This is a genomic window from Aliidiomarina soli, assembly GCF_003986975.1.
Taxonomy (GTDB): Bacteria; Pseudomonadota; Gammaproteobacteria; order Enterobacterales; family Alteromonadaceae; genus Aliidiomarina; species Aliidiomarina soli.
In genome coordinates, this window is record NZ_PIPO01000001.1 from 403141 (window position 1) to 632585 (window position 229445).

General features: G+C 51.1%; 227 protein-coding genes, 1 tRNA gene and 1 pseudogene (1 of these 229 running past the window's edge). 172 read left to right on the top strand and 57 right to left on the bottom strand.

The window, feature by feature from the left end; all coding sequences use genetic code 11:
• The first annotated feature begins 313 nt into the window (after positions 1 to 313).
• From CWE14_RS01955 to CWE14_RS01965, 3 genes are read left to right on the top strand one after another with little or no spacing between them, the layout of a single operon-like run.
• The gene (locus CWE14_RS01955; RefSeq protein WP_126797822.1) at positions 314 to 820 is read left to right on the top strand and encodes an Lcl C-terminal domain-containing protein; all 507 of its coding nucleotides are present in this window, start codon (positions 314 to 316) and stop codon (positions 818 to 820) included.
• A 44-nt stretch (positions 821 to 864) separates the two neighbouring features.
• Complete coding sequence (locus CWE14_RS01960) at positions 865 to 1386, top strand: DUF2569 domain-containing protein (RefSeq protein WP_126797823.1); 522 nt, start codon at positions 865 to 867, stop codon at positions 1384 to 1386.
• Between the two features lie 50 nt (positions 1387 to 1436).
• On the top strand, positions 1437 to 2018 hold the full coding sequence (locus CWE14_RS01965) for an LOG family protein (protein ID WP_126797824.1): 582 nt from the start codon (positions 1437 to 1439) through the stop codon (positions 2016 to 2018).
• Between the two features lie 21 nt (positions 2019 to 2039).
• On the opposite strand, the gene CWE14_RS01970 is transcribed toward CWE14_RS01965, so the two are convergent.
• The gene (locus tag CWE14_RS01970) at positions 2040 to 2669 is read right to left on the bottom strand and encodes a hypothetical protein (RefSeq protein ID WP_126797825.1); all 630 of its coding nucleotides are present in this window, start codon (positions 2667 to 2669) and stop codon (positions 2040 to 2042) included.
• A gap of 10 nt (positions 2670 to 2679) precedes the next feature.
• Here CWE14_RS01970 and CWE14_RS14825 point away from each other — a divergent pair, with 10 nt between their 5' ends.
• The 3 genes from CWE14_RS14825 to CWE14_RS01980 all read left to right on the top strand — a co-directional run bounded on the left by CWE14_RS14825 (position 2680) and on the right by CWE14_RS01980 (position 4700).
• Positions 2680 to 2805 (top strand): hypothetical protein, encoded by a 126-nt coding sequence (locus CWE14_RS14825; RefSeq protein ID WP_275065546.1) that lies wholly within the window; start codon positions 2680 to 2682, stop codon positions 2803 to 2805.
• A 77-nt stretch (positions 2806 to 2882) separates the two neighbouring features.
• Positions 2883 to 3782, top strand: a complete 900-nt coding sequence (locus CWE14_RS01975; RefSeq protein ID WP_157981766.1) for a tetratricopeptide repeat protein — start codon at positions 2883 to 2885, stop codon at positions 3780 to 3782.
• A 165-nt stretch (positions 3783 to 3947) separates the two neighbouring features.
• Entirely contained in the window at positions 3948 to 4700 is a 753-nt protein-coding gene (locus CWE14_RS01980; protein WP_126797827.1) for a cytochrome b/b6 domain-containing protein, read from the top strand.
• A gap of 12 nt (positions 4701 to 4712) precedes the next feature.
• Here CWE14_RS01980 and CWE14_RS01985 read toward each other — a convergent pair whose 3' ends face one another.
• Positions 4713 to 13142: a glycoside hydrolase family 94 protein gene (locus CWE14_RS01985; RefSeq protein WP_241972294.1), complete on the bottom strand. Its 8430-nt coding sequence runs from the start codon at positions 13140 to 13142 to the stop codon at positions 4713 to 4715.
• A 330-nt stretch (positions 13143 to 13472) separates the two neighbouring features.
• On the opposite strand from CWE14_RS01985, the gene CWE14_RS01990 reads away from it, so the two are divergent.
• Positions 13473 to 15743, top strand: coding sequence for an EAL domain-containing protein (locus tag CWE14_RS01990; RefSeq protein ID WP_126797829.1), 2271 nt, complete (start codon positions 13473 to 13475; stop codon positions 15741 to 15743).
• On the opposite strand, the gene CWE14_RS01995 is transcribed toward CWE14_RS01990, so the two are convergent.
• Positions 15712 to 16101 carry a MerR family transcriptional regulator gene (locus CWE14_RS01995; protein WP_198676515.1) on the bottom strand — a complete coding sequence of 130 codons (390 nt, stop codon included), beginning with the start codon at positions 16099 to 16101 and terminating at the stop codon, positions 15712 to 15714. The genes CWE14_RS01990 and CWE14_RS01995 overlap by 32 nt on opposite strands.
• Before the next feature lie 75 nt (positions 16102 to 16176).
• On the opposite strand from CWE14_RS01995, the gene CWE14_RS02000 reads away from it, so the two are divergent.
• From CWE14_RS02000 to CWE14_RS02015, 4 genes are all read left to right on the top strand, one after another.
• Positions 16177 to 16929, top strand: coding sequence for a glutaredoxin (locus tag CWE14_RS02000; RefSeq protein WP_126797831.1), 753 nt, complete (start codon positions 16177 to 16179; stop codon positions 16927 to 16929).
• A gap of 24 nt (positions 16930 to 16953) precedes the next feature.
• Positions 16954 to 17505 carry a YdeI/OmpD-associated family protein gene (locus CWE14_RS02005; RefSeq protein ID WP_126797832.1) on the top strand — a complete coding sequence of 184 codons (552 nt, stop codon included), beginning with the start codon at positions 16954 to 16956 and terminating at the stop codon, positions 17503 to 17505.
• A 90-nt stretch (positions 17506 to 17595) separates the two neighbouring features.
• The gene (locus CWE14_RS02010; RefSeq protein WP_126797833.1) at positions 17596 to 18033 is read left to right on the top strand and encodes an energy transducer TonB; all 438 of its coding nucleotides are present in this window, start codon (positions 17596 to 17598) and stop codon (positions 18031 to 18033) included.
• Positions 18034 to 18193: 160 nt separating this feature from the next.
• Positions 18194 to 19735 (top strand): EAL domain-containing protein, encoded by a 1542-nt coding sequence (locus CWE14_RS02015; protein WP_126797834.1) that lies wholly within the window; start codon positions 18194 to 18196, stop codon positions 19733 to 19735.
• Here the strand turns inward: CWE14_RS02015 and CWE14_RS02020 are convergent.
• Complete coding sequence (locus CWE14_RS02020) at positions 19732 to 20319, bottom strand: TetR/AcrR family transcriptional regulator (protein WP_126797835.1); 588 nt, start codon at positions 20317 to 20319, stop codon at positions 19732 to 19734. The genes CWE14_RS02015 and CWE14_RS02020 overlap by 4 nt on opposite strands.
• A gap of 162 nt (positions 20320 to 20481) precedes the next feature.
• Between CWE14_RS02020 and CWE14_RS02025 the strand changes: the two genes are divergently transcribed.
• The 16 genes from CWE14_RS02025 to CWE14_RS02100 all read left to right on the top strand — a co-directional run bounded on the left by CWE14_RS02025 (position 20482) and on the right by CWE14_RS02100 (position 30584).
• The gene (locus tag CWE14_RS02025; RefSeq protein ID WP_126797836.1) at positions 20482 to 20871 is read left to right on the top strand and encodes a RidA family protein; all 390 of its coding nucleotides are present in this window, start codon (positions 20482 to 20484) and stop codon (positions 20869 to 20871) included.
• 97 nt (positions 20872 to 20968) lie between these two features.
• On the top strand, positions 20969 to 21175 hold the full coding sequence (locus tag CWE14_RS02030; protein ID WP_126788094.1) for a ParD-like family protein: 207 nt from the start codon (positions 20969 to 20971) through the stop codon (positions 21173 to 21175).
• Position 21176: 1 nt separating this feature from the next.
• Positions 21177 to 21941 (top strand): type I methionyl aminopeptidase, encoded by a 765-nt coding sequence (gene map / locus CWE14_RS02035; protein WP_420837089.1) that lies wholly within the window; start codon positions 21177 to 21179, stop codon positions 21939 to 21941.
• Between the two features lie 45 nt (positions 21942 to 21986).
• Positions 21987 to 22343, top strand: coding sequence for a VOC family protein (locus tag CWE14_RS02040; RefSeq protein ID WP_126797838.1), 357 nt, complete (start codon positions 21987 to 21989; stop codon positions 22341 to 22343).
• A 38-nt stretch (positions 22344 to 22381) separates the two neighbouring features.
• Positions 22382 to 22801 carry a YciI family protein gene (locus CWE14_RS02045; protein ID WP_126797839.1) on the top strand — a complete coding sequence of 140 codons (420 nt, stop codon included), beginning with the start codon at positions 22382 to 22384 and terminating at the stop codon, positions 22799 to 22801.
• Between the two features lie 73 nt (positions 22802 to 22874).
• On the top strand, positions 22875 to 23369 hold the full coding sequence (locus CWE14_RS02050; RefSeq protein WP_126797840.1) for a GNAT family N-acetyltransferase: 495 nt from the start codon (positions 22875 to 22877) through the stop codon (positions 23367 to 23369).
• 160 nt (positions 23370 to 23529) lie between these two features.
• Entirely contained in the window at positions 23530 to 23949 is a 420-nt protein-coding gene (locus CWE14_RS02055) for a VOC family protein (RefSeq protein WP_126797841.1), read from the top strand.
• A gap of 21 nt (positions 23950 to 23970) precedes the next feature.
• A complete protein-coding gene (locus tag CWE14_RS02060; protein ID WP_126797842.1) occupies positions 23971 to 24501 on the top strand; it encodes a DinB family protein in 531 nt (176 codons plus the stop codon).
• A gap of 127 nt (positions 24502 to 24628) precedes the next feature.
• On the top strand, positions 24629 to 25039 hold the full coding sequence (locus CWE14_RS02065) for a VOC family protein (protein ID WP_126797843.1): 411 nt from the start codon (positions 24629 to 24631) through the stop codon (positions 25037 to 25039).
• 130 nt (positions 25040 to 25169) lie between these two features.
• Complete coding sequence (locus CWE14_RS02070; RefSeq protein ID WP_198676516.1) at positions 25170 to 25610, top strand: glutathione S-transferase family protein; 441 nt, start codon at positions 25170 to 25172, stop codon at positions 25608 to 25610.
• A 169-nt stretch (positions 25611 to 25779) separates the two neighbouring features.
• Entirely contained in the window at positions 25780 to 27237 is a 1458-nt protein-coding gene (locus CWE14_RS02075; RefSeq protein ID WP_126797845.1) for a DUF6892 domain-containing protein, read from the top strand.
• Positions 27234 to 27680: a hypothetical protein gene (locus CWE14_RS02080; RefSeq protein WP_126797846.1), complete on the top strand. Its 447-nt coding sequence runs from the start codon at positions 27234 to 27236 to the stop codon at positions 27678 to 27680. The genes CWE14_RS02075 and CWE14_RS02080 overlap by 4 nt, the downstream gene beginning before the upstream one ends.
• A gap of 56 nt (positions 27681 to 27736) precedes the next feature.
• Positions 27737 to 28102 (top strand): hypothetical protein, encoded by a 366-nt coding sequence (locus CWE14_RS02085; RefSeq protein ID WP_126797847.1) that lies wholly within the window; start codon positions 27737 to 27739, stop codon positions 28100 to 28102.
• A 33-nt stretch (positions 28103 to 28135) separates the two neighbouring features.
• Positions 28136 to 28702, top strand: coding sequence for a hypothetical protein (locus CWE14_RS02090; RefSeq protein ID WP_126797848.1), 567 nt, complete (start codon positions 28136 to 28138; stop codon positions 28700 to 28702).
• Between the two features lie 148 nt (positions 28703 to 28850).
• Positions 28851 to 30098, top strand: a complete 1248-nt coding sequence (locus CWE14_RS02095; RefSeq protein ID WP_126797849.1) for a hypothetical protein — start codon at positions 28851 to 28853, stop codon at positions 30096 to 30098.
• 42 nt (positions 30099 to 30140) lie between these two features.
• On the top strand, positions 30141 to 30584 hold the full coding sequence (locus CWE14_RS02100) for a hypothetical protein (protein WP_126797850.1): 444 nt from the start codon (positions 30141 to 30143) through the stop codon (positions 30582 to 30584).
• Positions 30585 to 30654: 70 nt separating this feature from the next.
• On the opposite strand, the gene CWE14_RS02105 is transcribed toward CWE14_RS02100, so the two are convergent.
• Complete coding sequence (locus CWE14_RS02105; protein ID WP_126797851.1) at positions 30655 to 31551, bottom strand: LysR family transcriptional regulator; 897 nt, start codon at positions 31549 to 31551, stop codon at positions 30655 to 30657.
• A 21-nt stretch (positions 31552 to 31572) separates the two neighbouring features.
• Here CWE14_RS02105 and CWE14_RS02110 point away from each other — a divergent pair, with 21 nt between their 5' ends.
• From CWE14_RS02110 to CWE14_RS02120, 3 genes are all read left to right on the top strand, one after another.
• On the top strand, positions 31573 to 32913 hold the full coding sequence (locus tag CWE14_RS02110) for an MFS transporter (RefSeq protein ID WP_241972295.1): 1341 nt from the start codon (positions 31573 to 31575) through the stop codon (positions 32911 to 32913).
• Between the two features lie 519 nt (positions 32914 to 33432).
• Complete coding sequence (ybaK, locus tag CWE14_RS02115) at positions 33433 to 33900, top strand: Cys-tRNA(Pro) deacylase (protein WP_126797852.1); 468 nt, start codon at positions 33433 to 33435, stop codon at positions 33898 to 33900.
• 53 nt (positions 33901 to 33953) lie between these two features.
• Positions 33954 to 34301, top strand: coding sequence for a hypothetical protein (locus tag CWE14_RS02120; RefSeq protein WP_126797853.1), 348 nt, complete (start codon positions 33954 to 33956; stop codon positions 34299 to 34301).
• A gap of 256 nt (positions 34302 to 34557) precedes the next feature.
• On the opposite strand, the gene CWE14_RS02125 is transcribed toward CWE14_RS02120, so the two are convergent.
• A complete protein-coding gene (locus tag CWE14_RS02125; protein ID WP_126797854.1) occupies positions 34558 to 37173 on the bottom strand; it encodes a TonB-dependent receptor plug domain-containing protein in 2616 nt (871 codons plus the stop codon).
• A 208-nt stretch (positions 37174 to 37381) separates the two neighbouring features.
• Here CWE14_RS02125 and CWE14_RS02130 point away from each other — a divergent pair, with 208 nt between their 5' ends.
• The 16 genes from CWE14_RS02130 to blaOXA all read left to right on the top strand — a co-directional run bounded on the left by CWE14_RS02130 (position 37382) and on the right by blaOXA (position 48171).
• Positions 37382 to 38017: an RNA polymerase sigma factor gene (locus CWE14_RS02130; RefSeq protein ID WP_126797855.1), complete on the top strand. Its 636-nt coding sequence runs from the start codon at positions 37382 to 37384 to the stop codon at positions 38015 to 38017.
• Positions 38014 to 38400 carry a VOC family protein gene (locus CWE14_RS02135; RefSeq protein WP_126797856.1) on the top strand — a complete coding sequence of 129 codons (387 nt, stop codon included), beginning with the start codon at positions 38014 to 38016 and terminating at the stop codon, positions 38398 to 38400. Before CWE14_RS02130 ends, CWE14_RS02135 begins: the two co-directional genes overlap by 4 nt.
• A 36-nt stretch (positions 38401 to 38436) precedes the next feature.
• Entirely contained in the window at positions 38437 to 39303 is an 867-nt protein-coding gene (mle, locus tag CWE14_RS02140; RefSeq protein ID WP_126797857.1) for an alpha/beta fold macrolide esterase, read from the top strand.
• 78 nt (positions 39304 to 39381) lie between these two features.
• Positions 39382 to 39708, top strand: a complete 327-nt coding sequence (locus tag CWE14_RS02145) for an antibiotic biosynthesis monooxygenase family protein (RefSeq protein ID WP_126797858.1) — start codon at positions 39382 to 39384, stop codon at positions 39706 to 39708.
• A gap of 117 nt (positions 39709 to 39825) precedes the next feature.
• Positions 39826 to 40155 carry an ArsR/SmtB family transcription factor gene (locus CWE14_RS02150; protein WP_126797859.1) on the top strand — a complete coding sequence of 110 codons (330 nt, stop codon included), beginning with the start codon at positions 39826 to 39828 and terminating at the stop codon, positions 40153 to 40155.
• Positions 40156 to 40175: 20 nt separating this feature from the next.
• Positions 40176 to 40655, top strand: coding sequence for an SRPBCC family protein (locus tag CWE14_RS02155; protein WP_126797860.1), 480 nt, complete (start codon positions 40176 to 40178; stop codon positions 40653 to 40655).
• Between the two features lie 131 nt (positions 40656 to 40786).
• Complete coding sequence (locus CWE14_RS02160) at positions 40787 to 41704, top strand: VOC family protein (RefSeq protein ID WP_126797861.1); 918 nt, start codon at positions 40787 to 40789, stop codon at positions 41702 to 41704.
• 56 nt (positions 41705 to 41760) lie between these two features.
• Positions 41761 to 43614 (top strand): DUF885 domain-containing protein, encoded by a 1854-nt coding sequence (locus CWE14_RS02165; protein WP_126797862.1) that lies wholly within the window; start codon positions 41761 to 41763, stop codon positions 43612 to 43614.
• 12 nt (positions 43615 to 43626) lie between these two features.
• Positions 43627 to 44079, top strand: a complete 453-nt coding sequence (locus CWE14_RS02170) for a carboxymuconolactone decarboxylase family protein (protein WP_126797863.1) — start codon at positions 43627 to 43629, stop codon at positions 44077 to 44079.
• 38 nt (positions 44080 to 44117) lie between these two features.
• Positions 44118 to 44603, top strand: a complete 486-nt coding sequence (gene soxR / locus CWE14_RS02175) for a redox-sensitive transcriptional activator SoxR (RefSeq protein WP_126797864.1) — start codon at positions 44118 to 44120, stop codon at positions 44601 to 44603.
• Positions 44604 to 44721: 118 nt separating this feature from the next.
• On the top strand, positions 44722 to 45228 hold the full coding sequence (locus CWE14_RS02180) for a GNAT family N-acetyltransferase (protein WP_126797865.1): 507 nt from the start codon (positions 44722 to 44724) through the stop codon (positions 45226 to 45228).
• A gap of 37 nt (positions 45229 to 45265) precedes the next feature.
• Positions 45266 to 45526 (top strand): hypothetical protein, encoded by a 261-nt coding sequence (locus CWE14_RS02185; RefSeq protein WP_126797866.1) that lies wholly within the window; start codon positions 45266 to 45268, stop codon positions 45524 to 45526.
• Positions 45527 to 45654: 128 nt separating this feature from the next.
• The gene (locus tag CWE14_RS02190; RefSeq protein WP_126797867.1) at positions 45655 to 45933 is read left to right on the top strand and encodes a hypothetical protein; all 279 of its coding nucleotides are present in this window, start codon (positions 45655 to 45657) and stop codon (positions 45931 to 45933) included.
• A gap of 39 nt (positions 45934 to 45972) precedes the next feature.
• Positions 45973 to 46668: an aspartate/glutamate racemase family protein gene (locus CWE14_RS02195; RefSeq protein WP_126797868.1), complete on the top strand. Its 696-nt coding sequence runs from the start codon at positions 45973 to 45975 to the stop codon at positions 46666 to 46668.
• Between the two features lie 107 nt (positions 46669 to 46775).
• Complete coding sequence (locus CWE14_RS02200; protein ID WP_126797869.1) at positions 46776 to 47366, top strand: lipoprotein; 591 nt, start codon at positions 46776 to 46778, stop codon at positions 47364 to 47366.
• A gap of 16 nt (positions 47367 to 47382) precedes the next feature.
• Positions 47383 to 48171 carry a class D beta-lactamase gene (gene blaOXA / locus CWE14_RS02205; protein ID WP_126797870.1) on the top strand — a complete coding sequence of 263 codons (789 nt, stop codon included), beginning with the start codon at positions 47383 to 47385 and terminating at the stop codon, positions 48169 to 48171.
• Positions 48172 to 48188: 17 nt separating this feature from the next.
• On the opposite strand, the gene CWE14_RS02210 is transcribed toward blaOXA, so the two are convergent.
• Positions 48189 to 50594 (bottom strand): DUF748 domain-containing protein, encoded by a 2406-nt coding sequence (locus tag CWE14_RS02210; RefSeq protein WP_126797871.1) that lies wholly within the window; start codon positions 50592 to 50594, stop codon positions 48189 to 48191.
• A 101-nt stretch (positions 50595 to 50695) separates the two neighbouring features.
• Positions 50696 to 51127 (bottom strand): Rrf2 family transcriptional regulator, encoded by a 432-nt coding sequence (locus CWE14_RS02215; protein WP_126797872.1) that lies wholly within the window; start codon positions 51125 to 51127, stop codon positions 50696 to 50698.
• A 130-nt stretch (positions 51128 to 51257) separates the two neighbouring features.
• Between CWE14_RS02215 and CWE14_RS02220 the strand changes: the two genes are divergently transcribed.
• Positions 51258 to 52154, top strand: coding sequence for an NAD(P)/FAD-dependent oxidoreductase (locus CWE14_RS02220; RefSeq protein ID WP_126797873.1), 897 nt, complete (start codon positions 51258 to 51260; stop codon positions 52152 to 52154).
• A 9-nt stretch (positions 52155 to 52163) separates the two neighbouring features.
• Positions 52164 to 52862: a class I SAM-dependent methyltransferase gene (locus CWE14_RS02225; RefSeq protein WP_198676517.1), complete on the top strand. Its 699-nt coding sequence runs from the start codon at positions 52164 to 52166 to the stop codon at positions 52860 to 52862.
• A gap of 33 nt (positions 52863 to 52895) precedes the next feature.
• On the opposite strand, the gene CWE14_RS02230 is transcribed toward CWE14_RS02225, so the two are convergent.
• On the bottom strand, positions 52896 to 53786 hold the full coding sequence (locus tag CWE14_RS02230; RefSeq protein WP_126797874.1) for a DNA ligase: 891 nt from the start codon (positions 53784 to 53786) through the stop codon (positions 52896 to 52898).
• A gap of 191 nt (positions 53787 to 53977) precedes the next feature.
• On the opposite strand from CWE14_RS02230, the gene CWE14_RS02235 reads away from it, so the two are divergent.
• The 4 genes from CWE14_RS02235 to CWE14_RS02250 all read left to right on the top strand — a co-directional run bounded on the left by CWE14_RS02235 (position 53978) and on the right by CWE14_RS02250 (position 56829).
• Positions 53978 to 54712 (top strand): helix-turn-helix transcriptional regulator, encoded by a 735-nt coding sequence (locus tag CWE14_RS02235; RefSeq protein WP_126797875.1) that lies wholly within the window; start codon positions 53978 to 53980, stop codon positions 54710 to 54712.
• 46 nt (positions 54713 to 54758) lie between these two features.
• Complete coding sequence (locus tag CWE14_RS02240) at positions 54759 to 55166, top strand: DUF3703 domain-containing protein (protein WP_126797876.1); 408 nt, start codon at positions 54759 to 54761, stop codon at positions 55164 to 55166.
• Positions 55167 to 55227: 61 nt separating this feature from the next.
• Complete coding sequence (locus CWE14_RS02245; RefSeq protein WP_126797877.1) at positions 55228 to 55719, top strand: DoxX family protein; 492 nt, start codon at positions 55228 to 55230, stop codon at positions 55717 to 55719.
• 102 nt (positions 55720 to 55821) lie between these two features.
• Complete coding sequence (locus CWE14_RS02250; RefSeq protein ID WP_126797878.1) at positions 55822 to 56829, top strand: YihY/virulence factor BrkB family protein; 1008 nt, start codon at positions 55822 to 55824, stop codon at positions 56827 to 56829.
• Here the strand turns inward: CWE14_RS02250 and CWE14_RS02255 are convergent.
• On the bottom strand, positions 56826 to 57731 hold the full coding sequence (locus tag CWE14_RS02255) for a LysR family transcriptional regulator (protein WP_126797879.1): 906 nt from the start codon (positions 57729 to 57731) through the stop codon (positions 56826 to 56828). The two genes, CWE14_RS02250 and CWE14_RS02255, sit on opposite strands and share 4 nt — an antisense overlap.
• A 146-nt stretch (positions 57732 to 57877) precedes the next feature.
• Between CWE14_RS02255 and CWE14_RS02260 the strand changes: the two genes are divergently transcribed.
• A complete protein-coding gene (locus CWE14_RS02260; RefSeq protein WP_126797880.1) occupies positions 57878 to 58297 on the top strand; it encodes a VOC family protein in 420 nt (139 codons plus the stop codon).
• A 14-nt stretch (positions 58298 to 58311) separates the two neighbouring features.
• Positions 58312 to 58908 carry a glutathione S-transferase family protein gene (locus tag CWE14_RS02265; RefSeq protein WP_126797881.1) on the top strand — a complete coding sequence of 199 codons (597 nt, stop codon included), beginning with the start codon at positions 58312 to 58314 and terminating at the stop codon, positions 58906 to 58908.
• A 40-nt stretch (positions 58909 to 58948) separates the two neighbouring features.
• Here the strand turns inward: CWE14_RS02265 and CWE14_RS02270 are convergent, their stop codons facing one another.
• Positions 58949 to 59860 (bottom strand): AraC family transcriptional regulator, encoded by a 912-nt coding sequence (locus CWE14_RS02270; protein WP_126797882.1) that lies wholly within the window; start codon positions 59858 to 59860, stop codon positions 58949 to 58951.
• Positions 59861 to 60015: 155 nt separating this feature from the next.
• On the opposite strand from CWE14_RS02270, the gene CWE14_RS02275 reads away from it, so the two are divergent.
• From CWE14_RS02275 to CWE14_RS02330, 12 genes are all read left to right on the top strand, one after another.
• Positions 60016 to 60960, top strand: coding sequence for an alpha/beta hydrolase family protein (locus tag CWE14_RS02275; protein ID WP_126797883.1), 945 nt, complete (start codon positions 60016 to 60018; stop codon positions 60958 to 60960).
• Positions 60961 to 61088: 128 nt separating this feature from the next.
• Entirely contained in the window at positions 61089 to 61919 is an 831-nt protein-coding gene (locus CWE14_RS02280; protein ID WP_126797884.1) for an SDR family oxidoreductase, read from the top strand.
• A gap of 123 nt (positions 61920 to 62042) precedes the next feature.
• Positions 62043 to 62963 (top strand): LysR family transcriptional regulator, encoded by a 921-nt coding sequence (locus tag CWE14_RS02285; RefSeq protein ID WP_126797885.1) that lies wholly within the window; start codon positions 62043 to 62045, stop codon positions 62961 to 62963.
• A 302-nt stretch (positions 62964 to 63265) separates the two neighbouring features.
• The gene (locus CWE14_RS02290; protein WP_126797886.1) at positions 63266 to 64381 is read left to right on the top strand and encodes a DUF4241 domain-containing protein; all 1116 of its coding nucleotides are present in this window, start codon (positions 63266 to 63268) and stop codon (positions 64379 to 64381) included.
• 49 nt (positions 64382 to 64430) lie between these two features.
• Positions 64431 to 64649 (top strand): DUF6500 family protein, encoded by a 219-nt coding sequence (locus CWE14_RS02295; RefSeq protein ID WP_126797887.1) that lies wholly within the window; start codon positions 64431 to 64433, stop codon positions 64647 to 64649.
• Positions 64650 to 64697: 48 nt separating this feature from the next.
• Positions 64698 to 65096 carry a hypothetical protein gene (locus tag CWE14_RS02300; protein ID WP_126797888.1) on the top strand — a complete coding sequence of 133 codons (399 nt, stop codon included), beginning with the start codon at positions 64698 to 64700 and terminating at the stop codon, positions 65094 to 65096.
• A gap of 71 nt (positions 65097 to 65167) precedes the next feature.
• Positions 65168 to 65683 carry a hypothetical protein gene (locus CWE14_RS02305; RefSeq protein ID WP_126797889.1) on the top strand — a complete coding sequence of 172 codons (516 nt, stop codon included), beginning with the start codon at positions 65168 to 65170 and terminating at the stop codon, positions 65681 to 65683.
• Between the two features lie 16 nt (positions 65684 to 65699).
• Positions 65700 to 66011: a hypothetical protein gene (locus CWE14_RS02310; protein ID WP_126797890.1), complete on the top strand. Its 312-nt coding sequence runs from the start codon at positions 65700 to 65702 to the stop codon at positions 66009 to 66011.
• Between the two features lie 4 nt (positions 66012 to 66015).
• Positions 66016 to 66450, top strand: coding sequence for a hypothetical protein (locus CWE14_RS02315; protein ID WP_126797891.1), 435 nt, complete (start codon positions 66016 to 66018; stop codon positions 66448 to 66450).
• Positions 66451 to 66538: 88 nt separating this feature from the next.
• A complete protein-coding gene (locus CWE14_RS02320) occupies positions 66539 to 66862 on the top strand; it encodes a hypothetical protein (RefSeq protein ID WP_126797892.1) in 324 nt (107 codons plus the stop codon).
• 42 nt (positions 66863 to 66904) lie between these two features.
• On the top strand, positions 66905 to 67429 hold the full coding sequence (locus CWE14_RS02325) for a hypothetical protein (RefSeq protein ID WP_126797893.1): 525 nt from the start codon (positions 66905 to 66907) through the stop codon (positions 67427 to 67429).
• 71 nt (positions 67430 to 67500) lie between these two features.
• The gene (locus CWE14_RS02330) at positions 67501 to 67869 is read left to right on the top strand and encodes a hypothetical protein (protein ID WP_126797894.1); all 369 of its coding nucleotides are present in this window, start codon (positions 67501 to 67503) and stop codon (positions 67867 to 67869) included.
• 149 nt (positions 67870 to 68018) lie between these two features.
• On the opposite strand, the gene CWE14_RS02335 is transcribed toward CWE14_RS02330, so the two are convergent.
• Positions 68019 to 68156, bottom strand: coding sequence for a DUF3096 domain-containing protein (locus CWE14_RS02335; RefSeq protein ID WP_126788057.1), 138 nt, complete (start codon positions 68154 to 68156; stop codon positions 68019 to 68021).
• Positions 68157 to 68321: 165 nt separating this feature from the next.
• Between CWE14_RS02335 and CWE14_RS02340 the strand changes: the two genes are divergently transcribed.
• The 6 genes from CWE14_RS02340 to CWE14_RS02365 all read left to right on the top strand — a co-directional run bounded on the left by CWE14_RS02340 (position 68322) and on the right by CWE14_RS02365 (position 73880).
• A complete protein-coding gene (locus tag CWE14_RS02340) occupies positions 68322 to 69152 on the top strand; it encodes a hypothetical protein (protein ID WP_126797895.1) in 831 nt (276 codons plus the stop codon).
• 53 nt (positions 69153 to 69205) lie between these two features.
• The gene (locus CWE14_RS02345) at positions 69206 to 70081 is read left to right on the top strand and encodes a bile acid:sodium symporter family protein (RefSeq protein ID WP_126797896.1); all 876 of its coding nucleotides are present in this window, start codon (positions 69206 to 69208) and stop codon (positions 70079 to 70081) included.
• 37 nt (positions 70082 to 70118) lie between these two features.
• Complete coding sequence (locus CWE14_RS02350; protein WP_126797897.1) at positions 70119 to 70817, top strand: RluA family pseudouridine synthase; 699 nt, start codon at positions 70119 to 70121, stop codon at positions 70815 to 70817.
• Between the two features lie 376 nt (positions 70818 to 71193).
• A complete protein-coding gene (locus CWE14_RS02355; protein ID WP_126797898.1) occupies positions 71194 to 72744 on the top strand; it encodes a glutamate synthase-related protein in 1551 nt (516 codons plus the stop codon).
• Positions 72745 to 72985: 241 nt separating this feature from the next.
• Entirely contained in the window at positions 72986 to 73444 is a 459-nt protein-coding gene (locus CWE14_RS02360; protein WP_126797899.1) for a GNAT family N-acetyltransferase, read from the top strand.
• A gap of 91 nt (positions 73445 to 73535) precedes the next feature.
• Positions 73536 to 73880, top strand: coding sequence for a cupin domain-containing protein (locus CWE14_RS02365; protein ID WP_126797900.1), 345 nt, complete (start codon positions 73536 to 73538; stop codon positions 73878 to 73880).
• A gap of 51 nt (positions 73881 to 73931) precedes the next feature.
• Here the strand turns inward: CWE14_RS02365 and CWE14_RS02370 are convergent, their stop codons facing one another.
• Positions 73932 to 74879: a LysR family transcriptional regulator gene (locus CWE14_RS02370; RefSeq protein WP_126797901.1), complete on the bottom strand. Its 948-nt coding sequence runs from the start codon at positions 74877 to 74879 to the stop codon at positions 73932 to 73934.
• A gap of 86 nt (positions 74880 to 74965) precedes the next feature.
• Here CWE14_RS02370 and CWE14_RS02375 point away from each other — a divergent pair, with 86 nt between their 5' ends.
• The 4 genes from CWE14_RS02375 (at position 74966) to CWE14_RS02390 (ending at position 77482) form a co-directional block, all read left to right on the top strand.
• Complete coding sequence (locus CWE14_RS02375) at positions 74966 to 75373, top strand: RidA family protein (RefSeq protein WP_126797902.1); 408 nt, start codon at positions 74966 to 74968, stop codon at positions 75371 to 75373.
• Positions 75374 to 75489: 116 nt separating this feature from the next.
• Positions 75490 to 75924, top strand: a complete 435-nt coding sequence (locus CWE14_RS02380) for a MarR family winged helix-turn-helix transcriptional regulator (protein WP_126797903.1) — start codon at positions 75490 to 75492, stop codon at positions 75922 to 75924.
• Positions 75925 to 75943: 19 nt separating this feature from the next.
• Positions 75944 to 76705: an NADPH-dependent F420 reductase gene (locus CWE14_RS02385; protein WP_420837094.1), complete on the top strand. Its 762-nt coding sequence runs from the start codon at positions 75944 to 75946 to the stop codon at positions 76703 to 76705.
• Positions 76706 to 76735: 30 nt separating this feature from the next.
• On the top strand, positions 76736 to 77482 hold the full coding sequence (locus CWE14_RS02390) for an NADPH-dependent F420 reductase (RefSeq protein WP_126797905.1): 747 nt from the start codon (positions 76736 to 76738) through the stop codon (positions 77480 to 77482).
• Between the two features lie 361 nt (positions 77483 to 77843).
• Here CWE14_RS02390 and CWE14_RS02395 read toward each other — a convergent pair whose 3' ends face one another.
• Positions 77844 to 78737 carry a LysR family transcriptional regulator gene (locus tag CWE14_RS02395; protein ID WP_126797906.1) on the bottom strand — a complete coding sequence of 298 codons (894 nt, stop codon included), beginning with the start codon at positions 78735 to 78737 and terminating at the stop codon, positions 77844 to 77846.
• A 99-nt stretch (positions 78738 to 78836) separates the two neighbouring features.
• Between CWE14_RS02395 and CWE14_RS02400 the strand changes: the two genes are divergently transcribed.
• The 3 genes from CWE14_RS02400 (at position 78837) to CWE14_RS02410 (ending at position 81199) form a co-directional block, all read left to right on the top strand.
• Positions 78837 to 79673, top strand: coding sequence for an SDR family NAD(P)-dependent oxidoreductase (locus CWE14_RS02400; protein ID WP_126797907.1), 837 nt, complete (start codon positions 78837 to 78839; stop codon positions 79671 to 79673).
• A 208-nt stretch (positions 79674 to 79881) separates the two neighbouring features.
• Complete coding sequence (locus tag CWE14_RS02405) at positions 79882 to 80295, top strand: DUF6088 family protein (protein ID WP_126797908.1); 414 nt, start codon at positions 79882 to 79884, stop codon at positions 80293 to 80295.
• Entirely contained in the window at positions 80285 to 81199 is a 915-nt protein-coding gene (locus tag CWE14_RS02410) for a nucleotidyl transferase AbiEii/AbiGii toxin family protein (protein WP_126797909.1), read from the top strand. The genes CWE14_RS02405 and CWE14_RS02410 overlap by 11 nt, the downstream gene beginning before the upstream one ends.
• Positions 81200 to 81264: 65 nt before the next feature.
• Here the strand turns inward: CWE14_RS02410 and CWE14_RS02415 are convergent, their stop codons facing one another.
• From CWE14_RS02415 to CWE14_RS02425, 3 genes are all read right to left on the bottom strand, one after another.
• Entirely contained in the window at positions 81265 to 82623 is a 1359-nt protein-coding gene (locus CWE14_RS02415; RefSeq protein WP_126797910.1) for a sensor histidine kinase, read from the bottom strand.
• Positions 82620 to 83975 (bottom strand): sigma-54-dependent transcriptional regulator, encoded by a 1356-nt coding sequence (locus CWE14_RS02420; protein ID WP_126797911.1) that lies wholly within the window; start codon positions 83973 to 83975, stop codon positions 82620 to 82622. The genes CWE14_RS02415 and CWE14_RS02420 overlap by 4 nt, the downstream gene beginning before the upstream one ends.
• A gap of 157 nt (positions 83976 to 84132) precedes the next feature.
• A complete protein-coding gene (locus CWE14_RS02425; protein ID WP_126797912.1) occupies positions 84133 to 84540 on the bottom strand; it encodes a hypothetical protein in 408 nt (135 codons plus the stop codon).
• A 284-nt stretch (positions 84541 to 84824) separates the two neighbouring features.
• On the opposite strand from CWE14_RS02425, the gene CWE14_RS02430 reads away from it, so the two are divergent.
• From CWE14_RS02430 to CWE14_RS02480, 11 genes and pseudogenes are all read left to right on the top strand, one after another.
• A complete protein-coding gene (locus tag CWE14_RS02430) occupies positions 84825 to 86075 on the top strand; it encodes an efflux RND transporter periplasmic adaptor subunit (RefSeq protein WP_126797913.1) in 1251 nt (416 codons plus the stop codon).
• Between the two features lie 10 nt (positions 86076 to 86085).
• On the top strand, positions 86086 to 86862 hold the full coding sequence (locus CWE14_RS02435) for an ABC transporter ATP-binding protein (RefSeq protein ID WP_126797914.1): 777 nt from the start codon (positions 86086 to 86088) through the stop codon (positions 86860 to 86862).
• Positions 86855 to 89269 carry an ABC transporter permease gene (locus CWE14_RS02440; RefSeq protein WP_126797915.1) on the top strand — a complete coding sequence of 805 codons (2415 nt, stop codon included), beginning with the start codon at positions 86855 to 86857 and terminating at the stop codon, positions 89267 to 89269. The genes CWE14_RS02435 and CWE14_RS02440 overlap by 8 nt, the downstream gene beginning before the upstream one ends.
• A gap of 247 nt (positions 89270 to 89516) precedes the next feature.
• Positions 89517 to 90167, top strand: a complete 651-nt coding sequence (locus CWE14_RS02445; RefSeq protein WP_126797916.1) for a hypothetical protein — start codon at positions 89517 to 89519, stop codon at positions 90165 to 90167.
• A gap of 93 nt (positions 90168 to 90260) precedes the next feature.
• On the top strand, positions 90261 to 90746 hold the full coding sequence (locus tag CWE14_RS02450) for a DUF4234 domain-containing protein (RefSeq protein ID WP_126797917.1): 486 nt from the start codon (positions 90261 to 90263) through the stop codon (positions 90744 to 90746).
• 232 nt (positions 90747 to 90978) lie between these two features.
• Positions 90979 to 91455: a hypothetical protein gene (locus CWE14_RS02455; RefSeq protein WP_126797918.1), complete on the top strand. Its 477-nt coding sequence runs from the start codon at positions 90979 to 90981 to the stop codon at positions 91453 to 91455.
• A gap of 80 nt (positions 91456 to 91535) precedes the next feature.
• Positions 91536 to 92006 (top strand): ABC transporter permease, encoded by a 471-nt coding sequence (locus CWE14_RS02460; RefSeq protein WP_126797919.1) that lies wholly within the window; start codon positions 91536 to 91538, stop codon positions 92004 to 92006.
• A 408-nt stretch (positions 92007 to 92414) separates the two neighbouring features.
• Positions 92415 to 92858 carry a hypothetical protein gene (locus tag CWE14_RS02465; protein ID WP_126797920.1) on the top strand — a complete coding sequence of 148 codons (444 nt, stop codon included), beginning with the start codon at positions 92415 to 92417 and terminating at the stop codon, positions 92856 to 92858.
• The gene (locus CWE14_RS02470) at positions 92843 to 93418 is read left to right on the top strand and encodes a UbiA prenyltransferase family protein (RefSeq protein WP_126797921.1); all 576 of its coding nucleotides are present in this window, start codon (positions 92843 to 92845) and stop codon (positions 93416 to 93418) included. The genes CWE14_RS02465 and CWE14_RS02470 overlap by 16 nt, the downstream gene beginning before the upstream one ends.
• A 379-nt stretch (positions 93419 to 93797) precedes the next feature.
• Positions 93798 to 97181: a DEAD/DEAH box helicase gene (locus CWE14_RS02475; protein ID WP_126797922.1), complete on the top strand. Its 3384-nt coding sequence runs from the start codon at positions 93798 to 93800 to the stop codon at positions 97179 to 97181.
• 109 nt (positions 97182 to 97290) lie between these two features.
• A pseudogene (locus CWE14_RS02480) lies at positions 97291 to 97506 on the top strand (transposase); the annotation flags it as partial.
• 23 nt (positions 97507 to 97529) lie between these two features.
• Here CWE14_RS02480 and CWE14_RS02485 read toward each other — a convergent pair.
• Both CWE14_RS02485 and metG read right to left on the bottom strand, forming a co-directional pair.
• On the bottom strand, positions 97530 to 98717 hold the full coding sequence (locus CWE14_RS02485) for a class I SAM-dependent rRNA methyltransferase (protein ID WP_126797923.1): 1188 nt from the start codon (positions 98715 to 98717) through the stop codon (positions 97530 to 97532).
• Positions 98717 to 100741 (bottom strand): methionine--tRNA ligase, encoded by a 2025-nt coding sequence (gene metG, locus CWE14_RS02490; RefSeq protein WP_126797924.1) that lies wholly within the window; start codon positions 100739 to 100741, stop codon positions 98717 to 98719. The genes CWE14_RS02485 and metG overlap by 1 nt, the downstream gene beginning before the upstream one ends.
• 68 nt (positions 100742 to 100809) lie before the next feature.
• Between metG and apbC the strand changes: the two genes are divergently transcribed.
• Together apbC and dcd are read left to right on the top strand one after the other, a co-directional pair.
• Positions 100810 to 101823 (top strand): iron-sulfur cluster carrier protein ApbC, encoded by a 1014-nt coding sequence (apbC, locus tag CWE14_RS02495; RefSeq protein WP_126797925.1) that lies wholly within the window; start codon positions 100810 to 100812, stop codon positions 101821 to 101823.
• Positions 101824 to 101897: 74 nt separating this feature from the next.
• On the top strand, positions 101898 to 102485 hold the full coding sequence (dcd, locus tag CWE14_RS02500) for a dCTP deaminase (RefSeq protein ID WP_126797926.1): 588 nt from the start codon (positions 101898 to 101900) through the stop codon (positions 102483 to 102485).
• A 1-nt stretch (position 102486) separates the two neighbouring features.
• On the opposite strand, the gene CWE14_RS14860 is transcribed toward dcd, so the two are convergent.
• Positions 102487 to 102813, bottom strand: a complete 327-nt coding sequence (locus CWE14_RS14860; RefSeq protein ID WP_126797927.1) for a type II toxin-antitoxin system RelE/ParE family toxin — start codon at positions 102811 to 102813, stop codon at positions 102487 to 102489.
• Positions 102810 to 103034, bottom strand: coding sequence for an addiction module protein (locus CWE14_RS02510; RefSeq protein ID WP_126797928.1), 225 nt, complete (start codon positions 103032 to 103034; stop codon positions 102810 to 102812). Before CWE14_RS02510 ends, CWE14_RS14860 begins: the two co-directional genes overlap by 4 nt.
• Positions 103035 to 103269: 235 nt before the next feature.
• Between CWE14_RS02510 and CWE14_RS02515 the strand changes: the two genes are divergently transcribed.
• Positions 103270 to 104523, top strand: a complete 1254-nt coding sequence (locus CWE14_RS02515; protein WP_126797929.1) for a gluzincin family metallopeptidase — start codon at positions 103270 to 103272, stop codon at positions 104521 to 104523.
• Positions 104516 to 104719, top strand: coding sequence for a hypothetical protein (locus tag CWE14_RS02520; protein ID WP_126797930.1), 204 nt, complete (start codon positions 104516 to 104518; stop codon positions 104717 to 104719). Before CWE14_RS02515 ends, CWE14_RS02520 begins: the two co-directional genes overlap by 8 nt.
• A gap of 62 nt (positions 104720 to 104781) precedes the next feature.
• Here the strand turns inward: CWE14_RS02520 and CWE14_RS02525 are convergent, their stop codons facing one another.
• From CWE14_RS02525 to CWE14_RS02540, 4 genes are all read right to left on the bottom strand, one after another.
• Positions 104782 to 105012, bottom strand: a complete 231-nt coding sequence (locus CWE14_RS02525; RefSeq protein ID WP_126797931.1) for a ribbon-helix-helix domain-containing protein — start codon at positions 105010 to 105012, stop codon at positions 104782 to 104784.
• A gap of 124 nt (positions 105013 to 105136) precedes the next feature.
• Complete coding sequence (locus tag CWE14_RS02530) at positions 105137 to 107155, bottom strand: S9 family peptidase (protein WP_126797932.1); 2019 nt, start codon at positions 107153 to 107155, stop codon at positions 105137 to 105139.
• Positions 107156 to 107184: 29 nt separating this feature from the next.
• Positions 107185 to 109920, bottom strand: coding sequence for a M14 family metallopeptidase (locus CWE14_RS02535; RefSeq protein ID WP_126797933.1), 2736 nt, complete (start codon positions 109918 to 109920; stop codon positions 107185 to 107187).
• Positions 109917 to 110825, bottom strand: a complete 909-nt coding sequence (locus tag CWE14_RS02540) for a gluconeogenesis factor YvcK family protein (protein WP_126797934.1) — start codon at positions 110823 to 110825, stop codon at positions 109917 to 109919. The genes CWE14_RS02535 and CWE14_RS02540 overlap by 4 nt, the downstream gene beginning before the upstream one ends.
• 123 nt (positions 110826 to 110948) lie before the next feature.
• Here CWE14_RS02540 and waaA point away from each other — a divergent pair, with 123 nt between their 5' ends.
• From waaA to CWE14_RS02570, 6 genes are read left to right on the top strand one after another with little or no spacing between them, the layout of a single operon-like run.
• Positions 110949 to 112298 carry a lipid IV(A) 3-deoxy-D-manno-octulosonic acid transferase gene (waaA, locus tag CWE14_RS02545; RefSeq protein ID WP_157981768.1) on the top strand — a complete coding sequence of 450 codons (1350 nt, stop codon included), beginning with the start codon at positions 110949 to 110951 and terminating at the stop codon, positions 112296 to 112298.
• Complete coding sequence (locus tag CWE14_RS02550; RefSeq protein ID WP_126797936.1) at positions 112295 to 113047, top strand: 3-deoxy-D-manno-octulosonic acid kinase; 753 nt, start codon at positions 112295 to 112297, stop codon at positions 113045 to 113047. Before waaA ends, CWE14_RS02550 begins: the two co-directional genes overlap by 4 nt.
• Entirely contained in the window at positions 113044 to 113568 is a 525-nt protein-coding gene (locus CWE14_RS02555; RefSeq protein WP_241972296.1) for a DUF192 domain-containing protein, read from the top strand. The genes CWE14_RS02550 and CWE14_RS02555 overlap by 4 nt, the downstream gene beginning before the upstream one ends.
• A 10-nt stretch (positions 113569 to 113578) precedes the next feature.
• Positions 113579 to 113995 (top strand): hypothetical protein, encoded by a 417-nt coding sequence (locus CWE14_RS02560; protein ID WP_126797937.1) that lies wholly within the window; start codon positions 113579 to 113581, stop codon positions 113993 to 113995.
• A gap of 12 nt (positions 113996 to 114007) precedes the next feature.
• The gene (locus CWE14_RS02565) at positions 114008 to 114532 is read left to right on the top strand and encodes a YgjV family protein (RefSeq protein ID WP_126797938.1); all 525 of its coding nucleotides are present in this window, start codon (positions 114008 to 114010) and stop codon (positions 114530 to 114532) included.
• Between the two features lie 10 nt (positions 114533 to 114542).
• Positions 114543 to 116615: a M13 family metallopeptidase gene (locus CWE14_RS02570; protein ID WP_241972297.1), complete on the top strand. Its 2073-nt coding sequence runs from the start codon at positions 114543 to 114545 to the stop codon at positions 116613 to 116615.
• Between the two features lie 163 nt (positions 116616 to 116778).
• Here the strand turns inward: CWE14_RS02570 and CWE14_RS02575 are convergent, their stop codons facing one another.
• Positions 116779 to 116949, bottom strand: coding sequence for a YqaE/Pmp3 family membrane protein (locus CWE14_RS02575; RefSeq protein WP_126788038.1), 171 nt, complete (start codon positions 116947 to 116949; stop codon positions 116779 to 116781).
• 110 nt (positions 116950 to 117059) lie between these two features.
• Here CWE14_RS02575 and ltaE point away from each other — a divergent pair, with 110 nt between their 5' ends.
• The 5 genes from ltaE to CWE14_RS02600 all read left to right on the top strand — a co-directional run bounded on the left by ltaE (position 117060) and on the right by CWE14_RS02600 (position 121628).
• Complete coding sequence (gene ltaE / locus CWE14_RS02580) at positions 117060 to 118079, top strand: low-specificity L-threonine aldolase (protein WP_126798156.1); 1020 nt, start codon at positions 117060 to 117062, stop codon at positions 118077 to 118079.
• A gap of 107 nt (positions 118080 to 118186) precedes the next feature.
• The gene (locus CWE14_RS02585) at positions 118187 to 119323 is read left to right on the top strand and encodes an MlaE family ABC transporter permease (protein WP_241972298.1); all 1137 of its coding nucleotides are present in this window, start codon (positions 118187 to 118189) and stop codon (positions 119321 to 119323) included.
• Positions 119317 to 120114 carry an ABC transporter ATP-binding protein gene (locus CWE14_RS02590; protein ID WP_126797939.1) on the top strand — a complete coding sequence of 266 codons (798 nt, stop codon included), beginning with the start codon at positions 119317 to 119319 and terminating at the stop codon, positions 120112 to 120114. Before CWE14_RS02585 ends, CWE14_RS02590 begins: the two co-directional genes overlap by 7 nt.
• On the top strand, positions 120115 to 121032 hold the full coding sequence (locus CWE14_RS02595) for an MlaD family protein (protein ID WP_126797940.1): 918 nt from the start codon (positions 120115 to 120117) through the stop codon (positions 121030 to 121032).
• Positions 121029 to 121628, top strand: coding sequence for an ABC-type transport auxiliary lipoprotein family protein (locus CWE14_RS02600; RefSeq protein WP_126797941.1), 600 nt, complete (start codon positions 121029 to 121031; stop codon positions 121626 to 121628). Before CWE14_RS02595 ends, CWE14_RS02600 begins: the two co-directional genes overlap by 4 nt.
• Positions 121629 to 121640: 12 nt before the next feature.
• On the opposite strand, the gene bcp is transcribed toward CWE14_RS02600, so the two are convergent.
• Positions 121641 to 122102, bottom strand: coding sequence for a thioredoxin-dependent thiol peroxidase (gene bcp / locus CWE14_RS02605; RefSeq protein WP_126797942.1), 462 nt, complete (start codon positions 122100 to 122102; stop codon positions 121641 to 121643).
• 141 nt (positions 122103 to 122243) lie between these two features.
• Between bcp and dapA the strand changes: the two genes are divergently transcribed.
• Genes dapA through purC form a run of 3 tightly spaced genes read left to right on the top strand, consistent with a single transcriptional unit; the run spans position 122244 to position 124970 of the window.
• Positions 122244 to 123122 (top strand): 4-hydroxy-tetrahydrodipicolinate synthase, encoded by an 879-nt coding sequence (gene dapA / locus CWE14_RS02610; protein WP_126797943.1) that lies wholly within the window; start codon positions 122244 to 122246, stop codon positions 123120 to 123122.
• 10 nt (positions 123123 to 123132) lie between these two features.
• Positions 123133 to 124233, top strand: a complete 1101-nt coding sequence (bamC, locus tag CWE14_RS02615) for an outer membrane protein assembly factor BamC (protein WP_126797944.1) — start codon at positions 123133 to 123135, stop codon at positions 124231 to 124233.
• Between the two features lie 26 nt (positions 124234 to 124259).
• Positions 124260 to 124970 (top strand): phosphoribosylaminoimidazolesuccinocarboxamide synthase, encoded by a 711-nt coding sequence (gene purC, locus CWE14_RS02620; RefSeq protein ID WP_126788030.1) that lies wholly within the window; start codon positions 124260 to 124262, stop codon positions 124968 to 124970.
• A gap of 13 nt (positions 124971 to 124983) precedes the next feature.
• Here the strand turns inward: purC and CWE14_RS02625 are convergent, their stop codons facing one another.
• The 4 genes from CWE14_RS02625 to CWE14_RS02640 are packed head-to-tail and all read right to left on the bottom strand — an operon-like array spanning position 124984 to position 127634.
• Positions 124984 to 125637 (bottom strand): M15 family metallopeptidase, encoded by a 654-nt coding sequence (locus CWE14_RS02625; protein ID WP_126797945.1) that lies wholly within the window; start codon positions 125635 to 125637, stop codon positions 124984 to 124986.
• Positions 125634 to 126791, bottom strand: coding sequence for a succinyl-diaminopimelate desuccinylase (dapE, locus tag CWE14_RS02630; RefSeq protein WP_126797946.1), 1158 nt, complete (start codon positions 126789 to 126791; stop codon positions 125634 to 125636). Before dapE ends, CWE14_RS02625 begins: the two co-directional genes overlap by 4 nt.
• Positions 126784 to 127134, bottom strand: coding sequence for an arsenate reductase (locus CWE14_RS02635; protein ID WP_126797947.1), 351 nt, complete (start codon positions 127132 to 127134; stop codon positions 126784 to 126786). The genes dapE and CWE14_RS02635 overlap by 8 nt, the downstream gene beginning before the upstream one ends.
• Positions 127131 to 127634, bottom strand: coding sequence for a hypothetical protein (locus CWE14_RS02640; protein WP_126797948.1), 504 nt, complete (start codon positions 127632 to 127634; stop codon positions 127131 to 127133). Before CWE14_RS02640 ends, CWE14_RS02635 begins: the two co-directional genes overlap by 4 nt.
• A 285-nt stretch (positions 127635 to 127919) precedes the next feature.
• Between CWE14_RS02640 and yfbV the strand changes: the two genes are divergently transcribed.
• Positions 127920 to 128342 carry a terminus macrodomain insulation protein YfbV gene (gene yfbV / locus CWE14_RS02645; protein WP_126797949.1) on the top strand — a complete coding sequence of 141 codons (423 nt, stop codon included), beginning with the start codon at positions 127920 to 127922 and terminating at the stop codon, positions 128340 to 128342.
• A gap of 4 nt (positions 128343 to 128346) precedes the next feature.
• Here yfbV and xthA read toward each other — a convergent pair whose 3' ends face one another.
• Positions 128347 to 129165 carry an exodeoxyribonuclease III gene (gene xthA / locus CWE14_RS02650; RefSeq protein ID WP_126797950.1) on the bottom strand — a complete coding sequence of 273 codons (819 nt, stop codon included), beginning with the start codon at positions 129163 to 129165 and terminating at the stop codon, positions 128347 to 128349.
• 132 nt (positions 129166 to 129297) lie between these two features.
• Between xthA and CWE14_RS02655 the strand changes: the two genes are divergently transcribed.
• The 10 genes from CWE14_RS02655 (at position 129298) to CWE14_RS02700 (ending at position 142203) form a co-directional block, all read left to right on the top strand.
• Positions 129298 to 129624: a DUF3392 domain-containing protein gene (locus tag CWE14_RS02655; protein ID WP_126797951.1), complete on the top strand. Its 327-nt coding sequence runs from the start codon at positions 129298 to 129300 to the stop codon at positions 129622 to 129624.
• A 9-nt stretch (positions 129625 to 129633) separates the two neighbouring features.
• A complete protein-coding gene (locus tag CWE14_RS02660) occupies positions 129634 to 130704 on the top strand; it encodes an alpha/beta hydrolase (RefSeq protein ID WP_126797952.1) in 1071 nt (356 codons plus the stop codon).
• On the top strand, positions 130653 to 132596 hold the full coding sequence (locus tag CWE14_RS02665) for a PAS domain-containing protein (protein ID WP_126797953.1): 1944 nt from the start codon (positions 130653 to 130655) through the stop codon (positions 132594 to 132596). The genes CWE14_RS02660 and CWE14_RS02665 overlap by 52 nt, the downstream gene beginning before the upstream one ends.
• Before the next feature lie 68 nt (positions 132597 to 132664).
• Positions 132665 to 132874, top strand: coding sequence for a DUF3185 family protein (locus CWE14_RS02670; RefSeq protein ID WP_126797954.1), 210 nt, complete (start codon positions 132665 to 132667; stop codon positions 132872 to 132874).
• Between the two features lie 154 nt (positions 132875 to 133028).
• The gene (locus tag CWE14_RS02675) at positions 133029 to 133877 is read left to right on the top strand and encodes an AAA family ATPase (RefSeq protein ID WP_126788018.1); all 849 of its coding nucleotides are present in this window, start codon (positions 133029 to 133031) and stop codon (positions 133875 to 133877) included.
• Positions 133877 to 135046, top strand: coding sequence for a vWA domain-containing protein (locus CWE14_RS02680; RefSeq protein ID WP_126797955.1), 1170 nt, complete (start codon positions 133877 to 133879; stop codon positions 135044 to 135046). Before CWE14_RS02675 ends, CWE14_RS02680 begins: the two co-directional genes overlap by 1 nt.
• Before the next feature lie 10 nt (positions 135047 to 135056).
• Positions 135057 to 136430: an MBL fold metallo-hydrolase RNA specificity domain-containing protein gene (locus CWE14_RS02685; RefSeq protein ID WP_126797956.1), complete on the top strand. Its 1374-nt coding sequence runs from the start codon at positions 135057 to 135059 to the stop codon at positions 136428 to 136430.
• 109 nt (positions 136431 to 136539) lie between these two features.
• Positions 136540 to 138084, top strand: coding sequence for a phospholipase D family protein (locus CWE14_RS02690; RefSeq protein ID WP_126797957.1), 1545 nt, complete (start codon positions 136540 to 136542; stop codon positions 138082 to 138084).
• A 91-nt stretch (positions 138085 to 138175) separates the two neighbouring features.
• Entirely contained in the window at positions 138176 to 139453 is a 1278-nt protein-coding gene (locus CWE14_RS02695) for an acetyl-CoA hydrolase/transferase family protein (RefSeq protein WP_126797958.1), read from the top strand.
• Between the two features lie 47 nt (positions 139454 to 139500).
• Positions 139501 to 142203 carry a cation-translocating P-type ATPase gene (locus CWE14_RS02700; RefSeq protein ID WP_126797959.1) on the top strand — a complete coding sequence of 901 codons (2703 nt, stop codon included), beginning with the start codon at positions 139501 to 139503 and terminating at the stop codon, positions 142201 to 142203.
• Here the strand turns inward: CWE14_RS02700 and CWE14_RS02705 are convergent.
• Entirely contained in the window at positions 142193 to 143071 is an 879-nt protein-coding gene (locus CWE14_RS02705; protein WP_126797960.1) for a LysR family transcriptional regulator, read from the bottom strand. The genes CWE14_RS02700 and CWE14_RS02705 overlap by 11 nt on opposite strands.
• Positions 143072 to 143140: 69 nt before the next feature.
• Here CWE14_RS02705 and CWE14_RS02710 point away from each other — a divergent pair, with 69 nt between their 5' ends.
• Genes CWE14_RS02710 through CWE14_RS02720 form a run of 3 tightly spaced genes read left to right on the top strand, consistent with a single transcriptional unit; the run spans position 143141 to position 145547 of the window.
• The gene (locus CWE14_RS02710) at positions 143141 to 143773 is read left to right on the top strand and encodes a LysE family translocator (protein ID WP_241972299.1); all 633 of its coding nucleotides are present in this window, start codon (positions 143141 to 143143) and stop codon (positions 143771 to 143773) included.
• Positions 143774 to 143827: 54 nt separating this feature from the next.
• On the top strand, positions 143828 to 144709 hold the full coding sequence (locus CWE14_RS02715) for a 6-carboxytetrahydropterin synthase (protein ID WP_126797961.1): 882 nt from the start codon (positions 143828 to 143830) through the stop codon (positions 144707 to 144709).
• Positions 144702 to 145547 (top strand): M23 family metallopeptidase, encoded by an 846-nt coding sequence (locus CWE14_RS02720; protein ID WP_126797962.1) that lies wholly within the window; start codon positions 144702 to 144704, stop codon positions 145545 to 145547. The genes CWE14_RS02715 and CWE14_RS02720 overlap by 8 nt, the downstream gene beginning before the upstream one ends.
• Here CWE14_RS02720 and CWE14_RS02725 read toward each other — a convergent pair.
• Entirely contained in the window at positions 145530 to 147320 is a 1791-nt protein-coding gene (locus CWE14_RS02725; protein ID WP_126797963.1) for a M61 family metallopeptidase, read from the bottom strand. The two genes, CWE14_RS02720 and CWE14_RS02725, sit on opposite strands and share 18 nt — an antisense overlap.
• Positions 147321 to 147460: 140 nt before the next feature.
• Between CWE14_RS02725 and CWE14_RS02730 the strand changes: the two genes are divergently transcribed.
• Genes CWE14_RS02730 through CWE14_RS02740 form a run of 3 tightly spaced genes read left to right on the top strand, consistent with a single transcriptional unit; the run spans position 147461 to position 150268 of the window.
• Positions 147461 to 148528 carry a sensor histidine kinase gene (locus CWE14_RS02730; protein WP_126797964.1) on the top strand — a complete coding sequence of 356 codons (1068 nt, stop codon included), beginning with the start codon at positions 147461 to 147463 and terminating at the stop codon, positions 148526 to 148528.
• 4 nt (positions 148529 to 148532) lie between these two features.
• A complete protein-coding gene (locus tag CWE14_RS02735) occupies positions 148533 to 149360 on the top strand; it encodes a LytR/AlgR family response regulator transcription factor (RefSeq protein ID WP_126788000.1) in 828 nt (275 codons plus the stop codon).
• A 29-nt stretch (positions 149361 to 149389) separates the two neighbouring features.
• Positions 149390 to 150268, top strand: a complete 879-nt coding sequence (locus tag CWE14_RS02740) for a DUF6279 family lipoprotein (RefSeq protein WP_126797965.1) — start codon at positions 149390 to 149392, stop codon at positions 150266 to 150268.
• Here CWE14_RS02740 and pyk read toward each other — a convergent pair.
• Positions 150265 to 151698, bottom strand: a complete 1434-nt coding sequence (gene pyk / locus CWE14_RS02745) for a pyruvate kinase (protein ID WP_126797966.1) — start codon at positions 151696 to 151698, stop codon at positions 150265 to 150267. The two genes, CWE14_RS02740 and pyk, sit on opposite strands and share 4 nt — an antisense overlap.
• 105 nt (positions 151699 to 151803) lie before the next feature.
• On the opposite strand from pyk, the gene msrB reads away from it, so the two are divergent.
• The 17 genes from msrB (at position 151804) to CWE14_RS02830 (ending at position 173522) form a co-directional block, all read left to right on the top strand.
• Positions 151804 to 152187, top strand: a complete 384-nt coding sequence (gene msrB / locus CWE14_RS02750) for a peptide-methionine (R)-S-oxide reductase MsrB (RefSeq protein WP_126797967.1) — start codon at positions 151804 to 151806, stop codon at positions 152185 to 152187.
• A gap of 75 nt (positions 152188 to 152262) precedes the next feature.
• Positions 152263 to 153708, top strand: coding sequence for a glyceraldehyde-3-phosphate dehydrogenase (locus tag CWE14_RS02755; protein ID WP_126797968.1), 1446 nt, complete (start codon positions 152263 to 152265; stop codon positions 153706 to 153708).
• Between the two features lie 102 nt (positions 153709 to 153810).
• Positions 153811 to 154938 carry a M14 family metallopeptidase gene (locus CWE14_RS02760; RefSeq protein ID WP_126797969.1) on the top strand — a complete coding sequence of 376 codons (1128 nt, stop codon included), beginning with the start codon at positions 153811 to 153813 and terminating at the stop codon, positions 154936 to 154938.
• 144 nt (positions 154939 to 155082) lie between these two features.
• Positions 155083 to 156741: an alanine/glycine:cation symporter family protein gene (locus tag CWE14_RS02765; protein WP_126798159.1), complete on the top strand. Its 1659-nt coding sequence runs from the start codon at positions 155083 to 155085 to the stop codon at positions 156739 to 156741.
• Between the two features lie 161 nt (positions 156742 to 156902).
• Entirely contained in the window at positions 156903 to 157235 is a 333-nt protein-coding gene (locus CWE14_RS02770; RefSeq protein ID WP_126797970.1) for a zinc ribbon domain-containing protein, read from the top strand.
• A 5-nt stretch (positions 157236 to 157240) separates the two neighbouring features.
• On the top strand, positions 157241 to 157537 hold the full coding sequence (locus CWE14_RS02775; protein ID WP_126797971.1) for a YeaC family protein: 297 nt from the start codon (positions 157241 to 157243) through the stop codon (positions 157535 to 157537).
• Positions 157534 to 158016, top strand: coding sequence for a GAF domain-containing protein (locus tag CWE14_RS02780; protein ID WP_126797972.1), 483 nt, complete (start codon positions 157534 to 157536; stop codon positions 158014 to 158016). Before CWE14_RS02775 ends, CWE14_RS02780 begins: the two co-directional genes overlap by 4 nt.
• Positions 158006 to 158314 carry a hypothetical protein gene (locus tag CWE14_RS02785; protein ID WP_126797973.1) on the top strand — a complete coding sequence of 103 codons (309 nt, stop codon included), beginning with the start codon at positions 158006 to 158008 and terminating at the stop codon, positions 158312 to 158314. The genes CWE14_RS02780 and CWE14_RS02785 overlap by 11 nt, the downstream gene beginning before the upstream one ends.
• A gap of 13 nt (positions 158315 to 158327) precedes the next feature.
• Positions 158328 to 159008 (top strand): RNA chaperone ProQ, encoded by a 681-nt coding sequence (proQ, locus tag CWE14_RS02790; RefSeq protein WP_126787982.1) that lies wholly within the window; start codon positions 158328 to 158330, stop codon positions 159006 to 159008.
• 10 nt (positions 159009 to 159018) lie between these two features.
• Positions 159019 to 161058: a carboxy terminal-processing peptidase gene (gene prc / locus CWE14_RS02795; RefSeq protein WP_126797974.1), complete on the top strand. Its 2040-nt coding sequence runs from the start codon at positions 159019 to 159021 to the stop codon at positions 161056 to 161058.
• 99 nt (positions 161059 to 161157) lie between these two features.
• Positions 161158 to 162546 (top strand): sodium-dependent transporter, encoded by a 1389-nt coding sequence (locus tag CWE14_RS02800; protein ID WP_126797975.1) that lies wholly within the window; start codon positions 161158 to 161160, stop codon positions 162544 to 162546.
• Positions 162547 to 162563: 17 nt separating this feature from the next.
• Complete coding sequence (gene nhaC, locus CWE14_RS02805) at positions 162564 to 164033, top strand: Na+/H+ antiporter NhaC (protein WP_126797976.1); 1470 nt, start codon at positions 162564 to 162566, stop codon at positions 164031 to 164033.
• Positions 164034 to 166640, top strand: a complete 2607-nt coding sequence (gene pepN / locus CWE14_RS02810) for an aminopeptidase N (RefSeq protein ID WP_126797977.1) — start codon at positions 164034 to 164036, stop codon at positions 166638 to 166640.
• Between the two features lie 10 nt (positions 166641 to 166650).
• The gene (locus tag CWE14_RS02815; protein ID WP_126797978.1) at positions 166651 to 166884 is read left to right on the top strand and encodes a DUF2835 family protein; all 234 of its coding nucleotides are present in this window, start codon (positions 166651 to 166653) and stop codon (positions 166882 to 166884) included.
• Positions 166885 to 167050: 166 nt separating this feature from the next.
• A complete protein-coding gene (locus CWE14_RS02820) occupies positions 167051 to 171898 on the top strand; it encodes an NAD-glutamate dehydrogenase (RefSeq protein WP_126797979.1) in 4848 nt (1615 codons plus the stop codon).
• Complete coding sequence (locus CWE14_RS02825; RefSeq protein ID WP_126797980.1) at positions 171898 to 172911, top strand: quinone-dependent dihydroorotate dehydrogenase; 1014 nt, start codon at positions 171898 to 171900, stop codon at positions 172909 to 172911. The genes CWE14_RS02820 and CWE14_RS02825 overlap by 1 nt, the downstream gene beginning before the upstream one ends.
• A 65-nt stretch (positions 172912 to 172976) precedes the next feature.
• Complete coding sequence (locus tag CWE14_RS02830; RefSeq protein ID WP_126797981.1) at positions 172977 to 173522, top strand: cell division protein ZapC domain-containing protein; 546 nt, start codon at positions 172977 to 172979, stop codon at positions 173520 to 173522.
• 16 nt (positions 173523 to 173538) lie between these two features.
• Here the strand turns inward: CWE14_RS02830 and cls are convergent, their stop codons facing one another.
• Positions 173539 to 174975 (bottom strand): cardiolipin synthase, encoded by a 1437-nt coding sequence (gene cls, locus CWE14_RS02835; RefSeq protein WP_126797982.1) that lies wholly within the window; start codon positions 174973 to 174975, stop codon positions 173539 to 173541.
• Positions 174976 to 175120: 145 nt separating this feature from the next.
• Between cls and CWE14_RS02840 the strand changes: the two genes are divergently transcribed.
• The 6 genes from CWE14_RS02840 (at position 175121) to rmf (ending at position 181658) form a co-directional block, all read left to right on the top strand.
• Positions 175121 to 175197, top strand: a tRNA-Met gene (locus CWE14_RS02840).
• A gap of 122 nt (positions 175198 to 175319) precedes the next feature.
• Complete coding sequence (gene rlmKL / locus CWE14_RS02845; protein ID WP_126797983.1) at positions 175320 to 177449, top strand: bifunctional 23S rRNA (guanine(2069)-N(7))-methyltransferase RlmK/23S rRNA (guanine(2445)-N(2))-methyltransferase RlmL; 2130 nt, start codon at positions 175320 to 175322, stop codon at positions 177447 to 177449.
• The gene (locus CWE14_RS02850) at positions 177442 to 177681 is read left to right on the top strand and encodes a glutaredoxin family protein (protein WP_126797984.1); all 240 of its coding nucleotides are present in this window, start codon (positions 177442 to 177444) and stop codon (positions 177679 to 177681) included. Before rlmKL ends, CWE14_RS02850 begins: the two co-directional genes overlap by 8 nt.
• Positions 177678 to 179609, top strand: a complete 1932-nt coding sequence (uup, locus tag CWE14_RS02855) for an ATP-binding cassette ATPase Uup (RefSeq protein ID WP_126797985.1) — start codon at positions 177678 to 177680, stop codon at positions 179607 to 179609. The genes CWE14_RS02850 and uup overlap by 4 nt, the downstream gene beginning before the upstream one ends.
• A complete protein-coding gene (locus CWE14_RS02860) occupies positions 179606 to 181309 on the top strand; it encodes a DUF3466 family protein (RefSeq protein ID WP_126797986.1) in 1704 nt (567 codons plus the stop codon). Before uup ends, CWE14_RS02860 begins: the two co-directional genes overlap by 4 nt.
• Positions 181310 to 181484: 175 nt before the next feature.
• Positions 181485 to 181658, top strand: coding sequence for a ribosome modulation factor (rmf, locus tag CWE14_RS02865; RefSeq protein WP_126787957.1), 174 nt, complete (start codon positions 181485 to 181487; stop codon positions 181656 to 181658).
• 148 nt (positions 181659 to 181806) lie between these two features.
• Here rmf and fabA read toward each other — a convergent pair whose 3' ends face one another.
• Positions 181807 to 182319, bottom strand: a complete 513-nt coding sequence (gene fabA / locus CWE14_RS02870) for a 3-hydroxyacyl-[acyl-carrier-protein] dehydratase FabA (RefSeq protein WP_126787955.1) — start codon at positions 182317 to 182319, stop codon at positions 181807 to 181809.
• Positions 182320 to 182397: 78 nt separating this feature from the next.
• The gene (locus CWE14_RS02875; protein WP_241972301.1) at positions 182398 to 184323 is read right to left on the bottom strand and encodes a Lon protease family protein; all 1926 of its coding nucleotides are present in this window, start codon (positions 184321 to 184323) and stop codon (positions 182398 to 182400) included.
• A 157-nt stretch (positions 184324 to 184480) separates the two neighbouring features.
• Between CWE14_RS02875 and CWE14_RS02880 the strand changes: the two genes are divergently transcribed.
• Together CWE14_RS02880 and CWE14_RS02885 are read left to right on the top strand one after the other, a co-directional pair.
• The gene (locus CWE14_RS02880) at positions 184481 to 185236 is read left to right on the top strand and encodes a MipA/OmpV family protein (protein WP_157981769.1); all 756 of its coding nucleotides are present in this window, start codon (positions 184481 to 184483) and stop codon (positions 185234 to 185236) included.
• Positions 185237 to 185357: 121 nt separating this feature from the next.
• On the top strand, positions 185358 to 186350 hold the full coding sequence (locus tag CWE14_RS02885; protein ID WP_198676518.1) for a serine hydrolase domain-containing protein: 993 nt from the start codon (positions 185358 to 185360) through the stop codon (positions 186348 to 186350).
• 37 nt (positions 186351 to 186387) lie between these two features.
• On the opposite strand, the gene CWE14_RS02890 is transcribed toward CWE14_RS02885, so the two are convergent.
• The 3 genes from CWE14_RS02890 to CWE14_RS02900 form a co-directional block, all read right to left on the bottom strand.
• Positions 186388 to 187239, bottom strand: a complete 852-nt coding sequence (locus CWE14_RS02890; RefSeq protein WP_126797988.1) for a MaoC/PaaZ C-terminal domain-containing protein — start codon at positions 187237 to 187239, stop codon at positions 186388 to 186390.
• A gap of 206 nt (positions 187240 to 187445) precedes the next feature.
• On the bottom strand, positions 187446 to 187964 hold the full coding sequence (locus tag CWE14_RS02895; protein WP_241972302.1) for a fasciclin domain-containing protein: 519 nt from the start codon (positions 187962 to 187964) through the stop codon (positions 187446 to 187448).
• Between the two features lie 139 nt (positions 187965 to 188103).
• Entirely contained in the window at positions 188104 to 188994 is an 891-nt protein-coding gene (locus tag CWE14_RS02900; RefSeq protein ID WP_126797989.1) for a substrate-binding periplasmic protein, read from the bottom strand.
• Between the two features lie 196 nt (positions 188995 to 189190).
• Between CWE14_RS02900 and CWE14_RS02905 the strand changes: the two genes are divergently transcribed.
• On the top strand, positions 189191 to 190828 hold the full coding sequence (locus CWE14_RS02905; RefSeq protein ID WP_126797990.1) for a methyl-accepting chemotaxis protein: 1638 nt from the start codon (positions 189191 to 189193) through the stop codon (positions 190826 to 190828).
• Positions 190829 to 190830: 2 nt separating this feature from the next.
• Here the strand turns inward: CWE14_RS02905 and CWE14_RS02910 are convergent, their stop codons facing one another.
• Entirely contained in the window at positions 190831 to 191286 is a 456-nt protein-coding gene (locus CWE14_RS02910; RefSeq protein WP_126797991.1) for a hypothetical protein, read from the bottom strand.
• A 150-nt stretch (positions 191287 to 191436) separates the two neighbouring features.
• Here CWE14_RS02910 and ccoN point away from each other — a divergent pair, with 150 nt between their 5' ends.
• From ccoN to ttcA, 11 genes are all read left to right on the top strand, one after another.
• Positions 191437 to 192873 (top strand): cytochrome-c oxidase, cbb3-type subunit I, encoded by a 1437-nt coding sequence (ccoN, locus tag CWE14_RS02915; protein ID WP_126787943.1) that lies wholly within the window; start codon positions 191437 to 191439, stop codon positions 192871 to 192873.
• Between the two features lie 14 nt (positions 192874 to 192887).
• Positions 192888 to 193496: a cytochrome-c oxidase, cbb3-type subunit II gene (ccoO, locus tag CWE14_RS02920; protein WP_126797992.1), complete on the top strand. Its 609-nt coding sequence runs from the start codon at positions 192888 to 192890 to the stop codon at positions 193494 to 193496.
• A gap of 5 nt (positions 193497 to 193501) precedes the next feature.
• Positions 193502 to 193693, top strand: coding sequence for a cbb3-type cytochrome oxidase subunit 3 (locus CWE14_RS02925; protein WP_126797993.1), 192 nt, complete (start codon positions 193502 to 193504; stop codon positions 193691 to 193693).
• Positions 193686 to 194633 (top strand): cytochrome-c oxidase, cbb3-type subunit III, encoded by a 948-nt coding sequence (gene ccoP / locus CWE14_RS02930; protein WP_126797994.1) that lies wholly within the window; start codon positions 193686 to 193688, stop codon positions 194631 to 194633. Before CWE14_RS02925 ends, ccoP begins: the two co-directional genes overlap by 8 nt.
• Before the next feature lie 110 nt (positions 194634 to 194743).
• Positions 194744 to 195265: a FixH family protein gene (locus tag CWE14_RS02935; RefSeq protein ID WP_126797995.1), complete on the top strand. Its 522-nt coding sequence runs from the start codon at positions 194744 to 194746 to the stop codon at positions 195263 to 195265.
• Positions 195266 to 195314: 49 nt separating this feature from the next.
• Positions 195315 to 197744: a heavy metal translocating P-type ATPase gene (locus tag CWE14_RS02940; RefSeq protein WP_126797996.1), complete on the top strand. Its 2430-nt coding sequence runs from the start codon at positions 195315 to 195317 to the stop codon at positions 197742 to 197744.
• 10 nt (positions 197745 to 197754) lie between these two features.
• Positions 197755 to 197937 (top strand): cbb3-type cytochrome oxidase assembly protein CcoS, encoded by a 183-nt coding sequence (gene ccoS / locus CWE14_RS02945; protein WP_126797997.1) that lies wholly within the window; start codon positions 197755 to 197757, stop codon positions 197935 to 197937.
• The gene (locus CWE14_RS02950) at positions 197924 to 198574 is read left to right on the top strand and encodes a sulfite exporter TauE/SafE family protein (protein WP_157981770.1); all 651 of its coding nucleotides are present in this window, start codon (positions 197924 to 197926) and stop codon (positions 198572 to 198574) included. The genes ccoS and CWE14_RS02950 overlap by 14 nt, the downstream gene beginning before the upstream one ends.
• Before the next feature lie 71 nt (positions 198575 to 198645).
• A complete protein-coding gene (gene fnr / locus CWE14_RS02955) occupies positions 198646 to 199383 on the top strand; it encodes a fumarate/nitrate reduction transcriptional regulator Fnr (protein WP_126787929.1) in 738 nt (245 codons plus the stop codon).
• A gap of 62 nt (positions 199384 to 199445) precedes the next feature.
• Positions 199446 to 200372 (top strand): universal stress protein UspE, encoded by a 927-nt coding sequence (gene uspE, locus CWE14_RS02960; protein ID WP_126797999.1) that lies wholly within the window; start codon positions 199446 to 199448, stop codon positions 200370 to 200372.
• Between the two features lie 81 nt (positions 200373 to 200453).
• On the top strand, positions 200454 to 201383 hold the full coding sequence (gene ttcA / locus CWE14_RS02965) for a tRNA 2-thiocytidine(32) synthetase TtcA (RefSeq protein ID WP_126798000.1): 930 nt from the start codon (positions 200454 to 200456) through the stop codon (positions 201381 to 201383).
• Here ttcA and CWE14_RS02970 read toward each other — a convergent pair.
• Together CWE14_RS02970 and CWE14_RS02975 are read right to left on the bottom strand one after the other, a co-directional pair.
• Positions 201380 to 202261, bottom strand: coding sequence for a glucosaminidase domain-containing protein (locus CWE14_RS02970; RefSeq protein ID WP_126798001.1), 882 nt, complete (start codon positions 202259 to 202261; stop codon positions 201380 to 201382). The two genes, ttcA and CWE14_RS02970, sit on opposite strands and share 4 nt — an antisense overlap.
• A gap of 97 nt (positions 202262 to 202358) precedes the next feature.
• On the bottom strand, positions 202359 to 203144 hold the full coding sequence (locus tag CWE14_RS02975; RefSeq protein WP_126798002.1) for a hypothetical protein: 786 nt from the start codon (positions 203142 to 203144) through the stop codon (positions 202359 to 202361).
• Positions 203145 to 203252: 108 nt separating this feature from the next.
• Between CWE14_RS02975 and CWE14_RS02980 the strand changes: the two genes are divergently transcribed.
• From CWE14_RS02980 to CWE14_RS03000, 5 genes are all read left to right on the top strand, one after another.
• On the top strand, positions 203253 to 203888 hold the full coding sequence (locus CWE14_RS02980) for a pseudouridine synthase (protein WP_126798003.1): 636 nt from the start codon (positions 203253 to 203255) through the stop codon (positions 203886 to 203888).
• Positions 203889 to 203931: 43 nt separating this feature from the next.
• On the top strand, positions 203932 to 205059 hold the full coding sequence (gene mnmA, locus CWE14_RS02985; protein WP_126798004.1) for a tRNA 2-thiouridine(34) synthase MnmA: 1128 nt from the start codon (positions 203932 to 203934) through the stop codon (positions 205057 to 205059).
• A complete protein-coding gene (gene hflD / locus CWE14_RS02990) occupies positions 205056 to 205697 on the top strand; it encodes a high frequency lysogenization protein HflD (protein ID WP_126798005.1) in 642 nt (213 codons plus the stop codon). Before mnmA ends, hflD begins: the two co-directional genes overlap by 4 nt.
• 80 nt (positions 205698 to 205777) lie before the next feature.
• On the top strand, positions 205778 to 207175 hold the full coding sequence (gene purB, locus CWE14_RS02995) for an adenylosuccinate lyase (protein WP_126798006.1): 1398 nt from the start codon (positions 205778 to 205780) through the stop codon (positions 207173 to 207175).
• On the top strand, positions 207172 to 208353 hold the full coding sequence (locus CWE14_RS03000; RefSeq protein ID WP_126798007.1) for a cupin domain-containing protein: 1182 nt from the start codon (positions 207172 to 207174) through the stop codon (positions 208351 to 208353). The genes purB and CWE14_RS03000 overlap by 4 nt, the downstream gene beginning before the upstream one ends.
• Before the next feature lie 44 nt (positions 208354 to 208397).
• Here the strand turns inward: CWE14_RS03000 and CWE14_RS03005 are convergent, their stop codons facing one another.
• Complete coding sequence (locus CWE14_RS03005; RefSeq protein WP_126798008.1) at positions 208398 to 208826, bottom strand: DUF4826 family protein; 429 nt, start codon at positions 208824 to 208826, stop codon at positions 208398 to 208400.
• Between the two features lie 253 nt (positions 208827 to 209079).
• Here CWE14_RS03005 and CWE14_RS03010 point away from each other — a divergent pair, with 253 nt between their 5' ends.
• Positions 209080 to 210126 carry a Glu/Leu/Phe/Val family dehydrogenase gene (locus CWE14_RS03010; RefSeq protein ID WP_126798009.1) on the top strand — a complete coding sequence of 349 codons (1047 nt, stop codon included), beginning with the start codon at positions 209080 to 209082 and terminating at the stop codon, positions 210124 to 210126.
• 94 nt (positions 210127 to 210220) lie between these two features.
• Here the strand turns inward: CWE14_RS03010 and ydiJ are convergent, their stop codons facing one another.
• Positions 210221 to 213277 carry a D-2-hydroxyglutarate dehydrogenase YdiJ gene (gene ydiJ / locus CWE14_RS03015; protein ID WP_338022817.1) on the bottom strand — a complete coding sequence of 1019 codons (3057 nt, stop codon included), beginning with the start codon at positions 213275 to 213277 and terminating at the stop codon, positions 210221 to 210223.
• A gap of 147 nt (positions 213278 to 213424) precedes the next feature.
• The gene (gene ppsA, locus CWE14_RS03020; RefSeq protein WP_126798011.1) at positions 213425 to 215818 is read right to left on the bottom strand and encodes a phosphoenolpyruvate synthase; all 2394 of its coding nucleotides are present in this window, start codon (positions 215816 to 215818) and stop codon (positions 213425 to 213427) included.
• 109 nt (positions 215819 to 215927) lie between these two features.
• Here ppsA and ppsR point away from each other — a divergent pair, with 109 nt between their 5' ends.
• Positions 215928 to 216734, top strand: coding sequence for a posphoenolpyruvate synthetase regulatory kinase/phosphorylase PpsR (gene ppsR / locus CWE14_RS03025; protein WP_126798012.1), 807 nt, complete (start codon positions 215928 to 215930; stop codon positions 216732 to 216734).
• A 106-nt stretch (positions 216735 to 216840) separates the two neighbouring features.
• On the opposite strand, the gene CWE14_RS03030 is transcribed toward ppsR, so the two are convergent.
• The 4 genes from CWE14_RS03030 to htpX all read right to left on the bottom strand — a co-directional run bounded on the left by CWE14_RS03030 (position 216841) and on the right by htpX (position 220682).
• A complete protein-coding gene (locus CWE14_RS03030) occupies positions 216841 to 217641 on the bottom strand; it encodes a DUF1338 domain-containing protein (RefSeq protein ID WP_126787903.1) in 801 nt (266 codons plus the stop codon).
• 66 nt (positions 217642 to 217707) lie between these two features.
• Positions 217708 to 219066 carry a class II 3-deoxy-7-phosphoheptulonate synthase gene (locus CWE14_RS03035; protein WP_126798013.1) on the bottom strand — a complete coding sequence of 453 codons (1359 nt, stop codon included), beginning with the start codon at positions 219064 to 219066 and terminating at the stop codon, positions 217708 to 217710.
• A gap of 93 nt (positions 219067 to 219159) precedes the next feature.
• Entirely contained in the window at positions 219160 to 219798 is a 639-nt protein-coding gene (locus tag CWE14_RS03040) for a flavin reductase family protein (RefSeq protein WP_126798014.1), read from the bottom strand.
• Positions 219795 to 220682 carry a protease HtpX gene (htpX, locus tag CWE14_RS03045; RefSeq protein WP_126798015.1) on the bottom strand — a complete coding sequence of 296 codons (888 nt, stop codon included), beginning with the start codon at positions 220680 to 220682 and terminating at the stop codon, positions 219795 to 219797. The genes CWE14_RS03040 and htpX overlap by 4 nt, the downstream gene beginning before the upstream one ends.
• Positions 220683 to 220843: 161 nt before the next feature.
• Between htpX and pepE the strand changes: the two genes are divergently transcribed.
• On the top strand, positions 220844 to 221563 hold the full coding sequence (pepE, locus tag CWE14_RS03050) for a dipeptidase PepE (protein WP_126798016.1): 720 nt from the start codon (positions 220844 to 220846) through the stop codon (positions 221561 to 221563).
• On the opposite strand, the gene bioD is transcribed toward pepE, so the two are convergent.
• The 4 genes from bioD to bioB form a co-directional block, all read right to left on the bottom strand.
• Positions 221526 to 222218 carry a dethiobiotin synthase gene (gene bioD, locus CWE14_RS03055; RefSeq protein WP_126798017.1) on the bottom strand — a complete coding sequence of 231 codons (693 nt, stop codon included), beginning with the start codon at positions 222216 to 222218 and terminating at the stop codon, positions 221526 to 221528. The genes pepE and bioD overlap by 38 nt on opposite strands.
• 65 nt (positions 222219 to 222283) lie before the next feature.
• Entirely contained in the window at positions 222284 to 223072 is a 789-nt protein-coding gene (locus CWE14_RS03060; RefSeq protein ID WP_157981771.1) for a methyltransferase domain-containing protein, read from the bottom strand.
• The gene (locus CWE14_RS03065; protein WP_126798019.1) at positions 223065 to 224219 is read right to left on the bottom strand and encodes an aminotransferase class I/II-fold pyridoxal phosphate-dependent enzyme; all 1155 of its coding nucleotides are present in this window, start codon (positions 224217 to 224219) and stop codon (positions 223065 to 223067) included. The genes CWE14_RS03060 and CWE14_RS03065 overlap by 8 nt, the downstream gene beginning before the upstream one ends.
• 8 nt (positions 224220 to 224227) lie before the next feature.
• Positions 224228 to 225313, bottom strand: coding sequence for a biotin synthase BioB (bioB, locus tag CWE14_RS03070; protein WP_420837090.1), 1086 nt, complete (start codon positions 225311 to 225313; stop codon positions 224228 to 224230).
• 136 nt (positions 225314 to 225449) lie between these two features.
• On the opposite strand from bioB, the gene bioA reads away from it, so the two are divergent.
• Positions 225450 to 226748 carry an adenosylmethionine--8-amino-7-oxononanoate transaminase gene (gene bioA, locus CWE14_RS03075; protein WP_126798020.1) on the top strand — a complete coding sequence of 433 codons (1299 nt, stop codon included), beginning with the start codon at positions 225450 to 225452 and terminating at the stop codon, positions 226746 to 226748.
• 9 nt (positions 226749 to 226757) lie between these two features.
• Here bioA and CWE14_RS03080 read toward each other — a convergent pair whose 3' ends face one another.
• Positions 226758 to 227117 (bottom strand): hypothetical protein, encoded by a 360-nt coding sequence (locus tag CWE14_RS03080; protein WP_126798021.1) that lies wholly within the window; start codon positions 227115 to 227117, stop codon positions 226758 to 226760.
• A 265-nt stretch (positions 227118 to 227382) separates the two neighbouring features.
• Here CWE14_RS03080 and asnS point away from each other — a divergent pair, with 265 nt between their 5' ends.
• A complete protein-coding gene (gene asnS, locus CWE14_RS03085; protein ID WP_126798022.1) occupies positions 227383 to 228783 on the top strand; it encodes an asparagine--tRNA ligase in 1401 nt (466 codons plus the stop codon).
• Positions 228784 to 228851: 68 nt separating this feature from the next.
• Here the strand turns inward: asnS and argH are convergent, their stop codons facing one another.
• Positions 228852 to 229445: the 3' end of an argininosuccinate lyase gene (gene argH, locus CWE14_RS03090; protein WP_126798023.1), read on the bottom strand. The gene runs 1257 nt beyond the window's last position; 594 of the gene's 1851 nt are visible here — the last part of the coding sequence; its start codon lies beyond the right edge, outside the window — the gene reads right to left on this strand; it ends in the stop codon at positions 228852 to 228854.

Consider the following 229445-nt stretch of genomic DNA (forward strand, 5'->3'; position numbering starts at 1 on the left):
CTGAACTTCACTGCCTGGTATGATTGATCAAACCCTCAATTGTTGGCTCCCAACATTGAGGGTTTCTTATTTCTCAATTCAGCTATAACCACATCACAAAGCCCCTAGCACCAATAAAACCCGGTCGACGGATAGTTCCTGCAGTACGACTGTTTTTCAGTTGCGCAGGGTAAGTATCCTTTGTAGTATCAATAACTAATAAAAACGCGCCAGGGATATAAGGCACTTGAAACACGCATCCTCGTTTTGTCTTTCAAGAGACTAGCCCTCCGCACATAGACTCACACTTACATCAGCCAAGCAAAGGACATTTATGAAAATTAAGTTTTTAGCCATAGGCATAGTATCCATGTTTATATCGGCATGTGCCTCAATGGACAGCGCGAGACAACCTGACTGCCAGGCGTCATTAACGGATAACGGAGATGGAACTATTACCGATACCGCAACTAATTTAATGTGGATTACGAATGACTACTTTCGTGAGAATGCCGGTGGTATGAACCGATGGGTTGACTGGGAAAATGCTATATCGATGGCTGAGGCTAGTGAGGCGAGCGGCTATACAAATTGGCGCGTTCCGACGGAAGAAGAGTTAATGAGTATCGTCAATAGCAATTGCAAAGCTAGAGGTACAACGATACTCGAGGGATTTACCATTCCAATGTCGCCGCTGTTTGGTGATCCTACCTATCCATTTTTCTGGACATCGACAGAAAATGGCGAAAAAGCAACGATAGTGAACTATAAAACTGGAACTACTCAAGAAGCTCCGAAAACAGCTGGCAATACAGTGAGATTCGTTCGGAATCTGAACTGATAAGACACCCACTTTAAATTAGTCATAATCAAAGGAAGAACAGAATGACAGAACCAAATAATAGTGATTTAAAAGGATTAGGTGGGTGGCTTATTTTGGTTGGGATCGGGGTTGTGATAAACCCTATCAGATTGGTTATTGTAAGCGTTCTAAGCTATAAACCACTCTTTGAAAGTGGGGCATGGGAACAAATAACGACTGTTGGGTCGGGTTTTTACAACCCTTATCTTAGCTATGTAATAATCGGAGAGTTGGTAGTTAATTCAATAATAATACTAGCCTCCATCTATTTAGTTTATTTGTTTTTTTCCAGGCACTACCTATTTCCAAAGGTATACATATCCGTTGTCGTGTTTTCGTTAGTTTTTATCGTTACTGATGCCTGGCTTGTAAGCATCATAATCCCCGATATTCCACTATTTGATCCCGAAACAGTAGGGGAGTTTATAAGGGTGCTTATTACAGCATCTATTTGGATTCCTTACATGTTGGTATCAAAGAGAGTTCGGGTAACCTTTGTAGAGAAACAGGCTGATAAAAACACCTTGCCTCATAAGAATACATAGTGCACTAGAATGGTAAGCGTCAGTTTAGAGTTTCGTTAGCGAGAATACGCATGAAAAGTATATGCATATATTGTGGGTCTAATCCGGGGCGGGGTGCCGTGTATGCTGGCGCCGCACGGGAACTTGCCCGGGAATTGGTGAACAGGGACCTGAAGCTTGTCTATGGTGGAGCCAGCGTTGGTATTATGGGGCTGATTGCGGACACTGTACTTGAGCTGGGAGGACAGGCTGTTGGCGTGATTCCCGAGGCATTGGTTCGTAAGGAGGTCGCACACGCGAACCTGACCGAATTGTTTGTCACCCAGTCGATGCATGAGCGTAAAACTCTGATGTCGGAATTGTCCGACGGTTTTATTGCCATGCCTGGCGGGATAGGGACTTTGGAGGAGATCTTCGAGGTGTGGACCTGGGCTCAGCTTGGTTTTCATGGGAAACCATGCGGTCTGCTCAATGTGGATGGGTATTTTGACTCGCTGATTGCTTTTCTGGACAACGCAGTAGCGGAACAGTTTGTTCAGCAACCCCATCGCGATATGTTAATTGTGGATGCGGTTGCCGATACGCTACTAGACAGATTCGCCAGTTACGAAGCGCCAACTATCGTAAAGTGGATAGAAAAAGGCGAGCGCTGACAGGCTTGTGCATAACGACAGCTAGTTCGGGCTGAATACCAGGGTACTCGGATTGTCTGTCGAGATATAGATTGCTTTGAGTACGTCCTCGTCATACTCGTTGCTGTCCAGTCTGGTAAAACGGTAGTGCGAACCGAATGCTGAGAACCGGGCCAGGCGTTCTTCATCAATTCGCGTGGTCGAGGTAAAAGTTATTGCGCATATCCGTTCGCTGCAGGCGTGATTGCTTTGGTACACATCACTACCGAAGGTATCAATTAGTTGTTGGTTCATTTTTGCTTCACGTTCTGCCGCGGCCTCAGTGGCTTCAATTCTGTTTATTCGGGTCACAAAACCGTCGAAATTATCCTGACCTAAAGCGCTGGTTAATGCTGTTTGCGAGACCCGACCCGTGCTATCAATAAAAATGTCCTCCAGTGAGTCCGTAGATGCGAAAATGTCATCGTCGCTGAAATTAATCGGCTCAGCCTGAGCGTCTTCGTCATCCGTAGGTGGCGATGGCTCAGCTGCCTGCACATCATCCTGTTCAGACTGATCGGGGGTCGCGACTTGAACCAACTGCGGCTCTGCCCGTTGAGGATTGTCCTTGCGACTTTCTGTTTGCGGCTTTTCAGTCTCAACAACGGCGTCGTTCCCAGTAGAACTAGACATCAGGTAGGTCATGCTGATTAACGCCGCCGTGACGGTGCTAAGCGCTATTATTGTTAGTTTGCTGACTGTCATGGCTGGGATCCTTTTCTTATCCATTGAGGTTGCTGGTCATGCTTTTGCTCAGCCTGGTAACTAGTTAGTTCCTGATAGTGACAAAACTCTTGATTCTTGTAAACATGATGTTATGCCATGGCGACGACTAAGGACATATCAATGGTTTGGCTCCCACGGATTTTACTACTTACGCTACTTATGGGCGCGACTACCGGATTCGCTGACACCGGCAACCCGGCTGAACCGCAGCTAAGCCAGCAACAGCTTCGCGAGGCATACAGGATCCGTTATGCACTAGAACCCGACGATGCGCTGCCTATGCTTGAAGATTTACAGCGTGGTTATTCAGCATCGGACCTACTTTGGGAGATTAGGGCTGAGCTTCACGTGCTAAACGCTGACAACGTTAATCTGTTCCGAAAACTAGGCCAGGCTCGACGGGCCATTGAAGCTTACGAGCACGTGGTTACGATCGACCCCTATGCGTTTCGTGCTCAGGGACTGTTGTTTACCTTCTATTCATTGCCAGGCATTGGTGACGAGGAGAAAGCAGAATCTAAAGAGAACGAGTTGCTGAGCTTAGGTGGTGGGTTACACGCCTTCGCGCAAGCAATGCAGGCAATGGTCAATAGGGATAACGCTGAGGCGATCTCACAGTTACGCTTAGCGGTAGAAGCAGCGCCAGACAATCCGGATTACCATATAGCCTTGATCCGGCAACTTATCGAGCTGGATGCCTGGCAGGAAGCGGAAGCGCAACTGGCGGCCTCGATGGCTTTACACGAGGGTTATCAGCCACTGACTTTTCAATATGCGCGTTACCATGTGTTGAAGGAATCTATCCCGCCAGATCTGCACGACATCATCGCTCAACTTTTAGAGACTAACGGCTCCGCTCCGGCCCGTCTGTTACCAGAATCGGTCTACCTGCTTCGGGCGCGGATCCGCCAGCTTGAAGGCGACCTGCAAGGTGCCGCCGAGGATTATCGTCACGTGCGTGAACATGCACCGAAGTTGATTGATGAGATGGAGTTCGCAGATGATGAAAGTGAACTCTAAGATGCTCGTACCCTGAGTTGATGAAAGCAGCAACCTGGTAGATTCAAACGCACCAGCTTTATCGCTTCGAAAAGCCTTAAAAATAAGGCATCTGGTTGATGCAGGTCATTGATATTTGAAGGGGGCAGCGCATACTCAAAGCGCTAGCTTTTGAGGAAGGCCGCCATGACTGATTTAAAATCCTATTCCGTATGGGATCCTGTGACCCGCTGGTTTCACTGGATCAACGTGCTGTGTGTGCTTTTACTTATAGCGGTCGGGCTGGTGATTTATAATGCCGGCGCGCTTGGGGTATCAAATGACGGCAAGATACTGCTAAAAGTCGTTCATGTATGGGTCGGTTATATCTTTCTACTGAATTTGATTGTGCGCTTTATCTGGGCTTTCTTTGGTAACCGATATGCAAGGTGGCAGGCGTTTCTTCCCGGAGGGAAAGGGTTTTTCTCAGCATCGCGTCGCTATGTGATTGCTTTCATTTCCGGGCGTCCCGAGAATTACCTGGGCCACAACCCGCTCGGGCGGCTAAGTGTATTTACTCTGTTTGTTCTTCTTACTCTTCAGGCGATTACCGGACTCGTTCTTGCCGGGACTGATTTGTTTTACCCTCCATTCGGGCACTGGATTGCACAATGGGTCGCGGTGCAGGGGATCCAGCCCGATGTGCTCTTGCCTTATGCACCGCAGATGTATGATTCACAAGCCTACGAAAGTATGCGTAACTTCCGTAGTCCCTTTATTTTTATCCACAAATACAACTTCTTTGTGCTGACGTTGGTTATTATCTTACATATCGCGGCAGTAGTCATAACGGAAGTAAAAGAAGGAGGAAGCCTGACTTCAGCCATGTTTACCGGGAAGAAAGTATTCAGTCGTCGGCCTGTAGATGAAGAACATGACCGTGACCAGCGTTGGGATTAAGTAAGCTAAGCATCAGAGCGTAATCGACAGTGTATGAGAGTCTCCGTCCAGCGACACTTCAACACTGGTGTCGCCGTGTTCAATCGCGACGTCATCCAGTTCTGCGTGGCTGATGCCCTGGCAACGTTTTTGCGGGTTTTTTATCGTTATCTGGTAGTGGCTACCAGCCAGTCTGACGCTGATCTCGTAGCCGGGCCAGTGTCGGGCGATACAGGGCTTTATTATCAGCCTGTTGCCGCGGCGTTTGAGCCCCAAAATACCTTCTAACCCGGCGCGGTACATACAGCCTGCGGCGCCGGTATACCAGGTCCATCCGCCGCGCCCGCTATGCGGTGCCACCGAGTAGATATCAGCAGCTACGACATAGGGTTCGACTTTGTACCTGGCTACCGCATCGGCATCCAGCGCATGGTTGATTGGGTTTAGCTGATTAAACATGGTCGTCGCCTGGTCGCCATCGCCTAGCTCGGTGTAGGCTTCCACAGCCCACATTGCGGCGTGACTGTACTGGCCGCCATTTTCGCGTAGGCCCGGTGGGTAGCCCTGAATATAGCCGGGGTGTTTGCCAGCATAATCAAACGGAGGTGCAAACAGCAGGACCAGACCATCCTGCTCTGAAATCAGCTGCTTCTTCAGTGAAGACATGGCATGCATAGCACGGGCATGGTCCGCACCGCCCGACAGCACTGCCCAGGACTGCGCAATGGAGTCAATGCGACATTCCTGACTTTGCCATGAGCCTAACCAGCTTCCGTCATCATAGGTCGCACGGCGATACCACTCACCGTCCCAACTGACCTGCTCGATAACTTTATTCAGGGTTCTAGCGTAATCCTCCCATGTCTTTGCCCGCTCACGGTCGTGGGCCATTGCCTGCGGGGCAAACAGTTTGAGGGTTTTTAGCAGCAGCCAGCCGAGCCACACGCTTTCGCCTTTGCCGGCTGCTCCGACGTTATTCATGCCGTCATTCCAGTCGCCGGTGCCAATTAACGGCAAGCCGAGTTCACCCCGTTGTGCAATGCTGCAGTCCAGTGCCCGGGCGCAATGCTCAAATAACGAGAGAGTTTGGCTGGAGACGTTGGCTTTAAAGACGTTTTCATGTTGCTCATCGTCCAGTGTCGGACCTTCAACAAAGGGTACCTGTTCGTCGAGAATGGCAATGTCGCCGGAGCTTTGGATGTAACTTGCCGTTGCATATACCAGCCAGACTTTGTCATCGGAAATACGGGTCCGCACCCCTGTACCGGAATGGGGCAGCCACCAGTGCTGAACATCGCCCTGATCAAACTGGCGGGCAGCTGCTCGTAGAAGATGAGCACGGGTCTCATCCGGCTTGGCAAAAGCCAGCGCCATGCCATCCTGCAGCTGGTCACGAAAGCCATAAGCGCCGCTGGCCTGATAAAATGCGGAGCGCGCCCATAGCCGACAAGCAAGGGTCTGATACGTGAGCCAGCCATTCAGCATAATATCCATAGCCCGGTCCGGTGTTTTCACCTGCACGCTGCCAAGTATCTCACGCCAGTGTTGTTGAACCTCGGCTAGCAGCGTATCTACATTGCACTGGCGATAGGTTGCGAGTAACTGGTGGGCGTGCTCTGGCGAATCCCCCTGGCCGAGCAGGAAGAGGACGTCAACGGACTCACCAGGCGCCAGTGTTATAGATTGTCGTAATGCAGCACAGGGGTCCAGCGCGACGCCAGTCGTTCCGGACAGCGCTTTATTGCTGGCTGAATTTAAATACTCATTTCTGTCTGCAGTCCAGCTGGTTTGTTTACCGGCCAGGTCGGCGAAGGCAACCCGCTTTGAAAAATCCAGGCTCCACGGATTGCGTGCCAGGATAGCGCCGCTGCTGTCCTGCTCGGTCTGAATAAAAGGCGCGTTGTTGCAACGTGAAGCGCCCAGTACCCAGCTAACATAGCCAGTCACTGACAAGTGCTTGGTCTTGGCCGACCGGTTGTGTAGCGTCAAACGGGAAATTTTGATCGGGGCCTCTAGTGGCACCAGTTGCAGTAAGTCCAGCTCAATCTCATCAAACTGGTGCTGGAAGCGGCTGTAACCGAAACCATGGCGCGCTATAAACGACGATCCGGCCTGAGCAGTCCCTGCAGCGACGCCGTTGGCAGTGGCACTGAATTCCACCATGCTGTCTTCATCACGTACATAAAGCCTTTCGCCGCTGGGGTCACTGACCGGATCGTTGGACCAGGGCGTTAGCTGGTTCTCGCGGCTATTCAGAGCCCAGGTGTAGGCATTGCCTTCGGCAGAAACCTGAAAGCCAAACTGAGGGTTGGCAATTACATTGATCCAGGGCGCCGGTGTTGTTTCGTCGGTTTCAAGCAGAATCACATACTCTGAGCCGTTGTTGGCAAAACCGCCAGTGCCATTAAAGAGTTCCAGCTCAGGGGAACTGATGGTGGCAGGTTTAGCTGCTGTGATTGGGGTCTTGTGCAGGTGTGGCCGGGCACGCTCTGGCTGCGCTGTTGCAACAGGCGTTTTCTGCTTCATCCGGTTGAGCTGCGTCCGCAACGCACCGGCCGCGGCATAGAGTTTTATCCGGCAAATCGAGGCGAGCAGGGCGCGAGCGGCCAGGCTGAGTTGGTCTGAGCGCAGTGGATAAATAGCGCCACGAGTCGGCGCGCCAATATTGACCCGCAGATGGTTGCTGCGGATCGCTGCTTCGATGGCGTCCTGCAACTCCTGAATATACGACGAAGGCTGTTCATTAATAATGACCAGGTCGACGCAGAGTTGCTTGATTTGCCAGTATTCATGCGCCCGTATAAGCTGCTTAACCTGACCGATGTGTTTAATATTGTCGATATAAAGAAGAATAATCGGCAAATCACCGGAGATACCCGTTTCCCATAATGCCGATTGCGGGGCGGCACCCTGTTGAATTATTTCTGCTGAGGAGCGAAAGGCGGCATCCTGATACAGCAGCGGTGTGGCCAGTCGCTGGAAATCTACCGCTTCGTTTTTGCCTATATCAAGATGACGCAACTGCAACTGCGCTTGGGTCCAGGCTAAGGTTTTGGCACGGGCAAAGGCATTGCGGTCGTGATGTTTATCAAGCAGGGCTAGCAGTTGTTCTCTGGAGTCCGCAATCAGGGTCCAGAATGCCAGTCGGGCAACGCTGCCCGCGTTAACCTTAACCCGTCGACGCAATGAAAAAATCGGGTCGAGCACGGTACCTGCGGTGTTGGATAGCGGTTGGTCGGGTTGCAGACTTTGGGCTGAACTTAGAGTACGTCCGCGACCGATAAAGCGAGCACGGTCGGATTCAAATTCAGGCTCGGCAGTCAGTTGCCCTTCCACGACCACCAGATGCGCGGCCCAAATCTGCTTGTCCGTTATTGCTGGCGTGCGGCGAGTAGCAATAATGGCATCAAATTCAGGCAAGTAGTCGGTTTGGATAAACATTTTGCTAAAGGCAGGGTGAGCCTGATCAGCCGCTGGCGTATTTAACACGATTTCGGCGTATGAGGTCACCTCGATTTCTTTTGCTTTGCTGTCGAAATTGCTAATGCACAGGCGTCTGACTTCGCCGTCATCTTCCATCGATACCACCACATCCATGCTGGTGGTTAATTTAGGATGGTGATGAATGAACTCAGCATGGTCTTCGGCAAACTCGACGGTGGTCTCGTCGTCTTCATTCTCGTCGGAACCAGCAGCAGTACCGACCGACCACTGCCGATCTGTCTGCAGGTCACGTAAAAAGAAAAAAGTACCATAGGCATCGTGCCAGGGATCGGCCTGCCAACGGGTAATCGCCGTGTCACGACATAGACTATACCCGCCACCGGTAGCGCTCAGCATTACCGAATACTGGCCGTTGGCGAGTATATGGGTGGTCAGGGGCGTACTCGGTGTGACATGCAGAAAGCGTCTGGTCGAGCTGCCACCAGCGTTGGGATGGAGCGGTAATTTAACAGCGGCAGCCAGTTGATGGGGGGCTGCTATTTCGCGTGGCATCCGCTCCTGTAGCAACAACTCGCAAGCCTGAATAATGGGCTCACGATGAAAACGTTTACAGAGTATGTCCTGTTTCAGTGTATTGAGAATGGCAGCAATGGTCATGCCCTGATGATGAGCCATAAAGCTTCGCACAATGGCGTAGGGCTTATTTTCAGGAACCCGGCTGCGGGTATAGTCGAGCGCTTCGTAAAACCCGTAGCGGCCCATAGCGCCTAACTTAGTTAATTGGCTGTAGTTGGCCACCGCCGCGACAGGGTCGATCATAGCGGCAAGCCCGGTGGCATAGGGAGCAATAACCCGGTCGGAGCTTAACCCTCGCTTCAGGCCGAGTTCGGGGACGCCAAAGTTCGAATACTGGTAGGTGAATTCGTGGTCTCGGGCGTTAAAAGCGGATTCGGACATGCCCCAGGGGATATTCATTGCCCGGGCATAGCTTTGTTGTAATTTGACCGCCAATTCTGTGGTCCCGGCAAGTAAGCTACCTGCTGGGGTCTGCATGACCAGCGAAGGCATCAGGTATTCAAACATTGAACCGGACCATGAAATCAATGCTGAGCTCTTGAGTACAGGGGTCGCGGAACGACCAAGGCGAAACCAGTGTTTACTCTCCGCATCGCCTTTTGCAATGGTGAACAAGCTGGCTAACCTGGCTTCAGAGGCCAGCAGATCGTAGCAGCTTTCGTCGCGGCTATTGGTCTCCAGCGAATAGCCAATGGCGAGCAATTTGCGTTGTGGATCGATAAGGAACGCAAAATCCATCGCAAGGGCAAACTGACGTGCATTCGCGGCCAGCAGGTGTAGGCGTTGGTGCAACAATTCGATTTCGTTACTATAGCGGGTGTCACGTTGATGCTGCTGAACACTCTGCTTGATAGCACGAACCCAGTAGTGAAGTTCAGAATAGGCAGCCTGGTCGTCGGCGATCATGTCCACCTGGGTCAGCAGCTGATTAACCAAAGTATCGTCGGGGAGCGTTGCAGGACTCGCTAAAGCCTGGGTTTCTATTTTGCGAATTAACGATGCAATTTCAGTGTGGTTTCCCTTCACATCCTGCAGTGCAAGGTGGGCCAACTGGCAATTGTCTGCTAATCCAGTCAACGGGGCGGTTACGCTTTGCTCTGCCAGCCATTCTTCACAGGCGTTTGCAACCACAAGTAAATGCCCGGCCAGGTTGCCGCTGTCGACCGAGGAAATATAAGCAGGGGTAAGGGGGGTCAGTGTTTCGGTTGAATACCAGTTAAGAAAATGGCCATTGAAACGCTGCAACTTCTGCATGGTGTCAAATGTAGCTTCAAGCCGCTCAATGGTCTGCACCGTTCCGGCCCAGCCAAAATCACGTGCGGCGAGAGTCGATAACAGGTAGACGCCGATATTGGTCGGAGACGTGCGCTGAGCGATAGCGTCTTCCGGGGTTTCCTGAAAATTATCCGGCGGCAGCATGTTGGCGCCTTCAGTGACAAATACCTCGAAGTAGCGCCAGGTACGTCGGGCAATCAAACGTAGCTCTGTTGCCTGCTGTGTGGACAGCTCCTGACTGTCGACTGGGGTGGTGCGGGCGGTCCAGAATGCGAGGAATGGAGCACCCAGCCAGAGCGTGCCTAATAGCAGGGTCAATGGCCAGAAAGAGGGCAGTATCAGTAACAATACGATGATAGCCAGGGCGAGTAAGGTACCGCCAAGCATCTGTCGGTAGAATTCCGCGACAGTGCGGCAGGGTTTCGCAGCAACCTGAGCGGCGGTGGTCCATTCGAGCAGGTGGTGGTGGGTAATAAAAAGCCGAATTAAGGTTCGGCCAATGGCGTCGCCCATTCGCCAGGCCTGGTCAGGCAACAAAGCAATGGACAGCAATATTTGCCAGCAGGCGAGTTTAAAATCGGCTACTAAGGCATTGAAGTGGCTTCGCGCGCTCATGTAACGATGGGGTAACAGGTTACCAAGAACGGGTATCAACGCTGGCAGGATGATAGTGAGAAGAACAAGCGCCGCAGCCACAACGGCGGATGGCCAGGGCAAGAGCAGACAACTGACGAGTGCAGCCAGGGTAAAAGGGGCAATCAGGGAACGGCGTAAGTTGTCGAGCATTTTAAAACGGCCAAGCAAAGGCACCGCCTGTGAGCCTGTTTGCGGGACGGATGAGGACAGATTCAATACCCAGGACAAGAGCTGCCAGTCGCCGCGGGTCCATCGATGCTGGCGCTTGATAGCGACATCGTAACTGGCCGGAAAGTCTTCAATCACCTCGACGTCGGACGCCAGACCAGCGCGGGCATAAATACCTTCAAAAAGGTCATGACTGAGCAGGGTGTTTTCGGGAATGCGATGTTCCAGGGCTGCTTCAAACGCGTCGACATCGTAGATGCCTTTACCGGTGTATGATCCCTCCTGAAACAGATCCTGATAGATATCGGACGCGGCGGTTGCATAGGGATCAATGCCGCCTGGGCCAGAAAAAATTCGCTGGAAAAGCGAGCCGCGATGGTCGGTAGGGAACGCCGGAGTTACTCGCGGCTGTAAAATACCATAGCCGCGGGTGATACGGCCCTGTGACTTGTCCAGATATGGCTGGTTGAGCGGGTGGGCCATTTTCCCAATCAAACTGATCACGGTATCGCTGACAAGGCGTGTGTCTGAGTCCAGGGTTATGACGTATCGAATAGTTTCCGGCAGTTGTGCCAGCTCTTGCTGGTTGCAGAGGAAGGTAGTGTCGGTGGCGCCGCGTAACAAGCGGTTGAGTTCATGCAGTTTACCGCGTTTTCGTTCCCAGCCCATCCACACATTTTCACACTGATTGAAGGTACGACGCCGGTGTAAGAGAAGAAATTTATCGCCCGCATAACGTTTATTCAGCTTGTCGATGGCGCAGGTGGCGACTTCGAGTAAGTGGTCATCGGCCTGGTTCCGCTCATGGTCAGCGTCTACCCAGTCAGTCACTAACGCAAAATAAAGGTTGTTAGCACCGGTCCCGGCACTGGTCAGGAAATGGACCTCAAGTCGTTCAGCCAGTTTCTGGATGTCGTCAGGGCTGGTTAATAAGGTGGGCACGGCGATAAGCGTGCGACAGGACTCTGGAATTCCGTCTTTTAACGCCATACCTGGCAAGATAGTAGGGTTAAACCCCCAGACGATAACCCGACTAATTAGAGTCATGGCAACATCGGTGGCTGGCAAAAAGGCGAGCAGGGCGAAGAGAAATAACCAGCCGGTCGCAATTGAGCTATTCGTGCTATTGAGCATGTAGACCGTAAGCGCGAGCAGAGCCAGCGTGATTACTATAACGGTGCCGACAAAACCGCTGATGCCGACGTGCCCGATGAAACGACCCAGGCGCAGCCGAAACGGCGGTTTAAAGCCAAGTAGCTGTTCAAATTCAGGCCGTTGCTGACCAATCAGAAAGAAGCCTGGGTCCGACTGCTGATGGGCGACTTGCTGAAGTTTATGTACCACCTCCAGTTCGGTGTGTTCTGAATGACGGGCCAGTTCCTCGATGGCATTTCGATAAAGGTTGCGGGTTGCAAAATTCATCGCCGCAAAGTTACTGCAGGCGCGCAATTCGGCATCGACCAGGCTGATGCTTTCAAATAGTTGTGACCAGTCAATGTCAGAGACTAAACGCATACTGGTAATTACATTGCGGATGGTGACATTGGCACCGCCCTGGCGCTTCTCGATATGGTCGACAATAACGTCGACAGACAGGTTCAGCCGTTGCAGCTCTTTGTCTAACCAGCGGAGTGCCGGCGTAGTGACCGGGTCCTGCGCGCGTAAACGGGTGACCAGTTGTGCGGCAAAGGTTTCTGACAGACGCTGATCGCGGTGACCGCTGAGGTAATCAGCCAGTGCCTGGTCTGCGCCTTCACCCTGCAGTAAACGGTCCGCCAGCTTGTTTGCTTTATCACGCCGGGCCTGTTCACGGGTAATCTGATCACCCAAACGACAGAGGTTCTCCACCAGTACAATGCGCAAGGTAATAGGAACGGCCCAAAGTTCGCCAATGGTGAGTGGCTGGATCCGCTGATACGCGGTGATAAATAAACTTAGAATGTCTGGATCCAGATGACTGTCGGTATGCGCTATAAACGCCCAGGCCAGCCCAAACACTCGTGGATAACCAGCGAAGGGTCCGGCGGCAAGTTTCGGCAACTGGTGATAAAAGCCGGCCGGTAAATCCTGTCGAATTTCACGGATCTGAGCTTCAACCAAATGGTAATTATCTAACAGCCATTCTGCAGCTGGCACCATTTCCTTGCCTGCTTCCATGTCATTGACACAGTCACGGTATATCCTAATCAATGCGCTGGCGTTTTGTTCCAGGCGGTCCCTTAGTGAAAGGACTGCGGCTGGTTTGTCAGTTACCTGTTGAGCCTGCGCCAGGCTCGCAGCGTGTTGTTCCAGTCGTTCGAGGCCAAACAGTTCTTCCCGGATCGGTTCTCTGTCCTTCCATAGCGCTTGGTTCTTATATCTCATAGCAACATAATATTGGCGCAAGTTCATCGTGATAACCTGGTTCAGGAATGGGTCCTCAGAGTTTGATAATTCGGGTCGTATCCGCTGAGAGACAAGGGACAGAAGGGCACTGTCTTATGGATAGTGTAGTTGAGCTGGCTGCGCTTGTTTAAAAAGCGCACAGTATTTTGTTTAGGATCAAGACTGAGCAGCAGTTTGCAGTGATTGGTGGGAATTCAGCATTTGCTCGACAACTTCTTATTTCTGGTATAGCGTGCATAGTTATGCACTAACAACTGAGCGTAAACTCATTTTGCGCTAAAAAAGAATAATAAAACAGGAAGTTGTCTCTTGCTGAAACGCATGATCAGGGCGATTAAAGAGTATCTGTTAATTGAACAGCATCATCTTCTAACGCCTGATGAAGATACCTGGAAACTAAGCGTTCTCCGATTAATTTTGCTGAGCGGCGTGGTACTTACCTTTGCTATTATTGTTCATTCCTCGTATGCCGCGTACACCCAAAGTCTTTATTATGTTTTAGTCATAACATTCGGTTTTTCCGCCGTGCTGTGGATGACTTTGGCTCTGGGTAAATCACGAATAGCGCTTGCCTCAACGTCATTAACGCTGACCATTATCTTAGCTGGCTGCTCCATATTGTTTTTCACCATCGAGCTGTCATCCGCTCGTTACGGCCTGTTACTTTTCTTCACCTTGCCCATTATACTGCGTCTTTTTTACGGCAACAAAGCCGCTGTGGCGGGTATGCTGTTTAATATTATTCCGTATTTTGTGCTGCTTAGAAACGAATCTGTGGCGCCCTTGTTTGGTATTGATATTACCTTGCCTGGCACTCATGTTTATCTAAGTTCTCTGGTATTTTTATTCTTTAATTTTTGTCTGCCTGTTGCTGTTATACGCGTGCTTGCGTCGCTGCAGAAGCAATCGTCACTTAACCGCGAACAAAGCAGGAAACTGGGGCAACTGGTTAAGCAGTATCAGGAGATTTTTAATAATGGCGGCATACCTTCTTTTTTTTGCGACCAGCAAGGACGTATCCTGCAGGCTAATAAAAGTGGCCGTGATTTAATCCAGCAAGCGCCGACAGAATGTGAGTATATTGATCAGCTTTTCACCCTGAGTAAGCCGCTGGTCGTCGGTGAGACAATTGATGCCAGGCTGCGCTCGGACAGTCACATTATGTATAAAATTCAACCGGCAAGCCTGATTCATCATAAAAAGCAGTTAATCCATTGTTTTGACATCACCCACACCGCGGAAACCGACCGACGAATCGGCGAATTACGACGACAACATTTCAATCAACACTATTCTGACGCAACGACCGATCTAAAGAATCATCATTTCTGGAGCCACCAGTTTGCGCAAAATAAAACCCGGAAGCATTCGGTTGTTCTGCTAAAGCTTGCCAACCTGAAAGACATTAACTTGCAATATGGATTTTCCCGTGGTGACGAGGTGTTGGCCGATGTCGCCGCCTTGCTGCAAAATCAGCTGCCCTCCGCGGTGAACCTGTATCGCTTCCCTGGCGCAAAGTTTCTGCTTAGCGTGGATCAGGACCAATGTCATATCGACGACATTTCGCGTTGGCTGGATAAACATTTGCCGTTAACCGCACTGCAACGTAACGGTGAAGCCAGACTGATGTTTAATTTACAGTGGAGAGCAGGCTATTGCACGGCGGCGGGTTTTAATGCGGCAGCATTATTGGCCGAGGCCTGCGCTATTGCATTGAGCCAGACTAGTATTGACCAGCCATTCGCCCGCTATGATTCGACCATCGTCAAATTGATACGTCAGGACACGCGGAGAAAGGACCGCGTTAAGCAGCTGTTGGATGAGGGGCATCTGGCGCTTTGGTTACAGCCACAGGTGGACCAGAACCAAAGCATGACCGGATTCGAGGTGCTGGCCCGCCTCGAAGAGCCAAATCAAAGCCAGACGCTCAAGCCACACCAGTTTTTGCCTCAGGTAGAGAAACACAAATGGTACGTTTTATTTAGTCAGAAGATGCTCGAAAAAACCATTTCGTTACTGGAAAACTGGCCGGCTGAGCTGCCTGCAGTGCCATTGTCAGTGAACCTCGCCGGGCCAGAGCTACTCGACGATCTGTTTTATGAAAAGCTGCTGCGGCGCTATTCGGAAAGTGCGCTGCTGCGCAATATGCTAAAACTCGAACTCACCGAGACCTCGGTCTTATCCAGTCTTGATGAAACCAAAAAACGGCTGACCTCGCTGGCCAATGTAGGCGCTACTATTATTATTGATGATTTTGGAACCGGCCATGCGTCGCTAGCACAGCTCATTGATTTGTCAGCGTCGGTTCTTAAAGTAGATCGAGATTTCGTGGAGCGTATTGAAACTTCAGAGCGTCACCGCAAAATTGTCAAAATGACACTTGAGCTGGCCAACTCGCTTGATATGGAAGCCATTGCCGAAGGGGTTGAGACAAAAGCTCAGCTCGCTTTGTTACTGCAAATGGGCTTCACTCGTTTTCAGGGCTTCTACTTTGGTAAGCCAGCCCCCGTTGAACATTGGATCGCGCGTGCGACCACGAATACCGACACTAGTGCGCCGCCGCAACGAATGACTCAATAATGGGGCAGGGCTGATTGCGGCTGTGTTCGCACTCGTGAGCGAGTTTTTCCAGGGCGGAGCGCGCGGTTTGTAGCTGAGCTAGTTGCTCATCAATAGCCGTGAGACGCTGCAGCGCCAACTGACGCGCTTTACTGTGATCCTGTGAGGCATCCATTGTTAATAACTGTTTGATTTCTTTCAGGGTAAAACCGGCTGCCTGGGCGCTTTTAATAAAAGTAATGCGGCGCAGGTGTGTCCCGTCGTACTGGCGTACCTTACCTTTGGTTTCAGGCACCTGCAGCAACCCTTCACGTTGGTAAAATCGCAGGGTTTCCACCCCTACACCTGCATTTAATGCTAACTTTCCAATAGTAAGCATAACAACCTCTTGACTCCGTACCATAGTACGTAGTTTAAGCTTCTCGTTAACATTAGCAAGCAGAGGAAATGTTCCATGACAACAAATACCAAACACGCGACGCTATATCGCATGATGACAAGCAAGCATCAATGCCCGTACGGCCGTAAAACGCTGCATCTTTTGCATCAGGCTGGGTATGAGGTGGACGATCATCATCTGAACTCGCGGGAGGAAATTGATGAATTTAAGGCAAAGCACGACGTAAAAACCACGCCTCAGGTGTTTATCGGCGATCAACGTATCGGTGGTTACGAGGAGGTTCGTAAGCACCTCGGAAAGCCTGTACGCGATCCCGATGCGACCAGCTACCGGCCAGTAGCAGCCTTGTTCGCGATGACCGCATTAACCGCGCTGGCTTTGAATATGGGCGTAAATGGAAGCTGGCTGTCGGTGCAGGCAGTGGAGTGGTTTATTGCGTTGTCGATGGTGGTGCTGGCGCTACTAAAACTGCAGGACGTGGAAAGTTTTTCCACCATGTTTCTCAACTATGACCTGGTGGCGCGGCGTTGGGTCCCCTATGGGTATGTTTACCCCTATGCTGAAGGCCTGGCAGGTGTGCTGATGGTGGGCGGTTTGCTGAACTGGCTGTCGATCCCGCTGGCGCTCTTTATTGGTACCGTGGGTGCAGTGTCGGTATTTAAAGCCGTGTACGTGGATAAACGTGAACTTAAGTGCGCCTGCGTTGGCGGCGCCAACAATGTTCCGCTTGGTTTCGTTTCGCTGACCGAAAACCTGATGATGATCGGTATGGCGTTATGGATGTGGTACGCCCATGGTTGGTTTTAATCATGGCGCCCCGGGAGAAGCACAATGGCAAAAAACAACACGCACTCTCAGTTTGAGACGACTATTCTGCGGCCTTTGAAATCAGGCCCAGATGACCTCAGTGCGTTCATTGTGTTACCAAATAGCGCGAGTGCGGCCTTGCCAAGGTGGGGCCGTACCAGCGTGGACGTGAGCATGAATGGCTATGACTTTGAGGCCACCCTTGAGCCTGATGGTCAGCTGAGCCATTGGTTGCCGATCAGCAAAGACCAGCTTGAAGCGGCCAGTGTCGGGGTCGGTGACCAGGTAAACTTTACCATCATTGGAGTTGAGAAAGAGCCAGAGCCTGCTCTTCCAGCAGACTTTCAGCAGGCACTGGCCGCTGCGCCAGAGGCCCGGGCTGTGTGGGAAGATACCACCACTATCGCCCGGGTTGACTGGATCCACTGGATTGTCACAGCGAAGCAAGCAAAAACGCGGGCAAAACGGATTGCGGATGCCTGTGACATGCTAGCCTCTGGTAAACGACGGGTTTGCTGTTTTGACCCCTCAGGTTATTACAGCAAAGCGCTGAGCGCGCCCAAAGCAGCGGAGTAGGGTGGTTGAGCACCAGGTAGTTGAAAAGTTTACTTTATGTACAATACTGGTGTTAGTCTATTTTAAACCAACTCTTACAAGGAACGTGAAGTGAACAAACTCCCAAAGTGTATATACCTGACCGCATCAGTCGTGTTTATTGCAGCCTGTACGTCGCAACCCTCAGACCAGTCGGTGGACTATGAGGTGCTGGATGTAACGGATGCAGAAGAATCTCAGTACTGGATTGTTGCCAAGCGAGTTGCCCCGGTCTATCCAATGGATGCCGTACGTAGAGGACGGGCTGGCTGTGTAGAAATGTCATTTGTTATTACGCCGCAAGGACGTGCAGACCAAATTGAAGTCATCAGATCCTTCCCCGACAGGGTATTCAATAAGTCCGGACCAAACGCATTAGAGCAATGGCAATGGGCGCCAGCCGCTAGCAATCAGGCTAACCAGGCCGTACGAACCACACTCAAATTCGACTATACCCTGGAAGGGGTTCGCAATAAGGAAGCTGCTGAAGCTGCCTGCCAGGACGAATAACGGATAGGGATTATCTGCCTTACATAAAGGTTTGCTTAAGTATGCCGATATCTATCGGGTAGGCATCATGCGTCCATTTTGAAGAGAGTTATTCTCACGGACCTTGTACGCTAAGTACAGCATGAAAGCTGTTGTCTGCTCGACCAGGTGAGGCTGTTCAGTGAAGATAAACGGATTTTGGGCGAAAGCCAGCGGATTAGTCATGTTCATAATTCTGATGTTCGCTGTCCACGCGTTGACAAAACTATATCAGCGAAACGTTCAGGATGAGTTTTCTCAAGAGCTTTTATCACATGCTGAACTTGTCTCGTCGCAGCTAATGCAAGCGATCAGAAGTGCGAAAGAGAACGAGATTGCTGATTGCACGGACGAGAATATTGATCAACTCAGAAAAATTGCTAATCAATACCTGTATGTTTACGATTTAGGTATTGTTGCCAGCAATCAAGTTAGATGCACAGCAAATTGGGGGATTTTTAATCCACCTGCCGCATTGCCGGATACGTATTATCAGGTGGCATCTGAATTCCAGCTCTATTCTCAGGCTGAATCTATTTTTCCCATTCCTCAGAGTTTCGATATCAGTCGATTTCGGGATGTTGTGGCGTTCACCGTTGACTTCTCATTTCAGCACTTCGTGACAAAGGACCACGGCTTTTCTTACTCGATAGAAATGGCAAACCGGCAGCATAACTTTTTAAACTATCAGTCAGAAGAGTCGGATACGCCCCTTAGCGCCTCAGCCAGCCTAGGCTTATTTAAAGTCGTTACAACACGTTGCAGTCAACGTTTCGGCTACTGTGTCTATACAGAAAGTAACAGAGGAGGGGTCTTTTACTTTAGCGCTGCGGTTATTCTGCTCTTATTTATTATCAGCCTCGCCTTTAGCTTCGTCGTTGCGTACGCCGTGCAGTCGTATCTATATAAGCAAAACTCAATGGAGTTTAGGTTTCGTCGTGCCATTCATCGCAAGCTGATTAAAGTCGAATACCAACCTATTTTGCAGGCAGACACGCGCAGAATTATCGGCGTCGAGAGCCTGGTGCGATGGAGAGATCCGGTCTATGGCAGTGTATCGCCGGAACTATTTATCAGTATCGCCGATAAGCTTGGCATCTATAAGGATCTTACTTATCACATAGCAGCGGTATCTATTGCAGAAATGACACCTGTGTTAAAGCAAAATAAAGAGTTCTTCGTTTCCCTCAATGTCACTAGTTTTGAGGTTCTCGACGAGAATTTCCTGTTATTTCTGAAGAATAAAGTCGAAAGTTCGGGGCTCGCTACGAGACAGATTAAAATTGAAATGACGGAAGAAATATCAGTGCCACTGGATACGCTTTCAAAATTTTCTAAGCAAGCCAGGAAGTACGGCTTTCGTATTTCGTTGGATGATTTCGGTACCGGGGTTGCTAACCTTGTCTGGTTAACCGAAATAGCATTCGATGACATAAAAATTGACCGGGTCTTTACTCAAGCCCTGAACGATAAGTTTAAAGAAAAAATGGTGTTTTCTATCATAGAAATGGTTTCAAGCCTGCGGAGGCAAGTGACCTTCGAAGGGGTAGAAACCCAGGGTGAGCTTGATGTCATTTTGCAGTACTTTTCCTCTGCTCATGTTCAGGGCTGGTATTTCTATAAGTCGCTGTCTATAAATTCATTGCTTAAGGTTCTTAAATACAATGAGTTGAATAGATCTTAAGGGTCCTTCAATAAGCCGGATGCCATTAGTTGAAATGCTTCAACCGCTTTAGGGGTAACCTCTTCTGGTGTGCCACTGGCAGCAATCCACAGCGCCGCATTGAGTGCCGCACCGCTAAGCAGTCTGGCGGCGGCTTCTGTATCAACCGGCTTCAGAACACCCTGAGAAATAAGCTGCTCGACCGTTTGTCTGGTCACCTCAAGGCAGCTGTTCTGGCTGGGCCATTGCGATGGGTCGCCAAGAACTGCAGGCCCGTCGAGTAATACAATACGCTGTATTTCAGGATCCAGTGCCATGCGTATGTAGGCTATACCTTCTGCAAGTAACCCCTGCCAAAGGTCTTCAGTCTGAGCTCCTGATTCTTTCGCCCGCAGAGCCATTTCGGTATCAATTTGGTCGACCACCGCAGCGAGAAGCCCGCGTTTATCCCCAAAGTTGTGATACAACGCGCCTCGCGTTAAGCCTGCCGCGGCAGTTAGCTCGTCCATTGATGAGGCCGCATAGCCTTTTTCCGCAAAGGCTTTACGCGCTGCCGAAATAAGTTTCGCACGGTTCTCTGCCATGCTTTTGGCTCGTTTACTCACTTGTCTCTCCCTATATTTCATATACGCCGCGTATAAAATATTGACATACGCGGCGTATAACTTCATTCTACATACGTGTCGTATATTACTGCAATATCGCAATAGGGTATAGCAGAAGCGACACTTCAATTATCCAATGTTCACCAAAATGAGGACTGAGTTATGCAACAACGTGAAGCTATTTTCCCGGCCAACAGACATGCACTCTATCAGGAGCATGGCTATTCGGCTGCTATTCGATCCGGCGACCTTCTGTTTGTCTCGGGGCAGGTTGGCAGTCGTGAAGACGGCAGCCCTGAGCCGGAATTTTCGCGCCAGGTTGAACTGGCTTTTGAAAACCTGCAGGCAACACTGGCAGCAGCGGGCTGCACACTGGACGATATTGTCGATGTGACGACGTTTCATACCGATCCAGAGAATCAGTTCGAGACCATTATGCAAGTCAAACAAAACGTATTCCCCGAAGCGCCGTACCCCAACTGGACCGCAATCGGGGTAAATTGGTTAGCTGGTTTTGACTTTGAAATAAAAGTTATTGCCCGTATTCCGTAACCCATATTTGCCCTGGTAACGCCAGCTCGACGAGCTATTGCGGACTGGTGTTTGTTGTTATACGCTTCATATATAGATCGTATAACAGAGGATGAATATGGGTATCGTTAAAATCAGTGACGAGCTGCATGAGGAAATCAGAAAATCGAGTTCGGTTATGGTGCGTTCAATCAACGCCCAGGCCGAATTCTGGATCAAGGTTGGTATGCTGGCGGAGGCCAATCCGTCGAAGTCGTTTAGCCAAATCATGAGTGAGCAATTGAAGCATGCTGATGTTGAAATAAAGGCGGTTGCCGGTGGATAACATGACCCTGAAAAGTGAGAGTGAACTGCAGCTCATGCGCGAATCCGGACGCTTGCTAGCGTTAGTTTTTGCGTATCTGGACGATAAAATTGAAACTGGTGTTTCCACCATGCAAATCAACGACTGGGCTGAACGCTATATCGTTGATGAGCTGAACGCCCGGCCAGCCAGTAAAGGGCAGTATGGCTACCAGTATGTACTGAATACATCAGTGAATCAGGTAGTTTGCCACGGGGTCCCGGCCACCACCCAAAAACTGAAATCCGGCGATATTGTCAATGTCGATATTACGCTGGAAAAAGGCGGTTTTATCGCTGATTCGAGCAAAATGTACCTGATTGGTGATGTTAGCCCCTTAGCCAAACGCCTGGTCGACAAAACCTACGCCGCCATGTGGGAAGGCATCCGGGTGGTGAAGCCTGGTGCAACCCTGGGTGATGTGGGCTACGCTATTCAGCAATACGCGACCAGAAACGGCTACTCGGTAGTGCGTGAATATTGCGGTCATGGCATTGGCCGGGAAATGCATGAAGACCCCCAGGTGCTGCATTACGGTGAGAAGGGCAAAGGGCTGGAGTTGCGCGAAGGCATGACCTTCACTATTGAACCGATGATCAACCAGGGAAAGGCTAAAATTAAAACCAAAAGAGACGGCTGGACGGTCGTTACCAGTGACAAAAAGTTGTCTGCTCAATGGGAGCACACCATCGCGGTCACCGCCAACGGCTTTGAAGTACTGACGTTGCGTGATGAGGAACGTATCTGAACGAATAGCAGTCGACTAGTGGACAAATTATTGAGAGAGAACGGTATGAAAGAGAGCGGAAAAATAAACTACGTGGAATTGCCGTCGCGGGATATTGAAGCTACTAAGCGGTTTTTCAGTGCTGCGTTTGACTGGTCGTTTGTTGATTACGGCCCGGACTATGTGGCAATTCAGGGTGCCGGGCTCGATGGTGGGTTTTATAAATCAGATAATGTCGCAACGACAGAAAACGGCAGCGTATTAGTGGTGCTGTACAGTACCGATCTTGACCAAGCCCAGGAGCGGGTGAAATCGGCAGGCGGCATCATTGTGCAGAATACCTATGATTTCCCTGGCGGCCAGCGCTTTCATTTTGCCGATCCAAATGGCAATGAATATGCGGTGTGGTCTGAACCTGCGTAAGCTGGTTACCACAGTACGATTGAAACCAGGGCGAAACAATGTATCGACAACTACTACTATTCGTTAGCGCACTGTTAGTTTTTACTGCCGCATCGAACGCGCAGGATGAACATACACAGGGTGACGGTGAAACCATTTATGACATGCCCACCAACTGGGATACATTCTATGCAGTGGTCGTAAAACAAGGACCTAACCATGCGGACGACACTGACCCGGCCGTCACTCAGGCAATTATGCATCAGCACATTCAGTACCAACTTGGATTGCAGCATTCAGGCACCGCTGTCGCCGCTGGAGGCTTTGCTGACGCGAGCGACGGCATTAGCGGGCTAACGTTGTTGCGCGCAGAGTCGCTGGAAGACGCAGAGCGAATCGCAAATAGCGATCCTGCAGTGCAGGCTGGGCGGTTTAGTGTTGTGGTGAAAACCTGGTATGTGCCCGGTGGTAGGTTGTAACTAGCCTGGTCACCGCGTTGCAAGAGCGGAACCTTGAGTGAGGAAAAGGCGCTTGATTTGTGAAACGCAAAGAATGCTGATACGGCCGCTAACGCTAGCAGACGTTCCCGAATTGACTGCGATCCTCAATGATCCCGAAGTAATGAAACACTCGATTGGCGGTGTCTGTGATGAGACCGCGACCCGAGGATTCATTCAATGGTGTATGGCATGCTACGAAGCCTATGGCGTCGGGCCCTGGGCGCTCATCGATAAAGAAGATGCCACGCTGATTGGTTTCTGTGGTGTTTCACCGGAAATGGTCGCGGGTGTTGAAGAAATGAACCTTGGTTACCGGCTGGCCGCAGCGTACTGGAACAAAGGGCTGGCGACCGAGGCCGCCGAAGGCGTGCTGAACTATGTATTCACGCATAAACTCTGCAAGTCGGTCGTGGTCATCATCGAGCCCGAGCATGTGGCGTCATTAAAAGTCGCTCAGAAAGCCGGCTTCAGCGCATTCGAAGTCCTTGAGTTTTACGGCCGCTCGGTGCGCTTGTATCGACTCAACCGGGAACAAACTCAGCCTTAGAACTTGCTGTCATAAAACTAATTCAGTAACTTCAATCATAAAATATAACCCTTATGCGGCGGCAGTTACGCCTCCCCAATGGCTCTGGCGTAAAATACCACGATTCCGTAGTCGTGCGCACAGGCGTTGTACCTATTGAGGTCTTTTAACAGGAAGATAAATGAAACAGAACATCGTTCATATTGCGTTAGTAGTAAAAGACTACGACGAAGCGATAGATTTTTATGTGAATAAGCTGAAATTTGAGCTTATTGAAGATAGTTATCAACCTGAAGAAGATAAACGCTGGGTGGTAGTTGCTCCGCCGAATTCACATGGGGCGACTTTGCTTCTCGCAAAGGCGTCAAAGCCACAGCAGCGTGACGTGGTGGGTAACCAGACGGGCGGACGAGTATTCCTATTTCTCAGTACTGATGACTTTTGGCGAGATTATGAATACATGAAATCCGTTGATATCAAATTCATTCGTGAACCGAAAAGTATGGAGTATGGCACAGTAGCTGTATTTGAGGATTTATATGGAAATCGTTGGGATTTATTGCAACTGAATCCCGATCATCCAATGGCGAAAAGGATTTAGATACTCGGGGGAGGAGGTTGAATGGGGGCGCATCAAGAACAGTTTCGCGGGTTCGCGACATACAATCGCGAGTTCAATCAGTCGTTGTTGGGGCAAATTGAAAAGCTTAGCGATGAGCAACGCAAACGGGACATGGGTGCGTTCTTTGGCTCTATTCACAGTACACTGAATCATATTTTGCTGGCGGACAGGATTTGGCTGGGGCGTTTTGCTATCGCCTTTCCGCAGATGTCGTCGCTGAGTGGCGCGGCGCTGGTTCATGAATTCTCATCATTGAGGCAGGAACTGTGCAGTGACTTCTCCGAATTTCTCGTTCAGCGACAGGCTACTGACCAGGTCATTACGCAATGGGTTGAGGAGTTGTCAGACGAATTGCTTGCGCAAACCATGCGCTATAGCAATTCAAAGGGGCAACAGCGCGAACATCCTGCATGGTTGGCTGCTATCCATATGTTTAATCACCAAACCCATCATCGTGGCCAAATCACCACGCTGCTGAACCAACTTGGTTGCGACTCAGGTATCACTGATTACTTTGCTTACGTTAAGTAATGTGAAAGGCGCTTTATAGCTACGTAGATAATTTTTCCGACACTGTCGAAGTCAGCTCCGTTTGTTCGACTAAAGAGAGACAGCGTATGCGGCTGTCTGCTTTTCAAGATTACGGAGAAATCCCCCCATGTCCCGAATGATTTTTGTGAATCTGCCTGTAACAGATCTCGCCGTGTCGATGAATTTCTACAAAGCTATCGGCTTCGAGAATAACCCCGACTTTACCGATGACACTGCCGCCTGCATGGTTTTGAGTGAGACGCTCAATGTTATGTTACTGACCCATGCTAAATGGCGGACCTTCACTGACCGTCCTATTCCACCTGCTACCTCGAGCGAAGTGTTACTTGCCTTGTCGTGTGATAGCCGCGAAGCTGTTGATACGATGAACAACCTGGCTGCTGAAAATGGTGGCACAAAAGACATTAATCCCCCTCAGGATTATGGTTGGATGTACAGCCACAGCCTGGCGGATCCAGATGGTCATGTCTGGGAAGCTATGTGGATGGATCCGACCGGGATTCCTGAACGTGGTTAGAAAGATCGGCTAAAAGGAGAAGCAACGTGTCTGAATTTGTTATTACTACCTTTGACTGGGTGCCATCCTGTTGTATCTGGCGGAGCGAAGTACGGCTTTAATGCCTCGTGAGCCGCTAGGTCGTAATAAGGTGATCGAATGGTTATTCGCCGGACTCAACTCTGTCGAAATGGCAACGGTACCCTGGTCGTTTTTTATGTTTTCAGACGACCATGAAGCTACACCCGGTCGTAAAATCCTGGATAACTTTCTGCAAAGTCGACTGCACCACATGGAGAAGGAATTGGCTAAGCGTGAATGGCTGGCCGACGACTTTTCAGTGGCTGATATTGTCATGGTCGACGCGCTGCGTCTGGTTGATCGATTCAATGGATTAGAGCAACACAGTGCGAGCCGTGAATACATTGCGCGAGCGACTGCTCGCCCCGCCTTTACTAAAGCTCACGCAGACCAGCTGGCGTTTTATGCAGCCGCGGATTTAAAATTCCAGTTTCATGCCTATGTAGGGAAAGGGGACCATGCCCGACTGACCTTTGAACGTATTGATGAAAGAAAGGTTGTGCAGCGGTAGGTGGTTGTAAAGACTATGAAAAACCTATCAAATCTCGCTTTAAAATCGTTAGCATATACACACCTTCACTGACCCCTTAAAGTATGTCGAGGGTGGTAGATTGTTTGCTTTCAGTGTGCCGCAGAGGCTTTTATGAGTTTTCACTATGGCTATTTTTGACAGGTAATATATGGAATTCAATAAATTTACAGGAGTAACAGAAGGGCCTGATAAGGATTTAAATTTTGCAATTAAGTCCGGAAGCAAAAAAACGTTAAATGCCCTCGAGAAGTTGACCGGAAATCTTACCGCTTACGATACACCAGCAAAACACTCAATAGCGCTGCAGTTATTTTCCCTGGCAGCAAATGTCGACCTGGCGGATAAGAAGGCTAGTCAGGTGATAACAGCGATAGGGAAGTATTTTTTGAAGCTGTCAGAGTCTGCGATGAGCGCGGAGTTTATTGCCAACGAGTGGCTGAACAGGCTACAGAGTGTAGATTATGCACAGCATAAAGAGTGCCAGGCAGCGTATCAGTGGATTCTTTTATTCAATCAAAGAGACGGCAGTAAGCGAACGCCGCACGAACTGGTGCGGGTATTCGAGCAGTCTCAAGATGCTTTAGCCGGTGTTTATCAAAAATTAACAGCCTCTTATTCTGTTGATGATCTGATTATCGATAACTCAGGTTCCCAGCCTGGCTATTATCTAATGGAAGCATTCTTAACCACTTACTTCTATCACTCACATACCTGTCATTCTGCCTATGAAACATGGGTGTTAGAGTGCGTTGAGAAAGATATGCGTTTTGGCAATGGACTGATTCTGGCGGTCTTACGACGTTCAGGTAATTATCCTGAAATTGCAGCGTATCTTATTGATGTATTTATACGCGCGACGCCTGATGATAACCATCCGGGCATGGTATGGCCGCTTTTTAATGAATTATTAAATGACGAAGACATGCCTGAGCGGATGCTGAAGCAGGTTGTTGCGCATGTAGAGCCAAAAATTAGCCAGTGGAGCGTGTTACAGAAAGACTATGCAGTGCGGTGTTTGTTTAGTATCGATTGGCACGGGCCGGAGTCAGTCGCTAAATCATTGGCCCGTTCCAAAAGTACAACCAAGCTTGCGAAGCTGCTTGTAGCCGACGCTGATGGCGAGTCTATTCGTGCCTTGTCGGCGTTACTTGATACTGACCGAGGCCCCGCATTTAAGCTGCCGAGCGGAGGTGAAAATCAATTTGAAGATCTCAATATCAAATTGATGGTAATCGATGAGCTGATGTACCGGAAGAAATCCCTGGCACCTGCATTTAATCTACGAGAATTCGCTAAGAACTACGACCACAGCGTAATCTCGACAAACGGCTACGAGACCATACCTGAAGCACTGAGTTACATGAAAGGCCTGCAGATCCCAGAACATCTGCTGGCTGAAATCACGCAGTTAAGCTATGACCCTGCAAGAGACATCTATCATCAGTTGGTGCCTTTCTGGGATGGCGAAGACGACCGCTTTGCGGCGTCGTCGCTAGCTGATTTAGCTAAGTTAGAGAACATCCGCGAGATTGAAGGATTTGATGAGCACTTGCTAAACACATGGTCAGATCTTATCCACAGCAAAGGTATTGTGCGACAGCGATGAGTAAAGCGAACCATGAACCTGGCCCAAGAACCCAGTTTGGGGTTGGTAAATATCTGTCCATCGCTTTTTTAAGTGCTGCAACCGTCTTCCCTGTTTATATGGTGTTTTCTGCATTGATTGCGCTGGTATCGGGAGCTCGCGGCATCGATTTGCTGGAGATGTTTCTGGCGGGCTTTTACACCGGTTTTTATCCATTTTTTGTCGCTTTCGTTGTTGTGGTTGCTTATCTGATTCCCCTCTATTTGTCATTGGCAGAGAAAAATACTCGGCTTAGCACCCAAAAAACCGTGATATTTGTACTTGCCGGGGTCGGCCCATCATTATTTGCACTGATGTTTCCAGAGTACGATTTGATAGCGCTTGCAAACATATTAATCGGATCTGCAACGGTCACCCTTACTACGTTTTATTTTTTGAATCAGCGACGCGCTAAGAGCTTTTAAGATTTACAGTCAAACGGCTCTATTAAAACGGTGAGAGAAAAAAGGAGAGAAATTACATGCGCGACTACTTGCCAGATTCGGCTAGCTATTTTGTCAACCAAGGTATGTATGACTTTTACCCCTGGAGGTTGCTGAATAGGGAGTCTCAATACGAGTATATAACGAAAGGGGTGGAGCCAGACGGGAGTGGTAATGGCAAGGTGTATGTATTTGCTAAACGCGAGGATACTGCCGATTTTGCAGGCCTGGAAATAGTCGATAGCAAAATTACTGACCGGGTTATCTGCTTTCGTTCATTGTTCGCAGAGGGCGATTCAAAATCAAGCTGGAATATCGTCAGGGCAATACACGATGACGTATTTGCGTTCATAGCTAACCATGTTGTAGCAGACATGAGAGCGCTGGTGCAAAGCTCGAAATGATGAGTCAGACGCGAACAACTGAAGGCGATGTTGATGGTGTCACCAGCAGAGCATATAGCCTGGGCGGGTGTACTTCGCGAGGGCCATATGGGTGAATTCTTTCAGCTGAAAAATCAAATCAATGTACTGAGCCGGGCTGAATATGCCTATGATCGACTGACATCGCAGTTCGTTGAACACTATCTCAGCATCACCCAGGCAAGTTACAAAACTATACCCGACCTTGAAGTGCTTCACACATGGTTAAAGCATCTTAACTTTGAGATTAGACCGGCATTGGTCGAGCATTGGCGTGCAGTTGCGAATCTTGCGGGGTTTGAATTAGGTGAGCTTGTCGAGGTGGATGGCACTAAGCTGTATGCGGTCAAAGCGTCAGCGTACCCTGATTTGGATTACATAAGCTTTACCGGTTTTAATGCTAAAAAAGACGGTTCACCGGGTCGCTCAAGTGTGCATGCCAGCCTGTGGGAGAATAGCCGCGTAACCCGGTTTGATAAAAGAATGGATGAGGCCACGTTGACTCCCTATTTTTTTGAGGGCAGTAGCCGGTTACCACAGGTGAAAGATTTTCTACAAGCCGAGTTAGCGAAACTGACGTGACACAGATGCTTACAATCTACCTCTGGGTTCTGCTTGCTGGTGAATGCCATCGGCGCTGCGATTTGCTAATTTATTGAAATCTGCCTTTACAATGAGCACCGCCATGAAAGTCCATTGCTTATTTATTGTTGTTTTGACGTTCTTAACTATGTCACTAACTATGCCGCAGACTTTGGCTAATACAATAAGTACCACGCTGAGTAAGTCTGAAGACGGGCGCTGGAGCGTAGAGTACCAGAGTGCTGAACCTATTTCGCAGCTGCAATTTAAACGCAGCCCCGATAACAGTCGGGCGCAACGATGGCAGTTACCTGAGCAGTTTGCCATCGCATATGAAGATGGTAAGGAAATGATCCGCCGCGATGACGGTGCGCCGTTCACGCAAGTGGAGGCTGAGCTTACTGCAACCTATATCACGCTCGACAAGGAGTACGCGCCATTCTCGCCGTTCAGTGATGGTGGTTTGTTGGTGTATTCAGGTCGTTTCTTTGTCTGTGCCGGGCACTGCGATACTACTCAGAATCAATGGCCGATGCGGGTTGAAGCGCCTATAACGAACACTATCATTGTGCAGGGGCAGATTTATCAGGGCGAAGCGCAATGGACAGACAGCAATAGTGGTCACAATATCTATGTGGGGCCTGCAGAGCAGCGTTATCAGGGCGAATTTGTCAGCATTATCGACGAAGGGTTGCCGCCATCGTTACGCGAGCTAATGGACAGCGCGCTACCTGAGTTTATGCGTTTTTACGCTGAACACTTAGCGGCGCCGGAAAGCATGCCTCAATTATTTGCTTCGTATAGCCCAACCAGCGACGGACGGTATGGTCATCAGGGCGGGGTGTTGCCAAACCAGGTTTTTATGCACTGGTACGGGTGGGTTGATGAGTCGGCAGTAAATCAAACGCTGTGGTTTTTCGCTCATGAAGCCGCGCATATCTTTCAGCAGCCTCACACATTTAGCAGTGACGCCGCCTGGTTACACGAAGGCTCTGCTGAACTGTTTGCTGAGCTTGCACTGAATGATAAAGCATTACATAAAACGGCGCGGCCGAGTGCGATAGAAAATGCACAAGTTGCATGCGTTAACGGCCTTACCGAGGGCATCAGCTTTGATCAGACGCTAAAACAAAATTCTCGCCTGATGTACAGCTGCGGTCTGGTACTGTTTAATGCGATGCATAACGATCTTGTCGCGCAGGGTGAGGACATATTCTCGCTGTGGAATGCTTACGATGCGGCGGTAACTGGAGGCGAACAGGCTTCTGAGACAACATTTATGAGTGTCGCTTCGCGACACTTGAGCGCCTTGCTATCCACCCAACTTAATAGCTTGTTGCAACCGGATAATTTGCATCCGGTTGACGTGATGGCGAATATCACAGGCTCAGAGTAGGGCTGTAGTTTGCTCGCTAAAACAACAAATAACAGGTCATGTATGGACAGGATTAACCTGCAAGCAAAAACTAAGGCCCTGCCCGGAGTGATTGAGTGCTACGCCGCTCAAAGTCCGCACACTCGGGCACGGGAAGCTCGCATTCATCGGCTGATGATTCCATTGCAGTTGTTCGATTCAGGACTCGATTACGAAGAGCAGCCAGTAGACACGGTGTTGCTTTTCGATCATTACCTGCTGAAGCTGTCTGCTCCAGGCGAGCTTGGCGGCCTAAACCTGAGCCACGACTATTACCCGGATGCTGAGGCTTCTGTCTACCTTGGTAATGCACACAACAGGTGCGAGGTTGAAAGACTCGAACTAGAGCATATTCAAAGCAATGAGTTTAAGGTGTCAGGCGATCTGTTGATTGATTTTGAGAACGAAATGGTCGCCGAAAATGAGCGGTTTAGTTTTGTGACCACTGCGGCTTATCAGGTAGCTTAACCAGGCGCTGAAATCATCGATTCGGAAACTACAGGTTAAACGCATAGCTCCAACACGACATAAAAAAATTTTAACTTTCAGTGAGTTTGAACAGGTCTTCAGCCATTAAATCAATAAATACTCGTAGCTTAGGAGCCAGATACTTGCTCGAAGGCCATAGCATACGAAAAGCGCCTTCATGCTCGATATAATTATCTAAGATAGTGATTAACTCCCCTTTGGCTACAGCGTTGCGTACCATAAAGTCCGGCAAGCAAGCGATACCTAAACCCGCTAGGGCAACGTCGAACAATGCTTCAGATGTATTGCATACCATAGCCGCATTTGTCGCAGGATGATTCTTCGTGTCAACGTCCTTTAATGGCCAGACTTCATATTTGCCTGTATTCGGGAACTTGTGTTGTAAACAAGCGTGATTAACCAAGTCGGCCGGGGTTTGCGGATGACCTTGCTGCTTTACATAATTTGGTGATGCCACTAAGACTAAGCTGTATTTCCCAAGCACGCGAGACATTAGTCTCGAATCCGTTGGTTCTCCCGTACGGATAACGGCATCGAAACCTTCTTCAATGACATCCACCATACGATCAGAGAAGTCTACATCCAGTTCAATCAAGGGATAACGATGCATAAATGCGGTAAGCGCCGGCATAACTAACCTATTGACCAGCGGCAGGCTTACACGTAGTTTTCCCTTAGGTTCTTTATGGACCTCTGACAACTCCAACTCAGCCGCTTCCACTTCGCATAATATACGGCGACCGCGTTCAAGAAATAATTCTCCTTCCGCGGTCAAGGTGATACTGCGTGTACTTCGATGCAGCAAACGAACTCCCAGGTTAGCTTCTAACCTTGCGACACTTTTCCCTACCGCCGATGAGGACACGCCGAGATTGCGGGCAGCTTCGGAGAAGCTGCGAGTCTCAGCGGCCTGCACAAAAAATGCAATACCGCTTAGTACACTCATATTCTTCCAATTAAAGAATTTATGTCCGATATGTTTGGAAATTTAGCATTCTTGTCTTGTGTCTTCAATAAACCTAAAGTTGCCCTCTACTCTCATCAGCGTTGGCGGGGGCTACTGAATAAAGCGGCGCCGGCGCTTCAAGCGGACTTAATAATGATGAACACAAATGAAACGAGTATTTTAAGCGGAGACAACGACGAGTTTGAGCAATCGAATCGACTACCTATTACTGCATTGCTGGCACTGGCATTAGCCGGTTTTGTCACAATTCTGACGGAGGCTTTACCTGCTGGCCTTCTTCCTCAAATTGGAGAAGGGCTGGGTGTTTCTCAATCGCTTGCGGGGCAACTTGTTACTGTATACGCTATCGGATCTTTGGTCGCTGCTATTCCGTTAATGGCGATCACACAAGGTGTAAGGCGACGACCATTGCTATTGGTAGCAATAGTAGGCTTTGCCATTGCTAATACGGTCACGACTTTTTCTACGAATTATATATTGACGATAGTTGTGCGTTTTCTGGCAGGCGTATCCGCAGGCCTGTTGTGGGCACTATTAGCAGGATACGCTGCTCGCATGGTACCTGAACATCTCAAGGGACGTGCTATCGCTATTGCAATGGTGGGGACACCGTTGGCGCTTTCTCTGGGGGTTCCTGCGGGGACATTTATCGGTACGTTGGTGGGGTGGCGCGCTTGTTTCGGAATCATGAGCGTACTAGCACTGATTCTTATTGTGTGGGTTCGGGTGAACGTGCCAGATTTCCCAGGGCAGGCCGTGGGAAAGCGGTTTTCACTTAAACAGGTATTCATTCTGCCCGGTATTCGCTCGGTATTATTCGTCGTGCTGACTTTTGTGCTAGCACACAACATTCTCTACACCTATATTGCTCCGTTTCTTCGTAACGCCAATATGTCCGAGCGAACTGACTTCGCTTTACTTGTTTTTGGGGTCACCGCGATGTTTGGTATCTGGATCATCGGTATGTTGGTCGATCGCCATCTTCGTGCGCTAACACTTGGTAGTACCGTATTGTTCGGGGCAGCAGCACTAGTGCTTGGCATCGCTAGTGATATGCCCCTCGCTATCTATGGCGCTATTAGTGCGTGGGGACTCTCATTTGGTGGGGCTGCGACGCTGTTTCAAACTGCTCTCGCCAAGGCCGCTGGAGGGGCGGCTGATGTAGCTCAGTCTATGCTGGTTACAGCATGGAATTTAGCTATTGCAGGGGGTGGTATTGTCGGTGGTATATTATTGGATAGCATTGGTCCTGGGGCGTTTTCGCCTGCTCTGTTAATGCTACTCATAGCAGCACTACTGGCGATATGGAGTGCGCGGCGGTATGGTTTTCCAGCATTATAACATTGGATACAACGAGCTTTTTATTCTGTTATTACTTTCTGGGTTTGTATCGTAAAACTTGAATTGTATAAAAACACTAAAGAAGTCCAAATGCCTAAGGTCATCAAGTAAAGTGCATCATAAGCTTTAACTGGAATTTTAAGTATTATTATGAACAGTCCGCACCTTGTTGATCTCGATTTAAAGCGCTTGAAAGATGGGTCTTCGGATACATGACTAAATTAAAGCACACCTTATTCATACTGCTGATAGCGCTACTTGCGTATGGCGTAAGTATACTGTGGTGGCGCGCTTGGATGTATCAAGGTGTCTTCGGTCCGATACCGCTAATGCATTGGCTTATGAGCAGTGATGGGGAAGGAGCATACCGACTCATCGAGCTCGATATGTTCCTGCAGATGTTTGCGGTGTTGCTGCTGACGGGCTTGGGTTACCGCCGTTTAACTTCCAGGTCTTAGCTTTGTAAGTCGGTATTTTTAGAGCTGCAAATGACATTGGATTTTAGGTGAGCGCACAATAATGACTCCTGCAATTAATATAGCTAAAAAGCATCAAATAGGGCACACAGTGCATGAGTACGTTCATGATGCGTCGGTGTCGTCTTATGGTGCCGAAGCGGCAGAGAAACTGGGTGCGCCTGCAGAGCAGGTATTTAAAACCCTGGTGGTGTCTCTAGATGACAGAGAATTGGCGGTCGCCATTATTCCCGTGCTATCCAGACTTAGTCTCAAACATGCGGCAAAAGCGCTTGGCGCGAAACGTGCCCTGATGGCTACCAAGTCGGATGTAGAACGCTCGACAGGATATGTTCTGGGCGGGGTCAGCCCACTAGGTCAAAAGAAACGCCTGAGAACGGTCATTGATATATCGGCGGATCGCCATACTTCAATCTTTGTTAGCGCCGGTCGCCGAGGGGTCGATCTGGAGCTGAGCCCGAGCGACTTAAAAACGCTGTTAAATGGGAAGTTCGCGGAACTGTGTCAGTAAACTTCATTGGGTCAGTCAGTTGCGCTGGGTCATTGAATTATTTAAGGAAGAACATGCTCAGAAGCCTTACCTTGCTACTACTGTTACCTTTCCCAGTATTCGCTGAGGTGTCAGACAAAATGCCTTCGCAGCAGAATCTGTGGGTAACAGGCCTGGTGCTGGCGGTGTGCCTGGGCTTAGCTGTACGCTGGTCGACATGGGCGAACTTGTTCGCCTGGCCGCTTGCTGGTCTGTGTTTTTATGGCGCCTATGATTTGCTGACCCAAGCGGACGTCGGGCCAGCAATTATGCGTGAACAGGGTAGCGCCTACATGATTGCAGCATATGGTTCGGCGGTGTTGGTGCTGGTGGGCGTGATCGCAGGTAACCTGTTACGGCGCAGGAAATTAAATCACGTATGACCTTTATACTTTTCGGGGATTTTCACACTAAAGAGCTTTAAGGCCTATTATCAAAACCCCAAAAAATTATCTGCGCATTTTACAAGCGCACTGGCAACCTTGTGGTTAGTCAGTGCTGCTGACAGTGGCCCGAAATGCACTTTATTTCCTCGATATGTTACCCGGCCCCGGTTGTTTATGACCAGTTGGAGTCTATTGCCAGCCCGGCGGATGGATTCTTCACGCCAATAAAGAACCTAAGTGCCGGGCTGGTGGGTTAGAACTCGTAACGTACTGCTAAGTCAACAAAACGTCCACGCGCGTTGTATTGAGTAATGTCATAGAAGTAAGACCCCGCCGACGGGTCGAACGGCGGTTGTCGGTCCAACAGATTTTGTACTGAGAAACTAATTACGGTGCCCGCAAAACCGGCATAACTTACCTGCGAATTAATCGAGGTGTGGCTACTGACCCGGTCACTAAGGCCAGGGTTGCTGCTTTCGCTTGCGATACGCTGTGCATAACCATGGGTGTAGTTGGCGCTTAATGTTAAAGACCAGTCGTTGCGTTGCCAGTTTGCAACGCTGCTACTTTTCCATTTGGGCAGTGCGCCAAATTGGTTGTTACCTGCGCCGTTCACGGCAGGCTGGTCAGCCACCAGGGCTTGCCGGTATTCAAGCAAACGAGACCAGCTGGTACTGAGTTGAGTGTCACCGCCTAAGAAACTGAAACGGTAACCCAGATCTAAATCGACGCCGGAGGTGGTGCGGGTTCCCTGGTTGGCGTACTGGTTGGTAATAATTTGCAACCTGCCAGCATCGTCACGCTGCACGCGATCGGCGAAATTTGCTTCATTATTAATGATAAATTGCGCATTATCCGGGGAAATGACGTCATCCTGCTCAATGCGGAAGTAATCAATAGCAGCGCTTAAGCCACGTTGCGGTGACCAAACCAGGCCGATATTGACGTTGGTTGAGCGTTCGGCTTCGAGATCAGGGTTACCACTTCTTAACTGAGTGAAGCCGCGGGTGACACCGGGTTCAACGGGATCATTAGGGTCAATGACTGAGCCGTAACTAATGGTATTACTTTGTGATATTTCCGGTAGCGACGGTGCTCTGAATCCACGTGACCACGAACCACGCAGCAGCCAGTCATCGCTGAGCAGGTAATCAGCTGAGATCTTGGGCGAAACAGCGCTACCAAAATCATCATAATGATCAGCGCGCACGGCGGTGTTTACGTTCAATCCCTCAAGAAGGGGAAAGTCTAATTCCACATAACCTGCCACCACATCGCGTTCACCGTTGACCAGATTAATAGCAGGGCGTAGCTCGGTACCCGAGAGCACTTCTGGTGAGGTGCCTGCGTTCATTTGCTCGTTACGCCAGTCCACGCCGGTAGCGAAACCAACATCGCCATAGCGCCAGTGAGCTAAGGTGCGAGAAGCATTCAGATTCACCGACTGGGTCTGGTAAAAGCCTGGACGACGGGTGTCGAGGCGTAACGATTCAATAGCCTCGGCGCTGTTGTTACCGCCCACGAAGTCATAATCGCCACTTTCGAGCAGCTCTTCGAAGGCATATCGGTTAATAAAGTTGTCAACATACTCACGTTGGCGACTTTGCGACTGCAGGGCATTAAAATTAACGTCCCAAACGTCGCCGCGATAACGGGCCCCGACTAAAAAGCGATTGAAGATCTGGGTATTCGACTTAAGCCGTTCGCCGACATCAAAGAAGGTGTACTCAAAGGGTAAGGGCTCGTCCCCCGGGTTATTGGGGTGACCAACCGGGAAAACCACTGGAATGTTGACTAAGGTTCCGCTGTCCTGATCATATGCGCGCAGGCCTGGTCCAATACTCAACGGAGCGCCAAAGGTGTGGCTCGATTCGTTGTAGCTATACAGAGCTTCAGCAAAGGCTTCTACCTGCCGGGAAACCTGATACGTGCTTTGCAGTGAAAGCTGACGGCGACTGACTTCAGGTTGCAGGGTGTTGTAGGGCTGGCCGTTGAAGGCACAGACCTGACCGTCGCGACCTGGCGTAAAATCGGTCCAGTCGCGCAGTTCAGATTCGCCCGGGCATTGTTCAAAGGGCCGCGGATTCTGCGGGTCATCAAGGTAGTTTCCGCCTTGAGTCAACCAACCAGCCAAACGGCCGCCGGGCTGATGGCGAAAATCACCGCTGCGGGTAATTTTTCGCTCACCGGCGTTCAGCTCGTCGCGCTCGAGCAAGTCGATGCTTAAGGTGACGTTGAAACCATCCTCATATAAGTCACCCGTACCAGCCAGAATACCGGCGCTGTACTGGTTCAGACCACCTTCAGTCGCACCACCAGCGGAAGCTGATAAACGCGCGCCTTCATAGTCGCGACGCAGAATAATATTGACCACGCCGGCAATTGCATCGGAACCATAAGCAGCCGAAGCGCCGTCTTTCAGCACTTCAATGCGCTCAACCGCACCTAAGGGCAGGGCATTTAAGTCAACAAAAGTGTCTTGCGTACCCAGAGCGAACCCATAATTGGAGACGCGCTGGCCATTGACCAGTAGCAGCGTGTTTTTGGGACTTAAACCACGCAAACCAATGGAGGCAGAACCTGCGGAAAAGCTACTGGTGAACTGCTCATCATAGCTATTGCCAGTGTTGACCGTGAGATCACGTAAGACATCGGTCAGGGTGATTTTCCCACTTCGTTCAATGTCCTCTGCAGAGAGAATTTGCAGCGGAGTGGCGTCTTCATTGTGGGTGCGACGGATATGAGATCCGGTGACCTGAACACGTTCCATCTCTGCACTGGCATCGACGGCCAGAAGAGACGGAGATGCTGCAGCCGCAGCGACTCCTACCAGGTAGGCTAGTGATGAGAGCACGAAAGTTTTGGGCATAAAAGTAAATCCTCTTTTTGTTTTATAGATATTTAGATGTCTAGACGTCTAAAATATACAATAAGAAAAATTCTAAGGAAAGAGGTTTTTAGAACTTATTTAGCAAGCTTCAATTTATTAGCTGATTGTATTTTGCCCAATTTCTGCCTTATGCTGCGTTATCAGTTAACCAAATGCTGCTCTGTTAGTATTCTGTTGGAGTCCGTCGATGCGTCTCAGCCAATATGCTCAGCTTTGCTCGCTCGCGCGACATATCATGAACGATGTCAGTGAAGCGGAAGACGTTGTACAGGATGCCTATGTGGCGGCTTTTCTGTCTGATCGCTTAGACTTCGACGCCGTAGAAACCAGAAAATGGTTAGTGGGCACAGTGCGCAATAAAGCACGAATGGCCTTACGTGGAGCGGTTCGTAGAAGAAGCCGTGAAAGCCAGTGGCAAATGGAGCCTTCGAACTTGTCGCTTGACGATCAGCAGGATATCTCCCAACTGCTTTATACCTTGACGCCAGCTCTTAAAGCGGTCGCAGCGTTAGTGTTGTCGGGTCATACTCGAAAAGAGATCGCGTACTTGCTGAACCTGACAGACGTCGCGCTTCGCCAGCGTGTTCAAGATCTAAAATGTCGGATAACCACAACTGATATCGTGATGCCCTCTGAATTGATCGGGTTAAATAAAGAGGTAGATTACGGCTGTATTCGCAGTGCTTTGTTGTCAAAACTGCTTCATCAGGACGGAGTTTTGGCCAGCCATGACCCAGATGGTCATCTTTTTGTGATTCGTACTCACAAAACGGAGTCTGGTGGCAATACTAAGGTAACTAAACCAATGAGGAAAACCTTATGAGCTTTAAACCCAAGCACGCCAGCATCGTTTTTTATGTCAGCGATATCCTGCGTACAGAAAAATTCTACAACGACACTCTGTCTCTTGGTCTGGAACGAATGGAAGGCGCTGAACCCTTCTGGTTGCAGGGGCGTCTGGAAAATGGCCTGGACCTGATCTTCTTTCAGATGGAAGGCAAACGGGGAAATACGCCGGCCTTAGTATTTGATGTCATTGAAGGCGGGATTGATGATGTGGTTGCTGAACTGGCGGACGCGGGTGTGACTATTGTAACCCCAGTTTCCGAAGCGCCTGGTGGTTGGAGCGCAGATTTCCTCGATCCGGATGGCTTTGGCTTAGGGCTTTGGCAATCAGACGATCTGCCGCGTTCACTGAAGTCCTAGCCATACGCAGTACCAGGAAACTTAAGGATCATAATAATGGAAGCCAAAGTAGTCACTGATAACAATATTTCACTTTATACCGAATCGTTTGGTAACCCAGCTCATGAACCCATTATTTTGATCATGGGGGCAATGTCGTCGGCGGTATGGTGGCCTGATGATTTTTGTGCACGGCTTGCTGCAATGAACTGTTACGTAATCAGATATGATCATCGTGATACCGGGAAATCAACGAGTTATGAACCAGGCGAGGCCCCTTATTCTGTGGAAGAGTTGGCAGATGATGTGGTGCGCGTTATTGACGGTTATGGTCTTGAGGCAGCACATCTGGTCGGTATGTCCTTGGGAGGCTTTTTATCTCAGCTTGTTGCTCTCAAATACCCACAACGGGTAAAAAGCCTGACGCTGATTGCTTCAGAACGCCTTGCCGAGACAGATCCAGAGATTCCGCCTATAAGTCCTGCACTTATCGAATATCACCAACAGGCGGCAACGCTTGACTGGTCTGATAGAGATGCGGTGGTCGAGTATCAGGTTGGAGCATGGCGAATCAACTCCGGTACTGCCCATGCATTTGACGCTGAAAGAATTCGTCAAATAGCTCAGGCAAACTTTGACCGTACACCAAATATATTGACGACATTCAATCACACTACCTTAGGGGGTGGCGAAGAATGGCTCGGGCGATTAAATGAGATCACTGCATCAACACTGATTATTCATGGCACGGAGGATCCGGTGCTTCCTTATGCGCATGGTTTGGCTTTGAAAGCCGCCATTGCTAATTCGGAACTGCTTACATTACAAGGTACGGGACATGAACTTCATTCCGAGGACTGGCAAGTGATTCTTCAGGCCGTGAAGAGACAGACATCAGAGTCAAAGCCCGGCGGCGCGCCTTGACCTCAACTTAGGTTTAAGTTTTATGCTTGGCACTTGTGTACCAAGCGAAGCTTCAGAAGCAAACCAAGGAGGTCGAGTGTGCCAACTAAAACAGCTATATATCGGGTGGATAAATTCTCAGTGCCACAGGCTGCAAAGGACGAGTTCCTGAAAAGAGTGCGTGACACTCACCATGTACTTCGCCGCCAGCCAGGGTTCATTCGGGATACGCTTCTCGAACAGGTTGCTGGCCCGGGTCAGTTCAATATAGTCACCATAGCTGAGTGGGAAAATCAGCAAGCAATTGATGCAGCGCGCACTGTTGTGATGCAGGCTCACGTGGAGAGCGGATTTAATCCGCAAGAAGCGATGGCAAGACTTGGCATCGAAGCAGATATTGCAAATTACAGACGTATGGATGACTGACAAGTCGCTATTAACACTATCGTTGCGGCCTCACTTTGCATAATCAATATGAGCATACCTGGCAAAAAGCTTTAAATATAATTTGACATGCAACCATATGGTTGCATAATGAGGTTTATGACTACTGATATGAACAATGTATTTAAAGCGCTCGCTGACCCCCATCGCCGGGAACTCCTGGACCTTTTGTATAAAGAGAATGGGCAGACGTTGGGTGATCTTTGTAAGTGCATGTCAATGAGTCGGCAGGGAGTTGCAAAACACCTGGCGCTGCTTGAGGTTGCTCAGCTTGTTGTGGTGGTGTGGCAGGGTAGAGAAAAACTGCATTACCTCAACCCTGTGCCAATTCAACAAATTCACGACCGCTGGATTGGTAAGTTCGAAGGCGAGCGTTTGCAAGCGCTGGAAACGCTAAGGAAGGCTCTTGATGATCAAAATGATGCGTAAGCATTCAAAAGGAGCTAATCATGGCCAAACCAGAATTTGTATATGTAACTTACATTGACACCACGCAGGATAAGCTGTGGCAGGCACTGACCAGTGGCGAGTTTACCCGGCAGTACTGGGGTGGGCGAACGATAGAATCAGACTGGAAGAAAAACTCGCCAGTAAAGCACTTCAAAGAGGACGGGACCCTGGACTGGTCAGGCAAAGTGTTGGAAGCGGATCCGCCCAAACGTCTGTCTTACACATTTGACCCTGCAGTGGATGACGAGATGCCGGACTACCAGGGAGAAAAAGTCGATCTCAATCATCCGGAAAAGCCATCCCGGGTGACTTTCGAAATCGACAAGTACATGGGTAAAGTACGGTTAACGCTGACTCATGACCACTTTGAAGAGGGCAGTAAAGTACTGCAGGGCATCAGCATGGGCTGGCCAGCGATTCTTTCGGGCCTGAAGTCTTTATTGGAGCGTAACGAACCGCTTTTCCCTGACTGGCGTTAACTGACTTCGGTTAACAACCTCTGACAGCCGTTTCAGAGTATGTCGATTGGGCGCAACGTCATTCGACTAACTGGCGAGGGGCCACAGCGAACCCTGGATGCCCCTCGTCAGCTTTTACGGGAGAAAATACAATGACTGCGAGTAAACAAAAAATAGTGCCCAACCTGTGGTTCGATAACGAAGCAATAGAGGCGGCCCACTTCTATTGTTCCATCTTTCCAGACTCCGCCATCACTCACACCACGACCTTGCACGATACCCCCTCGGGTGACTGTGATCTGGTGTCTTTTTCGCTGTCTGGGTACTCGTTTATGGCCATCAGTGCCGGACCGTTATTCAAGTTCAATCCTTCAGTGTCATTTATGGTGAACTTCGATCCGTTACAGGATCACGATGCTAAGAAACGAATTGACGAGGTCTGGGCAAAGCTGTCGGAAGGCGGCAAGGTGCTGATGCCTATCGATAAATACCCATTTAGCGGGCGTTACGGATGGATTCAGGATAAATATGGTCTCTCGTGGCAGTTGATTCTCACTGATCCCGACGCTGAAGTACGGCCCTTTATTATCCCCTCGCTTATGTTCGTCGGCGATGTATACGCAAAGGCCGAAGAGGCCTCTGATTTCTATCTTGCTACCTTCAATGACAGCAAGCGCGGTGAGCTGGTGCGTTATCCGGCGGGCATGGAGCCGGATCAAGAAGGTACAGTTATGTTCACAGACTTCACGCTTGAGGGACAGTGGTTTGCGGCTATGGACAGTGCCCGAGAGCACGGCCTTGCGTTTAACGAAGCTATTTCCTTTATGGTCAACTGTAATGACCAGAGCGAAATTGATAGCTACTGGCAAACGCTTTCAGCAGTCGCTGAGGCGGAGCAATGTGGCTGGCTGAAGGACAAATACGGTCTTTCCTGGCAAATAGTTCCCAGCGTTTTAAGCGAGATGATGGAGGATAACGACCTTGCGCGACGAGACCGGGTCACTCAGGCCTTGTTGCAAATGAAGAAATTTGATCTTGCGGCGCTGCATCGCGCCTATGAAGACCGGTAAGCCCCGGGCTGCCAGGTCTTAACAACATAGGTCCTAACAATAATAAGGAAAACCTGATGAAAAAACTGTTGCTAGCCTTGAGCCTCGCGCTGACCGTCCCGATGGGAATGGCAGCCATGGCTGAGGAGAAAAAGGATGATGGGTCCAGTTTCCACCAGCAGCTGGATGACTTCACCTCACAGATTATCAATGCCGATCCGGAACTGCGCAGCGTACTAGGGCTTACCGACGACGGAATTGGCGATCTGTCTCACCTGATGAGCGATGTTTCACTATCACGACGAGCGCAATTGCGCGCAGAGTTCGCGCAGGCATTGGAAGCGCTAGCGGAATACGACCGCGACGATTTGCAGGGGCAGGAGCGCTGGAGCCATGACATGGCAGCCTGGTTGTATCATACTCAACTCGACCTCTTAGCATTTGATTGGGCCCCGGCCTGGATGCCGGGTGGAGGCTCAGTCTATGCAGTCGACCAGTTGTTTAGCATCCCGGTGATGATCCCACAGTTTATGCAGAACCATCATGCCATCAGCGATGAAGATGATGCGCTGAACTACATCGCCCGACTCGAGGCCATTGGCCAAAAGCTGGACCAGATTCTCGCGAACTATGACATGCAGGCTGAACAGGGGGTGATACCGCCCAAGGTCGCATTGGAAGGTGCGGCTGCGCAAATACGCCAGTTATTGGCAGCGGATATCGGCTCCAGTGTGTTTGTTGAAGCTCTGCGGGATAAACTGGAAGGTGTCCCTGAGATCGATGCGGAGCGCCGCCAGGCCTTATTGAGCGACGCCGAAACCGCTGTTGAAGAGCATACTAACCCAGCGTACGCACGGTTATTGGAGCGTCTGCAAGGCACACTCGATGACAATCCACCGAATAGAGGCGTATGGGCGTTACCCGACGGCAAAGCATTTTATGATGCTGCACTGCGCTGGAATACCAGCACCGATCTTGATGCCGAAGCTATTCATCAGCTAGGTATCGAGGAAGTCGCCCGTGTTGAACAGCAGATGGATGAATTACTGCGTGCTCAGGGACTGAACGAAGGTAGCGTCGGAGAGCGGGTGACGGAATTAGCAAAGGATCCGCGCTATGGTTATGAAGACTCTGACGCAGGCAGGGAAGAGGTGATTGCCGATATTGAAGCGGCACTTGCACGTCTTGACCCTTATATCCCAGAGTATTTTAACCGGGTGCCAGAGCAGTCATTGCAGGTGCTCCCTGTACCCGAACATGCGCAGGAAACGTCCCCCGGTGGCTACTACTTTCCGCCAGCGATGGATGGGTCGCGGCCCGGTACCTTCTTTATTAACCTCGGTGATATCGAATCAAACAATCGCTGGAGTCTGCCGACCCTTGCGTACCACGAAGGTGCGCCCGGACATCACTTCCAGATATCGCTGAATCAGACTCTTGAGGATCTGCCTTTATTACGGCGTATTCTTAATCCCAGTCCGTTTACCGAAGGCTGGGCGCTGTATGCCGAGCAGCTTGTTGCTGAAATGGGCGTATACAACGACGACCCGCTCGGTGACCTGGGCCGACTGCAGGCCGAGATGTTCCGCTCCGTGCGCTTAGTGGTCGACACGGGGTTGCATCGCAAGCGCTGGACGCCGGAGCAAGCTGAAACCTATATGATTGATAAAACAGGTATGAACCCTCGCGATGTCCGTGCTGAAATCAATCGCTATTTGGTGCAACCGGGGCAGGCTAGTTCCTACAAGATCGGCCACCTGAAAATGCTAAGCCTGCGTGAGAATGCCAAAGAGCGTTTGGGCGAGCATTTCGACATCCGCGGCTTCCACGACGTGGTCCTGGGAAATGGCGCATTGCCGTTGTTGGTTTTGGAGCAGGTTGTCGATGAGTGGGTAACTTCAGTGGAGGAAAAGCATGGATCTTCTGATTAATAAGGAAAAACAATGACGAATAGAGTGAACCTTGGAAAGTCTGCGCCTGACCTGTATCAGGCAGTTATCGAGCTGGACCGGCTAGCGTCGGAAGCAGCGAACGAAGCCGGTATCGACGAAGGGTTTTCCCACCTTTTGCGCTTGCGTGCGTCCCAGATTAATCAGTGCGCATTTTGTGTCAGGTTGCATACACGGGATGCACTTGCCAGTGGGGAGTCCAGCGACCGAATCGCAGTGCTTCCGGCGTGGCGAGAAACTGCGTATTTCAGCGCGAAAGAAAGTGCAGCGCTGGAACTGATCGAAGCAATAACCATGATTTCAGACGGTCAGTTGCCGGATGAACTCTATCAGCGCGCAGCAGAGAATTTGAGTAATGAGGAGATATCAGCTGTTGAATGGCTCGCTATAGTGATCAACACATGGAATCGGATTGCCATTTCCAGTCGCTACCCTGTACAAGAGTAGGTATTGGTAACGATCAGGCGCAGAGGGCAGGAGGCTTTATGGCGGACGAACCTAACTACAAGGTTGAAGGTGCAATTCTATCTATCGGGCAGGTGGAAAAACGCAGCGGCGTTGCCGCTTCAGCCCTGCGTTTCTATGAGAAGAAAGGCCTGATCACCAGCACCCGTAATGCGGGCGGTCAACGCCGTTACTTTCGTGAGGTATTGCGCAGGGTGGCGGTGATAAAAGCGGCGCAACGGCTGGGCATGCCGCTAGAAGACATCGCCGCCGCATTTTCGGCACTGCCTGATGGGCGCACGCCAACGGTAGAAGACTGGCATAACCTGTCCACGCGTTGGCGCAGCCAGCTTGATGAGCGTATCGAACGGCTGCAGCTATTAAGAGACCAGCTGGATGACTGCATCGGTTGTGGCTGCCTGTCACTTAAAGCCTGTCCGTTGCGCAACCCTCATGATATTGCCGGGGAAGGCAGTCAGGGTGCGTCGCTGTTTGAGACAATGCACAACGAGGAGGGCGGTTCCTGACTCTATGTGACTGAAGCATTAAGGCGTCCATTTTGAAGTACGTACCTGAAGGCGTACACTGATCTTCGGCTTTGGAGCCACTACGAATAGGGTCCCCTAATTAAGGAATACATAGAAAGTGCAATTAGTTCTCCCCCACGCAAAGTACGAGCAGAGCTACCGCGACTACATCGCGGAGCTTGGCGATGAAGAGCGCTACCCGTTTCCGCTCGATTTTGAACATTCTAACTTTGATGAATTGCTCGCCAAGATAGAGCGCTTCAGAAATGGCATTGACCTCCCCGACGGCTTTGTCGCATCGACCACCTACTGGCTTGTGGATGGCGATGAAATTGTTGGAGTGGCCAATCTCAGGCATTATCTGAATGATCGCATACGCCACGCCGGCGGCCATATTGGGCTTGGCGTTCGACCAGCTCGAAGAGGGCATGGCCTTGGTATTTTGTTGCTCAAACTAACCTTAGAAAAGGCGTTTGAGCGTGGTATAAATCCAGTTCATATCCATTGCCACAAACACAATGAAGCATCCGCCAAGATGATTGTCGCCAATGGTGGGGTTCTGGAGTCGGAGCTCACTGACGACGGCGAGGTTGTGCAGCGGTATTTGGTTGCTACGGCACCGTAGCGTCTTATGAAGCGGAGTTTCTAAGAAGGGATAGTGAATGTTTGCGATGTTTGTTGTTCTTATCGTAGTGCCATTCTTGTTAGCTTGCGTTCTTCAGCCTTTTGCAGAAAGAACCGCTATTGCGGTTGGTATTCTGGTACCAGTGATTGTTATAACCGCTATACCATATTTCGACCCCGATGCTGTAGGCGCACTTTATGGAGTACTTTACTTCATCTACGTGCCTATTTTTGCGATGGCAACGTATGGGTTCTGGGTTATTATTGGCGCTGTAATTGAAAGGATTAGAAATCACTGACTATGTTGTGCTTACAGTCCCTTTAATAACTTTACGCTGCTTTTTCTCTTTCTTGTCGGACAAAAAACAACCAGTTATTGATACTTAAACGACACCCTGTTTAAGAGTCCCAAGTAAGGGAAATGAGTATGACTGGCGCGCCACAAGTTGAATTAGCAAAACTGCACGACGAATTCCCCATTCTGAACGATGTCCAGGGCACACTGGCCTTTCGAATGAATGAGGGAGAGTCACAACCTGGCACTCTGATTTGGAGTCTTGATAGTGCGGTACAGCACCATCTCACCAGACTGGGAATCACAGCTCGCCTGCAGCGCCTTCTAGTGCATCTGGTTAAAGATCGGGACGGCGCCAACTGTGAAGGTAAAATAGAGTTTCAGCGCGGCCGTTTTCGGGTCTATTTTTAGTACTATCATGAGTCATCCGGCGAATAAAAGAGGTTCATCTTGAAAACCATAGGTTTAATTGGGGGCATGAGCTGGGAGTCAACGCAGACGTATTATCGGCTGATAAATCAAAAAGTAAGAGATGAACTTGGTGGTTTGCATTCGGCAAAGCTGGTTCTCTACAGCGTCGACTTTGCCGAAATTGAGAGGTTACAGCACCAGGGAGACTGGCCTGCAACAGCTAAAATACTAAGCTCAGTTGGCCAGTCGGTTGAGTCGGCAGGTGCTGATTTTTTAGTGCTCTGTACGAACACCATGCATAAAGTTGCATCCGACATCGAGCAGGCAGTCGAGATCCCTTTTCTTCATATCGCCGATGCAACCGCCAATGTGCTTAAAAAGGATGGGCTAACCTGTGTAGGGCTGCTCGGCACCAAATTTACGATGGAGCAGAGGTTTTACATCGAGCGCCTCCAGCAGCATGGTATTCAGGTTGTTGTGCCAGATGAACAACAAAGGGACGAGATTCACTCTGTTATTTTCAATGAATTGTGCCTGGGTGTGATTAAACCTAATTCGAAAATCCTGTATTTGGATGCAGTGACATCATTGGCAGCGCGTGGCGCTCAAGGTGTAATCCTGGCGTGTACGGAGATTGGTCTTTTGATCCAGGCATCGGACACAGCAGTGAAGCTTTATGACACTACCGAAATTCATGCCGGGCAGGCAGTGCAATTAGCCTTGGGAAGAATCTGATAAATACCTCAGTTTAAGCTCACCAAATCTATGAAAGGAAACTTTGAGAGCAGGAAGGCGTCTGACTCTCAGTTTTGTGCAACCTTCCTTATATAGTTGGATTAATTATGAAAAATAATAAAATACTCTTATTAATTGGTGCGCTTGTTGTGTTGACTGCATGCAGCAGCATTCCGCTTGGCACTATGATCAAAATGGTTAGACTGAATCCGTTGGATATGGACCCGCAGCAATTGGTGGTTGCGGTGAAGACACCTGAGGGACTAAAAGTACAAGAGGGTGATGTCGTTATTGATTTTAGTTTTCGAACCGACGATCCAGATGTCAGCTTTGATCATCAGTTTCCGGTTGTGATCAACGATGACTATGCTGTGCCTGAGGGCTTAACAAAAGGCCTCAAGGAAAATGAAAGCATAACCGTGATGCAGCTGTCAGAAGACGACGCCCTTACCATGTACAACGCGCAGCAAGCGGTAAAAGAGTATCGCCGTAATCATGAAGGTGGCGCCGGTAACATTGATTTAAGACTGGTTTCCGCTTGCCGGGACGAGAATTTTTCGTGGAGCGACTCGAAGTTGAATGTGTATTTGAAAACCACCGATGAAGAGAATTTTTTCCTATTTTTAAGAAACATGGATGTGACTGAGTTAGATGACGATATACAGCGTGATCTCAATTCGCTTTCCAGTTGTGCCTAAGTGAGCGAGCTATAGAATGAAACTTAATTTGTTCCCACTCTTACTAGTCAGCATCGTATTTCCCGCTTTTGCGGCCAGCCAGGAACAGCCTGACTGGAGCGATGTATTTGAAGAACATAATGCTGAAGGCACCATCGTTGTGGTTGACGGGCGTACGGACCGTAAACCTCCGATGGTGTTTGATGAAGAGCGGGCGGCAACACGCTTTTCACCAGCGTCGACCTTTAAGATCCCGCATACGCTGTTTGCTCTGGACGCGGGAGTAGTTGAGGACGAGTTTCAGGTCTTTGAATGGGACGGTGTAGAACGTGATTTCGCCGGGCACAACGGTGATCAGGATTTACGCTCAGCGATGCGTAATTCGACGGTATGGGTGTATCAGCAATTTGCCGAACAAATCGGCGCTGAGAATGCGCAAGGCTATTTAGAGCGTATCGACTATGGCAACGCCGATCCCACAGTGGACAATGGCATTTATTGGATTAACGGTGAGCTTGCCATCTCTGCGCATGAGCAGATTGAGTTTCTGCAACGGCTGTATCGTAACGAACTACCGTTCTCAGTTGAGAACCAGAGACTGGTAAAAGATCTGATGGTAGTGGAAGCTGGACGCGACTGGATTCTACGGGCAAAAACAGGTTGGGACGGGAGCCTCGGCTGGTGGGTCGGCTGGGTAGAATGGCCAACCGGGCCGGTGTTTTTCGCCCTCAATATAGACACACCAAATCGAATGGCCGACCTCGCGAAACGCGAGCAAATTACCCGTGAAATTTTGCTCGCCATCGGCGCATTGCCCGCCCCTTAATAGGGCGGCAGGTTACCTTAATCCGTGGTGATACCGACCTCCAGGGCAATGAGTTCGTCGTCCACTGAGTCGATTTCTTCGGGTTCCATAATACGCACGCGGTCGGCTGCGAAATCGATGTCCTCTTCTGAAGTGACTAATGCGTCCCGTATCGCTGCTGCGCGGGCGTTGCCAATGGCTTTTAACTCCTCATCGCTAACGGATTGCGCGGCGATGACTTGTTCAGCCAGGTAATTGCGGTAGGCGAGGGCGTCGAATTCAGCTTCATCCGATGAACCATTTTGCTCTTCAGTAAACCGGGAGCGCACGGCTTCAAGGTCGCTGTCCGCATAGGATGAGCTGAACATCGCCTCGACTATGTCCTGATTGGTCTCGCTGGTCAGGCTTGGGTCTTCAGCATCGCGGTCTGCGTCAGCCAGACGCTGGCGTAAGGCGTCGATGGCTTTTTCACGTTTTATGGCCTGACCATCAAAATTTCGGCTGAACGGACCGGCAAGCTCCAGGGTTAGCGCGGGGCGCTGATTAAGAGCCTCACGCAGCTCGGCGATACGTTGGCGTTGAGGGGGGCTCAGCTCTGTGCTGCCCTCCGAGAATCCAATCTGGCCAAGGTCCTCTGAATCAGCGCCAATCAAATTCGCCAGGAACCTGAAGGGTGCTTCCAGAACCGAGGTAACCGCTTGCCCGATCGCCTCACGGATAATCGCATTGAAGTCGAACTCCGGATTGCTGACATCCCCGGTTACCGGTAGCGTGATATTTATAACACCCTCGCTGTCCTCGAGCAGGGCGATGGCGAGGTTCAGTGGTAAATCCATGGCGTCGCTGGACTCAATCCGTTCACCCAGTTCTAGATTACGCAGTACTAGTTTGTTTTCGCCGGCCAGTTGTTCGTTGTCGATGGTGTATTCAAGATCAAGATCCATGGTGCCGCCTGCAATCGCGCGCCCCGCGAAGTCGACGGTGTAAGGCGAGTACTCGGGGATCTCCAGGTTGCGAAACGTCACTGTTACAGTGGTCTGGCGGGTTGGCTGCCAGGCGTGAAAACTGCCTTCAGCACGTGCCAGTCCGTAGTCCTCGACCTGACCTTCAAGCTCTATGCGCGCAGGTTCAGCGGAGGTCGAACTGATAGTCGACACGTTCCCATTCAACGACTGAATATTGGTTGAAAAGGGCAACGGCAGCGAGTTGTCCGCAAAATGGATGGCGCCGTCGGTCAGTTCAATGCCTTCAATGGTGATGCTGAACGGCTCGGCCTCGCTGTCTTCGTCCTTTGCTTGGTTATTTGCTTCGTTCTTTGCGTCGGCACTGGTTTCGGTACTGGTTTCGGCATCGGCAGGGGGAGTTTTCCCCAGATCGCCGAAATTGGTGGTCTTATCCTCGTTAATAATGATCTGACCGGACAGTTCATTGACAGCAATCACGCCGGTCTCAAGCGCGCTCTCACGTATATTGAGGTCAATCTGATCGGTTTGTAAACTTTCCCAGCCGATGAGTGTTTCATCATCCGGTCCCTGGCTGATACGAAGTTCACGAATACCTGCGCTGCCTTCAAATGCAAAGGGTTGCTCTGTACCTGTATGTATTTGGCCATTCAACGACAGGGCTCCGCTATCCAGCCGTACGCCGGCAAAGTACTGCAGATAAGTCATGCCCTGTACCAGCGCCAGTTCATCGATACTGAGATCACCTTCCAGGGTCGGTTCGGGTACCATTTGCAGGGTGCCGTCGAAATCGAGCATACCGCCGTCAGCGAGTTGCCCTTCCACGCGCAGGGCGGCTTGCGTATCGTCATGCAGAGTGAAATTTTCTAGCGTCAGCCTGATACCCTCAAGCGTCAGTGACACCTGTTGCGGTGTATCAGTATCTCCATTTGTTTCGTTGCTCTCTTTTTCGGTGCTATCGGCTTCAATGTCGAAGTTGTCCGTGAAGCGCAACTCACCGCCTTCAACATGCAGATTGTTGAGACGCAATGCTGGTGGGGCAGACTCGCCGTCTGACTCTTCGCCAGATGTGTCAGTCGCCGCCGCAGCGAGCCGGGTAAATCGGGTTTCACCGGATTCAAAACGTTCTTCGTGAATGATGGGGTCATCAAGGCGAATGCGGTTAAACGTCCAGGCGCTGTTGATGATGCTTGCCCAGGCAAAATTAACGGACAGCCGTTCGAGGCTAATCAGCTCTTGCTCGTCAATGTCGTTAAGCACAAGACCATCGACACGCAGCGTGAGAGTGAAAGGATTGGCGCGTACTGACTCAATCTGCAGTTCGCGATCGAAGTCCTGCTCAGCTGTGTTCGTTGCAAAGTAATGGACGGCCCAGGGGACAGCGAAGAATCCAAGCAGGGTGTAGAGAATAAGCAGCACCAGCAGCCAAAAACGAACGCGACGCGGAGAGGCCCATTTTGTCCGCAGATAACCACTGTGCATAGGACCACCTTGCTGGCAATGAGTAATAGGGGAAGTGTAGACGGATGAGTGAGCAGTGCCAGTTTGGCCCTGGCAAAACCCCTCCAGCATCTCTTACTCTTCTAGTGTTCTTTTAGATAGCTGGATATTTTGTCAGCCCCTAGCTTATCCAGCGTGATTTGTCCGAATCTTTTCAGCATTAAAGCTTCCGCTTCGTTCATGACGTCATTCAGAGCCTCATTAACGGCTTGTTCAATCACACACTGGGTGTGTTCGTCGCTTAAACCAATCGTAAAAATACTTCCGTCCCCAAGTGCATGGTGAATATCCAGTAACGTAATGTCGGCAAGTGGTTTGGCGAGTTTCCAGCCGCCGTGGTGGCCCTTGGTCGAGGTGACATAATTTGCTTTACGCAAAAGCGCCATAGTGCGGCGAACCACCACGGGATTCGTCGATATCATCTCGGCCATTTGTTCGGACGTTACTGGCCGTTCAATGGCCTGCAGATGCACAAGTATGTGGAGGACCCGGGATAGTCTGCTGTCTTTTCTCATCGTTCACCCTGTGCTGACGTCGAAGTATTGTATCGAGCTTATCATGAAACTTTTCAAGTTACATGTATTGTGCTTCCGTGGCTTTTAATGTAACAATAAAAGTTACTTCAAATGATAGGAGCACCTAAGAATGTTAGACGTACTGATAGTTGGAGGAAATTTCGCTGGGTTAGCGGCCGCAATGCCTTTGGTTCGGGGGCATCGCAAGGTGGTGGTACTGGATACTAAAACACCGCGCAATCGCTTCGCCCGTGTGTCTCACGGCGTTTTCTGTCTGGACGGACAGCAGCCGGCTGGAATTCACGCTGTCGCGTTATCCCAGTTACAGCAATATCCGACGTTTGCATACCAGGAAGACGAAGCGGTAACTATTAGCCTCATAAATAGTGGTTTTGTTGTAACCACCAAAACAGGCAGCAGATACCAGGCGAAGAAGATAATTCTCGCCTGCGGTGTAAAAGACCAGTTGCCTGATATACCAGGTTTGCACTCTCACTGGGGTCGAAGTGTCATCCATTGCCCGTATTGCCATGGTTACGAGTTAAGTGGTGGGCCGTTGGGCGTGCTGGCGACTCACGTTATGTCGCCACATCAAGCTGCCATGATCCCTGATTGGGGGGCAACGACGTTTTTCACTCAGGGAGATCTCGAACTAAGCAGTGAGCAGGCAGAGACATTAGGTAACCGCGGGGTAGCGATTGAACAGACGCCAGTTATAGAAATTGTCGGTGATGGTGAACAGCTTTCGTCTGTCGTGCTTGAAGACGGTCGCAGTATCGTGCTGCGGGGATTGTATGTTGCTCCGACCATTACTATACAGTCGCCATTGGTTGATGCACTGGCCCTGGAGTTGAACGAAACCCCCATGGGAACATTTATCGCTGTCGACGAATTTAAGGAAAGCTCGTTGAAGGGCGTCTTTGTTGCGGGTGATATGTCCAATCCTATGCAAAATGGAACCTTTGCAATAGCTTCTGGCACGATGGCCGGCGTCGCCGCACATCGCGCGCTAATGTTTAATCTGTGAGGGGCTGTTATGCCAGATATTATTGACCATTTCTCCACTACGGCAGGCAGTTATGACACGAAAAATCGGCCTTTGGCGGCCATTGCCGATGCGATGCACTTATTGATTCGATTGATACTACAACGTGCCCCCGCTGACGCGCGAGTGCTGTGTGTAGGGGTAGGCACTGGAGCCGAGATATTGGCATTATCAAAAGTATTTCCGGGATGGACATTTGTTGCTATTGATCCTGCCAAAGGGATGCTTGAAGTTTGCCGCGAACGACTGCAGCAAGCGGGCATACTGGAGCGTTGTGAGCTCATTCATGGCTACCTTGACGAGGTAGCGCAAGGTGAAGGTTTTGATGTCGTCTTGAATATTCTGGTCGCTCACTTTGTGAAACGGGACGACCGGAGAGGATTATACCAGGCAATGTGGAGCCGGCTTCGCGAAAACGGTCATCTAATCAGCACTGAGATTAGTTATGACCTGACATCTGAGACGTATCCCTTGATGCTAGATAACTGGAGAGAAGTACAGTTGTTAATGGGAGCCAGTGTTGAGTCGCTGGCAAAGCTACCGTTGGCGCTGCGCAATCAACTTACTGTTATCTCTTCGCAAGACACAGACGCTTTGCTCAAGCAGTCTGGTATAGACATGCCAGTACGGTTTTTTCAGGCATTCATGATAAATGGCTGGTACGCGATAAAATCAAGCGGCTATCTCTAGATGATATAGATGGGGCCGTGTCTACCCGAGTTCTCATTCGTCCCCGGGGTCGTGCCGGACGCGCAGGAAACTGGCGAAGCGGGGCAGGCCGTTGTTGGTGTAGCCGTGATATTTAAAGGTAATGGTACTGCCGATCGGTGGTGGTTCCGCACGTTCACTGTCAGTGAAACCAGTGCCAATCGAGAACTCGACTCCCTGGTTGTTTCTTACCCGCAGCGCGCCCAGCATGTCGGTGTACTTGCCACGGCCCGGTAGATGCGCGATCACCACGGCCTCGTCATCATAGTAAGGTTTTAACTTCAACAACGCGTTGCTTCTAGCGGGCTGGCCTCTACCTGGATAATGTGCGGAGGCTAAGTGCAGCATCAGGCCCTCCGCTCCGTTTTCAACCACGGTTTGCAGATGGTCGTTTAAGGCATGGTTTGAATGAAAACGCTGCTGATTCACCGCCTTGATATGCTCGGTATCTATCCTTTCGATCAAGCTGGAATAGTTTACATAGCGCTGTGCAAAAGGAAGCTGGGCATCCGGCATGTCAAACACCATATAACTTACCTGACGCCAGCGTTCATCGTCTGGGGTTTGAGTTCGCACGATAGACGTCAGGGTTTCAAAATCCTGACGGTGCGTCCATAACTCTCCATCTAGCCATACGCCGGCAGGTAAGGGCGCAGTGAACCAGTCAGGTGCGGGAATCAAATTGCTTTGCCTGGTCAACAGTTGCTCGCCGGTCCAGATCGCCCGTACCCCGTCATATTTCTCACTGACCAGATAGTCGCTGACGGGGTTGGCGCTGTCCTGCTCGTACACACTGGCGAGTTGGGCCTGCACCGGTGCTTGCGCAGCCAATGCTGTACAGGTGTAAAACGCTGCGAAATACAGACAAGTAAAATAGATGAACGGGAATTTAAAATATTTCAACATGACTGCGTCCTTGCTTTCATGATGGCTAGCTTGAATAAGGGTACATACAGATTCTAGCGCTGGGCATAAAGGTTAGCACTGGGTCAATGGCGTATTTTTCCCTTAGCAGATATTTGAAACTGTCTCGCTAGTGGCGGCCAAGAGGTAATTTTAGTAAGGTCAATAACATACTATTAACTTGAGTTTAGCTGATGCGATGGTCTGGAGAGTTTTCGTTTGGTCAGTCATGGGTCGCTTTTCGTGGACGCTGCGGGGACAATGCGTTTCATCGTCATGCGACCGCTCAAATCAGCGTGGGTTTAGACGGCCCGGTCACAATCCGACAAGCTGATAATAGCGTCGTTACTGGAAATGCTCTGTTTGTAAGGCCGGGAGTAAGCCACCAGCTTGAGGCTCATGGTGCCGCGCTGCTTATTTTGGTTGAACCACAGGCTTTTGTTGGCCGAAGGCTGATGTCAGAGACCGAACCGCAAAACGTATCCAGGCTTCCTGCGGAGTTACAGCGCCTTATTCAAACCGATGGCGCGCTTTCTGCGTGTATTGCCGCACTAGATGACGACGAGGCTTTTAAATTACCAATGGATGTCCGCTTAGGTGAAGCATTAACGTTTATCGAAACGTCCAATGGAGCTCGTATTATTGAGCGGGCAGCCAATGAGGTTAACTTATCGGTCTCGCGGTTACGCGCACTTGCGCAGCGTCATTTAGGTATTTCGTTAGCAAAGTGGATGATGTTGCGTAAATTACGGTGTGCCGCAGAGGCGCTGGCATCAGGCTGTACATTAGCAGAGGCTGCTATAGATGCAGGATTCTCTGACCAGGCCCACCTAAGTAGAAGTATGCGACAGGTGTTTGGGGTGACACCGTTAAGCGCTGCGGGCGCTATTGGAACCGAGCAGGCGAAACATTCAATATCTTCCGAATAGACAGGGGTAAATTGATTGCATATGTTGACGCCAAGGAATACCCCTTATGAAACCTGAGTTAGCTACTGCTTTTAATAAAGAAATGACTGATGCACGCATGGCCTGGACAGCTCGTGATTTGAGTACGTGTTTTCGCTCGCTAGAGCGGGCTCATATCCTCGGCCAGCGTAATTTGTGGCCTCATATCCTGACCCATGGCTGGATGTTACGGGTCGGATGGGCACGATGTGATTATCGCGAAGTAGTTGGGCAAATACTGCGATTAATCGCAACCTTGCCCGGCGCTTTATTTGGATGGGTACCAGAGGGAAACACAGGTGGTGCCAATGTTTCTGCGCTTAAACCGATGCCGGTGCCAGATGAATTCAAACCTTATTTTGCTAAAAACAGCATGCTAAAGGGCATGTTACTTCGCGTGCTGATCATCTCGGTCATTATGGTTTTGATGATTTGAGGCTATCTGAGCTGGGTATCGCTTAAGCAAAGCATGGCGCAGACTGAACTTTGAGGGACTTATGATAACGCCAATTATTATTCTGTGTTTATTGTCATCTCCTTTATTGGTGGCATTTATAGTGTCGAGGTTTACTAATAGCGAGTTAGCTGTCAGGAAGTATGCTTGCTGGGGGCTCGGCATAGCTTTTATTTACTTTTTCATTGGTCATCTCGTTGAAACCGAAGGCATGGTCCAAATGCTGCCTGAGTGGGTTCCTCTTCGGGTGCAGCTTATCTATGTTACGGGCTTGATCGAGTTAGCAATAGGGGGCGCGCTTTTTATCCCTAAATACCAGAAGGTTGCAGCAAAAGTCGCCATTTTGGTGTTTATTGTGTTCTTTCCGGCCAATGTCTATGCTGCTTTAAACGGTGTTGGTCTTGGCGGCCACCAATGGGGCCCTGAGTATTTGCTGATACGCGCCCCGCTGCAAGTTCTCTTAATCGCTTGGGCTTACTTTTTATGCGTGAAAGTACCTAACAGACCGCAACCAAGTAACAAGGACGTAGCATGAAAAATACCGTGGGTGTGACCAGAATTAACTGAATAGCCTCCGATTATGTTGCTAAACTTTCTTCAGCAAAGAATCTAACACCAGCAACATAAGGACGCCCCTATGCCACCAAATAACGGCACGCCGCGCCAAACAGACTCATCGTCCGGGGATAGCTATGGGCGACAAGCCAAGAAGCCATGGGAGATCTCCTGGCGAGGTTGGTGGGAAATTGCGCAACGAGTCATCAACAACGTGGCTCGGCACGATATTTCGCTGCTCGCGGCCGGGGTGGCGTTGTTCGTTATGTTGTCGATTTTCCCGGCGCTGAATGTCGCAGTGTCGTTGTATGCGCTTTTTTCATCCCCGGAAAATATCATTTCTCAGGTAGAACCGCTGCGGCAGCTGCTGCCCGAGCAGGCATTTGAAATAATAACCGAGCAGTTGACCGAGCTTGCTGAAACTGGCGGTGCTACCTTTAGTTTAACTCTGGTCGCGTCGCTACTGGTGTGGTTTTGGGTGGCGCGCAAGGGCGCGATGGCGCTGATAAAGGCCTGCAATATTATTTACGATGAACATGAAAAACGCCCATTTTGGCGCTTATTGCTGCTGTCGCTCTTATTTACCGTGGTAGGAATTTTCGGGTTTGTAGTTCTGGCGCTGCTGGCCATTTTACTGCCTATCGCCCTTGGTGTGATCCCTATGGGCGAATCGGTGGAAACGTTATTGCGAACTCTACGCTGGCCCATTCTGGCAATACTGTTAATTTTTGTACTTGAGTGCGTGTACCGCTTCGCCCCCAATAGAGAGAATGCCAAATGGCGCTGGGTCAGTGTAGGGGCGGTTATCGCAACATTGCTATGGCTGGCAGCGTCTGTCGGGTTCACTGTCTATGTGCAAAATTTTTCCAATTACAATGAAACCTACGGCGCTATCGGCAGTGTGATTATTCTTATCTTCTGGTTTTATATCAGCGCTTTTGTGGTGCTGCTAGGAGCCGAAATAAACGCTGAAATGGAGCATCAAACCGAACTCGACTCCACGGTCGGCGACGACAAACCGATGGGCGAGCGCGGTGCCTATGTAGCAGACACGGCTGGCTCCCAAGCATCAGAGGAGAAAGAGCACTAACCTTGGTCGGACAGAGTATTTAAACGTTTTTGCAGGGGCTCGACCACTGAATCCAGGAATTGCCGCACTCGGGACGACAGCAAACGACTGTGGGGAAACACAAACTGAACGGGCAGGGGAAGAGGGTTGTATTTTGTTAGCACTGGCACCAGCGCGCCCCGGTCTAAATCCTCTTGGGCCTGATAACCTAGTACCCTGCAGATGCCGAGTCCGTCCCGGGCCGCAGCCAGTTCCGTATCGATCTGGTTGGCGCTGATGACGGGGGTTACTGGCTGCTCCCAGAGCGCTCCGTCCACCTGAAACTGCCATACTTCACCGGATGGAGCGAAACATATTGTCGGCCAGTCTGACAGTTGTTGTGGGTGGCTGGGTGCTCCGTGTTGCTCGATAAACGCTGGGCTCGCGCAGAGTATATAGGGCGTGCTGCCAATCTGTCGTGCCACTAGTGAGCTGTCCGCCAGGTGACCAATCCGCAGAGCCAAATCAAAGCCCTCCTCAATCACATCCACGACCCTGTCCAGCAGAATTAATTCGGCCCGCATGGCGGGGTTTTGCTTTAACCACTGGTTCAGCAGGGGCGCTATATGCAAGCGGCCAAAGGTTACAGGTGCGGTAATCGACAATTTACCCGCTGGCTCCACTCGCCGGCTTTCGAGCTGGAACTCCATAGTCTGAATGTCCGTTAAAATCCGCCGGCAATGTTGCAGGTACTCGTGCCCTTCATCAGTAAGAGCTATACGACGAGTGCTGCGATTAAGCAGACGCACGCCAAGGTTCTGCTCCAGAGCAGCAAGAGTTCGCACCACCGCAGCAGGGGACCGGTCGAGTTTATCTGCAGCAGCAGACAGACTGCCCTGATCAACAATGGCGACAAAAGTAGTCATGGCTTTGAGTTTGTCCATCGGCAGGCACCATCGTAGTGTCAGAATCGCAGCGTCAGATATCAGATTTGTGCAAAAAGCTGAATAATCATATCAGGCTGGCGGCATTTATTGAATCTGCTAAATGGCGTTTACTAGCGCAACACCATTTTCACCAGGAGTCAGCAATGAAGCAACCGCAGCCCATTCGTCAATACGACCATGTCGGCATTCGGGTAAGTGACCGCCAGCAGGCGGTGGCGTTCTACGAGCAACTTGGATTCAAAGAGGTTCGCCGTTTTGAGAAGTACGAAGCCAATGAGATGGAATCACCGGATGGTGTGCGTATTAATTTGATCTATAACGCGACAAAGTTACACCACGGCCGCAACGTGTTGCTGGATGAGCCGATAAAGCTACCCGGCGTGACTCACCCTGCATTTGTTGTCGATGATCTCTATGCCTTGAAAGACTGGCTAGAGCAGGTGGGCATACCTATTACCGAGGGAATTCACCGGCTTGGGCCACGTCGAATCACTTTGTTTATTCGCGACCCCGACAGGAACGTACTTGAGTTCAATCAGCTATTGCCCGAAGACCAACTTTAACCAAGGACTAAACCATGAAATTATACGATCTGGATGTATCCGGTAACTGCTACAAAGTTCGCCTGTTCGCTGCTCTGGCAGGCATTAATCTGGAACTGGAACCAGTGGATGTTGCCGCTGGTGAACATAAACGCTCACCGTTAATCGATCTGAACCCCTGGGGTCAGGTACCAGTGCTAACCGATGACGATGTTGTACTGCGAGATTCCCAGGCAATTTTGGTTTATTTGGCCCGCCAATATGGCGGCAATCAGTGGTGGCCGGATGGTGCAGCTCAACAGGGTGAGGTGATGCAGTGGTTGTCGACGGCTGCCAACGAGATTCATAGTGGTCCTAACGCAGCGCGTTTAATTGACAAATTTGGTGCCTCGCTAAACAAAGAACGCGCGTTGGAAGTCAGCACTCAGGCTTTATCGTTGATTGAACAGCACCTGGGCAAACATAAATGGCTGGCATTGGGCCGACCAACCATCGCAGATTGTGCGGTGTATCCCTATATTGCAGTGGGCTGGGAAGGGGGTGTGACGCTGGAACAATACCCGGCTATTGAGGCCTGGGTCGAGCGCATCAAGGCTCTGCCTGGTTATATCAGCATGCCTGGGATTGACTAACCTCAGCGGCTCGTATCTTAGGGCGCTTGGGTTGTTATCGCTAACGTCCTCGTTTACCTGCAAACGCACCGGGAGAAAGACCTTCGTGCCGGACGAATGCCATCCCGAAGGCGCTGGCACTTCCGTAACCGACCCGCAGCGCGATCTCTGTGTTGGTAAGTTTGCCCTGGCGCAGCAGGGTCTTGGCGATGGCCATGCGCCAGGCCGTTACGTATTCCATCGGCGCCTGTCCGATTTCCTTGCGAAACTTGTCGAAGAAGCCGGAGCGTGACATGGCTGCGTCTTTAGCCAGCCCAGAAACAGAAATCTCGGTACCTGCACTCGAATGGATGCGCTGTAAGGCGGTGGCCAGTTGCGGATCGGAGAGGCCCCGCAGCAGTCCCGGCGGCATGTCCACGTCAGGCTCCGAGCGCAACGCCTCGATAAGCAACACCTCCAGCAGCCGCTGGAGGACAAGCTCTCGACCTGGTCGGTCGGCGCGGGTCTCATCGTGGATTGCCGGTACCAGGGCCATCAAGCGCTGGTGTCCACTGATATGGATCATCTCAGGTAGCAGTGACACCAACAGATCGCGTGTGGGCGCTTCGAAGCGGCAATGCCCGACCAGCGCACGCATCTCCACGGGGGCATCCGCTGGGCCGAGACGAACTCGCCCAGGTCCGATTTCAAGCGGCTGAGCGGGGCTCTTCAGTTCCGGGGGCACCTCGCTGGTCATGCTAAAGTCATGCAAATCCGGGATCAGGACGAAGTCTCCAGCTGCCAGCGTGACTGGCGTTCGACCGCTCACCTTAAGCTGGCAGACCCCTTCGACCATCGCGCAATAGAAGGGGCTTGCCATATTCTTCCGCTCGACCTGCCACAGGCCACCGGCCTCGACCATCTTTGAGATAGACACCGCCGGTTTGAGCAGCGTGACCACACTTGAAAGGGGATCATCACTAGCATTAAACATACTCTTGGACTCCTGATGAATAATCACGGACTTTTGTATATAGAATGCACGGAAATCACTATTTATACTATCCCTGTTCATCAAACAAGGAGATCAGATATGCCCCCTATATTCATCATCGCCACCGCGGCTGCAATTTCAAAAGAGGCTACTAAATGAACCGACTAATTAATCAGTCCCGCGCTCTGCCAGCACCAGAGCCTGCTATGACAGTGGCCTACACGCCGATCTGCCTGGAAATGCCTGGCCGCCAACCTTTGGAGCTGCGCCTTACCGCGCCCGCAGTTGGGGATGCCTTGCCGATCGTAATCCTGTCGCACGGCTATGGTCCATCGAACTATATTCCTTCCAAGGACGGTTACGCCCCACTCGTCCAGTTCTGGGCAGAACGGGGCATCGCCGTGATTCAGCCGACACACGCCAGTTCACGGGTTGGCGGACTTAACCCCGATCTGCCTGAGGGCCCTTTCTTCTGGCGCGAGCGCGTGGCCGAGATGCGCGCTATTCTCGACCAACTGGCCGAAATCGAGCGACAGGCTCCAGCTGTCGCAGGGCGACTGGACCACGAGCGGATAGCCGTAGCGGGCCACTCCTTCGGCGGGCATACCTGCAGTCTGCTACTTGGCGGGCGTTTGCAGGGCGAGAATTTTTCCGATCCGCGCATCCGCGCCGGCATGCTATTGGCGACCCCAGGCCGCGGCGGTGCCGATCTGATGCCCGACTATGCTACACGGTTTTCCTTTTTCGACGTGGATTTTAGTGGTATCGAATTGCCGACGCTTGTGGTTTGTGGTGCAGAGGATAATCCCCATTTCACGCCGCGCGGCCCCGAATGGCACGCGGATGCCTTTTATGATGCGCCGGGGGCTGATGCTCTGCTGACGATCAATGGCGTGGGGCATGGGCTGGGCGGAGTCGCCGGGCTAGACGCACGAGAGACCGAGGCAGAAGACCCCGAGGCACTGGAAACAACCCGGCGTTTGACACTGGCCTGGTTGCGGAGCATGTTCTCCATCGAGCAGGATGCCTGGGCAAAAAGCCAAACAGCACTCCGGGCTAACGCGGCCAGCATCGCAAAGATCACCGTGAAAGAGAACTGAGAGAGGGTCTGATTGATGTGAATTCTACATCAGGTCATCCGACATTAAACGGATAGTTGTCTAAATTCAACACGCCTACAATGACGTTTCTTGAATCTTTAGCACATACAACTTCCAGGAGATGGCAGATGACAAAGACATGGTTTATTACAGGAACTTCCTCAGGGCTTGGTCGCTTGATGGTTGAGAAGCTTCTGGCGCGTGGTGACACTGTTGCCGCTACATTGCGCAAAGAAGGCAGTCTGGACGATTTGAAAGCACAGTACGGCGAGCGTCTTTGGATTGGGCATTTAGATGTCACTGATACCGCTATGATACGGAAGGTAATTGATTCCGCATTTAGTCAGCTAGGCCGGATCGACGTCATTGTAAACAATGCTGGTTACGGCCTCTTTGGCGCCGCCGAAGAAGTAAGTGATGCCCAAATTGACCGTCAGATCGCGACCAACCTTACTGGTTCTATTCAGCTCATTCGTGCTGTTCTTCCTTATTTACGTGCGCAGGGTGGGGGCCGTATCGTTCAGGTCTCGTCAGAGGGCGGGCAGACCGCTTACCCGAATTTTAGCCTCTACCATGCAACAAAGTGGGGCATCGAGGGGTTTGTTGAATCAGTCGCTAAGGAAGTGGCGCCATTCGGGATTGATTGCCTGATTGTTGAGCCAGGTCCAACTGAAACTCAATTCGCTGTTGGTCTGGATCATGCTCGACCTTTGGCCTGTTACGACAATACCCCAGCGGGTGAGATTCGGCGAATGTTAACATCCGGTACGTTCGAAGTTAAAGGTGATGCTGCAAGGACAGTTGACGCCATGATAGCGACGGCCGATGGTGAGAAGCCACCTTTCCGCCTTGCCTTGGGAAGTACCGCCTATGCGTCTGTTAGTCAGGTATTGACCGAGCGACTGCGCTCGTTGGAGGAGCAAAAAGAGGTGACCTTTTCTGCCGATCGGGCAAGCTGAAATCAGAAAGTGCGCGCATTTTACGCACGCCCGGCGCGTTATCAGTGCAGCATAAGGCAATTGTAGGAGAGGTGGCTTTGTGCAACTATCTTTCAGTAATGGACCAGCAAATATAGATTTCACATGAACAAAAAGCCTGACCTGAATGTACTGACTGCGTTCGCCGCCATTGCTGCACATAGTAGTTTTCGCAAGGCGGCGGACGAGCTGGGTATGCCGCCATCCACGCTGAGTCACATGATGCGCACGCTGGAAGGGCAGTTAAATGTACGACTATTCAATAGAACAACCAGGAGTGTAGCCCTAACCGAAGCCGGCGCGAAATTATTGGGCCGTATTCGTCCGTTATTGCGTGACTTCGATGCCGCTTTTGAAGATATAGAACTACAACAGAACCGGCTGAGTGGTGTCGTTCGGCTGAATTCAAATGAACCTGCTGCTCGGATGCTGCTGCGTCATGTTCTTCCTGTTTTTCACCAGAAATTCCCCGATATTGAAGTCGATCTTGTCACCGAGGGTAGTTTGGTGGATATCGTAGCAGAGGGCTTTGATGCGGGTATTCGTTTGGGCGAAGACGTGCCGCAGGATATGATCGCAGTGCGTTTCGGCCCGCAGATTCGATTCATTGCAGTTGCTTCACCCGCGTATCTTTCTTCCAATTCTTCACCACAAAAACCTGAAGAGTTATTAAAGCACAAGTGTATCCGTCATCGTCTGCCCAGTGGCAAGCTTTATCGCTGGGAATTCGAAAAGGATGGTGAAGAAATTGCTATCGAGGTGCATGGTCCACTAACCTTTGATCACTTAAACCTTATGGCCGACGCAGCAGCGGCTGGAATGGGTATAGCCTATCTGCCAGACATGGTCGCGGAGCCCTATTTATTACAGGGCGATCTAGAGCCTGTGCTGTCCGATTGGTGCCCTCAGGGGCCAGGATTATGCGTCTATTACCCTGGGCACCGACATGTACCTGGACCGTTGCGTGCGTTTCTGGATGTGCTCAAAGCAGTAGAAGTTCCCACCTCGCAACAGCCTCTTCGGTGATATCCATGCAGTCACGGCGTTTACGCACGTCAGGCATTATTACAACTCAGCGCCAGTTGAACCTTTACAAACCCCTTGCACTTCATAGCCTTGCGTACGCAACATGGATTTTATAGAGTCAAACGCAGTAATCACGCACGCTAGGGATAGCAGGCATAGCGATATGGCACCTGATCACACTCGGTTGCTTACTCAGGGAATGAGCTTTTCATGAGTTCTCCTCGCTGTTCCAATGCTCTGTTTCACTAGCTGTGGCATGCCGCTGGCTGCAATCCGAGCCGACATTGGAGTTTGAATCAGAGATGAAATATTTAAATAATATCTTCGGCAAAAAGAGTTGTTACGGCGAACCAGTGAAAACGCCCGCAGAGAGAGTCACATCGTATATTTCTCACTGGCATCAGCAATGGTCAAAAGCTGAGATAAAAAGCAAGCAGGAAGAGGATAACGGTGAGGGTTTTGATTTTGGCTATTGGCACGATCTCCTATCCGATGTGAATAAAGCTCATTTTGCAGAGGGGAGCACTTCCGGCTCGGAAAATGTGTTTGGGTCAACGCCTGAACACGATCCAGATAACGAGAAAATTATTGAGTGCGAGATTGAGGGTGATTTGGCTCACGTCTTTACCGCCTTATACGAAGACAAACCTAAACCCTCGAAATATCATGCCTATGAACTTCATTCTGATGCAGACAAAGGGTGGAAGATAAAGCAGATATTGACGCTTTTCGATCCTCCAAAAACTCCGGTTATCGCCCCCGAACAGCACGCCGAGATCCTCGCGATGGCAAGCGTCGATGCGCCTTTTAAAGCTAGTGAAGATAACTTAGCGCTCAACGAGCATACGCTTTTTCAGCAAGACCGACGTGTCAAAACGCCATATTTAGATGAAGCTGAGGCAAAACTGGAAGAGGTCGGCAAGCTAAAAATCACATCAGGGGTTCTGGGTATTCTAGATTTTGGCTACGACATTTACCGGTTTGAGCCGCTGCAACGAAAGGTAAAACCTGGCAGTTATCTGGTTGAAACAGTGACTACCCATAATCGGGTTGCAGGTATTCGGGTGAAGCTCAGTGACAGCGAACAGGCAGTAAAATGGTATGCAGCGAATACGCCGAGTGGCAATGGTGTATACGGAGTAGACGCCGGAAATCTGGCTATCTTCGATGTTGGGAATCTGCTTGAGCTTAGTCATTTAAAAAAGGAGAAGCTTTTTGACAGATGGTCCGTCGCGGGGAAGCCAGAATTGTTATCGATGACAGGTCAAGATGACTGTGTTATTTCGACCAGTGGTTTTGGTGATGGAGCTTACCCTGCATTTTGGGGCGTTAATGACCAGGACGAAGTGGTTTCGCTTTATATCGATTTTATGATCCTTGTGCAGGAAAATGAACAAGGGTTGCTTGAGTCTATTTAGAGTACCCGTTTATCAAAGGTTACGTGCTCAACGGAATAGGAATATTGCTTTGCGAGATGCGCTAAGAAACAAGATCATCGAAGTGTGCGATCAAAAAATCGAGAAAAAGGGCCTGAATGTGGGGCTGTCTTTTTATGCGTTTTTTAAAAATAAGAACGATCAACCAGAAATCCTTATGGAAGCAGCAAAATGGTGGATTGAAACGCATCAATTAGATCACTTCGAGAAAGCCCAAAAAATTAAAGATATGGTCAAAGCCGGTGTTTAACGATGCCCGCGGTTGGCTGTTTACTTAATCCACTATCAGGCAATACGAATGAAAAAATTCACCGGTAACCTAGCTTTAGTTTTTTCTTTATTGGCTTTCCCTCTGTTAGCCGCGGGCGCTGAGTATAAACCCTATGAGGAGCCTAATATTTCACCAGAGCAGTGGGATTCGTATAGAGCGACCGTGGTTGAAAAATACGGAGATTCTGTCCAGCTCTTCACAGAACAGCACCTGGCGGTGTATTTCAACGAGCAACAAGCAACCAGCTACGCATTCACAACCGAAGGGCACGCCGCCCACCCAGCCTGGATTACCCGTCAAGTTGTTGAAGATGAGGGGCAAGTGAGCATTGAGCAAATTGGCTACTTTGCCGGAGAAGAAGCACCTTTCTCAGTGCTGTTTCGCCAGTATCTCGAGCTCAATGAACAAATTCAGAACGGGCACTAGCGTTTCTGCGAATATCAGAGGTTGGTAGGGATGATTATGAGTGTGTTGCACTGCCAGTAAACCTGCCTTTCATGGACCTTGTGAATGTGGCTGGCATTTTCGGGGTATGGTGCGCTGCATATGAAGGTCTGCCAGACACTCACCCGGAATGGCCAGAGCTATTTGCATCGAATCAGAATTCTAAAGAGAATTTTAATGTGCTACCGCAGCAGATGATGTCGTTCGCATATGAAGACGAGTCGTCAGCCAGCTTATTCGCGATGTCTGTCGCCAATGAAGACTTTGGCAGGGTTTATTACTATTACGATGATTACTTGTATAGGCTTTTTGGCCGACAACGCATGCTCGATGCGCATGGGTATTGTTACTACGATCGTAAGATGCAAGGTATATTAACCAAGCATGGGATTAACCTGGCTGAGGTTAAGCACTGGCAGGACAAAGGGCATCTGGACTCTGTAGAGATTATAAACAATGTCGAGGGTCTCTCCGCGCGTTGTGTATTTGATTTGCAAAGGGTTAAGTTTATTCCCATCGCCGACTCTTTTAACGAATTTCTTAGCAAGCTTACTTTGCAAAGCTGCTGAGCCCGGGACACGAATTATGTATTGGGTAAATCATCTTACGGGCGACTCTGATGTTGAGTATCCGTTAGAGCAGCTTTCAGCGCTGTATGCTGAACTATCTCAGGCTGACGCGGAGCACACCGATGTGTCGCTGACTCACGAATCTGAGTGGTGTCTGTCTGCCTTTGCTTCAGGGCTGCTGATGTGGGAGAACGTGGCAGGTGAGGGCGAGCCCAGACACATGCCTGAGGTGGCACAGCAAACCGTCATTGAGCTATGGTCGCTTCTCGCCTCTGGCTCGATTGAGGAAATACACCAACGCGATTGGTTACCAGGTTACGGTAGGTGACAAGTTGAATATCGAAATCATGCAAGCCCTTATCACTATCATTGCTGTGCTAGTCTTTACCACCATTTTGTATAAAGCCATGCCTTATCGGGAACTTAGCGCAACTAAGCCGGGGTTTGTGTTCTTTCCCAAATACAAGCATCGGGTGGCAAAACCTGATTCAGACTTTCACGTTGAAGAGGTTATGTCGTCGTTAGGGTTCAGGAAAAAAGAATCCCTAAATGGCATAACGATGTACTCACGAGGTTCCGTACTTGGCGATATATCGATAAAACTTATAAAGGTGAATGTTACCTTTACGCCAATGAATGATGGCAGTCTTGAGTACACAGTTGAACCGGCCTGGGTTGTAGCTTTCGATACCGGAGACCACTGGCTTTTTAGCAAGGAATTGGGCGACAAGCTGCTATCCGAATCGGATACCAGTAGTGACAATTAGCATGAATCGCACTGACGTCTGGTGCTGCAAACAGAAAAGGCAAAAAGGAAGATATTGTCCGGGCTTCAGCGGATAAGGAGATTTATAGTTGGACATACAGGTGTCGATTCTTTTGTTCATTGTGGCGATTCCGCTGTTAACAATCGCGGTAGCGCCGACCTGGCTGGTTTGGCAGCTGGCTGCTAAATGGCTTCCAACTAAACTCATTACGCGGCCAAATACGATGGCCTTGGTGAGTGTCACACTTTCATTGGTGACAGCGTACCAGTTCAAACTGGAACTGGAAGGCGGCGCCTTCTCGGCGCCAGGATTGTTACTCGGATTATCATTAGTATGGTCGGTACTGCTTATTCCGGTTTGTGCTCTGGCTCAATATTTACGACGACTCAGGTATAAAGAGCGGCGGATGTAGCTCAGAAAAGTAAGCTGCGACATGTCGATTTTTTGTGGGAGAATGAAAATTAAGAATCTTTTATTGACGCTGGTTTTCTTGCTTAGCGCCTGCAGCTCTGCTGAGGTTACGGACTACATTCATCAGCCCACCCAGGAGTTGCGTGACAGCATTATCCATAGCGGCCAGCAGGAAGTTAGCGGCATCCATGGGCGTGAATTTATCATTGTGCCTGACTTCAGTACGTTTTCTCGATCTTACTCCATCAACCAGGCACGTCTGATCATTGTTTCAGAACGAACTACCTCGATTAGCATTAAAGAGGCCAGATTAATCCATACAGATTCAGGTGAGTCCGAACTTATAGAGTTGAATCAGCAGTATGAGGTAGCGACCTTAGTGCCAGGCGCTGGGGTCTACCTTGGGTTTGTACCGCTGTTAGATATAGATTTTGCCGATTATGAACATTTCAACCAGGCCAAAGAGCTCGACCTGGTTATTTCTTACCGCATCGCAGGCGGTGAGTTAAAAACTCAAACCATGAGACTGAAATTGGTGACCAGGAACGACATTGCATGGGTCACATAGCGAATTGCACCAACATAGCGGCGCTACGTGTGTCGTAAGGCGTTTTTAAAGGATTAAAGGTTGAGGGAATTATGGATTTAGGGAATTGGGACAGCGCCGTCGTGAAAGCCGTCTTTATCACGTCATTAATCGCTCCAGTGTATTTTTTCTTTGCAGCAGGGAGCCCCAGCACATTTGACCAATTCACTGGCTATTTGATGGTGGTATTCTTTTTTTACTGCGTCTATCTGATGCAGTCAGTGATGGGCTGGGCGTTTGTGGGTTTTCCAGTGCATTGGCTGATTACCAAATATGGAAATGGCAGGCCTTACTGGTATGTGGTGGCGGTTGCCTTACTTACGGTGCTGATGATGATTGTTTTGGCGCATCCGGTGGCTCTTATTTATGGCGCGGCTGCGCTGATTCAGGCTGTGTTGTTCAGATATTACGCGTATAAATAGGGACCGTGTCAGCGTATAGACGCATAAGCACCGCCATTCGCGGATTTACTTCGTATTCACAAAAAAAACGGAGCGGTTCCTAACGTGGCGCCGCTCCGTCGTTCATAGGCTTAAGGACTGTCGAAAACTGCCCGAGTCGCTTGCCTGATTTACAGCCCCAAAATTTGGATGACGCCGATAGCAATAAGGTAAATAGCCACAACATAGTTAAGCAGCTTAGGCTTAATCAATATCAGAATGCCAGCTATGATGGAGAGTACCGGAATAAGAGTGATGTGCAGAGTCATAATCTTGTCCTTTTATTCTGTAGCTTAATTAATTAGTTAGTTGGTCAGGGCAGTGTGCGCCCCGCAGCGGCGGAAGGCAATGGATTAAAATAGCGAGTTACGGCTGCATACACGGGGTAAAGTGAGCAGTACTCCCGGGGGAACTCTCCAGATAAGGTTGTGATTATGAAACACACTGCATTATCAGCGATATCGCTGCAAAAATACTTGCCACGCCTCGTTGGCTTGCTTCCTGTCGTGCTGGTGCTGAGCTTTTCGGTTCGCGAGGGTTCCATCGTTAATAAGCATGTGCCACTGAGTTCAACGGCGGCGCTTGGCTCTATTTTCCTTTTGTTGGTGTTGGTTGTGTTGTGGGGCGTAGGAAACCTTTTAGGGCGTATACTGATGCGTGTTTACGCTAAGTTAGGCGGCCCTCCGTCAGTATCTGCGCTGAAATTTAGTATCGCTGCGATAGCGTTAACCATAGCCGGAGCGGCCATGGGTTATCACTTTGGTACTCAGGCGGGGCAGGTTGTTGCCGAGCGGTGGCAACCGCGTGTTATCTTAAATTCAGAAGGCCTTGTCAGGCAAACACTCAGCCATGAGGGAGCAGAGGTCAGCGAGATGCGACCGACGCAAAGGAACTGGCCTCATGAGTTTAACTGGAATTCAGAACAGGCGACGCTGACACTCGATGCAGATAGGGCGGTTAGTATTCGTGTGCCGTTTCTGCAGCAACTAATTTCCTATAAGCCTGAAATAAGCTACGTATCGTTCATCAGGGTTCAACCCGTGGTGTGGCATGACAACGAGTATCTGGCGGTACTGATGACGCTGCGACCTACCTCTCAGCGTTCTGCATTGGCTGTTTTTGATGTGCAGGGGCAACTCATTTATGAGGAGCTATTACAGCGATGCCTGCATCCTGAAGAACAACAGTTTGCGAGCTCCAATGTAGGCGGCAGTCAGATGCTGATGGTGAATCATTGCCATGCATTTACCCTGGTCGCCTTTTAGCTCTCAATCCGCTATGGTAGGTTTCATAAAATCAATAACCGCCAGCTGACACTATGACCAGTAGTATTTTTTCGCAGTTAGTATTACCGCTAAGCCTGTTTATTATCATGTTCGGTATGGGCCTGAGCTTGCAGCGCCAGGACTTCGCGCGTGTAGTGAAATTCCCCAAAGCAGTGGCTATAGGGTTGTTAGGTCAAATGGTGTTGTTACCGGCGATGGGCTTTCTCATTGCAGCGTTGTTTCTCGGCACGCCAGCGCTGGCAGTCGGCCTGGTCTTACTGGCAGCTTGCCCTGGTGGCACCACGTCGAATTTAATTTCATACCATGCGCGTGGCGATCTTGCGTTGTCAGTGACTCTGACCGCTATTACCAGCGTGCTGACCATCATCACAATTCCGATTGTGGTGGGACTGGCACTTGCCGTATTTAAAAATACTGAAGTACCAATCGAATTACCCATCGCACGCATGGTGCTGACCCTCTTTCTGATCACCTTATTGCCCATTTTCCTCGGCATGTTGGTGCGTGCTTTACGCACCCAACTAGCGCAGCGTTTAGAGCCTAAAATCAGCGCCTTTGGCGCGATATTTTTAGGCCTACTGATCATCATTATCCTGTATCAACAGGGCGACAGCTTACTCGGCCAGTTAGTGAGTGCAGGGCCGACTGCGCTGTTATTGAATGTGGCAATGATGGCAGTCGGCTTTATGTTGGCCGTGTGGTTCAATCTTAATGATCGTCAGCGCGCGTCTATTACCGTTGAAGTGGGCGTACAAAACTCCACCCTGGCGATTTTAATTGCCTCAACCGTGCTCAATGACGGCACCATTGCACTGCCTGCTGCCATGTATTCATTGGCGATGTATCTGACCGGCGGGAGTTTTATAGTGTGGCGTCGGTGGCAGGGTAAGCGGGCTTTAGCGCTGTAACTGCTATAACCATTCGTTTTTACTTTTCGGAGGTTTCTTGGGGGCTTCAACTAGTATTGATGACTTTATCGCGCCCGCCTGCGATGCGTTTGTGGATATTTTATTCCAGGACGAAGCTATCTTATTGATTAACAAGCCTGCGGGCCTGCTTAGTCTATCCGGTAAAAACTCACGTAACCTCGACTCGGTACATTATCGCCTGGTTAATGGTCAGCCAGGGGTTAGCGCTCCGTTTTGCGAAGCTAAATTACCGCACCGGCTCGATTTCGGCACCTCAGGTGTCATGGTGGTTGCGCTCAACCAGCAGGCTACACAGCACCTTAATCATCAGTTCCAGGTCGGCACAGTGCAAAAGCGCTATCTCGCTATATTGGAAGGGTGGGTGAACGAGAACGAAGGCGTCATCAGCGCGCCGATCGCTAAAGATAAAAGCCAGTTTCCGCGGGTTAAAATTTGCAGCAGCACCGGCAAAGCGGCAACCAGCCACTTCCGTGTCTTAGAACGGCTCACTCAACCGCAGCGAACCCTGGTGGAATTTACCCCTGTGACCGGACGCACGCATCAGCTCAGGATCCATAGCCTGTTTATGGGCCACCCCATTCTTGGTTGTGATTTATATCACAACGCAACCAGTCAACAACTGGCAGATAGATTGCAACTGCACGCCAGCGATCTATATTTTCAACATCCGCTGACCGGCGAGCCGTGTCATGGTCACTGCACCAGCCCTTTTTAAAGAGATGCCTGACAGGTTGTGGTCTCCCTGCTTCTTTACCATTCGCTGTCACTACGCGTATAGCCGAAGCAGGGCGCACGCGTTGCAGTTGCGGGCGGGAGTTAATTTCAGTATGGTTAATAACATAATAGTAACGTTCGCCAGGGATATCAGGCATAGTGATACTGCGCATCGAGTAAGCTCAGTTTGTTTCCCAAGGGAAAGAGTCTCCTCATAACGAAATCCCCGCTATATCAATTACCTGACGCCGATACCGCTCGCAAAACCGCGTGGGCCGATTATAAAAATTTGTTCTGTGCTTCGCGCTCCAACAGACGCGGCTAAGGCCGCGCCGCTTAGCTTAGGCGTTATGCCTGTTGAAGAGTAAGGTAAGATTATGAATCCAATAGTTGCAGATAATAAACCCGCCAAAGTAACCCTCTTAAAAGATACGGAGTATTATTTTTGCTCCTGTGGTCGTTCTGGCAATCAACCATTTTGTGATGGTTCGCATGCAGGAACAGACTTTAAGCCCAAATCATTTATCGCCGAAGAAAGCGGCGAAGCGTATTTATGTCAATGTAAGCATTCTACTGACCTGCCTTTTTGTAATGGGGCTCACAAGCAGTTCGATGATACTGCGATTGGAAAAGAAGGTCCTGGGATCCAAAACAATGCGGACAATATCCCGGTTGCGAATGTATCGAAGGAAGAACCCACCGTTGAGTTCATTCATCAATTAGCCCGGGAAGGCTTATCCAAGATGGGGCACCATGGCCCCATGACGTCAATGGGGGTGCCGCGTTATCAGTTGCCGCTCTGGGATGACATTCAGGTGATGGTGGCACAAATGGCAACCAAACCATTGTTCGAGGACGCCCTTGTAAATACTGAGTTAGTGATCGGGCCCAAAGCAAAGAAGCCATTGATATTAAAGATTCCATTATTCGTTTCTGATATGAGTTTTGGCGCCTTATCTGAAGAGGCTAAACTGGCTTTGGCAAAAGGTGCCGAGTTAGCTGGTACAGGTATTTGCTCTGGCGAGGGCGGCATGCTACCTGAAGAGCAGCAAGCTAATTCTCGCTACTTTTATGAGCTCGCCAGCGCGCAGTTTGGCTATGACGAAGCAAAACTGAAAGATGTTCAGGCTTTTCATTTTAAAGGCGGGCAAGGTGCCAAGACTGGAACAGGCGGTCACCTTCCGGGCAATAAAAATATTGGCAAAATTTCTGAAGTTCGTGGTATTCCAGCGGGAGAGGCAGCAATATCGCCGCCAACGTTTAAAGATTTACACACTGCTGAAGATTTTAAAAAATTTGCTGATCGCGTTCGCGAAGTGACTGGCGGCATCCCGATTGGTTTTAAACTGAGTGCCAACCACATTGAAAAAGATATTCAATTCGCTTTGGATGCCGGCGCAGACTATATCATTTTGGATGGTCGCGGCGGCGGTACTGGTGCCGCGCCTGCAATGTTTCGTGACCACATTAGTGTGCCAACTATACCGGCTCTGGCGCGCGCAAGACGCTATCTTGACGCACAAGGTGTAGGTAATGACGTCACTCTTATTATTACCGGCGGCCTGCGTGTCCCAATGGATTTTGTGAAAGCAATGGCATTAGGTGCTGACGGCGTCGCTCTGTCAAACAGTGCAATGCAATCCATAGGCTGTGTAGCTGCACGCATGTGCAACACAAACAATTGTCCGGCGGGAATTGCTACCCAAAAAGCAGATTTGCGTCAGCGACTCAATGTTGATAAATCAGCAGGACAACTGAAGAATTTCTTTGAAGCGTCGGTTGAACTTATGCAAGTCATGGCGAGAGCCTGTGGCCATGATGCGTTGGCCCATTTCAATAAAGAAGACCTGGCAACGTTCAATCGCGAGATGGCACTGCTGTCTGGGATACCATATTCAGGATTTGCGGACCTGGAAAAATCGGTATAACAGGTTTATTCAGCGGGTCGCATGTGCGAACACCCATATATCAGGCACAGCGATATCGCGAAACGAGCATGCTCAGTTTGTTTCCCCAAGGGAAAGAGTCTCCTCATAACGAAACCCTCGCTATATCAATTGCCTGACTTCGATACCGCTAGAAAAACCGAGTGCACAAAGCGCGCTGGCGTACTATACAAAGGTTAGCGGCTCGATTAGACGCCTTGCCTTAGTTAGGGGTAGGTCAGACGTGAAAGCAAAAGAGATTACCTTAGATGACGACCTTCATAGTCTTGTTGGGCAGATTAACTGCGCTTCGTGGGATGAGGCCAACGAAATGTCTGAATACGATTATGAGAGCCTCAAAAGATATCTTGAACGCTCCGACACTATCTTCATCGCGTGCAACGAGGAATCTGAGCAAGGTACTGTCCTTCTAGGTATCGCTTCTTCCAGAATTGAGATGAAGCCATACAGAATGGACCTATGGCTTTACGTTGATGAAGTAGACGTTTGCGTAGACCAGAGGAACAAAGGAGCTGGAAAACTTATCATGCAGACCCTAATCGAGATCGCAAAAAAAGAAGGTTGCAAGCAAGTATGGTTGGGCACAGAGGTTGATAACGCTCCGGCAAATGCTCTATATCGATCTCTTGATCCAGATGAGGTTGCCGAAGTCATTGGGTACACCTATGAAACCGATGAGTAGCCACAATCGTCCGGCGCATAACAATCAAATGCAGCGGACGCAGTAAACTGCGTCGCTGATTTAGGCGTTATGCTTTTGAAAGGAACTAAAGATGATATTCAATACAGAAGATTTTGAAAAAGAGCTTCCCCTACCAGCAAATCAAAAATGGGAGGAGGGTGTTTGGGACATTGAGGCATATAAAAGAGGTAGCATGTCTCTTATTTATTTCGCGCCTGAAGGGCATGATTATCAAACACCGCATGACCAAGATGAGCTTTACTTTGTAATTGAGGGGGCCGGTCAAATTGAAATAGAGGGTGTCATTCATCCTTTTAAAAGAGGTTCGTCCATTTTCGTTGCAGCGGGTCAGCAACACCAATTTATTGGCGAGCTTTCTGGTATGAAAATGTGGGTAGTATTTTGGGGGCCAAAAGGTGGCGAGTCAAAAGCATAACAGTCGGCTCATGTACGACCTCCGTTCCGTCAGCTGGAAAACGAAGACTAGTCACGCCGGGGGCTGCGGCGCATTGCGATACTCCACCAGCCCATCAATAAACTGCCTGATTTTTGCTGCTAAATGCTTACGGCTCGGGTAGATGACCTGAATGGGCGTCGTAGGACCCTGGAAACTCGGTAATAACTTCACCAGACGCCCGGCGTCAATGTCGGCTTCTAAAAGTGACGAGGGAAGGAATGCGATACCCATGCCCAGAATGGCGGCTTCCCGAATGGCCTCGCCACTATCGAAACGAAAAAGCCGCCCGCCATTAATTAGTATAGATTCTCCGTCAGGCGCTGTTAACGCCCAACTGCCGGGTCTGGGGTTCAACCCATAAATAAGTCGTTGATGGTTTGCCAAATCTTCAGGTGTGTTCGGTGTACCGAAGTTTTCGAGATAATCTGGCGCGGCGTACATACCGCCTTTTGCATGCTCTATGACGCGAGCGATTAACAAAGAGTCTTGAGCGACTTCTCCTATGCGGATGCTCAGGTCGAAACCTTCTTCAGTCACATCGACAATCCGGTCGGTAAAGCTGATCTCAACATCAAGCTCCGGCCACTGCTCGAGGAATTTGTTGAGAAAAGGCAGAATAACCGCACGACCATATATTTCCGAAACCGTCATTCGGAGCGTCCCTGATGGTTGCGGACTGTCCTGTCGAATACTGGATTCAGCTTCTGCCAGATCCTGCAGTATTTGAATGCTGCGTTCATAGAATCGTTGCCCATCGACTGTCAGAGACAAGCTTCTCGTCGTTCTGTGGAAAAGTCGCGTGCCAAGATGTGCCTCCAGCCTGGCCACTGCCTTTCCCGCTGCAGAGCGAGTCAGCCCCCTGGCTTTTCCGCCCGCAATGAAACTGCCTGATTCGGCAATGGCAACGAAGATGCGAAGTGCTTTGAGATCAAGATCGGAATCTTGTTTGTGAGCAGTAGGGAGGGAACGGAAACTCATTGGCGAACCTAATTCAACAATTTAAGGTGTAGAGTACCACCCTGGAATCTTGTTCCGCAAAGCCCTTTATTGATTCAGGAGAGAATATGGCACATCCAATCGTCCGTCTTAACCCTTCAACATTGCCGAATGCCGCAGACATGGGGTACTCGCAAATATCCGTAATCGAGCCAGGTCGTATGGCCTATATCTCGGGCCAGGTAGCATGGCAGGCAAACGGCGTGCTAGTACCAGACAGCCTGGTAGAGCAAATGAAACTGGTTGCAAAGAATGCACGGTCAGCGTTAGATGCTGTGGGTGCAAAACCTGAGCATGTGGTGGTGGCGCGCGTCTACTTAGTGAATCTCACACCCGACAGGTTAGCGCAATTGATGCCTCCGTTTTTAGCCACCTTTGACGGTGCTCAACCTTGCGTGACTGGCATCGGCGTTGAAGCACTAGCTGCGCCCGACCTGCAGGTGGAAATGGAACTGGTTGTCAGGCTTCCTGATTAACTGGTAACTAAGCTTTTCGGATTACGGAGGAAACGGCAGATGAACTGGAAAAGATTTTGACAAAAGCGTTTTTTTGTTTAAATATGTAGCGCACTACATTATAGCGGGCTATATGAATGACAAAGATAACACGAAGCGCTGCATCGGAGCTTTCCTTCGCCCTGCACGCCGCCGCGAATCGGATGGTTCGCTTGCACAAACCGTTTCTTGAACCACTAGGTCTGACGTTCTCGCAGTATCTGGTCACGCTAGAACTGCTGAATGGTGCACCACTATCGGTTGGTGAGCTATGTACCCGCCTGGATATGGAAACAGGCACCCTGACGCCACTGCTCAAGCGACTACAAGCTGCTGGTGTGGTCACCCGCACGCGTGATCCTTCAGATGAACGCCGGGTTCTCATCGATCTCTCCAGGCACAGTAAAGATATGGAAGAGGAGCTTCGCGGTATACCCGACAAAATTAGAGTGGCCTGCCAGCTAACCGCAGGTGAACTCGAAGCGCTGCGTCTGACGCTTGACGGCCTCGGCCGTCCGTTAGCTGACTCTTAAGACGTAAAATCAAATCACACTGAAAGGAGCACATATGAAAATTGGTATCATCGGCATTGGTAGTATCGGCGGCACACTTGCTCGCAAACTCAGCGAGTCAGGGCATGAAGTTCGCGTGGCCAACTCAAAAGGTGCAGAGGCTGTGCGTCCCTTCGCCGACGAAATTGGTGCCATTCCCGCGAACGCCCATGGGGCCGTCAAGGGCGCAGAACTCGTGATCCTCTCAATCCCGCTCGCTGCCGTGGTGGAACTCCCCAAAGATTTGTTCGATGCGTTGGGCGCGAACGCGCCGATCATCGATACGGGCAATTACTATCCTGACGTCCGGGACCCCCGCATTGCAGAGATCGATGACGGAAAGGCCGAAAGCGTCTGGGTTTCCGAACAGATAGGTCGACCTGTGATCAAGGCCTTCAACAACATTCTTGCCCATTCGCTCACCGAACTCGGCCGGCCGCCTGGGTCTCCCGACCGTATCGCTGTGGCAGTGGCCGGGGATGACGCTCAATCCAAGACGCTAGTCATGGACATCGTGAGTCAGATCGGCTTCGACCCGGTAGATGGCGGTTCATTGTCGGAATCCTGGCGTCAGCAGCCCGGTACCCCAGGCTACTGCTGTGATTACGATGCAAAGGCAATGCGAAACGCCTTGGAACAAGCAGTTCCCGGCAAAGCGCCCAGGGTCCTTCAAGAAGTATTCAGCCGCTTCGGGCAGCTTGGACCCAATCCCAGTCATGCGGACATCATCAACATGAATCGTTCGGTACATTCCGATGACTGAGTCGAAACAACCAACGTTGAGGATTACATGATGAAAATTGGAATTTTAGGCAGCGGATTTATCGGAGGAACTCTGGCTCGGCGTTTCAGCGCTTGCGGCCATACCGTCAAGGTAGCGAACTCACGTGGACCAGAGACAATCGACCCGGACGTGCTCGCTACGGGCGCACATGCGGTTACGAAGGAAGAAGTCGTAACCGACATTGACGTGCTGATCCTCTCGATTCCTTTCATCCGGATTCCGGATCTCGCGCCGGTGCTAGCCGAGCTTCCCGCTGAGACAGTGGTGATAGATACGTCAAATTATATTCCTATGCGCGATGACAGGATTGAGGCGATCGAAAAAGGGAAGCCTGATAGCGTCTGGGTGACCGAAAAACTAGGCCGTCCTATCGTAAAGGCGTGGAATTCGATTTATTCCGCAACGCTCAAAGAGATGAACCGGCCCGCAGGCGACCCCGAACGTGTCGCCGCTCCCGTTGCGGCGGATCGTGACCGTGATCGGGACGTGGCAATGGCACTGGTCGAAGAGTCAGGCTTTGATGCCTATGATGCCGGGACGATAGCGGACTCATGGCGCCAGCAATGTGGTGCCCCTTGCTACTGCACCGAAGTCACGCTCGCAGAGCTGCCACAGGCATTGGCAAATGCAGACCTGGAACGTTCACGCAAGCGCCAGGACCTCGCCTTCGCGGTGTACGAGGAACGGTTTGGTACCTCTGGAATAAACCCAGGTCGGGACTTTATCGTTCAACTATCTCGCTTACTTAACTTATAGATAGACCTGCATCTCGTTCGCTAATCCGTTCAGTGGCAGGGAGTCTGCCACTGGACAGGTGCTGCGTGACGAACATTTGTACTACCCAAACACACAACTATGGTGCTGATGACCATCAGCGTCCTCATCGCTTTCCCCACCACCTACTTTTTAGTCGAATGGTGGCTCGCAGGCTTCAGCGTTCGCGCTAGATGAAGTTAAGCGAATCATTGAAGCTGATGGCATCGAAAGTTTAATAGGATGAGGCAGGTTCATTTGAATCGTTCACATAACCAGTCGCATCAGCACGCACCTGCGGTGCTGGACACTCACGTTGTTCGTGCCGCTGTACTCGGGCGTTAAGAGCCCGAGTTACCCATCTTTACGGGGAGTGGTACTTGAGTGCTTCCACGAACTTGCGGAACGCCCTTGTATGCTGATGTCGTGTGGCGAAGTAGAGGTGATAGCCCGTAAAGGGTTCAGACCAGTCCTGCAGGACTCGCACCAATGCTCCAGAGGACAGTTGCAAGTCCACCAGATCCTCAATGATATAAAGGAGACCGAAACCCTCGGTCGCGGCGGCGACCATCAGGTCCCCATCGTTGAAGACCGGCCCCCGTCCAGGCTTTACGGTTATCTCGTGTTTATTCTGCTCAAAGGTCCAGGGCGAGAGCTCACCACTGCCGTTCCGGAAACTGATGCACTGATGTTGCGAAATGTCCGACGGCTTCGTAGGCGTTCCATGAAGAGTGAGATATCCAGGCGACGCAACCACGGCGATTCGCATTCTAGGCCCGACGGGCACTGCAACCATGTCTTTCTCTAAGCGCTCGCCCAACCTAATGCCCGCGTCGAACCGGGAAGCAACGATATCGACGTAGTCATCCTGCACGCAAACCTCTACCTCGATGCCCGGATTCTCGCGCATTAGTGGTACCAGGGCAGGCCACAGGATAGTGTCGGCCGCGTGCTTCCCTGCAGTCACCTTGACCGTTCCAACAGGTTCACTCTGATCGTCGGACAGTTGTCCAACCTCTGTCGCGATCTCTTTCAGGGCTGGCGACAGCTTCGCCAAGACGCGGGCACCGGCCTCCGTGGGAGAGGTGCTGCGGGTGGTCCTATGCAGAAGCCGAAATCCGAGTTCGTTTTCCAGGCGCTTCAGGGACTGGCTGAGTGCAGATTGCGTAATGCCCATCCGCCTTGCAGCGCGCGTGAAACTTCTCTCGGTCGCTATTACTTCGAACATCGCGAGTTCACGAAACAGATCCGGCCTCATTAATTACCCTCTCTAATAAACCTTATAACCAATGATTCGCTTGTCTAATTAAATTAAATCACTTAATTTGACGAAATCCAATATTAATCGGAGATCGACATGGCAAACGTATGGCTTATTACAGGAGCGAGCCGAGGGCTCGGACTTGAGATCGCGCGTAGCGCATTGGCGGCGGGGCATACGGTCGTCGCAACCTCGCGATCGGTAGAAGATGTGAAAAGCGCGTTCGAAGCTGAGCGAGGCGACGTTCACACATACGCTTTGGACATTATGGACAACGATGCGGCCGTTTCTGTAGTCAAAGCGGTGACAGACCGTTTCGGCAGGATCGACGTGCTTGTCAATAACGCCGGTCAGGCGCAACTCGGTTGGTTTGAGACGATCCGCGCCGAACATGTTCGTCGTCAGTTCGATATCAACGTCTTCGGCACGATGAACGTAACGCGTGCGGTGGTTCCTTACATGCGGGCTCGGCGATCCGGCCTCCTCATCACCATTTCTTCGGTTAACGGGCTGCTTTCGCACCCGGGAGGTTCGGTCTACGCCTCCTCCAAGTTCGCCATCGAGGGTTGGATCGAGGGCTTTGCCCAGGAACTAGCGCCGCTCGGGGTCAGGTCGTTGATCGTCGAACCCGGTATGCTGCGCACCGACTTCCTGGACAACCGATCCGCAAACCATGGCGACATCGACATCGCCGATTATGCCGACGCGGTTCGGCAGTTCCGCTCATTCATAGTGGAAGCCAACCACAATCAGCCGGGCGATCCTGCAATGCTCGCCTCGACGATCGTCACGCTCGCCAGTGCCGGCGACCCACCGGCGCGGTTTGTTTTTGGCGAAGATGCCCTGGCGTGGGTAGCAGAAAAGTTGGAGAAGTTGAAAGCCGAACTGAAGTACTCAAGCGATTATGGCGTCGGCAAATCTATTGGTGATTGAGAAACCCGGAATTACCTCGAGTCTACCTACCGCTTGATTTAAATACCGAGCAGACTGACTATCTCGCGATCTATTTCTATACGATATTCGATAAATCCTAAATTTTAGCTTAATATTTTGATATTAAATAATATTTTATCTTTGATTCGCTACCTTTAGTGTCGTATATTTGTACTGAAGTAGTGTCGTAAATATGTAGAGGTCTGTCATGGCGCTTAACTCTTTAAAAAGCAAGGTGAAATATCGGATTAGCCGTAGTAAGGGAGCTGTATTCACCCCGACGGATTTCTTTGATCTCTCGGATCGTGACCAGGTTGGCCGGGTGTTACGGCAGCTTGTGAGTGATGAGATTTTGATCAAGTTTGGCCAGGGCTTATACGCAAAGGCTAAACGTTCGTCTTTGACTGGCAAATTAATCCCTGTTAAACCATTGCCGCAACTTGCTACGGAAGCTCTCCGCGAGAAGCTGAAAGTGAAAGTAGTGCCCGCTAAGGATTTGCAGCGGTACAACAGCGGCCAGACGAGCCAAGTGCCGACAGGCCGAGTGATTGCTGTTAAAGGACGGGTATCCCGTAAAATGGAATATGACGGCAAGTCGATAAAGTTTCAGTATGTCTCTTAACTACAAATTCGTCGATGAAATCGCTGCCGAGTTAGGGATAGATCCAGCCTTTGTAGAAAAGGACTGGTATTCAGTACAAGTTCTGAAAACGGTTGCTGAACATCAAAGCGAATTCATTGAAACGCTGTTTGCCGGAGGCACCAGCCTTTCAAAAGGTTATGGCCTAATCCAGCGGTTTTCAGAGGACTTGGACTTCCGTTGTCGATACACCACACCCAGCTCAGGTAATCAAAACAAAAAGGTACGCAGTGCCTATCGCTCGGGCATGCTTGATTGTATTCAAGCCATCGACCATATTGAGCTGGATGAATCAAAAATGGCAGTGGCTAGCAAATACATCAAGTTCCCCATGAGCTACCCGCAGCAGTACGATGTTCATGCCTCCTTACGTCCAAATCTCGAAATAGAATTTAGCTTTACTCAGCCTCGTTTACCTGCACAGAAGAAGCCAATCCAGTCTTTAATTGCTAAGTTTACAGGTGGGTCTCCGGAAACCGAGATTTTGTGTTTGTCTCCTATTGAAACGGGAGCAGATAAACTCAGTGCATTGACATGGAGAGTATTGAAACGTGATCGAAGTCACGCTTCAGATGATCCTGCTATGATTAGGCATCTGCATGATTTATGTGCTTTGAATTCTGTCATTGAACAGGAACAGGCATTGTTCATTGATACCGCACACGCTTCTTTTGAGGGTGATCAAGAAACTGGTAAGCGAGATACAGAAAAGGCGCTTTATCCATCTCTGCAATCTGTTCTGGCGCAATTGCAGAGTGATAGCCTTTACCGACAAGAGTATCAGCAGTTTGTGGATGCGATGTCTTATGCTAACGACGAAGACATGATCAGTTTTGATCATGCAGTGACCAGTCTTGAGGCAATGATTTCACTGTTTGAAGCCTGAGTTTATTTACTTAGGTACTGCATACTTTTACGCACACCTTAACGTACAAGCACCACTGTATTTATTCACCCAAACACACAACGGAAATGCCCGTGTTCGGTGGCGTCGAGCAGTAGCAGGTTGCCGCCTTGCGAGAGCATTAGCGAGCGGGCGAGGGGCAGGCCGATGCCGCTGCCGGTGGTTTTGGTTGTGAAGAAGGGTACAAAGATGCTGGTGGCGGCGTGTTCGTTGATACCGCTGCCATTGTCGATGATATCCAGGCACACCTGCTCGTCGAGGCGTTGGGCAACCAACTGAACGCGGCGATGGCTCTGTCCGGTGGTCGCTTCGGCGGCGTTTTTCAACAGGTTAATCAGTACCTGTTCGAATAAGCTCGGGTCGAGATTCACCTCAAGGGTGTTGTCGATATCGAGCTCAATCTCAATTCCTTCAAACTCTGTTTGCAGCAACCTTAATACCTCGGTGACCTGAGACCGTAGCGGTTGCACGCTGAGTTTAGCGCGAACCGTTACACTCAAGGCTTTGAACGACTGAATAAACTGGGTCAGGTGCTGGCCGCGGCGGGTTATGGTGGCGAGGGCTTCGGCTAAATCGTCGCTGCCTTCCACGCCACTATGCAGCATATGGGTGCTTATACTCTGTGCGCTTTGGGTGAGGGAGACCATCGGCGTAATCGAGTTTGCCACTTCATGGGTCAGTACTTTTACCAGTTGCTGATGGGCTTTCACCTCTTGGGCGACGAGTTGCTTCTCGATGCTTTGCAGGGTGAGCAACGTGCGCTGCTGGCCTTGGTTAAAGCCATGAATCAAGGTGTAGAGCAGGGTTTCTCTGCGGTTTGGATAATGCCAGGTGAGCTCGCCGCGGCTGCCCGTGGTATTGGCACTCACCAGCCGTTGTAACGCTTGTATATTGGGTCTGAGGCCTGGGTTAGACGCATCTGAGCCTTGTCCGGGAACTGAGCGTCGCCATGCATGCAAGAAGCTTAGCCCGAGCAGACGTTCAGCCGCCGGATTTGACTGCATGATGTGGCCGTCGCTGTCAAACTCCAGCACTGCGATATCCAGCTGTGCAATGAGTGCTTTTAAATAGCTCGCCTGAATTTCAGCGTCATCGCGGCTGCGGCCGATCTCTTGCTGAACTTGCTTTAGCAGGGGAGCGATCTCTGGTGCGCCAGGCAAGCTCAAGCTGGCATCGCGGTTGATGAGTGACTTAAGAACCTGACTGATGTGGCTTTGCTGGCGGCTAAACGCGCGCCTGATCATCCATAATGAAATAAGCGCAATGACGGCGAATAAGGTTAACGTGGCGGGGCCTGGCAGCAGTGTATGCTCGATATCACCAGACAGATAACTTGCTGTCACACTCGCGACTAATAACACCATTGCCAACGAAAACACTCCAAGCCATATCAGCATTGTTTTCATAAGCCGTATTTCTCCATGCGCCGGTACATAGCGCCGCGGGTCAGGCCGAGCGCTTTGGCCGCATGGCTGACGTTGCCCTGATAGAACTGCAGCGCTTGTTGAATGGTTTTGCGCTCGACATATTCGAGCAGAAAGGGGCTTTCGCTGGTGCCGGTGGCATCCGCGTCTTGTTGAACGGGCATAGTGGATTGCCTGGCCAACTGCGAAAAATCCAGATACTCGCCATCTGCAAGTACCACCGCTCGCTCGACGCTATGCGCAAGCTCGCGCACATTGCCCGGCCATTGGTACGTGTGCAGCCATTTGCGGTCGCTGTCTTTAATGCGTAGTTCTGGACGCCCGTAACGAGCCGTGTACCGCGCGCAATACCAGTCGAGCAGCAAATCGATGTCACTGCCACGCTCACGCAACGGCGGTAAGTGGATCTCGACGGTGTTGATACGATAAAACAGATCCTGACGAAAGGCGCCTGTAGCGACCTGTTGATGCAGGTCTTCATTAGTGGCGCTAATCAACCGGATATCAATGGGTTTTGGTGACTGAGCACCCAATGCGGTCACCGCACGGTTTTGTAGCGCGGTCAGCAGTTTGCCTTGTTGCGGCAGGGGTAAGTTACCAAGCTCGTCGAGAAACAGCGTGCTTTTATCAGCAAGGGCCATACGCCCGGGGCTGTCCTGCATCGCGCCGGTGAAGCTGCCTTTTTTATAGCCAAAGAGTTCGCTCTCAAACAGGTTGTCGGGCAGGGTGCCCATATCGACTCCAACGAAGCTTTTATCACGCCGGGCAGATAGCTGATGAATCTGCTGCGCGACCACCTCTTTACCGGTGCCGCTCTCGCCTAAAATAAGCACATTGGCATCGCTTAGCGCGACTTTCTCAATCAGTTGCTTGACGGCCTGCATCGGTTCGCTATCGCCAATCAGCGGGGTTTTGTCGTCGCTTGCTGCAGTGCGCGATGTCTCAGTCTTAACCCCAGAATCTGCTGCCAGCAATGCATCAATCAGTTGTTGGTTGTCCCAGGGCTTAGCCACAAAGTCCTTCGCGCCCAGGTGCATGGCTTTGACCGCGAGCGTGACATCGGTATAGGCGGTCATCATCACCACCGGCATATTCGGGTGCGCAGCAACAATTTGCTTTAAGTAAAAAATGCCTTCTTCGCCGCTACTGGCGTCGCGGGTGAAGTTCATGTCCAGCAGTACAAGGTCGATTTTGTTGACCTTGAGTACGCCCATCAGCTCGGTGGGGTTGGCCAGGGTCAGGACGTCATCCACATGTGGCTTCAGGCATAGCCTGCATGCCGTCAGAATATCCTGATTATCATCAACAACTAACACACGCATGGGCTTGGACATAGGCCGCCAGGTAAGAATTAAAACGCTATCTAAACGGAAATCCGCCGGCGGGTCAAAAAAAGCTCCGCAAGTGTCCATTTATGGACACTTGCGGGCGTTCTTTGTAACAAATGACTTGTAACCAATGACCTGAAACTAATGATCTGCAACCAACAGGCTACAAAGGTTTCACGCCAATATACACAAACACTTCGTCCCGCCCTTCAAGTACGTTAACGTCGATTATCTTATCACCGTACCAATCCCCTTTGGGCTTCACTGAAAACATCACGCCACCCTCTGGTAGAGGGCTTCTCACCGAGTTCATGGGGCCGGTTCTATCGTCAAACGAGGCTATCACGCCTGCTTCAGGGGTGTCTGCCTGATAGACCTCTAATCCTTGTTCAACCCCTTCGTGGCCGAGCAAGAAAAAAGCGAGAGTGTCGTGCCCCTCGTACCCGTTTATTTGAAAGCAATTGTCATAGCCCTCTGCAAATCGAAGCCGCAGTTCAACCTCTGCATCTTCCTCGAGCGTTACACACTCGTTGCTCTGGGCGCTGGCGGATGGAATGAAAAAGAAAGACACAAGCGAAAAGACCATGAGTCCTGACATAACACCGGTACGGTAAGGCACAAACATCTCCTGAATGTGGGATCTGAGCTGACATCGAATGGCAGGATTTTAGCACCGACAACGGCGCAGCATAAGCGTTGAACTGTCCATTTACGGACACTTAACTGTTCCATCCATGGACACCTCCGTAAGTATAAATCTCAATAACTAATTGAAAAATATATAAATTAACGGTTGGCACAAAACTGGGATAGTCAGGGCATGACGAATATTTCGAGAACGCCCAGAGAGTACCCATGGATAAACAGATAGCAAAATCATCGCTGCCACTGAAAAAGATACTGATCGCACTTAGCGTACTTGCGGCAATCGCGCTGGCGAGTTGGCACCTTAGTAACGGTAGTAACAGTTTGCAGAGCAGTATGACCTTAAACGACATCTCCGTTGCTACGGTCGAGCCACGCATCCTGCGGGAAAGCATTAGTTTGCGTGCCAGCGCCGTACCCCAGCAAACCGTGTTTTTAGATCTCACCGATGGCGGCCGCGTAGAAGAGCGTTTGGTCGAGCAGGGCAGTTACGTGGAGAAGGGCGATCCGCTGGTACAACTGAGTAATACCAGCTTGCAGCTGGATCTGATTAGCCGCGAAGCCCAGGTCACCGAGCAGATGAACTTTCTGCGCAACACCCAGATGACGATAGAGACCAATCGGCTGAATTTACAGCGCGATATACTGGATGCGGAACACCAGATCCAGACGCTGCAACGCCATATCGCACAAAGCGAAAAACTCCACGCCCATTCAATGGTGTCGGAGGAAGAGCTAACCGGCTTGCGCGAAAATCTCAGTTACCAACAAAGCGTTCTCGATCTGGCCCGCCAGCGCCAGGAAACTGAAGAAGCTATTCGCGAGCTGCAACTGAGCCAGCTCGAAGACAGCGTCGATATGCTCACTCGCAATCTTGAGTTCGCCCGTCAGAACGTGAGGAACTTACTCGTTCGTGCGCCGATTAGCGGCTATTTAAGTGAATTCAACGTCGAAACCGGTGAATCCCGTGCTGCGGGTAGCCGCCTCGGTCAAATTGACTTGCCTGAACGCTACAAACTGGTCGCCAGCATTGACGAGTTTTATCTCAACCGTGTGCAACTGGGCATGTCGGCCAGTGCAACCATTGCCGGGCAAACCTTCGATCTCAAGGTAGATCGCATCGACAGCCGGGTCACCAACAGCCAGTTTCAAATCGAATTTAATCTCACCGACGACATTCGCATGACCCGAGGCCAGTCTTTTAACCTGACCTTACACCTTGAAGAGGGCGAACAGCAGCGTCTGGCCATTCCACGTGGTCCGTTTCTGCAGGAAGGCGGTGGCAACTTTGTCTACGTGCTGGATGAAGACTCACATCGCGCTGTGCTGACGCCGGTGCGTTTAGGCAGACAAACCCCAGAGTGGGTTGAAGTGTTAGAGGGCGTGTCTGCGGGCACGAAAATCATCACATCAAGCTATCGTGACTTTCAACAAGCCGATAGTATTCAGTTACAACAATAAGGATCAACCGATGAAAGATTCAATCAGCGACACTCTCAGCGACAACATTAGCAGTGCACTAATAAGTCTGGACAACCTGTCGCGCGTGTTTCGCACCGAGCAGCTGGAAACCACCGCACTCAATGCTATTAACCTGAATATTCAGGCCGGTGATTTTGTCGCAGTGATGGGCCCGTCCGGTTGCGGCAAGTCGACCCTGCTGAGTATCCTCGGTATGCTCGATTCCCCAAGCTCAGGCGCCTACCATTTCAAGGGAAATGACATCGCCGCTTACAACGAGCGTAAGCTGGCGAATTTGCGCAAATCAGAACTTGGCTTTGTGTTCCAAAGCTTCAACCTGATTGACGAGCTGAGCGTACGTGAGAATGTCGAGCTGCCGTTGCAATACTTAGGCATGCCCAGGCAGCAACGTCGTGAACGCGCCGAAGCCATCCTCAAACGCATGAACATTGATCACCGTGCTGAACATCGGCCGATCCAGCTGTCTGGTGGTCAGCAACAACGGGTTGCAGTCGCCCGTGCATTGGTGATTAATCCGGCCGTAATCCTCGCCGATGAGCCCACCGGTAATCTCGACTCAAAAAACAGTGACGATGTGATGCAGTTGCTGCGTCAGCTCAATAAAGAGGGCACCACCATTGTGATGGTCACCCACTCGGAACATGAAGCCCGTTATGCCAGCCGTATTGTACGTATGCTCGATGGGCGGATTGTGTCTGAAAACGTCAGTGATAATTTGAACGAAAGCAGCAGTGCAACACTAAGCGAGGTGGTGAACCATGGGTGATCAATTCGCGATGTTCGCCAGCTACCTGAAAACCGGCTTGCGTGCGCTACTGCAGCAAAAAGTGCATCTGGCACTGAATTTAATCGGCCTGTCGGTCGGCTTAGCTGCGGCGGTGCTGATATTGCTTTACGTGCAGTTCGAGCGTGGTTATGACCAGATGCACCCAGAGGCTGAACAGACCTACCGGGTTGAACAGTTCTTTACCCCTTTGGATCAACGGTTTCCTATCAGCAGCCCGGCCATTATCGCCGAGTTTCAGACTTTCGATTCGCGCATTGAAGGCACCCGGCTATTCGACAGCTCGCTTGATGTCCGGCCGCAAGATGCCCGGTTACCCATGCAACTCGACTATTTAGCGGTTGAAGACAACTTCAGCGAGTATTTTTTGGTGGACGTCTTAGCGGGTGATCTGGACACAGTGCTACGTGACCCCAGCAACATAGCGTTGTCGGAAGACCAGTCGCAGCGCCTTTTTGGACGCACCAACAGTGTCGGGGAAACACTCACCACGGATAGTGCCACCTATACAGTTGCAGCGGTTTTCGAGGTACCCGAGCAAAGCCACCTGCATGCCGATGCCCTGATGTTAGTGTCCGAAGCAGATTTGGATCAGCCTCTACTTTCAAACAATGCGCTGGTGTATTTGCATATTCCTGATGATGCGAATTTTGAAGGTTTATTGGAAGGAGTGTCGCAGGCGCTTGCTGACAAAGTCTATCACGAGCGGGGCGTCGCAGAAGTCATGCTGCGCAAGCTGACAGATATTCACCTGCGCTCACAACTGTCTTATGAACTGAAAACCAATGGCTCGCGCGCCACGTTGTTAACCGCAGCGGTGCTTGCAGGTTTATTGTTGTTGGTGGCAAGCATCAACTTTATCAATATGAGTATTGCCCGCTCTGGCAGTCGCGCGAAAGAAGTCGGCGTGCGCAAAACCCTGGGCGCCACCCGCTGGCAACTATTTAGCCAGTTTATGCTGGAATCGCTGATGGTGGCCCTTATTGCGGGCTTTATCGCGGCGATCTTAGTTGAACTCAGTGTTGGCGCTTTCAGTAACCTGGTCAACCGGCCTATAGTCCTTGAGTATTTTGGTAGCTACGGCGCCTTACTGTTGCTTTGCAGCACGGTGATTGGCTTGCTGGCTGGTATTTATCCGGCGTTGTTTATCTCGGCGTTTAACGCCAAGCGGGTGCTCAGCGGTGATTTGCAGCGCGGCAATACGGCGGTGTGGGTGCGCAAAGGTCTATTGGTGGTGCAGGGCGCCATTACGGTGGCGCTGCTTATCGGCAGTGCGATCCTGCAACAACAGCTCGATATTTTGCTGAACCAGGACCCGGGTTACCAAACTGAATCGCGATTAATCGTGCGCGATATCGATAATTCCTACCTTTTTTGGTCAGACAATCAAAGCCTCGTCACTGATATTTCAGCGATGAATGGGGTGCGCGCGGTCAGTCCAACCGATGTTGAGCTCACGCAAACATACGCTCAGGTATCAACACTACGTATACCAGGCCAGACCCAAGCTGACCGCTTGCCACCCGTGGCAACTTTTGGTGCCGGCTACGATTTTGTTGAAACCACAGGCATACGTTTACTGGCAGGGCGCGACTTTGATGCAGAACGGCAGGCGGACTGGTTTACGCTAGGCGATACCCATGCAACCGCTTCCGCGATTGTTACCGCCTCACTCGCCCGTCAGGCCGGTTACAGCGACTTAGACTCGGTGCTGGGAGAGCGCTGGATGATAGGCGAAGACAACGTCCCCACTGAGCTGCATATTGTTGGTGTAGTGGACGACTTTCAGGTGGGCGCTGCGACGCAATATGTGGGTTTAGCGCTGATGGTTGCAGGCCGGTCATCAATGCCAGAGGCAGATTTAATTATTCATCTAGAACCAGCCACTGCCCTCAGCACACGCAGTGAGATTGAAGCCATGTTGCAGCAGCGCCTCAACCGCATGGACATACATACGTCCTGGTTAGGCGCGGACTTCTCCGCCATGTACCAAAACCAGGAGCGACAGCGCACCATCATTATACTGTTCGCAGGCCTCGCCATCCTGTTGACCTGTATCGGGCTATTCGGCCTTGCTGCCTTCAGTGCAGAGCAACGCAGCAAAGAAGTCGCCATGCGCAAAGTCCTCGGTGCCTCGCGCATGCAAATCGTCAACACCCTGGCCAGGGAATACATGGTGTTGATGGCGATCAGTGTGTTGATTGCGGTGCCTGGTACTTACTTTGTGGTTGAGTGGTGGCTCTCCGGCTTTAATGTACGAGCCAGCCAAAACGCAGGCCTATACCTGATTGCGGCTGCGCTGACCGTTGCCATCTGCTGGCTGACCGTGGCGGGGATCAGCATGCGGGTGGCTAGTCGTAAGCCGGGGTTAGTGTTGCGGCAGTTTTAATTCGTTAGGACAGGAGCCGCAGGGACGCGGCTTTTTTATCTCTTGTAATCAATGCTCGTATAACGGGAGCATGGCATTCTCTCGGTGGAATAACAGCGATGAACCTGAGCTTGTTCTTTCTGAGTTGATTAACCTGCTGAATAATTTACTTGTGATAGATTTGCAAAATCAGTAACATACGCCGCTCTATTTAAACAGGAACGGTAAAGAAGCATCTTCTTTACGGTAAACATGGAAGGTTATTATTATGGAATTAATGAATGCGTTTAGCTCGATCCCGACAATTTGGGTTTATATTTTAGCCAGTTTGTCTGTCGTCATCTTATTGACTTTATTTGCCTGTATCCCATTTCGAGTCATCTTTACACAGCGTCCACTGATAGTGTCCTCCCGCGTTGTTGCTGCCTCTGCGTCCTTTTTTATCGGGTCTATGCTTTTTGTTTGGGTTATGAGTTTCGGTGCGTCATCCCATCGCCTTGAAGTGTATCAATTAATAACCCCTGTTGCATTTTTAGTGATTTTGTTGGCCGTCTGGATTCGTCTGAAAGGCTATACCGTCATGGGGCGTAATATTGATTACTTTCGTGATGCAATAATGGCATCCGTCAAATCTCTAGGATTTACGGCTGAAGAAAGTACGTCCGGCAAAGATACTTACACGCTCAGAATTGAGGAAACAGGTGCAGAGATTCAGTTTGTAGTTATTCGAGGGTTTGGCGCAGTGCAAATTATGAGCGCAAATAAGCAGTCTAAAGCTATTACGTCGAAAATTGCAACTGAGATGGAAAGTTATTTTAAAAACCATCAAGGTAAAATGAATTATGTCCTTCCGAGCGCGCTCTCAATCTTATGTTTTATGTTGATAGCCTTCAATATCCTCATTATCACAACCCGGTAATGGCACCTAGTTTTTCAGTACGCCGCTAAACTAGCGGTGTACGTTCCGCCGTATAAGGCACTCCAACATGCAATTTACATATAAGGAAGTAATGTGAAAGAAATTAAGTCTATTGGGAAGCTTAAAGAGCAAAGCACTTGGCGTTTGTTTGCTCTGGGGGTAATCACACTTGGGGTGTATTTTGCATTCTACATAAAACGACAAACAGCCAAAATAAACGATATGGTTGATGAACACAAACAAATATCTACGGCTTTTGTAAACGCGATTATAGCCATGTCATTTATTTCGTTATTCCTTCTTTTCGCCTCTATGCCGTTTCTCATGGTTACACCGCAAAGCGAGATTCATCCGGTAGTGGCAATAAGCGATTTGTCTAATTTCATTTGTGGAATCATGTTGTTGGTTTGGGCAATTATAGCTCGAAATACACTGAATTCTGCTTATGAAATATCTAAAACTGATGATGAATGGTTTCATGGATTGTGGACAGTTCTCTTCACGACTATGTACTTTAATTACCATGTTAACCGTATCGGCGAGCAGCATGCAGAAAAAACGGCTACAGCAGGCTCCTAAAATCGCGGTTCACCAGGCCGAGAAAGATTAGGAAACTTCACTTCCTTGAGCACATCAAGAAACGTGTGCAAGGGCGCCGGAACATGGCGGTGGCCGGGGTAATAGATACAAAGCCCCGGCCCGGTGGACACTCGCCAATGCAACTTCCTCTCCATCTTTTTCAAACTCCCAATGATAGAATTTCCCAGTTGGCAGGCGACGCCAGACACAGGCGTGAGCAACTGAGGAAACTATGAAACTGACATTTAGCCCCTGGTACCATTGGTCCTCCAGAAATGAATACCCCGGCATTGCTTTTCCGGGCATCTACGTCGTGGCTTTGTCTGAAGATAACCTTTGCGGGAAGGCATTTTCATTCAAAGACGGCGTTATTTATGTTGGCATGACCAATAGCGTTGCCGGCCTTCGTGGTCGCTTAACCCAGTTTGACAACACTATCGCCCAGAAACGCTGCCAACATGGGGGCGCCGACAGGGTGCTGTACAAGCATCAAAACTATCCTGCATTAGTGAAAAATCTCTATGTCTCACTTTGCCATGAGACATGCGAACCGGCAGCAGAAACTGCACTCGATCTTCGTGCGATGGGGAAGGTTTGTAATGCGGAATATGAAATGATGGCTAGATGCGTCGAAGAGCTAGGACAACTCCCTGAATTCAACCGTAAGAAAGAGAGCCTTAAGTTCAGCCTTGCGCATGGTCGACGCTAACTAATCAGGAACGTTCGCACCGAGCTTCATATTGTTGGTGTGGTGGACGACTTTCAGGTGAGCGCTGCGACATTGAAGCCATGTTGCAGCAACGCCTCAACCGGATGGACATACATACGTCCTGGTTAGGCGCGGATTTCTCCGCCATGTACCAGAATCAGGAGCGACAGCGCACCATCATTATACTGTTCGCAGGGTTCGCCATACTGTTGGCCTGTATCGGGCTGTTCGGCCTTGCTGCCTTCAGTGCAGAGCAACGCAGCAAAGAAATCGCCATGCGCAAAGTTCTCGGTGCCTCGCGCATGCAAATCGTCAACACCCTGGCCAGGGAATACATGGTGTTGATGGCGATCAGCGTGTTAATTGCGGTGCCTGGTACTTACTTTGTGGTTGAGTGGTGGCTCTCCGGCTTTAATGTACGAGCCAGCCAAAACGCAGGCCTCTACCTGACTGCGGCTGCGCTGACCGTTGCAATCTGTTGGCTGACAGTGGCGGGGATCAGTATGCGGGTGGCTAGTCGTAAGCCTGGGTTGGTGTTAAGGCAGTTTTGATTATAAGTGCCTATAATTGGGTTTAACAAAGCGGCACGTTTGCTCAAATAAGCGCGTTTGTTGTTTTCAAGCTGATAATAATCGAAGTGGTTCCTTTTGGGTGGTGAAGTTTTGCGCTAAGTTCAGCAGGGTATGAATAAGCATTGTTGTTGGTTCGCTTAGAGTTGCGAGGCAAGAACAATTCCACTAGAGTCTTTTATATAAAATTAACTTGCCACGGATACTAGGCATAGCAATACAGTAATACGAGCCTGCTCAGTTTGTTTACCAAGGGAAAGAGTCTCTTCTGTTATCTATCTTATCTTAGCTGTTTCAGTATCTAGCTTGTTTTTTTGTGGGGTTTTGAGTGTTTTGAAAGCGCGCGTGAGCAATGTCATCTGTTAGGCAACCAAATATCTGGATTAAAATATGGATAGAAGATTTCACATCATATATCAAGAGCTTATCGAGCTGTACAGGGCAAGTCTAGCAACGGGATCCAGATTTCCGTTCCTGGAAAGAAGGATTCGTTCTGAAGCCTCATTAAAATCATTAGCAATCGTAACTGAAGCAGTTGATCAAGCAGTTTCATCCTTAGAGGGAAAGTACTCACTCCGCGCAGATGCATATCTATTTTTGATCGTGAATATCCATCAGATGGTCGCATTACCCCTAGCACAACATGATTCTCCCGTTGTGCTCAATGATGAAATAGAGCAAGGCATTCGAAGAGACACCGAGACCATCATAAGAATGGCTGCTGAGTCTGCAGGCGATCGGCATGATATTCCAGCCTCTCATGTTTTATGGGGTGCCTCAAAGGTACTCAATGAACTCAACCTTAAGTCGTGGCGCATATGGGATCGGGATTAACCACAGAACAAGAATTGAAGATAGAAAATAGCCGCCAACTTACAAATGTGGCGCTTATCCTTCTTCCTGCAATAGGTGTAGTCGCAGGCCTAATTCTTCAATTTAGAAATGTTGGCAATGTGTTTTGGTGGCTCGCTGGAGCCTCGGCCATTTTATGCGCGATTAGTATATATCTAGGTGGTTTGGGCATCAGCCGACTGCGAAGAGAGAAGCCAAGCCGTATTTCGCCATTTAATGGTCAAGCGGTATTGGTCACCATTGGGTTCCTTTTACTTTTATCTACGTATTTCTCAACTGGGGACGACAAACAGAACAATATACAAGAGCAACTGATTGTTATTTCCAGAGATATTGGGCTCCTACAGGGCAAGCTACAAACCTTCGAAGGGGAGGTTTCATCTATTAGCAGTGGACTAATGCAACTTGATTCTAAGTTTGCAAACTCAGAATTTATTGTCAAAGCCAGCCTAGATGACTTGGGTAGAGGTATGTGCGAGATTACAGAGCAAGTGGAGGAAATACAAACAGCATTAGATAAACTCACTCCTGCTGAGGAATGACTGAGAACATGTCTAACAATTGGATGCAACCGGACAAAGCTAGGCTGTGGCCCTTACGCTGGCGCGAAGGCCGCGCGAGCTAGACACTTTCGCTGATCTGCGGCGTTATGTAGCAATAAGGAGAGAGTACATTGGCATAAAGGTGATTCTAACGTACAGAAATGAAAACGTGACAGTAGAAGCTCGCCTATTTAAAGGTTGGAATCTTCCTGTTGAATTTGCGTTCCAGAAAACTACTAGGGTTTATTCAGTCAGGCGTGGCTTTTAAAGAGCCGCTGCAACAAACTATGAGCGGGTGTTGCAGTTAATAGTTGAATTCGGGGCCTGTTAACTTTGTTAAGACTTGCCCAGACTCAGAAAATTAAAGTGGGAAACTAGTATGAAAAGGACTCTTAAAAGCGTGTTGTCTGCATTATTTGGTAGAAAAAAGCAAATACATAAAGAAACCTACACCGTTATACATAATTCAGTACATAGAGATTCTAATTTAAAGGAACAGGCAACTCAAAAGTTAACACGCGACCAAGAAAATGAATTGAAAGATAAATTGCGATGCGAGCAAATCCTGAATTACTGGTTAGACACAGAATTGTTTGATTTACCTGAATGTCCAATGGACTATAAAAAGCAAATAATCAGCGAGCCAGCTGATTATTTCTCTAACTCATGGGGGGTGGAAGCTCCCAAAAAAATTCATGCAGGTAAGCTACAATTTACCACAGATAGCCGCTTATTCGTAATGTTTCAGTGCCATATAGCTGGTTATATAGCTAAAAGCGAAGAAAAGCATCCAAATTACATAACGCCTAGAACTTATTTGGTCGGACAAGCTTTAATACCCAAATGGGACAACGAAAAAAAACAGGTAAAATGGACGCGTTCTGAAGATGATGAAGATCTTGTAATCAACTTGGCGACCATCAGGACACTATACCGACGTTGTAATAGTTCAATTCCCAATTCGATGAGTTTATCTGATTGGGTAGAAGCAAGGATGATAGAAATTGAGTCCATGCTTCATAAAGAACTAAGTCCAGAAGATGAAGGTAACGGACTAGATACAGAAGAGCTTCAAAATAAGATAATACATCTTAATAGGAAAATTGCAGAACAGTTTTGGCCTGATGAAAGTGCAAGAAAATTTATGCTGAATCAATGCCAGCCAATCGAAAGTCGATTTGCTGATAAATTGGATCAACCTAGTGAATTAAAAAGTGGGGCGGTTACATTCCGTTGGCGCTATTGCTACTATCCGGAAGGCAGTGAAAATCAACAGCTAGGTCCATTTTTTGTTGATGATCTTGAGCGAGCTATATCTTCAGTAGGGAAGAAAGGTGTTGGTGGTCTATCTAGACCATTGCAAGACTATCTGCTCGGTAGGAAAAAACAAATTGAAATAGGCAATGCTGTCAATCAAGGTGATTTGTTTTTGTCACTGACTAATAAGCTTATTAAAGGTCGCTGGCCAGATAACCCTGATTTTGGTCTCAGTTTACTTCAATGCGTTGCTGTTAATGTATCTACAGATCTTTCAGAGAACCCAATTGTGGCTGTAAATGGCCCACCCGGAACAGGGAAAACCACATTACTGAAAGACGTAATCGCAGATAGGTTTGTTACTCGCACTATAAAACTTAGTGAACTTTGCGAAAAAGAGGAGTGGCTTTCTAGTAGCGAAAGTATTTCTTCAATTATGCAATATAGTATGGTTGTTGCATCAAGCAACAACAAAGCGGTTGAGAATATATCAAAAGAGATCCCAGCATTAAGTAAGTTGCCGGAACAGTATAGTGACGTAGTAAAGCACTTTCAAAGCATCGCTCCGGAAGAAGATTGGGGACTGTTTTGTGCGGTATTAGGAAATTCTAGCAATCGTCGCTCTTTCAAAGAGCAATTGTCTAAACTGAAGGATCATTTTAGGAATATTAAAGATTATTTGCACCTTCAGTTTCTCGTTAACTTACTAAAGAAAAAAGGACCTGAAAAAGCTGATGAGGTTTTTAAGAAATTCGTTACAGATTGGAAAGACAACAAGAGAATATCAATAGTAATTGAAGACTTACAAGAGTGTCATGCAAATAAAAAGTACCAAGAGTTTTTTAAACCCTTTGCTTCAGCTTTGCAAAGAGTCCAAAACAACGAACTAACTGTTGAACAATTCTCTGCGAGTTGGAAAGGTCTGGATGAGGAGCAATGGGAGTTATCGATAGAAGCATTGGAAGCTTTTAAAAAACAATGGTTCGGGAAAAAGCTTTACAGTAAGCACTTGACGAGAAATTTAGATGTTGCTCAAAGAAAATTTAATGAAAAGCTAGCTAGAGTTTCAAAAGTACTAACGAAAGATAACCAAGAATTTAAATTGGATAAAAAGAAACATCTAGTAGGTACACAGTATTATTCAACAATTGGTGAAGAATCAGAAAACGATGCGGAAAAACGCCTTCAATTATCATCTCCCTTCAGTAGCTCCGAACTCAATGACTGTAGAAGCCAGTTATTTATAGCGGCATTAGCTTTAAATGAAGCGATACTAGAGTGTGCTGCAAGTCAACTCTCTAAGCATTGGGAGAAACTCGATGGGCTAATTGATGGGTACCTTGAAACAAATGAGAGCACTCCTGAGCATCAGCAACTTTGGTCCATTTTGTTTTTGTTTTTCCCAGTGGTCAGCACGTCTTTATCATCGGTTGAAAATCAATTTAAGCTAATGCAAAAAAAGGAAGGATTCGGGTTGGTAATGTTTGATGAGTCCGGTCAGGCCGTAAACTATCACGTTACTGGTATGTTACAAAGAAGTCGGCAGGCAATTTTCGTCGGAGATCCCATACAATTGGAACCGGTTGTAACTATGCCTCCGTCAATTGATTTAGCAATTGCTGAAGATTTTTTTCCTATATCAAAAAAAGATGGTAATCACTGCTGGGGGGACGATTATTTAATCAGTTCTAATTCTGCCCAATCAATTGCTGATAAAGCTGGAAAATATATAGCAAAAATTGGGGAGCGAAAAGTTGGGATTCCACTGCTTGTACATCGACGCTGTACGGAACCAATGTTTTCGATATCAAATAGAATTGCTTATGATGATAAAATGGTTTTGGCTAGCAAGCCATTTGGCTGGAAAGCGATTCAAAGTGGTTGGATCAACGTTGATGAAGATGCAGAAGAGATGAAAAAAACTGGGTATGCAAATTCACTTGAGGCGTGTACTGCTCTAGATTTAGTGAAATTTTTAGTAGAAGAGCATCCTGATATGGTTCAAGGTGGAGTATATATTATTACACCGTTTTCGATTATGAGACGGGAGCTGAAACATCAGTGGAAAGAGGTTTGTAAAGACTCTTCTAATCATAGTTGGATGCAAAGTGCTTTCGGCACCGATAAAGCTGGATTAGATGTAGAGTCTTTCTCTGAACATAATATTGGGACCGTTCATTCGTTTCAAGGTAAAGAGGCATCCACTGTTATTCTATGCACATCAGCCTCCAATATTCGTAAAAAACAAGGAGGTATCACGTGGGTAAATAGTAAGCCAAACTTATTAAACGTTGCCGTCACACGTGCTCAACATCATCTATTTGTTATTGGTAATCAAAAGGATTGGTCCGAAGGCACATTATCGGCTGTTCTACAAAACGGTGAGATGCAATGCTATGCAAACTTAGAAGACTTTAAGAGGCAAGACGCCCGTTTAATTGATGATTATTTAACAGAGGTTAGAGTTGTAGAAAAAGCTAGCTCTATTAACTTTGACTTTGGCTAACTAACGCTAGAAAGCATACGTGTGCGGATTTACCTTAACCAAGTTGTAACAAATGGTATTGGCTATTCCCTGAGAATAGAACCATGACATCGATGATACTTTCATGAAAATGCGTCAAGTGGAGATCTCAAAACTTAAAAAACGTTACAGCGAAGAAGAAATCATTAAGGCCATCAAAGAGCATTGGGCCGGACCCAAGGTCTAATACATTTGACGTCGCCTGGGCATATCATCAAACCGGACGATCTATCATTGGCGTAATAGTAAATACGTCGGTCTGAAAGTTAACAGAGCGAAGCGCTCGCGCGAGCTTGAAGTTGAGCATCAATCCGATGCTCCGTTTCAATGTCACCCAACCAATCTAACCACCAACCCCTTCAAATACAACCCTTCAGGGTAGGGCAGCGACACTGGGTGGTCGGCAGCCTGGTAGGTGCGGTCGATGATTTGCATCTCGCGGCCTGCGTCGAGTACGCCGTCGGCGACGACTTTCTGGAATAGCTCGGTGCTAAGTAAGCCCGAGCATGAGAAGGTCATCAGTATGCCGCCTGGGTTTAGTAGTTTGGCGGCTAAACGGTTGATGTCTTTGTAGCCACGGCAGGCGCGGGTCAGGCTGGCTTTTGAGTCGACGAACTTGGGTGGGTCGAGCACGATGACGTCAAACTTCTCACCATTTTGATATTCGCGCAGTAGTTGAAACACATCACCTTGCACATGCTCAACGTCAACGTCGTCCAGGCCGTTTAAGGTCAGGTTGCGCTTGGCGATATCGAGCGATGGCTGTGACATATCCAGGTTGCGCACATAGCTTGCGCCTGCGGCGGCTGCATACAAACCGAATCCGCCGGTGTAGCTAAAGCAGTTGAGGACGCGTTTGCCTTTGGCGTATTTCTTAATCGCCTGGCGGGCGTCGCGCTGGTCCAGGTAGTATCCGGTTTTGTGGCCTTTGACGATATCCACGTACAGCTTCAAACCGTTCTCTTCAATCACCAGCTCTTCAGGAACCTCAGCGCCGTGTAATACACCGGTAACCTGCTCTAAGCCTTCTTTTTTACGTACGTCGACGTCTGAGCGCTCATACACATTGTGCTCAGGGAACACGCTGCGTAATGCCTCGACAATCACGCCGCGCTGCAGCTCGGCACCGGCTGATAACAGCTGGCAGACAATCCAGTTGGCGTAAATATCGATGGTAATGCCCGGCAATGCGTCGGACTCACCTGCAATTAAGCGATAGCCGGTGGTGCCTTCAGGCAATACGGCCTGGCGCATGCGCAATGCACGTTCAATGCGGCCTTTGAAGAACTCAAAGTCGACTTGCTCGTTGGCGTCAAAGGTCCAGATGCGCCCGCAAATTTGTGAGTGCGGCGAGTAGGCGGCGCGGCCTAAGAAGTTACCACGCGTGTCGAGCACCTCAACGGTGTCGCCAAGGCCTGGTTTGCCTTTAATTTTGGCCACAGCGCCGGTAAATACCCACGGGTGCTTGCGCAGCAGGGCTTTTTCTTTGCCCTGCTTAATAATCAGTTGTCCGGCCATTAACTTACTCGCATCCCAGGCTCGGCACCGTCGTGCGGGTTCATGATGTAAATCTCTTTACCGCCTGGGCCTGCTGCCAGCACCATGCCTTCAGACATGCCAAAGCGCATTTTGCGCGGCTTGAGGTTGGCGACCATTACGGTGTGCTGGCCAATCAAATCTTCCGGGTTGTAAGCTGACTTAATGCCGGCAAATACCTGACGGGTTTCGCCGCCTAAGTCTAAGGTCAGCTTTAACAGCTTGTCCGCGCCTTCAACGTGCTCGGCGTTGGCAATTTTGGCCACGCGCAGGTCGACTTTGGCGAAATCGTTGAACTCAATTTCCTCGCTGATCGGGTCATCAGCCATATGTGGGTTGGCCGGTGCCTGCTGGGCTTGCATCGCTTCTTTTGAGTCTTCGATCATCGCTTCAACCTTCTCCATTGGCACGCGTTGTAGCAGCGCCTTGAACTTACTGATTTTGTGGCCGGTCAGCACTTGTTTGGCGCTGTCCCAGGTAAAGTCGTCGTTTAAGAATTCCTGTGCCTGCTTGGACAGCTCTGGCACCACAGGGGTCAGGTAAATCATCAGCGCACGGAACATATGAATGCCCATGGAGCAGACGTCCTGTACTTCCTGCTGTTTGGTCTCGTCTTTGGCTAGCTGCCATGGCTCTTTAATCGCAATGTATTCGTTGGCGCGGTCGGCGAGGGTCATGATATCGCGCATCGCACGGCTGAATTCGCGCTTTTCAAAGCTCTCGGCAATGCTGTCGGCGGCGTCGGTGAACTGTTTGAGCAGTTCCGGCTCGGCGACGGTGTCAGATAATTTGCCGTCGAACTTCTTGGCGATAAAGCCGGCACAGCGGCTGGCGATATTGACGACTTTGCCCACTAAGTCAGAGTTTACGCGCTGGGCGAAGTCGGTCAGGTTGAGATCGAGATCGTCAATGCGTGAGGTCAGTTTGGCGGCGAAGTAGTAGCGCAGGTACTCTGGGTTTAAGTGATCCAGGTAGGTGCGCGCCATAATGAAGGTGCCTTTGGACTTCGACATTTTGGTGCCGTTGACGGTGATAAAACCGTGCGCCCACACATTGGTCGGCTGGCGGAACTGCGCGCCTTTGAGCATCGCAGGCCAGAACAGGCTGTGGAAGTAGATAATGTCTTTGCCGATAAAGTGATAGACCTCGGCTTTGCTGTCTTCCTGCCAGTAGTCGTCAAAGTTCAGGCCGTTCTTCGCACAATAGGCTTTGAAGCTACTCATGTAGCCAATTGGCGCATCCAGCCATACGTAGAAGTATTTGCCCGGCGCGTCCGGGATTTCAAAACCAAAATACGGTGCGTCGCGGCTGATGTCCCACTGTTGCAGGCCTTGTTCGAACCACTCGTTAAGCTTGTTGGCCATTTCGTCCTGCAAGGACCCTGAACGGGTCCAGGCTTTGAGCATGTCGCCGAAAGCGGGCAGGTCGAAGAAATAGTGCTCGGATTCACGTAGTACCGGGGTCGCGCCTGACACTGCGGATACCGGGTTCTTGAGATCTGTTGGGCCATAGGTCGCGCCACAGACATCGCAGTTGTCGCCGTACTGATCTTCGGCGCCGCAATCCGGGCAGGTGCCTTTAACGAAGCGATCCGGCAGGAACATTTCGCGCTCAGGGTCAAACAGCTGCTCGATGGTGCGGGTCTGGATATGCCCGTTGTCGCGCAGGCGGGTGTAGATAAGCGACGCCAGCTCGCGGTTCTCTTCCGAGTGAGTTGAATGATAGTGATCAAAACTCACTCCGAACTCGGCAAAATCGGCCTGATGTGCGTCGCTCATTTGCGCTATCATTGCTTCAGGGGTAATGCCAAGTTGCTGAGACTTCAGCATAATAGGCGTACCATGAGCGTCATCGGCACACACGAAGTGGCAGTCATGACCACGCATTTTCTGATAGCGAACCCAAATATCGGCCTGAATGTAGCCTAGCATGTGGCCAATATGGATCGGGCCGTTGGCGTAGGGAAGGGCGTTGGTCACCAGAATCTGTCGTTTTGTGTCTGCCATGAATCTTCTCAATCAGGTTAGGTTCGTTTCGATAGGCGACATCTTATCGAAATTCAGCAGGGGTTGCTATGTCAGATGCACTGAAAGCGCACTGTGGCGCGTTACGCAGCGAAATATTTAGTCAGGGTTTCTTACCAGAGTGGTTGCAGGTCGACGGGGACAGCATTGCGCTGACCTTACCGTTTGCCGCAGAGCCTGAAGCGAGGCGCCTAATTGCGGATGATACCGAGTTAAACCAGTATGACTGGACCATCACCACCGCGGTCGAAGCCTTGCCGCAAAGCAAAGGGGCTGGGCAGGCGTCGGCGGCAAGGAACGTAATTGCGATAGCCTCAGGTAAAGGCGGCGTGGGTAAATCCTCGGTTTGCGTTAACTTAGCACTGGCTCTGGCCCGTACTGGTGCCCGGGTGGGTATTCTGGATGCGGATATTTATGGTCCGTCGCTGCCAACCATGCTGGGGAACCAGGACGCGAAACTTACCTTTACCCCGAACCGTAAAATGCTGCCGCTGCAGCGCTTTGATATGCAGGTCAATTCGCTGGGGTATTTGGTGGATGCGAAAGACGCGACAGTATGGCGTGGGCCCATGGCAAGCGGTGCGCTGCAGCAGCTTTATAACGACACCCAGTGGCAGGAACTTGATTACCTGCTGATTGATTTACCGCCGGGGACCGGCGACGTGCAGCTGACTCTGGCGCAAAAACTACCACTGACCGGCGCTGTGGTGGTGACCACACCGCAAACGGTGGCACTGAACGACGCGGAAAAGGGCATTGCGATGTTCCGCAAAGTGGATGTACCGATTCTTGGTGTGCTTGAGAACATGAGCGGCTTTGAGTGCAGTGCCTGCGGCAAGCTGGATGATATTTTTGGCCATGACGGCGGCGCCATGGTGGCCAGCGAACAGTCGGTGCCTTTGCTTGGCCAGTGGCCGTTGTTAAAGGCATTGCGCCTTAGTATGGATGAGGGCGAGCCGCTGGTGTACCATCAACCGGAGCATCCCTACAATGAACGTATTATGCGCAGCGCACAGCTGATGGCGAGTAGCGCATGGGAGCTGTTGCACGAGGCGCCAGAGTAGGGCGCATGCGCTGCTGCAACAGACAGCAAACAAAGAACAATTAGAGTTTAAAACCACCGGAGAGCACTTCAGATATGCGATTAACCGATGCCCAAATAGAACAAGAACTTGCCAAGGGCACCATTGCCATTGAGCCTGTGCCCGAGAGCCGCAACATCAGTGGGGTGACGGTGGATATTCATCTCGGCAACGAGTTTCGGGTATTGCAGGATCATGCGGCGGCTTACATTGATTTAAGTGGCACGCGCGATGAAATTAATAACGCCATTGACCGGGTAACCGGCGACGAGATTATCCTCACTGAGAAAGACCAGTTCTTTATTCATCCGGGTGAGTTTGCCATCGCCGTGACCCATGAGTCGGTGACGCTGCCTGCGGATATGGTCGGCTGGCTCGACGGCCGCTCGTCATTGGCCCGTTTAGGCCTGATGGTGCACGTAACCGCGCACCGCATTGATCCGGGCTGGTCAGGGCAAATCGTGCTCGAGCTGTTCAACAGCGGCAAACTGCCATTGGCATTGCGGCCGTTGATGAAAATCGGCGCACTCAGCTTCGAAACCCTAAGCGAACCATGCGAACGCCCCTACAGCGCCCGCAAAGACGCCAAATACAAAGACCAGCGCGGCGCCGTCGCCAGCCGCATCAGCGCCGACGGCTCGTAGGTCAGACTCCGCCTGACCTTTGGGGTTTTCTGGCAATCCAATAAAACGGCTTACGGCGTGTGTGCGTAATGGCTAGTATTTCTATGTTATTTGGTGTGATTCGGTAGATAACTGAGGTAGGAAATATGCTCAAACTTGCCTTACGAATATCGGGCTTTAATATAATGGCATTTGATTTTGGGAAGGTGGATATTCGCTGACCAACCGAGTCAAAAGCATTAAGAAATTTTGCTCCTAAACCTCGAACTTGAGAATCATAATATCTAATGCATTTATAAAGCTCAGCTTCAGCATCAGGGTGGAGCTCAACATTGAGTTGAACTCTCACCGAATCATGGTCCGTGCTTTTTCCATAACACTCGAGTACGCCACAGTTTCAACCTCACCTGAATCAATCTGGTGAGCGCGAGATTGGGCTGTGGCCAATACGTCAGACCAAGCCTCATTTTGCTGTGAAGGAGTCAGGCTTGCGATTAAATGCCGCACTAACTGAGCTCGCTCCTCAGCGCTAAGCTGCAAAGCTTCTTTCTCTATTTGCTTAAGCTTCATGATTTTTCCTGATTTTGCATTGACACTGTAATCTTGGCATTAATTCTATGACATGACCATATTCCTTATTGTGCGGTATTGCGGACTTTACTAGGAAAGATTTCACCTGCCCTTAACCATTGCATTGAGTCAGTGCTGCGCCTGACCTATGTGAGCGTGGGAGTTGCGTGGTATGTGCAATTTGATTTAGGATAATGTTAATTTATAACCATAAATTAACATCGGAATGGATGCCATGAACAACGCTTACCTCGGCGCCAATGCCACAGCTATTGCATTAGCCCTTGCCTCAGGCGTGCTTTACGCCCAAGAACCAGCCTACGTAACTGATGTAAGTTTCAATCACACAACCAGTCAGGTGGATGTGGAGCTGTCGCTCACGATCCCTAAAGAAGTTATCGAGAACAATCAGATCACTTTGTTTCTCAATGGCAGCTTTGACGTTGCCTCTGTGGAAGGCGAAACGTTGTCCAGTCATTCAAGCGGGGCGTCCGCGCAGATTCCGCCCTGGAACGAGCATGTACTGGAATTCAAATCTGGTTACGACACGCACAGGGTTAACTTTACGTATTCAGGCGAGATCAATGTTGAAGATGGCCACGGCAATGAAGTGTCGGGTGAGCGAATTCACCTGACGATTGATTCAGCCTGGCATCCTATATTTGCCAATTTGGCTACGCCAATGCAGGGCACAGTCAGTATTCAGCTGGACGATTCCTGGCGGGTGTATGCACCTGGATCGACAAGCAGAGAAGAAAGCCGGGTAGTATTGGAAAGTGCATCGCCTCAGCTTGATGTGGCTTTCTTTGCCACGCAGAACGACAATGTGCTGGAAGAAAACGGGTTTTCGGTCATCTACGACGACGCCAATACGCAGCTGGCCTCCGAGCTTTCTTCGGTTGGGGCGACTTGTCTCGCCTCGCTGAACGAGAAATTTGGTCAGAACAAGCCGTTAGATTCAGCCTCGCTGGTGCTTTTGCAGCGTCAGGGACCAAGTTTCGCCCGGGCTAACTTCTTATCGATTAACAGCAACAATGTGCAGCGACCGCCTTTTGGCTATCAGTTGGTATGTCATGAACTGGCGCATAACTGGACCGCGATTGGTAACGTGATGTCGCATGACTACTGGATACCGGAGTCATTTGCAGAGCTGATTGGCGCCCGTGAGATTCAATCTCAGTTTGGTGACGACGCCTATCAATCACTTAAGCAAAGCTGGCAGGAAAGAGCTGACGGCACCGAATTCGTCTGGCGTGAAGATGTGCAGCAACGCGCCTCGCATCGGGTGAACTACGGATTAGGGCCGTTGAAGCTGCTGCAGCTGGAAGATAGAGTGGGGGCGCAGACGTTCGATCAGTTTATTGCTAACTACATGACAAGCGACATTACAGAAACCACAGACTTACTTGATTTACTCACCTCATTAACCAACTCAGAGACTGCAGCCTGGTTTGAGGACCAGCTGGCAACAGGAGATCTAAATGAATAACTTTTTTCGCTGTTTGATAGCGGTCGTCGTCTACACCATTATTTCGCAGGTGACGGGGGTTTATCATAATGTCCTGACTGACCCATTTGTTCTGAAGGATTTCCTTCTTGATTTGGCGCTTTTTGTTGCTGTTTTTTATGTAGTTTGGTGGATAACAGGTAAGACTCGGTTAGGGCCACAAGCCTCGAAAACCTAAGGCAGGCTAAACCTGACGTCATTCAGTTGGACTATCGCGGATAGCTTATAGCTGGCCAAAGGTTAGCGCTTCAGTTCTGATTTGAATTCGGTAAGCATCTCATCGGCAGACTGCTCTACAAAGCCACTTTGTTCTGCCACCGTCAATTTTGCATTAATCGCTTCAGCACGTCGGGCACTGCGAATTAAGTCGTTAACTAATTCGCTCTTGTTCGCATAGTCGCCGACGTTCTCAACCTGCTCTTTTAGCCAAGTGTCATTTCCTGTGGTCAGAGTGATACTTTGTCGAGGCATGATGACTCCACAATTTGTTGCATCCTAGTGTAATATTACACCAGCTCTGGAGATTAGGCGAACATACTACCTGGAGCATATAAAAACGGCCCCGAATGGGGCCGTTTTTGCATCTAAACTGCAATCAATCGTCGTAGCGATCGAACCAGTCGATGATGCGGTTGAGGCGTTCAACCAGGTTGATTGGGGCCCCGTTGCGCGAGAGGCCGTGACCTTCGTTCTGGAATACTGCCATTTCGGTGTCGACGCCGTTGGCTTTAAGGGCATAGAACCATTCTTCGCCCTGGCCGATGGGGGTGATGTGGTCATCGGTGCTGTGAATAATTAGCGTAGGGGTGGTGACGCGGTCGGCATATTTTAATGGTGACCGATCCCAGTAATAGTCGTAGTTCTGCCAAATGGTGCCGCCAAACTCGACCTGCATGGAGGCCGGAGGGAACGCTTGTGTGCCAGCTTCTGACAGCCAGTTACTGACACTCCGTTGGGTCACTGCGGCCTTGAAACGGTCGGTCTGGGTGGTGATCCAGTTAGTAAGGAAGCCACCATGGCTGCCGCCGGTAACGAACAGGCGATCTGCGTCTATCCAGTCATAGGTGTCCAGCACGTGTTCTAACGCCAGCATATTGTCACGGTAGTCGGCGCCGCCATAATCGAGGCGTACCTGGTCACTAAAGTCCTGGCCGTAGCCTGAGCTACCGCGGTAATTAACGAACACCACCGCATAGCCGCGCGCTGCCATGAGCTGCATTTCCTGCATAAACTGATGGCCCCACATGCCACCCGGGCCACCTTTGATATTTAAGATCAGCGGGTATTGCTCGCCATCGGCACGGTTTAAGGGTTCGAGGAAAAAGCCCTGTGCTGAAAAGCCTGCATCGTCGCTGACATGAAAGCTTTGGTAAGCGCCCAATGCAAGTTCGTCCTGTAATGCCTGGTTAAAGGCGGTCAGGCGGGTGGCTGAAGCAGCGTCAGTCAGCGGATTAAAATACAGCTCAGGCAAGGTCTGCTCATTCTCTTTAACGTACGCTGCGCCGTGCTGATTGATACTCAACTGGCTGAGGCTGTAGCCTTCACCAGCAATGGTCGAAAACTCACCACTTTGCGGATCAAAACGGTGCAGGGTGGTAGAGCCATGGTTCATCGCGGTGAACCAGAGTTCGCCATTAACCACCTCAAGGTTGGACGGCATTAGCTCCAGCTGTTCAACTAACACCTCGCTGTTGCCATCAAGGGTAATGCTGCGCAACGAGGTCGGGGCGTAGGGCTCGGCGCTATGCAGGTAGACCAGCGTATTGGCATCCAGCCAGCGCGGTGAACGGGCAACGCCTGATGGGGTTTGCAGTTGTGCTTCTAAAGCCTCCGAGCCATCAGCAGCATCCAGCGCCAGCACAAACAGTGACTGCGAATACACACCTTCGCGGTGCTCCGGATCGCGGTTGGAGGTGAAGGCTATGTGTCCGCCGTCCGGTGAGAACTGCGCATCACCTTCGTCAAAACCGCTTTGCTGAGTGAGCGGACTCAGTTTGTCATCTGCAATACTATACAGCCACAGACTTTGCTGGCTGTCATCGAGGTAGCGCCCCTGCGCTTTGTAAACTGCGTGGCGCGCTTCCTCAACATCCGCGGTGTCGTTATCAGTTTCGTCATCGGCTTCAGTACGCGGGCCGTCAACCTCAGGTTCAAGGCTGATGCTGAGTAGCACATGCTCACCGTCGGGTGCCCACTGGTAATCACCAATGCTGCCTTGCTCCAGGCTTAGCAGCGGGCGCGCTTCACCACCGGCGAGACGCAGGGTGTACAAGCCGCCGTTGTCGCCACGGCCACTATTAAGTAACAAGGTTCCGCCGTCTGGGCTCCAGCGCACGCCGTAGTCGACATTGCTGAAGGTAAACTGGCGTGGTGCTTCATCGCCACTGTTGTCGACCAGCCACAGGTTGGAGTGCCAGCCGCGCTTGTCGCCTTTAACCACACGCTGAATAAGCGCCGTATGGCGCCCGTCCGGTGACAATTGCGGACCACTTAGCTGGACCATATCGTAATAGTCGTCGGCGCTGATCGCGCGACCTTCAGCTTCGCTGCCCTGGACACAACTGGTGCTAAGTAGCGCCAGACCCGCAACCGAGAGACTTACCATGTATTTCATCACTACTATCCTTGAGTTAGTTACAGCGTCTAACGCGTTGGCTGCGCGTGGGCGGCGCCGCGGAAAATGGCGTTAAACAGCAACACCTGCATACCGTCCATGTAAGCGCGATAGTTCGGTTCCTGCGTGAAACTGATGACCATTCCGCGGCCCTGAGGCTGCACCATTACTAAGGGTTTGTAGGCGATTTGTTCGCGGTTCTCTTGCCACAGGTAGCCACTGGCCAGGACCTCATCGGGGCCTGCAAAATAAGCCACGTTGCGGCCATGATTGATGGTTAGCGGGCTATAAATATCGCGGCCGACAAACAAACTATGCACCTGTTCAGGCACTCCGGCGGTCAGCCAATGTTCTTGATCGACATTAACCCGGGCCAGTACCCCAGAGACCCAGTCTGGTGCTGCTTCGTGATCCTGAATGCGGTGGTTGAGCTGAGCGTCATTGGTAATCAGTTCGGCGGTATCACGATTGATTCGTGCCACTTCTTCCGGCTGAACTTTGTTTTCAACCGCCGAGTTGAGCATTGGGTTTTCACCGTCTACTACAAAGCGGGTGGCGTTACCCAGAGTGATAAGGACACCGCCGTTGTCTACCCAGCGGCGAATGTGCTCACTGCCTTGTTCGCCAAATGCCTGGGTGTAGTCCCCTGAAGCAGTGGCCGGCAGGATCAGTACCTGATAGCGGCTTAAATCGGCGCTGCGCAGCTGGGCAGGGCGAATAGCGGTGACCGGGTAGTTGCCTTCACGCTCAATCACGAAACGGGTGCTACCGGCGCTGAGTACATTCGTAGGTTCGTCCCAGGCCATGGCAATGTTGGGTGCGTGCATAGTTTTGACGTTGGCAGAGCCCACATTCGGGCCGCGCCGCATCCAGCTTGAATCAATGCCGGTGACTTCAGCGCCGGTGTCACTGGCCAGTTGAGTGACGACCTCAGTCAGATCATCCGGGTTACCAGCACGGCTCAGCACCAGGCTACCCGAGGGGAAGCGTGCCTTGCTGTCATGAATAAACTCAAGATCACTGGAGCGTACGCGCAAGCCCTGCTGGATTGCTGCCGAGAGGAAACGAACAGCATTCATATCGCCCCAGGGCACGATATAGCCATATTCAGCATCCGGGTTTTCCACCGAGCCTGCGGCGATGCGTTCACCGCTAAAGGTGGTGCTGGCAACACGCGGTGCGCTTGCACAGGCTTCGACATCGAGGTTGAACATTAATGGCAGTGACCAGGCTGTGACATCGTAAATTTGGTCTGGCAGGTTGTTGGCCCGCAGTCGTTCCTGTTCTTCAATAAAGTCTTCATCCATCGGCACATGCTCATCCAGCAGGGTGCGGATCAGATGGTAAGTAGGTTGCGCCGCATTGACGATATAAGCACCGGCCTGATAGTCAGTGCCGCAGGCGCTGAAACCTTCATCGGCAACCTGCACCTCAATGCCTTGTTCGCTTAATACAGCAGCCAGCTTTTGATGGCCGGCGGCATCGCGGGTAGCCGGGAATACATAGCTGCGTACGTCACCACGGCTGCCTTGTTCAATGGCATTTTTGCGATACTGATAGAAACGTTGTTGCAGTTCATCGCCGCGTTCAGCCGCCAGCTCGATGCTCGACATAAAGGCAACGAAGTTCTGTTGCACGCCATCGCCATAGGTCAGGACTTCGCCGTCACGGGTGCGGAAATGATGACCGCGGGCAGAGCCCATTTCATAGGTCATCGAAATAGCCCCCTGGTACAGCGGCCAGCTGGCTCCGTAACCGGGGTAAAAGGCATCGAAAATCTCGCGGGTGAAATAGTCGTAACCGAAATCGTCAAACCAGCCCGCATTGCTGCGCCCAACCCACTCCAACACTTCGCGTTGAGGCTCGGTAATATGCGGATTGAACGGATGTGCTTCGGGGCTGAAATAGTAAGGTAGATCGCCACCCATTTCGTGTGAATCAATAAAAATCAGCGGGTAGCTGTTTAACAGGGCGTCGATACGACCACGGGTTTCCGGCTGGGTTAATGCCAGCCAGTCACGGTTCATATCGAACAGGTAATGGTTGGTACGGCCGTTCGGCCAGGGTTCGTTATGTTCTGCGGAAATACGGTCGGTCGACGGGTTCAGGCCAACGGTGGCGTAATAGCGGCTGACAAAGCGGGCACGGCCGTCGGGGTTCTGCATTGGGTCAATGTAAATCAGGGTCTCGTCAAGCAGCGAGGCGGTTCGCTCACTCTGATCGGCGAGTAAATGGTAGGCGGTTGCCATTGAGGCTTCGGCCGGGCTGATTTCATTGCCATGCACGCTGTTGGCGATCCAGATCGAGGCAGGGGTCTGCTCAATCAACGACTCTGCGTCGTTATCGTTTAACTGGCGTGGGTCGGCCAGTTGGCGCATATTGCTTTCAAACTGGTCAAGCTGACCCAGGTTTTCGGCGCTGGAAATTACCACATAGAACAACTGGCGACCTTCCCAGCTGGTCGCGTAGGGCAGTAGGCGAATGCGATCCGGATGCTGTTCGGCAAGGTGTTGATAATAGCGCTGAATGGCTTCAGGGGTGGAAACCTTACTGGCTAACGGGTAGCCGAGAATGTCTTCAACGGTGGCGACCTGATCGCTGTAATCGGAGTCCGGAAATACCGGCAGGGTCTGCGCTGCCGCGCTGCTGATGGCGGCGGTGCCAGCCAGCAGACAGGTGCTTAGTAAAGTTTTTTTGAGCGGAGAAAGCGTTTGTTTCAGAGGGGATGCTAAGGGCTTTGAAGTGCAACGGGCACGAGGTGTCATACGGCTGTCCTTTTTAATTTTGATAATTGGGCTAATGCCTTTTCAAGTGCTTGCAGTAAACTGTCTGGCTGATGCCGATGTGGCATACCTGGTTCGGCTTCAACCCCGGTAATAATTGGAAGCATGCCATGGTAGCCCTGCGGCTTGTTACTGATAATTAAATCGACCGGGTTGAGCCCCAGTTGATTGCTCATCCACTGCAATTTGTCGTCGAGGCTGAGTTGACCAGCCGGACTGTACTCTGCCAGCAGATTATCAATAAAAATCACCTTTGCGGGGGTTTCAGCGATAGCTCGCGTAATTTCTCCGACCAGCAGCGGTGGCATCACCGAGGTTAAAAAGCTGCCGGGGCCAATGATAATCAGGTCGCTGTGCAGAATATGGCGCAGTACTTCGGGGGTTGCTTTAACCTGAGGCGAGAGTTGCAACCGGGTTGGCATGCGCGGCAGATCATCGACGCTGATCTCACCATGGCAGTCAAACTGCTCGTTGGTGGCGGCAATTAAATCGGTGGGTGCTTCGCTCATTGGCAACACCCGGCAGTCGACTTTTAATAGGCGGCTGAGTAGCTGAATACCGTCTAACGGGCGCGCACTCAGTTCGTCCAGGGTATAAAGCAGCAGGTTGCCAAAGTTATGGCCATGCAGTGAGGAGTCTGAATTAAAGCGATAACTCAGTACCTCGGCGGCCAGCGGTTGATTGGAGAGCTGCGATAAGCAGTTACGGATATCACCCCAGGCAATACATTTATGTGCCTGACGTAATAAACCCGTGGCGCCACCGTTGTCGGTGGTCGCGACCACGCCGATAAGGCGGTGGCGAAGAAAGGACAGCGTTGACATCAAACGGCCAAGCCCGTGGCCACCACCAATCGCTGTTACTTTTCGAAGTTGTTGAATATGCATAATGTCATTGTACTTTTTTCCGGGGCCCATGCATAGAATTGCGCGGCGGCCTTTGGCATCATAGGCAGTTAACGAGGTGTATCGGCAGCAGCCGGCCTTTTATCAATAAAAAGAGAGTTGTTAGTGAAGTCACAACCCAGATCAGGACGTATCCCAGGCGGATGGCTACGCGCCCTGTACAGCATCCTGCTTAGCTTTGCCTTACCTTTTATCTACCTGTATTTGTGGTGGCACGGGCGCAATAACCCGGGCTACCGTCAACGTTGGTCAGAGCGCGGATGCTGGCAAAAGGTTCCGCAAAGCGCTCGTGGCAGTTGGGTTTTCCATTGTGTTTCGGTGGGCGAGTTAATGGCGGCAAAGCCATTGATTGACCTCTGCCTGAGTCTGAATCCACAGCAACCTGTAACCGTGACCTGCACCACGCCGACGGGCTCGGAGCTGGTGCAACGTTGGTATGGCGAGCGGGTTTACCATTGCTACCTGCCGTTTGACACACCCTTAGCGGTGCGCCGCTTTCTGTCGCGGGTACAACCGCGCGGCTTTGTTATTCTGGAAACTGAGTTGTGGCCTAATCTGGTCGTGCAATGCCATCAGCATGGGATTCCGCTAGCGCTGGCCAATGCACGAATGTCGGAGCGTTCAGCGCGCGGCTACCACAAAGCGCGGGTACTGATGAAACCTGTGTGGCAGGCATTGAGCCTGGTCATAGCGCAGAATGAAGACAGCAGCGAACGCTTTAAAGCATTGGGTTGTCAGCCGGAGCGGGTACAGACACTGGGCAATATTAAGTTTGATGTGCAGATCAGTCAGGCGGTACAGGCCGCTGTTGCCGAATTCAAACCACAACTTGGCGGGCGTCAGGTGATTACCGTGGGCAGTACTCACGAAGGTGAAGAGCGCATGGCGCTGGATGCCTTTAAGCAAACGCTGCAGGCACGGCCTGATAGCTTGCTGATTCTGGTTCCACGGCATCAGGAACGTTTTGATGAGGTGGCGCGACTGGTTGCCGACAGTGGCCTGCGTATGCAGCGACGTAGCGACCAGCAACCACTGGCCGCCGATACTCAGGTACTGCTGGCCGATAGCATGGGCGAAATGCTGCTCTGGTTTGGAGTTTCGACCATTGCCACCATTGGCGGCAGCTTGATTGAACGCGGCGGACATAACCCGCTCGAGGCAATGGCCTTTGGTTTACCCATTGTTTCGGGGCGACATGTGTTTAATTTTGCCGACGTCTATAGTCAACTCGATGCGCGTCAGGCTGTACGTTGGGTCGATGACACCCAAAGCCTGCACGACACATGGTTAGGTTTACTGGTGGAACCGGCCACGGCGCAGCGTTTGGGCGCGCAGGCACAACAACTGTTTGCCCGCCATCGTGGGGCCACCGAGCGCAGCCTGGCGGCGTTAACCGAGCTGTTAGCGCGGTCTGAGCCAGGTAAGAAACGCGCGCAAAAGGACCCTGCACAATGAGTATCGTTGAGAACAAGACATTGCTAAAAGCGCCGGCCAAAGCAGCGCACTTTGAGATGACATACTGGCAACAGCAGGGCATGCTCAGCGGCTCGGCTGGTGGTCGTAACCTGGCCTACTTTATTGCCGCTGACAACGAGTTAAGTGACTTACCTATGGTGTTGCGCCATTATTACCGTGGTGGCATGGTCGGTAAGGTGAATCGCGACTGGTTTCTGCGCACTGGTGTAAAACGCAGTGTGGCTGAGTTTGAACTGCTAGACTGGATGCACGGGCAGGGGTTGCCGGTGCCACGTCCGATTGCGGCGCTGGTGCAGAGCAAAGGGTTGTTTTACCGCGCCGATATTCTGATCGAGCGTTTGCCCTGTGACTCTGATCTGTTTGCTTATCTGTCGCAAAAGCCTTTGTCTGAAGCTGGCTGGGCGCAGGTTGGACGCGCTGTTGCCGCGCTTCACCGGCAGCAGGTTTTTCACTCTGATCTGAATTGCCATAATATTTTGCTGGCAGATCCGGCTGACAACGACACAGAGGTGCGGGTGTGGTTGATTGATTTTGATAAGTGCCACCGGGTGACAGAGTCTAAGCAACAGAACACGACATATAACGAGCAGTGGAAAAGCCAGAACCTGCAACGGTTACTCCGCTCGCTGCATAAAGAACAGCAACGCATTGAAAACTTTGCGTTTACTGAAACTGACTGGCAGGCGCTGATGAGCGGCTATCAGCAAGCTGGGGAGACAGCACAGTGAATTCGACACAACGTATAAGCCTGGCGAGTGTAATAGTGTTGGGCCTGGGCGGTAGTCTGGCCTGTTCAGCCAGCCCGGAAACCGACTCTGTACAAGAGATTGATCTGTGCCTTTATAGTCCGGAACAGGGCCCCGATCAGGAGCAGACAGAAATGGTTAAGGTTGAACTGGCGCGTGATTTTGCAAGCCGCGCCCGTGGCCTGATGCAGCGCACAGAGTTAGACGAGCGGGGCGGTATGTTGTTTTATTACCTGTTTAGCGAACGTCGCGCGTTCTGGATGTATCAGACTCTGCTGCCGCTGGATATTGCGTATCTGGCAGCGGACGGCGAGATCCTGCAGATTGAAACCATGGAACCTTGTGGCAGTGGCGACCCTGCACAGTGTCGCAGTTACCCATCCGAGCAACCGGCACGTGCGGCGCTTGAATTAAACGCCGGGGCCTTCGCTGATTTTGGTATTGCGGTCGGTGATTATGTCTATGACCAGGAATGCCAGCAGTCGCCGTGGGATAGCTGGTGAGGAGGATGCGATGAACACCCTACAGTCGGGTCTGATTTTTACAGTATGCTTGTTGCTTGCGGCCTGTACGACGACAACGCGCTCGGTGAATGAGTCACCGACTGACCCGGCTACCAGCCAGATCCCTGGCCAGCGGGACTCAGCCCGGGGCTCCACCGGGCAACGGCAATCCTTTGATACTCTGCAACAGGACGATGTGGATCGGCTTATTATTCGCGGACGAACTCACAGCGGGCAAATCGTCAACTGGTTTGGGCGGCCCCATTCGGTAACCCGCAGTGGTGAAGAGGTTTACTGGAACTATTCGCATCAGTTTCGTAACGAGCGCCGCGGGGAGGCAGGGCTGAAGGCTCTTAATGTGCTCTTTAATCAGTCCGGACTGGTGGTTGACTACGAGTTTCAAAACAATACCTACGCCATAGAGTAAGGGCAAACACCTTTGGATTACGCACTGCATTTGTTCGGTGCACTGGCACTGATCGTTAACTTCATTGGCTACCGCCAGAATACCGTTAATCGATATCGCTTGGTGTCGGCGCTGGCACTGCTGTTTTTAAGCTGGCATTTTTTTCTGCTCGGGGCGATGGCCGCGGGCATAACGCTGTTGTTAGGCGCGGTGCGCAATATCGTTGCGATGAAATACCGTCAGCGCTGGATTCTGTATTTGTTCGTGCTGCTCAATGTGGTGTTTTGCCTGTGGGAGTGGTTTATTGTCGGCAATAGCGCGTTACTTTTTATCGCCTACGCCTCTTCGCTGGTCTTTACGGTCGGCTCGATCGTGCTGGAAAGTGCGCAGAGTATCCGTCGCTGGTTTATTCTCGCCGAAGGTCTAGGGCTTATCTACGGCGTAGCGGTGGGCAGTGTTTTTGGGGTGTTGTTTAATATCAGTAACTTCACCAGTATTTTTAGCAAGATGTATCAAGAGCGTCGGCACAAGGCCATAGAAAGCGCTCGTAAATTATAGGGGACTCATTTTGATCAAACGCACATCTTTACTGGCACTTAGTGTAGCAATGGCGCTGGGAACAGCCGCCTGTTCGGAGCCGGCTTCGACGGACAACGACGAGCAGAGCAGCACAGTTAGCAGTGAATACGGTGAACTGACCTCCGGGGTTGAACTGGAGAATATGGATACCAGTGTTCGCCCGCAGGACAATTTCTTTCGCTATATCAATGGCCAGTGGCTGGAGCGTACAGAAATTCCGGCGGATCGGGCACGGTGGGGAAGTTTCGATGAACTACGCGAACGTGCTGAACAGCAGGTTCTGACGATCGTGAAAGAGTTTGCTGAGCAGGACGCAGAAGAAGGCAGCGATGCGCAAAAAATTGGCGATCTGTATCGCTCATTCCTGAATGAAGAACAAATTGAAGAGCGTGGTTTAAGCCCGTTGGATGACGCCCTGGCGCGTATTAACGAACTTGAAAACCATGACCAGTTGGCATCGTTCTGGGGCCAGCAGCAACGCAGCCGCGCTGGTATTCCGGTGGCGCTGTTTGTGGGCCAGGATCAGATGCAGTCTGATCAGTATATTACGGGTATCAGTCAGGCCGGTCTCGGTTTGCCGGACCGCGATTACTACGTCAACGACAGCGAAAGCAATCAGCAACTGCTGCAACAGTATAAGGAGTTCATAGCGGCATTGTACGAGGCAGCTGAGTGGGAAGGCGGCGAGCAGGCTGCTGAGACCATTGTTGCGCTGGAAAGCAAGCTAGCGCAGTCACAATGGAGCCGGGTACAAAACCGTGACCGCCAGGCGACCTACAACAAACTGACTCTGGATGAACTGGCAGAGCAGGCGCCAGGCTTTGACTGGAGCGCTTTCTTTGTTGCCGCTGAGGTCGAGATTAACGAGGTAGTGATGCGTCAGCCTACCTATTTTGCTGATTTCGCGGCGATGTATGACGACGTAGACCTGGCCGACTGGCAAACCTATCTGCGTTTTCATACCTTGCGTCAGTCTGCCGAGATCCTGCCGGCTGCAATTGCAGACACCAGTTTCGACTTTTATGGCCGGGTGTTACAAGGCTTAGAAGAGCAGCGTGACCGCGAGAAACGCGGTGTTTCAATGGTCGAGAACGCGCTTGGTTTTATGGTCGGTGAAGAGTATGTCGCTCGCCACTATCAGGAAGCCTCCGCCGAACGTATGCAGGACATGATCGATAACCTGATGGTGGCGTTTGAAGGTGCCATTAATGACCTTGAGTGGATGACCGACGAGACCAAGCAGGAAGCGCAGGCCAAGCTGTCGACCTTTACTGCTAAAATTGGTTACCCGAGCAAGTGGCGTGACTATGACTGCCTCAACATTGTAGCCGACGATCTGTACGGCAACATGCAACGCAGCAGTCAGTGTGAATATCAGCGCATGATTGACCGTCTGGGTGAAGAGGTTGACCCGGATGATTGGGGGATGACGCCACAAACGGTGAACGCCTATTATCGCTCCACCATGAACGAGATAGTGTTTCCGGCCGCTATTCTGCAGCCGCCGTTTTTCAATGTCGAAGCCGATGACGCGGTTAACTATGGTGCCATTGGCGGCGTTATTGGCCACGAAATCACTCATGGTTTCGATGACCAGGGTCGTCGTTCAGATGGCGAGGGCAACCTGCGTGACTGGTGGAGTGCGGAAGACGAGAGCCAGTTTACCGAGCGTGCTCAGCAGATGATCGATCAGTACAGTGCCTTTAACCCTATCGACGACCTGCAACTGCAGGGTGCTCTGGGACTGGGTGAGAACATTGCTGATTTGGGTGGCTTAACGGTTTCCTATCGCGCTTACCAGAACTCACTGAATGGTGAAGCCGGACCTGAGATTGATGGCATGACTGCCGAGCAGCGGTTCTTTGCTGGCTGGGGTCAGATCTGGCGGATTAAATTCCGCGATGAAGCCCTCCGTCGTCAGGTGGTGCAGGGCCCTCATTCGCCAGGTAAGTACCGCGTGTTAGGGGTCTTGTCTAATATGCCGGAATTCTATGAAGCCTATGATGTCAGCGAAGACGATGACATGTACCGTGGTGAAGAGGTGCGGGTAAAAATCTGGTAGTCTTAGTGCAGGTACTCAAGTTAGACACCCAGGTTAGACACTTGGGTGGGTAACAGCAAAACGCCGGCGTTTTTCCCAAGCGCCGGCGTTTTTGTTAAGAGATATTTTGTTTAGAAATACGTTGTTTAAAAAAGTTATTTAGAAAAATTATCACGCTCTTAAATCAGGTGTTTTTATCAACGTAATGCTTGTTGACTGAGAAGGCAGCCCAGATAGCGGCTGGAGCCCAACCGATCAAAGTGAGCTGAAGGATAAGACAAATAATACCTGCGAATGGACGCCCTATGGTGAAAAATGCCAGCCAGGGTAATAAGATCGCGATAAGAATTCGCATAGTAAAAAACTCCTTGTGTACAACAGTGTACTAGTAAGCGTCGTTAAAATACGTGTAGTCGAAATAAGTGTAGTTAAAATTTCAGGAGATGCTGAATGCAGCCGGAAACCATGATTGATTTACGCAGCGATACCCTAACTAAACCGACCCCGGCGATGCGCGATGCGATGGCTTCAGCGCTAGTCGGTGACGATGTTTACGGGGAAGACCCTACGGTGAATGCCCTTGAGCAACGTGTCGCCACATTGCTTGGCAAAGAGGCGGCCTTGTTCTGTAGCAGCGGCACCCAGAGTAACCTGCTCGGCATTATGAGCCAGTGTCAGCGCGGTGAGGAGTATCTGGTCGGTGCGCCATACCACACCTACAAATACGAAGCGGGTGGCGCGGCGGTGCTGGGCGGTATTGTGCCGCAAACGCTTCCGCTACAGGCCGATGGCAGTGTACAGATCAGCGATATTGAAGGCGCGATTAAGGCCGATGACCCACATTTCCCGATTTCGCGGCTGATAGCGCTGGAAAATACCCACGTTGGCAAAGTGGTGCCACAGCAAGCGATGCTGGATGCACGCGAGCTGGCGGATAAGTACGGCCTGAATTTGCATCTTGACGGTGCCCGTTTATTCAATGCGAGCATAGCAACTGGTTTGTCGGTGGCTGAATTAGCGGCCCCGTTTGACAGTGTGTCGGTGTGCTTTTCGAAAGGTCTGGGTGCGCCTGTTGGGTCGATGCTATGTGAGTCTGCAGCGATTGTCGGGCGCGCCCGGCGTTGGCGGAAAATGCTGGGCGGCGGTATGCGTCAGGCCGGAGTGCTTGCCGCAGCGGTCGACTATGCGTTGGATAATCATGTTCAGCGCCTGGCGGAAGACCATCACCACGCGCAGCGTCTGGCTGAGGGACTAAGTGAAATTGCTTCAAAGCACGGCCAGTTTAGCGTCGAGCCGGTGCAAACTAATATGGTGTATCTGAATTTTGGGGATCCGGAGCAGGCCAGGCAGTTGTCGGCTGGATTACGCGAGCAGGGCATTCTGGTACCGCCGCAACAGGCAATGCGCCTGGTGACCCACCTTGATGTCAGCAGTGCTCAGGTTGAACAGGTGATTCGCACGATGAATCAATTACTTGTTCCATAGCAAACTAAACGGGCGGTGAACTGGCGGCAAATCAGCTCTGTGATATGTTTATGACTTAAGGATTATAGAAAATTTTGTCAGTCACCGTAAATTAAAAGGATCGCAACGTGTCGCATCGACCGCATATCGAGCACGCTGAGCAGAGCGAAAATCAGGACTCCCCGGAACAGCAACTTCGCTTATGCGGTGACTGGACATTGCAGCAGTATGAGCAAGCAAAAGCCGCATTGAGTGCTCTGAGCGATGGGCAAATGACCGCGGTCAGCACACTGGATGGGCGCGATATCAGTCGCCTTGATAGCGCAGGGGTATTTCTCCTGCAGCAGTATTTTGGTACTGAGCTGATTGAAAATGCGCAGTTAGCCGGGCAACAGCAGAAGCTGGCGACACTGGTATTACAGGCCTGTAAAGACGAGCAAGCACCGCAGCACGGCGGGGACAACCCGCTACGGCAATGGCTGGAACAGATTGGCCGGGTAACCTGCAGTGTCCTGCAGCAACAAAAGCAGCTATTGGCCTTTCTTGGGCTGGCACTGGATAACCTGAGCAGAACTCTTTTTCGCCCCTCACGCTGGCGTTATACCGCAACCGCGGCGCAGGTCGAACAGATTGGCATCAACGCTATTCCAATTGTTGCCCTGCTGACTTTTTTGGTCGGTGCGGTGATTGCGTTTCTCGGCGCCCGGGTACTGGATGAATTTGGCGCCGCCGTTTACACCGTAAACCTGGTTGGGTTTGCGTTCTTACGTGAATTTGCAGTCCTGCTGGCAGCAATACTGCTGGCGGGGCGGACTGCCAGTGCCTTTACCGCTCAGCTTGGCTCGATGAAAGCCAATGTGGAAATTGATGCATTGCGCGCGCAAGGGCTTAACCCGGTTGAAGTGCTGGTGTTGCCGCGCTTACTGGCGATGTTGATTAGCCTGCCGGTACTAACCTTAATTGCGATGCTATGCGGGGTGTTGGGGGGAATGCTGGTCTGCTGGCTGGCACTGGATATTTCACCGGCGCTGTTTATGCATATTTTTTCGCGCGACATTGAACCCGTTCATTTCTGGGTCGGTTTGGGTAAAGCGCCGGTGTTTGCCTTTGTGATTGCCCTGATAGGCTGTCTGGAAGGCTTTAAAGTGGCGGGTAGCGCGCAGTCAGTGGGTGAACATACAACTTCCAGCGTGGTGCAGTCGATATTTATGGTGATTCTGTTGGATGCTTTATTTGCTTTGTTTTTCCTGGAGATGGGATGGTGAGCAAAGGAATTATCAGCGTTCGTGGATTACACAACCAATTTGGTGACAACCTGGTTCACGAGCAGCTGGATCTTGATGTCGCGCAGGGTGAGATACTGACCGTGGTGGGCGGTTCGGGGTCCGGTAAGTCGGTGCTGATGCGCAGTATTCTTGGGCTGCATAGGCCGAGTGCAGGGCAGATTGAGGTTGACGGCGTTGACCTGTTGCGCGCCGACAGCGAGCAACGCGTGCAGCTGGAGCGACGAATGGGAGTTCTATTCCAGCGTGGCGCATTGTATTCGTCGCTGACTGTACTGGAAAACGTATTGCTGCCGTTGCAAGAGCATTTGTCGTTGCCAGCAGAGGATGCGGAAGCACTGGCGCTGATGAAGTTGCGTCTGGTTGGTCTGTCGTCTGCAGTCGCTGACAACAGTGTGCAGTCATTATCAGGAGGCATGATCAAACGGGTCGCGCTGGCCAGAGCCTTGATACTGGAACCGGATTTTCTGTTTCTGGATGAACCCACCGCCGGGCTGGACCCGATTGGCGCCAATGACTTTGATGAGCTATTAGTCACGGTGCAACGCGCGCTCGGATTAACCGTATTCCTGGTCACCCACGATGTAGATAGTATTTTTAAGGTCAGTGACCGGGTCGCGGTACTGGCTGAACGCAAAGTGCTGGTGGTGGATACCCCAGAACGTGTAGCGACGCATCCGGATCAATGGATTCAGGCGTACTTTCAGGGTCCGCGAGGTCGCGCCGCGCAACAGGGAAAACGCCACCCAGTCAATGCAGAAGAGGACGCTTAAATGGAAACAAATGCACGCCATGTGTTAGTCGGTAGTTTTGTCCTGCTCGCGATTGCGCTGATGGTGGCGGTCGCGCTGTGGTTAGGTAAAAGCAATATTGATCGCGACCTGCATTACTACGAGGTGGTCTTTAGCGATGAAGTCAGTGGCCTGACCCCTGGCAGTCCGGTGGAATACAGCGGAATTACCGTGGGCGATGTGCAAAACCTGCGCCTCGATGACAAGGACCCGCGGGTCGTTCGGGTACGTATCCGGGTCAATGCTGATACCCCGGTGCGCGAAGATACCGGCGCCCGGTTGGGTCTGGCTAATATCACGGGGAGTGCGCTGATCCGTTTGTATGGCGGTACTCCGGAGAGCCCGCGTCTTACCGGCAGCGCAGAGAACCCGGCGGTGATTCATGCTGAACAGTCGGGTCTGAACCGTTTACTGGCGAACAGTGAGAGCCTGCTGGGCGACATCAACAACCTGGTGCAGAATGTGAATGCAATGTTTTCTGATGACAACTCGCAGCGGGTGGCGGGAATTCTCGATAACGTCGAGCAAATGACGGCGATGTTGACTGAACAGCGCGATGAACTTGGCGAGACCCTGGCCGAGATACGGGTCAGTATTAATGCCTTTGGCGCCCTGGCGACGCAGAGTGCGCGCTTGTTAGAGGAAGAAGGAAACGCATCGCTGCAGTCGCTGCAACGGGCGATGGATTCGATTGCCCAGAGCAGCACGGAGATCCAGCACTTACTGCAGGATAACGACGAAGCCCTGCAACGCACGCTGCAGGGAATGCAACAAACTGGTCCGGCGATTGAAGATGTCAGCCGTACCATGCGCTCGTTACAGCGTTTAATTCGTGAGATAGAGCAGAATCCGCAAGGGTTCTTACTGCAACGTCAGCGAGTGGAGGAAGTGAACCCATGAGACAGATCATACTACTTGTGGTTGGGCTCGGCCTTGTCACTGCCTGCAGCATTCTACCCGAACCAGAACGGGTGCGTATTTACCACTTACCAGCGCCGTCAGAGGTGTCTGTCGTTGAAGCTAAGCAACGCCTGCCATACAGCCTTGAAGTGCGTCTGCCGGAAACCGTGCAGGCTTTTGACAGCGCACGGGTTAGCGTATTTCAAACTGCTCAGGGCCAGGCCTACTGGCAGAATTTGCGCCTCGCGGACCGGGCACCGATTCTGGTTGCGAGCCGAATAGTGCAGGAGCTGCGGGCAAGCGGCGCATTTGAATCGGTCACCCATGAACGGGATGGCGCGTCGGGTGAACTGATTTTGCTGACCGAACTGGGTGATTTTTCGGTGCGCCAGCAAAGCGGACAAGCGGTGGCGCGGATTGAATTGCATGTTGGCGTAATGCAACGCTCAAACCGCCAGTCACTGGCCGCAGAAAGTTTTAGTGCTGAGGTTGAATTCAGATCGGGCAACGCCGATGAAGCCGTGGTGGCAATGAGCAGTGCCTTAAGTGAGGTGAATCGGCAGCTGCTGAATTGGTTGCTGCAGCTGCCTGACTAAAAGCATGGTGAATTAGAGCGCGTCGAGTACCACCTGATGGTGTTCTTTGGTTTTAAATTTATCGAAAACCTGGCTGATAGTGCCGTCCTGCTCAATTAGAAAGCTGATCCGGTGGATTCCATCGTATTCTTTGCCCATGAATTTCTTTAAACCCCAGACACCAAATTGTTCAGCCACCTGATGATCTTCATCACCCAGCAGAACGAAATTCAGTTCATCGCGTTCAGTAAATTTAGCCAGCCGTTTTGGAGCGTCCGGGCTAATACCAACTGCAATGGTATTTTTTTCCGCTAACTGGTCTTTGTGATCGCGCAGTTGTTGAGCCTGGACGGTGCAGCCCGGGGTCATCGCTTTGGGGTAAAAGTAGACCAGAACACGGTTCGACTTTAATAAGTCACTGAGTGCAACCTGGTTGCCTTGCTGATCCGGTAGTTCAAATTTTGGGGCTTGATCGCCCGCTTGCAGGGTCTTCATGGGGGAACTCCTTTTGGTTATCTTGTTTGCTGCGATCTATCTAAACATAGGGTAAAGCATTCCGCCAGTCGTTGTTTACACCCTTGTGTTTAGGGTGTCGCGCAAGTAAGATTGAGCACTTAAACAACGCTGGGAGAAATTATGCTGACAGGTAGTATGGTCGCGTTGGTGACGCCGTTCACCAAGCAGGGGAATGTTGATTACACTTTGCTCGCCGAACTGATTGAAATGCACATTAAACAGGGCACCGACGCTATTGTTGCGGTTGGTACCACGGGCGAGTCACCAACCCTGAGCCATGACGAGCATGTCGATGTAGTGCGGGCCACCGTTGAGATAGCCAATGGCCGCATTCAGGTTATTGCCGGTAACGGCTCCAATGCCACTGCTGAGTCAGTACAACTGACTGAACGTATGGCCAACCTCGGCGTTGATGCCTTCCTGAACGTGACTCCTTATTACAACAAGCCAAGCCGTGCCGGTTTGCTTGCCCATTATCGCGCTGCAGCCGAAGCCGCTGACATTCCACAGATTCTATACAATGTTCCGGGCCGCACATGCTGTGATCTGTCGACGGAGATGGTCGCAGAGCTGGCGAAAATACCCAATGTGGTAGGTATTAAGGAAGCAACCGGTGATGTGTCCCGGGTAAAAGCACTAAAAGACGCCTGTGGTGACGAGTTTATTTTGCTTAGTGGCGATGACCCCACTGCGTGTGAGTTTTTATTACAGGGCGGGGATGGTGTTATCAGCGTCACTGCCAACCTGGCACCAAAAACGATCAAAGCATTGGTCGACTCTGCACGCCGCGGTGAGCGAAATCAGGCTGAAGCACTGGACGCGCCATTGCGCGAATTGCATGACAAACTTTTCATTGAAGCGAACCCGATTCCGGTGAAGTGGGCGATGGCACGGTTAGGCTGGATTAACGAGTTTTACCGCTTACCGCTGACATCTCCGGAACTTGAGAGCCAGAAAGCTATCGAAGCAGCGTTACATAATGCTGGATTACTAAAATAACGGAGTTTGCATGAAGTTCTGGCGAGGTTTAGCCGTTACAACAACGGTCATCGCACTGGCAGGGTGCACATCACAGCGTGACCAGGCCCAAGGTGGATTTGAGTACGTCGATATTGATCAACGGGGAGCATTACTGGTACCGGAAGGTATGCAGAACGTTGCCCAGAATCCGGATTTTAGTATTCCTAATCTGGACACCGCTCGGGGGCCGGTTGGCGCTGAGCAGAGCATTCGCTCACCGCGGCAGGTTATGCCATTGGTGCCAGGTAGCCGGGTTGAAGAGGGTAGCCGGGAAGCACGGATCTGGTTTGATGCGATCGAAGATATGGACGACGTGGCCGGATGGGTTTGGGAAGAGATGCAGGCCCTGCTGGCTGAACGCGATATCGAAATTACTGAGCAAAACGAATTAGAATATATCCAGACTGGCACCATTGAAACGGTTGAAGGCAGTCGTTCACGTGAAGGTTTCTGGGCTCGTTTACGCCGCGACCGGATAGAACTGACCTCTGAGTATAACCTGCGCATCGAAATGCAAGCACCAAGTCATGGTCGCTCTGCACGCCTGGATGTGACGGCGGCTGATGTCAGCTGGCTGGAAGATGGTGAACCGCAGGCGGTTCCTGTCAGTTTGCAACGTGAAGTAGAAGCGGGTTTCCTGAATGATTTATCGTTACGTATGCAGCGTAACTTTGAAGACCAACGGGTTGCTCAGGTTCGTGCCACGCGCGCTTTACGCCATGCTGAAAGCCCACAGGGTGAGCCTGCATATGCGCTGGATGTAAACTTTGAAGCTGGCTGGGTTCTGATGCCTGGCGCGCTTGAATACCTTGGTTTTGAAGTTGAAGACCTTAACCAGCGCGACGGTGTTTACTACGCCAATTACCAGCCGGGTGGACGCCCGGGTTTCTGGAGTCGCCTGGCGTTCTGGAGTTCTGAAGATCGTGGGTTACTTGGTTTACCCCGAGGCAGTGGGTATGAGTTCCAGGTCGATGCAGTCAATGATGTATTTTACATCGTGATCCGCCACGACGATGAAGTACTGGATGAAGAAACCATCGATAAATTGTTCCCAGTGTTTGCTGAAGCTTTCAGTGAGCATGCTGATTAACCAACGCTGTGAGATAAGAAACAATCATGGAAAAACGAGAAGAGCTGTACCGCGGTAAAGCAAAAACTGTATACACCACAGACGACGCTGACCGCCTGATCCTGCAGTTTCGTAATGACACCTCTGCGTTTGATGGTGAGAAGATTGACCAGCTTGACCGCAAAGGTATGGTGAATAACAAGTTCAATCATTTTATTATGCAGCAGTTGGAAGCGGCTGGTGTGCCTACTCAGGTAGATGCACTGCTGTCTGATACTGAGTCGTTGGTTAAAAAGCTGGAGATGATCCCGGTTGAATGCGTGGTGCGTAATCGTGCCGCGGGTTCTTTGGTCCGCCGTCTGGGTGTGACCGAAGGGCAGGCGCTGAATCCGCCGACGTTTGAGTTTTTCCTCAAAAACGACGCGCTGCATGATCCTATGATCAACGAGTCTCATATCATTACCTTCGGTTGGGCCACAGAGGCACAAATCGAGCAGATGAAAGCGCTGACCTTCAAGGTCAACCAGGTGCTGACCTCGCTGTTTGAAAAAGCAGGTTTGCTGCTGGTGGATTACAAGCTTGAGTTTGGCCTGTTTGGCGACCAGATCGTTCTGGGTGATGAGTTTACCCCGGACGGATGCCGCCTGTGGGACGCAGAAACTCTGGATAAAATGGACAAAGACCGTTTCCGCCAGGGCCTTGGTGGGGTGGTTGAAGCCTATGAAGCCGTCGCCAAACGGATTGGTGTAGAGCTTTAAGGCAACCGATTCGCTAACCTGAATCGCGAGGCGCCTCAGCAACCCGTTGCACATAACGGGCAAATAGCTGAGGCGCTTTTTGTTGCAGCCAGTCAAAAGCGGCCGGCGGCTGTTCTAGCCAGGCGGCTTGCAGGTGTTCGAGCGTGAATGCTTGTTGAAACGGCTGCGAAACCGGGGCGTAGCTTAAATGCCAGGGTTCCGGCGCTACACCGCCGCGGTCTGCATCATACGGCCAGTAAAAGCTAAAACGATGGGCGTGCTGTTGCAGCCAGTCATACAAGGGGGCACAAGGGCCTCCTGCTACGTATTCCCAGGGTTCCAGTTGTAGCCTTTGTTCTCCCAATGCTGTTTTGTCGAAGACATCCAAATCGCTCCCCCAGTGGTGACGACTGGCACCGGGCATCGCTGACCAATGTAAAATGCTCAGTAAATCCTCGTCAGCCGGGTTGGTACCCAGAGCGTCAACTTTGCGTTGCCAGATTGCCAGCTGACGCTGATAACTGCGAAAGCCACTGGCAACGCGCAGATCGTGCCCAGCGCTTGCTGCTGCCTGCTGCATGCGGGTAAAGGCAGCGACCGTCTGAGGGTGGAGCGGACAGCCGTCAATCTCTGCCGCTACATGGGTCGCAGTGAGTCCGGTCAGCGTCTGGTAGTCCGGGTTTGTCATTCTTTGTTGTTCACCAATAGGTTGATTAGAGTCCGCTCATACATATCAGTCAGCTCGATCAGATCTTTATGACTGACATATTCATTGACCTTATGAATCGATGCATTAACCGGCCCGAGTTCCAGCACTTCAGCGCCGGTTGGCGCAATAAAGCGGCCATCCGAGGTGCCACCCGCGGTGGACAGTTTGGGCAGATGACCGGTCACCGATTTAACAGCCTCGCGGGTGGCCTGAACCAGTTCGCCACTGTCGGTGGTCAAAAACGGCTGCCCGTTGTGGGTCCAGTGGATAGCATAGTCTAGGCCGTACCCGTCAAAAATACGCAAAATGCGGTCTTTTAGCTGCTCAGCGGTATTCTCGGTACTGTAGCGCAGATTAAACGAGACATGCAGCGTGCCGGGAATGACGTTGCCTGCACCAGTTCCCGCATGCAGGTTGGAGATCTGGAAACTGGTCGGCGGGAAGTAGTCGTTGCCCTCGTCCCAGACTGTTTCCGCCAGTTCGTGCAATGCGGGTGCCGCCTGATGGACCGGGTTGCGGGCCAGGTGAGGGTAGGCGACATGACCCTGAATGCCCCAGACCTGGAGGTCACCGGTTAAACTGCCGCGGCGCCCATTTTTGATGATATCGCCACAATAACTGGTACTGGAAGGTTCGCCGACAATACACCAGCGTATTTTTTCGTTACGTGCTTCCAGCGTATCGATAACCCGTGTGGTGCCATTGATAAACGGGCCTTCTTCGTCGCTGGTGATCAGAAAACTGACCGAGCCTTTGTGTTCTGGGTGCTTTTCGATAAAACGTTCGCAGGCCACTACCATAGCCGCCAGGCTACCTTTCATATCGGCAGCCCCGCGACCAAACAGAACACCGTCAATGTCAGTTGGTTCAAAGGGCGGGGTGTTCCATTTGTCGAGATCACCAGCCGGCACCACATCGGTGTGACCGGCAAAACAAAACAGGCCGCCGGGCTGACTGTCGCGCCGAGCCCAAAGGTTGGTGGTATCTTCAAAGACCATGCTTTCAAGTTGAAAACCGAGTGCCTGCAGACGTTTACCAATGATTTGCTGGCAACCAGCGTCCTCTGGGGTGACCGAGGGTCGGGCGATGAGCTCGCGGGCCAGTTGCAGGGTTGGGTGCGTCTGTTCAGACATGGAAAATTTCCTGATATTTTTTATCGCTGAAGCCACAATACAGGCTACCGTCGTGCTTTAACAACGGGCGTTTGATAAGGGTTGGCTGTTGCTGAATAAGCTCAACCCAACGTTTGGCGTCGTTGCTTTGCTTAGCGTCGTCGTCAAGCTGGCGAAAGGTGGTGCTGCGTTTATTAACCAGGGTTTCCAGGCCGAGGATGGCTATCCAGCTCTGGATTTGTTCAGCCGTCGGTTGCTCGTCGCGAAAATCGGAAAATTCAAACGGGATATCATGAGTGGTAAGAAAACGCTGAGCCTTCTTCACCGTATCGCAGTTTTTTATACCAAATAGGACTGTGCTCATAAGTCGTGTTCTAAAACCTCTTGTGAAAGCTCAATTAAACTGAATAAAACATCTTCGCCGGCACGGTGTTGCCCGCTGTGGACAAAAAGGCCGAGCTTAGTCTGTTCGCTGAGAAGATTGAGGGTTAATACCGGGTCCTGACGCAATGCCTCAGGGGTTAATGTAAACAGGGTTGCTTTGGGGGTTACAATATCGCCCGGCTGACAGGGACTGTTTGCCAGTGGCAAGGCTGCACTGCTGCTTAGCAGAAGACGTAACTGGAGTGATTTGTTGAGCGCTAAGCGCCACTCACAGCGGTCCGCAGACACACTCAATATTTTACAGCGGGCCGGTGCCAGGATACGTTGTGTGCGCAGTTTAATTCGCGCCCCTGGTCCTGGAATCGCCAGACGGTCGAGTGCTAACGGGCTCTCGCTAAGCGCTGAAGCAACGCCGTTGGCAGGTGACAGAATCCGCTGTTGCAGCGTGCCATATTGAGTCGGATGGTCTAATAAATACACAGTGTCAGCTTATCCTTGTGAGCAGAAGCCTGAGTGTGACAAATCGCTGGCCATTTGGCAATTTGCAGGCTATCCCCATTTTCTGTGGATAACTTTGTTAGTTACCTGACCGCAAGATTGCAAGTTGCTGATAATTAAGCAGTAATACCACTGGTTGATATCTGTCCGCTACGCTCAGATTGTGAACGTAGTGATGCTAAAAACGGCCATTGGTGGTTGCGTGGAAAAGGATTACACTAAGCCCATGAGGGCTAGCTCAGTGATTCGTAAAGAGGCAGGTAGGTGATGAAGGTGTTTGCAAACGGCTGGCGGTATATGAAACTGTGGCCAAACCATGCGGTTGTTGGTGCGTTACCCGAAGCGCAAATTATTCCGTTAACCCGCTTGGTAAGCTGGATGTTGCCGGCTGCGGCGGTCACAAATTTTGGCGTGCAGTGGTTCTGGCTCGGTACTGACCATTTACCGATGATTATTATGGCGTCTATGTTTTTATTGCTGCTGCCGTTGCAAGGGTATTACTGGCTGGGAAAGCGGGCTTATAGTGAGCTGCCATTGAATCTTCGCGGCTGGTATTTTGAATTGCAAAGTAAGCTGCAGGTCGCCGGGCAGGATGTGCGTCTGCCGTCACATCGCCCGGGGCCCTGTTATATCGATTTGGCGCTGATCCTGCGTAAAGCGCTTAGCGAGTTACCACCTGATCAGTACTGAGTTGTTACGAGTCGCTTAGCTTAAAGGTTGACCAGATCGGCGCATGATCCGATGGCTTTTCGATACCGCGCAGTTCGTAATCGATACCCGTCTCGACACACTTGGGTGCCAAGGGGGCGGTGGCCAGGATCAGGTCAATCCGCAGTCCGCGGTTGTCGAGAAAGCCTTTTGAGCGGTAATCAAACCAGCTGAACTGGTCGGTTACATCTGGGTTTGCATCACGGAAGGTGTCACTAAAACCCCAATCCATCAACCGTTGCATCCACTCTCGCTCTTCCGGTAAGAAACTGCACTTACCGGTACGCAACCAGCGTTTGGCATTGGCATCGCCGATTCCAATATCGCAATCTTTGGATGAAATATTCATATCGCCCATCAGCACGACAGGCTGTTGCGGGCTTAAGTCCTGCTCAAGATAATTCATCAGGTCGGCGTAGAATTTCTCCTTGGCAGGGAATTTGACCGGGTGGTCACGGCTTTCGCCCTGCGGGAAATAGCCATTCATAACGCGCACCAGTTCACCGTTGGCAGCGGTCACCGTTGCCATGATCATACGCCGCTGCGCATCGTCATCATCGGTGGGGAAACCGTAGCTCACGTCCTGTATCGGCAATTTGCTCATTAAAGCGACGCCGTAGTGACCTTTCTGGCCGTGAAAAACGACCTGGTAACCCATGGCTTCAACGTCCTGCAACGGAAAAGCATCGTCATGTACTTTGGTTTCCTGCAGCCCGATGACATCTGGCTGATGTTTCTCGATAAGTGCCTGAAGCTGGTGAAGCCGGGCTCGCAGGCCGTTGATATTAAAACTAATGACTTTCATGAAAACGAATCCAATTGTGTTAGCGAACGGGGTTCAGAAGAGCTCATGATAGCACTCTCAGACGCTATGCGTTAGCCCGCAAAGCGCGTTATACTGCCCCCTTTTGTGAACCGGAAACAGGGTAGTAGAAACATGTTTGAGAGCTGGATTGTTCAAGCCAGTCAGTGGGTTAGACCGCACCTTATGGCGGTTTCGCTGATGGTCGTTGCCACCTTATTGGTGTTGTATGGCAATAACATTAATGCTGCAGTGCGGCGACAGATTCATCATTATCATTTTGTCCTGCGGACGACGCTTTTCATTCTGTTATGTGCCTTCGGGTATGGCTTGTTAACCAGTTTACTGACCCCGTTTCTTGCTCGTCAGTTGGCACAGTTGCCCAATTACTATCTGGCGCCGGTGGTACTGATTGTTACTATTACGCTGGGTGTACTGGCTGAACGCAAAGGTCAGGCTTAAGGATTTGCAATGACAAAGTGGTTAAACATTAAAGCCGGTGCGGAGGCGTACTTACATATTCAGGAGAAAGGGCTGCAGCAGGAAGATATCAATTTGTTGCTGGGTGCCTCAGGCGGACCGAAATGGTTTGTGTTGCAGGGGCTGGATAACTATCTGTTTGGAGAGTTTTTTGCCCAGCGCAAAACGCCATTGCAGTTACTCGGCACCTCGGCCGGGGCGTGGCGCTTTGCCAGTCTTGGTCGCGCGCATGCGGCGAAAGCCAGCGAACTGTTCTGCGAGCTTTATCGGGCACAAACCTACAGTGCCAAACCGACCGCCGCAGAAATAACCGACAACGCCAAAGCCTTACTTGAGCATTACGTCAGCGATGCGGATATCAGTGAAATGCTGAACCAGCAGACTTTTCTCCACCATATGATTGTTGCCCGCTGCAATGGCTGGGCAGCGCTTGAGTCGCGTCGCCGTCAGGCGATAGGATTGGCCCGGGCGGCGGCGGGCAATTTACTCAGCCGACGAGCCCTCAAGTCTGCATTTGAACGGGTTATTTTCCATCACCCTCAGGCGGGAACGGATCTGGGCGAGCACTGGGACGATCTGCCAACCAGTCGGGTTGCGTTAAGCACCGAGAATTTTCGCCAGACACTACTGGCAACGGGCTCTATCCCCATGGTGTTGCAAGGGGTACGGGATATTCCGGGCGCGCCCCCAGGGGTTTATCGAGACGGTGGCATTACCGACTACCATTTCGATGTCGATCTGTCACGACAGTCGGGCCTGGTGCTCTATCCGCATTTCCACTCACAGGTGATCCCAGGCTGGTTTGATAAAAAGCTGAGTTGGCGCCGGACCTCGGGTAAGCAATGGCCGAATGTGATTTTTATGCATCCCAGTCAGGCCTTCCTCGACGCTTTGCCCTACGGCAAAATCCCGGACCGCAATGACTTCGTTAAACTGGATGCCGAGACGCGGCAGAAATACTGGAAAAAAGCGGTCGAGGTAGGTTACCGCATGGCGGATCAATTTGCTGAATGGCAGCAAAAAGGGACCCTGGGCGAGCATGTGGAGCTCTGGCAGCGCTGATGATTATTGCCCGTGAGCTGGCTGAACTGTTTTCGGCGAATGACGACATTACCCTGTTCGTTTGGGACCATTCCCCGGGTTGGCCTGTGCTGCATTGCACTGACAATGTCCGAGAACTGATCGGCTACAGTAAAGAGGATTTTTACAGCCGCCGGGTGGCGTTCATTGATATCGTCCACCCGGACGATGTCGAGCGGGTCAGTGAGGAAGTACTGGCCGGACTGCAGGATCAGACGTCGAGTTCGTTTTCCCACGAGGACTATCGGCTGCTGCGTGCCGACGGACGCGAAGTATGGGTGGCTGATACCACCATGGTTGAGCGGGACGAGCAGGGGGTCGTGCGTTACATGATCGGCTATCTGCTGGATATAACCACGCGTAAAAACCTGGAACTGGCACTACTGGCGGAACGTAGCCAGCTACAGATGGTTCTTGACGGGACCCGGCTCGGCAGCTGGGACTGGGCACCGCAACACAACACGCTGCAGGTTAATCAACGCTGGCTGACCATGTACGGGCTCGATGACAATCCACCGCAGGTGTCTGTGGCCCTATGGGAAAGCCTGATCCACCCTGAAGATCGGGAGGGCTGGCATCGGGCATTGCAAATGCATTTGTCCGCTAATACGCCATTTTATGAACATGTTTATCGTATTCGTCACACCCGCGGCCACTACCTGCATGTACTTGACCGCGGTAAAGTTGTGGAGTGGAATAGCGCTGAACCGGTGCGCGTTGCCGGAACCCACACTGATATCTCTAAGCAACGGCAGGCGGAACTGGACGCACGCGAAGCAGCTCGGTCGCGCACCTTGTTTCTGGCCAATATGTCGCATGAAATCCGTACCCCATTGCACGGTATTCTCGGCCTGGCATCTGTCTTGGCGAGCACTGAACTGGATGACTACCAGCGGCAATTGCTGGAGACCATTCAGGAGAGTGGCGATTATCTTCTCAACACGCTGAACGATGCGATTGATATCAGCCGCGCCGATCAGGGCAAGCTGGAGATTAAACCAAGCGTACAAAGTTGCGATAGTTTGCTTACCCATTTGCAGTCATTGTTCGGTGAACAGGCGCGTCGGCGTAGCATTGACTATCAGGTTGAACGGGGGGACGGGGTACCCGAATGGGTATTGCTGGATAAGTCACGCTTTTTACAGATCGCGGTGAATTTGGTGAATAACGCATTCAAATTCACCAAAATCGGCTTTATTCGGGTGACCTTAAGCTGGCACAACGATGTCCTGACCTTGCAGGTAGCCGACTCAGGGATGGGCATTGAAGACACTGAAAAAGTCTGGAATGTATTTGAGCAGGAAAGCGAGGAGTCCATGCACCCTAAGCCAGGTGGCGGGCTTGGCCTGGGTATAGTGCGTAGCCTGGTGCAGTTAATGGGAGGGCTAGCAGAGGTGCAAAGCGAACCCGGCTTCGGCAGTACCTTTACCATCACCTTACCGGTTGCGGCAACTGAGCCTGCTATGGCGGCCAGTAAAGGTCTGACACGATTGCCTGTGTATCGGATTCTGGTGATTGACGACAATGACGTCAACCAGCTGATTCTTGGTGAAATGCTGAGCAGCCTGGAGCAGGTGTACGTGGCCACATCCTCAGCGGAAATGGGGCTACAGGTGTTGCAAAGCCAGGAATTTGATGTCGTCTTTATGGATATCCATATGCCTGATCTGGATGGTGTTGAAGCAACAATCCGCATCCGCCAGCAAGCGTTAAAGCAACCTTACATTGTCGGTCTGACCGCAAATGCAATGCCGACCATGCGCCAACGTGCGATGGCGGCGGGTATGAATGCCTACCTGACCAAACCCTTTCGTCTGACCGAAATTCGTCAAGCTTTGACCCATGTTCATGAGTTAACCTATCGAAAATCTTAGCTATTAAGTTGGCGTTCCCTAAGGTCTTGTTCTACGGTTGTTTATGACAACAATACAGGAGTCAATTTATGGATAAGTTTATTTCACTCGCCATTCTCATTGCTGGTTTAATTTTATTGTACTTCGGTTACCAGGAGTCACAGTCTATTGCATCTGAGGTAAGCGAAACATTCCAGGGGCAACCGACCGATAACTCCATCTGGTTTCTGATTTCCGGCGCTGTGCTGGCAATTATCGGCATTGGTGGCGTCATTCGCGGCTTTGTACGCGGCAAATAATCACCCAACGCCAAGGTTAACGGCTTAACGTAGCTATTGACCGTCACTAGCAAACGAAAAACACCGGCTGCGTTAGCACCGGTGTTTTTTGTACTTGGGGTAACGTAGTGAGGTGGGTATGATGGGTGCCCAATTTAGTTAGACAGGTGGTTATGTGACATCCTTCAGCAGTACCGATAATTACATTGTTTCTGATGAACTGGCGCTGGCTGTAAACGCGGCCGTAACGCTGGAAAAACCATTATTATTAAAAGGTGAGCCTGGTACCGGTAAGACCCGGCTTGCAGAAGAACTGGCAGCAGCGCTGGATACCCCGCTGCTGCAGTGGCAGATTAAGTCGACTACGAAAGCTCAGCAAGGCCTCTATGAATATGATGCGGTGTCGCGTTTGCGTGACAGCCAGCTGGGCAGCGACAAAGTGCATGACATCGCCAATTACATTCGCCCGGGTAAACTATGGCAGGCGTTTACCGCCGCGCAGCGGCCGGTGCTTCTGATCGATGAAATCGATAAAGCGGATATTGAATTCCCCAATGACTTGCTGCACGAGCTCGACCAGATGTCGTTTCATGTGTATGAAACCGGTGAGCAGGTCAGTGCCGAGCAACGGCCCATTGTTATTATCACCTCAAATAACGAAAAAGAACTGCCGGATGCATTTTTGCGCCGCTGTTTCTTCCACTATATTCGTTTCCCTGATGAAGCGACATTGCGTTCAATCGTGGGAGTTCATTTCCCTGATATTCAGAAAAACTTATTGAGTACAGCGCTGGATATTTTCTTCGATGTACGACAAATGCCAAACCTGAAGAAAAAGCCGTCGACCTCTGAGTTATTGGACTGGCTTAAGCTGTTGCTGGCTGAGCAAATCGATGCGCCAGCCTTACAGGCAGAACAGAAACAAGGCGGACTGATGCCGATGTTTGGCGCCTTGTTGAAAAACGAGCAGGACATTGAACTGGTTGAAAAGCTGGCGTTCATGAGCCGCCGTCAGGGGCGCTAATGCTGGTTGGATTCTTTTTATGTCTGCGTAAACACGGTCTGCCGGCCAGCTTAACTGAGCTGCTCGACCTGTTGAATGCGCTGGACCAGCAACTGGTGTTTGCCGATATTGAAGCCTTTTATACCCTGTCACGACTGGTGATGGTGAAGGACGAGCGGCATTATGATCGCTTTGATCGCGCTTTTGCTGAGTATTTTGAGGGTGTACATGAAGTCGATCTGGCCAGTGCCATACCCGACGAGTGGTTGCAACGCACTATGCAGCGCCAGCTTAGTGAGGCAGACAAAGCCGCGCTTGAAGGCGAGGGCGATTTGCAGTCGTTACTGGATAAGTTTCGTGAACGACTGGACGAGCAACAGAAGCGCCATGCCGGAGGAAACAAATGGATTGGAACTGGTGGTAGTTCGCCATTTGGCGCCTATGGGTATCATCCGGAAGGGATCCGTATTGGTCAGGAAGGTTCCAATGCCCGGCGTGCGGTAAAAGTATGGGACAAGCGGGAGTTTCGTGATCTCGATGACGAAGCGGCGTTGAACAACCGCACCATGAAGCTGGCTCTGCGCAAGTTACGGCGCTTCGCGCGCAGCGGTGCTGCCAACGAGCTTGATTTAGAGAACACGGTTCGCGCAACCTCGCGCCAGGGTGGTCTGTTAGATCTGCAATGGCAGGCTGAACGTCATAATGCAGTGAAAGTGTTGCTGTTTTTTGATGTTGGCGGCTCGATGGATGACTATATTTATGAATGCGAACAGTTATTTAGCGCTGCTCGCAGTGAGTTTAAACATCTTGAGTTCTTTTATTTTCATAACTGCATTTATGAAGGGGTATGGAAAGACAACAAACGTCGCTTTAATCAGCAAATACCATTGAACGACGTTTTGCATACCTACGGCAGTGATTATAAGGTGTTGATTATTGGCGACGCGACCATGGGGCCGTATGAAATTGCATACCCGGGTGGTAGCGTTGAGCACTGGAACGAAGAGTCGGGTGAAGTCTGGTTACGTCGTTTGCTGGATGTCTACCCGAAAGCTGTCTGGTTAAACCCTCAGGACGCTGCACGATGGCCGTATTACCAGTCCATTGAGTTGATCCAGCACATTATGGAGGGTCGCATGTACGGGTTAACCTTGGACGGCATTTCCGCAGCAATTGACGAACTACAATAGGACTATCGGCATGGCAGATCAGCATGACTTACGTATTACGTTTTTAGGCGGCACAGAAACCGTTACCGGTTCGCGTTTTTTACTGGAAACAAAAACTACCAGGGTGCTGGTCGATTGTGGTCTGTTTCAGGGCTATAAATGGTTGCGCCGACGCAACCGGCAACCCTTACCTTTAGGGATCAACCATGTAGATGGGGTGGTCCTGACCCATGCCCACCTTGATCATTCTGGTTATCTCCCGGTGTTGTATAAGCATGGTTACCGGGGGCAGGTATGGACCCATTCCGCCACGGCAGCGCTTTGTTCAGTGCTCTGGCCAGACAGCGGACGGATTCAGGAAGAAGACGCTAAGTATCTGAAAAAACATAAGCTAAGCCGTCACGAAGACCCAGAACCGTTGTATGACGAAGACACCGCGAAGAAGGCGCTGAAGTTATTGCAGCCGGTTGATTTCAAACAGCGCTTTAGCATTGGCGACATCGAGTTTGAATTGCAGTCGGCCGGGCATATTCTGGGAGCAGCCAGCGTCATTGCATCGCATGGCGGTAAGCGGGTTGGCTTCTCCGGCGATGTCGGACGACCCAATGATATTATGATGTACCCACCGGAACCACTGCCAGAGGTTGATTGCCTGTTGTTGGAGTCGACCTACGGTGACCGTAAACACGCAGAGTATGACCCCTTTGCTGAGCTGGCTGACGTGGTTAACGAAACGGCCAAAGCGGGTGGGGTGCTGATGATTCCAAGCTTCGCCGTCGGTCGTGCTCAATTGCTGCAGCACATGCTGGTCACCTTGATGGATGAAAATAAGATCCCGCGTTTGCCTATTTTCCTCGACAGCCCAATGGCAATACGGGTATCGGATATGTATGGTGACTACCATGAACATCTTCGTTTAACGGGTGCTCAATGCAGCCATGCCGAAGATGTGGTGACCTATACGCACAGCGTTGATGAGTCCAAGGCGATTGGCAAGCAGACAGGCCCGCATATTATTATTGCGGGTAGTGGCATGGCCACCGGCGGACGTATTTTGCACCACTTTAAACATTGGCTGGCTGATCATCGCAGCACCGTATTGTTTGCCGGGTATCAGGCAGGAGGTACGCGAGGTGCTAAAATGATCAACGGCACTGAGCGAATTAAATTGCATGGCGAGTGGATAGAAGTTCGGGCATCCATTCGTAATCTTGAGGGACTCTCCGGCCATGCCGATTACCAGGAGATCGGGCAATGGCTGCAGCAATCCAAGCTTCGTCCCGGAACCAATATTCAATTGGTTCATGGTGAACCTGATGCGCTGGAAGCCATGCGCGATTATTTGTCCCAAACCACCAGTTTTGATGTCGACATTCCGGATCACATGAGTATTTTGAGGATTTAATTAGTATGGGCGTATTTATGTTAGTTGCTTTTCCAGTGGTGTTTATTGCCCTGCTTGCATGGTTTCTGATTGCGACAGTTATTAAGGGCGAAAAAGAGCGCAACAAATAATGAGACCAATTCGCTGGCTAGGGCTTGGGGTGGTTACCCTGATAGTGCTTATAGCATGCTCAAGTCTGCCAGCGCTTGATGATCGTAGTGATAGTTTTGCTTACCCGGTGTCGGTTACGCAGAGTACTGCCATCGGGCAGTCGATAGCGGATGAGGTTGCCGCGCATCCGCAGCAAAGTGGCATTTTAACCCTACCGCAGGCGCAGGACGCCTTTGCGGCCCGGCTATTACTGGCAAGCGCCGCAGAGCGCAGCCTGGATGTGCAGTACTACATCTGGCGCAATGACAAGACCGGTCAGCTGTTAATGCAGTCTCTGTATGATGCCGCACAGCGTGGTGTTCGGGTACGACTGTTAATTGATGATCTGAATAGCGGGCCAATTGAAGACAAGCTGGTTGCACTCAACCAGCATGCCAGTATTGAAGTCCGTTTATTCAACCCGTTCGCTATCCGTGGCCCTCGTAGTTTAGGCTTTATTACCGACTTTGCGCGGGCCAACCGGCGCATGCACAACAAATCATTCACTGCTGATAACCAGGTCACTATTATCGGTGGTCGTAACGTCGGCGATGACTATTTCAGCGGCGCCGACGGAGTCCTTTTTGCTGACCTCGATGCGCTGGCAATCGGTGAAGTCGTAACCGACGTTTCCACCGATTTTGATGGGTTCTGGAACAGTCAGTCGGCTTACCCTCTGGAACTGCTGACGTCACCGGTCTCCTCTGCGCAGAAAGCGAGCACTATTGCGACGTTATTTGAAAATGAAGAAGCCGCTACGCTGTTTATGCAAAGCATTCAGGATCGTGAGCTTTTTAATCAAATGCTGGATGGCGAGGTGCCGCTGGAATGGGCACAGACCCGAATGGTCAGCGATGATCCGCGAAAAGCCCTGGGTACAGTCGACGAAGACCAGCTGTTGACCTATGCCTTACGCGACATTATGGGCAAACCCGAAGCGAGTATTTATCTGGTTTCACCATACTTCGTACCAACCCTAACGGGGGTTGAAACCCTTGAGGAAATGGCCGCTCGTGGGGTTGAGATCCATATTCTGACCAACTCATTTGCCGCCACCGATGTCGCGATTGTGCACTCCGGATACGCTAAATGGCGTCAACGTTTGCTGCAATCAGGCATCCGTATTTATGAAATGCGCCCCAGTGTGGTTGAACCTGACAATGGCAATCCTGATATACCTCGTTTTGCCAGCTCTGCGTCCAGTTTACATGCGAAAACCTTCGCCATTGACGGGGAGCGGGTATTTATTGGCTCGTTTAACTTTGACCCCCGTTCCGCCGCGCTGAATACTGAACTTGGCTTTGTTATTGAAAGCGAGACGCTGGCTCAGCAGACTGCTGATATTTTTGCCAGTGAAGTACCTTTTAACGCCTACGAGCTTCGTCTCGCGCCATCGGGTCGTATGTACTGGCTGGAACGTAACCCGGGGCACCACCAACGGCATGATACAGAACCCGATAGCACGTTGTTGCAACGCGCGTCGGTGCGTTTTTTTTCCTGGCTGCCAATTGACTGGTTGCTATAAAGCTTTGATGTGGGTCAGCCTGAAGCCCTCAACGACTGTGCTAGGCTTGCGGTAGTTTTCAGGCAACCAGTGGTTTATCAGGGAGATCAGTATGCAGGCAAACTCAGTGCAACAGGCTTTGGAGCTTATTCAGGACAATGACATTATTTGGTGTCATTCGATGGCGGCCACGCCTTATTTGTTGTTGCACGGGCTGGCAGATATTGCGTTGCAACGGCGTGATTTGACCTTGCTACAACTGCATACCGAGGGTAGTGAAAGGTTAGCAGACCCCGCGTTGCAGGGGCACCTGCGTCAGCGTGCTTTCTTTGTCGGTGGGTCGACCCGCCAGGCGGTGGCGTCGGGGCTGGCTGACTACGTACCAATTTTCCTGTCTGAAATTCCCAAACTGATGCGCAGTGGCGAACAACCTGTTGATACGGTTTTATGCCAGGTTTCTCCACCTGACAAACATGGGTTCTGTAGTCTGGGTATTTCAGTCGAAGCAACCCGTGCTGCGTTACAGGTCGCGAAACGTAAGATTGCCTGGATCAATCCGTCAATGCCGCGAACGCACGGTGATTCCTTTGTGCACCTGAGTGATTTTGACCGTACCTTTGAGTATCAGGCGCCCTTGCACGAACACCGGCCGGCCCGACAAAATGAGATTACCCGCCAAATTGGTGCCAATGTGGCCAGCCTGATCGACGATGGTGACTGTCTGCAACTTGGCATTGGCGCGATTCCAGATGCAACCCTGAGTTGCCTGCAGCAACATCAGAATCTCGGCATTCATACCGAGATGTTTTCAGACGGTGTGCTGCCGCTGGTGCAGTCCGGGGTGATTAACAATAGCAATAAGCGCAAGCATCGAGGCCGCATAGTCACCACCTTTGCAATGGGGACTCAGGCCTTGTATGACTTTGTCGACGACAATCCGGATGTGGCTTTCCTTGATGTTGAGTACACCAACGATACCAGTGTTATTCGCAAAAACCCGCAAGTGGTTTCGATTAACAGTGCATTGCAGGTGGACTTAAGTGGCCAGGTTTGTGCCGATTCGATGGGAACCTCAATTTACTCCGGCGTGGGTGGTCAAATGGACTTTGTCCGTGGCGCGGCACTTGCCGAAGGCGGCAAAGCCATTATTGCATTGCCCTCGACCGCCAAAGGCGGCCAGGTGTCCAGAATTAGTAGCATGTTGTCGCCTGGCGCCGGCGTCGTTACCACACGCGCACATGTGCACTATATTGTCACTGAATACGGGATTGCGAATTTACGCGCGCGCAGTATTAAAGAGCGTGCAAAGGCATTAATTGAGATCGCACACCCGAACTTTCGCGAGACACTGGAACAGGCGTTCTGGCAGGACTGGGGACTTTCGCTATGATGTTACTGGCGTAACCCACTAACGTTCAGCTAATAGGAAATGGGTAGATGGCGAACAAGGATTCGGATTCAGCACAGCGGGCACAAACGGCCTGGTACCAGACGACCATCGATCAGGTAAGCAAAGCCTTTGCTACCGATCATAAACACGGGCTCACGGACGCCCAAGCTGGCCAACTGAGAGAGCAGTATGGTGACAACCGCTTGCCAGATAAAAAGCGTGACCCGGCCTGGAAACGCTTACTTAAGCAACTGAATAACCTCCTCATTGTGGTGCTGCTGGTCGCGGCGGCCCTGGCTGCTGTTTTAGCTGAGTGGCTCGAAGTCATGGTCATTCTGGCTGTGGTGATGGTCAACGTGTTGATCGGTTTTTTTCAGGAAGGTAAAGCGGAAAAGGCGTTACAAGCCATTCAAGGGATGCTGGCAGAATACAGTCAGGTTATTCGCCAGGGGCACAAGCAGCAGATTGAAAGCACTCAGTTGGTACCCGGCGACCTGTTGTTGCTTGAGGCGGGCGACAAGGTCGCGGCGGATGTGCGTCTGGTCAAGGTCAACAATCTGGCGCTGCAGGAGGCGGCGTTAACGGGAGAGTCGGTTGCGGTAGAGAAACACAGCAGCACATTAGACCACACTATGCCGTTGGCCGAGCGCAGCAACATGGCGTTCGCTGGCACTCTGGTTACCCAGGGCCAGGGGCAGGGCATCGTGGTTGCTACCGGGGCCAATACCGAACTCGGTCATGTCAATCAAATGCTCGCCAGTGTCGAACAGCTCACTACACCGCTATTGCGCCAGATGGCCCAGTTTGCCCGCTACCTGACCATGGCTATTTTGCTGGTTGGAGTGCTGGTATTTGCGCTGGGTATGCTGCGTGGTAACGACGCCAGTTATATGTTTATGGCGGTGGTGAGTCTGGTGGTTGCAGCTATCCCGGAAGGATTACCAACCATTCTGACCGTGGCGCTGGCCATAGGCGTGACCAGGATGGCGTCCCGGCATGCCATTATCAGGCGCTTGCCTGCTGTCGAAACCATTGGTGCGGTGTCGATTATATGCTCAGACAAAACCGGCACCCTGACCCGCAACGAGATGACCGCGACCGCACTGGTGTCACCCCAGGGCCGATTTGAGGTAAGCGGTGTAGGCTATGCGCCGCATGGGGATATTCAGGGCGACAGTGGGGTTCGTGCAGAACAACGAATTTTTGAGATCGCCTTACTCTGCAATGAAGCTCATCTGGTGGAGGATGAAAACGGCTTTCAGGTGCGCGGGGACCCAATGGAAGGTGCTTTGCTTGCGTTGGCGGGCAAAGCTGGCCTGGATACAAAAAGCATTCGTCAGCAATGGCCGCGTAGCGACGAGATCCCGTTCGATAGTGGCTATAAATACATGGCAACTCTGCATCGTGATACCGCGCATGATTCAGCTGACAGTGGCGTTGCACTGGCCTTGGTGAAGGGCGCACCGGAAGCCATTTTGCAGCGTTGCAGTAGTCTCTATAACAGCGCAGCGCCGTTTGAGATCGATACCTGGCATGCGCATATTGATGCTTTGGCCGGGCAGGGCAACCGGGTACTGGCGCTGGCCTGTAAACCTTTCGCAGCAGACGCGACGCTAAGCCACGAGAGTATCGCCAGTGATTTGCAGCTGGTTGCCCTGGTTGCGATCATGGACCCGCCGCGTGATGAAGCTATTAGCGCGATTGAAGAGTGCCATCAGGCTGGCATTGCGGTGAAAATGATCACCGGCGATCATGTACAGACCGCTGCAGCCATTGGTCGCATGCTGCACCTGAAACACCCGCATAATGCGTTGACCGGCAGTGAAATTGACCAGATGGACGATGAAGCGCTGTCACAGGCTTTGCAGGACACGGACATATTCGCACGTACCACGCCGGCGCATAAGCTGCGCCTGGTGACGTTGCTGCAGGCCGGGAACAGGGCAGTGGCCATGACCGGGGACGGGGTGAACGACGCGCCTGCTTTGAAACGGGCCGATATCGGGATTGCAATGGGCAAGGGCGGTACCGCGGCGGCTCGTGAAGCGAGTGAGATGGTGCTGACAGATGATAATTTCGCCACCATTGTTAAAGCCGTCCACGAAGGACGCACAGTTTACGATAATCTGAAGAAAGCGATCACCTTTTTGCTCCCGGTCAACGGCGGTGAGTCGCTGGCTATTATTCTGGCGCTGCTGATAGGGCTAACCCTGCCGATTATGCCGTTGCAGATCCTCTGGGTGAATATGGTGAGCTCAATCGCGCTGGCTCTGGCGCTGGCGTTTGAGGCCAGTGAGGACGACGTCATGCGTCGTCCTCCGCGTGCGCCCACTGAACCCTGGTTATCGGGGTTTATTATCTGGCGTATTGGGTTGGTATCGGTACTTTTTACCGCAGGCATTTTTGCGGTGTTTGAATGGGCGCAATGGCAAGGTTATAGCGATGAGTACGCCCGCACGATGGCGGTCAATACGCTGGTGGCGATGGAAGTCTGGTACCTGTTTAGTGTGCGTTACCTGCGCCGCGCGTCGTTCTCAATACCCGATCTGAAAGGTACGCCACCTGTTCTGCTGGCGGTGATGGCAGTATTTGTGCTGCAACTTTTGTTTACTTATAGCCCCTGGTTACAAACACTGTTTGCCAGCGAACCTTTAAGCATGCAGCATGGTCTGCTATGCGTTGCGGTCGGCATTATTCTGTTCGCTATTCTTGAGCTGGAAAAATGGCTGCAACGACGCTTTAAACCGTGACCACATGGCGCAGCCAGTTGGTAAATGCGACCACCGCCAGTTCATTTTCTTTATGTCGCGCATGAAAGGTTTGCAACATGCCCGGTGCATCCACAGTCAGTTCCTGTGCGGGTAAATCGACCGCGAGACGCTGCCCCTGACGTGGCTGGGAATAATGGCTGGGCATCAGCAGCTGACCATGTTGCAACTGCGCCAGGGTCAGTGCCATGCCGGTGTTTGCCACTTCCTGCACACCGCGATAGGTCAGCGTGGTGCCGGCTTTACGCTGCTGTTGGGTCAGGTTGCTTAAGTCGCCACTGCCGATGACCGAAAACAGGGGGCCTTTAGCGTCGCCGTGGAGTTGCCAGTGAAACTCCTGCACCGGGGTCATCACCACGCCTTTGCCGCGCATCTGGCCACAACTCAGCACCACATCCACTTCATTGCGTTCCAGCGCGTTACGCCAGTAGTCGGCGGATGCTTCGCTGAGGTATTCATCCGCCTGCTGAATTTGCAGTTTGAGATGAGGGTATAGCGAGTGGAAGTCATCCAGCCAGGGGGCGAGAAACCATTGCAGGCAATTTTCATGCACTGCCAGACGCAAGGTACGGATATCAGCCGCTTTGCTTTGGGTTAAGGTATTGATAAGCTCGTCGAGTTGCGAAAAAATGCGCTGCAACTCCGGGGCGAGCAGACTGCCGGCGTCGGTTAATGCGTGCATCCGGTTATCGCGTTGTACTAAACGCAGGCCGAGTTGCTCTTCGAGCGTCTGAATTTGTCGGCTCACGGCCGATTGAGTGACCCCGAGTTTGTCGGCGGCACCTTTAAAACTGCGGGTTTCGGCGACAGCGGCAAGGACACGCAGAGCATTGAGTGAGGCGCGTTTCATTGTGAGTTTTTCTCATTCTGGTATGAATTACAGTTAATTTTAGCTGGCTAATTAAGGGGACACAAGCCGTTGTCTGAGTATCTTTTCGAGTTTACCACCATAGCCGTTGCGCACTTACTGGCCGTGATGAGCCCGGGTCCGGACTTCGCCGTCGTCAGTCGTTACGCGGTGCGTTATGGGATCCGGCTTGGCTGCATTATTGCTATCGGTGTGGGGACCGGCATTCTGGTTCATATTGCCTACTCGCTGCTCGGTGTGGCGCTGGTCATCCATCGCACCCCCTGGCTTTACCAAGCCCTCCTGCTGGCAGCCAGTGGCTACTTTATCTGGCTCGGCTGGAACGCGATGCGGGCGCCAGCGATGACTCAGACTATTGATATCGAGCAAGCGGATCGACTGAGTGCAGGCAAGGCGTTTGTACTGGGCTTTATCACCAATGCACTGAACCCTAAAGCGACGTTGTTTTTTCTGGCACTATTCACCACCCTGATAGCGCCACAGACGCCAATGCTGGTGAAAGCGGGCTATGGTCTGTATATGGCGTTGGCTACCATGGCCTGGTTTTGTTTGTTGGCGTTGATGCTCGGCAATGACTGGATGCGTCGCTTATTGTTGGCGAAGGGCTATTGGTTTGATCGGGTAATGGGGGCGTTTCTGTGGTTACTTGCAGCGCACTTGCTGTGGCAATGGTGGCAGAGTTGAACTTCCGTTATACTAACGCCTTTGTAGTAACGCGAATCAAGGACCGCCATCGGCATGCAATTATTTGTAAATGATCTGACTGTTATCGACTTTTCTTACCTTTGTCCCCAGCGGGGTATAGTCGGCGAAAGCTGGATCGTCGATATCACTTTAGACGGGTCGTTGAATGACCAGTCGATGGTGCTGGATTTCGGCCGCGTTAAGAAGCAAATTAAAGCGATTATTGACGACTCCGTCGACCATAAGCTGGCAGTTCCCGCTGAACATCCCTTTACCAAAGTCAGCCGCAACCAGGATGAAAGTGGTTACTGGGTCGATTTCATGCGCCCGGATAATGGCTCCATTCATTTATTCTGTCCTGCGGACGCTTATGCCTTTGTCGATGCCGATGAAGTGACAATGGACACCGTTAAAGCCTATCTGCATGGGGTAATCAAGCGTCAGCTGCCAACTAACGTTGAAGGTCTGCAATTGACATTGCGAGCTGAACAAATCAACGGATTTTATTATCACTACACCCATGGCCTGAAGAAACATGACGGCAACTGCCAACGAATTGCCCACGGCCACCGCTCAGCGATTCAGGTCTATTTGAATGGCATGCGTACCCCGCGACTGGAGCAACAATGGGCACGTAAGTGGCAGGATATCTATGTTGGCTCCGTCGAGGATGTGGTGATGCCGAACTCGATGCAGCTGTCTGAGTATGGCCGCGAGAGCGTGGGCAACGATCACGTCTGCTATAGTTATCAAGCTGATCAGGGGCTATTTGAGCTGGCTGTGCCACGAACTGAGAATACGGTAATTGATACCGATTCAACCGTTGAATGCATTTCTAACTACCTGGCGGCGACGATTAAAATGGCGGAACCTGAGGCGGACGTTAAGGTCATCGCTTATGAAGGTGTTGGCAAAGGAGCTATTGGCTATGCGTAAATGGTACGGTTTACCGGGAATACTACTACTCGCCGGGCTTGGCTCGGTGCAGGCGGACGAGCACGTGAGCGAGCATCGCCTCAACGACTATGTTCAGTTGCAAGGGCAGTTGACCCAGGGGGCGCTGGTTGTCGGTAAAACCGAGCCGGGCTTTAAGGTGCGCCTGAACGGCGAAGAACTAACGGTCGGTGAGTATGGCTATTTTGTTTTTGGTTTGCCACGCGAAGCGGATGCTGAACAAACGCTCACAGTAACGGATGCAGAGGGGAGTGAACATAGCTCGACACTGGATGTGGCGTCACGTGAATTTAATATTCAACGAATAGAAGGGTTACCGCAACAGACAGTAACTCCGGATCCTGCGGCTCAGGAGCGAATTCGGGCTGAAAATCAGCAGGTTGCGCAGGCCCGTCAGGTTCGTAGCAAGATGACGTATTTTACCGGCCCGTACGCCTGGCCGGCAGAAGGGCGTATTAGTGGTGTGTACGGTTCGCAACGTATTCTTAATGGCGAGCCACGGGCACCGCACTGGGGCATCGATATTGCCGCACCTACCGGCACCCCTGTGTATGCGCCGATAGGTGGTATCGTGGTATTGGCCCACCCGGATATGCTGATGTCCGGCGGCACCTTGATTGTTGACCACGGCCATGGGGTATTTTCGAGCTTTTTGCACCTGCATCGTATTTACGTTGATGTCGGCGATTATCTGCAACAAGGCGATCCTATTGCTGAAATAGGTGCCACAGGGCGCGCGACAGGGCCTCATCTTGACTGGCGCATGAACTGGGAATCAACACGAGTCGATCCCCAGCTTTTGTTACCCCCGCGGGATTGATAACCAGGGGCTGGCCTTTGCCGGGTCAGCCAGGGTTAACACCCAGTTGATGCGCTCTGGTGCCTGCCACTGCAACTCACGTTGCTTCAGTTCGTCACGCCGAAATGCATGCACCACTACCTTGTCTCCGGCCTGATAGCGGCTGAAAAACTCCAGTTGATTGGTTGCATTAATTTGCAGATTATCAATCGCAATCAGCAGGTCACCGGCGCTAAGGCCAGCCTCATAGGCACTGCCACCTTCATAGACCTGAACTAACTCAAGCCCGTGGTCGCGCGCCGTAAAACGAGCCCCTAAGCTAACCTGGAATTCAACCCGGGGCGCTTTGCCAAAGGGGCCGTTGTCGCTTTCAAGGGCCAAAGTCTGCGCCTCAACACCAACAAAACTAAGCAGTTCTTTGAGCGGCAGCGGATGCGTAGTGTGCAGGGCACGCTGCAACAGACTGCGCATTTCGGCTCCGCCGGCATCAATGAGGCAGTCAATCAGGCTGTCCATGGTGGTGCCGCGCTCGTCTTTGCCATACTCCAGCCACAGTTGGCGCATCACGTCGTCGAGGGTAAAGCTATGATTGCTTTGCTTTCGAATCAACAGATCGGCGCAAAGCGCAACAATGGCGCCTTTGCTGTAATAACTGACAATTGCGTTCGGCGCGTTCTCGTTTTGCTGGTAGAAGGTGGTCCAGGCGAGCTGACTGGACTCGGTCAGCGTCTGCCGCTGTGAACCCTTGCCCATCAGCGCACGGGTGAGGGTTGTCGCCAAGGTATCCAGATACTGCTGGGGGCTGCTTAAACCAGCCCTGTGAACCATGTAGTCGTCGTAATAACTGGTCACCCCTTCGTAGAACCAAAGTTGCTCTGTGTACTGCTCTTTGTCGAGGTGAAAGGGAATAAATTCGCGTGGGCGTAAACGTTTTATATTCCACGAATGAAAGTACTCATGGGAGCAGAGGCTGAGGAAGGTGCGATAGCTATCCGTCATTCCAGCCTGCTGTGGATGGATCAGGTCTTTACGGCTGCACAGCAGAGCGGTGGAATTGCGGTGTTCAAGCCCGCCAAAGCCTTGCCCGGTGACCATGACCAGAAAGGTATAATCGTCGAACGGCGCCGCGCCTTCAAACATATCAAGCTGGTTCTCGCAGATATTCGCAAGATCAGCGCTGATTCTGTCCATATCGGCGAAGTGGCGGCCCGCAATAGCGATTCGGTGACGGGTACCATGGACGATGAAGTCATCCAGCGTTAACTCGCCCATCAGCACCGGAAAATCAATCAGCTGTTGGTAATCGTCAGCACGGAAACGACCATTACCGAAGGCATCCCCACGCAGTCGCGGCATCCCTGTTGCCAGATACCAATTGTCATATCCCTGAGGCAGCTCTATATCGACTTCGCAAGGTTGCCGACTCTGCCCAACAACCTCGAGGCAAAGGGCACTATGGTTGTAAAAACCAAAGGTGTCATCAAGGAAAGCCGTACGCACGGATAAGTCATTGGCGTAGACCCGGTAACGTACCTCAATCGGACCGTCACTTGCCTGCAGCAACCAGGTCTGCTTGTCGACCCGATGATAGTGCAGGATCTGGTTGTTATGGTTGGCACTGAACTCAACCACATGTTTAGCAAAATCACGGATCATATAACTGCCGGGTAGCCAGGCAGGAAGACGTAGCGTTTGCCCTTCCGGGTCGGGGTTTTCTATGCGCAGACACACGTCGAAATAGTGTCCCGAGCAGTCCGCTGCTTTGATATGATAGTGCAATGCGCAAGCCGACATGGGTTCTCCTGATCGTCCGTTTAAGCTAGTCAGTGTAACGAATGCGACCAAGCGCGACAATCGCGAGATAAAGAGGGTCGGAGCTTTACGCTGATTTCTGTATACTTTGTTAAAATTTTGTATTGGTGCAGTAACACATCTTGAACTGGCGACAACTTTTCGACGACCGCAATAAATTTTTCTGGGTATTGCAGCTAACTGGCTGGATCGGCTACGGACTGATTCAGTACCTTGGCTCTTTTACCCAGGAGATGCGTGACATTTACATGGTAATTGTCGCGTTGGGCGCCTATGCCGGTTTTTTGCTGACAATTCCGTTACGTTACCTCTATCGGCGCATCTGGAACCGACGTCCGGCGTGGCTTTTCTTTGTGGTGCTGGTGGCATCTTTCGTCACTGCCGCACTGTGGGCGGTTATCGACAACGCCACCAACTGGGAGATCTACCGTTTCGGCTATCGTCCGATCAACCCCTTGTTCTACTTCAATTACACCATCGCTAAGTGGTATATCATTCTTAGCTGGAGCGGGCTGTATTTCGTTATTAAATACTACCAGATGCTCCAGGATGAAAAGCAAAAAGCACTCACGGCCGCGTCGATGGCGCATCAGTCACAGCTGAAAATGCTGCGTTACCAGTTGAATCCACACTTTCTGTTCAATACCCTGAATGCTATTTCCACCCTGATCCTGGTCGAAGAGAACAAGGCCGCCAATAAAATGATGTCACGGCTCAGTGACTTCCTGCGTTTTTCGCTGGATAACGAACCCATTAAACGGATCACCTTAGCGCGCGAAGTTGAGGTCCTGATGCTGTATCTGGATATTGAGAAAGTCCGTTTCGAAGAACGACTGCAGGTATTCACCGCCATAACCGAAGATGCAGCGCGTGCTCTGGTTCCCAGTATGTTTTTGCAGCCACTTATCGAAAATTCTATAAAGTACGCCATTGCGCGGCTGGAAGAGCAGGGCACCATCGAGATTAATGCCCGGGTTGAGGTGGAGACTCTGGTTATCGAAGTTAAAGACAACGGGCCGGTCGCGGTGCATGAGATACCGAAGCGGAGCAATAAAGGCGGGGGCGTCGGACTGAGCAATACCGCTGAACGATTAAAGGCCTTGTACGGAAAGCAGTACTCCTTTAATCTGTTTGCAAATGATCCAACAGGTTGCATTGTTGAGATTCGGATTCCGTGGCAAGTTGTGTGAAGACATGAGTAAGAAAATTCGAACAGTTGTAGTGGATGATGAGCCTTTGGCACGACGCGGTTTACTGGTGCGTCTTGATCAGTTCGAGCAGGTTGAAGTGGTCGCTGAATGCAGTAATGGCCGTGATGCGGTGACACGTATCACCGAGACGGCGCCTGATCTGGTCTTTCTGGATATTCAGATGCCTGGTTTAAACGGCTTTGAAGTATTACGGGCGCTTAGTCAGTCAATGAGCCAGATGCCATTGATTGTGTTTGTTACCGCCTATGACCAGTATGCAATTCGAGCGTTCGATGTGCGGGCGCTGGATTATTTGCTCAAGCCAGTCGATGAAGAGCGTTTAGCGGCAGCGCTTGAGCGTATTGAGCTGGCTATGGTCAACGTGTCGGAAAAAGAACAGCAGCACAAGCTGGTTGACCTTGTCGCAGAAATGACCGGCGAAGACGGCGAAGATATTCTACGGCGGCTGGCGGATGGCGAGTCGTTGCGGGTAGATGACTATCCCGAGCATATTGCGATTAAGGAAAGTGGTGAGATTACCCGGGTCGCTATCAGCGCGATTGAATGGGTAGACGCCGCAGGCGATTACATGTGTATCCATGCTGACAATGAAACCCATATTCTTCGCCGCACCATGAAAGAGCTGGAAAAAGAGCTGAACCCGAAAAGTTTTCAGCGCATTCACCGCTCCGCTATTGTTAACCTGAACCAGGTACAGAAACTCTGTAGCAGGCAAAATGGGGAGTACCATCTTATTTTACATAATGGTGAAGAGTTAAAGGTTAGTCGTAGTTATAAAGACAAAATCAAACAATTAATTTTGGGCCGCTAGAACAGCGGCCCTTTTTGCCTGTGAAGCCTATGCAAAGATTACTTAAACTGATTATCGTAGCGCTGATTATTGTTGGGCTGGGTGCCTGTTCGCGAAGTTTTGCTTACCGTTTTGCGGATACGTATATTGTCTGGCAGGCGCGCGATTACGTGAGCCTGCAACGCGAGCAGCGTGAGGCATTAAGCGACGAGGTTGAAGCCTTTTTACAATGGCACGCAGAGACGCAGATACCACGTTATCACCTGACACTTGAAACCCTGGAAGCGGATATCACAGAGGCCACTCTCGACCCTGAGGCGGTGCGCCAGTATAGCGATTTAGCAGCGGACTTCTGGTTTCAGGTGCGTTCAGGGGCGTTGCCAGCGGCATTGCGTCTATTGCCTGACTTAAGTGATGCTCAGGTGGACGAGCTCATTCAGAGTGTGGCCGATTCAATTCAGCAACGTCTCGATGAGTATCAGGACTCAACCGCCGATGAGCGTGTTGCAGAACGTCGGGATATGTTTCAGCAACAGGCTCAGCGTTGGCTGGGAGCAGTCACCGAGGAGCAGCAGGCGTTGTTTGATGAGTGGGCTGACAGCATCGATGACAGCAATATGCTGTGGATTGAGTATCGGCTGGAATGGGCTGAACAGTTTGCCTCAGCCCTTGAACAGCGCAATCACTCGGATCTTTTCAGTGAGCAGCTGGACGGGCTTTTCTTAGAACCGGAGAACCTGCGCAGCGATATGTTGATAACCCAGGCGAGCGCAGCGAAAGAAGTCAGTCAAGAGCACTTAATGACCCTGCATGGCCTGCTAACCGACGATCAACGTCTGCATTTTGCGGCAGAGTTGCAAGAGTTGCGCCGCGACTTACGCAGTATGTTGCGCAGCCGCGACCTCGATATAGCAACAATGACCTTTTAAACCTGCATGATTTTAACGGTGTTACTGGATCCGATGGTACCCATTAAATCACCGTAGGTAATAATCACATAGTCGCCTTTCTGTAAATGCCCACGCGATTCCACCACGGCCATTGCATCCGCAATCAGCGTATCCAGTGCTGACTCACGAGTATCGAAATAGACCGGATAAACCCCACGGTACAGCGCCGTTTTTGCCAGCGTGCTGTGGTGACGGGTGAGGGCGAAAATCGGTAGTGCGGTGCTGATCCGTGACATCAACTTGGCGGTATGCCCAGATTCTGTCAGCGCAATAATCGCACTGACGCCACTGAGGTGGTTTGCAGCGTACATCGCCGACATCGCGGTTGATTCCGCAATCGAGGTGAAGGTTTCATCCGCGCGGTGATAGGACATGGTGACGCTGGGGTGAGTTTCGGCGCCCTTACAGATGTCTGCCATGGCCAGTACGGTTTCAACCGGGAACTTGCCTGCTGCGGTTTCCGCAGAGAGCATGACTGCATCTGTACCGTCAAGCACGGCGTTGGCTACGTCCATGACTTCGGCCCGTGTTGGCATCGAATTATCGATCATCGACTCCATCATCTGGGTGGCAGTAATGACGACTTTGTTGAGTGCCCGCGAACGTTGAATAATCTGTTTTTGTTTACCGACCAGTTGCGCATCGCCAATTTCAACACCGAGATCGCCACGCGCAACCATGACCACGTCAGAGGCATGGATAATATCATCCAGTGCCGCTTCGGTGGCGACCGCTTCAGCACGTTCAATCTTGGCGCAAATACCGCCTTTACCACCTGCTTCCCGAAGCAGGGCACGGGCGCGGTTTATATCGTCACTGGAGCGGGGAAAAGAGACCGCGAGAAAATCAACATTGATATCAGCGGCAGTCTGGATGTCACGTAAATCTTTATCAGTCAGTGCGGCCGCTGACAGGCCACCGCCTAAACGGTTAATCCCTTTATTGTTGCTTAGGGTACCGCCGACCAGAACGCTGGTAATGACCTGGCTGCCACTCACTGAATCGACCTGCAAGCGCAGCCGACCATCGTCGAGCAGTAACACATCGCCGGTATTTACATCCTGGGGTAAGTCAGCGTAATCAAGGCCTACCTGATTCGAATCACCGGCGTCTTTATCCAGACTGGCGTCAAGAACGAAGGTCTGACCCTGCTGCAGCTCTACGGAGCCTTCACTGAAGCGGGCCACACGTATTTTTGGACCTTGCAGATCACCTAAGATAGCAACATGACGACCATGTTTCGCGGCTTGTTCACGAACCATAGCGGCCCGTTTCACATGGTCTTCCGCGGTGCCGTGGGAAAAGTTTAAGCGTACCGTATTAGCGCCTGCAGCAATAAGCCTGGAAAGCACATCCGGATTGTCGGTGGCAGGGCCTAGGGTAGTAACTATTTTTGTACGTCTTAACATGCGGTGCTCCTTGAGTCCTGACGAGATGATTCTTGCTAGGCATGGGGTTAATGCTACCATAAAGCCAGACTCTACAGGTATGACATTACGATGAAGGGGATGTAAATGAGCGACCAGGCAGAATGGCGCAAGCGACTGACACCAGAGGCCTACCGGGTTTTGCGTGAGAAGGGCACGGAACGACCATTCAGCGGCGCCTTACTGGATGAAAACCGCCCGGGTATTTATGTCTGCGCGGGCTGTGGACAAGAACTCTTTTCTGCACAAACTAAGTTTGATGCAGGCTGCGGCTGGCCTAGCTTTTACGCGTCGCTGGGCGAGCAGGTGGAATACAATGAAGATACCAGCCATGGCATGCAGCGAATCGAGATTACGTGCAAACAATGTGGTGGTCATTTAGGCCATGTCTTTCCTGATGGGCCGGCACCGACGGGCCAGCGCTACTGTGTAAATTCGGTTGCGCTTGAGTTCAAAGCGGACGAAGGTTGATTTTTAAGTGGTGGGCGGAGGCGAAATTCAGTACAATGCCCGGCGAAATTTTTGCAACGGAAAGGGTTTTTTGGAATGACTGAAGCGCAAAACGATCGTACGTTATCCAGCTGGGAAGAACGGCAGGAATATGCAGAGCTGATGCAGCCACTGGTGGGTCGCCTGTATCGCACCAAAGGCGTTGAGATTCTGGTTTATGGCCGTTCATTACTGAATGGTTCCACCATCGATATTATCAAAGCGCATCGCCTGGTTCGTCAGCACGAAGGCAATAAACTGCGTTTGCGCGAAAGCTACCCGTTGTTAAAAGCAATTTCAGAGATGGAACTGGCCCCGGCACGAATTGATATCGGTAAGCTGGCGTTCAACTTCCTATTCAGAAACGACAACGACGGTCAGACTGTGGAAGATTACCTGCAGCAGGAACTGGCCGACGTGGTTGGTAAGCCAGACGATATCGAGCCTCAGGACGTCGTTTTATATGGCTTTGGTCGCATTGGCCGGTTACTGGCCCGGTTGCTGATCGAGAAAAACGGTAAAAATAACAAGCTTCGTTTACGTGCCATTGTGGTTCGTGGCGGGCGTGAAGGTGATCTCGAAAAACGCGCCAGTCTGTTGCGTCGTGATTCTGTGCATGGTCCTTTCAATGGTTCTATTACCGTTGACCACGAAGCCCAGGCAATTAAAGCCAACGGCACCAAAATTCAGGTGATTTACTCGGACGGTCCGGATCTGGTTGATTACACCAAGTATGGTATTAACAACGCGATTATCGTTGATAACACCGGTATCTGGAAAGACGAAGACGGCCTTGGTCTGCACCTGAAAGCGAAAGGCGCGAAGAAAGTGCTGCTGACGGCCCCGGCCAAAGGCGACATCAAAAATATCGTGCATGGCGTCAACGACCAGGATATTACCGCTGATGATCTGATTTTATCAGCTGCCAGCTGCACCACCAACGCGATCACCCCGGTGTTAAAAGCAGTTCATGACAAATATGAAATTGAAAGCGGTCACGTCGAGACCGTGCACGCGTACACCAATGATCAGAACCTGATTGATAACTATCACAAGGCAGACCGTCGTGGTCGCTCAGCACCACTGAACATGGTTCTGACCGAAACTGGCGCAGCCAAAGCCGTCGCGAAAGCCTTCCCGCAATTGAAAGGGAAGTTGACTGGTAACGCCATTCGTGTACCGACACCGAATGTGTCGATGGCGATTATGAACCTGAATATGGCGAAGTCGTCCGACAAAGAAGAAATGAACAAGTACCTGCGTGAAGTGGCGTTGTTCTCTGACTTACAAAACCAGGTGGATTACACAGCGTCGACTGAAATTGTTTCCTCGGATCTGGTCGGTAGCCGCTACGCCGGTATTGTTGATTCACAAGCGACTATTGTAGAAGGCAATCGCGCGGTGCTCTATATCTGGTACGACAATGAATTTGGCTACAGCTGCCAGGTACTGCGCGTGGTGCAGGACATGGCTGGTCAAAAAATGATTAGTTTACCTAAATAAACTAAACCTATCGCAAAGCGCCCTCAGAGGGCGCTTTATTTTTTGCTTTCCACTTATGGCAAGGGCAGGGCGCCGTAAGTTTGAACCTGGAGTGATACATCTATGTTTATTACCAGTCAGTTTGACAGTGGCAACATTGAAGTCGTTAAGGCTGAAGATGCCAGCGACATTCGTTTACGTATTCGCAAAGACGCGGAGTCTGATTTCTTTCAGTGGTTTCATTTTAAACTGTATAGCGAAGCAGAACGCGCCCACCGCCTGACCATTGAAGGGGTTGATACCGCAGCGTACCCGGATGGCTGGAAAGACTACCGGGCAATGGCCAGCTATGACCGTGAACACTGGTTCCGTGTCGATACCACGTTTGACGGTAAAAACCTGATCATCGAGCACACCCCCGAACAGGAAACCGTGTTCTATGCCTACTTCGTGCCGTATAGCTATGAACGTCATCTGGATTTACTGCAAGCCGCACAGCAGTCGAGCTGGGTTGAACAGCGCGTGCTGGGGCAGACACTGGATGGGCGTGATATGACGCTGCTGCAAATCGGAGAGCCGGCTGAAGGAAAGAAAAAAATCTGGGTTACTGCACGCCAACACCCCGGCGAGAGCATGGCTGAATGGTTCATCGAGGGTCTGCTGCACCGTCTGTTAGACGAGGACGATGGGGTCGCCCGTTTGTTGCTTGATAAAGCGGTCTTTTATGTGGTGCCGAATATGAACCCGGATGGCAGTGTTCGCGGTCATCTGCGGACCAATGCCAAAGGGGTTAATCTGAATCGTGAATGGCAGACCCCGAGCATGGAAAAGAGCCCGGAGGTGTACCTGGTTCGCGAGGAAATGGTTCGCATCGGGGTCGATATGTACCTTGATATCCACGGCGATGAAGCCATTCCGTACAACTTTGTCGCCGGTTGTGAAGGCAACCCCTCGTACGACCAGCGATTGCAGGGCTTAGAAGGCGACTTCAAACAGGCGCTGCTGAACGCAACACCTGAGTTTCAGGTTACCCACGGCTATGAGCTGGATGCACCAGGCCAGGCGAACCTGACGGTGGCTGCAGCCAATGTGGGTGAAACCTTCAACTGCCTCTCATTTACGGTAGAAATGCCATTTAAAGATAATAACGACATTGCCAATCCTGCAACGGGTTGGTCAGACGTACGCAGCCAGCAGTTTGGCTACGATACGCTGGCTGCAGTTCTCGCAGTTGCAGACAAGTTGCGCTAGTATGTCTGGGCACTACTTTTTAGGTCGGCGCAAATCGCCTGGCCTTCACTGGTAGTGCCCTTGGCTTAATGACGTAAACCAGTTTATACAAACAATAAATAACGATAATAACAGCAGGGGGCTACCTTGAACTTTATCAACAATATGCTGGACTGGATGGACAGCATTCTCGGCGGAGCGGTCTACTTCCCGTTTCTGCTGCTGGGTGTAGGTCTGTTCTTCACGATTTATCTGAAATTCCCTCAGATCCGTTTCTTTGCCCATGGTTGGCGCGTTATTACCGGTAAATTTGATCGCAGCCGTGATCCGGGCGACACCACTCACTTTCAGGCATTGACCACAGCCCTGTCAGGCACCATTGGTACGGGTAACATCGGTGGCGTAGCCCTGGCCTTGTTCCTCGGTGGCCCGGCGGCGTTATTCTGGATGTGGATGACGGCATTTTTTGGCATGACGACCAAGTTCGTTGAGGTCACGCTGTCGCACAAATACCGAGTGAAGACCGAAGATGGCACCATGGCTGGTGGCCCTATGTATTACATGTCCCGTGGCCTGAATATGAAATGGCTAGCGGTGATTTTTGCACTTGCGACGGTATTAAGTTCATTTGGTACCGGCAACATGCCGCAAAGTAACAATATTGCCCAGGCCATGGAAGCCACCTTTGGTGTTCCAACCATTTGGGTCGGTGGCGTTTTATCTGTCTTGCTGGCACTGGTTATCCTGGGCGGCATTCGCCGTATTGCGGCGGTAACCTCACGCATCGTGCCGTTGATGTCAGTGCTGTACGTGCTGGGTGCGTTTGCGGTTATTTTTTATAATATCGAGAATATTATTCCCTCGTTTATCGCCATTTTCGCTGGTGCCTTTACCGGGACAGCGGCAATTGGGGGTTTCGTCGGTGCCAGTTTCGCCTACGCCTTTAATATGGGTGTTGCGCGGGGACTTTATTCCAACGAAGCCGGTCAGGGCTCGGCGGCGATTGCGCATGCTTCGGCACGAACTAAAGAACCTGCTGAAGAGGGTATGGTCTCAATTCTTGAACCTTTTATCGACACCATTCTTATCTGTACGCTGACCGGTCTGGTTATTCTGGCTTCCGGTGTGTGGCACGAAAAGCACCAGAACCACTTTGATCGCTCCGATATGAGGATTATTTCAGGTGTTTACGACGACCAGATTGACACTGACCGTGCACAATTGTCGCGTTATCTGAATAACCAGGACCACAACATCGAAGTGTTCGAGGGACAAATAGATGTCGTTGCTGGCGAGCCTGAGCCTGGTAACTACACTATATTGAATGCGCGCTCAGTGGCTGAAAATGTCAGCATTCTGATCGGTGGTGATACGCCGTACAATGGTACGCTAGATGTCGCCAACGGACGTTTTACCCGCGATAACGTGCAGGTGTTTGGAGAGTCATTAATTCACTCAGCTGCATTAACCACGGTTGCTTTCACCCGAGGCTTCTTTGGTGACTTTGGTCAGTACATTGTCGCCGTAGCTCTGCTGATGTTCGCCTTCTCGACCGCGATTGCGTGGTCATACTATGGCGACAGAGCGATGATTTACCTGGCTGGTCCACGGTCGGTGATGCCATACCGGGTGATTTATGTGGCAGGCTTTTTCATTGCCGCGATTGCCGACACCACGTTGATCTGGAAGATTGCGGCGGTGGCCATTGTCCTTATGACGTTGCCTAACCTGCTCGGGATTATGCTGATGCGTCGCGAAATGAAAGAGACAGTGAATAAGTACTGGGCTGAAAACCAGCACAAACTGCCTGATTCGAAAGACTAGGCAAGCGTACTGTGATAGAACAGCAACAGGTTGAAGCGCTGACTTGTTGCTGTTTTTTTGTTTTTCCGCCTGTTCACGTTAATGGCTACCTTGATATTGTGGCTTATGGCACAATGTAACAGTAGTAAGGTCGTAGAGAAGAAATAGGCTAGGAGTGGTTGATGGCAATTGTGAATTGTCCTGAATGCAATAAGAAAATGTCCGATAAGGCCGCGGTTTGTGAGCATTGCGGATTTGTCGTAGATGGTCTTGATGCAAATACGCTGGAACGAAAGCGTCGCCGCGCCCGCGCTGACTATATCAATAAGCTGACAGCACAGAGTATGTTAGCGATGCTGGTGTTTGTGGTCGGCATCGGGGGGTTGTTTTATTTTCGCGATGACACCTCGCCTGATCCGACCTGGCAGTCTCAGATTTCAATTGGTCTGATGGCGATTGGCTTTATCTGGTATATTGTCAACCGTGTACGATTGTTAAATACGCGACGGAAGTAGGCTTGATGCAACCCGAACAACTTATTGAAAACATGTCAGAAGCGCTTTACCTGCGTTTGCGAGAAGCGGTAGAAACAGGTCGCTGGCCGGACGGAAATCCGTTAACGGAGCAACAGCGTGAAGACAGCCTGAGCTTGGTAATGATGTACCAGGCCCGTCATTTAGACCAGACTGAACCTTTTTCTATTGGCAAAAATGGTCAATTTATTAGTAAATCGAAAGCAGAAATGCGGCGTGAACGAGAGCAGGAAATTACCCGCTTTAGTATCCAGCCTGAGACCCCGGAGTCTGATAAAACGTGAATAGCTATTCAACCCCTGATTACCCTTTACTCGTTGAACAAGCCAAGGCCATTGTCAGTGACGAACCTCATCTAATTGCCAACCTGGCAAATCTAAGCGCATTATTAAATGACAATCTGGAAGATATTAACTGGGTTGGATTCTATCTGGCTGACAGTGCAGACGAGCTGGTATTAGGTCCTTTCCAGGGTAAAGTTGCCTGTGTCCGCATTGCCATCGGCAAAGGTGTTTGTGGCACCGCGGCGGCACAAAAGACAACCCAACGAATTGCTGATGTACATGCCTTTGCAGGCCACATAGCCTGTGATGCCGCGAGCAACTCAGAAATTGTGCTACCGATCGAAGTCGCAGGGCAGGTGGTCGCGGTACTTGATATCGACAGCCCTTCACTGGACCGCTTTAGCGCCGCAGACCAACAAGGTCTTGAGGCATTATTGCCAGTCATTCAGGGACTTAACTGGGCGGCGTATGTTAGATGAGTTTTTAGTTCACCCGTATCTGGTCACTGTGGCCGATATGGATGAGTTTGAAGAAGAGGCAGAGTTAGCTGCCGACCAACTGAACGGCATGTTGCATTGTGCTGTGGCGCAAGGTGAGTCGCGCGAATGGACCCACGCTCAGATAATTGAGTTGATAGAAGAGCTGTGCTTTATCTGGTTCCGTGAACCAGCACTGACCGAACTGGAAAGTGACGAAATAGACGATTATGTTTTTAGTGTTGCGCGGCGCATGGAGCAGCAGCGTGATGAAGACAACGAAACCCCTGATGATGAGTAACAAGGTTTAGTACATGGAAAACCAGCAAACTACCGAGAAATTGCCAACAAGCAAAGCAGTTATCGCTTATTTGGCAGAACAATTCCCCCAGTGTTTTAGTGTCGCTGGTGAAGCTAAGCCTTTAAAAATAGGTATTTTTGAAGACCTGGCGAGTCGTATGGAAGATGACCCTAAGGTTAGCAAAACGCGGTTGCGTGGCGCGCTTCGTCAGTACACCAATTCATGGCGCTACCTGCGCTGTGTCACTGCCGGCACCGAACGGGTTGATCTGGATGGCGCTGCAGCAGGTATTGTAGAAGAAGACCATGCCAAACATGCGCAGGAAGAACTGGCTGAGTCTAAAGCCCGTGCAGCTGAAAAGCGGGTTGAAAAGCGTAAAGCCGAACACGCAGCGAAAGAGCCGGGTGACAAAACAACCAAATCAGCGGCTAAGCGCCCCGCAGCAAAACGCGCGGCGACTGCTGGCAAGTCGCGCAGCAATAGCAAAGGTAAAGCCACTGCTGCAAAAGCCGATATTAAGTTAGCGCCATTGGCTGACGATGCCATTAAAGTGGGGCAATCGGTACAGGTTAAGCTGGGACAATCGCCTATGGCGGGAACTGTTACCGCGATTGAGAAGTCAGAAGTGCAGGTGCAGTTGGTGTCAGGCATCACTGTAAAAGTTAAAGCTGAGAACCTGTTTACCGAATCTTAGGAGTTTATGCATGAGTAAGCCATTGTTACGAAGCCTGATCCTCAGTAGCCTTCTGGTTGCGCCGTTAAGCTTTGCCATTTCTCCGAACTACACGCTGGATGATTTGCCAACGCTGGCCGCTGAGTCTCAGCATGTAACGGCGAGCAAACGTATTTCTTCCTATTTTACCCGTTATCATTATTCACGGGTGGATCTGGATGAGTCGATGAGCGAGCAGGTTTTTGAGCGTTATTTCGACCAACTGGATTACAACCGCATGTTCTTTTTGCAATCTGACATCGATCAGTTTGCAGAGGCAAAAGGACAGTTCCATAACTATCTGCAGGAAGGCGAGCTCGAGGTCCCATATGAGATTTATCAGCTCAGCCTTGAACGCCGTTATGAACGCTATTCGTACGCGCTGGAACTGCTCGATGACGCTGAGTTCGACTTTGAAGTCGAAGGGGAGCGTTATTATTACGACCGGACTGAAGAAGCCTGGCCAGAAAGCGAAGATGAGCTGGATGAAATTTGGCAGCAACGGCTAAAAAATGACGCGCTGAATCTTGCCATGGCTGGCCGCGAGGCGGACGAAATTATCGATAACCTGGAACGTCGCTATCAAAGTGCGATTCAGCGTTTAACGCAGTCGCAAAGTGAAGACGCGTTCCAGACCGTCATGAATGCGTTTGCACGCAGTGTTGAAGCTCATACCAGCTATTTGTCACCACGCAATGCCGAACGCTTCCAGCAGAATATGAACTTGCAACTGGAAGGTATTGGCGCTGTCCTGCAGGCGGAATATGACTATACCGTTATCCGCTCACTGGTACCTGGTGGCCCGGCCGACCAAACCGGCATGTTGGCACCGGATGACCGTATTATTGCGGTCGCCCAGGGCGACAAAGAGTTTGTCGATGTTATCGGCTGGCGACTTGATGATGTGGTTGATTTAATCACCGGACCGAAAGGTAGCACCGTTCGCTTGCAGGTTTTAAAAGAAAGCGAGGGGTCCGGCGGCGCGCCAGAGACAGTTGAAATTGTTCGCGACAAAGTTCGCCTGGAAGATCGCGAAGCAAAAGCTGAAGTGGAAACCATGGAAGACGGCGCTTATGCAGGCCGCCGTATGGGTATTATCGAAATCCCAGGCTTCTACAATAATTTATCTGCGGACGTCCGCACCCTTATCAGCGAGCTGAAAGAAGAAGACGTCGAAGGGATAGTTGTTGACTTACGTGGTAACGGCGGTGGTTCCCTGAGCGAATCGATTTACCTGACCGGGCTGTTTATCGAGCAGGGGCCTGTGGTTCAGGTACGCGATAGTAGTGGCCGGGTTGAAGTCAATGGCGACGACGATGGTCAGGCGTATTACGACGGTCCGTTAGTGGTACTGGTTGATCGCTTTAGCGCCTCAGCGTCGGAAATTTTTGCTGCAGCCATACAGGACTACAATCGCGGTCTGATCGTGGGCGAGCCAACCTTTGGTAAAGGAACAGTCCAGCAACACCGTCCGTTGCAACGCCGCTTTGATTTTTATTCCAACCCGCTTGGCAGTATTCAGTACACCATTGCCAAGTTCTATCGCATCGATGGTGGCAGCACGCAGCATCGGGGAGTAATGCCTGATATCTTATTCCCGTCTGCTTTAGAGCCGGATGAATTCGGTGAAAGCCGCGCTGACAATGCCTTACCCTGGGATCAAATTGATTCGGTTGAGTATCAGCGTTTTGACTGGCTGAACGATGAAATGCTGACCCAGTTACAACAACGCCATGATGGCCGTATTGTTGATGACCCGGAATTTGCTTACGTTATAGATGATATTGAACGTTTTCGTGAGCGCCGTGACCGCAACTATGTGTCGTTAGTGCAAAGTGAACGTGAGGCCGAATCGGATGCCGACAGCCAACGCCGTCTGCAGCGCATTAATGAGCGTTTGCAGCGGGCTGGCAAAGAGCCTGTCGAGGCAGCTGAAGATGCGGACGAGCGGTACCGTGAAGCAGATCCTTATTTGCAGGAGACACTGCGCATCGCTGTGGACTTTATCGAAGCCCGCAAGCAAGATAGCTAACCTGTGAACATTGAGCGGGCCCGTGGTGACGCGAGGCCCGCTTACTTGTTTCTGACACCTGTCAGTCACAATAAGAACAAGAACCGCTAAAGGTCTCTCATGACAACACCAACAAGACCCGCCACCAGTCAACGCTGGAGTAGCCGTCTTTCATTCGTGCTGGCAGCCACCGCCGCCGCGGTTGGTTTAGGCAATATTTGGAAATTTCCCTACATTATGGGCGAGAACGGCGGTGGTGCCTTTGTTCTCGTTTATCTGCTCTGTATTTTCGCACTGGGTATACCTGTTTTAATCGGTGAACTGCTGATTGGTCGGCGCGGGCGCAACTCCCCAGGGTATGCCGCACGTAAACTGGCGGTTGAGTCAGGCCGCCATTGGGCCTGGCAATTAACCGGTTGGGCTACTATGCTCGCGGGCTTTTTAATTCTCACCTTTTACGTGGTGATAGCCTCGTGGGCGTTTTCGTATGTATTAAAAAGTGCTCAGGGCACTTTCGACAGCCCCTCAGCCAAGCTGGTTAACGACGTTTACGAGCAGATGACTGCTTCCGCTGGCGAGATGCTGCTATTTACCGCGTTGCTGATAATCGCAACGGCGGTTATTGTCGGTAAAGGCTTCAAGCATGGCCTTGAGCGCACCGTGAAGTGGTTGATGCCATTATTGCTACTGCTGTTGATTGGCATCGCTATCTATTCGGCCAACGTGGGTGACTTAGGCGCAGCCCTAAACTTCATTTTCAAGCCGGATTTTAGTCAGCTGACCGTTAACAGTGTGCTGATTGCGCTTGGACATGCCTTTTTCACCCTCAGCCTGGCCTCGGGCGTGATGATTATGTATGGCGCTTACCTACCGAAAGAGACCTCGATTGTATCGACCTCAATCTGGATCGCGGTTGCCGACACCTTGGTTGCTATCATTGCCGGTCTGGCTATATTTCCACTGGTTTTTGGTTACGGCCTGACCCCGGGCGAGGGGCCTGGGCTTATCTTCCAGACCTTACCTCTTGCCTTTGCAACCATGCCGGGCGGCATCGTCGTCGGCACGGTTTTCTTCATTATGCTATTGTTAGCGGCCTTTACCTCTGCCATCTCGATGATCGAGTCGATAGCCGCTTTTGTAGTGGAACGGTTTGCCGTAACACGGTGGCAGGCTGCCGCAGGTTCCTGTGTGATCCTGTTTACTTTCAGCCTGATGACCATATACTCGTTCGCCGGAGCAGGGTGGGCCCAGGTCGACTGGGCCTTCATGGGCAAAGAAACGCCGACCTTGTTTCATGTCATTGACCATCTGACGTCCAATATTATGTTGCCGTTGGGCGGCCTGGCGGTGGCATTATTTACAGGTTGGGCGATAGAGTCCCGTTACATGCGCGAAGAACTTAACACTAGCACACGGGTATTCAGGCTATGGCGTTTCGCGGTGCGGTATGTGGCACCGGTCGCTATTACCCTGGTATTTTTGCAACTTATCGGCGTGCTTACTTTTTAACTCAGGAATAATTTCAGATGTCGGATTCAATTAAAAAGCCAACTTACATACAGGCTGCGACGCCACTGATAGCACTTATCGTCATGCTGGCGACATCGGTTTTTATGTTTGGTGCCGATTCGTCGTACGGACCCAACCAACTGGCATTGTTAACCGCAGCCGCACTGGCGTGTATCGTCGCGTTTAGCAATGGTTACAGCTGGGAGCAAATCGAAGAGGGCATTACCAAGGGAATTTCGGTAGCCCTGGGTGCCATCCTTATTATCCTCATGGTTGGCTCTCTGATTGGTACCTGGTTGCTGTCTGGGATCGTCCCCACCTTGATTTACTACGGCCTCGAACTACTCAGCCCAAGTTGGTTCTATGCTGCCAGCTGTCTGATTTGTGCCATTGTTGCGATATCTATTGGTAGTTCCTGGACCACGGCGGCGACTATTGGTGTGGCGTTAATTGGTGTTGCCACCGGAATGGAGCTGAATATAGCGATTGCTGCAGGTGCGGTAGTTTCCGGCGCCTATTTCGGTGACAAAATGTCGCCTCTGTCGGACACCACTAACCTGGCGCCAGCGGTGTCCGGAAGTGAGCTTTTTGCCCACATTCGGTATATGACACTAACCGCAGTACCAGCCTTTGTTATCTCGCTGCTTTTGTTTACCTTCATCGGCTTTACCAGCTCGGCCAGCGCCAATCTGCAAAGCCTTGAAGTGATGCAGAATGAGCTGCTTTCCATTTTTAATATTAATATTTTGATGCTGGTGCCGTTGGCGATTTTATTTACCCTTGCGGTGCTGAAAAAGCCGGCATTACCAACTATTTTTATCGGAGCCATACTCGGTGGTGTTTGGGCGATTATCTTTCAGCCTGATGTGGTAGCGACGCTAGTCCCAGAATCCGTAGAGGGCAGCTGGTTAGGGCCGATTGGTGCAGTTTGGGTGGCCCTGTTCGACGGAACCCGGGTAAGTACCGACAACCCAGATTTGGAATCGTTGCTTAGTGGTGGCGGTATGGTCAGCATGCTCAACACCGTCTGGCTGATTCTGACCGCAATGACGTTTGGTGCTGTTATGGAATGTACCGGGTTATTGCGCCAGCTGTTGAAAGGGTTGTTGAAAGTTGTTCATTCAACAGGGGGCTTAATTACGGCCACCTTGTTCACCTGCTTCGGCGTGAATCTGTTGACTGCCGATCAGTATATGGCGATTGTTCTGCCGGGACGGATGTTCCGTGAAGAGTATGCAAACCGTGATCTCGACCCCCGGGTCCTGTCACGTACCCTGGAAGACAGCGGTACCATTACCTCCGCATTGATTCCATGGAACACCTGTGGTGCCTATATGTTTGCGGTGCTAGGTGTGTTCCCATTAACCTACGCACCATTTGCATTCTTCCTTTACCTGACCCCGTTGATAGCGATGATTTTCGCCTTCACTAACTTCAAGATCCTACGTTTAAGTGATAACCAGAGTCGCCAGGAGGCCTATTCCTAAATGAGTAAGTTACCGACTGCAAAGTATCGCCTGGATTACCAGGCTCCCGATTTCCTTATCGACACCGTCGATCTGGATATTGAACTGGATGATCATGCCAGCACCATACGGAATGTCATGCGAGTGCGCCGCAACGGGCAGCACCAGCGACCCTTAGTACTGGATGGTGAGAATATGCAGTTGCAGGCGGTCGCGATTAACGGCGAAACACTGACCAATGATCAGTTTCAGCAAACGGATGCCGAGCTGACCATTACCGGGTTACCTGACGAATGTGAGCTGAGTATTGAAACCCTGGTTGACCCGGCAAACAACACTGCGCTGGAAGGGCTTTATAAGTCAGGCGGCGCTTTTTGCACCCAGTGTGAAGCGGAAGGATTCCGGCGCATTACCTACTATTTAGATCGGCCCGATGTACTGGCCGTGTTCACCACCACGTTGCATGCTGACAAAAGCAAATTTCCCTATTTACTAGCCAACGGCAACCCGGTTGCTCAGGGTGATGAAGCGCAAGGCCGTCATTTCGTGACCTGGCATGATCCGCATCCGAAGCCTTGTTATCTGTTTGCTGTGGTAGCGGGCGACTTTGACTTGCTCGAAGATACCTTTACCACCATGGAAGGGCGTCACGTCGACCTTCAGTTGTTTGTTGATAAGGGTAACCTGGGCCGGGCAACCTTCGCCATGGAATCGCTGAAAGCGTCGATGAAATGGGACGAGGAGCGCTTTGGGCTGGCCTATGATCTCGATATTTACATGGTCGTGGCCGTTAACTTTTTCAACATGGGCGCAATGGAAAACAAAGGCCTCAACGTTTTCAATGCGAAGTACGTGCTGGCCGATTCGCGCACTGCGACAGATCAGGATTTTCTCAATATTGAATCGGTGATCGGTCATGAATACTTTCATAACTGGACCGGCAACCGGATTACCTGTCGTGACTGGTTTCAGCTGAGCCTGAAAGAAGGCCTGACGGTGTTTCGAGATCAGGAATTCAGTGGTGATATGTCGATGCGGCCCGTACACCGCATCAACGACGTTCGTATTATGCGCACTCACCAGTTTGCTGAAGACTCAAGCCCGATGGCGCACCCAATACGCCCGGATAAAGTTATTGAAATGAATAACTTCTATACCGTGACTGTGTATAACAAAGGTGCCGAAGTGATTCGGATGATGCATACGCTACTTGGCGAAAGCGGTTTTCAGGCCGGCATGAAGCTCTATGTTGAGCGTCATGATGGCCAGGCGGTCACCTGCGAAGACTTTATCAGCGCGATGGAAGATGCCAACCAAATCGATTTTACTCAGTTTCGCCGTTGGTACGAGCAGGCAGGAACCCCCACCGTGCGGATTAAAGAAAGTTACGACGAGACGACTCAGCAATACCGTCTGCACTGTACCCAGCACACGCCAGCAACGCCCGGGCAGCCTGAAAAACAACCGTTTCACATTCCCATGCGTGTTCAGTTCTATACCGAGCAAGGGGACGCCATGCAGTTGCAATGTGCTGATCTGAAAGATGATGTGATCAGTCTGCAGAAAGAAGAACAGACCTTTGTGTTCAGTGGCGCAACGAGCAAACCCGTGGCCGGTTTCTTCGCTGGTTTTTCTGCCCCGGTACGGATTGATGCCGGTTACACGGAAGGCCAACTACTGAACTTACTGGCCTATAGTGATGACCCCTTTATTGGCTGGGACAGTGCCCAACAGATCTATCTGCGGGCGATTAAGTCTGCGGTTAGCAACGATAGCCCGTTGCAGCTCTCCGGCGATGCAATTGAGGCATTGCAGCACCAGCTAACGCAACCGGACCGTGATCCGGCACTGCTCGCGCTATTGCTGCAAATCCCAAGTGAAGAAGCGGTCAGCGGAGAGTACGAGCAAATTCCGGTGGAAGCGATTCACAGCGCCTGTCAGCAACTCAAAGTTCAGCTTGCAACGGAGCTGAAAACGACCTTGTGGCAGACCTGGAAAGCGTTTAAACCAAGCGGCGAGTACCAGTTCAACGCCGACGATATAGCTCGTCGTATGCTGGCTAACACCTGCTTAAGCTACCTTGCCCTGCACCCGGATGCTGAAATAGAGCAGACCTTAATTGACCATTTTAAAGCCGATAACCTGACCGATGAACTGGCTGCGCTGCAGGCAGCAGTGATGGCGGACCATCAGTGTGCTGCCGACTTTATCGACCAGTTTGCTGAACGTTGGCAAGGGGAAGCCTTGGTCATGGATAAATGGCTAGCCGTTCAGGCCGCAGCACCACATGCTAACACCTTAGCTCAGGTGAAAGCGCTGACTGAACACGCTGCCTTTAGCTATGATAATCCGAACCGGGTTTATGCCTTGCTGGCGACGTTTACGCATAACCTCGCTCAGTTACATCGCGCAGACGGGGAAGGGTACCGCCTGGTGACTGAAGTTATTCGTCGCCTTAACGAAAGTAATCCTCAGGTTGCATCACGGTTATTGTCGTCGTTGCTGCAGTGGAAACGTTTTGATCAGCAACGCCAGGATTTACTCAAGACTGAATTGCAAGCGTTGCGCAAATTGCCCAACCTGGCCAACGACTTGTTTGAGAAAGTCGAACAAAGTCTGGCCGAATAGAGGACCGACAATGACCCGGCAATTTACTTTTGCCCTGGTATTCAGCCCCGCCGAACTGGAACGTCGTTATTACCGGGAGGGGCTCGAAAACATTGTTGTAACAACCGAGCAGGGCCTGCGTGTGCAACTACCGCTGCGCAGGTTTGTTCCTTTTATTACCGGGCATGGTATACGAGGCCGTTTTCTGCTCACTTTAGATGCCCACAACCGCTTTATTTCATTACAAAAAACCAACGATATATAACCTTTGATGCGGTCTGGTAAAAGACTCCTCGCACCAGCTAATAAAGCATTGCAATTCCTAACATAACGTCCGAGAATACTCATATAACGTATCCCCGTGGCAAGGGGTTTGCGCAAGTCCATTGCTACGGTTTCACTCTCTGCTAGCCCACAAGGAAATTAGCATAATGGCGTTGGTCGACGGTCAGCCTCCGGTACTCCTTGAAAAAGTCTCTGAAATCATTCGCAAAAAGATGCCGTCTGAAACGGCTGCCACAGTTGATATGTTCGCAAGGCGACTATATCGAACCATCTCTTCCGGCGATCTAAAGGATCGCGACGAAAGCAATATGTACGGAGCCGTAGTAGGGCTCTGGCACAGCTTCGCTAAGTATGTCTCTAATAGTAAAGCGACGATCAAAGTCTATAACCCGGAAGTGAGCAAACACGGCTGGGAATCTCCACATACTATTATTGAAATAATTCAGACGGATATGCCATTTATGGTCGACTCGGTGCGGATGGTACTGAATCGTCTTGGTATTACCTCGCATCTGTTATTGCATACGCCATTGGCCCATAAGCGCGACAAAAAGGGCAGAATCACTGAAATCCTGGCGGCCGGAGAAACGGCCAAAGATACCCAGGTTGATACCGTGTTTTTGATCGAAGTGGATCGCCAACACGAAGAGAGCGACCTCAAGGCGTTGAAGGAAGAGCTGGTCTCAGTGATGGAAGAAATCACCCTGGCAGTTTCTGACTGGAAGCCAATGCGCGCAAAATTAAAGCAGATTGCTAACAACCTTGAGGCGCGTAATTTCCCCGGTAGCAAAGAAAAACTCGAAGAAGCACAACGTTTTTTGTGTTGGCTGGCTGAAGATAACTTTACCCTGACAGGGTATCGCCACTACCGGGTTGAACCGGTTAAAGGCGACTACCAACTGGTTCAGGATGAAAAGTCCAGCCTGGGTCTGATGAAAAACACCTCGGGTAAGCCACCCTTGCTGCTGTCCAAAATGTCAGAAGATGCGCGACATACTGCGTTGGGGCAGGACGAGTTATTACTGTTAACCAAAACCAACACACGTTCGCGGGTTCATCGTCCGGCACATGCGGATTACGTTGGAATTAAAGAGTTTGATAAAGACGGCAATGTGATCGGTGAAGATCGCTTTGTTGGCTTATATTCGGCTAGCTTTTACAACGACAGCGCAATGGATATCCCGCTGGTCCGGGACAAGATCGAACGGGTCATCCGCGATTCAAAATTCCAGCCGGGTTCCCATGCGACCAAAGCGCTGCTCAATATCATGCAGACGTATCCGCGCGACGAGATTGTTCAGACCAGCGATGACGACCTGTTAAAAATCGGTATGGGTGTGCTGCAAATCCAGGAACGCGATATGACGCGGGTCTTTTTGCGCCGCGATATTTTCGGTCGTTTCATTACGGTCATGGTGTATGTGCCACGTGAGCGCTACAACACTCTGTTACGACAAAAAACACAGGCGATCCTTGCACGAACCCTGCGCAGCGATGAAGAAGTAGATTTCACCACATTCTTCTCCGAATCGGCACTGGCCCGCACGCAGTACACCGTTCGTGTAAAAGACAGCGAACAAGATATTGATGTAAAAGAATTAGAGGACAACTTAGTGGAAGCTGCTCGTTCATGGGAAGACAATTTAGAACGCGTTTTAGTCAGTGCGCATGGTGAATCAAAAGCACGCGAACTGGTCCGCCGCTACGCACAGGGCTTTTCCCGCGCATACAAAGAAGAAATATTACCGTCTGTTGCGCTGGCCGATATCGCTCAACTTGAGCGTCTAGACGACGACCACAAGCTGGGCATGCTGTTTTATCGCGCGCAGGAAGTTCAGGATGACTCCAACCGGGTCAAACTGAAATTATTCCATAAAGATGAGCCGATTCATTTGTCGGACGTATTGCCGATGCTGGAAAATTTCGGCTTGCGGATCATTAATGAAAGCCCGTATCAGATTACGACGCATGAAGGTCATGTGTTCTGGGTTCTTGACTTCTTTATGCTGCACACCGCGGGCAAACTGGATCTGGAAAACAGCCGCGATAACTTCCAGGATGCCTTTGCAAAAGTGTGGGACGGTCATTACGAAGATGACGGTTTCAACCGCTTAATTCTGGGTGCGGGTATGACAGGACGTGATGTCCTGGTACTACGAATGTTCGCCAAGTACATGCGCCAGATCGGGGTCACCTTTAGCCAGAGTTACATTGAAAGTACCTTCACTCGTTATCCTCAACTGGGTAAGCTGCTGGTCAAAATGTTTGCGACCAAATTTGACCCTAAAGGCAAATTTACCGAGAAGAAACTCGAGAACGTGGTTACGAAGCTTCAGGCTGGACTGGAAGATGTCAGCGGCCTCGACGATGACCGTATTATTTCCCGCTACATGGACTTGATTCTGGCCGCATTACGGACCAACTTCTTCCAGCCTGATCAGGATGGCAACGAGAAACCGTATATTTCAGTCAAGTTCTTACCGGAAAACATTCCGGATATGCCGTTGCCACTACCAAAATACGAAATTTTCGTATACTCACCACGAATTGAAGGTGTTCACCTGCGCGGCGGCAAGGTTGCCCGCGGTGGCTTACGCTGGTCAGACCGTCGCGAAGACTTCCGTACCGAGGTACTGGGTCTGGTTAAAGCACAGCAAGTTAAGAATGCGGTGATTGTCCCGGTGGGCGCCAAAGGCGGCTTTGTCTGTAAACAATTGCCGGATGATCGGGAAGGCTTCTTTGAAGAAGGAAAGGCCTGCTATCGCACCTTTATTCGCGCCCTGTTAGACATTACCGATAACATCATTGAAGGCGAGGTTATTCACCCTGACGCTGTGGTTCGCCACGACGACGATGACCCCTATCTGGTCGTCGCAGCGGATAAAGGCACCGCAACCTTCTCGGATATCGCCAATGGTATCGCCGCCGAGTACAAACACTGGCTTGGTGATGCGTTTGCATCTGGTGGTTCAGTTGGTTACGACCATAAGAAAATGGGTATTACCGCACGCGGCGGCTGGGAATCTGTTAAGCGTCATTTCCGTGAAATGGGCGTTGACTGTCAGACTACCGACTTCACCTGCGTTGCCATTGGTGACATGGGCGGCGATGTGTTTGGTAATGGCATGCTGTTATCGAAGCACACCAAACTAGTCGGTGCGTTTAACCATATGCATATTTTTATCGACCCGGATCCGGATGCTGCGAAGTCCTGGAAAGAGCGCGAGCGTTTGTTCAACCTGCCGCGTTCGTCATGGGACGACTACGATAAAAAACTGATCAGTCAGGGCGGCGGCATTTTCTCGCGCAGTGCTAAGTCGATTGAGCTGTCTCCGGAAATAAAGAAACTGATCGGCACGCAGAAAAAGTCGATGGCCCCGAATGACCTGATTAAAGCGTTACTGACTGCTGAAGTTGATCTGGTGTGGAACGGTGGTATCGGTACCTATGTTAAAGGTGCCAAAGAAACGGATACCGAAGTAGGGGACCGTGCCAACGATGCATTGCGCATTAACGGTAGCGAGCTGCGGGCGAAAATTGTTGGTGAAGGCGGTAACCTTGGCTTCACCCAACTTGGCCGTATCGAGTTTGCCAATAAAGGTGGCCGCATCAATACCGATTTCATCGACAACGTTGGTGGGGTCGACTGTTCAGACAACGAAGTCAATATTAAGATCCTGCTGAATGGCTTAGTCAACCAGGGCAAGCTAACCCGCGAGCAGCGCGACAAGCTGCTGTATCAGATGACCGATGATGTCGCGGAACTGGTTTTAGAAGACTGCAATCGTCAAACCCAGTCAATTTCTATCACCGCACTGCGTGGACCGGATCAGATCAAAGAAATGCAGCGCTTCATTCACCAGCTGGAACGCGATGGTTTGCTTGACCGCAGCTTAGAGTTCCTGCCGGATGACGATGAATTGGCAGAGCGCACAGCCTCAGGTAAGGGCTTAAGCCGTCCTGAACTGGCGGTGTTAACTGCCTACGGCAAAATGGTGCTGAAAGAAGAGCTGTTAACCGACGAAATCACTCAGGATCCGTTCCACGGTAAGGAACTTCTTGAGTCATTCCCGCAGGTTCTGCGCGACAAATTCAGCGACGCGATGGAAGATCACCCACTGCGTGGACAGATTATTGCGACCAAGCTGGCCAATAACATTGTCAACGACATGGGACCGAACTTCGTCAGTCGTAAAATTGAAGCGACCGGAGCCTCGGTTGCGGAAGTTGCCAACGCCTATGTGGTCGCTCGTGAAGTGTTCGGCTGTGAACGCATCTGGAACGAAATCTGGGCCCTGGACAATGTGGTTCCTGCGAATGTACAGAATGATGTGCTGTTCCAGGTACGCCGTATGGTTCGTCGCGCCACTCGCTGGATGCTGCGCCATCGTCGCACTGAACTGGCCAATATACAGGCGAGCATTGATTTCTATCGTCCGGCGTTTGATGACCTGCGTAAAAATGCCTTGAGTTACATGGCAGAGAAAGAAGCCGATGCGCTACGCAAGAACATAGACAAGCTGGTTGAGCATGGCTTGCCAAAAGAGCTGGCAACCGAGGTCGGCACCTTGAGCACGGTCTTCTCAGCGCTTGATATCGCCGATGTGACCGCGGATGACAAGTCACGCGACATTCCATTGGTGGCGCAACTGTATTTCCGCCTTGGTGCTCGTGTTGAATTGCATTGGTTCCTTGACCAGGTCAATAGTCAGCCGGTAGCAAACCACTGGCAGGCGTTAGCCCGGGCTGCGTTCCGTGAAGAACTGGACTGGCAGCAGCGGTCATTGACCCAGACGGTATTCAAACTGGCAAATGGCGAAACCGATGCCGATGCCATGCTGGATAACTGGATGGAGTTGAACAAAAACGCGATTGAGCGCTGGAAAGGCATTCTGGCGGACTTCAAAACAACCAAGAGCCATGAATTTGCCAAGTTCTCAGTTGCCTTACGTGAGCTGATGTTACTGAGCCATATCTGTGGCACGCAAAAATAATGGGGCTCTATAGTCTGGTCCGGCGTCAGCTGTTTAAGCTTGACGCCGAAGCTTCACATGACTGGACACTGAACTGGTTAGCACGCATCGGGCATAGCCCCTTGCGTGCTTTCTTACGTCAGGGTGTGAAGAATAAGCCGGTGCAGTGCATGGGGATCGAGTTTGCCAACCCGGTTGGGCTGGCTGCTGGCCTGGACAAAAATGGCACCTGCATCGATGCGTTTGCGCAGATGGGCTTTGGTTTTATCGAAGTGGGTACAGTGACGCCGCGAGCGCAGCCCGGTAACCCGAAACCGCGGATGTTTCGTTTACCGCAACACGACGCCATTATTAATCGCATGGGGTTTAACAATCAGGGCGTTGATTTTCTTGTCGAACAGGTCCGCCAAGCACGCTATAAGGGCGTCCTGGGGATCAATATCGGCAAGAATAAAGACACCGCCGAAGCGGATGCCGCGCAGGATTACCTGCTCTGCATGGATAAGGTCTATCCCTACGCTGATTACATAACGATTAATATATCGTCACCCAACACACCTGGTTTGCGCGACATGCAACATGGCGAGCATTTACAAAAGTTGTTGGCGGCCTTGAAAGAACGTCAGGCGGCACTCAAAGAACAACACGGGAAGTACGTCCCACTGGCGGTGAAAATTGCACCTGACCTGAGTGACGATGAGATTCAAAGTCTGGCTGACACTTTTAATCGCTATGCCGTTGATGCAGTGATTGCAACCAACACCACGTTGAGCCGGGAGGCAGTAAAAGGACACCCGCATGCGGACGAAGCAGGGGGTCTGAGTGGAAAACCGGTTGCGCCTTTAAGCCTTCATGTGATTACTCAGTTACGCCCGGTGCTTGACGCTGCGATCCCGATTATTGGCGTCGGTGGCATTGATAGTTCCGCCCAGGCAAACGCCGTTTTAAAGGCCGGCGCCAGTCTGGTTCAGGTGTATAGCGGCTTTATTTACCAGGGCCCGCGCTTAGTTAAGGATATTGTTAACGGCTTGTAATACCTAATATAAGCGGTTAAAGTGTGACCTCGTTACTATCATATGTGTTTGTTTAGAGGGACAGGATGTCGTACCTGAACTGGTTGTGGATTTTTGATGACGAGCGTCAGTGCTTACAGTTGAGCACCGATGATGTATTACTCGATGTAAGCTACCGGCGGCGCCAGTTGCAGCAGTATCTGCCTGAGCAGGAAGCGTTCAGCATAGATGACGTGGAACACTTTAACCGTTTCCAGGACTACCTTGAACAGTATTCAAGCCTTTCAGTTAGTCAGCAGTTTCAGGCCTGTTTGCATGCCACGGCCGCACTGCATTTTCTGAAGCCCAGTTTACCGCAAAGCTGGCACTTTCAATTCGCCGATCATGAGCCATGGCCAGAAGACCATCTTAGCTGTGCACTTGATTCAGGGTTGGATTGCTGTGACATGTTGCTACTGGATCAAGATGAGCGTAGCAGCCTGTGTTTATTGCTCGACCAGTCCATGCGCCTGTCGCCGACCAAAACACTGAACCGTTATGAATGTATCCGGGTTCTCAATGACCGTTTACAATTCAGCCGGATGCACCCGCTTGAACGTCCTTTCACCCGTAACTGGTCGTCGTCTGCCTGAGTATAGCCGTGCGCACTTAGAGCAGGGGACTTAAAAAGAACACCAGCCGCTCCCGAAACCGGGAGAAAATTGAGCGTTTATGCCAGCGCTCCGGGCATATGGTTTCGCTGTCCTCTATATAGGATGCAACCAGGTCACAAATAGCTTTGCAGCTGGACGGATGAAACAGGGCCAGGGATATTTCAAAATTGACCTGCAGACTGCGGGCGTCCAGATTCACACTGCCGAAGATTGCCAGCTGATCATCAATGAGTAAGGCTTTGGTATGCAATAAACCACCGTGGTAATTGCGAATTTCTGCGCCTGCTTGCAATAAATCGTCATAGAACGCCCGACTGGCCCAGCTAACCAGGCGCGAGTCGTTGCGTCTTGGGACCAGAATGGTCATTTTGACTCCCCGGGCGAGTGCCTGCAGTAAGGCTTCAAACACCGGCTCAGGTGGGACGAAGTAGGGGGTACAGATGGTTATGCTGGTATCGGCGCGGTAGATTGCACTGAGCATAACTTCGGTAATCAGATCATGACCCAGGCCAGGACCTGAGGGAATGGTGGCAAGCCATTGCTGGCTTACGTGTTTCTCAACATCGATTGAGGTCGGCAAATGCTCTTCGGTTTCGACCTCCCAGTCCCAGGCAAACACCTTGGCCATACCAACAGCGGCGGCTCCCCGAAATCTTGCCATTGCATCAATCCACTGACCAACATTCGCATTTTTATTGAATTCCGTCGGATCTGCCATGTTCATTGAACCCGTGTAGGCAATTTGATGATCGATCACGATAATCTTACGGTGCAAACGGATATCGGCCCGACGCAGAGCTAAGCGCCAGGGCGACACTGGCAAAGCGGGTACAATATGAATACCTGCTTCTTTCATCGCTTTATGCCCTTTGCTAAAGAAAAATGGCCAGGAACCAGCGTCATCCGCCAGAATACGTACCTCAACCCCGCGCTGGGCTGCTTTGATCAGGGCAGTCTCGATCTCATTAACCTGACCTTTGGAATGCCAGATATAAAATTCCAGATCAATAGTGCGTTGCGCATTCTCAATGTCTGTTCGTAACGAAGCAAAAATCGCTTGCGGGCTGTTTAACAGGGTAAAGTCGTGATAATTCAGTACTCCAACACCCAGGCGTTTAATCAATAGCTGTTGGATGGCTTTCGATAGTGACGAGTCGGGTAGAGTATCGCTGTCATCATGCATTTTCTCGGTCATCGATTTAAGCGCGTTCATATAAGGTTCACGCATCGACTCGGATTTTTCAGCGCGACGCTGCCCCAGCTGCATTTCGCCGAAGAAGAAGTACGCGAAAGCGCCTATCAGAGGCACTATATAAATGATCAGAAGCCAGGCAAGTGACGCGCTCATACTTTGACGTTTAAAAATCACACGTAACGTCACGCTGGCGATAAAAAGCCAGTAAAGGATGAAGAGTAAATCCGATGATATCATCCGTTAGAAGGTCCGTTTTGAGAGTGAATAGCTTCCATTTTAGCCGCTTTGGCGAGAAAATCAGCACTTAATCAAGTATTTACTTAGTTTAGTAAAATCCCGCTTGCGCTGGAACAAGGTTATCAGTATAGTGCACCTCATCGGACGCGGGGTGGAGCAGTCTGGTAGCTCGTCGGGCTCATAACCCGAAGGTCGTAGGTTCGAATCCTGCCCCCGCAACCAATTCTCTGTATAGATTCTCATAAGTAAAGACTCAATCAAGGCACATCCAGTGCCAATAGATAAAAAGACTTCTTCCTTCTATTTCGCTATAATCAGCGCACAATTTCAAACCAAGAAACTACATGCTCAATTATTTCGCGACCTGCGCTAAAGGTCTTGAACCCCTGCTATTCGAAGAAATTCAGTCCCTCGGTGCATCCGATGTTAAACAAACGCTAGCCGGTTGCTATTTCCGTGGCGAGCAAGAAGTCGGATACCGAATTTGCCTATGGTCCCGCCTAGCCAGTCGCGTTCTACTGCAACTCGATAAGCAGGACGTTTTCAACCGGGATGACCTGTTACAAGCCTCAACCAATATCGACTGGCCGTCGCTGTTTTCGGACCGCGCGACCATTGCAGTCGATTTTCGTGGTACCTCCACCGAACTTAATCACACTCAGTTTTCTGCCCGCGTGGTAAAAGACGGCGTGGTTGACCGCTTCCGTGAAGACCAGCATGCACGGCCCAATGTCGATCCGCAGCAACCCGATATTCGCATCAATGTCCGTTTATCCCGGGATCAGGCAACCTTTTATCTCGATCTCAGTGGCGAAAGCCTGCATAAGCGCGGTTACCGTTTGCAGAAAGGGGCAGCGCCATTGCGCGAGACACTTGCAGCGGCGGTGGTAGCTCGTTGCGGCTTAACCCTGGCGGATGCGCAGAAAGAACAAACTATTCTCGATATTTTTGCTGGTTCCGCAACACTGCTGCTGGAAGCCGCGCAGGTACTAACCGACCGCGCACCGGGTTTGGCTCGTGAGCGCTGGGGCTTTGAAGGTTGGCGCGGACACCGGCCGGCCGTGTGGCAGGCTCTGCGGCAGGACGCGATCGAACGTTTTGAAAGCGGTCGTACACAATGTGCGACCCGTTTTGTTGCGGTCGACTTAGACGCTGAAGTGCTCGATGCCGGACGAGAAAATGCGCAGGCACTCGAGGTGGAGCATTTATTTCAATTTCACTGTGCAGATGCCCTGGAGTTCGACGCATCCGAGCTTACCCCCGGACTTGTCCTTGGCAACCCGCCCTATGGCGAGCGCCTCGGCGACGAACTTGCAGTATTGCTGTTGTTCCGTCAACTAGGTCAGCGTTTACGCAGCCACTACCAGGGCTGGCAGGCCGCCTTACTGGCACCGGAAGAAGTACTGCTAAAGCGTCTTAAGCTGACCAGCCACAAAAAATACAAACTGTTCAATGGCGCGATTCCAGTGACTCTGGCGCTGTTTGATATGAATGAATCGCAAGTTGAGTTTACAAAAACTCACAACGATGATGTCGCCAACCGCCTGCGTAAGAATGCACAAAAGCTGGCGAAGTGGGCGCGCAAAGAGGGCGTTGACTGCTATCGTCTGTACGACGCGGACCTACCTGAGTACAACGCTGCCATTGATGTCTATGGTGACTATCTGGTGGTTCAGGAGTATGCGGCGCCCTCAGACATTCCGGACGGGGTCGCTGATGACCGTTTCTGGCATATTCTTGAAACAATTCCTGCGGTGTTGCCGTTTGATGAAGCCCATATGGTGGTTAAGCAACGCAAACGGCAGGCTGGTAAAGCGCAGTATGAAAAGCAGGAGGCGAAAGAAAGCATCGAGTTCGAAGTCGCCGAATACAATGCGCGCTTTAAAGTTAACCTGACTGATTACCTGGATACCGGACTCTTTCTTGATCACCGTTTAGTGCGTAAAGAAATTCAACGTCTGGCGAAAGACAAACGGGTGCTTAATCTGTTTGCTTACACCGGTAGTGCATCGGTCCATGCCGCTATAGCAGGGGCCGAGCATATTACCACTGTGGATATGTCGCGCACCTACCTGAACTGGGCGAAAGATAACTTCCGCCTTAACCACCAGACCATCAGCAAACACGACTTTATTCAAGCCGATTGCCTGACCTGGCTAGAGGATGAAGCAACGCAGGGCGAACAGCAGTGGGATTTGATTTTCCTTGACCCGCCAACGTTTTCGAATTCAAAACGAATGGAAAACAGCTTTGATGTGCAACGTGACCATGTTGGCCTGTTGCAGCACGCAGCATCGTTACTGGCTGCCGATGGATTACTGATTTTCTCGACCAATAAACGTAAGTTTAAGCTCGATACAGACGCCTTAGCAGCTGCTGGACTGGTGGCTGAAGACCGCAGTGCCTGGTCGATTCCTGAAGATTTCAAACGTAACAAGCACATTCACCAATGTTGGTTCCTGCGCCATGCCTGAGTTCTATTTACTGATCAGGCATCCATGCCCATTGTGCCAACAGGCTCTGGTGATGATCCATCAGACAGAGCTGGAAGAGCCGGTGTCTTTGCACATGGTCGATATTGACGAACAACCTGAGTTACAGGATGAGTATGGCTGGCTGATTCCGGTACTGATCCGGCAGCGTGACGATGCCGAATTGAAATGGCCTTTTGATCCACAACGGTTAGCGGAGTTTTTGCAGCAATGACAACTTTACTGCAGTTAAAAGATGCACAGCTGAGCTTCGGTTCGGACCCTATTCTTGACCACGCCGATTTTGCTATCGAGCATGGCGAACGGGTTTGTATCGTTGGTCGAAACGGTGCTGGTAAATCCAGCCTGATGAAAATTATCGATGGCGAAGTCCAGCTCGACGGCGGGAGCCTGAATAGCAGCGGTTCGAGAGTCGCGCGTTTACCCCAGGACCCGCCCGCCCAGTCGGAAGATACGGTGTATGACTATGTCGCCGAAGGGCTTGCAGAAGTTGGTGCATTACTAAAACGGTATCATCAGTTAAGTATGCAGCTCGGAGACTGTGATGATCAGGTTCTTGCTGAATTCGGCAAGGTTCAGCAGGGCATCGAAGCACAGAATGGATGGCAGTTTACCACCGCCATTGATCAGGTCTTAACTCGTTTAAATCTGGACCCGGATGCCACCCTTGAGCAGTTGTCAGGCGGGTGGCTGCGGCGGGTGGCATTGGCCCGCGCGCTGGTTACTCAGCCGCAGATACTGTTACTGGATGAGCCTACCAACCACTTGGATATTGAAATGGTCGAGTGGCTGGAGAGCCAACTGCTTGATTTTAACGGCGCCATTATCTTTATCAGTCACGATCGCGCCTTTATTCGTCACCTGGCGACCCGCATTGTCGACCTCGACCGCGGACAGTTAACCAGTTTCCCCGGCGATTACGATGCCTACCTTGAAGAAAAACAACGTTTGCTTGAAGTAGAAGCGAGCCAACGTGCTGAGTTTGATAAAAAATTGGCGCAGGAAGAAACCTGGATACGGCAAGGGGTTAAAGCACGTCGAACCCGAAATGAAGGCCGCGTCCGTGCGCTTCAGGCGCTGCGCAAACAACGTGCTGAACGACGTGAGTTGCTCGGCAGTGCACGGCTGAACGTCAGCGAAGGAAGCCGCTCGGGTAAGATTGTATTTGCCGGTGAGCATATTAATCTGAGTTTTGCTGACAAGTGCATTATTGATGATCTTGATCTGACTATTCAGCGCGGCGATAAAATTGCGCTGGTGGGTCCAAACGGCTGCGGTAAAAGTACCCTGATTAAGGTTATCCTTAACCAGCTTGAGGCCGACAGCGGCAAAGTGAAGTTTGGTACCAACCTCAAGGTGGCGTACTTTGACCAGCACCGTGCGGCGCTGGATCCGCAAAAGTCAGTCGCCGAAAATGTCGGCGATGGCAAGCAGGATGTTATTCATCAGGGGCGCCCGCGCCACATTCTGAGTTACCTGCAGGACTTTTTGTTTTCGCCGCGACAGGCACAAACCCCAGTTAAAGCGCTGTCCGGCGGGGAGCGCAATCGCGCGCTGCTAGCCAAGCTATTCCTGCCGGAAAGCAATGTGCTGGTGCTCGATGAGCCCACCAACGATCTCGATGTGGATACCCTCGAGCTGCTGGAACAAATTATCAATGACTACCAGGGCACCGTATTGCTGGTAAGCCATGATCGTGAGTTCGTTGATAACACCGCGAGCAGCATATTGTTGTTTGAAGGGGCAGGGCGTATTACTGAGGTAGCGGGCGGCTATGAAGATGTGCAAAACTACCTCAAGCATAAAGCGCAACAATCGACGCAACAGGCGTCAAAAAGTGCCGCTGGCAGCGGAACCAAAAGTGCACCGCAACAGTCAGAGGGCAAGGCTTCAGCGTCTCGCCCGAAAAAGCTATCATATAAGCTGCAGCGTGAACTTGAAGAGCTGCCCGGGCAAATTGAAGCCATCGAAGCTGAACTGGAAAACTTGCAGGCAGCTATTGCCGAGGCTGATTTTTTTCAGCAAGCGCATGAACACACAGAGCCAGTTCTGAGCCGCGTAGCAGAGTTAGAAGAGGCACTAATGCATGTCTTAGAGCGTTGGGAAGAACTGGAACAACAACAAGGTAATGAACAGGCATGATCAAGAAGTATTCGGTAAGTCTGCTGGCAGCGTCGATCGCCGCCAGTGTTAGTTTCGCCAGTAATGCCAATGATAGTATTGAGGTCGTCGACCTCGGCGCCTTAGAGGGTGCCTATGAAACCTATCCAACGGGAATGAATGATGCTGGTATCGCTGTTGTCGTCAACCGCAACCTTTGGAACCAGAACATTCGCTTTGAGCTAATCGACCCAGAGCGCTTTGAGGACGAAGATTTAGATAATCCTGATGATAATACGTATCGCTTAGTACGCAACGCATTAAATAGTCCAGGAGCTCTTGGCAGTGACCCGGCATCGCAAAAACTGGGCCAGCAAATTTCACATAAGTATGACGGCCAGCCAGTTGCACTGGAAGGGTTCGACAGTATTGATGCTGAAACCAACCGGGAAACCGATTCTGTCAATTACATTGGCACGGATATTAATGATCTAGATGTGATTGTCGGCCAGGCTGGTGAACCTTATGAGCGCCGCGTGACCACAAACCGGGAACAAGAGGAAGTGCAATACTTCATGCGTGATAGCTTTCCTCGTGCATTTGCCAAAGAAGCAGGTGCTATTACGTTCTTGCCATCGTCTGTTAGTGACCTTTATCAGGGTGGTACCAGCCGTGCCACCGCAGTCAATAACCAGAACCAGGCGGTTGGTTATGCCGCGGTCGCTAACACGCCCAATCTGACTAATCGCTTTGACGTATGTGCTGAACCTTCAGACGACGAAGCCGAGTCAGATCCCAGCTATGAAGAACTCAATGTCTGCATCTGGCGTTATTGGTACAGCCAGGAAGTTGCTACCGTAGCCAATGGAGGCTCTCGCAGCCCGATTTTTGTTGAACAGGCGCACGCCTGGGAGCAAAGCGAGCAGGGCGAATGGCAAGCGCGTCACCTCGGAGCCTATGAAGCACCAGAACCGACTGACGAAGATGCGCAGCGAATCCTGCTAACCAGCCGGGCGTACGATGTCAACGAGCAGGGTATTGCCGTGGGTACAGCCCAGCGCGTGGTGACCTATTTCGAAGGGACCGAGAATGTGCTGGTAAACACCGCTGTGGTTTTCCGCGATGGCGAATTGCAGGATCTGCAAGACGAATACCGTTCGCAGAACAGCCTTGCAACAGCTATTAATGACGATAACATCGTAGTTGGTTATACCTCAGAACGAGCCGGACTGTTTAACCGTGACCGGGCGTTCTATGTCGATATCGAGGATCCGTCAGCGGAGCCAACGTATCCACTAGGCTTTTTCAATACGTCCTCGTGGCGCCCGCGTGCTATCAATAACAACAAGCAGGTGGTAGGTCAGGGTGAAGTGTCAACCTTACAGGCTGCAGTGCGGCCCACAGTCGGCTTCTTGTACGACATTGAAAGCGATACCATCACCGACTTAAATACCTTGTTACCCTGTGACAGCGGTTACCGGATTATTGATGCGGTTGATATTAATGACCGTGGTGAAATTCTTGCCGTTGCATTAACCGAGATTGTTATTCCCATCGATGATACTCAAAGCAGTGCGGATCGAATCCGGGCTGTGCGCCTGCAAGCTGGTAGTGGCGAGGCCTGTGGTGTAGAAGAGGAAGCGCGGGAGCGGCAGGGGGCGAGTATGCATCCGTTGTTAGCAGGCAGTATGGCACTGTTTGCCTTACTTATTACACTACGTCGGTTCAGAGCTCGCTCCTAAATAAAATTCGTCTATCAAAAAACAACGCTCAAATCAGATGCTTAGGCTAGCCATTCTGATTTGAGCTTTTTTTTCATTGAACTTTCATCGGAATGTCATTATCAATTAACTATGACCTGCTGAGAAGCGCTCATCTTCATCTTGCAATATCTTATACCAAGAAGAGGAAGTGATAATGAAAAGACAGAAACGAGACCGCTTAGAAAGAGCACACGCCCAAGGTTACAAAGCAGGTATCGGAGGTCGTTCTAAAGAATTCTGCCCCTACAGTACGGGGGATCCCCGCTCTCAATGGCTAGGCGGTTGGCGAGACGCAATAGAAGCTCGCAATGACGGTCATTTCCGCTAAGATTTTACCTCACAGCGTTCATACCACCATTCGATTCAAACTTTAAAAATTCTCCGACATAGGTTATCAGAAACAAGAAAGCCCCTGTTAAGCAGGGGCTTTCTTAATTCTGTAGCACGAGTAAAGGCTCAACGGCCTCGACCGCACGTTAGAATGAGGTGGTATCAGTAAACAGGCCCACTTTTAAATCTTTAGCGGTATAAATCGTGCGGCCGTCGACTCGTACTTCGCCGTCACCGACGCCCATATACAAGGAACGCTTAATAACGCGTTTCATATGAATATGATAAGTAACTTTCTTCGCCGTAGGCAGGATTTGTCCGGTAAATTTAACTTCACCCACACCCAACGCGCGACCGCGACCCGGGCCACCAGAACAAGCCAGGAAAAAGCCAAGAAGCTGCCACATCGCGTCGAGTCCAAGACAACCAGGCATAACCGGATCGCCGGGGAAATGACAGGCAAAGAACCATAAATCTGGATGAATATCCAATTCTGCTTCCACGTAGCCTTTACCGAAGTCACCACCGTCGTCATTCATTTCGGTAACCCGGTCCATCATCAGCATATTCGGGGCTGGCAGCTGAGAGTTGCCAGGACCGAACATCTCGCCACGGCTACATGCCAGTAATTCTTCTTTTGTATAACTTGATTGTTTCATTCAGCACCAATGGTCAGTAAATCTGGCGCTAATCTAGCGTACATGTGTAAGCTACACAACTCTGAGCAGTTAATTTTATTACCAAAACTGCCACCAGCGGCGAATTATCTCCTGATGCTGGGCTTGCCGAATGCGCTTGTTTATTCGGCCAAACAAGGTGTCTTTGGTGCTGTCGGTGGCGTTACCACAAGGGCATTGCATCAACAGATCAAAGGCTTCGCTGACATGTTCAACAACATGCACCGAAAATTCACCGGCCGCTACCGACTCAACCAGTTCGTCTGACAAATGCAGGTTAACCTGGTTCGAGCGTGGAATTATCACGCCCTGGTCCTTACCGAAGCCGCGTTGTTTGCACAGGCGATAGAAGCCTTCGATTTTCTCGTTTACTCCACCAATAGCCTGCACGTTGCCAAACTGGTCAATTGCGCCGGTAACTGCCAGTGCCTGGCGCACCGGGGTATCAGACAAGGCCGATACCAGACAACACAGCTCAGCCAGTGATGCGCTGTCACCATCCACTTCATGGTACGACTGTTCGAATACTAGCGTTGCTGACAGTGGCATGGGATCTTTGCCGGCAAACAGGTTGGCGAGGTAAGCCATTAGAATCATCACACCCTTAGTGTGAATGTTGCCACTTAGCTCGGATTTACGTTCAATATCAATGATATCACCGTCCCCATAGTGGACTGTCGCGGTGATCCGTGAAGGCTCACCGAATTCACTGCCGCCCATGGTAACGACTGTCAGACCATTTATTTGCCCGACTACTTCACCTTTGGTTTCAATTTTGACCTGGTTTTCCAGCATTGCCTGACGGCTCATTTCAGCCAGATAGTGCTCTCGTTGCTGGTCGTTACTCACCGCCTGCAGCAGATGGTCGGTGTTAATTCGTGATTCATGCTCACTGGCTGCAATCGCGTCAGCTTCCTGCAGTAACTGGATCAAACGCAAGGTATCCAGACTCAGCTCCTCCTGATGCTCAGTAAAGCTGGAGGACAGGGTCAGCAAACGATGCATGCCATCGTCTGTTAACGGACGATGTTCAACCCGTTGCTGAAGGTAACTTAAGTACTGGAAGTAGTTAGCCACCGGGCTTAGTTGTGCTGGGTAATGGTCAGTGAAATCCGCCAGGTAAGGAAACAAATTGGCAAAATCAGCGTCCAGATCGCGCAACTGAGCGAGTAGGGCGCGGCTACCGGCAAGAATCACCTTCAGATGAACAGGCACCGGCTGTGGTGCATAAAATGCACCTTGTTCAGGTAACTGCCAGCTAAATTCACCGCGTTTAAGAACGTATTTCAGACGCTGCCAGTAATCGCCCTGGCGTAATAACTGTTCTGCATCAATAACCAGGGTGCCGCCGTTCGCTTTTAACAGGGCGCCGGGCTGTATTAAATGCAATTCACTACTGACGGTACCAGCGATCGTTTGCAAGCGGATTTCACCGAACAAATCGGCCTCAGTTACGCGGGGACAGTAATGCCAGGCAACTTTGCTGTCCTGGGTCACGACAATATTGGCCAGTTCATTGCCCGGCAGATCTTCAAATTTCTTGTCGCTGATACTCTGCAAATAACGATTCAATGGCGGCCAGTTAAACTGCGCTTGTAGACTGTCCAGAAGTGGCGCACGATTATCCGGTTCAGTATCAAGCAGCGCCCATAAACGTTCGACCACGGCTCTGGCACTGCCAGCAGGCAAGTGGAGACATATAGGTTGGGTTTCATCGACAGGATTTACCACATAAACCCAGTCGTGAAGATCGTGGGCGGGCCATTGCTGTTGCTCGGCAACCGCACTAAACATGGCTTCGGGCTCGCAACCGGCAGGAACAATCGCGAACACATGGGCATAATGCCCGGGTACAGCCTGTGCCTGAGCGATTGCCTGTAAAGCACGTTGCTGGCCAACCAGCATGTCTGCGGTTACCCGGCTTGGTCGTTGTTGCATCCATCGCCCGGCTTGCGCGCGTAGTTGTTCGATAGGTAGCTTGGTCACAAATGTTCCTAAGTAATTCTGTTGTCGCAATGATACGGCAAGCTACCGGGTTCAACAAATTGAACCACAGTAAAATTAGCTGGTTATACTGAACTTTTTATTCCCCGCTTCGTAAATGATGGAAGCGTTGGCCCGTAGCATAGGATTTATAATTACAATGAAGATCAAAAAAACAGTCGTAAGACTGTCTGCAATCGCCACCATGTTAGTTATCTCATCAGCTCAGGCGCAATGGAGTTTAGGGGCAGGGGGCATCAGTTCAGACGCCAGCTATCGCGGTGTTGACCGTGATAATTTTGTCATTCCGGTGGTTGGCTATGAAGGCGAACGGTTTTATTTTCGCGGCCTCGAACTGGGCTATCGGTTAAACCAGGCTAGTCGACGTTCTCCACATCAGTGGTCCGTGATAGTCACAGGAGCGCCATTCAGGTTCCGTCCGAATGACAGTCGCGACCCGCAAATGCGCCAGCTGGATAGTCGTTCTTTTTCCGCTGAACTTGCCTTAGATTACCGGTTCATGACTCCGTTTGGAGTTTTTGATGCCCGTGTCGGGCATGACATTCGGGGAAATGGCCATCGCTTGAGTGCAAGTTATGCCTATCCGTTGTCGCCCAACCCACGTAAATGGCAGTTGAGCCCGTCTATTGGTATCGCCTATATCAGCAGCGGTTACACCGACTATTACTATGGTGTGTCTGTAGCCGAAGCTGAACGCAGTGGTCTTGCCGAATACGGCAGCCAGGATGCCTTTAATCCAAACCTGCGCCTGAGTGGCTATTATCGGATTGACGAACGATGGAATCTGTTTGGAGCGATAAGCGCGTCACGCTTGTCGAGCAAGATTGCGAACAGCCCAATGGCTGACGGACGCTATATTAGCACCGCGATACTAGCTGTTTCGTACAGTTTCTGAAACCAGTGTGCCGGCTCTGACCGGCCTTATTGCGCTATTTATATGACTTCGCATAATGTATATTATGTTAAATACGGTATTGTAAAGAGAGTCTGAAGTAGAATCGAGAGGAACTGAATATATGGCACTAAATACGCGACCAATTCGAGCTCCACTCTTTGTGGTTGGCTGGATGCTGATTTTCAGCACTCCGCTCATGGCCAGTTATGAAGACGACTTAAACTCGCTGTCCCGATTGCATAACCTGGTTGTCATTCAGGACGGCGAGATTGTGCTCGAGCATCATCAGGCTGGACCCGAGCCAGCAGAGGCTGCAAATATTAAATCTCTGTCTAAGTCGATCCTTTCCCTGCTCGCGGGTATTGCTATTGATAAAGGGTATTTCGAACTCAATCAACCAATCTCAGAACTGCTTGGTCGCCATCAGCCGGCACAACCACCTGCTGATCTAAGTCAGATTCAGGTCGAACATTTGCTCAGCATGCAGTCTGGTTTACAACGTACATCGGGTCGCCATTACGGAAGCTGGGTAAACAGCGACAACTGGACCCGTTATGCACTGACCCGCCCGATGGTGGATGAACCGGGCGGCGACATGCTCTACTCGACCGGTAATAGTCATATTCTGGCGGCTATTCTAACTGAGCAAACTGGACGTAGCTTGTTGCAACTGATGCGCAACTGGGTCGGCAGTCCATTGAATATTCGTATCTACCCATGGCTGCAAAGCCCCGAAGGCATTTACTTTGGCGGCAATGACATGCGTATCTCGGCACGCGGCCTGGCCTGGATTGGCCAGCTTTATGTCAATCAAGGGATGGCAAACGGGCAACAGGTGGTGAGTGAAAATTGGATTGAGCAAAGCTTTCAGCCGCGAACCAACTCAGTTTACACTGATGATCCCTATGGTCTTGGCTGGTTTTCCTATCAGTTTAACGACGTCGAGGCGTTTTACGGGCGTGGTTATGGCGGGCAACTACTTTACGTTATACCAGCGTACAAGCTGAGTATTGTGATGACATCTGATCCAACACCTCCGTCTCAGGGGGGTTACATCAACCGCCAGCACCGTTTTGTTGAAGAGCACATTCTGCCGCGCTTCAGCGACAGATAAAGGGATTTTATTCATCTCTGGCGAATACATAGCATCGCTAGAGATGAAAGGTACCCTCCAGGAACGTCTTCTCGCCCTGCCCGTCACTTACTATTAAACGGCCGCTGTCTTTCTGGATATGTGAAACGGCAGTATTGGGCAGTTCCAGAGGCCGTTTGAAGACAATCTCCATGCTGGTCACTTGAGTATTAAACTGTTTCTCAAGATCCGCCTGCATCCGCGCAACTGAGTACATACCGTGAATAATTGGGTGATCAAAGCCGAACCAACGGGATAACCAGGGGTGAATGTGAATTGGGTTGTAGTCACCGGATAAGCGCGCATAGCGCCGACCAAGCGATGCATTTAACTGCCAGATATCCAATTGTTGCCAAAGGCTTAACTCCAGCGATTCTGTGCGAACCCGGCGGCTCGCGGGCGTTCTACCACCAGCCCCGACCTGATAGGTGCTTTCGCAACGTAAAATCGTGTGCCCATTTTGGGTAAAGTCGACAATGTAGACTGGGCGTACCCGTTTACGGGTTGAAGCCCGGGCAGGTAGTTCTATACGGACGTTAATAGTGAAACCTTGCTCTGCTTTTAAGGTTCCCAACCACTCCATCCGGTTGGCAACGTGTACCATCCCCAGAATCGGCCATGGGAAGCGCTTATCAAGCATCGCGGCTAAATGGGCACGTTGTGCAAGCAGGTAAAAATACGTCAATGGGTAGGCACTAACGAGACCGGGGAACTGACTTTTATAATCGGCTAAGTGCGCGGGGCGGATAGCGTCCAGGCTAAACTGTGCCTCAATCGCCGTCAGGTCTTGTGCAACCTTGCCTGACCGAACCATGGTGGGCAACGCGCGAACCAGCATACCTGGCAATGGGGGCAAAGCAGATTGCTGCATGAATGGAACTCCTTTCTAACCAGTGCCACAGGCTTGGCACCTGCGTATTGTAGCAAATGCAGTATTTGGAAGCGCATTATTTTACACTGGTATGAACTCATCACCTCATCTTTACCTGGTTTTTGCAACCGCTGAAGGACATGAAAAAAACCAGCCATAAAGGCTGGTTTTGTTAGTGAGGCACGTCATTTGCTACATCGCCCGCTTTATTCGGCCGGTACAATCACTGCATCAATTCCGTGAATCACGCCGTTACTGGCTTCGATGTCGGCATGTACCACAGTTGCGGTGTTGACCATGACGTTACCATAGCTGGCCTGCACCTGGAGCTGGCCACCATTAATGGTTTCGATCGCGGTTTGTTCTTCAGGGACGTCGCTACTTGCGATTTCGTCGGCCACCACGTGATAGCTTAGTATCGTACGCAATTGGTCGGTATCGTCGAGTAAAGCATCCAGGGTACCTTCCGGTAGCGCCGCAAACGCATCATTGGTCGGTGCAAACACCGTATAACTACCGTCTTTGTCCAGTGCGTCGCCCATACCGGCCGCTTCAAGCGCCGTTACAAAGGTGGAGAAACGCTCGTCATGCTGAGCAACTTTAACGATATCATATTCACTTTTATCATGGTCACCATGATGATTTGCTAACGCAGCGAAGGATACGCTCATGCTCACAACGGCAGCCATAGTTGCTAATTTAGTATTCAGTTTTGTATTTAACATCGGTCATTCCTCGTGTTGTTGATTCATACATGTTTACGCATCAATCTGAGGAACAGACCTTTTATTGGCTGTTATTTACCCAGCCTTTACACAGGTGCAGGATTTGATTCAAATCCTGTTATAAAAGCAAACTATTGGTTTACTGCGCCTGTAACAAGGTAGCTGCCACCTCCTCACCTAAATGCTCCTGCAGCACTTGCTGGTAGCGCCCGGTTTTCAGGTACCCACCCTCGGCAGCAAAAAATGCAGTCAGCAACGACTGCCAGTCGTTATCTTTGGGCATAATAATACCAAAGCGCTCGCCTTCGACACTAAAAGCAGGATGATGGCGAATAGCAACCCCCTGCTCTATGGCTCGATGATAGTTATAGGCGTCGATGTAGCTGTAATGGCCGTTGACCACGTGATCGATAACCGCCTGGTTGGTATCCACCCGTTGCAAAGGCGTATCACCCTGAAGCTGGTCACGTAGTTCGCCGACCCGCACTTCATGCAAGGTGCCGGCAAAGGCTACGGGCTCTAAATCAGCCAGCGCGGCCAGTCCTTGGTCACCCTCGATGGTTGCAACCTCCTCCGGGGTTATCAGTACCGCCACATTGTGCAAATACGCCGGCGAGAAAGCGACCTGCTCACGACGCTGCTCAGTAATGGTGACATTGCCCAGCCCAAAGACACCACCGTTGCCATTAGCGACTCGCTGATACATCTGGCTCCAGTCATTTTCGGCGACAAAGTCCAGTTGCAAACGAACGCCATGGTAGCGCTCAAACCAGGCTTTAAAGTCGTTCATGATAGCAATGCTAACGCCGCTCAGTTGACCTTCTTCATTCTCATACGCAAACCCCGGAGCGGGAACATAAAGGACTTTCAACCTGCCCTGCCCGGTTTCCCTGGCGTCGCTGAAATAGCTTGCGCTATCCGCTGGTTCGGAAGCCGATGGGCGCTGTACTTTATCCCCACAAGCGCTCAGCGTGAGCAGCGTCATCGCCAGCAACGCCCAGCGAATCTGGCTTTTAATTATATTAGGCATCTAACTTATTCCTTTTTAGACTCAAAAAACCTTTATTATTAGTTTTTTCTTAACTGTACTTGCAGTCGCTTTTAAGTATGATGATAGTCGTAGTCTCCCCGACAAGTACTAATAAGACAGTAACAACTGTCACCTACGAAAACTAGAAAACAACAGATCGGGGTAAATGTTCAGGGATTATAGAGGGAAGTTGTATATGAACCAATGGTTACAGAGAATGCCTATCAGTGTCCGTTTGTTGCTGTTACTGGTAATAGCGGCAACGGGCACCGTATTAATGGTCACCTTCATGCTGTTTAATTTGCGCACTGTCATTATTGATGGTGAGCAGCAGAAGCTGGATGCACTCAATGATGCCTCGATGACAATTGTCGAGGACTACTACAACCGTTTCCGCGACGGTCAAATGACGGAAACAGAAGCCCAGCAAGGCGCCATTGAGCGACTTGATCAAATTCGCTATGAGGGTCAGGAATACGTTTTCACCCTAAACCGAGCCGGTATACTGATACAGCACCCGTTCTCCGGCCAGCGCGGACGCAACGTACTAAACTTTTCCGACTCCAACGGCACTCAGTTATTCAGACTGATGCTCGAGCGCACCGAAAATCAGGAGCGCGCGACGGTAAACTACATCTGGGAATTGCCGAACAGTTCTGAGCTTGGTCCTAAGATCACCCGTGTGCGGACCTTTGACCAATGGGACTGGGTACTTGGCAGTGGTGTATATATAAATGATGTCGCGAGCCAGCTATGGGCCCAGTTCTGGCGCCTGGCGATGTTTGCGCTGCTTTTATCCGTCCCCTTATTGCTGCTGTTCCTGGTTATTATTCGCAGTATCGTCAAACCGCTACGTACCACCATTGCGGCAATGGATGATATTGCTGAAGGTGAAGGCGACCTCACCCACCGTCTGGACGACAGCGGCAATGATGAGATAGCGCGACTAGCCCGCAGCTTCAACAACTTCGTTGGCAAAATTCAGGCATTGGTTAAATCGGTTCAGGAAAGTGCAGAACACGAACAGGAAGCCGCCAACCGATTACGCGAGCTGACGGTTTCCAGTTCTGAGCTGAGCGGTCGATTAGCCACGCAAACCAATTCCGTCGCCACCGCGATCACCGAGCTGTCGTCCTCGGCCAGCGAAGTGGCCAGCCATGCCCGTGATGCGGCCGAATCTGCTAACGAAGCCGACAAAGAAGCCGAACGCTCGGCCACTATTGTTCACTCCTCGGTGAGCAATGTCGGCAAGCTGGCTAAACAGCTGCATACCGCAGCGGAACAGGCAGAAACGCTGCAAAAAGGCTCTGACAAGATCGGTAATATTTTGAGCGTGATTGTTAATATTGCCGAGCAGACCAATCTGTTGGCACTGAATGCGGCGATCGAAGCGGCCCGCGCTGGCGAAGCTGGTCGTGGCTTTGCGGTCGTGGCTGATGAGGTACGCACGCTGGCAACGCGCACTCAGGCCTCGACGCAGGAGATTAACGACCTGGTGCAGACCATTCAGAAATCGATTAAGGATGTTTCAACCGTTATCTACGATGTACAGCAGGCTTCTCACGAAACCCGCGATGAAGCGGCCGAAGCTGAAAACGCTATCGCCGAGATTCGTCGTGCAGTGGAAAATATTTCAGCCATGAACATACAGATAGCCAATGCCACTGACGAACAGAGCCGGGTCACCATGGAGGTCAACGAAAACGTCACCGATATTAGTGATCTGTCATCAAATAATGAAAGCAACAATGTGTCGCTGCGTGATTTAAGCGAATCGTTAAATAGCAGTAGTGCGGAACTTAGTAAACTGGTACGCCGCTTCAGAACCGAATAACGCTAGGGAATATACGACGTAAATGGAACACGCAGTTGGTACGACTGCCCTGCGTGTTCCACCTCCAGCCGCAGTTCCCAGACCATCTTCGGGTCCGTGCAGGCGCCTAACAGTATATCCGCATACCATAATCCATTTTCAGCTTGTTCCCAGTTAACTGGCAGTCGACCCATGTACATGCTTAAACCACGAATTTCGCTTTGCAGGATCTCAACAGGATCATTGCTGACCAGGCTGATTTTTACGCCCCGTTCAATCGGCATATCGACGTCACTACTGACTAACCACAAAGCAATACCCTGACCTGGCTCAAATAAGCAGTGGTTATCCAACTCCGAGGGGTGTCCGCAGAAGGGGTTTTTGCTAACATCGGGCTGCTCTTGCGGGGTGCAGGCTACTAAAGCAGCACCACCAAGCACAAGTAAAAGTAATGATTTAATTAGAGAAATCGGCAACATGGGGTTAACTCACTGAGTTGCAGGCAAAAGATTGCCTATATACTACTCAGCATATTGATAGAAATCATTATTTCACCCTTTAGCGCTATATTTCCGGCTGTAAAAACCGTAAAATGGCGCTGTTTTTTAACGGTATCGGACTATTAAGTGATGAGCCAAACTATTCCACAGAACACTGAATATAATTTTAAAGTGGTTAAGCAGTTCACTGTTATGACCATCATTTGGGGGATTGTAGGGATGGCCGTCGGCGTGCTGATTGCAGCACAGCTAGTGTGGCCTGCCCTCAATTTTGACATTCCGTATCTGACCTACTCTCGCCTGCGCCCACTGCATACCAATGCGGTTATTTTTGCGTTTGGTACCAGTGCGTTATTTGCTACCGCCTATTATGTGGTGCAAAAAACCTGTCAGGTCAGACTCTTTTCCGACAAACTGGCTGCGTTTACCTTCTGGGGTTGGCAGGCAGTTATCGTGGCTGCGGTTATTACGCTGCCACTAGGAATGACTACCAGTAAAGAATACGCCGAGCTTGAATGGCCGGTCTCTATTCTGATCGCTGTGGTCTGGATTGCCTTTCTGATTGTATTTTTCGGAACCCTGGCCATTCGCCGTACCTCGCACATTTATGTAGCGAACTGGTTCTACGGCGCGTTTATTATCGCCGTGGCGATGCTTCACATCGGTAATAACCTGGCTATCCCAGTGTCCTTTACCAAGTCATACTCGATCTACTCGGGGGCGGTCGATGCAATGATGCAGTGGTGGTACGGGCACAATGCCGTAGGCTTCCTGCTGACTGCCGGCTTCCTCGGTATGATGTACTACTTCGTGCCGAAGCAGGCAGAGCGTCCGGTCTACTCCTACCGTTTGTCGGTGGTCCATTTCTGGGCACTGATTTCAATCTACATCTGGGCAGGTCCTCACCACCTTCACTACACTGCGTTGCCTGACTGGGCTCAGTCGGTTGGTATGGTGATGTCTGTGGTTCTGTTTGTGCCGTCCTGGGGTGGTATGATCAACGGTATTATGACCCTGTCTGGCGCCTGGCATAAGTTGCGCACCGATCCGATTCTGCGCTTCCTGATCGTCTCCCTGTCCTTCTATGGCATGTCGACTTTCGAAGGCCCGATGATGGCAATTAAATCGGTGAACGCGCTGTCTCACTACACGGATTGGACCATAGGTCACGTTCACTCAGGCGCGCTAGGCTGGGTAGCTATGATCAGTATCGGTGCTATCTATCATCTAATCCCGGTACTTTTTGACCGCGACCGTATGTACAGCGTGAAAATGATTAATACCCATTTCTGGTTACACACCATTGGTGTGGTTCTGTATATCGTTGCGATGTGGATTTCCGGTGTTATGCAGGGTCTGATGTGGCGTGCGGTGAACTCTGACGGCACCCTGACCTACAGCTTTGTGGAAAGCCTGGAAGCCTCGTACCCGTTCTACTTCGTGCGTTTCTTAGGTGGTGTGTTTGTTGTCGCTGGTATGTTGCTGATGGCATTTAACACCTACAAGACAATTCGCAGTGATAAAGTTCGCGCAAGCGAGCCGCTGCCAGCTGCACAATCAGTTTAAGGAGTCGCTGAATCATGAAGAAAAACAAACATGAATTAGTAGAAAAACACGTAGGCTGGTTTGCGATATTGTCTATCATTGCAATTTCCATCGGTGGTCTGGTGGAAATTACTCCCCTGTTATTTCAGGATCAGGTCAATGAACCAGTAAAAAACCTGCGCCCTTACACCGCACTAGAGCTGGAAGGTCGTGACATCTATATTCGCGAAGGCTGCGTCGGCTGCCACAGCCAGATGATTCGTCCTTTTCGTGCAGAAACAGAGCGTTATGGTCATTATTCAGTCGCTGGTGAGTCCGTTTGGGAGCATCCGTTTTTGTGGGGCTCGAAGCGAACCGGACCTGACCTGGCCCGTGTTGGCGGCCGCTACTCGGACGAATGGCACTATGTTCACCTGATGGACCCGCGCGCAGTGGTTCCTGAATCGAACATGCCTGGCTATCCGTGGCTGGCTGAGCGCACCTTAGATGGCGCCCTGACCGCACAGAAAATGGAAATCTTCCGCCGTTTTGGGGTGCCTTACACGGATGAAGATATCGCAAATGCGCAGACTGATGTTCAGGGACATACAGAAATTGAAGCCTTGATTGCGTACTTGCAGTCCTTAGGCACAGCACTTAGGTAATCACTATGGGCGGTCCAACATTTAATGCGTATTACACACTGTTAGTCTTTGGGGTGATTATTATTGTCATCCTGTGGGCTTACAGCAGTAAAAACAAAGATAAATTTGACCACGACGCTAACTCAATCTTCGAAGAAGACGAGAAGGCTGACGACGAAGGTCAAAACCAGAAACGGGAGTCAAAGAGCGATGAGTAGCTTCTGGAGCGGATGGATTATTGTTCTGACCATAGGTCACCTGATAGCGTTGATTGTGCTGCTGCGCTGGAACATGAAGAACTACACGGATGTAGCTGAAGGCGATAACATGGGCCACGAGTTCGATGGTATTTCTGAACTCAATAACCCGCTACCCAAGTGGTGGACATACTTATTCTGGATCTGTCTGGGTTGGGCGTTCCTCTACCTTGCGCTCTACCCTGGCCTGGGTAACTTCCAGGGCTTGCTGGGCTGGTCGAGTTCCAACCAGGACGTGCGTTCACTGGAAGAGTCTGAACAGGCACGTTTGCAAGCCATTGAAGACGGCCAGATTGTTCAGTACGACCGCGAACGTGCCCGTGCTGAAGACGTGTATGGCCCTATCTTTGCGCAATATGCCAGTATGAGCATTGAAGACATTGCTGATGACAGTGAAGCGCTGCGCATAGGCCAACGTTTGTTCTTGCAAAACTGTGCTCAGTGTCATGGTTCGGATGCGCGTGGCGGGATTGGCTTCCCTAACCTGACCGATGGTGTTTTCAACTGGGGCCACAACCCTGCTGATATCAAAACCACTATCATGGGCGGGCGTGAAGCAGCGATGCCGGCATTCGGTGAGCAACTTGGTGAACAAGGCATTCGCGAAATGGCCGCCTACGTACTGAGTCTAAGTGGCCGCAATGTGGACCGTGAGCTGGCTCGAGCCGGTGAAACTCAGTTCGCAGTCTGTGCTGCCTGTCACGGCATGGACGGGAAAGGTAACCCTGCAATGGGCTCACCCGACCTGACCAATAACGTATGGTTGTACGGAGGCTCACAACGAGCCGTCGAAGAGACCCTGCGTCATGGTCGCAACGGTGTTATGCCACGCTGGGATAGTATTCTCGGCGAAGACAAAGTTCAGATTCTTTCAGGTTATATTTACAGTTTAAATAACTAAGTCAAAACAAGGATTTAGTGCTAAGGAAAGCCCCGACAACGGGGCTTTTTTATACGCTTGGCAAGGGGTGCAGATGCCCTGCCCGGCACTTAACGGTGAGGTCTACTACTATGCAATCGTCCATCCAACCATCAGCAGAGAACACTCCCTGGTACAAGCATTTTTGGGTTTGGTGGCTCATTGGGGCTAAGGTTGCCGTTATCAGTGCCTGTTTTTATACCGGCTGGCTTATTTATCACAACCCGGCCTCTATGGTTATCGACGACTACTACAAAGAAGGCCGCACCATAAACCTCCAGCTGACCAAAGTAGCCCGTGCTGAAGAGCTCGGAATTGCGTTTGATGTCAGTATCAGTGAGCGTCAGTTAATGTTCCGCTTTACCGAGTATGAACCTGAGCAACGGGCCGCCTTGCATGTTGTCATGTATCACCCAACGCTGGATGAAAAAGATTTTGAGCTACGCGTACCGCACGCGGGTGAAGGTTGGTATCGGGCAGAACTGCCACGGGAGATTTCCGGTCATTGGCGGATAATTATCGAGCCTTTCGATGAAGAATGGCGCGTTAGTGACAACATTCACCTGCCTCAGGATGAGAATTTTACCCTGACACCTGAAAACTATGGTGTTTAAGGTAGCGAGTCAGCGAATACACTAAGGTAACGGAAGGTACGCAAACGATATGCAGTCCATTACACGCCCGCAAACACAGGAAAGCCAGTGTTTTCATTGCCATCAGCCTATCCCCCGCGGGCTCAACCTGACCGTTACCATCCAGGACAGCGAGCAGCCAATGTGCTGTTATGGCTGCCAGAGCGTGGCTCAAACCATCATTGATCAGGGGCTTTTCCATTACTACAAATTCCGTGAGGTGGACGCAGATGGAATCCCTCAGGCATTGGTACCTGACCAACTGCAGGCCCTGAATGAACAGGTTAAAGCCTATGACGACCCGGATATTCAACGCGAATTTGTACGCACTTCAAATGATAGCAGCACCGCCGAAGTAACTCTGGCCGTTGAAGGCATGACCTGCGCGGCCTGTGCCTGGCTAATTGAACGCCAGCTCAATGCGACCCAAGGGGTCGAACATGTCGTTGTGAACGCCTCCACTGACCGGGTGCATGTAAAATGGGATGCTAATCAATGTCAGTTGAGCGATATACTCGCCGCCATTCACGCCGTTGGTTACCGTGCCCTGCCTTTCCAGCAAGCGGATCTGGAACAGTCATTTGAGAAGAAACGACGCAGCTATATTCTTCGCTTAGGGGTGGCGGGTCTGGCTTCCATGCAGACCATGATGGTCGCCTTTGGTCTCTACTACGACGACATTGATGACATGCACCGGCTTTATTTCTGGTGGGTGTCCCTGCTGTTTACCGCACCAGTTATCGTCTACAGTTGTCAGCCATTTTTTGCCAACGCCATTCGTGCCTTGCGGGCCCGTACGGTGAATATGGATGTGCCGGTTTCGCTGGCCATGGCGCTCGCCTTTGTGGCCAGCTTCTATGCCACCATTTTCGATACTGGCGAGATCTATTACGAGTGCGTTTCAATGTTTGCGTTTCTGTTGTTGTCGGGGCGTTACCTTGAATTGCTGGCAAAACACCGGGCCATCGCCAACGCAGCCAACCTGATGAAACTTATCCCGGCCATCGCAGAGCGCGAAGAAGACGGCCAGTGGCACAAGGTCATGGTCAAATACCTACAGGCCGGTGACTCTATACGAGTCAAACCAGGTGAACCACTGCCGGTTGACGGGCGCCTGCAGACCGCAACGGCCTGGTGCGACGAATCCCTGCTAACCGGTGAAAGTCGCCCCGTCGCAAAACGCGCCGGTGACCAGCTATACGCCGGTAGCGTTAACCAACACAGTCCGATTACGTTGACCGTCACCGGCACTCATCAGGACACCCTGTTATCGAGCATTGTCTCATTGCAGGACACCGCGATGGAGCAAAAGCCCCGCTTTGCCCGTTTTGCCGATGTTGTCGGTCGTTATTTTGTTTTTGCCACATTGTTAATCGCCGCCGTTACCTTTACCAGCTGGATGTTTTTAGACCCGGCCGATGCATTCTGGATTACCCTGTCGGTGCTGGTTGCAACCTGCCCTTGTGCGCTGGCCCTGGCAGCGCCGACCGCAATGAGCGGAGCCATCAATCGCCTCAACCGCGGTGGGATACTGATTAAGAATGCTACTATTCTCGAAGGTCTGGGACGGATAAAAACGCTCTGTGTGGATAAAACAGGGACGCTCACTCAGGGCCGTTTTTCCATAATCGACGCCTGGTACCACCCGGATCAGGACAGCGATCACCTGAAGCAGATTGCGCACAGTATTGAGAACTACTCAGAACATCCGTTAGCGCGCCCGTTCCAGCAATTGGCGGAACAGGCCGTCCAACTCAGCGAGGTGGATAACTTGCCCGGACAAGGCCTTTCAGCAACCTATGCGGACACTGAATTCCGGATTGGTAGCCTGGCCTATATTCGCCAGTGGCACCCGGAGCTTACCTCACCATTGCCGAAGGCCAACGTGTTGCTGTGTGACCGCAACGGTCTGCTAGCCGCCTTTCAGGTGGACGATGAGCTGCGCCCTGACGCACTGGCGATGATAAACTGGTTCAAACAGCGCCGCATCCACGTGGTGATGCTAACTGGTGATGACCAGCGCCGGGCTCAGTTACTGGCCAGCGAATTGGGTATTGAAGACGTCCGTGCCGGACTTAAACCCGCCGACAAATTGAATGCCGTAAAAGCATTGCAGCAAGATGGACCGGTGATGATGGTCGGTGATGGTATCAACGACGCCCCCGTCCTGGCCCAGGCAGATGCGTCATTAACCTTCGCCAGCGGCACCGAACTGGCTCAGGCAGGTAGTGATGGCGTGATATTAAATGGTCGTCTTAACGCGCTGCAGAAAGTGTTTGATGTCGGAGCGCTGACTAAGCGGGTTATTCGGCAAAACTTTATCTGGGCACTGGGATACAATGCGGTGGTGCTGCCAATGGCCGTGACTGGTCATGTCGGTCCGTTATGGGCTATGTTAGGCATGTCGGCGAGCTCATTGATTGTAGTAACCAATTCGTTGCGCCTGATGCGTAAATCATAAGGAGGCTTGCATGGAGATTTTACATATTGCGGTACCAGCAGCCATTTTACTGGTCGCGTTCGCCATCGGAATTTTCTGGTGGGCCGTACGCCACGGACAGTTTGATGATCTTGAGCGGCAAGGTATGAATATACTGCTCGATGAAGAGCCCAAAAAGGCAAAAAAAACCAAGAAGCCCGATGCAGAATCTTGATATTGTCTCAGCTTTTCTGATGGGCCTGGCCGGAAGCGGCCACTGCCTGGCGATGTGTGGCGGGCTTGCCGGCGCCATGGGCTTACATCAGTCCCCTGCCCGCTTACTACTCTACAATTGCGGTCGTATTCTATCCTACATGCTGGCCGGTGCCATTGTCGCCGGAGCAATTCTTGCCGTGGTTCAGATCCACCAGCAAGCTATGCTCGTGGTTCGGCTTGGGGCTGGCATTATGATGATTCTGTTCGCTCTCTATTTAACCCGAGTGTGGATGTTGCTGACTTTCCTTGAGCGCGGGGGCGCTGTGTTATGGCGCTATCTGCAACCGCTCACCCGTCATTTTCCACCTAACGCAGCGGCGCCGAAGTTATTAATTGCCGGGATGTTATGGGGCTGGCTGCCCTGTGGTCTGGTATATAGCGCGCTGTCCTGGGCTGCGTTGTCCGGCCACCCAGGATACGGTGCACTGACGATGCTCGCTTTTGGTCTCGGAACCTTACCGTCGATGTTGATTTTCGGCATGTTTAGCCGCACACTAGGGGCGTTTGTCCGTTCTCAGGGATTCCGCTGGGTTGCAGGCGGCGCCTTATTTATCTACGGCGTTATGACTTGTTGGGTTGCACTTAAACAATGGTAATAGCAACCAGCCAGAAGGGATCTGAACGGCACCTCTTTTATGCAGTAGCGTAAAGCGCAAGGAATGTTGGCATGTCAGATCGAAACTGGTTAAATAATATCAATTGTCAGAACTGCAGTATCAGCCAGTTGTGTCTGCCTTATACGCTGGATAATTCATCGCTGGATAAGCTTGATAATATTATTGAGCGCAAGCGCCCCTACCATAAGGGCGAATTGATTTTTCAGGCTGGCGAACCCTTGCGTTCACTCTATGCAGTGCGTTCAGGAAGCTTTAAAAGCTATACCGTCAGCAACGACGGTGACGCCCAGATTACCGCCTTTCATTTACCCGGCGATCTAATTGGTTTCGATTCGGTGCACAGCAATAACTACACCTCTTTTGCGGAAGCACTGGAAACCTCAATGGTCTGTGAGATCCCCTATTCCAGCCTGGAAACACTAAGCGACCAGCTTCCTTTGCTGCGCCGCCAAATGATGCGCCTGATGAGTTCAGAAATCAGTGCGGACAAACAGATGTTGTCCTTGCTCAATAATAAAAGTGCCGAGCAGCGCTTAGCGACCTTCCTGCTTGATTTCTCTGAACGCTTTAAAAGCCGCGGTCTGTCCTCAAAAGAGTTTCGCCTCAGTATGACCCGGGCTGAAATTGGCAATTATTTAGGTTTAACCGTTGAAACCGTAAGTCGGCTCTTGAGCAAGCTGCATAAAGAAGCCGCTATTCAGGTGGACGGTAAGTTTATTCTGTTGCGCGACGTCGACCGCCTGCAGAGCATTGCTGGTGTTCAGTTAAGAGCTTGCGCTACATCATAGCTAATTCGTTGGTCTCGGCTACACTGATAAATAAGTAATAATATCAGCGAGCTGGAGGCCTCATGTATAACCGAATTTTAGTTGTTCTTGATCCTAATCAGGATCAACAAAAAGCCCTTGCGCGGGCCGTCAAATTAGCCCGACTTGAACACAGTGCACTTACCTTATTTGTTTCGATTTACGACTTTTCCTATGAAATGACTACCATGCTGTCCGGGGAAGAGCGTGAGAATATGCGCAAAGCGCTGATTGAAGAACAGCGTGAATGGGCCGCTGATTTACTGAAATCTTTTGATGTCCGCGATCTAACAGTCAACATTGAGGTGGTCTGGCACCACCGTCCCTTTGAAGCCATTATCAAGGCCACCTTCGATGGCGGTCATGATCTGATTATCAAAGGCACCCGCCGTCACGACAAGTTACAGAGTGTTATTTTCACCCCAACCGACTGGCATCTGCTACGCAAAGCCCCATGCCCGGTGCTGCTGGTTAAAGAGCATGAGTGGCCACCAAACGGTCAGATCATTGGTGCCGTGAATGCAGGCGCAGAGGATGAGTCACATCAGTCATTGAATGAACGTATTATTGCTGCGGGTAAACAAATGAGTGAAATTCTGCAGGCCGAATTGCATCTGCTGAACTGCTACCCCACTGCCCCCCTTAACATGGCGATAGAAATCCCTGAGTTCGATACCAGTGACTATCAGGCCAATGTTCGTGACTACCACCAGAAGTCGCTCGCCACATTGGCTGATCGACATCACATTGATCATGCAAATTTGCACGTGCGTGAGGGGCTTCCTGAAGATCAGGTGCCTGCACTGGCTGAAAAAATAGACGCTGAGCTAGTGGTTCTGGGCACCATTGGCCGCACTGGATTTACCGCAGCGTTGCTGGGAAATACCGCCGAGCACGTGATTGAACAACTCAACTGCGACGTTCTGGCTATTAAACCTGAAGGTTTCAAGTCACCGCTAAAAGCCAGTTAACACTGGCATTAAATTGTAAGGGCGCTAGTGGAACTGTATACTAGCGCCCTTTCTTTTGCCCGCAGTTACACAGGTAAAGCCATGTCAGAGAGCGCCAAGCAGCAATACAGTATGAATAAACTGGAAAAGCGGATACGTCGTTTAACCGGCCAGGCCATTGGCGATTTCAGAATGATCGAAGATGGTGACAAGGTGATGGTCTGCCTGTCCGGTGGTAAAGACAGCTATACCTTGCTGTCGGTGCTAATGTATCTGAAAAAGGTGGCACCGATTCACTTTGACATTGTTGCGGTTAACCTCGATCAAAAGCAACCGGGCTTCCCTGAACACGTGTTGCCTGCTTATCTGGATACCCTGGCAATCGACTATAAAATAGTCGAAGAAGACACCTACTCAATTGTCAAAGACAAGATCCCTGCAGGGAAAACCACCTGTTCGCTGTGTTCCCGCCTGCGCCGAGGCATTCTGTATCGCACTGCGGCTGAGCTTGGCGCGACCAAGATTGCGCTCGGGCACCACCGTGACGATATGCTGGAGACGCTGTTCCTCAATATGTTTCATGGTGGGACACTGAAATCCATGCCGCCCAAGCTCGCCAGCGACAACGGTGAGCATGTGGTAATTCGGCCTTTGGCCTATGTGAAAGAAAAAGACATTGAGCGCTATGCGCAGGCACAGGGCTACCCGATCATTCCATGCAATCTCTGTGGTTCGCAGGAAAACCTGCAGCGTAAGCAAATCAAAGAACTGCTAAGAGACTGGGATCGCAAGTTTCCTGGCCGCATCGAAAGCATGTTTACCGCAATGCAAAATGTGGTGCCATCTCATTTGGCAGACAAAGCGCTTTTTGACTTTGCCAGCGTCAGCGCAACGGGCGAGCAAACCGTGAACGGGGACACGGCCTTTGATGCGCCAACGGTACCTGGCAGTCATACGTTTGCTGAGGCGTCAGCGGACCCCTCAGCCAGCGTACAAAAAATTCAGGTCGTTAACCTGCTGCAGCCGACTTAACTGTCGACTGTAGCAGTACCTTCTGCCTCGACTTGCAGGCCTTCATCACGAACATCCTCAATGATCGGACGATTAATCCGGATCATCTGGTTTAGCTCATCAATATAATCCTGTCCGCGTTCAGAATAGCTCATTAAACCCGCGGTTAGCGTGGTTGAACTGACACTGTCTTCTTGCTCTCGCTCTTCGAGCCGCATCTGGCGCAATTCAGCATAGGCAAAATGCGTATTAAGGTTACGAATAAAAGACTCAACCGAGGCTTCCATACTATCAAAGCGGCGAACTTCATAGCGCTCACCATCAGGTCTCGAGCCCGGCACAATACCGCAACCATCAGTCCAGCACCACTGACCGAAGAAATTCAGACCCTGAGTAGCGAACCTTGAAGTCCCCCACCCTGATTCATTGGCTGCCTGGATCAATACCAGTGTACCCGGGACAATATCAACCCGGCGATTCAACACCGCGAATTGTTCCTGCAATTGCTCTTCATCGACACGGTAATAGCTGAGAATGGTTTCCATCCAGCGTTGTTCACGCTGGTTCAGCGATCCGCCCTGTTCCACTTTGTTCTGCAATTGATTGAGGTAGGCACGTTGTTCGGTAATGCGTTGGTTTACTTCGTCAATGGCCGGCAGTAAGTAGGCGAAAAATTCGCGCTTGCGCTCTGTGACATCATAAATGTCAGCGAATGCCGGCACGAACTTTGTTTGCTGCGATAACGGCTGGTCTATCGGTGGCTGGGATTGGCGCTCAATCTGGCTGGGTGATCCAGCGGTATCGTCCCGCTGAGCATCCTGACCACTATGCTGAACAAAAGGAACCGCTATGGCGGCGGCGACAACCAGTGCTGCTGCACTTCTGACAAACCATTTCATGCATTAACCTCGTTACAAATGAGGCTTTACTATACCAAGGTTATCTTTACAATTCATCTGTCATTCGCACACCCCTGCGACAAGGTTGTCAGCGTCGCTATGCATCAAAGGTGTTTGAGGATGATCCCCGGTGGCTACTTTCTGACTTAATTCCACGGTCCGGCCCGTCACCCTGCTGGTCCTGCCCCGCTACCACGCCAAATACCTCGCGGTACATCACTGCTTTGACGTTATAAAAGTACGGCGCAACCACAATTAAAAGAATCCCCAGTGTCAGCAGGCTTAGCAGAAAGAGCACAAACATAACCACATAGACCAGCAGGAAGGAGCCGAAACGGCGTGTGGTCGCAATAAATGAAGACTTAACGGCTGCGAACGGGCGAAGTTTATAGTCAGCAACCAGGGGCAAGGCCATAGATAACGTCAGTAAAATGAACCCCATCACAGGTAACGCCACTAACGGCGGTAAGATCCCGGCAGCGAGTAAAGTGAGCAGCTGGCTAATGACGGCCACAGTAATAAAGGGAAATGGCTGGCGAATAAAGTTAAAGACATCCATGGGTCGTGTCTTTTCGCCTACGCTATGGCGTAACCCCATGACGTGGATCGCAGCAAATAACGGCGGCATGACCAGTGTCTGAGTTAATTGCAGTGTCATGACCGTGCGCGCGTCTTCTGGATCCGGCGTACCAATAAACACCTGCATGAGTACCATAGCGATGGCTAAAAAAACCAGAAACCCCAAAAAAATCGCACCGAGCAGACTGAGAAAAGAGACTTTTGTCAGTTGCCAGCCCTCCACCAGCACATCCAGTGGTTTAAAGCTGTGATTCTCTTGTAGGGCCCGCTCCAGATTGCCACCAACACGCTTGTCCTGCTTCATGTATACTTCGCCCAGTTAAAAAGTTCATTCTCGACACTATTTGTTAGCGCGCATCATAGCATGCAGAACGCCGCAAAATCACAACTGAACAAGCAGAGTTAACCGGTTATGAATACAACGCCCCCTGCACAACGACGCCACAAGAGCCGCCGCCCGCGCCCGCAAACCCCACGTTTGCTGTTGTTTAATAAACCATTTGGCGTGCTTTCTCAATTCAGCGGTGAGCCGGGCGATCAGACGTTAAAAGACTACATCGACCTGCCCGATGTGTATCCAGCAGGACGCTTAGACAAAGACAGCGAAGGCTTGTTGCTGCTGACCAATGACGGCCAGCTACAAGCCAAAATCAGCAGCCCCAAATTTAAACTGGCAAAGACCTATTTTGTTCTGGTCGAGGGCGAACCTGACGAACAGGCACTGCAGCAACTGGCACGTGGTGTTGAGCTAAAGGACGGCATCACCTTACCGGCAGAGGTCGAAACCTGTGCCGAACCAAGCTGGCTATGGCCACGTATCCCGCCAGTGCGAGAGCGAAAAAGCATCACCGACAGCTGGCTAAAGTTAACCATCCGCGAAGGTAAAAACCGTCAAGTCCGGCGTATGACCGCAGCGGTAGGCTTGCCGACGCTGCGCTTAATTCGTTATCAGATAGGCCCCTGGAACCTACAAAGTCTGGCCCCGGAAACTAGTCGAGAAGTGCCAGCAAAGCTGCCGCCAAACATGGCGCGAAGCCTGAAAAAGTGATAGGATCCGCGCGTTTTAAACTAACCATGAGGTCGTAGGCAAAGTGCTAGACGAACGTGATCCTTCTCAAATTAAAGTCATTGTCGGCATATCCGGCGGTGTCGACTCTTCTGTCTCGGCGTACCTGCTTATGCAGCAGGGCTACCAGGTCGAAGGGCTGTTTATGAAAAACTGGGAAGAGGATGACACCGACGAATATTGCGCAGCAGCAACGGATTTAGCCGATGCTGAAAAGGTCTGCGAAAAACTCGGTATCGAACTGCACACGGTTAACTTTGCCGCTGAATACTGGGACAACGTATTCGAGTATTTCCTCGAAGAATACAAAGCCGGACGTACGCCAAACCCCGACATCATGTGCAACAAAGAAATTAAATTCAAAGCCTTTCTCGAGTTTGCAGCGGACGCCCTTGGGGCCGACTACATTGCGACCGGGCATTACTGTCAGCGTCGCTTTGACGGCGAGCGGTGGCAGTTGCTGCGTGGCCTGGATGAAAACAAAGATCAGAGCTACTTCCTGTATACCCTGTCCCATCAGCATATTTCCCAGACCCTGTTCCCCATCGGACACCTGGAAAAACCAGAAGTACGCGCTATTGCAGAGGCTCAGGGCCTGATCACTCATGATAAAAAGGACTCGACCGGGATCTGCTTTATCGGCGAACGTAAGTTCAAAGACTTTTTACAGCAGTACCTGCCAGCCCAGCCGGGTGACATTGTCAGTGTTGACGGTGACCTGTTAGGTCAGCATCAGGGCCTGATGTACCACACCTTAGGGCAACGTAAAGGGTTATTAATTGGCGGCTTAGCCAACGCCGGCGAAGACCCCTGGTATGTGGTTGATAAAGACGTCGAAGCCAATCAACTGATTGTCGCGCAGGGCCGTGATCACCCTCGTCTCTATTCGAACGGCCTGATCGCCAAGCAGTTACACTGGCTTGACCGGGAGGTATGTGGTGAATCCTTCAGCTGTACGGTGAAAACACGCTATCGTCAGGAAGACATTGCCTGTCGCCTGGTGCCGCTTGACGATGACAGTGTCGAAGTGCATTTTGACGAGCCTGTTGCGGCAGTTACGCCCGGGCAGTCAGCGGTTTTCTACCTCAACGAGGTTTGTTTAGGTGGTGGTATTATCGAGGCACGAATTACCGAGCACGAGGTCGCTTTATGAGTGAGCTAAGCAGTGGTATCTGGCATCAACGGATGCTGGCGTTCTCCGGCGTCTGTCTGGCCTCGGTCTGTGTCCAGCAGCTTGCCCGACGTGGCCAGGTCAACCCACCAGAAGCGGCGCAGGTGCTAATTGACTCAACCCTGATTGTGGATGCTGCCGATACCGAAAGCATTTATCAACCGCTCAGCGCCTTGTTACCTGGTTTAAAAGTCCTGTTACGCCAACTCGACGCTAGCGGCGACAAAGATGTCGAACAAACCCGTTATGTCGTCGGTATGCTGCAACTGGAACGCCGTTTAGCACGCAATGACAAAGCCATGAACCAGCTTGGCGCTGCTATTAGCCAGATAAAACGCCAGCGCGAAACCTTTGCCTTTGAGGACAGTGATATCACTGCCAACCTGGGTTCGGCCTATTCCGATATCATTAGCGGCATCGGCCCCCGCATTCAGATTCAGGGTGACTCGAACTTTTTAACTCAGCCTCAAATACAAAAGCGTATTCGGGCCATGCTACTGGCTGGTATACGAAGTGCGGTGCTCTGGCGCCAGTTGGGTGGCAAACGTCGCCAGGTGGTGCTGAACCGCAAGCAGATGCTAAATGCGACACGCGATATACTGAATTCCCTGAGCGTTTAACCACATAACTAGTGGCCTGTGGCCGCTAGCAGAACGCTTGCTACGATACTTTTACTTACTTTGACCATGGAGCTCCGCTCATGCAATTATCTGCATTGACTGCAATTTCCCCTGTTGATGGCCGCTACGGCAACAAAGCGGACGCACTGCGTCCAATATTCAGTGAGTACGGCCTGATCAAATTCCGCGTGACGGTTGAGGTGCGCTGGCTGCAAAAACTCGCGGCGATCGATGCTATCGGAGAAGTGCCGGCGCTCAGTGCTGAAGCCAATGCCCACCTTGATGCCATCGTAAATGATTTCAGCGAAGCTGACGCTGAGCGGGTCAAAGAAATTGAGCGCACCACCAACCATGATGTCAAAGCGGTGGAATACCTGCTTAAAGAGAAAGTTGCCAACCAGCCTGAACTGGCCAAAGTGACCGAGTTCATTCACTTCGCCTGCACCTCTGAAGACATTAACAACCTGTCCCATGGGTTAATGATGCGGACAGCGCGGGATGAGGTCATCCTGCCGGTGTTGCAACAGGTGGTTGATAAAGTTGTTGCGCTGGCCAAAGAACATAAAGAAGTCGCCATGATGGCACGAACCCATGGCCAGCCTGCTACGCCAACTACTATGGGTAAAGAGTTCGCCAACGTCGCCATTCGTTTGCAGCGTCAGTTGCAACTGCTCAAAGCCGTTCCGCTGCTGGGTAAAATTAACGGCGCTGTGGGTAACTACAATGCGCACCTGGCCGCCTACCCTGACGTCAACTGGCATCAGGTGTCACAGCAGTTTGTGGAATCGCTTGGACTGAACTGGAATGCGTATACCACCCAAATTGAACCGCATGATTACATTGCCGAGTGGTTTGATGCACTGGCGCGTTTCAATACGATTCTGATCGATTTAGACCGTGATCTGTGGGGCTATATCGCCCTTAACCACTTTAAGCAAAAAACCGTGGCCGGCGAAATCGGCTCATCGACCATGCCGCATAAAGTGAATCCTATCGACTTTGAAAATTCTGAAGGCAACCTCGGCATCGCCAATGCGATCATGGCTCACCTCGCACAAAAGCTGCCGATGTCACGCTGGCAGCGTGATCTGACCGACTCGACTGTATTACGTAATCTGGGAGTCGGTGTTGCGCACTCATTGATTGCCTATCATGCCACCCTGAAAGGCCTTAATAAGCTGGAAGTGAACGAGGCCAGCCTGCTGCGTGAACTTGATCAGAACTGGGAACTGCTGGCTGAACCCATTCAGACCGTGATGCGCCGCTATTCGATTGAAAAGCCTTATGAAAAACTGAAAGAACTGACCCGTGGTAAACGCGTCAATCAACAGGCCATGGCTGAGTTTATCGATACCTTAGCGCTGCCAGAAGCAGTTAAAACCGACTTAAAAAGCTGGACCCCAGCGGCCTATATTGGTCAGGCGATTCAGTTTGTCGATGAGCTAGATACGGCGATGGCAGCACTGCAAAGCGAATGAGCGAATTTAAACTAAACCCAGCCGCTTTTGATGTTAGTGACTTTTTACGCAACGACTGGCAAAAGCGGCCGCGGATCATTCGTCAGGCATTTCTAAATTTCGCAGATCCAATCTCAGCAGACGAGCTGGCCGGTGTTGCTCTCGAACCCGGGGTTGATTCACGCGTGATTAGTAGCAAGGACGGCCAATGGGATCTACAACATGGTCCTGTTGAAGACTATTCCTATCTGCCCGATCAAGGCTGGTCTTTGCTGGTGCAGGCGGTTAACGAACACTTTCCACCAGCACAGGCGCTGATAGAGCCCTTTCGCTTCCTCCCCGACTGGCGCATCGACGACCTGATGGTTAGCTATTCAACGCCGGGTGGCGGAGTCGGTGCTCATCTTGACCAGTATGATGTGTTTATTATTCAGGGTCAGGGGCGCAGACGCTGGCAGATCGGTTCTCCCGGCGACTATACCACCATTACCCCGCATCCGGATTTAAAGCAGATTGAGGGCTTCACGGCTGAGCTTGACGAGGTGCTTGAGCCTGGCGATATGATTTATATACCAGCCGGGTTTCCGCATGCTGGCGAATCACTGAGTGAGTGCATCAACTATTCGGTGGGTTTTCGCGCCCCGAGCCAGGCTGAGCTGCTCTCCGCGCTGGCCGATTACGCTCTGGATAACGATGCCCTTGAGCGCCGTTTCAAAGACTCAGTGGGCAATGATAACTCCAACGCTAAACCTTCGGGCTGGCATCTGGATGAAAATGCCCTGCAGGGGTTTCGTCAACTGATGCGTGATGCGCTGAATGACAACAAGTTACTGGATGAAGTGATTTGTCAGCTGTTGTCGCAAAATCCGCGGCCACCCTTGCTAGTGTGGCCTGAAACAGCAGTGACCGAGTCCGGGGTGAAACGTTATCTGCAACGCTACCCCAGTCTTCAGCGCGCAGTTGGCTTACGCATGCTAACCACTGATGTAGCCGGTCAACGCTATGGATTGGTGCAGGGACAGCGTTTCGAACTGACTGACGCAAGCAGTCAGCAGCTTTTTACCCTGTTACTGAATACCCATCTGCAAATTGCTACGGACAATTTACTTGAACTCAATCTTAGCTCAGCGGCACTGCAACTGCTGACCCAGTTCATTAACGAAGGGTTCTGGTTTGTTGAAACAGAAGAGCAGGCATAACGCCTGCTCTTTGTTTTGACTGAACTGATTTGACTTAACTGACGTTAAACCGGGGCATTCTGCCACAAACGTTCGTCATTCCCCACTGCATATAAAAGTTCGGCATGGCGAATAAGCAATTGCGCCATTTTTAGTTCCGTTGCTCCGGCAGCATCCCCTAAGGCATGAATATTTTCTGCTTTCAATTGCCAGTTGAGGCTAAAATGGCGAAGCGCTTCACGGGCTGACTTGGCCACGTCGGCGGATACATGATCCATGGTCACAGCACCGTTAACCACCCACACTTTTTTACCGTCCTGCAGCTTAAACTTCCAGATAGCCACATCCGGAATCAGGTAACGGGAATCTTTGGTTAAAATACGGTCACTTAGCATGCCGCGTTCAGCCAGATAGCGGTTGGCGTTCTGAAATTGCTCCCGTACCCACGCCTGGTTTTGTTCTTCTGTCATCGGAGTTGGTTGTTGTTCGCTCATAAGCCTACGTCTTGTTTACATTTCAAAGCTAAATCGTACCAATATCCGAGCTGACAAGGAAGCGCCAACCACAGGAAATTCGCGGTCTGCAACAAGTGTAAACTCTAGTTGCTAAACAGATGTTTGAATTACGCAATATTTCGACACCCTAAACTGGTTTTAGCCAGTTGAAAGTGGTAGTTTACGCGCATTTTAAGGGGCCAGGCAGTTGTCGTGCCCGCAGATACCAACACAATGAGGTTGAAAGGAACGTATGTCAGTATTTGATCATCAGGAATTTGATAATCACGAAGAAGTGGTTTTTTGCCACGACGAAGCGACCGGTCTCAAAGCCATTATCGCGGTACACGACACAACTATGGGTCCGTCCTTAGGTGGCACCCGGATGTGGAATTATGCATCGTCTGACGAAGCCTTAACCGACGTATTGCGTTTGTCACGCGGGATGACTTACAAAAGCGCCCTCGCCGGCCTGCCGTTAGGCGGCGGTAAAGCAGTTATCATCGGGGACGCGAAAACCGACAAGTCACCTGAACTGTTTAAAGCCTATGGTCGTTTTGTTGACTCATTGAGCGGCAAATATATCACTGCGGAAGACGTTAATATTCGCACCAGCGATATTGAGCTGGTCGCTACCCAAACTCGCTATGTCGCAGGTACCGAAGGCAAAGCTGGCGATCCGTCGCCACATACCGCGCTGGGAAGCTACCTAGGCCTGAAAGCGGCAGCCAAGCATCAGTTTGGCAGTGATGACATCAAAGGTCTTAAGATTGCGATCCAGGGCCTTGGTGCTGTGGGTTACGATTTTGCCAAGTACCTGGCTAAAGACGGCGCTATCCTGACTGTCTGTGACGTCAATCAGGACGCTGTTGATCGCGCAGTAAAAGAGCTTGGCGCTACTGCTGTTGGCATCGATGAAATCTACGATGTTGAGATGGACATCTATGCCCCTTGTGCGCTGGGTGCGACCATTAATGACGGCACCTTAAAGCGGATCAAAGCGAAAGTTATCGCTGGTAGTGCAAATAACCAGCTGGCGACCCCTGCACATGACCGTATCGTAAAAGATATGGGTATTTTGTACGCGCCTGACTACGTTATTAATGCGGGTGGTGTTATTCACGTCTGTTCAGAAGCCGCTGCGATGACCACCGAAGATACCGCTGCCCGTGTGCGTGCTATTTATGACACGCTGGACCGTATCTTCAGCCGGGCTAAAGCGGAAGACCGCCCTACCGGTGAAATTGCGGATGAAATGGCGCGGGAAATCCTCAAAGCCAAGGCTGCTAGCCGCGGTTAATCCGCTGCAATCAGTTCGATAGAAAAAGGGCTCAATTGAGCCCTTTTTTTGTGCCTGGTAAACTGTAGCCAGTAAATTGCAGCGGGTAAACGGCCTAACTGAGCACTTGCAGCAAATGTTGCAACGGATGCTGCAAACGCCGCTGCTCCACTCGCTGAGCCTGACAGCGGCACGAGAAGCCGGTCGCCAGAGGCTTTTCGCTGGATGCCAGCTTAGGCTGCCAGCTCATTGCATACAGCTGTTTACTTTTCGCCTGATGCTCAGCTTCATGGCCATACGTCCCTGCCATACCGCAACATCCCGTTTGCAGTGGACGGCACTCAACACCTACTTTGGCAAAGATCTGTTGCCAGCTAGCGCCACTCTGCGGCAGTTCCGTCTGTTCCGTACAATGCAGCAATAAGTCCACCGGCTGCTCGTGACTGGCTGGTGCTGGTACGGGCTTAATAAAATCACGCAGGATGCTCTCATCGACATCCTCCTGCAGCCACTGCTGGACTAACTTAACCTTAAAGTTACCGCGTTCAGCACCAAGGAACTGTTGATATTCATCGGCGTAACATAACACCGTCGATGCATCGAGACCGACCAGCGGTAAGCCCATGTCGGCCGCTTGCTGCAGCTGCTGCGCCTGAACCCTGGCAAGCTGGCGGAACTCAGCTAAAAACCCTTTCACATGCGCCGCTTTGCCGTTCGCCCGGTACGGCAGGATCACCGCCTGCACACCAAGGCGTGCGGCCAATTTGAGCAGATCTTCAACCAGCTCTGCCTCGTAGAACGAGGTAAATGGGTCCTGCACGATACCAACAAAATGAGACTGCTCAGCCTCATTCAGCGCATTACCCTGGCGTAATTCAAGAAACTGCTGCCAGCTGAGTGCCTTACGATAAGCATCCCGACGGGTCAGTGCCGGCACCGACAAATTGGGGGCATCAACATAACCCAGCAATTCAGCCGAAACCCAGCGTCCGGGCCGTCCACCCATCAGACTATTTATAAGTCGCGGGTGCGCCGCCATGCGCGGTAGCCAGTGTTCAATATTCTTGACCAGATAATCTTTCAGCGGCCGTCCATAGCGACTATGGTAATGGGCTAAAAACCGCGCCCTATGACTGGGGATATCAACCTTAACCGGACACTGTGAGCCACAAGCTTTGCAGGCCAGGCATTCATCCATGCTGGCCTTGACCTCATGATTAAAATCATCTGTCTGTTTGCGGTTACGCCAGCGCTGCCACCAGGACGCACGCGCCTTGGGTTCAATCCCGGCGTCGAGACCCGCAAGACTTGTCAGGCGCAGCCATTCGCGTAAAAGGCTGGCCCTGCCTTTCGGCGAGTAGCGGCGATCACCCGTGACGCGGTAGGACGGACACATTGGGGTATCTTTGTCGAAGTTAAAGCACAAGCCATTGCCATTGCAGTCCATTGCTGTTTGGTAAACGCCCTGGGTAGCCAGCGGGATCTGGCGATCAAACCAGCCTCGTTTGGTGGCATCCACACTGACCAAAGCCTGCTGGCTTTGATACGGCGTGCATATCTTACCAGGGTTTAAACGGTTTAATGGGTCGAACACCGCTTTTAGCTTACACAGTTCCTGATACAGCAGCTCACCAAAAAACTCGGGGCCGTATTCTGAACGGAACCCTTTGCCATGCTCACCCCACATCAGGCCTTTGTATTTCGCTGTCAGCGCAACCACTTGATCGCTAATCGTTCGCACCAGCGCTTCGTCCTCCGGGTCCTGCATATTTAACGCCGGGCGGACGTGCAAGACCCCGGCATCGACATGGCCAAACATGCCGTAGTTAAGCTGGTGCGCATCGAGTAAGTCGCGAAATTCGCTGATGTAGTCAGCCAGGTGCTCTGGCGGTACCGCGGTGTCTTCGACAAAGGCGATCGGCTTACGCGCCCCTTTGGTCGCGCCGAGTAAGCCAACAGCCTTTTTGCGCATCGCATAAATTCGGCCGATGCTGGCGGGGTCATCGCAAATTTGATACCCGATCACCCCATTTTGCTGGCGTATACTGTCGTCCAGCATGCTGGTTAAACTGGTTAATTTTTTCTCCAGCGCATACTCAGAGGTAGCGGTGAATTCGACCATATTGATGCCATCCATTGGCGTCGCTGAATCACTTTCCAGCATGTCTTTAACCCCATGCCAGACAATGTCATTGCGGGCCAGGTCAAGCACCTTGCTGTCAATAGTTTCGACTGACGTGGCTTGCGCTTCGACCAACGCTGGTGCATGGCGCAAGGCCGACTGAAAACTGCTGTAGGTGACGTTGACCAGGACTTTATGCCGTGGAATGCGGGTGATATTAAGTTTGGCCTCAGTGACCACCGCCAGCGTTCCTTCCGAACCTGCAATCAGCCGACTGAGATCCACCTGTTCACTGTCTGCGTCATAGGCATGCTTGAGGTCATAGCCAGTGAGGAAACGGTTGAGTGGCGGGAAGCGTTTTACCACTTCACCGCGCAAATCGACACAGCTTTTAATCACCTGCTGGTAGATGCCACCTTCAGGTGTGGCCAGTTGTGCCAGCTCCCGAGCCTGCTTCAGCGGAATCGGACGGGTGGTTAAGCGTGTACCATGCAGCGTGTAGCTGGCCAGTTCAAGAATATGGTCGCTGGTCTTACCGTATACCAGAGAGCCCTGCCCTGAGGCATCGGTGTTGATCATGCCCCCCAATGTACAACGGTTGCTGGTCGAGGTGTCTGGGGCAAAAAAGAAACCGTGGGGCGCGAGTGCCTTATTCAGGGCATCTTTGACCAGGCCACTTTCAACACGCACCCAGCCTTCTTCAATATTGATTTCAAGAACCCGGGTCAGATAGCGGCTCAAATCAAGCACCAGCCAGCTGGTGAGCGACTGTCCATTGGTGCCAGTCCCACCGCCGCGCGGGGAGAACTGAATCTGCTGGTGAGCGGCCTGCGCCGCTAGCGCCATCACAATGCCAACATCCTCCTGGGTACGCGGGTAAACCACCCCCTGCGGAAGCTGCTGATAAATACTATTATCTGTTGATGCAATCAGACGACCAGCGTATGTGAGGTCAATATCGCCACTGAACGCTGTGCGTTCCAGGGCTTGAATAAAGGCCTCATACTCAGGTTGCAGGGTTTGCTCAGGCGATAAAGTTGGCAGTATCAAGATCTCGGGTCCTTTTCTTAAATGTCTCTAAGCGTAAAACAAAACAGCCTGGCAAATACCAGGCTGTTTACTAAATAAGCTTAATTTCGATAGTGGTTATCAAAATCCGCCTGATTTGTGCTTGGCATACTGCTGGTAAACCAGCACTTAGGCCTGCTCTTTACCTTGCTCTTTACCCAGCTCTTTACCCAGGTAAAGCCAGGTATCCAGCACGGTGTCCGGGTTCAGTGATACCGAATCAATGCCCTGCTCGACCAGCCACTTGGCAAAGTCGGGGTGATCGGACGGGCCCTGGCCGCAAATGCCGACATACTTACCACGTTTTTTCGCGGTCTGTATGGCCATCGATAACAGCGCTTTCACCGCCGGGTCACGTTCTTCGAACAGATGCGCGATTAAGCCTGAGTCACGATCCAGCCCTAAGGTTAGCTGAGTAAGGTCGTTTGAACCAATCGAAAAACCATCAAAGATATCGAGGAACTCATCGGCCAGCAACGCATTCGATGGCAATTCACACATCATAATCACACGCAGACCATTTTCGCCCTGAACCAGACCGTGCTCAGCCAGGATCTCAATAACCTGCCGCCCTTCATCCACGGTACGAACGAACGGGATCATAATCTCGACGTTAGTCAGACCCATGCTATTACGCACACGCTTAATTGCTTCACATTCAAGCGCGAAGCAATCGCGGAAGTCTTTAGAAATGTAACGTGATGCGCCACGGAAGCCGAGCATCGGGTTCTCTTCCTCAGGCTCATACTGACGACCGCCAACCAGGTTCGCATACTCGTTTGACTTAAAGTCAGACATGCGCACAATGACCCGCTCCGGCGCGAAGGATGCACCAATGGTAGAAATACCTTCAACCAGACGCTGAATATAGAATTCAACCGGATCACTGTAGCCCGCCATCATCTTTGTGATCTCAGCCTGCAGTTCGCTGCTTTGCTGATCGAAGTTGAGCAAGGCTTTAGGGTGAACCCCAATCATTCGGTTGATAATAAACTCAAGACGCGCCAGACCAACCCCGGCGTGCGGCAAACGGGCAAACTCAAAAGCGCGGTCCGGGTTACCCACGTTCATCATGATCTTCAGTGGCAGCGCAGGCATCGCACCAACTTCTGACTGAGTCACATCAAACTCAAGCTCGCCGTCATAAATCAGACCGGTGTCACCTTCAGCACAGGAAACCGTCACCATCTGACCGTCTTTAACTAAGTCAGTCGCATCGCCACACCCAACAACCGCCGGAATACCAAGCTCACGGGCAATAATCGCCGCGTGGCAGGTACGTCCGCCACGATTGGTCACGATTGCACTCGCCCGCTTCATGATCGGTTCCCAGTCCGGGTCGGTCATATCCGTTACCAGAACGTCACCCGGCTGCACCTGATCCATCTCGTCAATTGAACTCAATAAGCGCGCTTTACCACGGCCAATTTTCTGCCCGATCGCGCGGCCACTGGCGACTACCTCTGATTTACCCTGCAAGGTAAAACGTTCAATCGACTGTGATGACTCGTTGGACCGCACCGTTTCAGGGCGCGCCTGAACAATGTACAGCTTGCCATCGTGACCATCTTTGGCCCACTCGATGTCCATCGGGCGGCCATAATGGTTTTCAATGATAACCGCTTGTTTAGCTAACTCTGCGATTTCATCGTCGTTTAATGAGAAACGACCACTGCGTTCGGCATCGATGTCCTGAGTTTTGACTTGCTTACCGTGACTGCTGTCATCGGAGTAAACCATTTCAATCTGCTTACTACCTAAGGTACGACGAATAACCGATGGCCGTCCGGCCGCTAATGTCGGCTTATGAACAAAGAATTCGTCCGGGTTTACCGCGCCCTGCACCACCATCTCGCCAAGGCCGTACGACGAGGTCACGAAGACCACCTGGTCAAAACCTGATTCAGTGTCGATTGAAAACATCACGCCAGAGGCTGCTAAGTCACTGCGTACCATGCGCTGGATACCCGCCGACAGTGCAACACCACGGTGATCGTAGCCCTGGTGAACGCGGTATGAAATAGCGCGGTCATTAAACAATGAGGCAAATACGTGCTTAATAGCTTCCATCACTGCATCGATGCCCTTCACGTTAAGGAAGGTTTCCTGCTGACCCGCAAACGACGCATCCGGCATGTCTTCAGCAGTAGCTGAACTGCGCACAGCGAAGCTGGCGTCTGCATTGTCGGTGGTGAGTTCGTTGTAGGCGGTGCGGATGGCTTGGTCTAAATTGGCTTGGAAGGGGGTATCAATAATCCACTGACGGATTTGTTTGCCAACTTCTGCGAGTTTTTTTACGTCATTGACGTCAAGGGTGTCGAGGAGTTGGTGAATCTTTTCGTTGATCCCGCTTTGTTCTAAAAACTCGTTAAACGCGTCGGCAGTGGTAGCAAAGCCCCCGGGAACCGTTACGCCAGCCCCTGCCAGGTTGCTGATCATTTCCCCGAGAGAGGCATTTTTGCCCCCTACGCGGCCGACATCGTTCATACCCAGCTGCTGGTACCAAAGCACGTAATCTTGCACAATACAGTCCTTATTGAGATTTAATGTATGCGTGGTGAGTGGCGGCTATTTTACACGGTGTTCACCAACAAGTTAATATCTGTGTCACATTGACTAAGGATTTATACCCATGCGTACTGCGTTTTACATTTCTGATGGCACTGCACTCACCTCTGAAGCCTTTGGCCACGCCATGCTGTCGCTCTTTCCGATGAAATTCAAACACCGAACTTTGCCGTTTATCGATAGCGCAGAAAAAGCTACCCGTTGCTGCCAGCAAATCAACGCCGCAGCCAGTGAAGATGGCGAAAAACCGTTAATTTTCCACACCTTCGTCAACACTGAAATCAAACGCATCATCAATCAGAGCCAGGGCATAAGCTATGACTTTCTTGATCATTACGTGGAGCCGATGGAAGCTGAGCTGGGTATCAAAGCGCAGCCGAAAACCAACCGCACTCATGGTATTCATCAAGACTATAACTTTCGTATCGACGCGGTAAATTACACCCTGGACAATGACGATGGGGTCAGCACCAAAGAATATGGTCAGGCCGATATTATTCTGATTGGCGCCTCCCGCACCGGTAAAACCCCAACCTGCCTGTACCTGGCGTTGCAATACGGGATCAAAGCGGCGAACTATCCGATTACCGAGGACGACCTGGATAACCTGCAGCTCAGTTATGATCTGAAAATGCATCGTCACAAGCTATTCGGTCTTACCATCGACGTCGAGCGATTACAGTCAATCCGGCAGGAACGGCGCGCCAATAGTCGTTATGCCTCGCTTGAACAGTGTCAGTTAGAAATTAATCAAATTGAGCATTTATTCAGTCAGGAAGCGATTCCGTTTCTTAACTCAACCCATGCCTCAGTCGAAGAGCTTGCAGCCAAAATCATGGATGAAGCGAAGCTGGAGCGCCACAGATACTAAGCTTTCCGACCCCATGGGTCGCAACAACAAAAAACGCTGGCGACATGCCAGCGTTTTTTTGATGTAAGCGACTATTGCAGTGCTTGCGTCTCAGCTCGCCTTTGGCCTAGCCTTTGGCGTTAGTGCTTTCAAAGATCTTATCGGCCGAGGCAGCGACAAAGCCAGTATAGAGTTCACCGTCCGCCATTTCGTAACGTTTAGCAAACTCATAAAAACAGCTTGGGATCTCAGCAACTTTATCCGCAAAGGACACCGGAATACGGTCAGCCATGGTCGACGACTGCTCAAGATAGACCTCTGGATTTCCTTTGATCTCGCCGCCCGCACTATTAAGGGTAAAGCCTTCCTCTTTCAGCTTCGCATTCACCGCCTCAATATCGGTATAACCAGGTAAACGATTAATGCTAACGGTAAAGTGGTTGGCACAAAAACCGAACGCGCTCATCCACGCGGCGTACTCACTCTCTTCCAGTAATTTTTCATACTGGGCATGAGTCACCTGCCAATGCGTTCCGGAATACAGGAATTCCGGCTGTTCAACCACTGAGGGGTCAATAGACGCCACCATATCGGCGATCACCTGTTGCGTGTCCTCAGAAAACTCTTCTACCAGCAACTCACTGATGAAAATCTTGGGTAAGTCTTTGTTGGCATGTTCATAGTGCTTCGCACGCAGCTTTTTGGCTTCGAAATGGTAATCGCCATTTGCAAAGTAGCCCATGTTTTCAAACAGTTCAGCCAGTTTTTCCAAACGCACCGGGGCTATGTTAAAGGTTCTGAAAGCCACGTGATCGTTGATGATCTCAGCACCGCCGCCTAACACCTGATGGACCTTTTCGGCACTCGGTGTTTTGCCAATATAGTCTTGCCATAAGTTAGCGAAAAACTGCTCAGCGTCTTGCGACATGTTAATAATTCCTTGTTCTGTATGGGAAGCGGTCGGCGTTAACGCCGTACCTGCTTTCACTGCAAATTAAACGCGGCCATTGCGTGCATCACGCAGGGTGTCCGCAATAAGAAACGCCAGTTCCAGTACCTGGTCGCCGTTGAGACGGGGATCACACTGGGTTTTATAGCGTTTAGCCAGGTCAGATTCACTGATTTGATACGCACCGCCTGTGCACTCAGTCACGTCCTGCCCGGTCATTTCTAAATGTATACCACCAGCATAGCTGTTTTCGGCTTGATGCACCGCAAAGAACTGCTTTAACTCACGAATGATTGCGTCAAAATTGCGCGTTTTAAGGCCGTTCTCGGCCTTCACCGTGTTGCCATGCATAGGATCACTGGACCACACCACCTGTCTGCCTTCGCGTTGTACGCGGCGGATTAGGGCCGGTAGTCGCTCACCCAGCGCATCAGCGCCCATCCGGGTAATCAGTGTGATCCGTCCGGGGACGTTGCCTGGATTGAGTACATCCAGCAGCTTCATCAGCTCATCGGGCTCCATGGTTGGCCCGATCTTAACCCCAACCGGGTTGTGAATGCCACGAAAGAACTCAATATGCGCATGATCAAGCTGTCGTGTTCGCTCACCGATCCACAGCATATGCGCAGAACAGTCGTAGGGTAACCCGGTCAGCGTATCGATACGGGTCAATGCTTCTTCATAAGGCAACAATAAGGCTTCATGCGAGGTAAATAACTCGGTCTCATGAATGGTCGGATGGCTCTGCGCATCGATGCCCAGCACTTCCATAAAATGTAAGGTTTCAGAAATCTGCTCAGCGACCTGACGGTACTTGTCTTTTAACGGGTTCGCCGCAATAAAACTCATATTCCATTTATGAACCTTATGCAGGTCGGCCAGCCCGCCCTGAGCAAACGCACGCAGTAAGTTGAGTGTTGCCGCACTTTGGTTGTAGGCCGTTAGCATACGCTCCGGCTGCGGCTCGCGGGCCTCCGGGGTAAAGTCAATGCCATTGATAATGTCGCCGCGATAGCTTGGCAGGGTCACACCGTCAATGGTTTCCATATCACTGGAACGAGGCTTGGCATATTGCCCTGCCATCCGCGCCACTTTGGTCACCGGGCATGACCCGGCAAAGGTCAGTACCACAGCCATCTGCAGCATGACTTTAAAGGTGTCACGAATTTTCGGCGCATTGAAGTCGGTAAACGACTCAGCACAATCTCCGCCTTGCAGCAAAAACCCCTGCCCCTGACACACATCCGCTAAATGCTGCTGTAAACGGCGTGCTTCTTCGGCAAAAACCAGTGGAGGAAAGCTGCGGAGCTGGCCTTCTACCCAATTTACCTGCTCGCTATCCTTATAATTGGGTTGCTGCTGAATAGATTTCGAGCGCCAGCTGTTAGCTTTCCATGAGGTCATACTGCATTACCACCTGTTGTTCATGCACGAGTGCTTTTATATGGTTTTCCAATGTATAAAGAAGCCTTGCCAAAAGCAAGGCAACCGCTTGTATTATCTGGGTCGTGGTACGCTCAGAGTTTCCCCGAGACGTCCATATTGATTACCACCTAAACGCGCCAGAGGATCAATCGCTGCGGCATCGACAGTCAACCGCTGGCTGCTGCTACCGTCCGCTTTGGTAACAACTTCGTTGCGGGCGCACTGGTCCGCAATGTAAATATGCTCAACACGACCAAACACCATGCTCTGTGGAGCCCCTTTAACCGGCTGTATGTCATGCAAACTGCAGCCAAACGCGACACTGCAATCGGCCAGCCGCGGCATGGAAAAACCCTCAAAGTCAGTTAGTTGCAAACCTATCCGTTGCAATTCCGACTGCTCAGCCGGCAATGTCCGCGAGGTTTCTGTCACCGCTTCGGCGTGTCGAAACGATGGAATGTGCACCGTGAAGTACGGGTGTCGGGCAACATTGACCTTGGTATCTTTCCCTTCGCCCGGCGCTTTGTCACCAACCGAGAACATCAGTAACGCCGGGTCGCTGGATATCGCGGTAAAATAGGAGAACGGCGCCAGGTTATAGTGGCCGCTTTCATGCTCGGTTAAGACCCAGGCGATAGGCCTTGGTAGTAAGGTTTGTACCGTCGTATGGTAGATCTGCTCCGGGCTCATCGAATCCGTCGATAAAATCATTGACCTCCTCCCCGTAACGCGGCAATGCGCTTTTCAATCGGTGGATGACTAAGAAATAACTCACTCTTCGCGCGTTTCCCCTTAATGCCGAACGCCGCCATACTGCTGTTCAGTTGTGAGTCGCGCCCGCCAGCTAAGCGCTGCAGTGCGCTAATCATCTTATGCGCGCCGACTAAGTTTGCGGCGCCTGCGTCGGCCCGGTATTCACGCTGACGGGAAAAGTACATCACAATGATGCTGGCTAAAATGCCAAACAGAATTTCCAGTACAATCACAATGCCGTAGTAGGCAAAGCCGCCACCGATGCCTTGGCGGCCACCTTGTTGACCACCACCCCGTAAGGCATTATTAATGAAGCCGGCAACGACTCGCGCCAGAAAGATCACAAAGGTATTTACCACTCCCTGAATCAAGGTCAGAGTGACCATGTCACCATTGGCAACATGACTGACTTCATGCGCTAGCACCGCTTCAACTTCGTCTTTGTTCATGCTTTGCAGCAGGCCACTGGACACCGCCACCAATGAATTGTTTTTACTCGCGCCGGTGGCAAAAGCATTCGGCTCAGGCGACTGATACACCGCGACTTCGGGCATTTTAATACCGGCTTTGCGGGCCTGCGCGGCGACCGTCTCAACCAGCCAGCGCTCGGTTTCATTACGGGGTCGTTCAATAACCTGAGCGCCGGTTGAATGCTTCGCCATCCATTTGGACATCCACAGTGAGATGAACGCACCGCCAAAACCGAACACCGCTGCAAACAACAGCAGCCCCTGATAATTGCCAAATTCCACGCCAAATACAGTCATCAGGATGTTTAGTACGACGCTAAGCACCAGGATAACAGCCAGGTTAGTGGCTAAAAACAACGCGATACGTTTCATGCTCGATGTTCCTCTTAGTCAGGTTGCCGTCTTTCTGCAAAGAGCGGCGAACAGGCCCTATATACTTCCGTTAATATGCGGCTTAAGTCTGCTAAATCAAGTCTTTGCCATGCTTAATTGGGGACGTTAAGCTAGTAGCTCATCATCAACGAGGTATTTCCATGTCTAAATTTGTCTCCCCACTGGCCAGACTGTTACTAATCAGCGCATCCAAAGCCGATAACACGCCCTACCTTGAACACGCTCGCAGCTGGCTTGCAGACCACTTCGCTGACCGTGAAGTGCTTTTTATTCCCTATGCTGGCGTGGGCATGTCTCATCAGGCCTACACCCGTAAAGTCGCCACTGCCTTGCGCCCAGCAGGTATCAATCTGCGCGGTATCGAAAGTTACAGCGACCCTAAAGCTGCTCTCGAGCAAGCAGATGCGATTGCAATCGGCGGTGGCAACACCTTCGTACTACTCGATACCCTGTACCGCTACGGTCTGCTCGATGTGATACGGCGCCGGGTTAGTCAGGGCGTGCCATACGCTGGCTGGAGTGCAGGGTCGAACCTGGCGGGACTTAGTATCCGTACGACCAACGACATGCCGATCGTTCAACCGCCGTCATTCAAGGCCCTTGCGCTACTGCCAGTACAGATTAACCCGCACTATTCCGATTTCACGCCTGTTGGTTTCCACGGCGAGACCCGGGATCAACGCCTGACTGAGTTCATGGCGCTAGACGGTCATACTCCGGTGCTGGCCATTCAGGAAGGCACGGCCCTGGACGTTAGCAATGGCCGCATGCGTTTACTTGGCAGTAAACCCGGCTACTCCTTTCATGCAGGCGTTAAACGCCCTATTCAGCCACAGCAGGATTGCAGTCAATGGCTGTAAGCAGTGCCCGGCGTTCATCCTCAGTAAATTCAGCTTGCTGAGTATCGCTATGGTACGGCACATACGCCAGACAGGGTGCTGGCATATGTGCTTTCAGATAGCTCAGGTTGTCGTGCAAATAATCCATCGGCTGCTGAGTACATTGATTCGCGACCCAGCCTATTAAACGTCCACCGTCTGCGGCAATAGCTTTAGCGGTCAGCAAGGCGTGGTTAAGGCAGCCCAGTTTCATCCCCACTACCAGGATTACATCCATGGTTTCGCTAACTACCCAATCACTCAAATACTCATCGTCATTGATCGGCAACAGCCAGCCGCCCGCGCCTTCGGTGAGTACCAGATCGGGTTTATGCAAGCTAAGCTGACGCAAATGCGTAGTGAGTGCCGCCGGTTCAATCTTCACCCCTGCCTGGGCCGCTGCAATATGGGGGGCGATTGCCGGGGTGAAGCAAAACGGGTTTGCCGCCTGCGCCGGCACCGCGATGGTACTGAGTTGGCGCAACTGCTCTGCGTCCGGGTTGGGTTGACCGCCACTACCTATAGGCTTAAAACCTATTGTTAGTAAACGCTCTCGATTCAGCGCCTTTAAAATAAGGGATGATACAAGCGTCTTACCCGAATCCGTATCGGTACCCGTGATAAAAAGTTTCTTCATTATGAGTTTTTCTCACCAAAATAGACAACAAAAAGCCACGTTAGCAACGCGTTTAGCGGCTCTTCTTACTCTTTATACGCCTCGATAAAGCCAATCTGATAGGTCAGTGGCAATCCTGCGACGCTGCGATGCGCTTCATAATCGGCGGCTAATTGACGCCAGGTGCCGGGACTTAAAGCCCCCCCGTTGCGGGCCGTTGCCCCCACGCCTTTAATGCCTAGTAGCAATGTTTTCAGATCCGGACTGTATACCGTCAGTTGTTCTTCGACACAGCGCCAGCTCGCCAGGCCCTGCTGTTGTGTTAGCAAATAACGCCAGTCACTCAGGCTCAGTTGCAGATTGGCACCGGGCTGACCGTCGATTGCCGTCCGTAACTGGCTAAGTGGCTGTAAACTATCTGCTAGCACGGTGCTTATCAGAATTGGACTGCCCGGTTTGCTGACCCGAACCAGTTCAGCCAATGCGTCAGCAGGCTGGTGCGCCCATTGAATGGCGAGACTTGAAAATACCGCATCGACACTGTTAGTGGCTAATCCGATAGCTTCGAGATCACCCTGAATGAGGGTACTGTTAGTCTTAGCTTCCGCAGCACTCAATACGGCGACCGCTTTGCTAACCATAGCTCGGCTCAGGTCGAGGCCAATATAGTCATTGCAATAGTCTGCCAGGGCCGGGTAATTAATCCCCGGCCCACAGCCCGCGTCAAGCAGACTGGGGTACTTCGTCGCACCCAGCATGGTTAGCATCGAGCTGGCCACCTGCTGTTGCAGCTGGTTATACCGCTGATAGCTTGTGCTGGCGCGGTCGAAGCTGTGTTGAATATGCTGCTTATCGATGGCTACCTGACTAAGCATGGGGAGATTCTCCGAGCGCATCTAAAACATGATCAAGCTGTTCGCGGGTATGACCCGAATTCAGAGTGAAACGAAGGCAGGCCCGGCCTGGCGGAACCGTAGGCGGGCGAATAGCTGAGCAAAGAATGTTTTGCTGGCGCAACGCCTGGCTCAGCGCCAGTGCGCGTTGATTGCTGTAACAAAGCACCGGCTGAATCGCATGGTTGAGCAAGAGGTTGTTTTGTGGCGTGCGCCAGCCGAGTTGCAACAGGCCCTGTTTGAAGTGTTCAATATTGGCCTGCAAACGCTGTTGGTGGTCGGGCTCTGTCTGCAGAATATCGAGCACTTTGCTGATGGCCATCGCCTGCGCCGCACTAAAGGCGGTGCTATAGATATAATGCCGTGCGCTCTGCCAGATAGCTTCGATAAAGTCCTTATCACCTGCGACAAAGGCGCCGCTCATGGCAAAAGCTTTACCGAAGGTCGCACTGATAATATTCACCTCATCGGCGGTGGTCATGCCGCCAACACCTCGACCACCCGGCCCTGTTACGCCAAGCCCATGGGCATCGTCAAGCCACAGCAGTACTTCACGATGCTGACTGCTGAGGCTGGCTTTGGTCTGCACACACTGCGCTAATGGGACCGCGTCACCATCCATACTGAAAACGCCTTCACTGGCAATGGCGCAGGTCCCCGCAGACTGGCGTGACGCGCGTTTACACAGGCTATCCATATCGTTGTGGTTGAAGCGTTGCATCACCGCCTGACTGGCCATACAGGCGTCATACATGGAAGCGTGATTGCGTTTATCAAATAAAAGGCTCACATCGTGCTCGGCCAGCACCGATACCACGGCATGGTTGGCTGCATAGCCGCTGCCCAGTAATACCACAGCGTCACGCCCCAGCCATTCTGCCAGACGCTGCTCCAGCTCATAATGTGGTTGCTGATAGCCGCTGACTAACGGGCTGCCACCGGAGCCGGTGCCATACCGGGCAAGGCCTTGCTGATAGGCTTCAATCACCGCCGGGTGTGAGCGCAGTGAAAGATAGTCATTGCTGCAAAAATTGAGCAGATCAGGGGCGGCAACATTCGGCTGGCGCCAAAGGCCAGCCGCCAGCCGCTGTTGTTTGTTACTTTGCAGCTTAGTTCGAAACCTGTCCATGCTGGCGCTCAGGATGCATCATAAAACAGTGGCTTACTCGCCGGTTGCCGACTTGCCTGAATCGCTTCTTCAGCCACCGCGGTATGCACTTCATCGGAATAGTCCTGACGAGCTTCAGGTGTGATCCCAAGGCGTTCAAACAATTTCTGATCGCGTTCTGCGTCTGGATTCGACGTGGTCAGTAGTTTTTCCCCGTAGAAAATCGAGTTGGCTCCGGCCATAAAGCACAGGGCCTGCATTTGTTCGTTCATTTCCTCGCGGCCCGCCGACAGACGAACATGAGATTGCGGCATGAGAATACGCGCCACCGCTATGCAGCGGATAAATTCAAACGGGTCGAGGTCTTCAACGTTAGACATTGGCGTGCCTGCGACTTTGACCAGCATGTTAATCGGTACACTTTCCGGCGGTTGCTCAAGGTTCGCCAGTTCCATTAACAGACCAGTGCGGTCAGCCGCCTCTTCGCCCATCCCAACAATGCCGCCTGAACAGACTTTCATCCCCGCCTGACGTACGTTGTCGAGGGTATTCAGGCGATCGGCAAAGGTTCGGGTAGTAATAATCTGATCGTAGTATTCAGCGGAAGTATCCAGATTATGATTGTAGTAATCCAGTCCGGCTTCTTTCAGCGCCTTCGCCTGCGGCGGCGACAACATGCCCAGGGTCATACAGGTTTCCAGACCCAAATCGCGCACGCCTTGGATCATTTTAATGATATAGGGCATATCGCGATCTTTTGGGTTACGCCATGCAGCCCCCATGCAGAAGCGGGTCGAGCCAATCGATTTAGCGCGTTCAGCCGCCTCGAGTACCTTTTCCACTTCCATCAGGCGTTCTTTTTCCAGCCCGGTATCATAGCGCGCGCTTTGCGGGCAGTATTTGCAATCTTCCGGGCAGGCGCCGGTTTTAATCGACAGCAAAGTACTGACCTGCACTTCGTTGGGGCGGAAATGCTGACGATGCACCTGCTGTGCTTCAAACACGAGATCCATAAACGGCTTGGCGAATAGCGCATCGATGTCTGCACGCGTCCAGCGGCGGCGAGTCGGTGAATTAGCTGATGAATCACTGGCGGATAAAGTTTGTATAGTCACGGCAATACTCTAATCGTTGGGTTGATTGACTGGTTGGCGTGCCCGGTGTTTAAGTCACCCATGCACGACGCAATACTCGACTAGCTTAGGCATCCGCTTTACACTGTCAACCAAATGAAGTTAGCCAGGTTTACTTATGGTGAATATTTGTACAAGTGATGATCTGCAGTTTGACCAGACTCATCTATGGCACCCATACACATCACTGACCAACCCGCTACCCTGTTACCCCGTTAACAGCGCCAGCGGCGCAACGCTGACCCTCGATGATGGCCGTCAGCTAGTCGACGGCATGTCCTCCTGGTGGGCCGCTATTCATGGGTACAACCACCCGCAACTCAATCAGGCTTTGCAACAGCAGGCTGCTCAGTTAAGTCATGTCATGTTCGGTGGTATTACCCACAAACCGGCGGTTGAACTGGCGCGCCGATTGGTTGCGATGACCCCTGCCCCGCTGGATGCCGTGTTTCTGGCTGACTCCGGCTCAGTCAGTGTAGAAGTGGCAATTAAGATGGCATTGCAGTATCAGGTCAGTCGCCAGCGCAGTGACAAAAACATGCTATTGACCGTTCGTGGTGGCTATCACGGCGACACCTTCGCCGCGATGTCAGTGTGCGATCCGGTGAATGGAATGCATGGCCTGTTTCAGGGGGTGCTACCGAAACACCTGTTCGCCGATGCGCCGACACTGACCCCGCACGATCGGTGGGACGAACGCGATATTGACAGTTTACGCACCTTGCTGGAGAACAATCACAACAGCCTGGCTGCAATTATCCTCGAGCCGGTGGTGCAAGGCGCAGGCGGTATGCGTTTCTATCACCCTACTTATCTCAAACGGGTGCGCGAGCTATGTGACCAGCACGATGTGTTATTAATATGCGACGAGATCGCTACAGGTTTTGGCCGCACCGGCAAATTGTTTGCCTGTGAGCATGCGGATGTAGTGCCTGACATTATGTGCGTGGGCAAAGCCCTTACTGGCGGTTATATGACCCTGGCCGCGACCATTGCCCAGCGGCATGTGGCTGAGCAAATCGGTCAGGGGCCTGGCGGCGGATCATTAATGCATGGTCCGACCTTCATGGGTAACCCATTAGCCTGTGCTGTCGCCTGTGCCAGCCTTGATATTATTGCCGAGGGCCATTGGCAGCAACAGGTTGCGGCCATTTCGCAGCAACTTGAGCGTGAACTGGCGCGCTGTAATGGGTTAACCGCAGTCAACCAGGTTCGGGTGTTCGGAGCAATTGGTGTCGTAGAACTGGCGGAACCTTTAGAAATGGCCTCCACCCAGGCATGGCTGGTAGAGCAAGGGGTCTGGATCCGGCCTTTCGGGCGCTTGCTATATATCATGCCCCCTTACATTATTGAGCCGGATCAGCTGCGTCGGTTAACCGACGCCATGCTTGCTTTATGCCAGCGACTCAGCAGTTAACGGTCTGTGTTAGCTGCTGATAGCGCGCACAAAGTAAAGCAGGATACCGCAACCAGCCAATAACAAGAGGATCAGGTTTATCCAGATATGGGTACGGTGCATGCGGTAAAGATACACATTAAGCGCCAATGCCACTAAGGTAACTAACACACCGACGCTCATAAAAAACATAAACATATCGGCATAAGTAGCGTTCCAAGTGGTCTGGACTGAACTATCAAGGATCTGATCGTAAAAATTATCCGGGTTCGGCGCTGCGTAATGGTACATATAAAGCGCAACGATAAAGAAGGACCAGCCGACCAGGCTGAGTGTGCCAAGCACTTTATTAAGCTTGCGTAACCTTGCAGGTGATTGTTGCTTCATCATGATTGTTCCATCCCACCTATTCCATTTAATGTCGCGTTGGTTAGTTTTTCAATTCATGCCGTGCAATCCGTGTCGCCAAATCCAGGTTCCAAGGCTTTACCTTTGCCTGGTTATCGGCGCTTTAAGCAGTAAACTGAAGTAAGACACGCTTTTTTGTTAAATTTCCATGCTTTTAGGCCCTTGCCTACTTGAGTCTAGCGCAAAGCGCGGTAACATAGCAGCCCAATTAAAAGTATCCAGAATGTATAACCGGAGTGAATCATTCATGCAATATGCGGCTGTTAAGGACGTTCTCGCTGGCAAGTTTGCTGTTGGCGACACAGTGACCGTGCGCGGCTGGGTCCGCACCCGTCGGGACTCGAAAGCGGGCATTTCTTTTGTTAATCTGCATGATGGTTCGTGCTTTGATGCCGTTCAGGCCGTTGTACCGAGCGAACTCGACAATTACAGTAGCGACGTACTCAAGTTAACCACGGGCTGTTCGGTGGCTGTTGAAGGCACTATTGCTGAGTCTGCAGGCCAGGGCCAGGACTTTGAACTGCAAGCCACTAACGTGCATGTCTATGGCTGGGTTGAAGACCCCGACACCTACCCGATGGCTCCCAAACGCCATAGCATGGAATACCTGCGTGAATACGCTCACCTGCGCCCACGCACCAATGTCGCCGGCGCGGTCACCCGGGTTCGTCATTGCCTGGCGCAGGCGGTTCACCGCTTCTTTCATGAACAGGGCTACTACTGGATCAGCACTCCAATTATTACCACCAGTGATGCTGAAGGTGCCGGTGAGTTATTCCGCGTCTCAACGTTGGATATGATGAACCTGCCACGCACTGACAAAGGCGAGATTGACTACAGCGAAGACTTCTTCGGGAAAGAAGCCTTTCTTACCGTATCAGGCCAGCTCAATGTCGAAGCCTTTGCCTCGGCACTGTCCAAGGTTTACACCTTCGGTCCAACTTTCCGCGCTGAAAACTCCAACACCAGCCGCCACCTGGCTGAATTCTGGATGATTGAGCCGGAAGTGGCCTTTGCCGATTTAAATGACATCGCCCGACTGGCCGAAGACATGCTCAAGTACGTGTTCAAAGCGGTGCTTGAAGAACGTGCCGACGATATGGCATTTTTTGCCCAGCGTATCGACAAGGAAGCCATTACACGCCTGCAACATGTGGTCGACAATGAATTCGTCCATATGGATTACACCGATGCCATCGAGATCCTGAAAAACTGTGGCAAAACCTTCAACTACCCTGTCGAATGGGGTGTCGATCTGCAATCCGAGCACGAACGTTATCTTGCCGAAGAACACGTTGGCGCACCAATTATCCTGAAAAATTACCCACGTGACATTAAAGCCTTCTATATGCGTCAGAACGACGACGGTAAAACCGTGGCCGCGATGGACGTACTCGCTCCGGGTATTGGTGAGATCATCGGCGGCAGCGCCCGCGAAGAGCGACTGGATGTACTGGACGATCGCTTAGCCGCGATGGATTTGCCGTTTGAAGAGTACAGCTGGTATCGCGATTTACGCCGCTATGGCACGGTGCCTCACGCTGGTTTTGGTCTTGGTTTCGAGCGTTTAGTTGCCTATGTCACGGGCATGACTAACATTCGCGATGTTATTCCCTACCCGCGTGCGCCGAAAAGCGCTGATTTCTAAAGCAGCAAATCGGCAATACTGCATAACAGATGAAAGCCCGCAAACGCATGGTTGCGGGCTTTTTTACATCAGTCCGTATAGAGGTAGAACTCAAGCCCGCTTTCATCGCAATTATGCTTACGCGGACACAGCTCACAGTCCTTCATTACTTTTTCTGGCCAACGGGATTTATCCGCATCTTTAAAGCCAAGGCGACGGAAAAACTCAGCAGCCCGGGTGAGTACGATAACCCGGTTGATATGCAGATCCCGGGCCTGGCCAAGCAAGAAATGAACAATGGCAGCACCTAATCCCCGCCCTTCCAGCCCAGGCTTTAAGCCGAGGGAACGGATTTCCGCTAAGCCAGTTCCATAGACATAGAGCGCAGCGCAGCCGACCACCTTATTCTCCACTTCAACCACTGCAAAGGTGTGAATGGCCTGCATAATATCGGCTTTTGGCCGTGGCAGGTGCTCGCCTTTACCGGTCCAGTAGGTGATCAGCTCATATATTGCATCGACATCAGACAATCTGGCCTGGCGAACCTGTTTCAATTCAGCTTTTTGCGCGTTTAACTGCGTCTCTGCACGCACTAACGCCTGTTTGACTTGCTGCCGTGAGGTGCCACCAAGAGCATTACGTGCCTGCAAGCCAGCTTCAACTTCCAGTACTGGGTAGACATC

What these genes read in the sequence shown, in the direction of transcription:
- prc (WP_126797974.1), top strand. Translation starts at nt 159,019, where the DNA reads ATGAGTAAGCCATTGTTACGAAGCCTGATCCTCAGTAGCCTTCTGGTT.
- CWE14_RS02105 (WP_126797851.1), bottom strand. Translation starts at nt 31,551, where the DNA reads ATGAGTGTACTAAGCGGTATTGCATTTTTTGTGCAGGCCGCTGAGACT.
- CWE14_RS02340 (WP_126797895.1), top strand. Translation starts at nt 68,322, where the DNA reads ATGAAACACACTGCATTATCAGCGATATCGCTGCAAAAATACTTGCCA.
- CWE14_RS03030 (WP_126787903.1), bottom strand. Translation starts at nt 217,641, where the DNA reads ATGTCGCAAGACGCTGAGCAGTTTTTCGCTAACTTATGGCAAGACTAT.
- map (WP_420837089.1), top strand. Translation starts at nt 21,177, where the DNA reads ATGACCCTGAAAAGTGAGAGTGAACTGCAGCTCATGCGCGAATCCGGA.
- bcp (WP_126797942.1), bottom strand. Translation starts at nt 122,102, where the DNA reads ATGAAGACCCTGCAAGCGGGCGATCAAGCCCCAAAATTTGAACTACCG.
- CWE14_RS02655 (WP_126797951.1), top strand. Translation starts at nt 129,298, where the DNA reads ATGTTTGAGAGCTGGATTGTTCAAGCCAGTCAGTGGGTTAGACCGCAC.
- CWE14_RS03035 (WP_126798013.1), bottom strand. Translation starts at nt 219,066, where the DNA reads ATGACCTCATGGAAAGCTAACAGCTGGCGCTCGAAATCTATTCAGCAG.
- ccoO (WP_126797992.1), top strand. Translation starts at nt 192,888, where the DNA reads ATGAAGAAAAACAAACATGAATTAGTAGAAAAACACGTAGGCTGGTTT.
- CWE14_RS02635 (WP_126797947.1), bottom strand. Translation starts at nt 127,134, where the DNA reads ATGAGCACAGTCCTATTTGGTATAAAAAACTGCGATACGGTGAAGAAG.
- xthA (WP_126797950.1), bottom strand. Translation starts at nt 129,165, where the DNA reads ATGAAAGTCATTAGTTTTAATATCAACGGCCTGCGAGCCCGGCTTCAC.
- CWE14_RS02040 (WP_126797838.1), top strand. Translation starts at nt 21,987, where the DNA reads ATGAAAGAGAGCGGAAAAATAAACTACGTGGAATTGCCGTCGCGGGAT.
- CWE14_RS02000 (WP_126797831.1), top strand. Translation starts at nt 16,177, where the DNA reads ATGACAACAAATACCAAACACGCGACGCTATATCGCATGATGACAAGC.
- fnr (WP_126787929.1), top strand. Translation starts at nt 198,646, where the DNA reads ATGTCAGATCGAAACTGGTTAAATAATATCAATTGTCAGAACTGCAGT.
- CWE14_RS02085 (WP_126797847.1), top strand. Translation starts at nt 27,737, where the DNA reads ATGCGCGACTACTTGCCAGATTCGGCTAGCTATTTTGTCAACCAAGGT.
- CWE14_RS02905 (WP_126797990.1), top strand. Translation starts at nt 189,191, where the DNA reads ATGAACCAATGGTTACAGAGAATGCCTATCAGTGTCCGTTTGTTGCTG.
- CWE14_RS01970 (WP_126797825.1), bottom strand. Translation starts at nt 2,669, where the DNA reads ATGTCTAGTTCTACTGGGAACGACGCCGTTGTTGAGACTGAAAAGCCG.
- CWE14_RS02680 (WP_126797955.1), top strand. Translation starts at nt 133,877, where the DNA reads ATGCTGGTTGGATTCTTTTTATGTCTGCGTAAACACGGTCTGCCGGCC.
- asnS (WP_126798022.1), top strand. Translation starts at nt 227,383, where the DNA reads ATGCAATATGCGGCTGTTAAGGACGTTCTCGCTGGCAAGTTTGCTGTT.
- CWE14_RS02925 (WP_126797993.1), top strand. Translation starts at nt 193,502, where the DNA reads ATGGGCGGTCCAACATTTAATGCGTATTACACACTGTTAGTCTTTGGG.
- CWE14_RS01985 (WP_241972294.1), bottom strand. Translation starts at nt 13,142, where the DNA reads ATGAGATATAAGAACCAAGCGCTATGGAAGGACAGAGAACCGATCCGG.
- CWE14_RS01965 (WP_126797824.1), top strand. Translation starts at nt 1,437, where the DNA reads ATGAAAAGTATATGCATATATTGTGGGTCTAATCCGGGGCGGGGTGCC.
- CWE14_RS02415 (WP_126797910.1), bottom strand. Translation starts at nt 82,623, where the DNA reads ATGAAAACAATGCTGATATGGCTTGGAGTGTTTTCGTTGGCAATGGTG.
- CWE14_RS02975 (WP_126798002.1), bottom strand. Translation starts at nt 203,144, where the DNA reads ATGAAGCAGGACAAGCGTGTTGGTGGCAATCTGGAGCGGGCCCTACAA.
- CWE14_RS02120 (WP_126797853.1), top strand. Translation starts at nt 33,954, where the DNA reads ATGCTCAGAAGCCTTACCTTGCTACTACTGTTACCTTTCCCAGTATTC.
- bioA (WP_126798020.1), top strand. Translation starts at nt 225,450, where the DNA reads ATGGTGAATATTTGTACAAGTGATGATCTGCAGTTTGACCAGACTCAT.
- CWE14_RS02590 (WP_126797939.1), top strand. Translation starts at nt 119,317, where the DNA reads ATGGTGAGCAAAGGAATTATCAGCGTTCGTGGATTACACAACCAATTT.
- CWE14_RS02830 (WP_126797981.1), top strand. Translation starts at nt 172,977, where the DNA reads ATGTCGTACCTGAACTGGTTGTGGATTTTTGATGACGAGCGTCAGTGC.
- CWE14_RS02210 (WP_126797871.1), bottom strand. Translation starts at nt 50,594, where the DNA reads ATGCACAGTGGTTATCTGCGGACAAAATGGGCCTCTCCGCGTCGCGTT.
- CWE14_RS02235 (WP_126797875.1), top strand. Translation starts at nt 53,978, where the DNA reads ATGCGATGGTCTGGAGAGTTTTCGTTTGGTCAGTCATGGGTCGCTTTT.
- CWE14_RS02950 (WP_157981770.1), top strand. Translation starts at nt 197,924, where the DNA reads ATGCAGAATCTTGATATTGTCTCAGCTTTTCTGATGGGCCTGGCCGGA.
- CWE14_RS02050 (WP_126797840.1), top strand. Translation starts at nt 22,875, where the DNA reads ATGCTGATACGGCCGCTAACGCTAGCAGACGTTCCCGAATTGACTGCG.
- CWE14_RS02485 (WP_126797923.1), bottom strand. Translation starts at nt 98,717, where the DNA reads ATGGCCGGACAACTGATTATTAAGCAGGGCAAAGAAAAAGCCCTGCTG.
- ttcA (WP_126798000.1), top strand. Translation starts at nt 200,454, where the DNA reads ATGTCAGAGAGCGCCAAGCAGCAATACAGTATGAATAAACTGGAAAAG.
- CWE14_RS02775 (WP_126797971.1), top strand. Translation starts at nt 157,241, where the DNA reads ATGCAACCCGAACAACTTATTGAAAACATGTCAGAAGCGCTTTACCTG.
- CWE14_RS02535 (WP_126797933.1), bottom strand. Translation starts at nt 109,920, where the DNA reads ATGACACCTCGTGCCCGTTGCACTTCAAAGCCCTTAGCATCCCCTCTG.
- CWE14_RS02135 (WP_126797856.1), top strand. Translation starts at nt 38,014, where the DNA reads ATGAGCTTTAAACCCAAGCACGCCAGCATCGTTTTTTATGTCAGCGAT.
- CWE14_RS02725 (WP_126797963.1), bottom strand. Translation starts at nt 147,320, where the DNA reads ATGTCGGCTTGCGCATTGCACTATCATATCAAAGCAGCGGACTGCTCG.
- CWE14_RS02665 (WP_126797953.1), top strand. Translation starts at nt 130,653, where the DNA reads ATGGCAGCAAAAAGGGACCCTGGGCGAGCATGTGGAGCTCTGGCAGCG.
- CWE14_RS03065 (WP_126798019.1), bottom strand. Translation starts at nt 224,219, where the DNA reads ATGGACAGGTTTCGAACTAAGCTGCAAAGTAACAAACAACAGCGGCTG.
- CWE14_RS02800 (WP_126797975.1), top strand. Translation starts at nt 161,158, where the DNA reads ATGACAACACCAACAAGACCCGCCACCAGTCAACGCTGGAGTAGCCGT.
- CWE14_RS02325 (WP_126797893.1), top strand. Translation starts at nt 66,905, where the DNA reads ATGAAAATTAAGAATCTTTTATTGACGCTGGTTTTCTTGCTTAGCGCC.
- CWE14_RS02345 (WP_126797896.1), top strand. Translation starts at nt 69,206, where the DNA reads ATGACCAGTAGTATTTTTTCGCAGTTAGTATTACCGCTAAGCCTGTTT.
- CWE14_RS02160 (WP_126797861.1), top strand. Translation starts at nt 40,787, where the DNA reads ATGACTGCGAGTAAACAAAAAATAGTGCCCAACCTGTGGTTCGATAAC.
- CWE14_RS02290 (WP_126797886.1), top strand. Translation starts at nt 63,266, where the DNA reads ATGAAATATTTAAATAATATCTTCGGCAAAAAGAGTTGTTACGGCGAA.
- CWE14_RS02280 (WP_126797884.1), top strand. Translation starts at nt 61,089, where the DNA reads ATGACAAAGACATGGTTTATTACAGGAACTTCCTCAGGGCTTGGTCGC.
- proQ (WP_126787982.1), top strand. Translation starts at nt 158,328, where the DNA reads ATGGAAAACCAGCAAACTACCGAGAAATTGCCAACAAGCAAAGCAGTT.
- CWE14_RS02600 (WP_126797941.1), top strand. Translation starts at nt 121,029, where the DNA reads ATGAGACAGATCATACTACTTGTGGTTGGGCTCGGCCTTGTCACTGCC.
- htpX (WP_126798015.1), bottom strand. Translation starts at nt 220,682, where the DNA reads ATGAAACGTATCGCGTTGTTTTTAGCCACTAACCTGGCTGTTATCCTG.
- CWE14_RS02215 (WP_126797872.1), bottom strand. Translation starts at nt 51,127, where the DNA reads ATGAGAAAAGACAGCAGACTATCCCGGGTCCTCCACATACTTGTGCAT.
- ppsR (WP_126798012.1), top strand. Translation starts at nt 215,928, where the DNA reads ATGCGTACTGCGTTTTACATTTCTGATGGCACTGCACTCACCTCTGAA.
- CWE14_RS02935 (WP_126797995.1), top strand. Translation starts at nt 194,744, where the DNA reads ATGCAATCGTCCATCCAACCATCAGCAGAGAACACTCCCTGGTACAAG.
- CWE14_RS02760 (WP_126797969.1), top strand. Translation starts at nt 153,811, where the DNA reads ATGTTTATTACCAGTCAGTTTGACAGTGGCAACATTGAAGTCGTTAAG.
- CWE14_RS02455 (WP_126797918.1), top strand. Translation starts at nt 90,979, where the DNA reads ATGAAACTGACATTTAGCCCCTGGTACCATTGGTCCTCCAGAAATGAA.
- CWE14_RS02335 (WP_126788057.1), bottom strand. Translation starts at nt 68,156, where the DNA reads ATGACTCTGCACATCACTCTTATTCCGGTACTCTCCATCATAGCTGGC.
- CWE14_RS01980 (WP_126797827.1), top strand. Translation starts at nt 3,948, where the DNA reads ATGACTGATTTAAAATCCTATTCCGTATGGGATCCTGTGACCCGCTGG.
- pepE (WP_126798016.1), top strand. Translation starts at nt 220,844, where the DNA reads ATGTCTAAATTTGTCTCCCCACTGGCCAGACTGTTACTAATCAGCGCA.
- CWE14_RS02475 (WP_126797922.1), top strand. Translation starts at nt 93,798, where the DNA reads ATGAAAAGGACTCTTAAAAGCGTGTTGTCTGCATTATTTGGTAGAAAA.
- CWE14_RS02980 (WP_126798003.1), top strand. Translation starts at nt 203,253, where the DNA reads ATGAATACAACGCCCCCTGCACAACGACGCCACAAGAGCCGCCGCCCG.
- CWE14_RS02520 (WP_126797930.1), top strand. Translation starts at nt 104,516, where the DNA reads ATGAATAACTTTTTTCGCTGTTTGATAGCGGTCGTCGTCTACACCATT.
- CWE14_RS02885 (WP_198676518.1), top strand. Translation starts at nt 185,358, where the DNA reads ATGGCACTAAATACGCGACCAATTCGAGCTCCACTCTTTGTGGTTGGC.
- msrB (WP_126797967.1), top strand. Translation starts at nt 151,804, where the DNA reads ATGAGCGACCAGGCAGAATGGCGCAAGCGACTGACACCAGAGGCCTAC.
- purB (WP_126798006.1), top strand. Translation starts at nt 205,778, where the DNA reads ATGCAATTATCTGCATTGACTGCAATTTCCCCTGTTGATGGCCGCTAC.
- blaOXA (WP_126797870.1), top strand. Translation starts at nt 47,383, where the DNA reads ATGAAACTTAATTTGTTCCCACTCTTACTAGTCAGCATCGTATTTCCC.
- CWE14_RS01995 (WP_198676515.1), bottom strand. Translation starts at nt 16,101, where the DNA reads ATGCTTACTATTGGAAAGTTAGCATTAAATGCAGGTGTAGGGGTGGAA.
- rmf (WP_126787957.1), top strand. Translation starts at nt 181,485, where the DNA reads ATGAAAAGACAGAAACGAGACCGCTTAGAAAGAGCACACGCCCAAGGT.
- CWE14_RS02100 (WP_126797850.1), top strand. Translation starts at nt 30,141, where the DNA reads ATGGACAGGATTAACCTGCAAGCAAAAACTAAGGCCCTGCCCGGAGTG.
- CWE14_RS02825 (WP_126797980.1), top strand. Translation starts at nt 171,898, where the DNA reads ATGGGGCTCTATAGTCTGGTCCGGCGTCAGCTGTTTAAGCTTGACGCC.
- CWE14_RS02435 (WP_126797914.1), top strand. Translation starts at nt 86,086, where the DNA reads ATGAAAGATTCAATCAGCGACACTCTCAGCGACAACATTAGCAGTGCA.
- CWE14_RS02740 (WP_126797965.1), top strand. Translation starts at nt 149,390, where the DNA reads ATGCAAAGATTACTTAAACTGATTATCGTAGCGCTGATTATTGTTGGG.
- CWE14_RS01960 (WP_126797823.1), top strand. Translation starts at nt 865, where the DNA reads ATGACAGAACCAAATAATAGTGATTTAAAAGGATTAGGTGGGTGGCTT.
- mle (WP_126797857.1), top strand. Translation starts at nt 38,437, where the DNA reads ATGGAAGCCAAAGTAGTCACTGATAACAATATTTCACTTTATACCGAA.
- CWE14_RS02245 (WP_126797877.1), top strand. Translation starts at nt 55,228, where the DNA reads ATGATAACGCCAATTATTATTCTGTGTTTATTGTCATCTCCTTTATTG.
- dapA (WP_126797943.1), top strand. Translation starts at nt 122,244, where the DNA reads ATGCTGACAGGTAGTATGGTCGCGTTGGTGACGCCGTTCACCAAGCAG.
- dcd (WP_126797926.1), top strand. Translation starts at nt 101,898, where the DNA reads ATGCGATTAACCGATGCCCAAATAGAACAAGAACTTGCCAAGGGCACC.
- CWE14_RS02150 (WP_126797859.1), top strand. Translation starts at nt 39,826, where the DNA reads ATGACTACTGATATGAACAATGTATTTAAAGCGCTCGCTGACCCCCAT.
- CWE14_RS02460 (WP_126797919.1), top strand. Translation starts at nt 91,536, where the DNA reads ATGTTGCAGCAACGCCTCAACCGGATGGACATACATACGTCCTGGTTA.
- CWE14_RS02355 (WP_126797898.1), top strand. Translation starts at nt 71,194, where the DNA reads ATGAATCCAATAGTTGCAGATAATAAACCCGCCAAAGTAACCCTCTTA.
- CWE14_RS02380 (WP_126797903.1), top strand. Translation starts at nt 75,490, where the DNA reads ATGACAAAGATAACACGAAGCGCTGCATCGGAGCTTTCCTTCGCCCTG.
- ccoS (WP_126797997.1), top strand. Translation starts at nt 197,755, where the DNA reads ATGGAGATTTTACATATTGCGGTACCAGCAGCCATTTTACTGGTCGCG.
- CWE14_RS02595 (WP_126797940.1), top strand. Translation starts at nt 120,115, where the DNA reads ATGGAAACAAATGCACGCCATGTGTTAGTCGGTAGTTTTGTCCTGCTC.
- CWE14_RS02095 (WP_126797849.1), top strand. Translation starts at nt 28,851, where the DNA reads ATGTCACTAACTATGCCGCAGACTTTGGCTAATACAATAAGTACCACG.
- uspE (WP_126797999.1), top strand. Translation starts at nt 199,446, where the DNA reads ATGTATAACCGAATTTTAGTTGTTCTTGATCCTAATCAGGATCAACAA.
- CWE14_RS03040 (WP_126798014.1), bottom strand. Translation starts at nt 219,798, where the DNA reads ATGATTTTATCGACGGATTCGATGAGCCCGGAGCAGATCTACCATACG.
- CWE14_RS02200 (WP_126797869.1), top strand. Translation starts at nt 46,776, where the DNA reads ATGAAAAATAATAAAATACTCTTATTAATTGGTGCGCTTGTTGTGTTG.
- CWE14_RS02690 (WP_126797957.1), top strand. Translation starts at nt 136,540, where the DNA reads ATGAGACCAATTCGCTGGCTAGGGCTTGGGGTGGTTACCCTGATAGTG.
- CWE14_RS02860 (WP_126797986.1), top strand. Translation starts at nt 179,606, where the DNA reads ATGATCAAGAAGTATTCGGTAAGTCTGCTGGCAGCGTCGATCGCCGCC.
- CWE14_RS02400 (WP_126797907.1), top strand. Translation starts at nt 78,837, where the DNA reads ATGGCAAACGTATGGCTTATTACAGGAGCGAGCCGAGGGCTCGGACTT.
- CWE14_RS02275 (WP_126797883.1), top strand. Translation starts at nt 60,016, where the DNA reads ATGAACCGACTAATTAATCAGTCCCGCGCTCTGCCAGCACCAGAGCCT.
- CWE14_RS02220 (WP_126797873.1), top strand. Translation starts at nt 51,258, where the DNA reads ATGTTAGACGTACTGATAGTTGGAGGAAATTTCGCTGGGTTAGCGGCC.
- CWE14_RS03060 (WP_157981771.1), bottom strand. Translation starts at nt 223,072, where the DNA reads ATGCTTAGTCAGGTAGCCATCGATAAGCAGCATATTCAACACAGCTTC.
- CWE14_RS03080 (WP_126798021.1), bottom strand. Translation starts at nt 227,117, where the DNA reads ATGATGAAGCAACAATCACCTGCAAGGTTACGCAAGCTTAATAAAGTG.
- CWE14_RS02045 (WP_126797839.1), top strand. Translation starts at nt 22,382, where the DNA reads ATGTATCGACAACTACTACTATTCGTTAGCGCACTGTTAGTTTTTACT.
- CWE14_RS02310 (WP_126797890.1), top strand. Translation starts at nt 65,700, where the DNA reads ATGTATTGGGTAAATCATCTTACGGGCGACTCTGATGTTGAGTATCCG.
- ccoN (WP_126787943.1), top strand. Translation starts at nt 191,437, where the DNA reads ATGAGCCAAACTATTCCACAGAACACTGAATATAATTTTAAAGTGGTT.
- CWE14_RS02255 (WP_126797879.1), bottom strand. Translation starts at nt 57,731, where the DNA reads ATGGACAAACTCAAAGCCATGACTACTTTTGTCGCCATTGTTGATCAG.
- hflD (WP_126798005.1), top strand. Translation starts at nt 205,056, where the DNA reads ATGAGTGAGCTAAGCAGTGGTATCTGGCATCAACGGATGCTGGCGTTC.
- CWE14_RS02390 (WP_126797905.1), top strand. Translation starts at nt 76,736, where the DNA reads ATGAAAATTGGAATTTTAGGCAGCGGATTTATCGGAGGAACTCTGGCT.
- CWE14_RS02715 (WP_126797961.1), top strand. Translation starts at nt 143,828, where the DNA reads ATGCAATTATTTGTAAATGATCTGACTGTTATCGACTTTTCTTACCTT.
- CWE14_RS02430 (WP_126797913.1), top strand. Translation starts at nt 84,825, where the DNA reads ATGGATAAACAGATAGCAAAATCATCGCTGCCACTGAAAAAGATACTG.
- pepN (WP_126797977.1), top strand. Translation starts at nt 164,034, where the DNA reads ATGAGTAAGTTACCGACTGCAAAGTATCGCCTGGATTACCAGGCTCCC.
- CWE14_RS02155 (WP_126797860.1), top strand. Translation starts at nt 40,176, where the DNA reads ATGGCCAAACCAGAATTTGTATATGTAACTTACATTGACACCACGCAG.
- CWE14_RS02685 (WP_126797956.1), top strand. Translation starts at nt 135,057, where the DNA reads ATGGCAGATCAGCATGACTTACGTATTACGTTTTTAGGCGGCACAGAA.
- dapE (WP_126797946.1), bottom strand. Translation starts at nt 126,791, where the DNA reads ATGTCTGAACAGACGCACCCAACCCTGCAACTGGCCCGCGAGCTCATC.
- CWE14_RS02510 (WP_126797928.1), bottom strand. Translation starts at nt 103,034, where the DNA reads ATGAAGCTTAAGCAAATAGAGAAAGAAGCTTTGCAGCTTAGCGCTGAG.
- bioD (WP_126798017.1), bottom strand. Translation starts at nt 222,218, where the DNA reads ATGAAGAAACTTTTTATCACGGGTACCGATACGGATTCGGGTAAGACG.
- CWE14_RS02785 (WP_126797973.1), top strand. Translation starts at nt 158,006, where the DNA reads ATGTTAGATGAGTTTTTAGTTCACCCGTATCTGGTCACTGTGGCCGAT.
- CWE14_RS02705 (WP_126797960.1), bottom strand. Translation starts at nt 143,071, where the DNA reads ATGAAACGCGCCTCACTCAATGCTCTGCGTGTCCTTGCCGCTGTCGCC.
- CWE14_RS02765 (WP_126798159.1), top strand. Translation starts at nt 155,083, where the DNA reads ATGCTGGACTGGATGGACAGCATTCTCGGCGGAGCGGTCTACTTCCCG.
- CWE14_RS02910 (WP_126797991.1), bottom strand. Translation starts at nt 191,286, where the DNA reads ATGTTGCCGATTTCTCTAATTAAATCATTACTTTTACTTGTGCTTGGT.
- CWE14_RS02815 (WP_126797978.1), top strand. Translation starts at nt 166,651, where the DNA reads ATGACCCGGCAATTTACTTTTGCCCTGGTATTCAGCCCCGCCGAACTG.
- nhaC (WP_126797976.1), top strand. Translation starts at nt 162,564, where the DNA reads ATGTCGGATTCAATTAAAAAGCCAACTTACATACAGGCTGCGACGCCA.
- CWE14_RS02230 (WP_126797874.1), bottom strand. Translation starts at nt 53,786, where the DNA reads ATGTTGAAATATTTTAAATTCCCGTTCATCTATTTTACTTGTCTGTAT.
- metG (WP_126797924.1), bottom strand. Translation starts at nt 100,741, where the DNA reads ATGGCAGACACAAAACGACAGATTCTGGTGACCAACGCCCTTCCCTAC.
- cls (WP_126797982.1), bottom strand. Translation starts at nt 174,975, where the DNA reads ATGATATCATCGGATTTACTCTTCATCCTTTACTGGCTTTTTATCGCC.
- CWE14_RS02395 (WP_126797906.1), bottom strand. Translation starts at nt 78,737, where the DNA reads ATGAGGCCGGATCTGTTTCGTGAACTCGCGATGTTCGAAGTAATAGCG.
- yfbV (WP_126797949.1), top strand. Translation starts at nt 127,920, where the DNA reads ATGAAGGTGTTTGCAAACGGCTGGCGGTATATGAAACTGTGGCCAAAC.
- CWE14_RS02895 (WP_241972302.1), bottom strand. Translation starts at nt 187,964, where the DNA reads ATGTTAAATACAAAACTGAATACTAAATTAGCAACTATGGCTGCCGTT.
- CWE14_RS02270 (WP_126797882.1), bottom strand. Translation starts at nt 59,860, where the DNA reads ATGTTTAATGCTAGTGATGATCCCCTTTCAAGTGTGGTCACGCTGCTC.
- CWE14_RS02755 (WP_126797968.1), top strand. Translation starts at nt 152,263, where the DNA reads ATGACTGAAGCGCAAAACGATCGTACGTTATCCAGCTGGGAAGAACGG.
- CWE14_RS02055 (WP_126797841.1), top strand. Translation starts at nt 23,530, where the DNA reads ATGAAACAGAACATCGTTCATATTGCGTTAGTAGTAAAAGACTACGAC.
- CWE14_RS02735 (WP_126788000.1), top strand. Translation starts at nt 148,533, where the DNA reads ATGAGTAAGAAAATTCGAACAGTTGTAGTGGATGATGAGCCTTTGGCA.
- bamC (WP_126797944.1), top strand. Translation starts at nt 123,133, where the DNA reads ATGAAGTTCTGGCGAGGTTTAGCCGTTACAACAACGGTCATCGCACTG.
- CWE14_RS02420 (WP_126797911.1), bottom strand. Translation starts at nt 83,975, where the DNA reads ATGTCCAAGCCCATGCGTGTGTTAGTTGTTGATGATAATCAGGATATT.
- CWE14_RS02540 (WP_126797934.1), bottom strand. Translation starts at nt 110,825, where the DNA reads ATGCATATTCAACAACTTCGAAAAGTAACAGCGATTGGTGGTGGCCAC.
- purC (WP_126788030.1), top strand. Translation starts at nt 124,260, where the DNA reads ATGGAAAAACGAGAAGAGCTGTACCGCGGTAAAGCAAAAACTGTATAC.
- CWE14_RS02075 (WP_126797845.1), top strand. Translation starts at nt 25,780, where the DNA reads ATGGAATTCAATAAATTTACAGGAGTAACAGAAGGGCCTGATAAGGAT.
- CWE14_RS02940 (WP_126797996.1), top strand. Translation starts at nt 195,315, where the DNA reads ATGCAGTCCATTACACGCCCGCAAACACAGGAAAGCCAGTGTTTTCAT.
- CWE14_RS02700 (WP_126797959.1), top strand. Translation starts at nt 139,501, where the DNA reads ATGGCGAACAAGGATTCGGATTCAGCACAGCGGGCACAAACGGCCTGG.
- CWE14_RS02850 (WP_126797984.1), top strand. Translation starts at nt 177,442, where the DNA reads ATGCCTGAGTTCTATTTACTGATCAGGCATCCATGCCCATTGTGCCAA.
- CWE14_RS02890 (WP_126797988.1), bottom strand. Translation starts at nt 187,239, where the DNA reads ATGCAGCAATCTGCTTTGCCCCCATTGCCAGGTATGCTGGTTCGCGCG.
- CWE14_RS02820 (WP_126797979.1), top strand. Translation starts at nt 167,051, where the DNA reads ATGGCGTTGGTCGACGGTCAGCCTCCGGTACTCCTTGAAAAAGTCTCT.
- CWE14_RS02515 (WP_126797929.1), top strand. Translation starts at nt 103,270, where the DNA reads ATGAACAACGCTTACCTCGGCGCCAATGCCACAGCTATTGCATTAGCC.
- CWE14_RS02770 (WP_126797970.1), top strand. Translation starts at nt 156,903, where the DNA reads ATGGCAATTGTGAATTGTCCTGAATGCAATAAGAAAATGTCCGATAAG.
- CWE14_RS02285 (WP_126797885.1), top strand. Translation starts at nt 62,043, where the DNA reads ATGAACAAAAAGCCTGACCTGAATGTACTGACTGCGTTCGCCGCCATT.
- CWE14_RS02170 (WP_126797863.1), top strand. Translation starts at nt 43,627, where the DNA reads ATGACGAATAGAGTGAACCTTGGAAAGTCTGCGCCTGACCTGTATCAG.
- CWE14_RS02695 (WP_126797958.1), top strand. Translation starts at nt 138,176, where the DNA reads ATGCAGGCAAACTCAGTGCAACAGGCTTTGGAGCTTATTCAGGACAAT.
- CWE14_RS02660 (WP_126797952.1), top strand. Translation starts at nt 129,634, where the DNA reads ATGACAAAGTGGTTAAACATTAAAGCCGGTGCGGAGGCGTACTTACAT.
- CWE14_RS02370 (WP_126797901.1), bottom strand. Translation starts at nt 74,879, where the DNA reads ATGAGTTTCCGTTCCCTCCCTACTGCTCACAAACAAGATTCCGATCTT.
- CWE14_RS02130 (WP_126797855.1), top strand. Translation starts at nt 37,382, where the DNA reads ATGCGTCTCAGCCAATATGCTCAGCTTTGCTCGCTCGCGCGACATATC.
- ybaK (WP_126797852.1), top strand. Translation starts at nt 33,433, where the DNA reads ATGACTCCTGCAATTAATATAGCTAAAAAGCATCAAATAGGGCACACA.
- CWE14_RS01975 (WP_157981766.1), top strand. Translation starts at nt 2,883, where the DNA reads ATGGTTTGGCTCCCACGGATTTTACTACTTACGCTACTTATGGGCGCG.
- CWE14_RS02530 (WP_126797932.1), bottom strand. Translation starts at nt 107,155, where the DNA reads ATGAAATACATGGTAAGTCTCTCGGTTGCGGGTCTGGCGCTACTTAGC.
- CWE14_RS03005 (WP_126798008.1), bottom strand. Translation starts at nt 208,826, where the DNA reads ATGAGCGAACAACAACCAACTCCGATGACAGAAGAACAAAACCAGGCG.
- CWE14_RS02060 (WP_126797842.1), top strand. Translation starts at nt 23,971, where the DNA reads ATGGGGGCGCATCAAGAACAGTTTCGCGGGTTCGCGACATACAATCGC.
- CWE14_RS02065 (WP_126797843.1), top strand. Translation starts at nt 24,629, where the DNA reads ATGTCCCGAATGATTTTTGTGAATCTGCCTGTAACAGATCTCGCCGTG.
- CWE14_RS02900 (WP_126797989.1), bottom strand. Translation starts at nt 188,994, where the DNA reads ATGCCTAATATAATTAAAAGCCAGATTCGCTGGGCGTTGCTGGCGATG.
- soxR (WP_126797864.1), top strand. Translation starts at nt 44,118, where the DNA reads ATGGCGGACGAACCTAACTACAAGGTTGAAGGTGCAATTCTATCTATC.
- CWE14_RS02125 (WP_126797854.1), bottom strand. Translation starts at nt 37,173, where the DNA reads ATGCCCAAAACTTTCGTGCTCTCATCACTAGCCTACCTGGTAGGAGTC.
- CWE14_RS02165 (WP_126797862.1), top strand. Translation starts at nt 41,761, where the DNA reads ATGAAAAAACTGTTGCTAGCCTTGAGCCTCGCGCTGACCGTCCCGATG.
- uup (WP_126797985.1), top strand. Translation starts at nt 177,678, where the DNA reads ATGACAACTTTACTGCAGTTAAAAGATGCACAGCTGAGCTTCGGTTCG.
- CWE14_RS02305 (WP_126797889.1), top strand. Translation starts at nt 65,168, where the DNA reads ATGGACCTTGTGAATGTGGCTGGCATTTTCGGGGTATGGTGCGCTGCA.
- ccoP (WP_126797994.1), top strand. Translation starts at nt 193,686, where the DNA reads ATGAGTAGCTTCTGGAGCGGATGGATTATTGTTCTGACCATAGGTCAC.
- CWE14_RS02250 (WP_126797878.1), top strand. Translation starts at nt 55,822, where the DNA reads ATGCCACCAAATAACGGCACGCCGCGCCAAACAGACTCATCGTCCGGG.
- CWE14_RS02410 (WP_126797909.1), top strand. Translation starts at nt 80,285, where the DNA reads ATGTCTCTTAACTACAAATTCGTCGATGAAATCGCTGCCGAGTTAGGG.
- CWE14_RS02030 (WP_126788094.1), top strand. Translation starts at nt 20,969, where the DNA reads ATGGGTATCGTTAAAATCAGTGACGAGCTGCATGAGGAAATCAGAAAA.
- CWE14_RS02110 (WP_241972295.1), top strand. Translation starts at nt 31,573, where the DNA reads ATGTCCGATATGTTTGGAAATTTAGCATTCTTGTCTTGTGTCTTCAAT.
- CWE14_RS02560 (WP_126797937.1), top strand. Translation starts at nt 113,579, where the DNA reads ATGAACACCCTACAGTCGGGTCTGATTTTTACAGTATGCTTGTTGCTT.
- CWE14_RS02005 (WP_126797832.1), top strand. Translation starts at nt 16,954, where the DNA reads ATGGCAAAAAACAACACGCACTCTCAGTTTGAGACGACTATTCTGCGG.
- CWE14_RS02880 (WP_157981769.1), top strand. Translation starts at nt 184,481, where the DNA reads ATGAAGATCAAAAAAACAGTCGTAAGACTGTCTGCAATCGCCACCATG.
- CWE14_RS02225 (WP_198676517.1), top strand. Translation starts at nt 52,164, where the DNA reads ATGCCAGATATTATTGACCATTTCTCCACTACGGCAGGCAGTTATGAC.
- pyk (WP_126797966.1), bottom strand. Translation starts at nt 151,698, where the DNA reads ATGTTAAGACGTACAAAAATAGTTACTACCCTAGGCCCTGCCACCGAC.
- rlmKL (WP_126797983.1), top strand. Translation starts at nt 175,320, where the DNA reads ATGCTCAATTATTTCGCGACCTGCGCTAAAGGTCTTGAACCCCTGCTA.
- CWE14_RS02300 (WP_126797888.1), top strand. Translation starts at nt 64,698, where the DNA reads ATGAAAAAATTCACCGGTAACCTAGCTTTAGTTTTTTCTTTATTGGCT.
- CWE14_RS02185 (WP_126797866.1), top strand. Translation starts at nt 45,266, where the DNA reads ATGTTTGCGATGTTTGTTGTTCTTATCGTAGTGCCATTCTTGTTAGCT.
- CWE14_RS03000 (WP_126798007.1), top strand. Translation starts at nt 207,172, where the DNA reads ATGAGCGAATTTAAACTAAACCCAGCCGCTTTTGATGTTAGTGACTTT.
- apbC (WP_126797925.1), top strand. Translation starts at nt 100,810, where the DNA reads ATGTCAGATGCACTGAAAGCGCACTGTGGCGCGTTACGCAGCGAAATA.
- CWE14_RS02465 (WP_126797920.1), top strand. Translation starts at nt 92,415, where the DNA reads ATGGATAGAAGATTTCACATCATATATCAAGAGCTTATCGAGCTGTAC.
- ltaE (WP_126798156.1), top strand. Translation starts at nt 117,060, where the DNA reads ATGATTGATTTACGCAGCGATACCCTAACTAAACCGACCCCGGCGATG.
- CWE14_RS02190 (WP_126797867.1), top strand. Translation starts at nt 45,655, where the DNA reads ATGACTGGCGCGCCACAAGTTGAATTAGCAAAACTGCACGACGAATTC.
- CWE14_RS01955 (WP_126797822.1), top strand. Translation starts at nt 314, where the DNA reads ATGAAAATTAAGTTTTTAGCCATAGGCATAGTATCCATGTTTATATCG.
- CWE14_RS02625 (WP_126797945.1), bottom strand. Translation starts at nt 125,637, where the DNA reads ATGACAAACCCGGACTACCAGACGCTGACCGGACTCACTGCGACCCAT.
- fabA (WP_126787955.1), bottom strand. Translation starts at nt 182,319, where the DNA reads ATGAAACAATCAAGTTATACAAAAGAAGAATTACTGGCATGTAGCCGT.
- CWE14_RS02550 (WP_126797936.1), top strand. Translation starts at nt 112,295, where the DNA reads ATGAGTATCGTTGAGAACAAGACATTGCTAAAAGCGCCGGCCAAAGCA.
- CWE14_RS02525 (WP_126797931.1), bottom strand. Translation starts at nt 105,012, where the DNA reads ATGCCTCGACAAAGTATCACTCTGACCACAGGAAATGACACTTGGCTA.
- CWE14_RS02330 (WP_126797894.1), top strand. Translation starts at nt 67,501, where the DNA reads ATGGATTTAGGGAATTGGGACAGCGCCGTCGTGAAAGCCGTCTTTATC.
- CWE14_RS02575 (WP_126788038.1), bottom strand. Translation starts at nt 116,949, where the DNA reads ATGCGAATTCTTATCGCGATCTTATTACCCTGGCTGGCATTTTTCACC.
- CWE14_RS02025 (WP_126797836.1), top strand. Translation starts at nt 20,482, where the DNA reads ATGCAACAACGTGAAGCTATTTTCCCGGCCAACAGACATGCACTCTAT.
- CWE14_RS02375 (WP_126797902.1), top strand. Translation starts at nt 74,966, where the DNA reads ATGGCACATCCAATCGTCCGTCTTAACCCTTCAACATTGCCGAATGCC.
- CWE14_RS02440 (WP_126797915.1), top strand. Translation starts at nt 86,855, where the DNA reads ATGGGTGATCAATTCGCGATGTTCGCCAGCTACCTGAAAACCGGCTTG.
- CWE14_RS03010 (WP_126798009.1), top strand. Translation starts at nt 209,080, where the DNA reads ATGTCAGTATTTGATCATCAGGAATTTGATAATCACGAAGAAGTGGTT.
- CWE14_RS02080 (WP_126797846.1), top strand. Translation starts at nt 27,234, where the DNA reads ATGAGTAAAGCGAACCATGAACCTGGCCCAAGAACCCAGTTTGGGGTT.
- CWE14_RS02260 (WP_126797880.1), top strand. Translation starts at nt 57,878, where the DNA reads ATGAAGCAACCGCAGCCCATTCGTCAATACGACCATGTCGGCATTCGG.
- CWE14_RS02090 (WP_126797848.1), top strand. Translation starts at nt 28,136, where the DNA reads ATGGTGTCACCAGCAGAGCATATAGCCTGGGCGGGTGTACTTCGCGAG.
- CWE14_RS02670 (WP_126797954.1), top strand. Translation starts at nt 132,665, where the DNA reads ATGGATAAGTTTATTTCACTCGCCATTCTCATTGCTGGTTTAATTTTA.
- CWE14_RS02240 (WP_126797876.1), top strand. Translation starts at nt 54,759, where the DNA reads ATGAAACCTGAGTTAGCTACTGCTTTTAATAAAGAAATGACTGATGCA.
- CWE14_RS02445 (WP_126797916.1), top strand. Translation starts at nt 89,517, where the DNA reads ATGGAATTAATGAATGCGTTTAGCTCGATCCCGACAATTTGGGTTTAT.
- CWE14_RS02970 (WP_126798001.1), bottom strand. Translation starts at nt 202,261, where the DNA reads ATGAAATGGTTTGTCAGAAGTGCAGCAGCACTGGTTGTCGCCGCCGCC.
- CWE14_RS02365 (WP_126797900.1), top strand. Translation starts at nt 73,536, where the DNA reads ATGATATTCAATACAGAAGATTTTGAAAAAGAGCTTCCCCTACCAGCA.
- CWE14_RS14825 (WP_275065546.1), top strand. Translation starts at nt 2,680, where the DNA reads ATGCTGATTAACGCCGCCGTGACGGTGCTAAGCGCTATTATTGTTAGT.
- CWE14_RS02265 (WP_126797881.1), top strand. Translation starts at nt 58,312, where the DNA reads ATGAAATTATACGATCTGGATGTATCCGGTAACTGCTACAAAGTTCGC.
- CWE14_RS02405 (WP_126797908.1), top strand. Translation starts at nt 79,882, where the DNA reads ATGGCGCTTAACTCTTTAAAAAGCAAGGTGAAATATCGGATTAGCCGT.
- CWE14_RS02470 (WP_126797921.1), top strand. Translation starts at nt 92,843, where the DNA reads ATGGGATCGGGATTAACCACAGAACAAGAATTGAAGATAGAAAATAGC.
- CWE14_RS02720 (WP_126797962.1), top strand. Translation starts at nt 144,702, where the DNA reads ATGCGTAAATGGTACGGTTTACCGGGAATACTACTACTCGCCGGGCTT.